Origin of the sequence: Veillonella parvula (assembly GCF_040094895.1) — a bacterium.
Taxonomy (GTDB): Bacteria; Bacillota; Negativicutes; order Veillonellales; family Veillonellaceae; genus Veillonella; species Veillonella parvula_L.
In genome coordinates, this window is sequence record NZ_JBBNGV010000001.1 from 1 (window position 1) to 230686 (window position 230686).

A 230686-nucleotide genomic window follows, 5' to 3' on the forward strand; every position below is an offset into this window, starting at 1 on the left:
TCCCATCTCGAACACAGTAGTTAAGCTCATAAACGCCGAAAGTACTTGGCTGGAGACGGCCTGGGAGGATAGGAAGCTGCTGATTGCTTAAAGGCACACCTGAGGGTGTGTCTTTTTTTATGTATGGCTTTCTATCCTCCCAGGAGACCTGGTGAGTAGGACAAGTTAAAGGTAAAAAGAATAAAACGACGACAGATTCACTGCATCGCTTAGTTCATTATTTTTTAATTATATTATCAGTTAATTGATAATAAATAATTAATGAAGGTCTAATTATAAATTTTAATAATTACTATTTATTACATATTCTATTCATGCATAGAATTATCACTTTTTTATATAGATTCCTATCTAGACTAGTAAATACGTGGTTTATAGCTATCTTTCTGATATTTAATAATATACCAAAATGTACCAAAAATTACTCGTTTTGATTATATTTCATATCACTTTCACTATGTTTTCACGAATTATCTATATACTAGCTATAGTTGATTGAGATCAACTAAGGAAATGGAGGTCTACTACTAATAACTTTTACCTGTCCCTTTTACAAATAATACAAACAACACAAAACAATACAACACATAAAACAACACTTAAATACACAACAATACTCTCCCTGTGTATAAACAAAACAATACATATACAAAACTCTCTAATTATATATACCATCTCCCGTATATATAAAGGTAAAAGTTAGGTAGACATAAGAGCCCTTGAAAGAGGGCTCTTTTCCTTTAATATTTTTTATTATTTATTGATTAATAAGCCTATATTTCTTGACATAGTATGTAATATTTGTTAAACTAATCAAGTATCAAGCAAAGCTTGATGAACATAGGGGTATAGCTCAATTGGTAGAGTAGCGGTCTCCAAAACCGTTGGTTGTGGGTTCAAGTCCTACTGCCCCTGCCAAAATTTGGATGGCGGTCTTCGGGCCGCATGTCCATAAAATTACTCAAAAAATATTAAAAAATGCTTGCGTAGCCGCAATCATTATGTTAATATAAGTGAGTACCTTGTACATGACTCAGTAGCTCAGCTGGATAGAGCGTTTGACTACGAATCAAAAGGCCAGGGGTTCGAATCCCTTCTGGGTCACCAAATTAAAGCATCACAGTAATGTGGTGCTTTTTTATTTTGCTTTTTATATGTATATAAAGGACCCTACATATTTATGTAGGGTCCTTTTATGAGCTAATGATCTTTATTTAATTAACTAAGTTTTATTATTTCGCATGTGGCTGATCTGATTCAGCTACTACGTTAACGACGATTTCTTGATCTGCAGAAATAAGATTCATAATGATGGGGATTGGCTGTTCGATGGCTTCAGCTATACTTTTAATTTGTCGCATTGCAACAGGATAAGGTGTTGTTCTATCACTTTGAAATAATTCTTCCAATTGGGTGATTTCTGCTTGACTTAGATTCGATTTATTTGCGAATTCTTCAACTGTCATATTATGTTGTTCGCGATAGCTTTTAATGATTTCACCGATATACATAATCGCCTCCACTTGAATTATATTAATACATTTTTATTTTATGTGAAAGTTCGATAAAACTCAAGTTAGATTGAAATGATACTTCATATTATTGATACATAATGGTTTTATATTATAAGATGAACATATAATGATACTGATATATATGGAAATGAAAAGAGGTTTGCTATGAAGACGAATAGAAAACAACTTTTAATTGTTTATATATGTTTAGCATTAGGGGCTTGGAGTGCTAGCGCTGGCATCAGCTTTAGTCAATCAAATAGAGATACGAATCAAACGCGTCGAGATAATACGATAATACAGCATAAGTCTGAAAAAACTGTTGACGATTCTGACCAAGGCAGTCCTGTTATTGCATCGTATTACAAAGATGGCAAAAAAAAGAAGAAAAAGAGTACTGCTGCTGATGAGACTAAGCTTTCAGAGAAACAAAAAGCAACTAAAGAATTGAATGAACATTCTTGGGTAGAAGAAGCGGGAAAACATCCCTTACCGTATGCGGTTGTGGAAGGGAACGCGGTCAGTGAAGAAGAGTTAGCCCACTGGTGGAAGGTTTTTAATGATCCCGTATTGGATCAATTAATTGATTTGACCCTCAAAAATAATCGGCAGTTAGAGGTAGCTCGTTCTCGAGTTAGACAAGGACGGTTACAGTTGGGTATTGCTGAAGCACAGCGATTACCTTGGCTAGATGCTTCCGGTTCATGGTCGGCTAATAGAGGTCAGGGTGAATGGGATTCAGACCGAGAAGCGATAAAGAATTTACCTATATCTGATAAGATGACGAGAAATGTAGAAACCGGTAAATTGGGAATTGATGCGCGATGGGAAATTGATATATTCGGAAGACAAAAAGCAAAATCACGTGCTGCATCGAATTCGTTACAAGCATCACAGGCGGATTTATATTCCACCTGGGTATCTTTGAGCGCGGAAACCGCATTACAGTATATGTCGTTAAGAACTTTACAGGAGCAATTGCGCATAACAGAAGATGATGTGAAACGTCAACAGGAAGCGTTGGAACTGATTAAGATAAATAATCAGTCTGGTATTATTAATGAATTACCTGTGCAACAGGCTACATATGCATTATCTCAGACTCAAGCGGAGATTCCTTCATTAAAGAAAAATATAGCTTCCACAATGGCTGCTCTTTCTATATTGACGGGAACAGTTCCAGGCGAGATTGACGGGTTATTGATGGAAAATACTTCATTACCTACGGTGGATCCACACATGTTTATCGGCATACCGGCGGAAGCTTTACGACAACGGCCTGATATTCAGGCGGCGGAACGACGTATTGCGGCGCAACAACAGAAAACCAAGGCTGCAAAGGCTGACCTTAAGCCTAGGTTTTCACTAAATGGCAGTATAGGCTTGGAGTCGTTTTCATCGGGAGGTCTTATTTCGGCTATCGGTAAAATGATAGGAATAGGACCATCTATCACTATGCCTATTTTCAATGCCGGTGCTATTCGTAAGAATATAAAGATACAAACAGAAAAGGAACAGGAATATTTGGCACTTTACGAAGAGACTGTTTTGAAAGCTGTAGGGGAGGTTCGAAATGCGGTAACGGATGCATCTCAGGATCATATTAAGTCCGAGGAATTGAAATCTGCTGTAGAATCTGCACAGCAAGCGGAATCTTTGGCACAAACCAATTTTGACTCCGGTCTTAGCGATTACTTAAGTGTTCTTGATGCACGAAGAAATGTATTGTCTGCAAGGCGGCAATATATCATGAGTCGGGGGCAAGAGTTTGCTGATACCGTTCGTTTATTCAAATCCTTAGGCGGTGGTTGGGAAGCCATGGACATGGATCAGGAGGCAGAGGCGGACTCGCATGCTAAGAAATAGTGTGAGAAACGGGGAATGATTATGAAAGAGAAACTTGATGTCATTAAAGGGTGGATGGCGAATAATAGAAAAAAGTGCGCAGGTATAATGATTGCCTTTCTAATAATTTTGGGTGGAGTAAGTTATTATGCTTATAATCAATACGAAGCGTACATTGCCTCTCATCATATTGTGTTGCAAGGCAATGTGAATCTGCGTGAAGTTAATGTTGCATTTCGGGGAAGTGACCGGATTGCCAGCCTTTTGGTGGATGAAGGTGCGGTGGTGAGCCAAGGGCAGATTTTAGGGTATTTACATTCTGATGAATTGAATCTTACTGTACAGCAGGCTAAGGCTACCATTGCAGCACAGGACGCTATAGTGGCCAAGTTGCAGGCCGGCAGTAGACCAGAAGAAATCGCTCAAGCATCGGCACGAGTTACATCTGCAGAAGCTGCGTTAGCTCAATCGAAACAGGAAGCAGAGAAGTTACAAAAATCCTATAATGCTTCAAATGGTAAGGCCGTTAGTCGACAGTCTGTAGATGATATACAGGCGAAGGTGAAAGTATCGGAAGCCAAATTAAACGAGGCTCAGCAAGCATACAATTTAGCTGTCGCAGGGCCAAGACAGGAAGATATAGCACAGGCCCAAGCCCAATTGGATGCGATGAAAAGCGAACTGGCCCGTCAGGAGTTCTTGTTGAACCAATCTGTATTAACGTCCCCGATAGACGGTGTTATAACGGCCCGATTATTACAGGTCGGTGATATGGCTTCACCGAATACACCTGTATTTAAATTGGCTGAGAATACTAAGAAATGGGTACGTGTATATGTGAACGAACGGGATTTAGGAAAAATTTATAACGGTATGGATGCGAATGTGACGACGGATACCAATAAGAATGAACCGATTCACGGTACAATCGGATATATATCCTCCGTAGCGGAATTTACACCTAAATCGGTAGAAACGGAGGATGTGCGTACTACACTTGTATATGAAGTGCGGGTATATGTAGATGATCCTGATAATCGTCTCCGTTTAGGAATGCCTGCCACTGTTTCCATTGATATATAGAGGTGTGCGGTGAATGATGTATATGCAATCGAAGCGTCACAATTATATAAAGAATTTCCCCTTGTCGGAGATGATCCTATAATAGCATTGGACCATTTGGATTTTAAAATTCGAAAAGGCTGTTTAACTGCGTTGGTCGGTCCAGATGGTGCGGGAAAAACGACTTTGATTCGTTTGATAGCTGGTTTATTGGATGCCACGGCTGGTTCTTTAGAGGTCCTCGGAATGGATGTGAAAGCACATTCACAGGCAGTTCAAGATAGACTCAGTTATATGCCTCAGAAATTTGGGCTTTATGAGGAATTATCCGTCAGTGAAAACATGAATCTCTATGCAGATTTACACGGTATTCCTTTGCATGTGAGAACGAAGCGGTTTGAAAAATTACTGCATATGACAGGGCTAGCCAAATTTACTAAGCGTCAAGCCGGTAAATTGTCAGGCGGTATGAAGCAAAAGCTTAGCCTAGCTTGTACATTGGTTCGTTCTCCGGAGCTATTACTGCTCGATGAGCCTACCGTAGGGGTCGATCCATTTTCAAGGCGGGAGTTATGGGAGATCTTAGAGTCGCTGGTATGTACAGATGGAATTAGCGTACTTGTTAGCACTGCATACTTAGATGAGGCGGAGCGTTGTAAAGATGTTTTCGTCCTCAATAAGGGGCGCTTTTTAGCAACCGGGACACCGCATGAGTTGACTCAAATATCTGAGGAACGATGCTTTCAGGTAAAGATTCCGAAGTCATTGAGCATGCGAAATGTACAGGCCGCATTGATGGATGACAGGAAATGCGTGGCGGATGCAGTTCCAGAGGCCGGTGCTGTGAGGTACATAAAAACAAAAGAAATGCTTTCGATTCCATGGCTTAATGAGTATGGTATGGAGGAAGAACCAGTTCAGAGCCGTTTGGAAGATACCTTTATGATGTTGTTAAAAGAGGATGAAATTGCCTCAAAACAAGGGGCTAAGCCTTTAGATAGTATCGATATGGATTTAGATGAAAGTGCGATAGAGAAAGAACGAAAGCATTTGTTGGCCCCCAATGAAATGGTTGAGCGTCCAGTAGAAATTTCCGTATCTCATTTGGTGAGGACATTCGGTGATTTTACGGCGGTGGCTAATACATCATTTACGGTGCAGCGCGGAGAAGTATTCGGGTTACTCGGACCAAACGGAGCAGGGAAGACGACGACATTTCGTATGTTGTGTGGATTATTGCCTGTAACGAGCGGGGATTTGCGCGTGGCCGGCATTGATGTCGTTAAATCCCGTACGGCGGCAAGAAGCAATTTCGGATATGTAGCGCAAAAGTTTTCTTTGTACGGTAATCTGTCTGTTATGGAAAACTTGAATTTTTTTGCCGGTGTGTACGGCCTTCACGGACAGAAGAAGCTTGATCGTATAGAAGCCGTTATCAGTGAGTTTCGTCTGAATGACGTGAGAGATATGATAGCCGGTGATTTGCCTGGTGGTTATAAACAGCGCTTGTCCATGGCGGCTGCCTTAATGCATGAGCCTAAAATTCTTTTTTTGGATGAGCCCACAAGTGGTATTGATCCTCTTACACGGCGTAATTTCTGGCGACAGATTACTTCTTTATCAAAGCGAGGAACAACGATTATTATTACGACTCATTTTATGGATGAATCGGAATATTGTGACCGTATTATGATTCAGGATGCAGGAAAACTCGTTGTACTGGGAACACCTGATGAAGTTAGACGGATTGCCGGCGATGAGAATTGTACTATGGATGAAGCGTTTATCTCCGTCATACTAAAAAAACGGGAACAGGAGGATGACGTATGAACGGATTTATAAGACGGTTTTCCTCATTGGTATACAAGGAGACCTTACAAGTATTGCGCGACCCTAGCACTATTTTGTTGGGTGTTGTGCTACCTATACTACTTATTATCCTCATCGGCTCAGGGGTTACTTTGGATGTTAAACACGTGCCGATAGCAGTGGTTATGGAACGGCAAGATTCTATGACCCAGAGTGTGTATGACTCCTTATACGGCTCTGAGTACTTTCAACCTATAGCAGTTCGCGATAGAAAAACGGCGGAACTATTGATGGAAAAACGAAAGGTAGATGCCATATTGGTGATTCCACAGGACTTTTCTGCTCAAGTTATGCGTGGACAAGGGAAAGTGCAGGGGATTTACTATGGTGTCGATACTTCGGTAGCGATGAGCATAGAAAGTTATGTAAACTCAGCTATTAACTTATGGGCCGTTAAGAATATTCCGTTTATGCTACGTGGTGGATATATAACAATGAACCCTCGCATGTGGTTTAATGAGGCAAATACAAGTACCTGGTTTTTGATTCCTGGGCTCATCATGATTATCATGACGATTGTATCCGTTTTTCTTACGGCTGTCGTTATGGCTAGAGAATGGGAACGTGGTACTTTTGAGTCTTTATTCGTTACACCAGTTAAGCCTATTGAAATTATTTTGGCTAAGGTAGTGCCTTATTATGTATTGGCCATGTTGGGGCTGTTGTTTTGCCTCGGTGTTTCGTATTTCTTTTATGAAGTACCTATGCGTGGTTCCTTATGGATCATCTGCATCGTGTCCACATTGTATTTAATTGTTTCCTTAAATATGGGACTACTTATATCTGCGTTTACGAAGAAACAGTTCTTAGCTTGTCAAATGGCGTTACTTACCAGTTTTTTACCGGCGTTGATATTGACGGGGTTTTTATTTGATCCACATTCACAACCTGTGGTGATTCAATATATTTCACGGCTTTTACCTCCTACATATTTTTTAGAATTACTGAAATCATTGTTCCTAGGTGGAAATAACTGGTATTTGATTATTAAAAATAGTGCCGTATTATCGGGGTTTGCTATTTGCTTTACAATATTGACAATTTATATTACGCGGAAGAAGGTGGAATAATGAATTGGCGACTGTATTGGAATCAAATTGTCTCCATCATATGGAAAGAGCTATTAGCCACCTTTAAAGATCCGAAAACTCGTATAATCTTATTGTTACCGGTTATTATTCAAGGGTTCCTCTTCGGTTACGCCGCAACCTATAATCTCAACAAGGTTCCCTATGTATTGATTGATGAAAGTCATACGCAGACCGCAGCTGCATTAGAATCGACTATTAATTCATCCGGTGTTTTTGAACTGTATCAATCTGCGAACTCTCCGGATATAATCGCACCACTAATAGACTCCAACAAGGTTATTATGGCGGTTATCATACCTCAGGATTTTGAAGAAAACTTAAAGCATAAACAACCTACATCTATTACTGTTATTGTAAATGGAACGAATACAATGACTTCAGGTCTTGCCACAGCCTATATGGGGCAAATCATTTCTCAATTCAATCAGACTTGGTTAGGTGTTGAGCATAAGGGAATCACGATTGAATCTCGTACCTGGTACAATGAAAATCAGCAGTCTTCCTGGACTTTCTTGACAGGTCTCGTTATATTGATCAGTATGACACAAGTTATCATGTTGGGGGGCTTATCTGTGGCGAGAGAACGAGAGCAGGGGACCTTTGATCAATTATTGGTGACGCCCGTATCATCTATGCAAATTTTGATTGCAAAGTCTATACCCCCTATGATAATAGGACTGTTTCAAAGTACTGTATTGTTATTAATAGCCATGTTTTGGTTTAAAGTTCCATTTCGGGGCAACATATTTCTTGTGTATGCCGTGTTGTTTACGTTTATAAGTAGTAGCATTGGATTGGGGTTATCTATTTCGGCTATTGCAAAAAATATGCAGCAAGTTCTCGTATATGTTTTTGTTTTTCTTTTTCCACTAGCATTATTGTCCGGATTAATCACACCTGTACATAACATGCCGAAAATATTGCAATATCTTACATATGGAAATCCTATGCGGTTTTCTGTTGATGCAATGCGCAGGATTTATTTAGAAGGTGCAGGATTGACGGATATTTGGTTTAATTTTATTCCTATGATTATCCTAATCATTATAAGCATGTCCATAGCAGGATGGCTATTTAGAAATCGCGTTGGATAAAGCTAATGATTAGATTGTTAAACTTTTTATATTTTGTTATAACAATACGGCAGACCTATATAGCATTTTTTTATTAATAAATATGCTACTGCCGTATTGACTAAATGAATGTAGACTGTTAGAATAAAGGCATAGAAAATATCATATTTGGGAATAGGTGCTGAAAAGCATAATAGAGAAGCCGGTTAAAGGCCGGCACGGTCCCGCCACTGTATGGTCGAGCGAGTCTAAATTAAGTCACTGGGAAACTGGGAAGGCTAGATGAGCGATGACGCCGAGTCAGGAGAACTGCCTATTCAACATTCACCATTTGACCTACGAGAGATAGGGAGGAGAAGTTAATAGCTCCTTTTTACGTACCCGTAAAAAGGATTTTTTAGTTCTATTGGATCTAAATTGTATTATAGTTGATTTAGATTTTAGTTCTATACGACCTAAATGTCGTGCTATGGTCATGGTGGATTACCTTTTTGGTATTACCAGCATGACATATGTTGTGACTGTTAATATATTTTATGGTAAATGTAGGGCATGCATTTATTCATCATCATCCTAAAAAAGAGGCTGACCCAGGGTTCTAGTAGTTCGGATTCTGGGTCAGTCTCTTTTTATTTTGCAAATATTAATTATCGGTAAGATCTTTTAGATAGAGGTCTGTAGCGTTAAGCTTTAGATGAAGTGTAAATAGATATAGAATCGTAGAATAATTAAGAGCTTTTAGATTTAGAAGTTGCTTTGGGTTTACATAAATCGTAAGGTGTAATTAGATAGTTGTTTTTCTTTGAATCTATTTTTAGATGTATGAATTTTAAGTCATTTAAAAAAAATGATTGACGATGAATTCCATACATGATATTATTATTTCAGTTGAGACGCGGGAGTGGCGGAATTGGCAGACGCACCAGACTTAGGATCTGGCGCCTTACGGCGTGGGGGTTCAAGTCCCTTCTCCCGCACCAACTTTATTGCACCTTTAGAGGTGTATTTTTTTTGCCTAAAATTAAGTAGTTAATGTGGATATTCATATCGATAAACACTTGTAGTTTAATAGTAGGGTAGGTACAGAATTAACTACTACATTATATGTTATAATAAATGAGTTAGAACTATTTAATTAATACAATCATAGTAATACTATATGGTGCAGTATGAATAATACATTAACAAAACTGCTTTCACAGAACCCATCCTTTGTGGATGGGCTAAACGCATTTCAGCGTAAGGGAAAGTCAGTCATATATGGTCTTAGTGGATCTCAAAAAAGTTTCCTCTTAAGCCAATCTTTTTCTGCAGGTCTTAAAAAGCCTGTAGTCATCGTAGTCCATGATAAGGATCATAAGGAGATGTGGGAGCGAGATTTAGCTTTCTTTTGGCCTAATGTGCCAGTCCAATCATTTCCTATAACAGATCATGTAGACTTTACAACTGTAGCACGTAGTCTTGAAAATCAAGGTGCACAAATGCGAGCATTAGCATTATTAGCATGGCAAGAGCCGGCAGTAGTCATTGCCAATGCTGAAGAGGTTACACAATATGTTGTATCCCCTCATTATTTAAAGGGGCAATCGTTGCATTTTGCTTTGAATGATGCAATTGAACGTGATGTAGCTCTTGAACAGCTCGTAACAATTGGATATGAACGCGTAGACCAGGTGGAACAACGTGGTCATTTTGCTGTGCGCGGAGATATTTTGGATATTTATCCTGTAAATAGTGATCATCCGATTCGTATTGAATTCTTTGGAGATGAGATTGATACATTGCGTTTCTTCTCTGTTGAGAATCAACGTTCTATTGAACAAATCGAATCCTATACGGTGACGCCTTTCTTTCTTGGTCAAAGTGATGCGGATAGCACTCTATTATCTTATGTGAAAGATGGCACTTTGATTTATGATGAGCCAGGTCGTATTCAAGAGGCGTTAAAGAAATTCTTAAAAGAAGATCCTACACATCGGAAAAATCATTGTGATTGGAATGAACTACAACGCACTGTAGATGCTACGAATCAAGTGGCTTTCACGTTTATGCAACAACGTTCTATTGGTCTCACTGGATTTAACCCTATTGGTATTCAAGGGAAGACGATGACGAGCTTTGAGCGTCAAATTCCCCTATTAACAGATGAAATTAAACAATGGCATCGTTTAAATCATCAAGTGGTACTCGTATTAAATAATCAGCAACGACGAGAAGGTATTGAGCGCGCCCTTGAAGGGGAGAATATTGCATTTATTCATAGTGATACATGGATAGCAAAGCCAAACACCGTCGTTATTTTAAAGGGCTTATTAACAGATGGTTTTGAATTGCCCAATAGCCATCTCGTAGTTGTCGTAGAAGGTAATATTTACGGACAGCAAAAGCGCAAGCTTCGTAATAAGCCTAAAAAGGGCCAAGAAATCAATTATTTTACAGATTTAACGCCTGGTGACTATGTAGTACATAATATGCATGGTATCGGCAAGTATATTGGTCTTAAAACAATTGAGACGGAAGGCATTCACCGCGATTATATTGAGATTGCTTATGCTGGAACGGACAAACTGTTCTTACCAGCTAATAATTTAGATCAACTGCAAAAATATATTGGCAACGAAGGTGATGTGCCACGTATTAATAAGATGGGTGGTCGTGACTGGAGCAAGGTTGTTTCAAAGGCAAAAAAATCTATTGATGATTTAGCAGATAAACTCGTTGAGATATATGCACAACGAGAAATCACAGAAGGTTTTGCATTCTTGCCAGATCAACCATGGCAGCAAGAGTTTGAAGATGCATTCCCCTATGAGGAAACGGAAGACCAATTACAGGCTACCGCAGAGATTAAAGAATCCATGGAAAGACCTGTTCCTATGGATCGCTTGCTCGCTGGTGATGTAGGTTTTGGTAAAACGGAAGTGGCTATGCGCGCCATTTTCAAGGCTGTTATGAGCGGAAAACAAGTAGCAGTACTTGTACCAACTACGGTTTTAGCACAGCAACATTTCCAAACTTTTTTGAATCGCTTTGCTCCATTTGGGGTGAAAGTAGATGTGCTTAATCGATTCCGAACTACATCAGAGAAAAAACAAATTCTAAAAGGTGTAGAGGATGGATCTATTGATGTTCTTATTGGAACTCATTCATTACTTAACAAAAAGGTGGTATTCAAAGACTTAGGAATGCTTGTTGTAGATGAGGAGCAACGTTTTGGGGTAGCACAAAAAGAAAAGTGGAAAGAGTGGGCTAGCAATATCGATGTACTCACATTGAGTGCTACACCGATTCCGCGGACTTTACATATGTCCCTCGTTGGCGTTCGAGAAATGTCTGTTATCAATACTCCGCCAGAGGAGCGATTGCCTGTTCAAACCTATGTGGTGGAATACGATATGAATCTCATAGCAGATGCTATCAAACGAGAACTTGCAAGAGGTGGACAGGTCTATTTCGTATATAACCGTGTCGCGTCCATTAATCACATGGGAGAACTATTAGAATCCGCATTGCCTGGCTTGCGTTATGCTGTTGCTCATGGACAGATGACAGGCCGTCAAATTGAGGAGATTATGACCGATTTCTATGAAGGTCATTATGATGTACTCTTGTCCACGAGCATTATTGAAACCGGTTTAGATATTCCTAATGCAAATACTATCATCATTTATGATGCGGATCGCTTAGGTTTATCTCAGCTATACCAAATGCGAGGCCGTGTAGGACGCTCTCGTAGACGTGCTTATGCATACTTTATGTATCGGCCAGATAAAATACTTTCAGAGGCAGCTGAAAAGCGTTTGAAAGCCATAGAGGAGTTCACCGAGCTCGGCGCAGGATTTAAGTTAGCCATGAGAGATTTAGAGATTCGCGGTGCTGGTAATCTATTAGGTTCACAGCAACATGGTAATATCGCATCCGTGGGCTTTGGCATGTACGTGAGCATGTTAGAAGAAGCGATTGCAAAGGCTCAAAATAAAGAGGTTGAGCGAGATGTATCCATTGATCCAGCTATCGACTTAGAGGTAGATGCGTTTATTGATGATGCGTATATCAAAGATAGTGCTCGTAAGATTTCTGTATACCAACGATTGTTACATATTAAATCTAAAGAGCAACTCGACGATATGACGGATGAGCTCATTGATCGCTTCGGTACACCAACCGATCCAGTAGACCGTTTGTTGCGTATTGCTCAAATTAAGGAGCAAGCACGTCTACTGGGCATTAAGAGTATCGTCCGTAGAGATAAGCAGCTCACCATCCATTGGTATGACGATTCTAAAATGGCCGATTGGGACATGGGGGCTGTACGAGAAGATTTATGGAAAAAAATGAAGTTTATGGACACCAAGCCAGCCACATTATATGTGAATCTTAATGGCATGAAAGGTTCTGTTTTGACCATTACGGAAGCGGTGATAAAGGCTCTTAGCCACAAGTCACCGACTAAGGAGGGCCTATGAATCGATTTTTAAAAGGAGCCATGATTTTAACCTTAGCCGGTATTATCGTGAAGGTCATCGGTGCGTTTAGTAAGGTTCTTATTGCACGGATTTTAGGTGGTGAAGGAATTGGCCTATATATGATGGCCTATCCAATCTATCAAATTATCATTAGTATTTCTGCTGCAGGTATTCCTGTAGCCATATCTATTATGATTGCAGAGAAACTTGCTAATGATGATATGCGAGGCGTACAACAAGTATTTTCCGTATCTTTAAGGGTACTCGCTATATTAGGGCTGGTATTTAGTTTGGCCTTATATGGTAGTGCGCAATGGCTCGTAGACAATCAAATCATCACCGATCCACGTGCTTTAATTGCTATTCAGTTATTATCTCCAGCCATTTTTGTAGTGACCATCCTGAGCTGTTTTAGAGGGTATTTCCAAGGTTTCCAATATATGGTGCCTACTGGTACGAGTCAAGTATTTGAACAGATTTTTCGTGTGTCATCTATGGTAGGTTTGGCATACTACTTCATTGATCGTGGACTCCATTTAGCGGCAGGTGGTGCGACCTTTGCTACATTCCCAGGCGTATTGGCAGGGTTACTTGTATTAATTTATTTTTACTACCGACAACGTAATGTTCGAGAGAAGATGCTTTCACAACAGAATCCTAATGCTGTTTATGAAAGTAATGGCACCGTAGTTAAACGCTTGTTTAGCCTTGCTATACCTGTTTCTATGGCGAATATTATGCTTCCTATGGTATCACTCATTGATACATTTATTGTCCCAAAACGATTGATGGATATTGGATACTATCTCAATGAAGCAACTACACAATTTGGCTATTTAACGGGTATGGCAACATCTCTGATTGGGTTGCCAATTATTCTAACTACGTCCTTAGCCGCTAGTCTTGTACCAGCCGTATCTGAGGCCCATACTCAAGGTGATGTACATCGCATCGTGAAACGGGCGGAGACGGCGATTAAAATTGCTAATATGTTTACGATTCCAGCCTGTATTGGTCTCTGCGTATTAGCTACACCAATATCGCAATTAATATATGCAACACCCCACGCAGGGCCTGTTATTGCTGTTATTAGCTTGAGTATTATGTTCCTCGGTTGGCAGCAGGTTACTGCAGGTGTTTTACAAGGTTTAGGAAGAACAGTAATTCCTATGGTGTCGATTTTTATCGGCTTATTAGTGAAGACATTCTTAGATTATGAATTGACAGGCAGTGTTGAGTTGGGCATTAATGGTGCAGCTTGGGCGACGAATTTAAACTTTGCTATTGCAGCGCTTATTAACTATATTTTTGTAAAAAAATATGTAGGTTCGGTATTCAACACATTAGAGTTATTAAAAATAATAGTATCTGCCATGGCCATGGGTGGTGCTACACAAGTCATCTATGTGAGCACTGTTGATTTATTAGGCAATGGTGGCGCTGTGGCTGCAGCAATTGTAGTGGCTATTTTTGTATATGGTTTATCGTTATGGCTTACTAAAGCTGTCGTAAAAGATGATATATACCATTTCCCAATCATAGGCAAGCGCATACAAGCTCGACGCAATAGGGAGGAAGCAAAGCTATATGAAGAACAATATTGATATTCAACCTTTAGTCGATGTAGTGAAAACTTTGCGTGCACCAAATGGCTGTCCTTGGGATCAAAAGCAAACGCATGAATCTTTACGCCGCTATTTTATAGAAGAGACTTACGAAGTAGTAGATGCCATTGATAATAAAGATATGCCAAATCTTCGTGAAGAGTTAGGTGATGTATTATTGCAAGTTGTCTTTCACAGTCAATTGGCAGAGGAAGCTGGTCATTTTACACTTCAAGATGTAATTAATGATGTCGCTGAAAAAATGATTCGTCGTCATCCTCGTGTTTTTAATCCTGAAAAAGATGAAAAGTCATACACTTGGGATGAATTAAAGGCACAAGAAAAGAAAAATATTCAAAATTCTGTATTGGATGGTGTATCGAAAAGTTTACCTGCTTTAATGGCGGCTTATAAGCTCCAAGAAAAGGCTGCAAAGCTAGGATTTGACTGGGATGAGCTTGATCCTGTTTGGGCTAAAGTTTCCGAAGAAATGGGGGAATTTAAGGAGGCTATTGACCAAAATGATAGAGAAAATATGGAAAAAGAAGCAGGAGATGTGCTTTTTTCCTTGATTAATCTATTCAGATGGTATAAAATAAGCGGTGAAAATGCACTAAATCGCACAAACACAAAGTTCCGACAGCGTTTTTTACATGTAGAAGCTTGTGTTAACCAAAGCGATCGCTCATGGGAAGACTTTTCATTAGCTGAGCTCGATGCTTTTTGGGAGGAGGCTAAAGTGCAGGAAAAGTAACCTAGAGGTTTATACACTTCTAAGGTATTGTAATTTTAAGGAGGTTCTGTCATGAACAAAACAGAATTAATCGCAAGTGTTGCACAAAAAACTGAATTAACTAAAAAAGATGCTGAAAAAGCAGTAAAAGCTGTATTTGACACAGTAGCTCAAGAATTAGCAGCTGGTGGCAAAGTACAAGTTATCGGCTTCGGTACTTTCGAAGTTCGTGAACGCGCAGCTCGTGAAGGCCGTAACCCACAAAACGGTAAAACTATCACAATTGCAGCTTCCAAATCCCCTGCATTCAAAGCTGGTAAAGGTTTGAAAGAACAAGTTAACGCTGCAAAAGCTAAAAAACGCAAAAAATAATCCATATTGGATGTGAAAGAGACCTTTCGAGGTCTCTTTTTTTTATCTATTTATGGTATAATGCACAGAGAAAGGGTGCATTATGAATAACGAAACATCAAGGAAGGTTCTCATCGTGTCTGCCTCAATCGGCACTGGACATATGCAAGCCGCAAGAGCCATAGAAGAATATTGGAAAGAAAAAGAGCCACAAGCATCAATTACCCATGTTGATTTTCTTGATACAGAAACTATGTCTGTAGAGCATTTAATTAAGGGTACCTATATCAAGATGATTGACGTATTCCCCATGCTCTATGATATGATTTATCGCGTATCGAAAGGGGAAAAACGAGGGACCATTATGCAAACCGCATTGTCGTACCTACTTAAAAGCCGCATGCTTAAACTAGTACAACAAGAAGAGCCAGATGTAATGGTCTTTACACACCCATTTCCTTGTGGGGCGGCATCGATTTTAAAACGTCAAGGTCATATAGATGTGCCACTAGTGGCTATTATGACAGATTTTAGTAGTCATCAGTTTTGGCTCTATCCACAGATTGATGTTTACTATGTTGCAACAGAATCTATGGTACCTGAAATGGTAGCTTCAGGTATCGATGAATCTCGTATTCATGTATCTGGCATTCCAGTGCGGCGATCTTTTTTTCGTGATGCTATTGAAGAGTATAGCTTAGAGGAACCTGTGAAAGTTCTTGTTATGGGTGGTGGCCTGGGTCTAGGCTCTCTTGAGACGGCTTTAAAACATCTAGATGAAGTAAATGGTATTGGTGAAATTACCGTTGTAGCCGGACAAAATACGTCTCTTTACGAATCGTTAGTTGTCCTTAGTGAATCTATGAAGACGAAGACCACCGTATATGGTTATACTACCAATATTTCTGAGCTCATGAAATCATCGTCTTTGCTCGTTACAAAACCTGGTGCATTGACCTGTATGGAGGCTGTTACAATCGGATTGCCAATGGTATTCTTTAATGCTATCCCAGGGCAGGAAGAGGCAAATGCAGAACTATTAGAGCAACGGGGGTGTGCTCGTTGGGCTCGTGATATTCATAACTTAGAAGATGTGGTAACTGCACTGTTAATTAATTCTCCGCGACTTCAACAAATGTCTGAGCGAGCTCGCGAATGGCATGTGGATGGGGCTGCTGATATTGTAAATAGTCTCATTGAAATTTTAGATGGTAGTGCACAAGATGAGCTTGTGAAAGCTCAAGAGGCAATTAGCTAACCAATATAGAAAAAGCGATGACCAAAAGGGCCATCGCTTTTTTCTATTGATACTGTTCAATATGTTCTTTTCGAAGTTTTTGTAATGTGACTAAGAAAGCATCCGTACTTTCTGCACCATCCAATAAATCTTTTAATTGGTAAGAGTCATCAAGGGTAACACTCCATTGGAAGGAGTCGTTATCGTCGTACACATTGAATACGACTGGTGTCTCTAAGTCCTCTGGCATATAGCCGTCATCATCGGACACAGTTGCATACGTGCCATCCTCTAAGAGCTCGGTAAATAATGTGTCATACCCATCAATGTCGATAAGTTCAAAGTTGATACTTTCATAAAAGTCTAAAACCATATCCGTCGCCATGTGGACCTCCTCATGAATATATATGTTACGTTTATTCTACTGAGGGCGCCTGTTACTGTCAATGGTAATGTGTAGTATAATAAATAACAGAATTACAAAATAGGAGCGGAATATGAACGTTATTAGTTTACAGAACATAGAGAAATCATATGGCACAAGGCTACTGTTTAAAGAGGTGAGTATGACTTTTACCACGGAAAAACGATTAGGTCTTGTGGGCATCAACGGAACGGGTAAGTCTACATTTCTAAAAATATTAGCAGGACAAATGGAAGCTGATAAAGGCACCATTGAGCGTAATGGTAAGGCTAGCATTTATTACTTAGCGCAGACACCTGATTTTGATGCGAAAGCTACTTTGCTTGAGGCCGTTCTTGATGGAAATCATCCTCGGTTGCAAATGGTAAAAGCCTTTGAACGAATTAGTCGTGAGTATCGCCAAATGCAAGAGTCTGGTAAAGACGATGCTAAAATATCTCGCAACTATATGAATGCATTGGAGCAAATGGATCAACAAGACGGGTGGCAGGTAGAGCAAGAGGCGCGCATTATTTTATCTAAATTGGGCTTTCCTGATGTGGAGCAAAAGGTAGCTATGTTATCAGGAGGGCAAAAGCGTCGTCTTGCATTAGGGCAAGCATTGCTATATCCATGTGATCTTTTATTACTAGATGAGCCGACTAACCATTTGGATGAAGATAGTATTGATTGGCTAGAGTCGTATTTGAGTGTACGTCAAGGAGGATTATTAATCAGTACCCATGATAGATATTTCCTCGATTCCGTATGTAATGGTATTTTAGAGCTATCAAATCGTCATATGTATCAATACGATGGCAATTATGAAGAATTTATTGCCTTGAAAGCTGATCGAGAGGCTCGTGAAGCTGCTACGGAAGAAAAACGACGTCAATTTTTAAAACGAGAAATCGAATGGGTACGTCGTGGTGCTCTGGCTAGAACTACAAAACAAAAGGCTCGTCTTGACCGTTACGAAAAATTAAAGAATATGGAGAAAACCCGCCGTCCGGATCAAATGGATCCTATTGCGCTGAAGACACGTTTAGGAAAAACCATCTTTGATATTGAGCATTTAGAGTTTTATTTTGATGAACGTCCTATGATTAAGGACTTTACCTATCACGTGGTACGCCATGATCGTATCGGTATAGTAGGGCCCAATGGTGTTGGTAAATCTACCTTTATGAATATCCTTGATGGCACCTACGAAGCGACGAGAGGCACTATTGGTAAAGGTGAGACCGTTCGCATTGCTCATTTTAAACAAGAGCTACCTGAATTTGATGAAGATATGCGCGTTCTCGATTATATTCGTGAGGACCACTCTTATATGGTACTCGGTGATGGGTCTACATTGAGCGCAGGACAAATCCTTGAGCGATTCCTTTTTACCCCAGAATTACATGGTGTACCGATTCGAAAACTCTCTGGCGGGGAACGTCGTCGTTTATACCTCTTAAAATTGTTGATGAGCGCCCCTAACGTATTATTGCTGGACGAACCGACGAATGATCTTGATATTCCAACATTGGAGGTATTAGAGGATTTCCTTGACTCCTTTAGTGGCGTCATCATCACAGTTTGCCATGATCGGTACTTCCTAGACCGCGTAGTGGATAAACTGTTTGTCTTTACCGGCGATGGGCATATTGAAATTGTTCATGGCTCGTATTCTGACTACAAAGATGCTCTTGATGAAAGTAGTGGCAGCAAGCGCCCATTCTATATGCCAAATGATAATATACCGGCTAATTCCAAAGCGGTACGAGCTGTAGAAGGTGGAGAGGCTGATAGCGATGACTCTGTTGATAATCAATCTAATAGGGTAGATATCCTTGGAAATGATAATGTTGTAGCTAGTGATGAAACAGATATTTTCAAAGAAATACCAAAGAAGGGTCTCAATAAAGCAGAAGAAGCGGAGTATGCCAAAATTATGGATGAATTGCCTAAGCTAGAACATTTAGTGAAGGGCCTCGATGTTATGATAAGCCAAGTGGCTACTGATTATGAAAAAATGCAGTCACTGATGGAGGAACGAGAAGAAACACAGACTCAAATAGATGTGCTCACTGAACGGTGGATGGAATTAGAGGAACGCCTATAACTCCTTTTATCATGCTATTTTTTAATATCTGTTATGCAAAGGAATTACGTGTAAGTTTATTGATAAAACTCACAATGTATAGTATAATTTCTACGATTAACGATAACAACGTTACCTAAGTAGGAGGAACTCATGAGTAAGTACCAATTTTTAGACCGTCGCGTGCCAATTGAAGACGGAAATATTGCATTAGTACAAGATTTAACTAAATGCAAAAACTGCTCCTTATGTCGTAAAGCTTGTGCTGTAGACATGGGTGTATTTGATTATTATGATTTAACAACAAATGGGGATCATCCAATTTGTATTCATTGTGGACAATGTGCATCTATTTGCCCATTCGATTCCATTAATGAACGCTCTGAAATTGATGAAGTAAAAGCAGCTATTGCTGACCCTAATAAAATCGTCATTTTCCAAACTGCGCCTGCCGTACGTGTTGGTTTAGGCGAGGAATTTGGCCTTGAGGCTGGTACGTTTGTAGAAGGTAAAATGGTGGCTGCTCTTCGTAAATTGGGTGGCGACTATATTCTTGATACAAACTTTGGTGCGGACATGACTATCATGGAAGAAGCATCTGAGTTATTAGAACGCGTTATTAATAGTGATGCAGTATTGCCTCAATTCACATCTTGTTGTCCTGCTTGGGTTAAGTTTGCGGAAACATTCTATCCAGAATTCTTGCCAAACCTATCTACGGCTAAGAGCCCAATTGCTATGCAAGCGCCTACACAAAAAACATATTTTGCTGAAAAAATGGGCCTTGATGCAAAACAAATTGTTGCCGTTGCAGTAACACCATGTACAGCTAAGAAGTTTGAGATTCGTCGCGATGAAATGAATTCCTCTGCGGAATACTGGGATACACCAGAAATGCGCGATACAGACTACTGTATTACTACACGGGAACTTGCAAAATGGTTGCGCGCAGAAGAAATCAACTTTGATGATCTTGAAGATTCTGCTTTTGACCCATTGATGGGTGAAGCTTCTGGTGGTGGTATCATTTTCGGTAACACTGGTGGCGTTATGGAAGCGGCTATGCGTGCGGCTTACAAGATGGCGACAGGTGAAGATGCACCTCAAATATTGATTCCATTTGAAGCTATTCGCGGCATGGATGGTGCTCGCGAAGCAGACGTAGTGATTGGGGATAAAACATTACACGTAGCGGCAGTTCATGGTACAGGTAATTTGCGTAAGTTCATAGAACACATGCGTGCAGAAAATATCCATTATGACTTTATCGAAGTAATGGCTTGTCGTGGTGGCTGTATCGGTGGTGGTGGTCAACCACGCGTTAAATTACCGATGGCTGACAAAGCTCGTGAAGCTCGTATTGCTTCCTTGTATACTCGCGATGCAGAAGTAACTGTAAAAGCTGCTTGTGATAATCCAGATATCCAAAAATTGTATGCTGAGTTCTTTGATGGCAAACCTATGAGCCACAAAGCACATCACATGTTACATACTACCTTTGTAAATCGTTCTGAAGATTTAGGCCCTAATGGCGCTTGTACGCCTGCTACATGCCCTACATCCGTACCTAATTTGAAAAAGGCGGCAGAGGCGGCTAAAGCGGCAGCGGAAGCTAATAGCTAAGAGTTGATGGTTATTAGTTAATAAAAAACACAAAGATAGCTAAGAAATATATAGCAGATAGTTGATATGTTAGTCAGCTATCTGCTTTTTTCTACTTTATATAGTGGAAATATGGTTAATAAAAGCTTTCACAGATGTAGATTCTATATATGCCATATACGCATAGGGGTTAAAATATAGAGATTGGTAAATTGGTTTAGGAATTACTTGTAGTATGCTATAATTAAATTGTTATTATAGAAGCAATCAATACTGGTTCGGGAGGATCTTCATGGCTTTTAAATTAAAAGGAAAAGAAGAAAAATTTTTCAGTATTTTGGAAAAGCATGCTGCACTAACTTATGAAAGTGCGGAAATGATGGAACGCGTGTTTAAGGGGGATATCTCTAAGGAAGAGGCATTTCTTGAAATTGATACAAAGGAAAAAGCTGCCGATGAATTAGTAAATGAAACTGTAGAGCGTTTACGCAAAACATTTATCACTCCAATGGATCGTGAGGATATTCAGCTTTTGATTGACCAACTGGATACTACATTGGATAATATCAAAGAAATCATGGATAAAATGGTTATGTATCACGTTGGCAAACCAAGTGATGGTGCTATTCGCATGAGTGAAATTGTTGTTAAATGTGTTAAGCATATCAATAAATCCATTGGTTATATGGGTAGTCTTAAAAAGGATCATGTGAAGGTAGAGGGGCGTGTTCACCAAGTATTGAAACTTGAGTCTGAAGCGGATAATATCTATCATGAAGAAATGGCTAAGCTCTTTACAGAGTGTACAGATCCAATTGAAATTATCAAATGGAAGGAAATCCTTAGCGCTATGGAAGATGTAATTGATGGCTGCGAAGATTTGGTTGGTACATTCCGCCGGGTAGTATTGAAGTATGCTTGATGCCCATTATTTAGTATGGCTAGTTGTATTCTTAGCATTAGCCTTTGACTATATCAATGGCTTTCATGATACGGCGAATGCCATTGCCACATCCGTTTCTACACGAGCTATTGAGCCTAAAAAGGCAATTATGATGACCGCTGCTCTCAATTTTTTGGGTGCAATGGTTAGTACAGGTGTTGCAAAGACTATCGGTGGTGATATAGTAATGTCGCCATCTCTTATCGATAGTGGTATTATTTCTGCAGCCCTTATCGGTGCCATTACATGGAATCTTTTAACTTGGTATTGGGGAATCCCAAGTTCCTCATCCCATGCTTTGATTGGTGGTATCATCGGTGCTGTGGGCTGGTCTGTAGGATTTGACGCGTTGAATGAAGCGGGGATTTTAAAAATCTTTTTGTCTCTTATTTTATCTCCGATTGTAGCCATGATTGGTGGCTATATTGTGATGAAAGTATTGTTGCTTATTTTCGGTAGATTTTCTCCGATTGCTTTAAATGATCGATTTAGATCCATGCAAATTGTATCAGCTATTATGATGGCATTTTCTCATGGTTCTAATGATGCACAAAAAGCGATGGGGATAATCACATTAACTTTACTTAGCGGTGGTTTCATCGATACATTAGATGTACCGATTTGGGTAAAACTTTGTTGTGCTACTGCAATGGCTATGGGGACTGCTGTAGGCGGTTGGAAAATTATCTCTACAATGGGAACCAAGATTTTCAAACTAGAAACTATTAATGGGTTCGCTGCTGATTTAAACTCTGCTATTACTATTTTTACAGCTACATTCTTACATTTGCCTGTAAGTACTACACACGTAGTAAGTGGTTCTTTACTAGGTGTAGGCTCTTCTAAACGCATTAAAGCCGTTAACTGGGGCGTAGCAAGATCTATGGTTATGGCTTGGTTTGTAACGATTCCATTATCTGGCATCGTTGCCGCTATTGCCTATGAAGTAGGTCACTTACTATTTGGCTAATTCATATACTTTTTATTACCGTAAAAAAGACTGCAAAAGCAGTCTTTTTTGTTTACCAAAATATTCTTGCTATATTGTCATATTTATAAATAATTTGCTTTTCTATTTTAAAATTCTATTTACTATATATGTACGTGATAGTATCTAAATAGTCTAAGAATATAGAAATAAACTGGTTTGTAAATACTATATTCTATAAAAGAGATTTATCTATATTTGGCAACATTAATGTTACAATTCAAGTTGAATAGGGGAAAATACTTATAAATATGTGTTTTGTTGATTATGCATTTTACTAATAAATGAAGTTTATTACTAATTTATAGGCTGTTAAGAGGTTGTTTAAAGTGAATGGCTATTGCATACTTATGTATACGAGGTTATACTATCGGTAGAAGGAGTTTTTCAAGTGAAAAGTGAGGTATGTATATGGCATGGGGTGGATCTAGACGCGGTGCCGGGCGCCCACGTAATCCTATTAAACGTATTGGTAGAACCTTTCGACTCAGTGATGAAGAGTTTCTTTCGCTAAAGCCATTGATCATGGCTATTAAGGCAAATAATGATAAACGATATAGGCAACAATATAGTCGAGAAGTATAAATAATCAGGCATTGTCACAGCATATACAATTTAATACATTTTAAATCTATTTTACAATAATTCATTATTTCTAAATCTTTCAACTACAACACATCTTTACTCTCTAAACAATATGCTGTGTGCAATACAAGTAGTACGAAAAGGTCCCAATTCATTTGAATTGGGACCTTCTTCGTTATATATAATATACAAAACATATTACATATATTACTCTATATCTTGTTATATTAAATTAGTCTACTTTGATGCCGTGAATTTCTTCGGCTAAACGTTTTAAAGCATCGACGGTACGTACACCAGGTGTGATTTCAGAAAGTTTTACACGAATGAAGTAACCTTCTTTAACGGCTGTGATGTCTTGAAGTTGAGGGTTAGCCTTGATTTTTTCAATTTTTTGTTGGAAATCATCGTCGTTGCGGATAGAATTGCCATAGTCAGCGATAATAATATAATCAGGGTTTTGTGCAATTACTGTTTCCCAAGAACCTTTAGCCCATGTTTTATCAACGCCTAAGCCGCTCATTACATTATCAGCACCGATAAGTTTTAAGATGTTAGTAGTATAACCTTCGAATGCTGTGAATGGTTGACCGTCTTCAGAGTCATAAATGAAAATGCGTTTACGAGGTAAGTCTTTTAGTTTATCCTGGATAGCTGCCAATGTTTTACGTTGACCTGAAACCCATTCTTCAGCTTTAGGTTTTACGCCGAAAATCTCACCCAATTTAATCATGTCGCTGAAGTTGGTTTCTAGGTCAGCCTTAGTAGATAACATGGATTCAGGGATCCAAATATTAACCTTTTGGGAAATCATTTTATCTGCAGGAATGGCTCGTTTGCTGAAAGAATCAGGCCATCCTGTAGCAAAGTCAGGCTTTACGGACATAAATACTTCATAGGAAGGCCATTTTTCAGATAATACTTTTACTTTGTCGTAAGCTGCTTGTAAAGGTGGGTAGATTTCTTCTTCTTTGAAAGCGGTCCCAGCCATTTTGTCTTCAAGTCCTAATTGTAACATCATTTCCGTTGTTGCTTGGGACATGGACACGGCATGAGTTGGGGCGGATTTTACGGCAAAGTCTGTTTTTGTACCGTCAAATGTTTCACTCCATGTTACAGAGGGTCCATTATCCGCTGTAGTTTTTGTAGTATCAGAACCACAACCAGCAATAGCGAATGTAGCACATGTCATTGCGATTAATAATAATTTTTTTGACTTTCTTAAATTCTGAAACATAGTAAGTCCTTTCTTTACTAATTAATAATATAAATGATAGCGCCCTTCATCCCAAGAGGTTTTGAAAGGAACTTCAAAAATTGGTTCAAGAATTTCAGGTGTGAGCACCTCGGTAGGGGAACCTTCTTTTAGGATAGTTCCGTTATTCATGATGACTATATGATCGCAATATTGAGCCGCTAGATTCAAGTCGTGAAGGATTACAATCGTAGTGCCTTTAAAAGCCCGTAATTGTTCCATTAGCGCCACTTTGTACTTCATATCTAAATGATTAGTAGGTTCATCTAAAAGAAGTATTTGAGGTTTCTGGGTTAAGGCTTTAGCAATGAATACGCGTTGCTTCTCACCACCTGATAAATGATGAATTTCTTCATTTGATAAATGGGTGATGCCTACTTCATTCATATAATGCTCTGCAATTTTAACATCCTCAGAACTATAGGTGCCAAAGTGTTGTTTGTACGGATATCGGCCCATGAGAACGATATCTTTTACGAGAAAATCATCGATCATAGCGTCTCTAGATTGTGTTAAGACTGCTACCAATTGAGCAAACTCGCGACCTTTATAAGACTCTAAAGGTTTTTCGTTTAATGTGATTTTGTTTTTTGACGGATGAAGTCGATATAGATGGCTAAGTAGGGTAGACTTACCACATCCATTTGGTCCAATTATGGCTGTTATTTTATTGGTAGGAAATGTTACAGAAATATTCTTTAACACTTCTTTGGTTTCATAAGAAAAAGACAGCTGATTAATTTGATACATAGTATCTCCTATAGATATGATATACACTAACCATTGTGTTTATAACGATTCATGATAATCCAAATGAAGAGTGGAGCCCCCAATAAAGATGTAAGCACACCAATAGGGATTTCTTCTGGACTGTAGAGTGCTCTCGATAATACGTCTGACCAGATCATAACGATGCTACCTATGAGTGCACTAAATAGTAATGTATGTTTATGTTTAGGTCCGCCTATAATCCGAGCAAGGTGAGGGATGATAAGGCCGATAAAGCCAACTACACCAACCTTTGATACTAGTGTGGCGATCACAATAGAGGATATGACAACAATACTTAATTGTAACTGCTTAACGGAAAGGCCCATTTGTGCTGCTTCATGATTACCGAGTAGCAACACATCAAGGTCTTGATTGAACGTATAGATATATAGCATAAATAAGGTTATGATGATTGCTGTTAATGGTAAATCACTCCATTGTATGCCTGCAAAGCTGCCAAGTAGCCAGAACATAGCACTTCGCACTTGAGCTTCGTGTTTGGCTCCGTAAATAATCATCATTGTTAAGGCTGAGAATACACCAGTCATACCCATACCTATGAGGATAAGTTTTACGGGGCTGTTGCTTTTACCAACACATAAGAGGACTAATATAATTGAAAGTGCTGCGCCTAGGGCCGCAAAAATAGGCGTATTGTACTGGCCTAAGAATGGTAGGCCACCCATGATAATAGCGAAAACGGCACCTGTGCTTGCGCCAGAAGAAACACCTAATACATAGGGATCTGCGAGGGCATTGCGTGTGACAGTTTGCATTAATAGACCTACAAGTGATAGACCTATACCTGTTAGAACAGAGTAAATAAGTCGTGGTAAGCGGATATCTGTAATAATCGTATCAGTCATAGATGCTGTAGTATTTGCATCAATCATAGACATAAGTGCTGAAATAATTTGGTCTAGAGAAATGAATTTAGCGCCAAACTGTAAAGCTGTTACTAATGAAATACAGAGGATTAGACAGAGTACAAATACTTTTACCGAAGTCTGCATAAAATCTCCTTATTCTATTTTTTATTTAGGTAGTTTAAGTCTTATCTAAGTATAGAGAATTTTCAATATATATACAATATTAATACCTGTATAGGTATTATACGTATAAGGGTTTATTAAATTATAAATAGCAAAATCTTATGTTAGCTTTATTCATTTTTATAAGTTCATTGTTATTTTGATATATGAAAAATTTATTATAATAGCTATAATAGAATTATATGTACAGAAGTACGTTTAGGAGGTGTTAGTTTGATACAAGATTTATTATCTGAGGATAATGTATCCTTTCATTATCCCGCTGAGACGTGGGAGGATGTTATTCGTCATGGTGGTCAACTGATGGTTGATGCGGGTTTTACGGATCCATCTTATACAGAGGCTATGGTTGAAGTAGTTCGCGAAATGGGCCCATATATCGTATTGGCTCCAGGTCTTGCTATGCCACATGCTCGCCCAGAACATGGTGCAAAGCGTGTAGGAACGGCTTTGGTGACATTGGAAAAACCATTGAATTTTGGCAGTCCTGATAATGACCCTGTATCTGTCGCATTATTTTTATGTGCTCCCAACAAAGATGAGCATATTCAATTGTTAACAGATATTGCCACTTTATTTGAGGATGAAGAATTCTTAGATGCGGCCGTTGACTTTGAAAGTATCGATGATGTTCAAGCATTCCTGGCAGAGCATTTAGACGAGCAATAATACGTTTAGAAGGAGGCAAGTATGATTTCTGTATTAACTGTATGTGGTAATGGTATTGGTTCTAGCTTGATGTTAAAAATGAAAATTGAAGAAATTTGTGCTGAAAATGGTATCGATGCACAAGTTGAATCTATCGATTTTAACGCGGCTCAAGGTCGTAAGGCAGACCTCATTGTAACTGTGAAAGAGTTGGCTGAACAATTTGACGATAAAAATGTTGCTATTGTTCGTAGCTATATTAATAAAAAGAAGATTACAGAAGATGTTCTTGAAGCATTAAAACAAGCTGCTCAATAATATGTAACAATTATATAGGAGGTAGTGCCATGGAAATGGTATTAGAGTTCTTGCGTGATGTGCTGTCTCAACCAGCACTTTTGATTGGTATTATGTCATGTATAGGCCTGATCGCTTTGAAACGTCCGTTTCATAAAATAATGACGGGCACATTAAAACCTATTCTTGGGTATTTAATGTTAGCTGCAGGTGCGGGTGTTATCGTTAGCAATCTTGACCCATTGGGGAAAATGATTGAACATGGATTTCATATTACTGGTGTAGTGCCAAATAATGAAGCTATCGTAGCTGTTGCACAAAAGGTACTTGGCGTTGAAACAATGTCTATTCTTGTTGTAGGCTTATTGATGAACTTATGTATTGCACGTTTCACCAAGTTTAAGTATGTGTTCTTAACAGGTCATCACAGCTTATTTATGGCATGCCTTATGTCTGCCGTACTTGGTACAGCAGGTTTATCTGGTATGGAACTCATACTTGTAGGTGGTTTCTTAATGGGAGCTTGGTCTGCCATTTCTCCAGCTATTGGTCAAAGTTATACATCCAAAGTGACAGATGGTGATGAAATTGCCATTGGTCATTTCGGTAGTTTAGGCTACTATTTATCGGCTTGTGTTGCTAAATATGTTGGGAAAGCTGAAGATAGCACAGAAGATATTGAAATACCAGAAAAATGGGGTTTCTTACGAGACTCAACATTATCTACAGCATTAACTATGATCGTATTTTACCTAATTGCGGCATTTGCAGCAGGTTCCGAATTTGTCGCTACTTTATCAGGTGATATGAGCCCATATTTATACGCTGTTATGAGTGCTATGAATTTTGCTGTTGGTGTAACAATCGTATACTCAGGTGTGCGTATGATCTTAGGTGATTTGATTCCTGCATTCCAAGGGATTGCTACAAAAATTATTCCTAATGCAATTCCAGCTGTAGACTGTGCCGTATTCTTCACCTATGCTCCAACTGCGGTTGTATTAGGCTTCCTTAGTTCTTTCATCGGTGGTATCATCGGTATGCTTATCCTTGGTGCTGTAGGTGGCGTATTAATCATTCCTGGTCTTGTGCCACACTTCTTCTGTGGTGCTACAGCAGGTATTTATGGCAATGCTACTGGTGGTCGTCGTGGCGCAGCGGTAGGTGCTTTCCTAAATGGTTTGGCTATTACATTCTTGCCAGCTTTGGCGCTTCCTGTTCTTGGTCAATTAGGCTTCCAAAATACAACCTTTGGTGATGCGGACTTTGCCGTAATGGGTCTAGTATTAGGTAATGCTTATGAATGGGTAGGTATGGCAGGTATTTATGGCATTGTAGCTATTGCCGCTTTAGTACTCATTGTTCCTAACTTTATTAAAACAAAGGGTAAAGTTATTAACTACGTAGAAGAGGATTAATGAAAATAACTGAGCAACATCGTAATGTAGTTGTTCGATATGTATTCCTGACTATTGGGGCCATAAGTTTTGCCCTTGGTACAGCAGGTATCGTACTACCACTATTGCCAACAGTTCCTTTTTATATGCTAACGTTATTTTGTTTGGCTCGTGGATCTGAACGACTCCATAAAATGTTTTTGGCGTCTAGTTTATATCAAAAGACTGTTGCTGCTTATGAACGCGATAAAGCGTTGACATTGCGGGCAAAGTTGTCCATTCTCGTATCCGTTAGTGCCATAATGACAATTGGTGCCTATTTTAGTCAAGATATGCCTATTGCTCTAATGGTTATGGGCATTATATGGGTAGCTCATGTCATAGCATTAGCTTTTATTATTAAAACAAAAAAATAGAAACTTATATCCTTAGTTTTGAATATAGCCTCATGAATTAAGTTCTTGTAGTTTAATTTATGAGGCTTATTTTATAGCACACTAACTATATCTTAATGATGATATTAATTATTCTATATTACTAAAGCTAACTAGCTTATATTTTTAAATATAAAATGAATTATTACTATTTTGAAGTTGACAATGGCTATCAATAAGTATACTATAATATAATATTATTAATTTATGTTTATAGAATTTGTGTATATGGTGATAGTATGAATCCACATAATCATGCGGCCTCACATGCTGGAACATCTATGTCAAGGTATACGGTGTTTGACGGTATCGATCTAATGTTTCTAGATGTGAAGCAAGAGACGATTCAATTTTATGCTAAATCACATACCAAGACGTTTGCTATAAATCACTGTGAAGAGGGGCGCATAGAGTGCAAGTTTTCATCTGGTGAGTATTTATATATGGGGCCAGGGGATATGTCGTTAGGTTGGCATATACGCTCTGATTATCAACATGAAAATTACTTTCCTACAAAATTATTTAAAGGAATTGTATTATTAGTAGATGTTGAAAAAGCTCAACCCGTATTAGATGCACTTGTTAGTGATTCTCGAATTGATTTGACTGAGTTGGCCAATCGGTTTTGTGAGCATTCTGATTTTGGTATGATGATGGAAGAAACGGAAACTGTTCGTCACATTTTTTCCAGTTTATATAATGTGTCAGATCAAATAAAAGAGCACTATTTTAAATTAAAAGTGATTGAAATCTTTTTATTATTATCTGTTATCTCTACAGCTAATCCTGAAAAGAGAAGTACCTATAGAAAGCAACAGGTAGATATTGTAAAAGCTGTAAGTGAATATGTATCAACACAGTTTATGAAGCGTATTACTATTGATTCCTTGTCTGAACAGTTTGATATTCCTACATCTACCCTGAAACGTTGCTTTAAAGGTGTATTTGGTACAACCATACATCAATATCTAAAAGAATGTCGTATTAATGCGGCGAAGCGATTGCTTCAAGACTCAGATCAGTCTATTTTAGAAATCGCTAATGCGGTAGGGTATGAGAATGGTAGTAAATTTACTAGTGCATTCAAAGAGGCTACTGGTGTAACGCCAAGTGCTTATCGTAAGGTCTAAATAATTTGGACCTTATATTATCCTAGCTAAAAATTTTTGTGCTTTAGGCTAAGTTTGATAGTCTATGAAAATTAAATATTGTCCTAAACGTATATTTTTGGTCTATTCGGAGTAGATATGTATAATACACTTTGCTACTATTAAACCTGTAAATGATTTTCAATGTCATTTGGTTATAGTGGTAAAGTGTATTTTTATATGCATGGTTAAATATATGTGTGGAGGAAATTTAATGAATAGGAGTTGGGTGCGGGCAAGGAGATATGTCATACTATCCTGCGCAGTAGCGTGCTGGTTGCAAATGCCGGTGGTTATGGCGGACAATGCGACTGTAACAACCGATGTGGTTCATGTTCGCGGTACATGGGCTGAAGAGCAGGCAAAACAAGAGTCTCAACAGACGACGATTATCACGAAGAAGGATATTGTCAAAAAGCAGGCAAAATCCGTAGAAGATATTGTATTTTCCGAAACTGGCGTATCTAGAACCGTCGATTCGATGGGGCGCGTCGGCGTATCTATCCGTGGAGCGGATCCTCGTCATACCTTGATTCTTGTGGATGGACAGCCTGTGATGGGCGACCTTGCCAAATATCAAGGTGCTGGTGATGAATTACAACGTCTCGGTACAGAAAATGTGGAACGTATAGAAATTATCCAAGGTGCAGCCAGTGCTAAATACGGATCCGATGCCATCGGTGGTGTTATCAATGTTATTACCAATAAACCGCGTAAGACCGCTGGCCTTCAGTTTAATGGGGAAGGTCGTAGAACTAAAGGCGACGGTGATATCGTACCGTTTTCCAATTTCTTTATGCGCGCTGATTCCGGCTCATTAGGTAAGTTAAAAGTTAATATTCACGGTAGTAAACGTGATATTATGCCTATTTATGCTAGCGAGCGGCGTCGTATCAGCGCTATGACCAATGATGAAGATCACGGGTTTTTAAAGAATTCCCTACGATATTACGGTACAAATTCCAATATAGGTTTGGCCGCTACGTATGATATTAATGATAAACAGTCTTTGGGAGTCCGTATCGATAGGTATAATGAAGACTTGGAACGATATGTAAAGCGCAGTACTTCTTATTTGGAACCTCAGGTTCATTACAAACGGGATTTAGATAGGAACAATCTTAATTTGACGTATACTGGTCAGGACAATAAGAGTTCGTGGAAAGCGGAGCTGAATTATACTCGGACCAAAGAAGATGATGTAACATTAACCAGTGACTACGGGAACAGTACCTATGAAGGGAAAAATACATTAAACTATGTGGATAATGTAGATCATCGTCAATGGAGCGTAACACTCGGGGCAGATACGCAAGTCAATAAGAAACATCTCTTGTCTTATGGTATTGGGTTTATACGGGAGACAGGCGAAGGTAGCAGACTTAAAAATGCGCCTCATACCTATAAACGGCATATCGACCCCTGGGATTATGATAAAAGTCTGGCAGTAAAAAACGGTGTTCCCTCATCCACAATTTATGACCATTCTTTCAGAAAAAACGAGGCCGGTGTAGAGCAGTGGAATAAGGAGAAAGAATGGTATAACGGAGATAAAAGCAAGCCAAACACATTGCCGGAATTTACTTATGAAGAATATCTTCAATATTTGGATCCCCAGGCGGGGATTGATTCAGCGGCCGCAATGGGGCTTGTGGACGGCCCCGTGACGGAGCGTACGCTGAAAAAACGGAATCCTGAAGCTTATGCGCGATATCAGCAGTTTGCTAAACGTTTATTAGCGGAGAATAAAGAATTTATTGAAGACTATCATTTTAATAAGGAGGGCCGAAAAGATGAAAACGGTAAGTATTATCCAGCACTTTATGATGCCTATTTACCGAGCTTTTACTATGGCGCCGTACCGGATTTTGATTCTACGAAGTTGAAATTAAACGGAGCTTATTTTAAAGAAGAATATTTAAAACGCGTTAATCAACAGACCGCAGGACGTGCGGAGATCAAGAAGCAGAATTTCTTTATTCAGGATACGTGGCAGGTTAATAAAAATACTACTTTATCACCAATTATAAGACTGGATCATAGTGATTTATTCGGCTCTAACTGGTCTTTTAATTTCGGCATGACTCACAATGTACATGGAAATGTACACCGCAGATTAAAGGCTAATGTGGGTACCAGCTATACGGAACCCGGTATGGGCGAGCTGTATTATAACTGGGAAATGTATGGCCCGAATATTACAAATGCCACAATCGGTGGCGGTGAAGCCCGATTAGGTTGGTATTGGGTTGGAAATCCGAACCTTAAACCAGAGAAATCCATGAATTTCGATCTTTCTTTGGAAGGGGAAAATAAAAATACCTATGGTAAAGTAACCGTATTCCACAATAATATTCGGAATTATATGTCGATTTACAATACGGGATATTTGATGGATTTTTATCCTCAATATGATGAATCTACCACATATGGAGCGGCGAAATTTGCGCATGCGCCGGATATGATTTACAGTTTCCGTAATATCGGCAAGGCCCAAATCACAGGTCTTCAATTTGAAGTGAAACAGACTTTGAATAAGCACTGGAAAGCTCGTTTGGGATATACGTATTTACGAGCGCTTAATAAGAGCGATAAAGATATGCCTCGTGAATTACTGGATAAACCTCGTCATAAAGTGGATATCGGTGTAGATTTTGAGGATAAGTCTAGCGGATGGAGCGGTAGCCTGTGGGGCGATTATTATATTCATATGCTGGATAGTAACTCCTTGTCTGGTGGCGGTAATTATATGGTATCTTATATTGATCCTAATAATTCCGATCGTTCCGTTATCAGATATAATTTGAATAATAGAAGAACCGCCGATATGTATGAACATAAAACTTACGGCATATGGAATTTGATGATTCAAAAGAAGATTGATAAGGATTCACGAATCTATTTCGGTATTGATAATCTCTTTAACCATCGTGATGATGATCGGGCTTTATCGGCTCGAGTATATCGTATTGGATTAAATATGAAATTCGGTTTCGGTTCAGGTGAAAGTAAAACGAAACTTACGAAGGAGCAGTTTGAATCGTTACCTCCGGTTATGCTGCAAGATTTTATTACGCGTCCTTTCGATACAGACAGAAAACGAGGTACGGAATTGGTAGGTGACTATCGTGTACGTAATGATAGTCATCTTGGATCCGATCGTCCTGCTACGCGGGTGACGACTACTAGTTACGTATCCGACGAGGCGGCAAAGAATCTGGCGGATCGGAAGGAACACGGCTTGAATCAACGTATACGTGTCGGTGTCGATGCTCGCATTAACGATAATACGAATATACGTGTTGTAGGCAGTGCTTCTGGCCAAGCTGGTGTAGATAGCAGTCATGAAACAGAAGGCTCTAAAGGCTTTAATCATCAACGTCTCGAAGAAGTAGATGTAACACATCACGGTTCTAAATGGGATCATAGTGTTGGTCGTATTACTGAATCTATGGGGGTTACAGGTTATTGGTTTAATAAAGAATATGACGGTCTTCGTAGTGTTTGGACGAATAAGAATACTCAAGTCCGTATCGGTGTGGGAACCTTTAAACATAGTACGGGAATTAGCGATAGTGCTTATACTCATGCTATTTATACGCATTTTAAACGGGTTCCAACGGTAGAGGAATTCTTAGGTGTTACTATGGATTCGGACGGTGCCAATAAGGAACTCATCGTACCAAATGCAGGGAATACTATTAATTTCTATCAGCAATTAAAAGCCTTGCGCGATAAGGAAGGCACCTTAGATGCGGAGGTAGGTACATTAAAGAAGAAAATTGATGATATGACTTCCGATATCTGGTCTAAAGAATTTATTGACGGCATGTCCGCGGATCAACTGGCTCCATTAAAAGCGGAGCTGGCAAAGTTGGAAGCATCTTTGCCGGATGTGGAAGCTCGTGTGGCGAAAGAACGGGAACCGTTGCGAGCTGCGCAGTTTGATGTGTTGCGCCGGATGCAGGAAATCGCGGTGAAAGCTTATGGTGCGGATGCGGCTAAACAGACTGTATCGATTAAGATGCCGGATGTGTCAGTAACGTATTCTTATAAATCGCGATACTATGATGAAGATGATGAACAATGGTATGAAGATGAACGTACTTTCACTCAGAAAATAGCACCGGGAACGATTGGGCTTGATAAGAAAAACCCATTGTTTGAAATGAAGTTGAGTGATACCACTGTTCTTTCCAATGGCGGAAAAACGTTTATTTCAAATTGGTATAATCAGAATAAGGCGGCTATCGTGGAGGCGTATCGTGCCAAGGCGAAAGATATAGCAACCTATAGCTTTGGCAATAATCCGTACATGATGAAATTTGAAGATAATGCCTTTGACGGGCTGGACAAGTCTATTTATAAGGCGAATGTCGTTGATATTAACGACTCCGGCACGTCTGGTCTTATTAACGTAAAAGGAAGTGCCTATTATCCTTCTATGATAGCTTCGTACTTTAATAGCTTGGCCCGAATGCTTGAAAAAGCGGACGGCAACAGTCGTTTGCCGAGAGAGGCGCTAGGCAAATATACAGGTGCTGTTATTCCTTCAATAGGTGTCGTATTGGAGCGGGATACAATTCCACCAATTGAAAAGGCTACCTATGTTCAAGTTAAACATATGGTAACACCTAGACTTGGCTTAGCTGCGTGGTACTTACGCTCCTTTGGCGGTAGTGACTATCGCTTCTATACGGCGAATGGTAATGCTACAGAAGCGCATGAATTCAACAATATGGCTAATGTTTTCGGCGTTGGAGCTAAGTATCAATTAAATCATAATGTAAGTGTTTCCTTCGACTATGGACAAAACCGTAGTGACTTTGGTCGCTTCATGAATGGCAATACTCATTATGACCATAAGGCTGGATCCTCTCAATTTGATATCAAGGGCCGTGACGTAGGTGGTGTACCTCATTTTTGGGCATTGCGCTTTGATGTTGGTCGTGCCGATATGAATAAACCTGGTTCTTGGAATGCCTATGTAGACTATAAATACTTTGCCCATGGTTCCTTCTTTGGTGGCAATGGTACAGAGGCTGTTCCTGACCGTTACTTAGATGGTATTAAGAGCTTTACCTTTGGTGGTGGCTATGTGCCAACTAAAGATCTTCTTTTACAAGCATTCTATACATTTGATGCAAAAGGGATCAATAAACGAGATACCTTATATGGATCTGAAAACTTTAAACTTGGGAATTATACTCGTTTCCAAATGACGTATAAATTCTAAAAATTTATATCCGATTTGTCCGAAACGTATATTTTTGGTCTATTCGGAGTAGATATGCAAGATACACTTTGCTAACATTAAAATGTGAATGATATTCAATGTCATTAATGTTGGTGAAGTGTATCTTTTTAATTTTTGTGTGGGAGATACAAGACATATGTTTAGTTATAAGTTTAGGAGGGCATAATGAACCGGTGGGGACATACAAAGCGTACCATAATCCTGTCTAGTGCAGTTGCCTTGTGGCTTAGCGCACCTCTAGTGGTTTGGGCAGATAATGCGACTGTCACTACAGATGTTGTTAATGTGAAAGGCACATGGGCAGAAGAAGAAGCAAAATTGAACTCACAGCAAGTGCAAATCATTACCAAGAAAGAGATTGAAAAGAAACAGGCGAAGTCCGTTGAAGACATTATTTTTACGCAAACAGGCGTATCTAGAACAGTTGATGCTATGGGGCGTGTGGGCGTGTCCATTCGCGGTGCAGAAGCGCGTCACACTCTTATCCTCGTAGATGGTCAACCAGTGCTAGGTGATTTTGATAAGTACTCTGGTGCGGCCGATGAAGTACAACGTTTGGGTACAGAGAACGTAGAGAGAATTGAAGTTATTCAAGGTGCGGCTAGTGCTAAATACGGATCTGATGCAGTAGGTGGTGTAGTTAATATCATCACTAAAAAAGCACAAAAGAAACCATCCGTACAATTTAATGCTGAAGGCTTGCGTCGCAAGAGCGATGGCGATGTATTTCCGTTCCAAAACTTCTTCATTCGTGCCGATTCTGGTCAAATGGGCAAGTTAAAGGTTGGTTTATCAGGTAGTAAACGAGATCTTATGCCTGTTCTAGCATCTGTTAAACGTCGTGCCTCTGGGATGGCCTTTGATTATGCAAAACATAACTTCAAGCCAAATGTACTTCGTTACTATGGTGATGCGGCAGATATCGGTCTTGTAGCGACCTACGAGGCAAATGATAAAAATAAGGTGGAATTGCGACTTAATCGTTACACGGAAGATCTTGTGCGCGATGTTAAGCACTCCGACTCCGACTTAGAGCCACAGCAACACTTCAAACGTACGGCAGATCGTAATACAGCTAATCTGCAATGGTCCTCTAGAGCTGGAAAGAGTGACTGGACTGTAGAAACTAATTACTCTCGTATTAAAGAAAATGACGTAGCGCTCATTAACTATACAGGTCGTTCCGCTTATGAAGGCTCTAATGAGTTGCGTTATATCGATAATATCGATCATCGTCAATTAGATATTCGAGTCAATGCGAATACGCAAGTCAATAAAAATCATTTGCTAAGCTATGGTGTTAGCTATGCTCGTGAAGAAGGCTCTGGTAGTCGCTTAAAGAGTTCTCCTAATACAAGCACGATGTACATCGATCCTTGGGATTACGATAAAAGCTTGTTAGTAGACCGACTTGATCGTCTCGTGCGACGTAAAGGCGATAACAGTGTTAAAGTTTACTCTCACATCCATGATTATAAATTCATTAATTCTGGTGGTGGCATGCCACAATGGGATATGGATTATGAATATTATGGTGCAGCGAATGATGCGCAAAAACCAGGGATTACATATGATGATTATGTGAATTATGGTTTATCTGAAAGCAGACTCAGTGAATGGTCAAGCACATCGCCGAATAATCAGCCCGTAACGGATGAATTCAAGAAGCGATATTATGCTTTAGAAAATCGGTTGAAATCGGAAAATCCTGAAATGGCGGCGCATCGTGCAAATATCGTAGGCGACTATTTTAAATATGGTGAGTCTAACGATTCAGAAATGCGTAAGAAAGCACCTAAGCTAAATGGTAAGGCTTTCTTGGAAGAGTACCGTAATCGCGACCAACGCTTGACTACTGGTAGTGGTACGATTCGTAAAATAAACGCTTATATTTCTGATACATGGCAAGTCAATAAGAATTTAACATTGTCTCCAATTGTGCGTTTTGATAATAGTAGCTTGTTTGGTTCTAACGTATCTGCATCCTTGGGTATGACATATAACGTTAACGGTAATACACATCGCAGATTTAAAGCCAATGTAGGTACTGGTTATACAGAACCTGGTATGGGCGAATTGTGGTATAACTGGGAGATGTACGCGTCTAACCCAGTAGGGATTGGGGTTGCAAAACTCGGTTGGTACTGGGCTGGCAATCCTAATTTAAAACCTGAAAAATCACTCAACTTTGACATGAGCTTGGAAGGTGAAAATAAAAATACCTATGCTCGTGTAGGTGTATTCCACAACCGAATTAAGAACTATATGTCCGTATACTTCACTGGTGATTTCATGGACTTCGCACCATATCTTAAAGGTGATGCGAAATACCAACGTGCTCCAGATATGATTTATAGCTTTAAAAATATTGGTAAAGCTGAAATTACTGGTCTTCAAGCTGAGGTACAACAAAAATTCGGTAAATATTGGTCTGGTAAGTTAGGTTATACATACTTACACGCTATCAACAAGAGCGATCCGACAATGCCTCGTCAATTGCTGGATAAACCAATGCACAAAGTTGACATCGGTATTACCTATGACAACCCTAAGTCTGGTTGGAATGGTTCCATCTGGGGTGATTACTATATCAACATGCTTGATAGTAATACTCTCAATAACGGTGGTAACTACTGGCCAGATATCTTGTCTGGTGATGCAGGCGTTTACAAGAAGCAAACATATGAAAAGAAAACATTTGGCATTTGGAACGTAATGGTTCAAAAACGTTTCAATAAAAATGCCATGATGTATTTTGGCATCAACAATATCTTTAATCATCGCGATGATGACCGTGCTACACAAGAACGCGTCTACCGTATGGGTGTTAACCTTAAATTTGGTGGTGGCGATAGTAGTAAAACTACAGCCATCGGCAAAACTAAGGATGGTACGAATGTTAATGCTACAGGTGCTAATGTAGCTAATGGTAAAGCAGTAAATGCAGAATCTGGTGTACAAAATGTATCTGATGTAGTTCGTTTAACTGATTTTATTCATTCTGATTTTGATACTACTAAAGAACGTGGTGTTACATTGGTTGGGGACTATAGAGCACGTTGGATGGCACATGATGGATCTAACAGACCACAATCTCCATTTAGAGCGAACTCCGCTATCGCTTCTGCAAAAGCAAATATGTACGATGCAGACCGTCATAGCTTTGAGCAACGATTACGACTTGGCTTTGATGCTCGACTCAATGAGTTTACAAACCTCAAAGTTATCGGCAGTGCGACTGGCATGAGTGGTGTAGATACAAGTTGGACACAATCTGATTCCAAAGGCTTTAACCATCAACGACTCGATACCGTTGATCTTACAAGACGGGTTAAAAAATGGGATGTATCAGTGGGCCGATTGACAGAGCCTATGGGTGCTAGTGGTTACTGGTTTGGTCAATCTTATGATGGCGTTCGTGCTGTTTGGAATGGCCATGACTCTCAAGTTCGTATTGGGGTTGGTACTTTCAAACATAGCACGGGTATTACTGATTCTGCGTATACTCATGCAGAACATGAAGTTATTTACAGACCTCCAACAGCAGCTGAATTGATTGGTATTAATCGTGATGATTACCCATATGATATTGAGAGTGCTACTAAAACCGGTTCTGATGGTGAGAAGAAGACCTCAACAGATCCGGCAGCTCCAGATAGCCCAACTGGTATTTATAACTCCACTTACAAAGGTAAGACAGATAGCCTCTATTTCTATCAACAGCTCAAAGACTTGCAAGCTGAATATGAAGCTTATAAAGAAAGCTTAGACTTAAGATGGAGTAATCCGAACCGTGATCAAGAGATTGAAAAGGCAAATGCTAAATTAGCAGAAACACAACAAAAACAAGCTCAAGTTATGAGTCGTTTACAAGATATTCTTACAAAAGCATATCCTACAGAGATGGCTGAGAAGAAATTCTCCCTCGATATTCCATCTGGTGGATATACAATGTACGAAATTACTAATAAGAAAACAGGGGAAAAACTCTATAAGACTGGTGATCTTATGTATAACGTGAACTCTCCGTTATACCCTGAATATCTAAAAGATAAGGCTAAAGGTCTTATCGTACCTACTGATAATAAAGAAGCCTTGTTGAATCCAAAGGGTTATGTTGATAAATATGGTGATGCGATTAACCAATCCATCTCTGAAATTGCTAAATATAATGCAAAAGATAATTGGAGTAATTATAACAATAGTGAGCTTGACGAAGTTTGGGTGAAACAAGCTGATGGCACATTTAAGAGATCTTATGATTACTATGGTCAACCTTCAAGTGATTATGAATTCACTGGTTTCTTAGGTGCAAAGACTTACAAATATGATAGTGGTAAATATGTATTTAGTGATTATGATGCTAAAGATGCCTTATATAAGAAGAACTTTACAATGTCCTATAGCGATTATGGTGAAGGTGGTTCTTATTATGGTTGGGGCATGCCAAATGCTATGTATAACTATATGTATAATCTTGAAAAAGTTGTACATGATGCAGAGTCTGAAAATAAATTACCACGCGAAGCAATTGGTAAGATCATTGGCAACTTGATTAGAACAGAAGGTGTAGTTCTTGAAAAAGATACTGTACCTGCTATCGATAAAGCAGCATTTATTCAATATAAGAAGCAAATTGGCTCTCGTCTTGGTTTACAAGCTTGGTACTTACGTTCTTTTGGTGGTAAAACACATACATATTTAAATGCAAACGGTAACGGTAATGATGAACACAGCTTCTCCAATGTAGCTCATGTATTTGGTATTGGTGCTAAATATCAACTTGGTGCCAATGCAGTTGTCACTATTGATTATGGTCAAAACCGTTCCAACTTAGGTCGTTACTTGAACGGTAACACTGTATATCAACATGAACGTGGTACGGCAGACTTTGCTATTAAAGGTCACCAAATGGGCGGTACACCACATTTCTGGATGGCTCGTCTCGACATTGGCCGTGCAGATTTAGATGTTCCAAAATCATGGAATGCGTTCATTGATTATAAATACTTCCAACATGGCTCATTCTTTGGTGGCAATGGTACAGGCGCTGTTCCTGATCGTTATTTGGATGGTATTCGTAGCTTTACATTTGGTGCCGGTTATGTACCACGTAAGGACTTGCTCCTTGAAGCATTCTATACATTCGATGCGAAGGGCACTAATAAACGAGATACTTTATATGGTAGTGAAAGCTTTAAGTTAGGTGATTATACAAGAATTCAAGGGACCTACAGGTTCTAATGTTCAGTCTATAAACAGACAGAAAGGTTACAAATATGGAAAATTTAAATTATGTCATTCACTTATTTCATAGTGGCGGGTATGTAATGTATCCATTATTACTCTTGTCTTTCATGGTTATCGCTATAGCTGTAGAACGTGCTTTCTTCTATCGTAAATATGCAGGTAAAACATTTGTTGTAACCCATGCAGTAAATGAATTCGCAAAACTACAACGTTGGGACGAAATCGATAAAGTAATTAAAGAAAACCCTTCTATTGCAAGTCGTATTGCGGAAGCAGGTTTAAATAATGATTCCAGCGAAGAAGCAATGAAGACAGCTTTTGCTGATCAAATGGGTGTTGATGCAGTTGGTTTCCGTAAATATATGGACTACTTAAGTGCAACAGTTACCATTTCTCCATTATTGGGTTTGCTTGGTACTGTAACAGGTATGATTGGTTCTTTCAGTATCCTTGACTCCGGTGCCGGTGCATCTGCCATTACTGGTGGTGTAGGTGAGGCTCTTATCGCTACAGCATCTGGTTTGTGTGTAGCTATTATGGCGTTTATCGTTTACACAATTTTTAGTCATCGTTTGGATTCCATTATTAACCAAATTGAAAATATGTGTGTAAATATAGTTACAGCTAAACGAGAAGGGTGGAAATAATTATGAACTTGCAAAGCTTTCGTATGAAAACTAAGCCGGAATTCATGATCATTCCAATGATTGATATCATCTTCTTCTTGTTGGTATTCTTCATGATGAACAGCTTACAAACAGTTGCTCAAAAAGCATTATCTGTACAATTACCTCAAGCGAGTAGTGCTTCTGCACCGGCTCAATTACCAGTTGTATTTACATTAGATGCGGAAGGGCATATTACAATTGATAACAATCCAATGAGTATTGATCAAGCTGAAGCTATGATTAAACAACGTATTCAAGAAAATCCTAATGCTAGTGTTATCTTGCAAGCAGATAAACGTGCAGCTCATGGTCAAGTAGTAGCGATCATGGACATGCTAAAACAATCTGGCGTTAAACGCTTGGCTATTGCAGCTGAACAGAAAGGATAACTATGGGACTAGGCATATCATGGAAAAAAGCAGCCATTATATCCGCCGTAGTTCATCTAGTTGCTCTTTTTATTGCCGTAATCTTTTTTGTAGTAGTTCCAGCTATTCAAGAAATGGAAACCTATGAAATCGACCTCACACAAAGTGTGCTCGATGATGGCGGCAGTGGTCACGCAGGTGGTGGCGGAGGTAACAGAGCAGATTTGTTCCCTAAACCATTATCTGCAGATGAAGTAGCGGCAAGGACAAAGGCTGTTGTAGCAAATGTTGAACCATCTACAGCTACAGATATTCCTGATGCAGTAGATGTGGCAGCAAAAGGAAGCGAAAATAAAGCCAATACACCTGGTAATAATTCCGCTGTTGGTGGAACTGGCCCTGGGTCTGGTGGCGGTTCTGGCGGTGGTCATGGTACCGGTGAAGGTACGGGTATTGGTGATGGCAGAGGTCATGGTACTGGTACAGGTGACGGTACTGGTGAAGGTGATGGTCACGGTACAGGTAAAGCAGCATTTAATACGGCGGGTTTCTACGCAGCTGTAGACAGTCAAAAACAAATCCCTTATGCGGCAATTAAACGTAAAATGAATGTAGACGTTACAATTTATGTAGCTGCTCGTTTGGATACAGAGGGTAATCTAATTAGCGTTACACCATTGAGTGGCGGTGATGAAATATTTGTTGAAGCTGCCCTTGATGCAGTACGACGTGCCACACCATATCCAAATCCTACAGGGGATATACAACCAGTAGAAGTTCCTGTACACTTTGTAGTACAGGCCGATGGTGAAGACGAAGAAGAATAAATTTATCTAAGTAATAAAGGAGATAATTATGAAATCTATTATTTTATATTCATCCCTCACGGGAAATACAAAAAGCGTAGCGGAAGCAATAGCTTCTGTTATGCCTGAAGGGACACCTTGCATTCCTGTAAAAGAAGCGCCTGATAATTTAGCTGATTATGATACTGTGTTCGTAGGTTTCTGGGTAGACCGCGGTACAGCTAACAAAGAAGCGGCTAAGTTGATTGAAACTTTGACAAATCCTAACATCGTATTCTTTGCTACGTTAGGTATGTATGCTGATTCTGATCACGCTCGTGAAAGTATCGATAAAGCATCTACATTGTTGCAAAACAAAGAATCCCTTGTAGATGGGTTTGTATGTCAAGGTAAAATCGATCCTAAAGTAATCGAAATGATGTATAAAATGTTCCCACCTGGATCCGCACATGGTCAAAGCCCAGAACGCGATGCGTTACATAAAGCGGCTGAAACTCATCCAGACGAACAAGACTTTGCAAATGCAAAAGAATTTACAAAATCTGTACTTGCAAAGTTGCAAGCCTAATTTCTGAAAGGGGATTGGAGTATGAGTTTAGCAAGTTTCTTTGAGTCCATTCCGGAGAAGCAGCGAAACCTACAACTAGGTTTAGAATGCGATAATCCGATGAGTGGTGCATTTCCTCATAAACGTGTTGTTCATGCAGGTCTCAATGGTACGCTTGTTTCTCCAAAAGAAACGCAAGCCGTTTGGGATGCATTAATGAATGGGGCTCCTAAAAAGGGCGAAATGCAATGCGCTTACATTCATATTCCGTTTTGTAAGACAAAATGCACATACTGTGGATTCTTCCAAAACGGTACGAGTCAAAGTGTTGAAGACCAATATATTGATGGTCTTATCAGTGAATTAAAGCTCGCTAGTGAGCGTCCGAGATTAAAAGATGGCTTAATCCATGCCTTGTTTATCGGCGGTGGCACACCAACATCTTTATCTCCTACAAACTCTGAAAGACTGCTCAAAGCAATTAAAGCGTACTTGCCATTGGCAAATGATTACGAACTTACCTTAGAAGGTCGTATTCACGATTTAATTCCTGAAAATCTTGAAGTTTGGATGGCAAACGGTGTTAACCGTATGTCCATCGGTGTACAATCTTTCAATACAGAAGTACGTCAAATGGTAGGACGTTTAGATACGAAAGAAACCGTATTAGAACGTTTATCTGCATTGAAAGCTTATGGTCAATGCTCTGTTGTTATTGACTTGATCTATGGTTTGCCTGGTCAAACTATGGAGGTTTGGGAACAAGACTTAGCAGATTTGGTGAGCTCTGGCGTAGATGGTGCGGATTTATATCAATTAAATGTATTTGATGGTAGTGATCTCAATAAAGACATTGCAAACGGCAAAGTTCCAGCTGCAGCCACAACCGCGATGCAAGGTGATATGTTTGAATTTGGTCGTAAATACCTTGATGAACGTTCCTATCGTCGATTGAGTGCTGCTCACTGGAGTGCTAATAACCGTGAACGTAGCTTGTATAACACTTTAGCTAAATCGGGCGTTCCAATGTTCCCATTTGGTAGTGGTGCAGGTGGTAACGTCGACGGTTATGGCATGATGTTACATCGTGCATTAAAGCCATACGAAGATATGGTTACCCGCGGTGAAAAACCATTTATGGCCCTTATGAAACAAAGTGATTTACAACCTATCGTAAACCGAGTAGTAAGTCAATTAGAACAAGGATTTCTCAATATTATGAGCTTAGTAAAAATGGATTCCAGATTAGATGAATTGAACTGGCTCTATAAATTATGGGAAAAACGAGGCCTTGTTGCCTATAATGGTTTGCTTTACAAATTGACTGATGCAGGTGAATTCTGGACTGTAAACCTTACGCAAAGTACATTAGAAGCTGTTGAATATATCATGACTGGTAAGAATTCCTTCGCTATAGAAGCAGTAGCAGCACAAGATACAAAAACAACTTCTAAAGAAAATCCTAATCAAGAAGTACGTGGCATTGGCCAAGGTAAAGCAAATATTTCTGTACCAACTGACGAAGATTCCGAAGCCCAACGTAAAGAGGCTCTCATTGCTAAGGCGAAAGCTGAAATTGCAAAGAGCGGTGCTTCTGGGGAAGCAGCAGAACGAATGGTACAAGCTATGTACAATTTAAGTGCTGATGAGATTGAATACATGATGGAGCGTATGATGTCTTAAATTGTTATGTTACACCTCAATTCTAACAACCTCTCCCAATAACCAACATATAATAAACAAGGCATATTACGTGACATATACGTACTACTTGTAGTACAGAGTAACCCCAGACGAGCGTCTGGGGTTTACTTTTTATAAAGCGAAATGTATTCTGTAGGTATAAGACTTAAATGACTAAAAAAATAAAACAATCAATGTATAAGAATCAATGTATAAGTCTATAAGGACAAAAAATAATTATTGTTAAAGTCATAAACCAATAAGTAAGATAGTGAATCTATAAGATGTGAAGTGATATTGCTTGTATAGCTAATAAAAGGCTTAGGAGGTTAGTATGAGTACATTTCCTCAAAAAGAAATAGATATTGTAGGTATCGGGGCTAGTACATTAGACCGCTTCATCGTTGTGGATCATTACCCAACGGGACGTGAGGTACAACAAGTTGTATCTTCTACCACCGATGGTGGTGGGCCAGTGGCTACAGCACTAGCGGTGGCTAGGAAATATGGTGCTCGTACGGCCATGATTGATAGTATCGGTGACGATATGGTAGGTCGTCACATATTAGATGACTTTGAAAAATACAATGTTAATACAGATGCAATTCAAGTTGAAAGAGGTTCTAAGAGTGGTGTTGCCACAATTCTTGTAAAACAAAGCACTGGTGAGCGCGCTGTATTTTTTGAACGATCTACTGCAACAGAGCCCGATTTTTTAGAGGTTCATAAGCAATTGATAGAAGACGCTTATATTTTGCATATTAATGGTCGACATCGCCAGCTCATGCGTTCTGCTATGGCTGTAGCGAAAGAGGTAGGGACTATCATTTCTTTAGATGGTGGTGCTCAGCGTTACGATGAAGGAATGAAGCCAATTACAGAAGAGAGTCATATCGTTATCGTTGCCCGTGATTATGCTGAGAAGTATACGGGTACTACTGATTTAGAAAAAGCTTGTCGTATCATTCATGACCGTGGTGCTTTAATTGCAGGTATTACGGATGGTGCTAATGGTAGCTATTTCGTATGGCCAGATGGTACAGCGTATCGTTGTGAGCCATTCCCGCAAAAAAGTATTGTAGATACTACGGGGGCTGGGGATAGCTTCCATGGAGCTTTTTTGGCTAATTTAGTACATACAATTAATCATATGAAGGGGCAAGGCACAACTTCGACGACTAAGCATGACAGTGCATCTATACATGCTGTAGAGTTGCTCAAAGCTTGTGCGCATTCCGATTTAGAGAAGGCCGCTATTTTTGCATCTGCGGTAGCTTCTTTAAATACACAAGGCATTGGAGGGCGTAGTCCGCTACCAACGTTAAAGTCAGTGCAGGAACTAATAGGATAGGACTACGGTTATGTGGCAAAATACTTCAAAAAATCAAGTTCAGCAATATATGCAACAAAATCCTTATCGCCTATTAGCCCTTAGCTTTTTGGCTGCCATGACTATAGGGACAATATTGCTCATGTTGCCCATATCAAATGCTAAAGGTCATAGTACAACGCTTGTAGATGCAGCTTTTACCGCAGTATCTTGTGTTTCTGTAACAGGATTGTCTACAGTAGATACCTATCATCATTGGTCCTTGTTTGGCAAAATCGTCATGGTAATTCTTATTCAATTAGGTGGTTTGGGGATTGTTTCTTTTACCACTATTATTGCTCTAGTTTTAGGGCGACGCGTCGGCCTAAAAAATCGCGTGCTTTTGTCAGAGGATGTAGGGCAAGATGGCATGAAAGGGCTTCTACACATTACAAAGAAGCTAACCATTTATACATTTTGTGTCGAAATAATTGGTGGTATTATCTATACTATTCAGCTATATCCCTATATTGGTGATGCTGCTTTATATACGGGGATTATGCAATCTATTTCCAGCTTTTGTAATGCAGGATTTATATTCTTTGATAATGATTTACCTTATGCTATGGTGAGCGATGTATTATTTAATATGAATACAATGGCCCTTATTGTAATAGGTGGTTTTGGTTATCTCGCAACTTTTGATATTTGGTCGCATCGCAAGTTAAGACGATTTGTAGATTTAAAACTACATACAAAAATAATGTTAGTTGGTACAACGGCGCTCATCCTTTTAGGAACTATTATTTTCTTGGGGGTTGAGTGGGGGAATCCCAAAACGTTTGGCCCTTTACCTATATGGAACAAGGTCATGGCATCTCTGTTTCAATCGATTACACCTCGTACAGCGGGTATTGCAACTGTAGATTATAATGCTTTACATCCAATTACACTGTTTATTACCATCATTTTTATGTTTATTGGGGCAGGTCCTAACTCTACAGGGGGCGGTGTTAAGATTAGTACTATTGCCGTCGCTTTTCTAGCATCGCGTACATTATTTAATAACCGTCCTAATACAGAGGTTTTTGAACGTCGTATTTCGTTGGTTACTGTACTTAAGGCAAATGGGATAATCTTTTTATCTATCCTTCTTGTTTTATTTGCTACTTGTTATTTGGCTTGGGATGAGCCATATGACTTTATTCGACTACTTTTTGAGGTAACCTCTGCCTTTGGGACCGTAGGTCTTACAACGGGTATTACACCTGATTTATCTGAAAGTAGTAAATGGGTGTTGATGCTTGTCATGTTTACGGGACGTGTAGGGGTTATGACTGTAATTGGCACCTGGGCTTTAAGAACGGCACCGACTAAACCAATTAGCTATGCAGAAGAGAGTATATTGTTATAAAACAGATTAGATTGAATATAAAAGGGGGCATATATGAAACATAAAACGATAGCAGTAATAGGTCTTGGTCAATTTGGTGGCACTGTTGCCAAGATGTTAGCTTCCATGGATCATGAGGTATTAGGTGTAGATATTGATCCAGAAGTTGTACAGAAAATTTCGCCATTTATAACACATGCTATAGTTGCAGATACAACCGATGAAGAGGCAATCAAAGCATTGGCCCTAAGCCAGTTTGATATGGTTATTGTGGCTATAGGTGGAAATCTTCAAGCTAATTTAATGACAGCTATGCTTCTTAAAGAATTAGATGCACCTAAAATTGTGGCCAAGGCTGAAAATAATATACAAGGCAAAATGCTTCATAAAATAGGTGTAGATCAAGTGATTTACCCTGAATACGATATGGCATTACGCCTTGTACAGTTTTTAACTAGAGACCATGTGATGGATTATTTACAACTATCTAAAAATATTAGTCTCATAGAAATTAAAGTGCCAACATTTTTGGTGGGGTCTAACTTAAAGGATTCTAATTTGCGTGAGAAATATAATCTTAATGCAGTAGGCATAAGACGCGGTGAAGATTTAGAAGTTCCACCAAACCCAATTACAATTCTCGGTGAAGATGATAAATTATTAGTCATTGGGAATAATTCTGATTTAGATGCATTAACGATGTAGTGAGTATACGAAAGAAATATAACCATATCGAAAAATTATGATATAATAAGAATAGAATTCAGTATAGGCCATACGTATTCGTATGGTCTTTTTATATAGAAATGAAGGTTATTATGACAGAGGAACAATACATAACGGCATTGACCAATAACCCACATGGAATCCGTAATATTCCAAATCCCACGGAAGCAATGCAGCTAACCTGTGTAGCTCAAAACGGTATGTTGCTACAATATATCAAAGAACCAACTCAAAAGGTGATTGAAACGGCGCTTTCACAAGCACCACGGGCCATACAGTTCGTAGAGCATCCTAGTGAAGAGTTGTTGAGTGCTTTGGTAGAAAAGGACTGGGCGGTTTTAGAATATATCGACAATCCGTTTGACGCATTGATTCAAAGTGCGTTAGCTCAATCAGGTTGGGCTATTCGCTATATTGAGAACCCATCTGAAGAATTGCAATTAGAAGCGGTGAAGGCGAATTATGATGCCTTGCAATATATCAATGCTCCAAGCGAAGCTGTGCAGTTACAAGCCGTGCAAGAAAGTTACTTAGCCTTGCGCTACATTGATGAGCCTAGCGTAGCTGTACTAGAAGCAGCAGTAAAGCAAGATCCACAGGCAATGCGTCAGATTACAAATCTCACTAAGGACTTGGCTTTGCATTTATTTAAGGTAAGTGCGGCTATCGTCGGTTATATACCTAATACATTGGGCGTTACGGTAGACGAAATCAAAGATATAATTCTAGATGCCATTTCTAGCGATACCGTTGATGAAGACTATGTACGCGAGTTAATCAACAATAAAGCTATCGGTGGACGTCAATCCAAATGGCCTATTGATATATTGTCACTTATTGATAGGTATGGTACTAGAACTGTTAAAAGAATTGCAGTAGGCGAATATTTGAGATATTAGAACGGAGATACAATGAACTTTATAGATACAATGGCAAGCGTTGAGTTAGTGCTTGCTGCTAATCAGGTGCCCTTGCTCGTTGGTGAGACGGGCATTGGTAAAACCTCTCTTGCAGCGCGCGTTGCAGAGGTACATAATTGGGAATTAGTAACTATTGACGGGAACCTTTTAAAAGAAGGTGAAATTGGTGGCTTGCCTACAGTAGAAACGGTGACTCATACGGATGGTCATGGCAATACACGGGATGTGAAAACTACAGTATACGCTGTGCATCATACATTGGAACATGTAGCACAAGCCGTAGATAAAGGGCGCCAAGTATTGCTGTTTATCGATGAAATTAACCGTGCAGAACATGCAGTTCAACAAGAATTGATGAACCTTATTCTAAACCGTGAAATTAATGGCTTTTCTTTAAGTGATCAAGTGCGCATCGTCGCCGCTATGAACCCTGAGGATTCCTTTGATTACCAAACCATCGATATGGACCCGGCACAGCAAAACCGTTTTGTATGGCTTTATATGAATGCTGATTATATGCAATGGATTGACTGGGCTATTGGTGCTGGTATTGAAGAAAAGGTTATTGAATTTATTTCTTCCTATCCAGAATATTTAAATCAACGTCACGAAGACGATATCGATGCCACACCTCGTTCCTTTGAACGCGTGTCCGGTCTATATAGAATTTATAAGAATCAAGAGGGCACAAGTTATAGTCGCGACGTATTTATGAATGTTATTCGTGGTAACGTAGGTAAACTCATTGCGGAGGCTTTTGTAAACTTTATCGAGTCCGATCAAGAACCTCTTATTACCTTTGATGATGTATTGGCAGCGGTTCAAAAACCAGGTGCTATTATGTCTATGGCTGAGCAGGTTAAAGGTGAAAGCCCAACTCGCCTTTATGTAGCAGCAAAAAATATGTTGCATCGTTTAAATCGCAATAGCAATGCGCAGGAAGTACATCATTTTGTGGAGTTTTTAACCTTGTATCCAGGCGATTTGCGCGTAGCGGTTATGAAAGATCTTCGTAACACGTATGAGCGCGTTTACGCTTATGCTATTGAAAATGACCTTTTTGTAGATACTTTCTTTGACGCGCAAAAATAATTTTATGTGCGTAGTTAACCAAATCGAAGCTATCTATATAGATAATCAACTGTAGTAAATTATTAGTTATGAGGTTAATTGATATATAGCATGTGACATATATTAAATTTGTTTTCTAAAGAAAAGGGGGTGTAAATATGCAACGAAACTTAGATAAGGATGATATACGTGATGCTTCGGATTTGCTGACTCATATCGATGGTTGGGAAAAGACGGGTTCTTATGATGCGGAAGCTATCGAGGCTCTTGATCGATGGCATGCGAAACGAGAGCGCATACATCGCGAAGCAGAGGCTTTGTATACGCAAATATACGCATCCTATGAGGCCTATGTAGATAGCTATGAAGAACAACATCATAGCATGGCGCCTGAACGTATAGCGGCTGATCTTATGAACCATAATATGTCGGATAGCCATATAGGTACTATCGGTCGTGCTCTTGAAGACGTACAAGTGGAGGGGACAGACCTTTCCGTTATGCAGCAAGCGATAATGACACCTGCCTATGAGCAACGGTTGTGGAACATATTGCATGATGTAAACAGTTTGCTCCTTGAAGAGGACCAATTCTTTGGTTACTTTTACTTACAAATGACTCATCGCATTCGCTTTGATATGGCCAGTGCTTTTGGTATTAATCTTAAACAGGGCGGATATGTATTATATGTAAATCCCTTTATCTTGTTACGCCAATCACCTGATGTGATGAAGGATGGTATTAAGCGTGAAGTTCTTCATATCATTTCTGCTCATTTGATGCGGGTAAAAGCACTGAGCCAAGGCTTTCACAAAACAGCAGTCCATATGGCTATGGACATGGTCGTAAATGATTACCTTGAACATGTAGACCGTGATGCAGTAACGGTAGCCAATGTAAATGCGCGCTTTGGTTTGTTATTAAAGCGTTTTCGTACCATTGAATACTATGCGAAGGCTATTGATAAGGTCATGAAAGAAAAACCAGATCTCTTTGTGCCCATCGATAATGCAGATACAGCGGTTGCTATGGAGTTTGACCCTCAAACTAGCCATGATATTTGGGATGAATCTGATTCTATTGATATAGATACGATGGACCAAATCACGGAGCGCTATATCAATGAAGCATCAAAGGGGGATATGGAAGGCTATGTGAAAAGTCTTATCGATACATTCCAAAAAACGCGACGCGCTTTGCCGTGGTATTTTTATCTCAAAAAGCTGATGGGCAAGGTAGCGAGTGGATACAAAAAAACGACGATGCGTCGTAATCGTCGTCAGCCTGAGCGTTTGGAATTGTCTGGTACATTGCGCCAACATAAGGCAAATGTATGGGTAGCTCTCGACATGAGTGGTAGTATAACTGATGTAGAGTTTACGAATGCCTTAGAGCAAGTGTTACAAATCGTGCATGCTTATAACCATCGCATTACCGTTGTAGAATGTGATAATGAGGTGCGCCGCACCTATACGATGGAATCTGTAAAAGATGTAAAACCTCGCCTCGATGTGCGTGGTGCAACGGCCTTTACCCCTGTATTCTCTCTGGCTAATCAAAACCGTGTAGATTTACTTGTATATTTTACGGATGGCAAAGGGGAAGAGCGACTTCGAGAGGCGCCAAGGGGCTATAAGGTGCTGTGGGTGTTGACCGGTGAGAACCCTCAATTATCTTTGCATACCCCATACGGCCTGGTTCGTGAACTCGGCTATGTTGGTGTTGATGAAACTCAAGATATTGATGAGTTTGTACGCATGGCTAACCGTGGGGGCTTTTCTATGGCAAATCAAGAGATTTAGTCTATTAGAATGCAATTTTTTATGGGTTTGATCTTGAACCAAGACTATATACAAAAATGACGCAATCCTTTGGATTGCGTCATTTTTAGGTCTGTAGATTTTGTATTAGCTGTTAAGCTCAATAGAAGAACCTGGATCGATAATGAGTGCTGTTTGGTTATACTTACCTTCTACAAGACTTGTAAATACACCTGGTTCGCGGTCGATAACGGGCCATGTTTTGTAGTGAATTGGAATGGAAATACGCGCTTTTACATAAGAAGCAGCAAGAGCTGCATCTTCAACCCCCATTGTGTAATTATCACCGATAGGAAGAAGGGCGTAATCAATTTCACCAAAACGATTTAATAATTTCATATCGCTAAAGAGTGCTGTATCACCAGCGAAGTATAGGATATCTCCGTAGAAATCTACGATACAACCTGCAGCGTGACCGCCAGGGATGCCAGAGCCGTGGAAGGCAGGAACCATTCGAACAGAACCGAATTCAAAGTCGAACTTGCCACCTAAATGCATGGCGTGTGTACGACAACCGGCAGCTGCCGCTTTACCCGCTACCTCAGCAGTAGAAATAACGAGTGCATCATTTGCTTTGGCAATAAAATCTGTGTCGCCATAATGATCATCATGACCATGACTGACAAAGATATATTGGCATTTGATGTCTTCTCTTTTAGCGATATCCCATGTATTACCGGTCAAGAATGGGTCGAAAATCATGGATACATCGCCACGTGTGAGCATAAAGCAAGCGTGACCAAAATAAGTTAGTTTTGTTTTCATAGGAACACTTCCTTCCTTGTACATACAATTCTTAATTCTATTGTATAATATAATAAATGAAAATAAAACTATTGGTGATAATTTATACATAATTAGTAAGGATATATTATGGATTTAACACATTTTGATCAAGATGGAAATGCTTGGATGGTAGATGTATCAGATAAGGATATTACAACTCGTACTGCCGTGGCAGAAGGCTTTATTGCTATTAATGATGCCATTTATGAGCGTATCGAGGCGGGAACAATAAAAAAGGGGGATGTTCTTAGTGTGGCTCAATTGGCAGCTATTATAGGGGCGAAACAGACGAGTAATCTAATTCCCCTTTGTCATCCGTTAGCATTGACTAAGGTAGAGGTGCATTGTACTCTTGTTGATGGTGAAAGTCCTGCCTGTACGGATGCTACACATAATCGTGCTGTTAAGGTTCGGGCTACCGTAAAAACGACAGGAAAGACAGGTGTTGAAATGGAAGCACTTACAGCGGTTCAAGTAGGACTTTTAACAGTCTACGATATGTGTAAAGCTATTGATAAAGGGATGATTATAGGCCCTACATATCTTGTAGAAAAAGAAGGCGGGAAAAGTGGACATTTTGTCCGTTCCTTTGTAGAATAATATAGATATAAAGAATAGGGGATTGAAAATGGAAATAGTACTTTATGAGCCTGAAATTCCAGGTAATACAGGAAATATAGCGCGTTTATGCGCCGCCAATCATATGACCTTACATCTGATCAAACCCCTTGGCTTTTCTATTGATGACAAGCATGTAAAACGTGCTGGCCTTGATTACTGGCACTTGGTAGATGTACAGGTACATGAAAATATTCAAGAATTATATGAGAAATATCCTAATCGTAGATATTTCTATGCCACTACCAAAGCAAAGCATACTCATTCCGAGGTGAAATATGAAATTGGTGATATGCTCGTTTTTGGCCCTGAAACAAGAGGATTGCCTGAAAGTTTATTAGATGGTAAAGAGGATACATGCATTCGTATACCCATGGTAGATGAAGCACGCTCTCTGAACCTATCTAATGCGGTGGCAATCATAGCTTATGAAGGTATGCGTCAACTTGATTATCCAGACCTTAAGGCTGAAGGCAATTGGATTCAATCAGAATAAATAGACTTTTACAATTGAGGAATATATTATACTTATGTGTTAGGAGACCTACCAAATCTATATGACCGGTAGCGATTTTAACGGTGTTGTTTGGAGGAGGATATTATGAACTACGATAAAGCTCATGATTTAGCTCACGCAATGCGTGAATCCGAAGAGTACAAAGAATTAATGGCTGCTCAGGAAGCAGTGAAAGCAGATGCAGTAGCAACGGGTTTGGTTCGCACATTTATGGCACAACAAATGCAATGGGAATATGCTAAGTTGTCCGGTGCTCCAGAAGCAGATGAGTTGCAGAAGAAACAAGAAGAATTGATGCCTCAAATTCAAGAAAATGCTGCAGCGGCTGCTTATTTGCAAGCGCAAATGCGTTGGAGCCAGATTTCTAATGATATTTACAAAATCATTAGCGAACCAATCACTGAGGGGATGAAAGTGTTAGATCATGGCGAACAACAACCACAACATTAAGGTATTACAAACAGCTTTATTAGAAAAATTACCAAGTACACGTGTACGCGAGCAGGAGCTCCTTTGTCATCATACGACATTCAAAATTGGAGGACCTGCAGACTTATTTATTGAACCTACTACGATGGCAGAACTTAGTTTTACGCTTCGTACCATTCACGAATTAGATGTGCCTGTAACTATTATTGGTTGTGGCTCTAATATTTTGGTGAAAGACGGAGGAATTCGTGGTGCTGTTGTATCAGTTCGACATATGACTCAAATCATGGACTGTAATGAAAACACATTGTGCATTGGTTCTGGGTATATGTTAAAAGATGCTTCTGAATTTGCTTGGGAGAATAGTTTATCTGGACTTGAATTTGCCATTGGTATTCCAGGCACACTTGGTGGTGCCGTATTTATGAATGCAGGTGCTTATGACGGTGAAATGAGCCACGTAGTTACTGCAGTGAGAGCCGTAGATTTCCAAGGTAATATCAAAGAATATGATGCATCTCACTTGGACTTTGCTTATCGTCATAGTGTATTCCACGATAATCATGAAGTTATTGGGGAAGTCATTATGACACTCAAACCAGGTGATAAGGATACCATTAAGGCTCGCATGGATGAGTTGACCGAAAAGCGCGAATCTAAACAGCCTTTAGAGTATGCTAGTGCAGGTTCAACCTTTAAACGCCCACCAGGGTACTTTGCAGGTACATTGATTGAACAAACAGGCCTAAAGGGGTTGTCTGTAGGTGATGCGCAAGTGTCCCACAAACATGCAGGCTTTGTCATCAATACAGGTAGTGCTAGTGCAAAGGACGTACTTGATTTGATTGCAGAAGTACAGCGTCGTGTGTATGATAGACATGGCGTACACCTTGAGCCCGAAGTACGTATGATTGGTGAAGACTAATATCAACTAAATACTAATATAAGATTTCTTATGTAACGTTACTCTTTTTAGGGATGATGGATTCATAAGAAATCTTTTTTTATGTCCATTATAAGCGTATGATATTTATATAGTTAGTCTATATTTGGGAGGCGATGATATGAATACTTTGTTGGCCCAAGAGATTCATGATAAAGCACTAGCATGTGGGTATGACGATTGTGGTATAGTACCTCTTGATGCACTTGATTTTTATAAAGAACGAATGATAAAGCGTTTAGAAGATGTACCTGAAAGTAAAAAGGTATATGCACATAGTAATGCCTTTTTAACATTGAAAGAAAACTATCCTTGGGCACAATCTATAGTGGTTTGTACTGAATATTTTGGAGCGTATAAGTTTCCTGCTTCGCTTCAAAAGCGATATGCAAAAGGCTTACTACTATCGTTAGCTAATATCCCTGATGGGGTCGAAGTCAAACAAAGGCGATCTTTTGAAACATGGTTCAATGATAAGAACATCCAATTTATTGGTGGTGAAACAGCAAAGCCTACTGGTGTTGTTCCTTTGCGCCCTGCTTCTGTAGCGGCAGGACTTGGAATTTATAGAAAAAACAATTTCTTTTATGGACCTAAAGGCTCTAATTATGAATTGGTAGCCTATTTAATTGATCAGCCTTGTGAGTATATTCGTCATCTAGAGATACCACCATGTCCAGAGACTTGCGATTTATGTCAGCAAAAGTGTAAAACGAAGTCTCTATCTGCACCTTTTACAATGAATCCATTAACCTGTGTATCTTATATCAATACCTTTGGTGATGGTAAATTGCCAGAAGGTGTGACAGAGGATATGTTGGAAGAGTGGATATTAGGTTGTGATAATTGCCAAGACTGCTGTCCGTTTAATAAAAATTATGATTGGAGTATAGGTAAAGATTATCCTGGGCTTGATGCATTAGAACTTATACTACAGCCAGAATATATTTTGAAAGCCTCTGATAAGGAGATTATAGAAAAGTTGATTCCTAAATTCTGTTTCCATTTAACAGATAAACAAATTCCGTTGTTGCGTAAATCTGCTAAGCGGGCGATAGAGCATAAATAGGTTGTGTCCTAAGATGAGTCAAAAGTATAATCGAATGTTGAAATTGCCATGATTAGAATAGGTGTACTGTTTTGACTTTTTTCTATAGACTGCGTTATAATTAACTGTTGCCAATTTTGGGGAATATACTTGCATAGCCTGTTTTATCGAGGCTATGTGATATAGAATATACTGAAAGAATTAAAGGGAGGATCTTATGATTCGCGAAAATCTTCGTAATGTAGCGATTATCGCCCACGTTGACCATGGTAAAACTACTTTGGTGGACGCGTTATTAAAACAAAGCCATGTGTTCCGTGAAAATGAAAAAGTAGCAGAACGCGTAATGGACTCCAACGACTTGGAACGTGAACGCGGTATTACTATTTTGTCTAAAAACACTGCTGTAATGCATGATGGTATTAAAATCAATATCGTTGATACTCCAGGCCATGCTGATTTCGGCGGCGAAGTAGAACGCGTACTTAACATGGTTGACGGCGTATTGCTTCTCGTAGATGCTTATGAAGGTCCAATGCCTCAAACTAAATACGTTTTGCGTAAAGCCTTAGAACAAAAATTGAAACCAATCGTAGTAATTAATAAAATCGACCGTCCTGATCAACGTGTTAAAGAGGTTGAGGACGAAGTTCTTGAATTGTTTATGGAGCTTGAAGCTGATGATGATCAACTCGATTTCCCTGTAGTATACGCATCTGCTCGTTCTGGTGTGTCCAAAACTAATTGGGATGATGAAGCTGTAAACATGGAGCCGTTATTCAAAACATTGATTGATGAAATTCCTGCACCACAAGGTGATATGGAAGGTCCTCTTCAATTTATGGTAACTACACTTGATTACGATAACTTCATCGGTAAAATCGCCGTAGGTCGTATCGTTCGCGGTAAAATGAAAACCAACCAACAAGTGGCTATCATGAATGGTGAAAGTACTCGTAAAGCGAAAATTGGTCGTGTGTACACATACAATGGCTTGAACCGCGTTGAAACTGACGAAGCTGAAATGGGTGATATCATTGCTTTTGCAGGTATCGACGATATTAACATCGGCGAAACAGTAGCGGATGCTGAAAATCCTGAAGCATTACCATCCATCTCCATCGACGAACCAACATTGTCTATGGTGTTTTCCGTAAATAACTCTCCATTCGCAGGCCGCGAAGGTGAATTTGTTACATCCCGTCACTTGCGTGATCGTTTGTTCCGTGAAGTAGAAACTAACGTTTCTATGAAAGTAGAAGAAACTGATTCTGCAGATGCGTTCAAAGTATCTGGTCGTGGTGAATTGCATTTGGCAGTATTGATTGAAACTATGCGTCGTGAAGGCTACGAATTACAAGTAGGTAAACCTCGTGTAATTTTCAAAACTATTAACGACCAATTGTGTGAACCGCTCGAAGCATTGACCATCGACGTACCTCAGGAATTTATGGGTACCGTAATGGAAAATCTCGGTCAACGTAAAGCTGAGTTGACTAATATGGTTGAATTGGCCGGTTATCTTCGTATGGAATTCGTAGTTCCGGCTCGTGGCTTGATCGGTTTCCGTGCACAATTCTTAACAGCTACAAAAGGTAATGGCATCATGAACCATGTATTCCATGGTTATGCACCATATAAAGGTGAAATTCCTTCCCGTACACGTGGTGCTTTGGTAGCATTCGAAAATGGCGAAACTACTCCATATGGTTTGAACTCCGTTCAAGATCGTGGTACATTGTTCGTTGGCCCTAACCAAGACGTGTATGCAGGCCAAGTTATCGGTGAAAATACACGTGAACTTGATATGGATGTTAACCCATGTAAGAAAAAACATGTTACCAACATGCGTTCTAGCTCCTCTGATGAAGCGGTACGCTTGACTCCACCTCGTATCTTCTCCTTGGAACAAGCTCTTGAGTGGATCAACGATGACGAACTTGTTGAAGTAACACCTGAAAGCATTCGTATGCGTAAAACAATCCTTGATCGCAACGCACGTGCGAAAGCAGCAAAGAATAAAAAATAATATATCATGCAGATATATAAAGGCGCTCCTTAGGGGGCGCCTTTTTTATCTAATCTATAAGTTGTTATCTAACATATTCCTGTGGATTATATCTCCATGAAAATAGATGATAATTTTATCATTTATGATTATTGGGTATAAAAATAAGTTAATATACTAAATACGCATAATAACTTGCTGATAGGGGTATTGGTATATACGAAATATTTGTAACGCTGTATAATAATAACAAGTTTATTGAAAAAGTTATTGATTATGGAGGTTCTTATGAATAAGAAAATCTTAGCTTCTTTATTTGCAGTAGGTTTAGCTGCAGGTTGTGTGTGCTCTTCCGTTGATGCGCATGGCGTATTCTTTGCTAACCGCTTAGATGAAAAGGCGCTAGTACTTGGCGAAGGCCCTGTTGATGATGCGTATAGCCCAGAAATGGTAAAAAGCATCATTGGCTTAGATAACAATGGCATGGTAATTCCTGTACAAGTTATTAAACATGAAAAAAATGTAGTAGTTGTACCAAATGATAAATTGGGTATTACAGTAACTGACTTTGACTATGGTTATTGGACAAAAGACAAAGATGGTAAAACTGTTCATAAACCAATCTCTGAAGTACCAGGTGCTCAAAAAAGTACACATGCCATTAAATATGACGTTCACTACTGGAATGCAGAAGCAAAACCTTTCAATAATAAAGATGCTTTCATTCAAATCATTCCATCTGTTAACCCATTAACTCTTAGAAAAGGTGATACATATGAAATCCAAGTCTTGAAAGACGGTAAACCATATGCAAATGCACCTCTTATTAAAGACGTAATTAATGATCTTACTAATGAAAGCCAAGCAGATGCTAATGGTAAAGCAACTGTTACTGTAAGTGCTAATGGCCTTAACGTAGTAGGCGTTGAAGTGGGCTTCCCAACTCAAACTAAAGGTGAGCAAAATAAATACTTCAGTGCATTGTCCTTCATCATCAATCCTGAATAATATAGGATATAACTATTTACTAAGTGTGTGAAATAAACAAGACCTCCTAAGTTGGACTTAGGGGGTCTTTTTATATTTTTAGGGTGTACGTATAAATGCGTTCTGTGAGAGCCTCGTATTAAGCGAGGTAAGAAAGAGAGATTTTTATGAAATTACAACGAAATGTATCAGCTGTGATGGCTGCATTGGTATTAACTGGAATGACCTGCTCTGCATTTGCTACAGAAATTAATGCCACAAGCGATAAAGCGGAGGAATTGCTTGGCTTAACAATGGGGTCACCGGTACAAACACAACCAGAAGTTAAGCATATAGAAGATACCTTGACGGTTAATGTGCATGGTAAAAGCTTAACAGATACAGGTAAAACTAAAAATGTATCAGGTATTTATAATGGATTTGGATCACAATTGACGGTGGATAAAGATTTGATTGTACGCCTTAAAAATGATGCACCAGCCTCAAAAAGGGAACTCGGTCATTACTATATGAGCGCTGTGTATGCTGGTTACGGTGGTAAAGTGCCAAGACTCAGCAAGGACAATCCTGATAGAGATTATGGAGATACTAATATTCACGTCAAAGGCAATGTAGATATCGATGCTATCGGTGTCGGTTTACAAGCTAATCAACGTGGTCATATTATTGTTGATGGTGGTGGACGTATCATCACGCATCCTTTAGAAACTTCTGATACTTACTCTGTGGTGGCAGAAGAGGGTGATGTATACGTTAATACTGGCTCTGATGGTAAACATCCAGGGTCTAAAGAATTGGTCGCTGTTGGGAATGTAGGGTTAATTAATAAGGATTATGGACGTGATCCAAATCATAACGAAATGCCAACGAATATAGCATTAGCTTTTACAACACCTAATTCTAAACTTACGGGTGCTGTATTAAATGAATATGCTGAAAGCAATAAGAACCCTCATAATTCTGGTGCTGATATTTACTTACAAAATGGAGGGACTTGGAATAATGAATGGATTGGTATGGAGCGGCCTACCCCTAAAAGAGAACGTCCATCTGGGGATAATGCAGCATATCTATACAAGGGCAGTAAGGTTCGTAATCTCGTAGGTGGATCAAATCCAGCGGCAGCCGGTATCCTTCATCCTATCGATGCACGGCCTATTACAATTCAAAATTATAGCGGCTATGTGAATGCTGTTTATAAGGCCGGTGTTCCAGCTAGTGAAAAAGGAAAGGGGAATATTGTTGTTGAACATGCTGCAGATAATAGCCATATTACCTTGCAAGGCGATGGAGCTAATTTGACTAATGATGATAGCTACCGAAAGGAAATACAAGCCTTAGCTGATAAATTACAATATACTGGCAATGATAAAAAACTGAGCACAACAGTTCAAATCAATGAAGGGATTACTCGTCCAGGTGCTGTTGCAGAACTAGGTGCAGATCATTTTGACTCGCAGGGGCGTCTTGTTGTAAATGATACAACAAAGATTAATCGTGCTAATGAATCATCCTTAGTGAGTGGTTCAAAATCTGCTCTTACATCGACTGCTATGGCATGGAAGAGTAATACCAATGATTTACAACGCCGTTTAGGAGATCTTCGTTTAGCTAATACAAACCAAGGTGTATGGGCAAAATATATAGGCGGTAAATCTAAAATCACAGACGGTGCTGATGCACATATGACGTATAATGGGGTACAAGTCGGCTACGATCATAAGGCTTCTAATGGTTGGATTTTTGGCGGCGCTATTGATTACAGTACATCTAGTAATTCATATGCCAACGGTAGTGGTGATGGCAAACTTGGCGGCATCGCCTTGTATGGTACAAAAAAACATGATGATGGTCGTTATTTAGATATCATTGCACGTGGTAATAGATTATCCAATGATTATAAGCTCTACTCCGTAGGTGGACAACGTGTGAACGGTGATTACCATACATATGGCACATCCTTAAGCGCTGAATATGGTAAACGTATTAAGAAGGAAAATGGCTTCTACATCGATCCTAGTGTAGAATTTATTGTAGGCCGTTTGAATGGTGTATCCTATGATGCTTCTGTTGTCGGTGGTGGTTCTATGCATGTGAAAGCTGATGCTGTGAACTCTGCTGTAGGCAGACTTGGTATTGGCATTGGGAAAGAAACAGAAAAATCCAATATCTTCGCTAAATTAGCATTAGCGCATGAATTCTCTGGTAAGGTAAATACAACATATTCCGCACCAGGCAATCCAACAGTACAAACAACAGTAGATTTGAAGGATACATGGCTCGATGCTGAAATTGGTGGGTCTTGGAGTGTCCGTCCTAGTACATATCTATATGGTACATTCACTAAAAACTTTGGTGCTATCGTAGAAAATACATGGCGCATTGATGCTGGGATACGGCATAATTTTTAATTGAATATTGCATTAATGGTCCTTATAGCGTATGCTGTAAGGACCATTAGTATATAAGGAGTTTTTTATGATTAAGTTTCTATTCATTAGGAGTTATAATGGTTAATATTTTATTCATCTGTCATGGCAATATTTGCCGTTCTACGATGGCAGAGTTTTATATGAAGCATATCGTTGAGCAGGCTGGACTAAGTGATTCTATTTATATTGAGTCTGCAGCTACATCTCGTGAGGAGATAGGGAACGACACTCATTATGGGACTACAGAGAAATTAGATGAAATGGGTATTCCCTATACTCGTCGCAAGGCACGTCAAGTGACGGTTGATGACTATCATAACTTTGATTACCTTGTTATTATGGATGAAAATAATGCGCGTAATTTAAAGCGTATCATTGGGGATGACGTAGATGCTAAGGTTTACAAGGCAATGTCTTTCGTTGGTGAAAGTCGTGATGTAAAGGATCCTTGGTATACGGGAAACTTTGACGAAACTTATGATGATGTAAGTCGTAGCTGTGATGCTCTACTAAAATTAATTAAAGAGAGGCTGTAATAAGTTGATATACAACTTAATATTAGGGGCTTTTATGTATAAACCTAGTACCCATACTTTATACTATCGAACCATAGCGTAATATGGTATAATTTTTAGGTATTCATGCGCCTATAGCTCAGGGGATAGAGCGCCGGTCTCCGGAACCGGGTGCGCAGGTTCGAATCCTGCTAGGCGCACCAAATAAAAGGCTTCTCGAAATTTCGAGAGGCCTTTTTTGTATGTATTAAGGGGAGAGAAATACATGGCGATATATGCATGAATTAGTTAGAGATAGATAAATACATGAGCTGAGGTGCTGATAAGATTTCGATATAGAGTTTTATATTTAATAATATCGAAATAACATAATAAATGTGATTTGGGTAACACATTTTGTTTTGAGAATGATGTACAATAAGGATAGCTATATGAAAATCTGAACATCCTAGCCGGAACACTAGGACATATAGGGGAGCGTTAAATTACGTAGTGAATTTAACTAAGTGAATATTACTTATATATGTATCAATAGCCCATCCATTTAGGGATGTGGCTATTTAGAGGGGATAATATGACAAATAAAATACAAGAGCTTACCGTCAACGAAGTTTGGCGTGATGAGCAAGACGCATGGAATCATCGTTCCGAGTACTTTGTAGAAATGCACAATCGCGAGGATCGCAAGGCACAGGTCACTGATTTTTTAGCCTTCTTAAAGGATGAAAATTTATTACCTTCATCGAATGGTCGTACACTTGATGTAGGCTGTGGTGTTTGTGACTACGCACTTGGGTTAGCTCGGGAAGGCTATAAGGCGACTGGTATCGATTTATCTGATGGTATGATTCGCGGTGCTAAACAATTGGCAGAGTCAGAAGGTTTAGATCTTAGCTTATATATTGGACCTTGGTCTGATGAAACTCGTCGAGAATTAGGTTGGGATAAAAGCTTTGACTTGGCATATAGTATCTTCTGCCCGATTATGTTTGATGTAGAAAATATTCGCGCCATGCACGATGCAAGTAATGATAAATGTTTATGGATTGCATTTAGCGAACGGAGCGACGAAATGGTAGATATGTTATCTGAACATTTCTTTGGACGTGATTCTTTTCCATGGGATGGTAAGATGAAAGAGTGTTTAGATACTATCCATGAGATGGGGCATAATGTAAAAGTAATTTATAAAACGGTTCCTGAAACAGAGGTTATGTCTCTTGAAAAGGCAGTTAATTATTTTACCATGCGACTTCATAATAATGGATGGGGAGACATGGAAGACATGAAAGAAGAGATTAGAAATCTCATTGAGCCACTAGCTATTGATGGAGAAATCCATAATAAGACTGTTGATAAGGTGGCTTGGGTTTCATGGTCTGTGAAATAGGAGAGAAACATGACAGTTGATGAGAAACGTAAGTTAGAACTAAAAACTATGTACCAGATTATTGGCATCTATTGTCATAATAAGCACCACACTCCTAAAGGACAACTCTGTGAGGAGTGTCAAAAAGTTTGGCAATATGCTGAACATCGTATAGATGTATGTCCTCATATGGAAAGCAAGACCTTCTGCAGCGTGTGTAAAACGCATTGCTATGCGCCTACGTATCGTGAAAAAATACGTGAAATCATGCGCTATGGTGGACCTAGAATGTTATTTATATCACCAATTCAAGTTATTCGCCATATGTATTTAGAGTGGAAGGATAGAAAAAGGAGTCGTACTTCTTATGAAAACTGATATGATTGTAAAGACAGGAATGTTTGTAGCATTGACGGTTTTACTATCTTATATATTTGCTATTCATACTACATTTATACATATTACCTTTGGATTTTTATCAACCGCTATATTTGGTATTCTTTATGGGCCTATGGCAGCAGGTATAATGGCTGCTATTGCCTGTTTTATAGGTATGTCTTTATTTGGACAAGGGGTATTCTTTCCCGGCTTTATCATATCTGAATTTCTTGTAGGCTATGTGTATGGGTATTTTTTACACGGACGTAATGTTACATTTAAACAATTACTTTTACCGGAGACGATTGTTACTGTATGTATACATCTGATATTAAATACAATATGGCTCACAATATTTTATAACAAAGCAGTATCTGCTATATTTATTGGACGTCTTATTAAAAATATCATTTGTTTCCCTTTAGAAATTGCATTGATTTTAATTGTGTATAAAGCAGTCAGTAAGTTTATGGTACAAAAAAAGCCATAATCTTACAGTATACTAAAATGCACCCCTAACATTAGATTATATGTTAGGGGTGCATTATTATTTGTAAATATAGCGTTTTACGCGAGTGCTTTGTCCAATACAGTTTTGATTAAAGATTTTGTTTGGGCATAGCTTTCACCAGGTTGTGCCTCGTATTGTTTGTCGAGGTCGAACCATAAGTTCGGATAGTATTCATATGGGTGAGTTTTGAAGAGCTCATGAGCATCTTGATCTTCAACCCAGTTGATATGAATATCTGCGTATGCAGGATTTTCTGCAACGAGTTCATCGATAGCACGGAATGCATTAGCGCAATAAGGGCAACCGTTTAAATGGAAACCTAATATTTCTTTCATGATATTCAGTCCTTTCAAAATAGAATCTACATATATTTCTATAATTTGAGATTTTATACATATTCATGTACCACAACATATGGTACACTACTGAGTATAACATATCTATATAAGATATTCAATTTTTTAGATATATCAGATGTGAATATTGAGAATTCGATATGCATGCATTATATAAATAAGGAGATACCTATGATTTCAGGCGCACAGTATCTGGTAAAAGCCCTTCAAGAGGAGCAGGTAGAGTTTTTATTTAACTATCCTGGGGCGGCTACTATTGATATCATGGATGAATTATATAAGCAAGATAAGGTAAAAGTGATTTTGCCGCGTCATGAGCAAGCATTGGCCCATGCGGCAGATGGATATGCTCGTAGTACCGGTAAAGTAGGGGTTTGTATGGTAACCTCTGGACCTGGTGCTACAAATCTTGTGACTGGTATTGCTACTGCTTATTCTGATAGTGTTCCTCTCGTTTGTATTACAGGTCAAGTTGACTTGGGTCTGATGGGCAATGATGCGTTCCAAGAAGTAGATACTGTTGGCATTGTACGCAATATCTGTAAATATGCTGTTACCGTTCGTGATCGTAAAGAGCTTGGTCGTATTTTGAAAGAAGCCTTTTATATTGCTCGCACAGGTCGACCAGGTCCTGTGGTTGTGGATATTCCTAAAAATATTCAAAAGGCTATGGGCTCTGATGAGTATCCTACTGAGGTTAATATTCGCGGTTACAAACCAAATACCACTGTTCACGTAGGTCAAGTTAAAAAGGCCTGTTCTATTATTAGTAAAGCTAAAAGGCCTCTATTCCTATTAGGCGGTGGGGTAAGCATTAGTGGTGCTAACGACCTTATGATGGAGTTGGTTAAAAAAACAGGGATTCCTGTAGTAACAACATTGATGGGGAAAGGTGCTATTGATAGCCGTCATCCATTGTATCTTGGTAATGTAGGGATTCATGGTGGCTATGCGCCTAATGTAGCCATAACTGATTGTGACGTGATGATTTCTATTGGTACGCGCTTTAATGATCGTATTACTGGTAAACTAAGTACCTTTGCACAAAATTGTAAGATTATCCATATTGATGTAGATGCGGCGTCTATTTCTAAAAATATTAAGGTTGATATTCCAATCGTAGCAGATGCTAAATTGGCTATAGAAAAAATCTTAGAATATATTGAACCTCACGATCTTGGCGACTGGCCAAAACAATTACAGCAACTTAAGGCAGAGCGCCCTGTCACTCAAGCTGACGAAGAGGGGTTAACACCTCAAACTGTTATCGAGTACATCAATCATCATTATGAACATCCTATCGTTACAACCGATGTGGGTCAAAATCAATTGTGGACTACCCAGTTCCTTGATGTGAAAGGTCAATATCAAATGTTGACGTCTGGTGGCTTAGGGACTATGGGCTATGGTTTCCCTGCTGCATTAGGGACGCAAATGGGAAATCCAGATAAGCGTGTATTTGCCATCTGTGGTGATGGTGGCGTGCAAATGAATATCCAAGAGTTTGCCACTGCTATGCACTACCGTTTGCCTGTGACGCTAATTATTTTAAATAATGGTTTCCTCGGAAATGTACGCCAATGGCAACAATTATTCTACGATAAACGTTACGCTTGTACGAACTTGATGATGGATGAAAGTGCCATTGTTACGCGAGACATAATCGACAATGATGAGTTTGAATATGTACCCGATTTTGTGAAATTGGCAGAAGCTTATGGCGCAAAGGCAATGCGTATTACAAAGGTAGAGGACATCGAAAAAGGATTCCAATTGGCGGATACTTTCAAAGATGGCCCTACATTACTTGAGTTTATCATTCCAACAGAACTCAATGTGTTGCCAATGGTACCAGCAGGTAAGTCTTTAAGTGATATGTTGTTGAAGGATAAAAAATAGGAGGCGCTATGGAAGTACATATGAAAAAACGCTGTATTTCAGCGTATGTAGAAAACCAAATCGGTGTACTAGCTAAGATTTCAGGCCTCTTCGCAGGCAAAAATTATAATCTTGATACATTGACTGTAGGGGAAACTGAAGATTCTACCATGTCTCGTATGACGATTGATCTTACTTGTGACGATTTGACATATGAACAAATCATTAAACAGCTTAATCGCAGTGTAGAGGTGATTAAGGTTATCGACTTTACGGACATGCGAATTACGAAAAAAGAATTACTATTTATCAAGGTCAATAGCTGTAAAGAAGCGGATAAACAAGAAATCTTCCGCATTGCCCAAACCTTTGATCTATTAGTTGTGGATTATAATCGTAAATCTGTACTAGTACAATGTGTAAAGACCGTATCTAAAAATAATGACATGATTGCCTTATTTAAAGATATGTTCGTCAATCGTATTGAAGTTGTACGCGGTGGTAGCGTAGCTATCGAAGCATTATCTACACCTGATAGATAAGGTGTGTACTCTAGCACTTTAAAAGCGATTTAGGTCTATTCAAATATATAATACATGTATTTGAATAGACCTATTTTTTGTGGCTTAAAGCGTGTACAACTTAATATGATATAATATGTATATCGAGCATTATTGATATAGAGACCTTGGTTGTATGCCAAAGTCATTTTATATAGGAGGTACTATGAGCTTATTAGATGATATTTTAGCCCATAATCGAGAATATGTAGAAGATCAAAATACAGGTTATGTAGATACAGATACAAAGTGTAGTAAAATGCCTAGTCGTGAAATGGCAATTGTTACATGTATGGATACACGTCTTGTTAACTTCTTAGAAGATTCCATGGATATTGGGCGCGGTGAAGCGAAAATCGTAAAGACTGCAGGTAACTGTATTACAGGTCCCTTTGATGGCGTTGTACGTAGTTTACTTGTTTGTATTTATGAGCTAGGCGTTAACGAAATCTTTATCATTGGTCATCACGAATGTGGTATGGCAAAAACTACGGCAAAAGATCTAACAGAAAAAATGTTGGCTCGTGGTATTGCACCAGAAGCGATTCATATGATCCGTAAAGAAATGGAACGCTGGGCTGATGGCTTTACACATCCTGCTGAAAATGTAGAGGATACAGTAGACGAATTGCGTATGAATCCTTTGATTCCTAAAGATGTGCCTATTCACGGTCTTATCTTCCATCCTAGAACGGGTGAAATCGAAGTCATTGTTAATGGCTATACACAAATGAAACAATATTACGAAAAGAATTAGAATTATATGAACAAAAAAAGATTAATTATATCCGTACTGACCATTATTGCCTTGATCTGTGCTGTTGTAGGTGGATATGTCTATAAGGATGCCATACAGAGTCGCATAGCTAGAACGGCTGCCGTTGTAAGTGGACAAGATATTAAGCCACTCCTAGATTCTGAAGGCCGTTATATTCGACAAATCGTAGCTCAAGATAACAGCACGAGTCGTACTATTATGTGGCAATCAGATAGCAGTGAAGCTGATGCGGTAATAGAGTATCGTCTTGTTGGATCCGATACGACTCAAACGATAAGAGCTACAGACAAAGCTTTTACCGATGATGGTAGTACTACCTATATCCATGAGGGGACATTAACTGGTTTGGCGCCTAATACTAAATACGAATATCGAGTTGGTTATGGTAGTGATCGTCGCAGTGATTGGTATTCGTTGGAAACTGCTGGCTCCAGTGTGTATGATGTTCTTATCTATCCAGATTCTCAATCTGGTGATTATTCTGCGTGGGAGCAGATTGTTAAGGATTCCGCACATCGCAATCCAAGGACAGCCCTGTATATTAGCATGGGGGACCTTGTAGATAATGGGGAACAAGACTATCAATGGCGCACTTGGTTGAATTCCATCAGACCATTGAGTGCTAATGTGCCGTTAGCAACGACCTTAGGCAATCATGAGATGTATACATTAGATTGGAAAATGCGCGAGCCTTATGCATATTTGAATTACTTCGCAGTACCGCCTAATGGGAATGAAATATTTAATCGCCGTTATTATTCCTATGATTTTGGCGATGTGCATTACGTTGTATTAGATACGATGTTGTATGAAAGTAATCATGAGGATAATCATGATACTCATCATCCTGATTTGTACGATGTAGAGGTTCAGTGGCTACGTCAAGATTTAGCAGCTAATACTAAAAAGTGGACTGTAGTCCTCATGCATCGTGATCCATTCCGATATGCCTTTGACCGACCAGGTGCAAGTCGCGATGTAGGTTTCGATGATGAGGGCGTATTATTTATGCCTATCTTCGATGAGTTTAATGTAGACTTAGTTTTATCTGCTCATTTACATACATACCGCAACCGTGGCCATGTACGAAACTTTGATCGAGACCCATCTGGTCCACTATATATCCTTACAGGTATAGCTGGTGATGCACGACGTCCTAAGTGGAAGCAACATCCCTTAGATGTATATGTAGCACCTCAGCCTGAAACGAATAATTATATGTCTATGACCGTAACACCAAATAAGCTGATTGTAAAATCATTTTTACCTGATGGTACTCAGCTTGACGAATCAGTCATTGAAAAATAAGAGAAAGACACCTCCTTTGGGAGGTGTCTTTTTTGTCTAATAAAAAGCATTAAGCATTTATGAGTAAAGTTAATGTACAATATAACAAATAAAAATACGAAAAATACGTATAAAAACTTGCTTATTATAAAATGTAGTATTATAATACGTACATAGATTATAAAAATACGCTAAATATGTATAAATTATGCATATAGTGTATAAAGGAGATAGAGTAATGAATGCATTACAAGACTTAATAAAAACTTATGCCTCCCAATATAAAGAACAAGTTGTGGAATGGCGTCGACATATTCACAGTCATCCAGAATTGTCGGGTGAAGAAAAAAATACATCTTTATTTATTCAAAAGGTGCTTGGTGAACTAGAAATTCCCTTTGTAAACGATGTTTCCGATTATGCTGTTATCGGTAAGATAGAAGGTGCTCATACAGGCCCTGTTATTGCATTGCGTGCCGATATGGATGCATTACCCATACATGAAATAACAGGCTTGCCCTTTGCTTCACAAAATGAAGGCGTTATGCATGCTTGTGGTCATGATAGCCACATGGCAATCTTGCTTGGTGCAGCAGCGATTTTACAGTCTATTAAAGATCAATTGCACGGCACTGTAAAACTTGTATTCCAGCCTTCCGAAGAGGAAGCATTATTCCCAGGAGCACAAGGTATTGTAGATAGCGGTATCCTTGATGACGTAGATGAAATATATGGACTTCATGTATGGCCACAATTACCCGTTGGCACTGTAGGTCTAAAAAAAGGTAATTTGATGGCTGCATCAGATCACTTCCTCGTACACATTAAAGGGAAAGCTACTCATGGTGCAGAACCTCATAATGGAGTAGACGCAATTGTAGCAGCCGCAAACTGGATTGTAAATGTGGAGTCTATGGTAGCTCGTGAAACGAATCCTATGGAAAATCTTGTATGTACCATAGGTGTTATAAATGGCGGTGATCGATACAATGTAGGCTGTGGCGATGTATATCTAGAAGGTACATGTCGTACCTATGAACCAGAGAAACGTGATTATATTGAGCGACGATTAGGTGAAAGTTTACAGGCCCTCGATGTGATGTTTAAAACGGAAAGCACTTTGGATTATAAAAGGGGACATGGTGCAACTATCAATAATCCAGAGGCCATTGATTATGCCACATCCATTGTAGAGAAATATCTTGGTAAAGACGCAGTGGTACATCCTGAGTTCCCATCTATGGCAGCAGAAGACTTCTCCGCCTATCTTCATAAAATCAAAGGTGCGTTCCTTTGGTTAGGCACTGGCTTTGAAGGCAATCCGGCTTTGCATAATGCAGCTTTCACCATCGATGAAAGCATCCTCGAACCTAGTATAACAATGATGGCAGCTATTGCCGCCGAATATTTACAAGAAAAGTAGTTAAACACATAGTTTGAAATAAGAGGTTATCATGAAAAGTTTACAACATACATCATTTAAAACAATGCTTCAATATACACCAGAGGAAATTAAATACTTTTTAGATTTAGCAGCTAAATTAAAAGCAGATAAAAAAGCGGGTAAGGAAATTAAAACATTAGAAGGTAAAAACTTTGTTCTAATTTTTGAAAAAGACTCAACGCGGACCCGCTGTGCTTTTGAGGTAGGGGCAGCTGACCAAGGTGCTTTTACAACATATCTTGGTCCTACAGGTTCTCAAATGAATAAGAAAGAATCCTTAAAGGACACGGCTCGTGTTCTCGGTTCCATGTATGATGCCATCGAGTTTAGAGGCTTTGACCAAAAGGACGTAGATACATTGGAGGAATACTCTGGTGTGCCAGTTTGGAATGGGCTTACCGATATGGATCATCCTACACAAACATTAGCCAATTTCTTAACACTTCAAGAAAATATCGACAAACCGTTGAATGAAATTTCTTTTGCCTATGTAGGTCATGGTCAATCTAATATGTGCAATGCTTTGATGAGTGGTGCCGTTAAAATGGGGATGGATTTCAGACTTATTGGTCCTAAACAATACTGGCCAGCTGGTCCATTCTACGAAGAGTGCTTAAAGGTGGCTAAAGAAACAGGTGCTACTATCACTTGTACAGATGATGTAGCTGAAGGTGTTAAAGGCTTAGATGTCATTTACACTGGTGTGTGGGTAACGATGGGCGATACTTACGATATGTGGGAGGAACGTATCAATACATTTAAACCGTTCCAAGTAAATGCAGAAATGATGGCATTAACTGGCAATCCCAATACTAAGTTCTGTCACTGTTTACCTGCGTTCCACAACACAGAAACACAAGTAGGTAAAGATATTTATGAACGGTTTGGTATGAATGGCATTGAGGTAGCCGAAGAAGTATTCGAAGGTCCAAACTCATTGGCGTTCCAAGAAGCAGAAAATCGTCTCCACACGATTAAGGCAGTTATGGTTGCTACCTTTGGAGATTATCCATTGAAATAAATTCATCTTCCTAAATGGTGATGTATGGTATCGTTTGTTTTTTATTTATATTGGATAAAGGGCTATATAAATAGGTGTGAGTCACCAATAGGTGAGAATTGAGGTTTATTATGACACCCCATAGAGTATTTATTGTCGGTCATGAAGGCACAACGGGTCTTAGAATTCATGAACGATTATCCGATCGAAAAGATATAGAACTCTTAGCGACTGCTGATGAGGATCGCAAAAATGTAGAGGCCATTAAAGTGGTTGCAAAAAAGGCAGACATCGTATTTCTTTGTTTACCTGATGCGGCATCTAAAGATATTATGGCGGTTATCGGTGACTTGCCGTGCAAGGTAATTGATACATCTACCGCTTTTAGAACTGATTCTGATTGGGCCTATGGTTTTCCAGAACTTGGTATTAATTATAAGACAGCTATTGCTACTAAAAAACATATTGCAAATCCTGGCTGCCATGCAAGTGGTATGATAGCTTGCATAACACCTCTTGTAAAAGCAGGGCTTGTGCCAGCGGATTATCCTTTCACCATTACATCCTTAACAGGCTATAGCGGTGGTGGTAAAAAGATGATTGGTCAATATGAAAGTAGTCCTAAGGACTATTTCCTTTATGCTCCACGTCAATATGGGCTTGGTCAAGAACATAAACATTTACCCGAAGTACAACATGTATGCGGCCTTAGTGAAGCACCAATTTTTATGCCAATCGTTGATGATTACTATTCTGGGATGGAGGTTACCGTAGGTATTCATAGTCGTTTATGTCATAAACCTGTTTGTATTGATAAGGTACAACAAACGTTAGAAGACTTTTACAAAGATAGTACAATCGTTACGGTTGCACCATTTACTGAAAATAGCAATAGCGGTATGTTAAACGCTAACCAATTGAGCAATACGGACAGTATGAAAATCTATGTCACTGGTAACGATGAACGCATCATGGTTCACGCCATTTTCGATAATTTAGGTAAAGGTGCATCGGGTGCCGCCGTTCAATGTATGAATATTGCATTGGGTTTACCAGAGGATACTGGTTTAGTATTAGGTTAGAGAGGAATCTATGAAGAATGTAACAAATGCAATGCGGGCGCATATCTTAACGGCGGCCGTTCCATATATAAAACAATACACAGATCAGTACGTTGTCGTTAAATATGGCGGCAATGCCATGATTGATGAAGAATTAAAAAAATCCGTTATGAAGGACTTACTATTACTCCAATTAGTGGGTGTAAAAGTAGTCCTCGTTCATGGTGGTGGTCCAGCTATTAATAGTACCTTAGAGGCGATGCAAATTGAATCACATTTTGCTAATGGATTACGCGTTACCGATGAAGTAACGATGGATGTTGTACAAATGGTGCTAGCCGGCAAGGTGAATAAAGGGCTCGTGGCGGATTTAACGGATCTTGGTGGCAAAGCTGTTGGCCTTTGTGGCGTAGATGGCAACATGATTCAAGTTCATAAACAAAACGAAGAACTTGGTTACGTAGGTTATATTGATACCATTGATACGAGTATTATCCATGACGTAATTAGCCGTGGCTATATTCCAGTTATTTCTTCTATCGGCATGGGAGCCGATGGCAAGACATATAATATTAATGCGGATACGGTAGCCGCGAAAATTGCAGGTGCCCTCAAGGCGGAAACCATGGTGGCTATGACCAATATTGATGGTGTACTGCGAGATGTGCATGATCCAGATTCTTTAATTTCTAAAATTACGATGGCCGAGGCCGCTCAGTTAAAAGCGGATGGTGTCATTGTAGGCGGTATGATTCCAAAGGTAGATTGCTGCTTAGAAGCCATAGAAGCTGGGGCACAAAAGGTATTTATCATCAATGGTGAAATTCCACATGCCATTCTTATCGAGTTATTAACCGATGAAGGCCTTGGCACAATGTTTGTTGCTTAATATAGTAAACATAATACTGGTAATCATCTATTGGGTATCTTTTACATAGATAGACGACGGCATGACCGTACATTTGGAGGATATAATGAGTAATGCAATCGATTTTGAACAACAAGATAAAGAATATATAGCCAATACGTATGGTCGGTTTAACGTATGCTTTGAAAAAGGGAAGGGTTCTCTCTTATGGGATGTAGAGGGTAAAGAGTATATCGACCTCGGATCTGGTATTGGAGTAACCGCTTTTGGCGTTGACGATGATGAGTGGACTGACGCTATTACTAAGCAGTCTCATGCGTTGAATCATATTTCTAATTTATACTATTCCTTGCCACAAATTGAGCTAGCGAAACAGCTCTGTGCGAAAACGGGGATGAAAAAGGTATTTTTTTCTAACTCTGGTGCGGAGTCTAACGAATGTGCGATTAAGGCAGCGCGTAAATATAGCCATGACAAATACGGCGAAGGGCGTCATATAATTGTTACCTTAGTCAATAGTTTCCACGGTCGTACTATTACCACCTTGTCCGCGACAGGACAAGATGTATTCCATCAACATTTCTTCCCATTTACGGAAGGCTTTATTTATACCCCAGCCAATGATATTGATGCGGCTTTGAAAGCCCTTGCTAATCCAGCTGTTTGTGCCATCATGATGGAACCTATTCAAGGTGAAGGTGGTGTTATGCCATTAGATAAGGAGTTTGTCCAAAGCGTAACAAAATATGCTCATGAACACGATCAACTGGTACTCATCGATGAGGTACAAACTGGTAATGGTCGGACTGGCAGCTTATATGCATACCAACAATTTGGTATCGAACCAGATGTGGTATCTACTGCAAAAGGTTTGGCCGGAGGTCTACCCATGGGTGCCACCTTATTCAATGAAAAGATGCAATATGTATTAAATGCTGGTGCTCATGCTACTACTTTTGGAGGTAATCCAATCTGCGCAGCTGCAGGTAATACTATTATTAGCCGGTTAACTCCTGAACTCCTTGACTCTGTAAAAGCAAAAGGGGAATATGTAAAGGCTACCTTAACTGGTAAAACTGGCATTCTTGGTGTTAGCGGTATGGGCCTTATGCTTGGCATTGAAACTACGGTTGATGCTAAAGCTGTTATAGCTAAATGTCTTGAGAAAGGTGTAGTATGCTTATCTGCTAAAAATAAGGTGCGTCTTTTACCAGCTCTTAATATTCCGCAAGAACAATTAGAAAAAGCTATTGCTATTTTAGCTGATGTAATTGAAGAATTAGCGGCACAGTAAGATTTTGTTTAACTTTCATAAATATTGTTTACTATAGTTATGTAACATTGAACTATGGAAATAAACCGATGATTATATAGACTTTACTCCGTATTCGTGTTACCCTAAAAGAAACAGTCTATATTGGAGGAGTAAATATGAATACAGAATCCTTACGTAATGAAGTATTGGTTCCAGCGGTAGCAAAAACGTTGGACATTGCAGCTAAAGCAAAACCTACAAAAGAAGAAATTATCACAACGGCGAAAATCACCGCTGCTGTGACAGTTGCAACAGCTGTTGTATCCTTAGCGGTACAAGCAGTATTGCGCAACCGATAAGAAACTGAGAAAACGACATGGCGCGCTGCCTGTCGTTTTCTTTTACTTTTACCATGTTATTCCCCTAAATAAGGGGTTTTTCTTGGTGCATGTAGGTTTTGTATTTATAAATTCGGAGACTGTTTAATCGTTATATATTAGCGATGCATATTGATATTAGAGGAGGCGATACGATGCATAGTCGCGATTTAATAGAGCAATATAAAGGCTACGTTCAAAATTGGCGTAGATATTTTCATAAACATCCAGAGCTCAGCAATGAAGAGTTTGAGACGACAAAGACACTCGCTAAAGAACTAGAATCAATGGGCGTAGAGGTTCATGTAGACACAGAACGTGGTATCGGCTTAATCGGCATTATCCATGGTGCTAAACATGGAAAGGCTATCGCGTTGCGTGCCGATATCGATGCACTGCCTGTTCATGAACATAATGCAGTGGACTATAAATCAGAAGTAGAAGGCAAAATGCACGCTTGCGGTCATGATGGACATATGGCTATTTTATTAGGTGCGGCTAAGATGCTAATGTCTATGAAAGACCGTATTGAAGGCGATGTGTATTTAGCATTCCAACCTGCGGAAGAAACTGGAGCAGGGGCTCCGGATTTCATTAAATTTGGCGATTGGTATGATAAGGTAGATGCTATCTTTGGAGGGCATGTGTGGATCGATTTGTCAGCGGGACTCATGTCTGTAGAAGAGGGTCCTCGTATGGCTGCGAGTAGCCAGATTACTATTAATGTAAAAGGCAAACAAGGTCATGGTGCACAGCCTCATCAAGCGATTGATGCTATCGTGGTGGCTAGTGCCATCGTTATGAATTTACAAACCGTGGTTTCTCGCAATGTAAGTGCCCTTGATTCCGTCGTTGTTACGATTGGCAATATTCATTCTGGCTCAGAATGGAATGTCATCCCTGGGGAAGCTTCCCTAGGCGGTACAGTTCGTTTCTTTGATCCAAACCAAGAACAATATATTGTCGATACTATTCGCCGCATTGTAGAACACACTGCAGAGGCCTATGGAGCGACTGCTACATTAGAATATGTAAAAAAAGTGCCCCCTACTATTAATGATCCTGAATCCAGTGAACTGGCAGAACGTGTCGTTATTGATACATTGGGTAAAGACAAGCTTTCTAAGATGCGTAAAGTCATGCCTGGAGAAGATTTTGCCTGGTATTTACAAGATAAACCGGGATGCTTTGCCTTTATTGGTATTCAAAACCCTGATGTAGAAGCTACATACGATCATCATAATAATAGATTTAATATGGATGATACTGTATTATCTGCCGCATCTGCGGTGTATGCGGAATATGCCATTCAGTGGTTAAAAGAAAATAAATAAATTTTAACCCAATAAACCCCTTTACTTTTTTCGTAAAGGGGTTTATTATATTCCAATATTAGTCATATGTAATTAAAATGGTTTCCTGTAATAGTGCATATTTTAGAGCTTTGCGGATAAAAAGGACCTTTCTTCGCCGGACGGTTCTAGAAGCCAGAAAGGATGTAATGAACGATCAAGTTTCTATTTCAACAGCAAATATTCGTGGTGCTTTTGGGGCATTTTTTATCCCCGGTATGTACACAGCTTTATGGGCTGGTTTTGTGCCATATTTAAAAGCAAAACTTAGTATTGGTGAAGATGTATTAGGTTCCATGATTTTGTTGCTCGGTGTAGGTTCTTGTTTATCCATGGCTATAGCAGGTAAGCTTGTAGAAAGCTTTGGGTGTAAGAGAGTCGTTTTGTTAGCTAGCTTTATTGGTATGGTATCTCTTGCCATCGTTACTATGTGTCCTACTATTGCTACAACAACAGTAGCCCTGTTCTTTTTTGGTATTGGTGTAGGCCTTAGTGGTGCTTCTGCTAATTTACAAGCTATCCTAACAGAAAAGGTGAGCAAAAAACATTTAATGGGCGCCTATCACGGTGGCTGGAGCTTAGGTGGTTTTACTGGTGCCGGTGTTTTGCTCGTGCTTTTAAAAATCTTATCGCTGCCTGTTAATGAAAGTATTTGGGGGCTACTCATCGTATTATTTATTGCGATGGTCATAGTTAGCCAATTTATGTTGACCTTTGGTAGTGACCCAAATGCAAAGATTACTAAAAAATCTAAAAGTCCATTGTCCTTCCATCCAATCGCTCTTATTTTTGGTTTATTGTCCTTTGTTTCTTACTTGGTAGAAGGTGCTGTAGGGGATTGGAGTGCATTATATTTATTTGAAGATAAAGGGATTCTTATCGAAGAGGCTGTCATGGGTGTAATGCTCTTTAATGGTACTATGTGTATAGGCCGTTTGCTTGGTAATAGATTAGGTAAACACTTAACATCAAAGCAAGTTGTTGTTGGTGGCTACTTACTTGGCTCTATTGCGATGGGGCTTATCGTGTTCTTGCCAGGTCATGCATCCATGTATACTTACTTATTATTGGGTATTTCATTAGCTATGATAGTACCAAACCTATTCTCTGCAATGGGGGAACAAAATGTCATTCCTATGACACAAGCGGTCGCAACATCCACAATGCTCGGTTATATGGGTATTTTGATGGGACCTGCCTTAATTGGTTTCATTGCGCACGGTACAAGTCTTACAGTAGCATTTATCGTATTGACTACATTGCTTGTTGTAAGTGCAGGTATTGGTAAATACGCATACCATTTAATGAGTAAAGACTGTGGTCTTAGTGAAGAACAAATTTAATAGCCTATAATTAAGGAGCTACGATTTTCGTATCGTAGCTCCTTTTTCATATTTTTATATTTTATGTATTTCTCGCATTAAAAAGCCACAGGTCTAGAACCTGTGGCTTTTAGAACTATCATTATATATTGATTAGATTAGCGATCGCCATTGAAGATGGAGTTTTTAACAAGCACATAGTCTACTTTGCGGATGGCTTGTAGAGTCGTACCGCCAGCGTAAGAAATAGCGGATTGTAAATCTTGTTCCATTTCAGTTAATGTATCGAAGATAGAACCTTTGGAATCGATGAAGATTTTTTTACCTTCTACATTTTTGCGTTCCCCTTTTTGGAACTCAGAAGCGGAACCAAAGTATTCTTTTACAGCTTTGCCGTCAACAATCTTTTCTTCCCCTGGGGATTCCTCGTGACCTGCAAAGAGGGAGCCAATCATAACCATAGTAGCACCAAAGCGAATGGATTTTGCGATGTCGCCATGGTCACGAATACCGCCGTCAGCGATGATAGGTTTAGTAGCTGCTTTTGCGCACCAGCGAACAGCCGCTAATTGCCAGCCACCAGTACCAAAGCCAGTTTTCAATTTTGTGATACATACTTTACCAGGACCGATGCCTACTTTAGTCGCATCAGCACCAGCATTTTCTAGTTCACGAACTGCTTCTGGAGTGCCTACATTACCAGCGATAATGAAGGTTTCAGGTAAGTTCTTTTTTATGTATTGAATCATTTCGATGACCGCATTGGAATGACCATGTGCAATATCAATAGTGATATATTCTGGGGTTAAGTTTGCTTTCTTAAATTCATCAACTAAAGCAAATTCTTCAGCTTTTACGCCGATAGAAATAGAAGAATATAGGTTAAGGTCGTGCATGCGTTTTACAAAGTCCATACGACGTTCTGGTTGGAAACGATGCATGATATAGAAATACCCTTCACGAGCTAATTTTTCAGCCAACTCTTCGTCGATAATAGTTTGCATATTAGCAGGTACTACTGGCAAGCGGAATGTGCGTTTACCTAATTTTACATGTGTATCACATTCGCTACGACTGGAGACAATACATTTGTTAGGAATCAATTGCACGTCTTCATAATCAAAGATGTTAGTTGTATTAATCATAGTTTCTATATCTCCTTCGAGTATTACATATTGAACCTGTACCATTATACAAGAGACTCATAAAATTTTCAATACGTTCCGAATATTTTGTTTGGTATAAGGGATAAACTGTAGTACAATACAAGTAGATTGTATAAATAATATATTCATTTATAGATATATGGTAAAAGGAGGTTGATTAATGTGGAACAGTCTAAAACCCGTATGCTTGCTGAAGCTGGCGTAGCAATTGCCATTGCTCAAGTGTTGTCATTTATTACGATTTTTCATATGCCACAGGGGGGCTCTATTAAGGCGGCAGCTTTGGTACCACTCATGATTTACGCATATCGTTGGGGCGGAACACGAGGTATTTTCGCAGGTGTTGTATATGGTATATTACACTTTATTTTAGGCTTTAAATCATCTGTTCATTATTTAAGTATTATATTAGACTACCTGGTTGCTTACGGTGCTATTGGCGTTTGTGGTTATTTTAAAGATTCTCTTTCTGGACTTATCACTGGATCCATCGTAGGTATTGTATTGCGTTGGGGAGCATCTGTTACGAGTGGTGCTGTAGTCTTTGCTAGCTATGCTCCACAAGGGCAGAATCCTTGGGTTTATTCTATGATTTATAATGCATCCTATATGGTGCCAGATGGCCTTTTAAATATTGCAGTTTTACTATTCGTCTACCAAGGTGTCAAACGAGGTTTACAACGTCGTGGATAAATTAGGTTTAATTATTTTGGCTGGAGGACTCAGTACTAGAATGGGGCGACCTAAAGCTTTGTTGCCTTGGATTAATGGTGAAAGTCTTATATCTCATGCACTTCGTAAGGGATTAGATGCAGATGTTCAAGATATTCTTATCTCCATCGGTGATGACGAGCAATTAGGACTTGCTATCCAGACTCATATTATAGATACATTGTCGAACGATGAGAAAAATAAGGTTTCTATTGTTCGGGATTCTGTTGGGCGATGCGGACCTTTAGGAGGGCTGTATAGTACTCTAGCGGTTGGTACTAGTTCTGCTTATGCGGTAATGGCAGTAGATATGCCATTCATGGAAATGGATTTGTATTATGATTGGCTCTATCAAGTAGAGCATAATGATTGGAATGCCATTGTCCCATATAGTGAAAGTGGAAAATCTGAGCCGATGGCGGGTATTTATAGGCCATATATTGCGTCCTTAATTCAATCTATTCTTGTTGGCGAAAATGTATCCTTGCATCATGCTCTTGACGTCATTGGGCATATTGAGTCCATTGATGCGACTGACTATAGCTGGGAATTAAGTAATATTAATCGCTTTGAAGATTATCAATGGGCGCGAGCTTTGGCGGAAAATGAATTTCGCCGTGTACCTTTAATTAGTGTGGTCGCATCAAAACGTAAAACAGGTAAGACAACTGTTGTAATGCGTCTTGTGTGTGAGTTACAAAATATCGGTTTATCGGTTGGTGTAGTAAAAAGCGATAAGCATGGCTTTCAGATGGATCATGAAGGAACAGATACAGACCTTGTCTATAAAGCTGGAGCTGATGCGGTTGCAATTGCAGGGCCTACTGAAACAGCGATTCGCATACGTACGAAAGAACAATCCAACTTGTATGAAATATCACAGTTTATGCCTGTAGATATAGTTATACTAGAAACGAGATCCCAAGGGATTGCCCCAATTATAGAGGTTACTCAAGAGGGATATACGGAAGAGCTAATCTCGGATCCGATGGACCGAGTGGCGACGATAGAAATTGGCAAATTGGATCAAGACGTACCTGAATTGGTACGCCACATACAGGAAATGATGAGGAGTTTAAATGGCCGTCGTTACTGTTGAGAAGGCTCTCCAATTATGGGATGAAGCCTTACAAACGCAAGTTCATAAAGTTGAAACAATAGATGTTAAGGCTGCGAAGGGGTACGTGTTAGCAGAGGACATTATTGCACCGACAGACGTACCTGCATTCCCAAAATCTGCTATGGATGGTTATGCCATCGCCTACGAAGAAGGTCGTAATGAATATATCGTTGACGGTATTATTGGTGCTGGTGTTGTATGGGAACATCCCGTAGACGTTGGTCATGCGGTGCGTATTATGACTGGTGCACCGGTACCAGACACATGTGATACTGTCATCATGCAAGAACAAGTGGTTGGCACTGGTGAACCACAAACTACAATTACGATTCAAGGCAAATATCATTGTGGTGATCATATTATTCCACAAGGTGAGGAGTGTGTTGCCGGCACCATTGTAATCCCACGTGGTACAGAGGTAACATCTACAGTACAAACCATTTTGACGGGACTCGGTATTATTGAGATATCTGTTAATGCCATGCCTCGCGTGTTAGTTCTTACCTCTGGTCACGAGGTTATTGAACCTGGTGAAAGTTTAACACCTGGTAAAATTTATAACTCTAATCGAGCTATGATTTGTGGGCTCTTGGAGGATTTAGGGTTTCACAAGATAACACACTATCATGTAAGTGATGCTCCGGAGGAGCTAGATTCTGAAATCAATCATGTTTTGAAACTTAGTGAAGAAGCAGATATTATTATCAGTTCTGGTGGTGTATCGGTAGGCCTTTTTGATACGATGCCTCTTATTTATGAAAAACTAGGGGCAAAATCTATCTATGCCCGTATTCAAATGCGACCAGGTGCAGCATCATATGGTGCGGTTACCCGGAAAGGTCAAATTATCTTTGGTTTGTCCGGTAATCCAGGGGCTGCCTTTAATGGATGGCATTTAATCGTAGCGCCTACCTTGAAGCGTTATAAAGGGTTGGCTAATTGGACGACTCCAGTGGTGGCTTGCGTAATGGATACAGAAATCTTCAAACGTAATGTTTTTGATCGCTATGTACAAGGAAAAGTGGTGTTCGGCGGTGGTGTGCCACGGTTTGTGGCTAACCGTCATTTTAATAGTAGTAGCATGTTAGGGCTATATACTGTGAATGCGTTGGCATGTATTCCACGAGGAACTCATGAAGTACATCCTGGTGATACATTTAATGTGTATCTATTAGGCTTGCTGCCTGCAGTTTAGACCCTTTTGATTTTTAGACTCTTACTCTAAGGCATTAGATTTTTTAGAGTTATAGCGTTTTAGAGTTTTAGATACAAATATACTAGTTAAAAAACTATAATATTTATGGCTAACCATAATGTAAAAAAGACGAGGTTTCTTAGGAGGCCTCGTCTTTGCGTTTATTCAAAACATTTCGTTTATCAAAAAATAAGTTTAATTTTGTTACCAAAGATACTGAAATTAAATCTCAATTAAATTATAATAAAATTAAGGGAAGGATATTTTTAGTTATATCAATTGGTTTTGATAAAATTGTTTTAATCTACTTTTTATTTACTTTTACTATTATATAGCTATATAAGGAGTGATTTCTATGAGTAAGACTTTCACAAAAAATATCCCGGTAAACGAAATTTTGCATTTAGGTGAGCACCTAGAGTATAAAGAGGGGCAAGTGATTAGTATTACAATTGCTCAAAATGAGCGACTCAGCATTACACTATTTGCGCTGCCTAAGGGGGAAGAAATCTCTACGCATGTAACAGTAGGCGATGCGATTGTGCAAATCCTCGATGGAGAAGCGCATATCGTTGTTGGTGATATGGAGCATAATGTGAAGGCTGGTGAAACCTTAATTATGCCATCGGAAGTACCTCATAGCCTAGATGCAAGAGAAAGCTTTAAGATGCTGTTGACCGTAGTTAAATAAATATATCATAATAAATGCATCCCTTGGATTAGGAAGGGATGCATTTTTATATGCTTTGAAAAATGAAATCGTTAAGATGTGCCTCATAATTAGTTGTACTCGGGAGAATGCTAGATGGATTACTTTCATTATACCTATAAACACAATCATATAGATTTCAATAGTGATATATACAAGGTTAGTACATATCATTACAACTGGCACAGTGGCGTTGAAGTCTTGATCTTGTTAAAGGGCAGAATCGATATGAGTTGTAATAGTGAGGTTTTTACAATGGAACCTCTTGATACCATTATTATTTCCCCTCAAGTGGGTCATGCTACATTGGCGTTGGAAGAAGATACGACAGCTCTTGTTATTCATGTCGGAAAGGATTTCTTTCAGCAGTTTGATCCTAACTTTGGAATGTATCAATTTGTATTACGTTCTGATGAAAGTAATCGGTACAACTCTTTCTTTACCACATTGCGTCATCATGCGGCTATGATGATGTTATTGATGGTGAATGGTGAAAGTCCTACTAATCGATTAGATGTGGAGTATCATTATTTATCTTTAGTTAGCGATATATATAAAGAAATTAATAAGGTTAAATCTATTCATGTACATACAAAGCCTGTCGATATAACAGTAGCCACCTTCGATAAAATGATTGCTTATATAGATGAGAATTATCAGCAAAAAATTGAATTAGAAAATCTTGCAAAAATAGGTGGCTATAATGTGAACTATACATCACAATTTTTTAAACGCCAATTAGGTGTCTCCTTCCTTGAATATGTATTACGATTAAGATTGAGGGAGGCTACAGTTCGTTTAGTTAATTCTAATGATGCAGTTGCACATATTGCAAGTAGCTGTGGTTTTGCGGATATTAAAGCTTTTAATGTAGCTTTTAAAAAACATTTCCATACCACTCCATCTGAATATCGTAAGCAAGCAAACGAAATAGGACGTAAAACAAAATTACATGATTGGAAGGAAATTATATCAATACAAGAACAGGATATTATAGAGATACTACAATCTTGTTTACCATATCAAGATGATTCTACTAATAAGATTAGATTAGAAGTGGCTAATCAAAAGTTAAATGACGTTAGAGAACAACTTGAGATGGTTGTAAAAAAATTACAAGATTAACTGGTATTGTTATATACCATTGTAACTGATTATAGTTGCATATTTTTGAGATTAAATTTGAGCGGATATACAATCATTAGGTTTAGGTGATTTTGTATATTTGTTAATCCTATTAAAATATATGGTGAAAGAGCATTACGATCCGATGGTAGTGCTCTTTTTTTGTACAATCATATAGGTGAAATTGTATTTTTTAATGGGTTAAAAGAGAATAATTAAGGAAATTTTGTATGTGTTTAACAGACTTTTACCATTGAAAATGAACTTGTAAATTGGATAGTTGTATCCTAAAAAAAGAGTACAATGAAATCATCGAAAGGAGCTAAGGTTTCGAAACATAAATAATCACGTCTTAAATAATGAAGTCCATTTGGAGGTTTACGATGAGTACGAAGGAACAACAAGTACAAGAAATGACTAATAAGATAGCTAATTTCATTTCTTATATGGCAAAGGTATTGCCTGATGATGTACAAGAAAAAATTCATGAATTGGCACAGGATGAAAAAAATCCTATGGCCAAATCTATTTATGAAACAATGCAACATAATATGGATTTAGCAGCTCAGCTTAATCGTCCTTCTTGTCAAGATACAGGTGTCTTACAATTTTGGGTAAAGGTTGGATCTAATTATCCCTTAATAGGCGAATTAGAAGATATTCTAAGGGAAGCAACTTATAAGGCTACACAAGAGGCTCCATTACGATTGAACTGTGTAGAAACTTTTGATGAGTTTAATACTGGTAAAAATATTGGCCTCACTGCACCTTATATTCACTGGGATATCATTCCTGGTCGCGATGATGTAGAAATCTTCCCTTATATGGCTGGTGGCGGGTGTTCCTTGCCAGGGTCAGGTAAAACATTGATGCCAGGCGAAGGCTATGAAGGTGTTGCTAAGTTTGTTCTTGATTTGATGACAAGCTATGGATTGAATGCGTGTCCTCCACTATTGGTAGGTGTAGGGATTGCTACAACTATTGATACCGCTGCTGGATTATCTAAAAAAGCATTAATGCGCCCTGTATCTTCAAAAGCACCTAATGAAAAAGCGGCTTATATGGAACAATTGTTAGAAGATGGAATTAATAAGATTGGTATTGGACCTCAAGGTATGGGTGGGGATAAAACTGTACTAGGTGTGAATATTGAACATGGTACACGTCATCCATCTGTTATTTCTTGTGCTGTTAGTGTAGGTTGTTGGAATCATCGCCGCGGCGATCTCGTATTTGACAAGGATGGTAATTGCACAGTTAAATCTCATAAAGGAGTGACATTATAATGGCTAAGAAAATATTAACTACACCAATTCAAAAATCTGATTTAGAAGGCATTAAGCCAGGTGATGTGATTTATTTGACTGGGCATATTACAACTTGTCGTGATATGGGGCATCGTCGTGTGGTAGAAGAAGGTAAAACGTTACCGGTTGATGTTAAAGATGGGGCTATACTTCATGCAGGACCAATTATTCGCACTATAAGCGATAATGAATTTGAAGTTGTATCTGTAGGACCTACTACATCTATGAGGATGGAAAAATTCGAATATGAATTTGTTAAAAAGACAGGTGTACGTCTCATTGTAGGTAAAGGTGGCATGGGGCCTGAAACAGCACGTGCCTGCAAAGACTTTGGTGCACTACACTGTGTATTCCCTGCAGGTAATGCCGTACTTGCTGCTACAGAAGTCGAAAAAGTAGAATCTGCTAATTGGCGTGAATTAGGTATGTGTGAGACTTTGTGGACTTTTAAGGTTAAAGAATTTGGTCCGCTCATCGTATCTATTGATGCAGACGGCAATAACTACTTTGAAAATAAAAAAGTAGAATACAATGCGAAGAAAGAAGAAGTGTTAGAAGAGATTTATAAACACGTAAACTTCATTAAATAATCTCATTGTGAGCTTAACTTAATAGGGGGATTATACGGATTTTGTACAATCCTCCTTTTTTGTACCCTTTTTTAGGTATATTACACGTATTGGGAGGTATATATGGATACGAGTGTAATGATAACTCTTGGCTTCTTGATATTTGCCATCGTCATGTTTGCGTGGGAGAAAATCCCTTTGTCTATTACCGCTATGGTTGTAGCGGTAGGCCTACACTTAAGTGGGGTATTATCTGCTAAAGAAGCATTTGCAGGTTTTGTGGATCCAAACGTCTTACTATTTATGGGCATGTTTGTTATTGGTGAAGCTTTTTTTGCAACAGGTGTCGCAGTAGGTGTAGGTAATGTAGTTCATAAGTTTGCTAAAACTGAAACATCTTTGCTCGTTGCTGTTATGATGATTACAGGTATTTTATCTGGTTTCTTATCTAATACTGGTACAGCTGCTGTACTGATTCCTGTAATTATCGGTATTTGTAAAAAGAGTGGTTTTAAACAAACTAAGTTATTGATGCCTCTCGTATTTGCGGCAGCCATGGGTGGTAATATCTCACTTATCGGTGCTCCTGGTAACATGATTGCTCAAGCAGGATTACAACAAGCAGGCTTAGGTTCTTTTAATTTCTTTGATTATGGTTTAGTAGGCTTACCAATCCTTATCGTAGGTACTATATTCTATGCTACAATTGGTAAACGTTTCTTACCAGACGCTCCAAGTCATCAACCAGATGGTGCTTTTGAAGGTAATGATGATTATAGTCATGTGCCATCTTGGAAGAAATGGACTGCTGCGATTGTATTGATTCTGACAGTCGTTGCTATGATTTTTGAAAAACAATTAGGTGTAAAACTTTATGTAAGTGCTTGGATAGGTGCGCTTGTTTTAGTAGCTACTAATGTTATTAGCGAAACGGCAGCTGTTAAATCTATCGACATGAAAACAATTATGCTATTTGCTGGTTCTATGGCTCTCGGTGATGCAATGGTAAAAACTGGTACTGGTAGTGTAATTGCTGACATTATCGTTAATAGTCTTGGAGCAAGCCCATCTCCAATCGTTGTGTTAGTAGTAATTTTTGTGCTTGGTGTGTTTATGACAAACTTTATGTCTAATACAGCTACTTGTGCATTATTAGTTCCAATCGGTCTTAGCTTAGCATCTCAGCTTGGATTTGATCCTAAAGCAGTACTTGCAGCTATCGTAATTGCTAGCTCTTTGGCATATGCTACACCAATTGGCATGCCTGCTAATACTATGGTATACAATATAGCTGGTTATAGCTTCATGGATTATGTGAAAGCTGGGGTACCACTTATCGTTGTATCTAGTATCGTAGCACTTATTTTACTTCCAATCCTATTCCCATTCTAATAAGATAAGTATTTGGTATATATTGAAAGCCCTGATGTATATTTACGTCAGGGCCTTTTCTTGCTTACCTGCATATATTGTGCTTGTTTTGTTATATATTAGATAGATTACTAAATTTGTTAGACATAAGTATTAGACATTAGAGAAACTTTCACATATAATAGAGTAATGTAAGTGTACAAATATACATTCACAGTAGACATATATTACAAAACGTATACGTCTATCTAATAGTTATTATATAGGTTTATGTGGCCATAGTGCCGAGGAGGCTTTATGTTAAGCGATATTGAGATTGCCCAACAGAATAAAATGGAGAAGATTCAGGTTATTGCCGATAAATGTGGTTTAACACCTGATGATATTGAACAATATGGTCATTATAAAGCGAAAATTTCCTTTGATGCTATTCGCCGTTTAGAAGCTAAGCCAGATGGTAAATTGGTACTTGTTACGGCTATTACGCCAACACCGGCAGGGGAAGGTAAGTCTACAACGAGCATCGGCCTCGTACAAGGCTTACAAAAAATCGGTAAAAATGCTATCGCTACATTACGTGAGCCATCCTTAGGGCCTGTATTTGGTATTAAGGGTGGTGCGGCAGGTGGCGGTTATGCTCAAGTTGTGCCAATGGATGATATCAATCTTCACTTTACAGGTGATATGCATGCTATTACAGCGGCTAACAATTTGTTGTCGGCTATGATCGACAATCACATCCATCAAGGTAATGAATTACAAATCGATTTGCGTCAACTATCCTGGACTCGTGTTCTAGACATGAATGACCGTGCTCTTCGCAATGTGACAGTTGCACTCGGTGGTAAAGTATGTGGCTTCCCTCGGGAAGATCATTTTATGATTACTGTAGCTTCTGAAATCATGGCTATACTTTGCTTAGCTAAGGATTTAGAAGATTTGAAAGAACGTTTTGGTCGCATCGTTATCGGTTGTAACTTAGCAGGTGATCCTGTTTATGTTCATCAACTTGGTTGTCAAGGTGCGATGGCTCTCCTTATGAAAGATGCTATCAAGCCGAATCTTGTACAAACACTAGAACATACACCGGCCATCGTTCATGGTGGTCCATTCGCTAATATCGCTCATGGTTGTAACTCCATTGTAGCTACAAAACTAGGACTTAAGATTGGTGATATCGTAGTTACGGAAGCGGGCTTTGGCGCTGACTTGGGTGCTGAAAAATTCCTTGATATTAAATGCCGATACGGCGATATTTTCCCTGATGCAATCGTTATCGTAGCTACATTACGAGCTCTTAAAATGCATGGTGGTGTACCAAAACAAGAGTTGAATACAGAAAATGTTGAAGCCGTAACTAAAGGTTTCAGCAACTTACAAAAAGCAATTGAAAACATGCGTTATTTCAATGTGCCTGTATTAGTGGCAATCAATAAATTTGCTAGCGATACAGATGCAGAAATTGCTGAGTTGACTCGCCTATGTGATGAGTTTGGCGTGCCTGTAGAGCTTAATGAATGTTGGGAAAAGGGCGGCGAAGGCGGCACTGATATGGCGAAAAAAGTTGTAGAGTTACTTGAAGGCCCTAAGCCAACACCTAAATTCGTATATAAGTTAGAAGATAGTTTTGAGGACAAAGTTAATAAAATCGTTAAAACTATTTATGGTGGCGATGGTGTTATCTTTACGGACAAAGCCAAAAAGCAAATTAAACAATTAGCAGATTGGGGACTTGATCGTTTGCCTGTATGTATGGCGAAAACGCAATACTCCTTATCCGATAATCCAGCTCTTTTGGGCGCACCAACTGGCTTTACAATTACTGTATCCGATATTCGTGTTGCTAATGGGGCAGGCTTTATCGTATGTCGTACAGGTGACGTAATGGTCATGCCGGGCCTTCCTAAACGTCCTGCTGCTCTTAATATGGATATCGAAGCAGACGGCACAATTAAAGGCTTGTTTTAATAGAAAGTGTTTTTACATGAGGCTATGTTATGAAATTAGTAGAACAACGAGTAATAGATTTTGTGGCTGCTACTGCCTCTAAAGAGCCAACGCCAGGTGGTGGTGCTATTGCGGCATTGACTGCCGCAACGGGGGCGGCTTTAGCAGAAATGGTAGCAAACCTTACATTTGGTAAAAAAGGTTATGAAGCGGTTCAGACCGAAATGGAGGAGCTTCAAGCTAAAGCAGAAGCGATTCGCAAGCGCATGCTCGAATTATCTCAAGCTGATGCAGATGTATTTAATATCTTTATGAACGCCTTAGGATTGCCAAAGAATACAGATGAAGAGAAGGCTGCGCGTACAGCTGCTATTCAACAAGCATACAAAGATGCTGCTATGGTACCTTTTGAAATTGGAGAATTAGCGAATCAAATATTTGATTTAGCAGAATTAGCCTCTCGTAAGGGGAATCAAAATCTTATTACAGATGGTATTATTGCGGCTATTAATGCGCGTGCTGCGGTGAAATCGGCTTTTTTGAATGTGCGTATTAATTTATCTGGTATTAAAGATGAAAGTTTTGTAGCAGAACTAACATCTAAGATGTATGCCATTGAAAAAGATCTTGATGTTAAAGAGTCGTCTATCATAGGGTTATATGAATAATAAGAGATTATAATATAAATCGAATAATATAACCGAGCAAACTATAAAAGTTCGGGAAATAATATAAAGAGAGCCTATTAATACGTATAAAATAATAGACTCTCTTTTTTCTATTGTTATAATCCGAACGATAGTGTAAAATAAATGGGTGATATTTCGAGGTTTTATGTAGGAGACATTATGACAGATCAGAACCAAATAAATACAGTCGATAGTATGTTGCCCATACCACAGCTCTTTGCCTTTGGTTTACAGCATGTACTTGCCATGTATGCTGGAGCTGTCGCGGTACCGATTATCGTGGCACAGGCGATGAATTTACCTGTGGAGGACTTGATTCGTCTTATTACAGCAGACTTGTTTACTTGTGGCATTGCGACCTTAATTCAAACATTAGGCTTCGGTAATATAGGTGGGCGTATCCCTATGATCCAAGGTGTTACCTTTGCATCTGTCGGACCTATGACTATGATTGGGGCACAGCATGGTATGACTGCCATTTACGGCGCCATTATTGTAGCAGGTTTATTTACCTTTCTAGTAGCTCCATTCTTTAGTCGTCTAATTCGACTGTTCCCCCCTGTTGTAACGGGAACCATAATTACTCTTATTGGGATTAACTTAATGCCAGTTGCCATTAATTGGATGGGGGGCGGCGTAGGAAATCCAGAATTTGGAAGCTATACAAACATAGGACTTGGGTTTCTTACGTTCTTAATTGTTGTATTTGTATACAAGTTTGCTAAAGGTTTCTTAAGTAATCTTTCTGTATTAATCGGTTTGATCGCAGGCACAGCAATTGCCTTTGCAATGGGCGTTGCTAATTTTGATGAAGTTGGTCGATCTCAATGGGTTGCTTTCATTGAACCATTCTATTTTGGTTTGCCAACCTTTGACTGGGCTTCTGTACTATCTATGATTATCGTCATGCTCGTTGTCATGGTAGAGACTACAGGTGATAGTATTGCTATTGGTGAAATTGTGGATAAGCCAATAGGTCGAAAAGAATTGGCTTCTGTTATTCGTGCCGATGGTATTTCTACTTTAATAGGGGGAATTCTTAATAGTTTCCCATATACAGCCTTTGCTCAAAATGTAGGACTTATTGCGGTTACAGGTGTTAAAAGTCGCTTTGTAGTAGCTGCATCTGGAGTAATCTTAATTTTGTTAGGTTTATTTCCTAAACTAGCTGCTATAGTTGCTAGTATTCCAAATGCAGTGCTTGGTGGTGCTGGTATTGCTATGTTTGGTATGATTGTTGCCAGTGGTATCCGCGCTCTTGGCAAGGTTAGTTTTGATGGTAATCATAACTTGATGCTTGTGGCGATTAGTATTGGAGTGGCTATGATCCCTATTGCGGCGCCGAACTTTTATGCTAATTTCCCTGATTGGGCACAAATTATATTAAAATCTGGCATTACCTTTGGTAGTATTATGGCAATCTTGCTTAATTTATTACTAAATGGTGTTAATAAAGGTGACGAAATTAAAGAAATGGGTCGCCGATAATAATAACTAGATGAGAACTCTACCTCTTTCGGTAGAGTTTTTTTAGTGAATAAAATCACAGGAAAAACATTAGAATATTATGCTATAATATATAGATAATTGTAGAACTATTTTGTGATGCTTTCATAAAATAGAAATATTAATTTGTATTTACAATTAAGTGTTTATAAAAGTTATGTATATGGAATGTTCCCATAAGAAGGGAAGGGCTACGTGGCAGACGGAAAAATTATTGCTATCTCCATAAGTGAGAGAAAAGGGCAAAAAAAACATAATATTGAATCCGCCAATCTCATTGTTGATCATGGGATGGAGGGAGATGCTCATGCAGGAAATTGGCATCGCCAAATCAGCTTGCTTGGTATTGCGAGTATTGATCACATGAGGGCACAAGGTGCAGATGTCAAACCTGGTGATTTCGCTGAAAACATTACAGTAGAAGGCATGGTTCTTTATGAATTAGCTGTAGGGACTCACTTACAAGTAGGTGATGATGTGATTCTTGAAATTACTCAAATTGGCAAGGAATGTCATCAAGGTTGTGAAATTATGAAACAAGTTGGTTCCTGTATTATGCCTACACAAGGTATCTTTGGTAAGGTTCTTAAAACTGGTATGATTCATGTAGGTGATGAAGTATCTATTATTAAATAATTTCGTATTAGTAAATGAGGTGTGTTATGAAAGACGCATGGGGTCGTACAATTGAATATGTACGTCTGTCGTTGACAGATGCGTGTAATTTTTGTTGTCCCTACTGCCGACCTGCAGAAATTACTCCTCAAAGTCAAACACAACTATTATCTGTTGATGAATGGATGAATATATTAGGGGCCTTCCATCATATTGGTGTGAAGGCAGTACGCCTCACAGGCGGTGAGCCTTTGCTCTATCCACATATCGAAGAGTTACTAGGTCGTATTAAAGAAACAGGTTGGTTTGAAGATATTTCTATGACTACCAATGGTAGTTTATTAGCCTCACGAGCGCAACGGTTAAAAAAACTTGGCTTGAATCGTGTGAATATTAGTTTGGACTCTCTTGAAACTGAAGCTTTTGCCACCTGTGTTGGTAAAGCGGGACAGTTGGAGTCCGTCCTCGACGGTATACGTAGTGCTATTAATGCTAACTTTAAATCCGTTAAGATTAATACGGTTTTATCTCGTTATTGGTCCGATGATGAAGTTAAATCTTTATTACAATATGTTGAAAAATGGCCTGTTGTTTGGCGATTTATTGAATACATGCCGTTCCAAGGTGATGCCTTTCATGGGCCTACCTTTGATGAATGGAAGGAACAACTAGAACGCGTTAGTGGCGGATCTCTCACAGAGGTTCATTCTGTTTATGGCTTTGGTCCTGCTACATATTTGGCACTACCTAGTGGTAAGGCTGTAGGCTTTATATTCTCTATGTCTCATAGCTATTGTGACACTTGCAATCGTGTACGTCTTACATCTGACGGTCAAATGCGATTGTGCTTGTTGCGAGATGATGAGGCTGATCTCGTATCACTCGTACGCAAAGGTGTATCTATAAAGGACTTAGCTAATCATATTGAACGTGCTTTGCAACGAAAACAAGAACGACATGATGGTATAGGTATGGATCAACCTGAGCGTCCAATGTGGCGAATCGGAGGGTAGTATGGGATTTTTTGATTTTTTAAAGCCTAGATCAAAGGAGAATGTTGAATCATGCTGGCCTGGAGGCAAGATGCTTCAAGTCCATATAGAATACAATACACAAGAAACCGTATTTACTTATTTTGGTCGTTATGGGTTACAGTTTAGCGTTCCTAAGTCTAATTTGACGAATGTTATTGTAAAAGAAGTAAGTCGCACTCATAGTGTGCTTCAACTATATAGTGGTGAAAACTGCGTAGGGACTAGTGATCTACTCCCTACTGAGGCCTGTAATATTATGAAGGATTGGGTATTACAATATTAATAATATGAATGTTGATATTTTATAGGAGTGTAATAAATTTTCTTTACATTCCTATAAAATAAGCATATAATTATTCATGTCATGGACCACTAGCTCAGCTGGCAGAGCACCTGACTCTTAATCAGGGTGTCCAGGGTTCGAACCCCTGGTGGTCCACCAGAGTAAAGAACTCACATTTTGTGTGAGTTCTTTTTTTGTGTAAATATTTTTCTTTTAGCTTTTTACATATCTTTTTAGCCTTTATATAGTTATTTACATGGTTAAAATACGTTGTGGTTTAATCCTATTTTTCTCAAACGAGTAGTCATTGATTTAATTAAGTTTATAAACTTTGATATTAATTGAATATAGTATTGATACAATATAATATATTTTATAGACAGTAAAACTATAATAGCTTATGATGGTTTTATAATAGTTTTCTCACTAGGAGGTACCAAATGGCAGTAGATGTTTCTAGAACACAAGATGTGTATAAAGATGCTGGCCAAAGTGTCAACTTCACCACTTTGTTATTAAACCGTAAAGATCATGAGGCAGAGCTTGAAGTGATTCAAGATATGGCAGATCGTATTCAAGCCATTAAACGTTCTGTTAGTATTCGCGCTAATGGGGAAGGTTTGGGCATTGCCTTTGGCTTTAGCCGTAAGGCATGGGATTATTTGTTCCCTAATGCACCGGTACCAAAAGAGTTAGAAGACTTCGAAGGCATAAAAGGTGATAAACAAGATGTACCCGCTGTAGCAGCTGACTTATTTTTGCATGTCCGCTCTAATGATGAATCTGTTACGTATACTGTAGTAGATCAAATTATGGAGTTCTTACGCCCTATTACATCTGTTGTAGATGAAACCCATGGCTTCCACTACGAACAAGGTCGTGCGATTATTGATTTCGTTGATGGTACGGAAAACCCTGTTGGCCAAGAGGCTGTAGAGTGGGGCGTTATTGGAGATGAAGATCCTGAATTTACTAATGGCTCTTATGCATTTGCTCAAAAATATGAACATGATCTTGATGCATGGCGTGCACTTCCTACAGAAATGCAAGAGAAATTCATTGGCCGCCGCAAATTTAGTGATATCGAATTAGAGGATGACGAAAAAGACCCGGCAGCTCACAATGTAGTGGCTCAAGACAATCGTGATGATGAAGAACATAAGATCGTTCGTATGAATGTTCCATTTGCTCAACCTGGTCAAGGTGTTCGAGGCACATACTTTATAGGTTATGCTCGTTACTGGGATGTGACCAAAACAATGCTTACCAATATGTTTACACAAAACGATAAATTGCTTGATTATTCTAAGCCTATTACGGGCATGCTATTTTTCATTCCGTCTCTTGATACATTGGATGCTATTGCAGAAGGTGAACTATAATCGATTTCTAATTGATGGTGGAGACTAAACATTTATCTAATTAGCTAGTAATGTTTAGTTCTATCTACAAGATTAAAATTTATTATATAATTCTATAGAAAGCGCCCCAAGTGGGCGCTTTTATGCTATAATAAATCTATTAAACTCGTAAAAATCCATTGTAGTTATAAATGAGGTATTCTATGAATTATACTAGCACCCGCGGTACCGTTGCGGTAAATGAAACATATGCATTGTTGCACGGATTGGCAGAGGATGGTGGCCTATATGTACCATCTTTATTCCCTACAAATTGCTTAACTTACAATGATGTGAAAGATAAAAACTACCAAGAAGTAGCAGCCGTTGTTTTAGCAAAGTTGTTTCCATGCTTTTCTGAAGCTCATTTAAATGAAATGATTAATTCTGCTTACTGCGATGCTAATTTCAGCACCCGTGATATTGCACCATTACACTCTTTATTGGAAAAGGTTTCCGTATTGGAATTATTCCATGGCCGCACACAAGCTTTCAAAGATATGGCGTTGTCCTTATTCCCATATTTGTTAGTGGCAGCTAAAGAGGCGGAAGGTGAGAAAAAAGAAGTTCTTATCTTAACGGCTACTTCTGGTGATACTGGTAAAGCAGCTCTTGAAGGCTTCAAGGATGTACCTGGCACTCATATTCAGGTATTTTACCCAACTGATGGCGTTAGTCCTATGCAAGCGGAACAAATGCAAAAACAAGAAGGGGAGAATGTTAATGTTACGGCTATTCATGGCAATTTTGACGATGCTCAACAATTCTTGAAACGCCTCTTTGTTGATAAAGCGACTGCAGAAGAGGTTGCTGAAAAAGGGGTTATGTTCTCCAGTGCGAACTCTATCAATATTGGTCGTTTAGCTCCACAAGTAGTTTACTATGTAAATGCCTATGCTGAACTGGTTGCACAAGGTGCAATCCATGAAGACGAAGCTTTCAACGTTGTAGTTCCAACTGGTAACTTCGGTAATATCTTGGCTGCTTACTATGCTAAAAAAATGGGGATTCCTATCGGCAAATTGATTTGTGCATCTAATCAAAATAACGTACTTACTGACTTCTTTGAAAACGGTACCTACGATATGAACCGCCCATTCTATACGACGATTTCTCCATCCATGGATATTCTTGAATCCTCTAACTTTGAACGATTCTTATATTATATTTCTGGTGAAGATAGCGAACGTACAGCAGAATGGATGAAAGATCTTAAAGCAACAGGCAAATTAACTGTTAATGAAGAAGAGTTCAAACGTATTAAGACTGATTTTGCTGGTGCCTATGTGGATGATGAAGAAACGAAAGCAATCATTGAACAAGTATACAATTCTTACGGTTATGTAATGGATCCTCACACGGCGGTTGCTATGGGGGCCTATATGAAGGAGTTGGAGAAGCATCCTGAAGATGGCGCTCGTCATACAGTGATTGCATCTACAGCACATCCATTTAAATTCCCTACACCAATCTGTGAGGCATTGGATATCAAGGTAGGCGAGACTCCTTATGAAAGCTTAGAGAATATCTCTACTGTAACGGGTGTTGCCTTCCCTAAACAATTGGAAGCCTTACAATCCAAACCATTGCGCTTTACAAAAGCAATCGACAAAGAGAATATGAAACAAGAAATCTTAGATTTTGTAGATACATTCTCTAAATAATACTATGCCGCCTTTCATTAGAAGGGCGGCATATCTATATGTTTCTTATTGAGTAATCATTTTTTATTGATTAACCAATTAAATTCATTTTCTCATTAAATTAACATTCATCATATGATATGGAATTTTGTTAGTATGTATTGATGTATTCATTATTTATAGAAATATGGGTTTATAATTATATAGAGAAATATAATTATAGGAGGGGCTATGGCTAAAAAGGGCCTTATATATGCATTGTTATCCGCACTTTTATTTAGTACGATGAATGTATTTGTAAAACTGTTAGGGACAAATATTCCACCTGGGGAGATCGCTTTTGCCCGTGGGTTCTTTGGGACTGTTGCGGTGCTCATTATTATGTATGTGAAGGGCATCCGTTTTTCAAAAGAGGATCGGGGGCTCCTCGTCATGCGTGGCTTATACGGCGGTTTTGGTATGGTATGTAATTTCATAGCATTGGTACACATAAAATTATCTGATGCAACAATTCTATTTCAGACGACAGGAATATTTGTTTTTATCTTTAGTGCTCTGTTTCTGAAGGAATCGATACCTAAAGGGGCTGGCAAATGGCTTGGAGTCATTTTGATTGCTGTCTTAGTAATGGTAAATCCTTTTAGTTATGAATCATTTTCTTGGTATGCATTGGTAGCAATTTTAGGTGCTGCTTTAGCTGCGGCGGCCTATACGACGATACGAACTATTAGTAAACGCGGAAAACATAGTAATTTTGAAATCATGGCCTATTTCATGATTACTGGCATGATTGCGGGCCTCGTCACTACTGATAAGCTCGTTATGCCTCAAGGTACAGATTGGCTCATTATCTTCGCTATCGGTGGTATTAGTGTAGTGGCTCAGTTTTTCTTGACTGGCGCCTTTGTTACGACCAATGCTGTAGTGGCTCAATTCTTGCAATACGTTGGCGTATTTATTAGTTCCTTCTATGGGTTCTTGATCTTTGGTGAAAGCTTATCCATAGCAACAGTAGGAGCTGGTATTGCTATGTTTATATCCTCTGTCATGTTGGCGCGTCTTAAAGAACAGAGTGGTCCATTAAGAGAGGGCAAGGTTATAGAGGATAAAATTAAATAAATGTCGAATATATACAGTATCAGACTGTATATGACAGTGGGGGTGCTGATTACATTCGTGATTGGCACCTTTTTACATAAAAGATAAAATACAGGGGTATTAGTTAGTGATTTATTGTAATGAAATATACTAGAGCTTTTTCATTTTGAAAGTAGCTACAGACGGAGGAGCTATGTATATAAAATGGATGCATATTGAAAACTATAGGAACTTAGCCGATGTAACGCTAAGCTTTCACAATGATATTAATTACTTTGTCGGTGAAAATGCGGTAGGTAAGTCTAATTTTTTAGATCTCTTAGAAATTATCATGGAGTGCCATGGTTTTATTGAAAGTGATTTTACGGATGTAAATAAGCCTATTCGCATTGATTTTGAAATATCTCTAGGTGAGTTAAATTATAAAAGCATGTATACTGCTGATGAGGGACCTACCTACCGTTTACGACTTGAACAAGTTGTACAAGAGGTATATCCACGATTATACAGAGTCACTGATGCAGGGATTGAGCCTATGCCGTTGTCTATGATTCGTCATGCTTTATATGTGTGTCATCGCGATACCTCAGAGCAGGAACTGTTTTCTATACCGTCCTCTATATATGTAGAATTAGGACAGCTATTACAAGCTTATGTGTCTCGATTAGAAATGCCTACTGATGATTTTCAGCGTGAAATTGTTAGTTTACGTAAGGATTTAGATCCTTACTGTATGCTCAATATTCAACATCTTGTAGAGGTATTGTCTACATCCTCCGCTATGGAACGTAAGTATTCTGCTGATAATGTACGATTGATTATGGCTGTGGCTCTCAAGATTTTGGCTCAAATTTATATGAAAGTGAGTAGTGCAACTACAAATTTAGAATCTTTACTTGTATATGATGCAAAGGGATACAAGTTTTTACCAATCTTTATAAGTGTGGATGAGCCTGAGCTACATTTAAGTCCGTATTTGCAACGGGCTGTGCTCAATTATTACCGTCAAATTGCAACTAATGAAAATGAAGAGTTTTTAGCATTGCTGCGAGATATTTTTAAAATAGATGGATTGTTAGGACAGCTCTTTGTGGTTACTCACAGTACGGATGCGCTAGTTGACGATTATCGTCATATTATTCGGCTTTATCGGGATGAAAATAATATGGTCTGTGCAGCGTGTGGAGTTACTTTCAATTTTCCTAAAGAGGTAGAGAAACACTTGATTATGCATTTTCCTGAGGCAAAAGAGGCTCTATACGCTCGGTGTATTATCATCGTAGAAGGGGAGACTGAGTACGGTAGCTTTACAGGCTTTGGTAAAAAATTAGGCGTGGACTTTGACTATTTTGGAATCTGTCTTATCAACGCTCGGGGCGAGTCCTCTATCAGTAAATTGCAAAAATTGTTTAATAGATTCTCTATTCCTACAGTAGCTCTCTATGATCGCGATGTAGAGGGAAAATATGCAAAAGCACATAGCAATATATTCTATACGGAGGAAATTTGTTTTGAAATGGATTTTGTATCGTATCTACTTGCGATGCACAAGCGTTCCATAATGGATGCCATCATCAAGGACATTATTGATGACGCTCGTCCAATGGTAACAAAGGATATGGCGCGGCGTGGTTATGCTAAATTAGGTATTACTAAAAGCCAAATTGTACAACGATGTTTACCAAATATTTCGGATCGTAAGTTGGATGATTTACATATCTATTACTTCTCTTGGTTTTATGCTAATAAAGGAGTAATTGTAGGGCGACGTATTAGTCAATTTTTAGATGCTTCCATGATACCACCTGCATTTATTGCAGTAATAGAGCGTGCTAAACTTCTTTCGCTAGGCTTAGGTTAATGGAGTAATACATTACTACTTCTAATTAATAGAGTCTGACCAAAGTTTTGTTAGACTCTATTTTTTCGAAGGTAACATAGCGTTTTAGAGTGTAGGCATAGGAAATATGGTGTAAAAAATACGCATAATAAGCGATTTATTACTATAATAGATAGAATTATAAAAAACTATATTAACTAAATTTTAAAAACTACATCGAAATTTCTTGACATCTTTTTATCTTTATTTTATGATTAGTACTGTTATTAATGCATTCTCAATTAAACGTATCTAGGAGTATGAAAATGAAAGACTTTCTAAATGACTTTAAAGCATTTGCTTTCAAAGGCAATATGATGGACCTAGCTATTGGTATGATTATTGGTGCTGCTTTCACAGCATTGGTTAATTCTGTTGTAAACAACCTATTCATGCCTATTCTCAGTGTATTCACAGGTGGTATTGATTTTAGTAATTTGTACTTGCCATTGAGCACAGGTTCTAAAGATGCATTCATGTCTGGTGCTGATATTGCTACAGCTCGTGCAGCTGGATCTGTATTGCCATATGGTACATTTATTACTGATTTGATTCAATTCTTGATTTTGGCATTTGTTGTATTCTTGATGGTTCGTGGTTTGGCTAAAATGATGAAATCTGCGAAAGAAGAGGAAGTTGCAGAAGCACCTGCAACGAAAGAATGTCAATTCTGTAAATCTGAAATCAATATCAATGCAGTTAAATGCCCTAACTGTACTGCAGATTTGAACTAGTTCAAATTTAAATTATACATAAAAGGAGTGAGGTTTTGACCTTACTCCTTTTTGTTGTATTACGTTAGCTTTCTAGTATAAAATATAATTATAATATATAGAATTTTTTAGGGAGGGATATACATGGAAAAGAAACCTCTAGTAGTAGTAAATGGACTGGTTCGCAAAGATGCGATTGCATATTTAAAAGAGCATGTAGATGTGCGCCAATGGACTGAAAAAACAGTGATGCCTCGTGAGGTACTGAAGGAATGGCTCATTGATGCGGATGGTTTGTGGTGTGTACGACCTTTAGATGTAGATGGTGATCTTGTAAAGAATGCGCCAAATTTAAAGGTTATAGCACAAGCGGCCGTAGGTTATGATAATGTAAATATTGATGAACTAACAGTGGCAGGTATTCCTTATGGCAATACGCCAGGTGTTCTCAATGAAACGGTAGCAGAACTTGCATTTACGTTGATTGCCACGGCTAGTCGTCGTATTATAGAAAATGCTAACTTTGTAAAAGACGGTCGTTGGGCTCAAAGACCTTCTAATATTAAAGGTTTTGATTTAAGTCGTCGCACTCTTGGTATCATTGGCATGGGGGCTATCGGCGTATCCATTTCTCGACGTGCCCGTGCGTTTGGTATGACTGTTGTGTATCATAATCGTAATCAACGTTTGGATGATAAGATTCATAAGACTACTTATATGGAGTTAGATGATTTATTAGCCATTAGTGATGTAGTATGCGTTATGGCTCCATTGACAGATGAAACATATCATATGTGTGATGAAGCGTTTTTCAAGAAGATGAAGAATACAGCTTTATTTGTTAATGTTGGTCGTGGACCTATCGTAGATACTGATGCACTTATCAATGCTCTTAAAACGGGTGAAATCGATTATGCTGCCCTCGATGTAACGGATCCAGAACCATTACCAGCGGATCATCCATTGTTAGATGTAGAAAACTGCCTTATTGTACCGCATATTGGCTCTTACACAGATAGAACTCGTTATGACATGTCTATTTTGACAGCGGATAATATTATTGCCGGCGTTCATAAGAAACCTTTAAAAACATGTGTAAATGAAGAAGTAAATTATAAGAAACCTCAAATGGATGTAGAGTCTGCGCTAGAAGAGCTTAAAAAGGCTGGCGTTGATTTAACTGATTTCGACTAAAAGTGGAAGACATTAAAAGATATGCGGTTTTATACAAAATATGGTAAAATAAAAGAATATTTTTCCTATGGAGGTAAGAACGTTGGAACATAAAGACATTGAAAAAGATGTAGCTCCTGAAGAAGTTGTATCTGTTAACTTTATTGAAGCTATTATCAACAAAGATAACGAAACTGGCAAATACGGTGGCCGTGTATTGACTCGCTTTCCACCAGAACCAAATGGTTACTTGCATATTGGACATGCTAAATCTATTTGCCTCAACTTTGGTATTGGTAAACAATACAATGGCTTAACAAATCTTCGCTTTGATGATACAAATCCTGTAAAAGAAGATGTCGAATATGTAAACTCCATCATGGAAGACGTTAAATGGCTTGGATTTGATTGGAATGAACAACCACGCTATGCATCTGATTATTTTGACCAAATGTATGAGTATGCTAAGAAATTAATCACCCTTGGCAAGGCTTATGTAGATGATCAAAGTGCAGATGAAATTAAACAAAATCGCGGCGATTTCTCTACTCCTGGTGTCAATAGTCCATACCGTGAGCGTAGTGTAGAAGAAAACTTGGCACTCTTCGAAGAAATGAAGGCTGGCAAGTATAAAGATGGGGAAAAGGTATTGCGTGCAAAAATCGATATGGCGCATCCTAATATCGTAATGCGTGATCCTGTTATTTATCGTATTGTAAATACAGAGCATCATAATACGGGTAATGAGTGGAAAATTTACCCTATGTATGATTTTGCCCATCCTATTGAAGATGCTATTGAACGCATTACGCATTCTATTTGTACATTGGAATTTGAAGTTCACCGGCCATTATATGATTGGGTGTTAGAGGAATGGGATGATACTGAAATTCCTCAACAAATTGAGTTTGCTCGCTTGAATGTAACTAAAATGGTTATGTCCAAACGTAAATTGCGTGCTCTTGTTGAGGCAGGCCTTGTAGCTGGTTGGGATGATCCCCGTATGCCGACAATTTCAGGTTTGCGCCGCCGTGGTTATACACCGGAATCTATTCGTGATTTCTGTGATCGCATTGGTGTAGCGAAGGCGGATAGCGTTGTTGATATTGCTTTGCTTGAGTTCTGTATCCGTGAAGATTTGAAACTCAAAGCTACACGCCCTATGGTAGTTATTGATCCTGTGAAAGTTGTTATTACGAACTATCCAGAAGGTCAAACTGAACTTTGCACAGTTGAAAACAATCCAGAAAATGAAGAGTTGGGTAACCGTGAAGTTGTATTCGGTCGTGAAATCTACATTGAACGCAATGACTTTATGGAAGAACCAGTTAAGAAATTTTTCCGCTTGGCACCAGGTAAAGAAGTACGCTTAAAAGGTGCATACTTCATTACATGTACTGATGTTATTAAAGATGAAAATGGCAATATTACAGAAATACACTGTACATATGATCCAGAAACTAAGAGTGGTAGCGGTTGCACTCGTAAGGTAAAAGGGACATTGCACTGGGTTGAAGCATCTACTGCAGTAGATATTGAATCTCGCTTATATGATTATTTACTTAAAGAAGATTCGGATGGTAAAGACTTCTTGGGCGATTTCAACCATGACTCCTTACAAGTATTCCATAGTAAAGGGGAAGCATGTCTTGCTAATACTGTACCAGGTGATCATTTCCAATTCTTGCGTCAAGGTTACTTTGTAACTGATAAAGACAGTACTTCAGACCATATTGTGATGAACCGTATTGTTGGTTTACGCGATAGTTGGGCTAAGGCACAAAAGAAATAATATAACGCTTATTTTATATTACTATAATGTTAAAGAACCGCTCCTTGGTGGGCGGTTCTTTAACACTGGGTTATTACTATAAATACTTTAATGACAATAGATATTTAGAATAGCCTAAGCCATTGTTTGGCTTTAATCTCTAGATGTTGTATTGCTAGCTTATTATATTAAAGCTTTGATGAGGAAAAACATGAAGAAATTAGTATTACTTGCTACGGCAGCGGCTGTGTTGGCATCTGTGCCAGCTACTGGTTCTGCAGCAAATATCAAGTCCATTTTAAATAGAAGTCAAACTGTAACATATCAAGGTGTTAAATTGCCTGAAGGTGTTACTATGTATCAAAACAATCCTAAAGCATTATTTGCAGGGGAAGGGAAACAAGACGTTAAATCTGTACTTCTTGAAGCAGGTGTATCTTCTGCAGATGTATATACATTAAATATTAAAACAGAAAACGAAATGCGATATGCTGTTTATGCTAATGTTGTATTAGGTAAACAATTATCTGGTCGTATGAGTGAAGCAAAACATATGAATACAGATTCTTCCTCAATTGGTGCATTGGCCGCTGCTATTAACAAGGGTGAGAGCCCTGCGCTTGGCACTTTTACGGTAATAAATCCATTAGTAAAACAAGGCAATGCCTATGAAGGTACATTGAAATATAAAAGTGTAGCTAATAATAATTCTTATAATGAGATATTACATATTAGTATTTCTGAAGATAAATATACAGGACCAAATGCTCATTTAATCGCTGTTGATGAAGCTAATGATAGTGTTGTATTCCCTAAAGTTAAAGGTTTATTACATACCAAATAATAAATAATTATTGAAAATATATATCAATTATTCTTGACAATTTTTCTCATCAAGAGTACTATGAGCCTATAGGAATTATTCTCATTAGAGGTAATTCTAACGATGTGCAACAGGCAGGTACTATTATGATGAATTCAATTGACCATATCATTGGATATCATTGTGCACCGGCAATTCGAGGTATTAAGCTATCGAACTTGGTTTCTATTCCACGGGACATGAATGAACAAATCCAATTTGTATTGATAGAGTATAATAAAGCGTTCAATGAAAAAGGATTGTTCTTCTTTGAATTATGTCGTTGTAAAGCGCGAAGACTATTATTGGTATTCCGTGAGAAGCAATTAAGAGACTATGTACGCCAACCTGCGGTGATGTTATTTTTGAAAGCCTACGGTTATCATGATCAAATGAGCATTATGGAGATGCTTGAACATCTTAGATATCGTATGGAAGTAAGCATTGAGTTTCCACATGAAATCGGCATTTTTTTAGGTTACCCATTAAAGGATGTGAAATGTTTTATTTCTTATCGTGGTGGAGGATACCGAATGTGCGGAGAGTGGAAGGTTTACCATGATGTGGTAAATGCGCAACGCTCTTTCTTGTGTTACAAAGCATGTCGTGAATTTTGTCAAACTCAATTGATGTTGGGAAAAACATTTAGTTCATTGGTCGCAAGAACGGCCTAGGAGGTACAAGATGATTGGTGTAATTTTTTGGTCCGGTACAGGCAATACAGAACGCATGGCTTATGAAGTAGCTGAAGGTATTAAAGCTGCAGGTCAAGAAGTTGAAGTAAAATCCGTTTCTGAAGTATCTGTTGATGAAGCAGCAGCTTATGAAAAATTAGCTCTTGGCTGTGCTGATATGGGTGCAGAACAATTAGAAGAAGGCGAATTTGAACCATTCTACACTGAACTAGAAGGCAAGTTGAGTGGTAAAAAAATAGCGATCTTTGGCTCCTATGGTTGGGGTGGCACTTGGTTGGAAGACTGGGGCACTCGAATTAAAGATGCTGGTGGCGAATTAGTGGCTGATGGCGTAGCAATCTTGGGCGAACCTGATGATGATGGTAATGCACAATGCCAAGAATTAGGTAAAACATTAGCAAATGCTTAATTTGATTTCAACTACTAAATAAATACTAATAGTTAATAATAAAAAGGCTGTAATGACGATAAGTCGTTATTACAGCCTTTTTTGTATGTATTTATGATTGATAGGATGAAGCATAGGTCATTAAAAATTTTAATATCATTAAGTAAATGTGATGAAAATCATAATATTTATTTATCTTTATCTCTATTCGTGTATATAAGCGTATAATTATAAATAACTTTAATGCATAATTATATTGCATTTTTGTACACATAGTCCTATAATTTAGTTAAAGAACCTAACAAAAATTTAGGTTAATACAAAAATAGTTAGGGTTAATTTTATATTAGCTATTAATCGGGCTGGCGTAATTTAAATTGGAAAGGTTAATTAATGACATTGGAAGAGGGGTTATTTCAATGAGTACATTAGAGCGAATAAAAGTCATAGCCCATGGATTAGCGGCGCAATTTGGCCCATCCTGTGAAGTATTGATTCATGATTTAAAAGGGGATATCAATTCGTCTCTTGTATATATTGAGAATGGAACTATAACTAATCGACATGTTGGTGATGGTCCATCGCATGTGGTTTTAGATGTGCTGAGTCATGACGATGGTAGCGAGGGTAGATTTGGTTATCTCACAAAAACTAAAGATGGCCGAATATTAAAATCTTCTACCATGTATATTCGTGATGATACAGGTCGTATAGCATACTTGTTGGGGATTAACCAAGATATAACAGAGTTTGTTTTGATGCATCGACTTTTGGATAGTCTGGTCAATACAGGTCAGGAAGATGCAGGATCTGTTGAAAAAATTACGACAAGTGTATCGGAGCTATTAGATGATTTATTACTAGATATAGAACGTATAGTTGGTAAACCAGGACCATTGATGAATAAGGTGGAACGCTTAAAAGCTATAACCTACTTAAACGAAAAAGGGGCTTTTCTTATCTCGAAGTCTTCTGAGAAGATAGCAGAGTATTTTAATATTTCTAAGTTTACTCTTTATAGTGATTTAAATACTATAAAGGAAGAATCCTAGGAGGCAAATATGGAACGAATTCAGTGGAAGCGTAATACGATGGCACCATCAAGTGACAAGTTTTTGTCCGTTATGGATGTTAGAGAGGTTAAGAAAGCTAAAGCGTTTCATGAAAGTTTTCCACAATATAGCATTACTCCACTTGTATCGCTTAAGAATTTAGCATCTCATATCGGTGTTGATGCACTCTTTGTAAAAGATGAATCTTACCGATTTGGCCTTAATGCATTTAAGGTATTAGGCGGTTCCTATGCGATGGCAAAATATGTGGCGCAACAAACTGGTAAAGCTGTTGAGGATGTACCATATGATGTATTAACATCTGCAAAATTAAAAGAAGAGTTTGGTCAAGCTACATTCTTTACTGCAACTGATGGTAACCACGGTCGCGGTGTAGCATGGGCAGCCAATAAATTAGGTCAAAAATCTGTAGTATTTATGCCAAAGGGCTCTACAGAATACCGCAGAAAACAAATCGAAAATGAAGGCGCTACCGTAACAATCGAAGACTTCAATTACGATGAGTGTGTACGCTTAGCAACTAAAAAGTCTAAAGAAGTTCCTAACGGTGTTGTAGTTCAAGATACTGCATGGGAAGGTTATGAAGAAATTCCAAACTGGATTATGCAAGGCTATGGCACAATGGCTATGGAAACAGCAAATCAATTAGAAGCTGATAATTGTAAAGTTCCTACACATGTATTTGTACAAGCTGGTGTAGGTTCCCTTGCCGGTTCTGTAGTGGGTTACTTCACTAATCTATACAGCAATGTGGCTAAAAAACCTAAATTAGTGGTTGTAGAAGCGGCAGCAGCAGCTTGTTTATACAAAGGAGCTGTAGCTGATGATGGTAAACCTCGTATCGTAGAAGGTGATTTAGAAACAATCATGGCAGGTTTAGCTTGTGGTGAACCGAACACGGTTTCTTGGGATATTTTAAGAAATCATGCAGATGTATTCGTTTCTGCGCCTGACTGGGTGGCACGTTTAGGCATGCGCGTTGGTGGTGCACCAATTAAAGGCGATACTCCAATTACTACTGGTGAGTCTGGTGCAGTTCCATTAGGTCTTGTAATGGCAATTATGACGATGCCGGAATATGAAGACTTACGAAAAGAGTTAGAATTAGATGCGTCTTCAAAGGTACTCTGTTTCTCCACTGAAGGTGATACGGATCCTGAAAGATATAAAAACATTATGTGGTATGGTGAAGATCGTTAGGAGGCATTAATTATGGATTTACAAGCAATTAAACAAGCAGCGGCAACTTATGGCCCAGCGATGACAAAGTTTTTACGTGAGATCGTAGCATTTCCAGGAGAAAGTGCTGAAGAAAAAGATCATGTAAAACGTATAGAACAAGAAATGAAAAACCTAGGATTCGATGAAGTTGAAGTAGATCCTATGGGGAATATTCTCGGATATATGGGCACAGGGAAAACTCTCATTGCTTTTGATGGACATATTGATACAGTTGGTATTGGCAATCGTGACAATTGGGATTTTGATCCATATGATGGTTTCGAAGACGAAACTAAAATTGGTGGCCGTGGCGTATCTGATCAATTGGGTGGTATTGTATCCGCTGTATACGGTGCTAAGATCATGAAAGATTTAGGCCTTCTTAACGACAAATATCGCGTACTTGTTGTAGGTACAGTTCAAGAGGAAGATTGCGATGGTCTTTGCTGGGAATACATGATTAAAGAACGCAATATCCGTCCTGAATTCGTAGTATCCACTGAGCCAACTGATGGCGGTATCTACCGCGGTCAACGTGGTCGCATGGAAATCCGCGTAGACGTACAAGGCGTATCTTGCCATGGTTCTGCGCCGGAACGCGGTGACAACGCTATCTATAAAATGGCAGATATTCTTCAAGACATTCGTGATTTGAATGCTAATTCTGCCGATGAAAGCACAGCAATTAAAGGTCTTGTTAAAATGCTTGACCCTAAATTCAACCCTGACCATTACGAAGAAGCTCGCTTCTTAGGTCGCGGTACAGTAACTACTTCCCAAATTTTCTATACTTCTCCAAGCCGTTGTGCAGTAGCTGACTCCTGTGCTATTTCCTTGGATCGTCGTATGACTGCTGGTGAAACTTGGCAAAGTTGTTTGGCAGAAATCGAAGCGTTGCCACATGTTAAAGAATATGGTGCGAAAGTATCCATGTACGAATATGCTCGTCCATCTTGGACTGGTTTAACCTATCCAATCGAATGCTACTTCCCAACATGGGTAATTCCTAAAGATCATAAAGTAACAGAAGCTTTGGAAGAAGCATACACTAGCTTATATGGCAATGAACGTATTGGTGCAGAAGATACAGTTGAAATGCGTAAAGCTCGCCCATTAACTGATAAATGGACATTCTCCACAAATGGTGTATCTATCATGGGCCGTAATGGCATTCCATGCATTGGCTTCGGTCCTGGTGCAGAAGCACAAGCACATGCACCTAACGAAATTACATGGAAACAAGATCTTGTAACATGTGCTGCTGTATATGCATTATTACCATCCGTATATTGCAAAAATTAATATCACATACATTGAATTAGATTTAATATAAACGGAATAACTGGAAAATAGTTGATATTTAGAATTTCATATAGTGCCTCACTATTTGATGAGGCATCGTATAAAGTTAGATCCTAAGTAGCCCTTTAGGGAATTGAAAGAGAGGACTTACAGATGACAGACTTCAATAAAAGTATTGAAACTTTACAAAAATTAGACGTTAGTAAAATGTACGGCGAAGATTTCTTCTTAACTTGGGAAAAATCTGATGATGAATTGCAAGGTGTATGGGCAGTAGCTGATGCATTACGTGCTCTTAGAGAACGCAATATCTCTACTAAAGTATTTGACAGCGGTCTTGGCATTTCTTTATTCCGTGATAACTCTACAAGAACACGCTTCTCCTTTGCTTCCGCTTGTAATTTGCTAGGTCTTGAAGTTCAAGATTTAGACGAAGGCAAATCTCAAATCGCTCACGGTGAAACAGTTCGTGAAACAGCTAATATGATTTCCTTTATGGCAGATGTTATCGGTATTCGTGATGATATGTATATCGGTAAAGGTAATGCTTATATGCATCAAGTTTCCGATGCAGTTAAAGAAGGTCATGAAGATGGTGTATTAGAGCAACGCCCAACACTTGTAAATCTACAATGTGATATCGACCATCCTACACAAATCATGGCTGATACAGCTCATATCATCAAAGAATTTGGCGGTGTAGAAAACCTTAAAGGTAAAAAGATTGCTATGACGTGGGCGTACTCTCCATCCTATGGTAAACCTTTATCCGTACCTCAAGGTGCTATTGGTTTATTCACTCGTTTAGGTATGGAAGTTGTATTAGCCCATCCAGAAGGCTACGAAGTAATGCCGGAAGTTGAAGAAATCGCTAAGAAACAAGCTGAAGCTAGCGGCGGTTCATTCCGTAGAACTAACGACATGAAAGATGCTTTCAAAGATGCAGACATCGTATATCCTAAGAGCTGGGCTCCATTCGGTGCAATGGAAAAACGTACAAAACTGTATGGTGAAAATGATCATGAAGGTATTAAAGCCTTAGAAAAAGTTCTTCTTGAAGAAAATGGTAAACATAAAGATTGGGCATGTACGGAAGAGATGATGAGTCTCACAAAGGACGGCAAAGCTCTTTACTTACATTGCTTACCAGCAGATATTACAGGTGTAAGTTGTGAAGAAGGCGAAGTAGATGCAACAGTATTTGATCGCTACCGCATACCTCTTTATAAGGAAGCAAGCTACAAACCATATGTTATTGCAGCTATGATTTTCCTTAGCAAATTTAAAAATCCTGTAGAAACCTTAAAAGAATTAGAACGGAAGGGAACCGAACGAGTTCAACCGTAAAGTAAAGTTTAGGGGCCATCCGTATTGATGGCTCCTTTTATTCTTAATAGTTTGTTATGAGGCATAACATGAAAAAGAGAGTTGTAGTAGCACTAGGGGGGAATGCATTAGGCAATTCCTTACCAGAACAGAAAATTGCAGTAAAAAGTACAGCTAAAACAATCATTGATTTAGTAGAAGCTGATTGTGACGTAGTGGTAACACATGGTAATGGACCTCAAATTGGTATGATCAACAATGCGATGGCTGCATTGACTCGTGAAGTAGAAGGTCAACCAAACACTCCATTATCTGTATGTGTAGCAATGAGCCAAGCTTATATTGGTTATGACTTACAAAATGCTCTTCACGAAGAGCTCTTAAATCGTGGTATTAAAGATTTGCCAACAATGACTATGGTTACACAAGTACTTGTTGATCAAAATGACCCAGCTTTTCAAAATCCTACAAAACCAATTGGTCATTTTATGACTCAGGAAGAAGCTGAATACGCAGAAAAGAATTACGATTATGTGGTAAAAGAAGATGCGGGTCGTGGTTATCGTCGTGTGGTGGCATCTCCAGCACCAAAAGAAATCATTGAACTAGAAGCAATTAAAGGTTTAGTAGGTAAACAATTAATTGTTGCTTGTGGCGGGGGAGGTATCCCAGTAACTAAAGAAGGCAATGAACTTCATGGTGCAGCTGCTGTTATCGATAAAGACTGGACTAGTAGTTTATTGGCCCAAGAAATTGATGCTGATGTTCTCGTTATTTTAACAGCTGTTGAAAAGGTTGCTATTAACTTTGGTAAAGAAAATGAAAAATGGCTTGATGAAATAACCGTTACACAAGCTAAAGAATATGTATCAGCTGGTGAGTTTGCAGAAGGCTCGATGAAACCAAAGGTAGAAGCCGCTATAGCATTTGCAGAATCCAAAAAAGGCCGTGTCTCAATTATCACATTATTAGAGAAATCTAAAGATGGTATAGCAGGAAAAACAGGCACACGTATCGTATTATAATAATATATAAGTTTATAAGTATGCATTTCAACGAATCGTTGAGGAGGTGCCCACATGATTATATTAGGAAAAGGTACTGTTATTACTCGCGACGCTGATAGACCTATCATTTATGATGGTGCTGTTGCTATCGACGGGACTCAAATTGTTGATATTGGTAAATATGATGAATTATGCAAAGCTTATGCAAACGCAGAAATTATTGATGCTCATGGTGGCCTAATTATGCCAGGTTTCATTAATGCACATCATCATATTTACTCCGCTCTTGCACGAGGCTTATCGTTGCCAGGTCCAGCACCGACTAACTTCGGTGAAATCTTGGAAGGACTTTGGTTCTACTTAGATAATAAATTGACCGCTCCAGATGTAAAAGCAAGTGCATTACTTACGTATTTAGGCTGTATCGAAAATGGTGTAACTACTATTTTTGACCACCATGCAAGTTATGGTGAAGTTCCTAACAGCTTATCCATCATTGCAGATGTAGCTAAACAATTCGGCGTTCGCTCATGTTTATGCTATGAAGTATCCGACCGCAATGGCGTAGACCAAATGAAAGCCGCTGTTGCAGAAAACGTACGTTTTGGTAAAGAAGCAAAACAAGATCCATCCAGACTGGCGGCGATGATGGGCTTGCATGCATCTTTCACATTGAGCACGGAAACATTAGATTATGTGAAAGCTCATAATGAGGATCAGTTGGGATATCATGTTCATGTTGCAGAAGGTCCTGAAGATGTGGCAGATAGTAAAGAAAAGTATGGGATGACACCTGTTAGACGTCTCGTAGAGGCAGGTATTTTAGGCCCTAAGAGCATCGCTGGTCACTGTGTACACGTAACTGACGAAGATGTGGCATTATTGAAAAAATCTCAAGCTAAGGTCGTACATAACCCAGAAAGTAACATGGGTAATGCAGTAGGCACGACAGATATCTTGAAACTATTAGATGCAGGAATCACTGTTGGTCTTGGTACAGATGGTTATACAAATGATATGCTCGAATCTTATAAAGTAGCGAATTGTCTTGTGAAACATGAGCAACATAAACCATATGTAGGCTGGGGAGAAGTACCTTATATGCTATTTGAAAACAACCGCAAAATGGCTAATGAATTCTTCGATACTACGGTAGGCATCCTTAAAAAAGGTGCCGCAGCTGACGTAATTGTTCTTGATTACGCAGCACCAACACCACTTGATGAAAACAACATCAATGGTCACTTACTATTCGGTGCTAATGGTATGTATGTGGTAACAACTATTAGTGATGGTGTACTACGCATGATTGATCGTAAATTACAAGGCATTGATAAAGCTGAAGTAATGGACGAAGTTTTAGCAACATCTAAAGGTTTATGGAAACGACTAAACCCATAACGCAAGCGCTTTAAAGGAGTGTGACATTATGAGTGACATTATGTATCCGGTAAGTTTCGGAAATTTGATGAACCACATTATAACTGAGTACAAGATGTACAATCGCATTTACAATGTAAATAAAATTCATCGTACGAATCATGATCAACGCTTATCTATCTTTGGTAAATCCATTGAAAATCCTGTAGGTCCAGCAGCTGGTCCTAATACACAGTTGGCACAAAATATTGTGGCATCTTATGTAGCTGGTGCTCGTTGCATTGAATTAAAAACCGTACAAATCATGTACGGTGAAGAACTAGGTATTCCTAGACCTTGTATCTACTCTGTAGATGAAGCATATAATGTAGAATGGTCTTCTGAATATAGCTGTGATGAAGCTGCTGATGAATACATTAAAGCTTGGTTCGCATTAAAATTAATCTCTAAAGAATTAGGATTAGGCGATCCAGATGGATTCTTATTCATCATGAGTGTTGGCTACAACTTGGCTGGTATCAAGAGCCCTATGGTTGATAAATTCATCAACACAATGCGCAGTGCATCTCAATCTCCAATGTGGGATACTTGCAAACAATGGTGCCTTGACCACGTAGATGAATTTGAACATATCGATGCTGATTTCATCAACTCCATTGGTGATGAACTTTGTCAAGCAATCACATTGTCCACAATGCACGGTTGTCCAGCAGAAGAAATCGAATCCATTTGTTCTTACCTTATCAGTGAAAAAGGTCTTCACCTATACTTAAAATGCAACCCTACATTGTTAGGTCCAAAACGCATTAGAGAATTATTGGATAACGCTGGCTTTGAGTACATTGACTTTGAAAATCATCAATTTGAAGTTGACCTTCAATTCGATAAAGCTGTTCCAATGTTAGAGCGTCTTATCGCTCTTGGTGAAAAACACAATAAGATTTTCGGTGTTAAATTGACAAATACATTCCCTGTACAAATTCACAACAATGAATTGCCAGGCGAGCAAATGTATATGTCTGGTAAATCCTTGTTACCTGTAACAATTGGTGTAGCTGAGCTCTTAAGTGCTCAATTCGGCGAACGTTTACCTATGTCTTATAGCGGTGGTGCTGTAAAACAAAATATCAAAGCTATCTTTGATTGTGGTATTTGGCCTGTAACAGTATGTACAATTCTTCTACAAGGTGAAGGTTACAATACTTTCAAAGGCTTAGCAGACGAAGTGGAATCTACTGATTACAATGCTGCTTTAAAAGTTCATAAAGAACTTATAGCTAAACTCGCTAAAGACATCGCTGAGAACAAAATCTTCAAGAAGAGCGATGCAATGAAGAAAAAACGCGAAGCTATGCCAGCCTTCCCTGGTACACGTAGCTCTGATTACCACTGCCGCGTAGTTTGTGGTGCTTGTGTTCGCGTATGTCCTAATAGATGTAATGAAGTCGTTACTGTAAATGATGCTAAATTGATCGTCCATGTTGATCAAAGCTGTAATGAGTGTGGTAACTGTGCGTGTCATTGCGTAGAACCTTGTCAACCATACAAGGATCGCATTACATTCTTCCACAATGCCGAAGCACTAGCAGATAGTACAAATGATGGATTCTACATCACAGGCACTAGCTGTGGTTATCGCTTCAAAGGTGAAGAAGCAGTATGTGACATTGATGCATTACCTGAAGAATTGAAAGGAGTCGTACATGCCTTCTGTAAAGAGCATGTGTACTATGTATCATGATTATCATACAACAAGGGGACTTGGTCTTAAATGATCGAATCCTTACCGGAGATTTACTTATCGATGGCGACAAAATTGTCGCCATTGATGAACACGTTCCTGTTCCAGACGGGGCTAAAGTAATTGATGCAAAAGGTTGCTATGTGTTCCCTGGATTTATTGATCCTCATACACACTTTCAAATGACAAATGCCTTGGCGTCTACTGCAGATGATTTTGATAGTGGTACAAAGGCTGCTATCCTTGGTGGGACTACTTCAATCATCAACTTTGCTTCTCCCGAGGATGGATCCCTTTGTAAAGGCTTAGAGGTTCATAAGGAGCGTGCTGCAGGGCATTGCTCCTGTGACTACAAATTTCATATGGAGCTTGTAGAAATGAATGATACGGTGGCCAGTGAAATACCGAAAGTGGTTAAAGCTGGTGTATCATCCTTTAAGGTATATTTAGCTTATGGGTTCCGTTTAACGGACCGAGAAATTTATGACGCTATTGAAGCTATAAAACCAACAGGCGCACTTGTAGGGGCTCACTGTGAAAATGGGGACCTCATCGATGCACTCGTAGCTGATAAGCGTAAGTGCGGGGACTTAGATATAAGTAATCACCCACTTACAAGACCTGCTATGATTGAATCGGAAGCGATTAAGCGATTTAGTACAATTGGTGCTGCATTAGAGTATCCCGTGCATATTGTGCATGTAAGTTCTAAAGAAGGCGTAGATGAAGTTCTACGTGAGCGGGCATTAGGACATCAAGTGACTTGTGAAACATGTCCACAGTATTTGGTGCTTGATGAATCACGATATAAATTACCTGATTTTGAAGGGGTTAAATATGTGATGAGTCCTCCACTTAGAACGATACAAGATCAAATGGCATTGAAGGATGCACTAGTAAATGGTGTATTCCAAACCATTGGTTCCGACCATTGTAGCTTTACCTTTAATGATCAAAAATTAAAGAGTCGTTATGACTTTACCCGAATTCCTGGAGGTATTCCTGGAGCTGAAGAACGGGGTATCATTGCTTATGATGTGTTGGTTAACCAATGCAATATGAGTGCCGTAGATTTTATGAAATTAGTAAGTGAAAACCCAGCAAAACTATATGGCATGTATCCTAAGAAGGGTACATTAGCTGTAGGTAGTGATGGAGATATTACAATCGTAGATAAGAATGTAAAACACATTCTTTCAATAGAGTCTGCCCATACAAAGGCTGACTATATACCGTATGAGGGACTATCTGTAACCGGTATGGTTCGTGATGTAATCCTCAGAGGTCACCATGTGGTACAAGATGGATCCTTAATAGAATCATATCTTGGTGAATGTATTCCTTAATGAAAGGAGGACTATATATGTACCGCTTTCAAGTGAATGGCACCTATTATGAGGCTCAAGAGGATCAGCGCTTAATTGATTTCTTGAGAGCTGATTTGAAGCTGACAGGCACCAAAGAAGGTTGTAGTGCTGGTGCTTGTGGTACGTGTACAGTAATTATAGACGGGAAAAAGGCAAAAGCTTGTGTTAGTAAATTATCCCAATTAGATGGCAAATCAATTGTAACGATTGAGGGATTAACTGATAGGGAAAAAGCTGTATACACCTATGCTTTTGGTGAATGTGGAGCGGTGCAATGTGGCTTCTGTATACCAGGTATGATTATTAGTGCAAAGGTCCTAATTGATGAAAATAATGACCCTACATCTGAAGATGTTAAAAAAGCTATTTTAGGCAATATTTGTCGTTGTACAGGTTATGTGAAAATTGAAGAAGGCATTATGCTAGCAGCAAAAATGATTCGTGAGAATTTACCTGTTCCGGAAAAGGATACTAATGCTGCTGTAGGCGCTCGTTTACATCGTGTCGATGCGGAGGAAAAAGCTTTAGGTACGGGAAAATATGCCGATGATATTCATATGGATGGTATGATTTACGCTAAGGCATTGCGTTCTAAATATCCACGGGCTAGAGTGGATCGCGTTGATGTGTCTAAAGCTCTTGAACACCCAGCCTGTGTAACGGCTTTGACTGCTGCTGATGTACCATTCAATAAAACTGGTCATTTAGTGCCGGATTGGGATGTACTTATCACAGAAGGTGATATTACACGTTATGTAGGCGATGCAGTTGCACTTGTTGCAACTACAGAAAAGAAATATTTAGACGAAGTATTGGCTCTAGTTGAAGTTGATTATACTGAATTAGAACCCGTACTAGATCCATTGGAAGCACTAAAACCAGATGCTCCTCAGTTACATCCAGACGGAAATGTATTATCTCGTCAAACATTATCTCGTGGCGATGTAGATAAGGCTATTGCAGAGGCTGCTTTTGTAGTAACAAATCATTATTCCACACCTCAAACCGACCATGCATTTATGGAACCAGAATGTGCCGTTGCATATCGTGAGGGAGATGAAATTCATCTGCATTCAGGTAGCCAAAATGTTTATGATGATCGTCGTGAAGTTGCTCGTATGCTTGGTATTCCGAATGAGGCTGTAAAGGTTCACAGTATGCTCGTAGGTGGTGGCTTTGGTGGTAAAGAAGATATGACCGTACAGCATCATGCATCTCTCGTAGCTTGGCTTACAGGTAAACCAACTAAGGTTCTATTCTCTCGTCAAGAAAGTCTTAATATCCATACTAAACGTCATGCGATGGAAATGGATATTACAACAGCTTGTGATGCAGAAGGTAATCTGGTAGCAAGTAAGGTAAATATCGTTTCTAATTGTGGCGCGTATGCATCTTTAGGTGGTCCTGTACTTCAACGTGCTGGTACTCATTCTTGTGGCCCTTATCACTTTGATAATTTTGCCTTTGATGGTGTATGTGTTTATACAAATACTGTTCCTGGTGGTGCATTCCGTGGGTTTGGTGTAACACAAACTATCTTTGGTCAAGAGCAAAATATTGATGAATTAGCTGCGTTGGTAGGCATGGATCCTTGGGAATTCCGATATAAAAATGTTGTGCGCCCTGGCGATTCATTACCAAACGGACAAATTTGTTCCAAAGAAACCGCTTTAGTAGAATGTTTGGAAGCCGTAAAAGATGCATATTATGCATCTGACCGTACCGGTCTTGCGGTATGCTTGAAAAATAGTGGTATTGGTGTAGGATTACCTGATACGGGTCGCGTTATCTTAGAAGTACGTGATGGTAAAGTTCGTATTCGTACGGGTGCCGCTTGTATTGGTCAAGGCATGGCTACTATGGCAACACAAGTACTTTGTGAAACAACAGGCTTAACGGCGGATAAAGTATTTGTAGAACGTCCTGATACAGTACGCACACCAGATTCTGGTACAACTACTGCATCTCGCCAAACACTCTTTACCGGTGAAGCAACGCGCAAAGCAAGTCTTCGCTTAAAAGAAATGTTAAATACTAAAACATTAGAAGAACTGAATGGCGTAGAGATTTATGAAGAGTTCCTCGGTGAAACAGATCCATTTAATTCTGATAAATCGCATCCAAAAAATCACGTTGCCTATGGTTATGGTGCATGTGTAGCAACAATTGGTGAAGACAATAAGATTGCTAATTTACATGTAGCATACGATGTAGGTCGTGTAGTGAACCCTCAATCCTGTACGGGTCAGGCCGAAGGTGGCGCCATTATGGGAATGGGTTATGCAGTTACAGAAGACTTCCCTTATAAAGAAGGGTATGTAACATCTAAATACGGTACGCTAGGACTTCTTAGAGCTACCCAATGTCCTCCAATTCATGTAAGTCTTATCGAAAAAGGGACACCAGAACAATATGCATACGGAGCTAAAGGTATTGGCGAAATCTCTAGCATTCCGATTGCACCGGCTATTGCAAATGCGTATCGTCGTATCGACGGAGAACCACGTAGGTCCTTGCCGATTAAACATACAGGTTATAAAAAATAGAATATTTGCTTAATGGTAGGGGCTTTTGCCCCTAGCCATCAAGGTTCCCACGTGAAGTCGATGAGATTTCTAAACTCTATCATGTACGATAGTATGACTATATTGTTTAACTAGTAACTAAAACGTAAGATATGAGGTGATTCTTATGAGTAAAGGTGCATCTGGTGTCGACCATGTAGATGGTATGCTGCCAATCCCGCAGTTATTCGCTTATGGTTTACAGCACGTTCTGGCTATGTATGCTGGGGCAGTAGCTGTACCAATTATTATTGCACAAGCTATGCATTTGCCAATTGAAGATTTAATTCGTTTGATTACAGCTGACTTATTTACATGTGGTGTAGCTACATTGATTCAAACATTAGGATTCGGACCTGTTGGCGGGCGTATTCCTCTTATTCAAGGTGTTACATTTGCTTCTGTAGGCCCTATGATTATGATTGGTCAACAGCATGATATCAATACGATTTACGGTGCGATTATCGTAGCTGGTCTCTTTACATTCCTTGTGGCACCATTTTTCAGTCGTTTGATTCGGCTATTCCCACCTGTAGTAACAGGTACTATCATTACTATTATTGGTATCAACTTGATGCCAGTAGCTGTTAACTGGATGGGGGGTGGCGTAGGCAATAAAAACTTTGGCGATCCACTATACATAGCTCTTGGTGTAGCTACATTTGTTCTCGTTATATTAACTTATCGATTTGGTAAAGGTTTCCTTGGTAATTTGGCAATCTTAGTTGGCCTTATTCTTGGTACAGCCTTAGCTATGATTGTTGGTATTACAGATTTTTCAGAGGTAGGACGTTCTCAATGGATTTCTGTTGTAACACCATTCTATTTTGGTCTTCCAACCTTTGACTTTGCTTCTATTGTATCTATGATTATTGTAATGCTCGTAGTTATGGTAGAAACAACTGGTGATAGTATTGCGGTAGGTGAAATTGTAGATAAACCTATTGGTCAAAATGAATTGGCTGCGGTACTTCGCGCGGATGGCTTGTCTACTATTATTGGTGGTATCCTTAATAGTTTTCCGTATACAGCATTTGCTCAAAACGTAGGTCTTATTGCTGTAACACGTGTTAAGAGTCGTTTCGTTGTAGCAGCATCTGGTGTAATTTTAATTTTATTAGGCCTTTTCCCTAAATTAGCCGCTATCGTAGCTTGTATTCCAAATGCTGTACTAGGGGGCGCAGGGATTGCTATGTTCGGCATGATTATCGCCAGTGGGATTCGTTCTCTTGGTAAAGTTAGTTTCGATGGTAACTATAACCTGATGCTAGTTGCCATTAGTATTGGGGTATCCATGATTCCTCTTGCAGCACCTCAATTCTATACACACTTTCCAGCATGGGCTCAAATTCTTTTGAAATCTGGTATCACAGCTGGTAGTATAGTAGCTGTTATTTTAAATGTAATGTTTAATGGTTTTGGTTATAAAACTGTTAACGAACCTAATCGTGCGACTCGTAAATATCGCCACTTCACACGATTCAAAGGTTATCCTAAACATTTCTACCAATAAGATATAGTTAGACGAGTTTACTCTCATGCGATTATATGTATTGTCTCTCACAGTAGAAACCTTGTTAGTATAGGTAAAACATCAATATATATGTTTTTGTTTGTTAAAAAGATCTCACTCTGATTTGGAGTGAGGTCTTTTTTTATGGAATCGTATACTACTTTGGTATATAATTAAATAATATTATTGCAAAGGAGACGCATTATGAAAGACGAGCGATTTATAGTTACATATAGAATAGAAGCGAGTACATATGAAGAAGCAAAATCAATTGCTTGGGCTGTTCAAGTGGAGCAAACTATAGAATTTCCTTATGAGTTTGTAACGGATACATACATTAAAGAAACTATTACTGGTCGACTAGAATCTCTTGAACCTATAGTAGAAGACTCTCCTTATATCAATGTAGGTGTGATGTCAAATGCTGTAATTGATACCTCTCGTTACTATTTGGCTCGTATTTCATATCACGTAGATACTACAGCTCTAGAAGCAACACAATTTTTAAATGTTGTCTTTGGCAATTCTTCGTTACAGCCTCATATCTGGGTGGTGGATATTGAGCTGTGTCCAACACTTTACGATGTTTTTAAGGGCCCACGATTTGGCTTACAAGGAATTCGTCGTTTAGTGGAAACTCCGACGCGCCCAATGATTCAAGCCGTTGTAAAGCCGATGGGAACACCAAATGAGGAATTGGCTCGCATGTGTGGAGCCTATACACGTGGAGGGGCAGATGTCATAAAGGATGATCATGGTATTTCTAATCAGTCCTTCTCTCAATATAAAGATCGTGTAAAACGATGTGCTTCTATGGTACAGGAAATGAACGCTACACATGGGACACATACATTATATGCAGCAAATGTATCTGGTGATGGCACAGACGTATTGGAACGCGCTTATTTTGCCAAAGAGGCTGGTGCTACAGCTCTCATGGTGGCTTCAGGCCTCGTTGGTTTCGGTTGGCTACATAAATTAGCTACTGATGAAAAATTACGATTGCCTATCATTCATCACCCCGCTTATTCTGGTGGATTTGTAAGCCCTGGTATATCTGGTGTAGCCGATTACTTACAACTAGGTTTATTACCTCGTATTTTTGGGGCTGATATGCCAATCTTCGTATCTTATGGTGGACGCTTTACTTTTACAGAGAAGCAATGCAAGAGAATTTCCTCTTATATTAAACGATCAATGGGCTTGATGAAAGCGGCTTGCCCTGCACCAGGTGGTGGCGTTACAGATGCTCGTCTTAATGAACTTGTTGAGCTGTACGGAAATGATACGATGTTCCTTGTTGGAGGCGATATGTTCCGCAGAGGGCCAGATATTGAGGCTAATATGTCGTATTTTGTAGAGCGTCTGACTAAATTATCTGAAAGAACGTAATAATAGCTTGAATTTAAATGAGTTAATACAATATTTAACTAAATAAGCTATTGACTTTTACAGAAATAATAGATTTATGATTAAGTATATGGAGTGTTTTGATGAGTGAATCCTCACCGTTGGAGGTCCATGTCCTTGCCAGTGGTAGTAAGGGCAATTGTACAGTGATAAAAAAAGGGAACTCCGTAATATTGCATGATGTAGGCATCAGTTGTCGGCGCATTGTCAATGGGTTAAAAGAATTACATATTGATATGGCACAGGTAGAGGGTATATTTGTCAGTCATGAACATAGTGATCACATTGCGGGACTACAACAATTACTAAAACGATTTGATATTCCTGTGTATACGAAGCAAGGCACCTGGCGTGAAATCCAAGATAAGTTAATCGTACCAAAGAATCGATTAATCGAGCTTACAAAGGGCAGTTTAACGTTGGGGAGTCTAATTGTGGAACCTTTTTCGGTAAGTCATGATGCGGCTGATCCAATTGGTATAAATGTGTTTGCTGGGAACAATAAGGCAACTATTGTCACTGATACAGGCGTGATTTCAGATAATATTTTACGTAGAATTGATGATACGACTCTGTTAGTGCTAGAGGCGAATTATGATCCTCATATGTTGCGATTCGGACCCTATCAGCCGTTTTTGAAACAAAGGGTGGCTAGTGATGAAGGTCATTTGAGTAATGAAATGGCTGCGCAAGCACTACTCATGATGAAACGTCCTGATTTTATGCAAGTTATATTGGCCCATCGTTCTGAAAATAATAATAACGCTGTCCTCGTTACCCAAACCATTGGCAAAATACTTGTTGATGGTGGTGTTCGTATTGGACCTGAAATGAAGTTACAACATGGTCAGCCTAATGAAATTGTGTCCATCCAATCTGTGGAGAGGTAAAAATGAGATTTTATGTAGTCTGTATCGGCAAATTGAAGGATGCTTATTTACGTGAGGGCGTAGCAGAGTTTGTGAAACGTATGCGCCCCTATGGTGGCATTACAATTACAGAGCTGAATGAAAGTAAAATTGGAGATAAGCCGAGTGATGCGGATCGCAAACAAGTCGTTGCAGAAGAAGGAGACCGTTTATTAAAAGGGGTCCCTAAAAATGCGTATACTGTATTACTTGACGTGTATGGCAAACCAATGTCCTCTGAAGAACTCGCTAAGACGGTATCTAAGCTTGAGGTGGATGGTGTTAGCGATATGGCTTTCATTATTGGTGGTGCCTTTGGGGTGAGTGATACATTACGTCAGACTGTAAATTATAAATTATCTTTTAGCCCTATGACTTTTACTCATCAAATGGTTCGATTGCTACTTGTAGAACAAATTTATCGAGCATCAAAAATCAATCGTAATGAACCTTATCATTGGTAGAAGACGTAGACTTAAAAATTATTTGTATAATACTTTCAGAAAAAAAGGAGTTTTATTATACTGTGGCGAATAGTATAATAAAGCAAGATGTATTTGTAAGGAGGAATTCACTATGAAAATCCAAGAAGTAATGAATAAATACCCTGTTACTGTTGGCAAAGATGCGCCGATTTCTGATGTAGCTGATTTATTGGTTAAATATAATTTAACAGCTGTGTCCGTAGTGGATGATGATAATAAGTTGTTAGGTATTATCTCTGAAGGTGATTTACTTTATAAAAAAGTACGTCCTCATGTGCCTCATTATGTTAATGTATTAGGCGCTAGCATCTATTACAATGGCATCGGTGAATATAATGCTCAATTTAAAAAATTATTGGCATCTCACGTTCATGAGTTGATGACTGATGAAGTAATTACAACCACACCGGATAAAGATGTAGAAGAAATTGTATCTGTTATGCTTGATCAACATTTGAAAAATGTGCCAGTTGTAGATAAAGAGTACCGTTTGATTGGAATTTTGTCTCGTCGGGACATTATCAAATTGATTGCTAAAGATAACTAATTGGCATAATTATGTAAAATATGTAAAGACCACCCGTTTTGGGGTGGTCTTTTAGTGTATATTGAGAAGAATTGCATTGACCTTGCATTTATGTTATTATTAGGAGTGCATAATATACTACAGAAATTTGGGCATATTGCCCTTCAAGGAGGACATATTTTAAATGAAAGCAACTGTAAATCCTGTTGATCAACACGTAGTAACGTTAACTATTGAAGTACCTGCAGCAGAAGTAGATAAGGGCATTAAACAAGCTGTAAAACGCATTGCAGGTCAAGTGAACATCCCTGGCTTCCGCAAAGGACATGCGCCTCGCCGTATTTTGGAAATGAACTTCGGTAAAGAAGCTATCTTGGAAGAAGCGTTTGAAGTATTGGCTAGCCAAAACTATAGTGCTGCACTTCGTGAAAATGATATCGTGCCTGTATCTGAACCTGAAATCGAACGCGAACAATTCGAAGAAGGCAAAGATTTGATTTTCAAAGCTACTGTAACTAAACGCCCTGAAGTTAAACTTGGCGATTACAAAGGCTTAGAAGCAGATAAACAAGATGCTACAGTATCTGATGAACAAATCGAAGAACAGTTGAACAATATTCGTGAACAACAAGCAAAAATGGTTGTTGCTGAAGAAGGCGCTACAATTCAAAAAGACGACTTTGCAGTAATCGACTTTGCTGGTTCCGTTGATGGTAAACCATTTGATGGTGGTGAAGGTAAATCCTACCCATTACAAATCGGTTCTGGTAGCTTCATTCCTGGCTTCGAAGATCAATTGATTGGCGCTAAAGCTGGTGATGATGTAACTGTAAAAGTAACATTCCCTGAAGACTACTTCGTAGCAGAACTTGCTGGTAAAGAAGCAGAATTCAAAACTCATATCCATGATATTAAACGTAAAGAATTGCCTGAGTTGAATGACGAATTCGCCAAAGAAGCAAGCTCTTACGAAACTATTGAAGAATTGAAAAAAGATCTTCGCACTAAAATGGAAGAAGAAGCTTCCCGTCGTGCAATCGATACTTACAATGCGAACTTGATTCAAACAGCTGTTAAAAATGCAACTGTAGAAATCCCAGAAGTAATGATTAAAGATCGCGTAGAACAAATGATTCAAGAATTGGCTATGAATATGGAAGGCCGTGGCTTGAAACTTGATGACTACTTGAAATTCTCCAATAAAACTATCGAAGATTTACGCTCTGAATATAAAGATTCCGCAGCTGAAAACGTACGCGCTGATTTAGTATTGGACGCTATCGCAACTGCTGAAGGTATCGAAGTAACTCCAGATGATATGAACCGTGAAATCTTCATTATGGCTCAAAACTTTGGAGCAGATCCTAAAGAAGTTTGGGATATTATTGCAAAAGAAGGTCGTGTAGCTATGTTGGCAGGCTCTGTAGCTCGCAAAAAAGCAGCTCGATTCATTATTGATAATGCAAAAGGCGCTGAAGCTGCAGAATAATAGTTTGCTCAACTAGGTACATGAAAAGGTGATTATATGTATGTACCAATTGTAGTTGAACAAGGTGAACGCGGAGAGCGTTCCTATGATATTTACTCTCGCTTGTTAAAGGATCGCATTATTTTCCTTGGTGGCCCCATCGATGATAATGTGGCAAATGCGGTTATTGCGCAAATGTTATTCCTGGAAGCAGAGGATCCTGATAAGGATATCCATTTGTACATCAATAGCCCTGGTGGTGTTGTAACCGCAGGTATGGCTATTTATGATACGATGCAATATATTAAACCAGATGTGTCTACTATTTGTGTAGGCTCTGCAGCGAGCATGGGTGCTGTGCTTTTAACAGCTGGCACTAAAGGTAAACGATATGCGTTACCTCATGCGCGCATCATGATTCACCAACCATTAGGTGGTGTACAAGGACAAGCATCTGAAATTGAAATCCATGCCCGTGAGATTCTTCGCATGCGTGAAGAGTTAAATGGTATCTTAGCTTCTCGCAGTGGACAAGATATTGAAGTAGTAGCTCGCGATACAGATCGCGATAACTTCATGAGTGCTCAGGATGCCGTTGAATACGGCTTAATTGATGAGGTGCTCACAAGAGAACCTGTAGAAAGCAAGTAATGGAGGCGCCCCTTGGCAAAAGATAAAGACACTATGCGCTGCAGTTTTTGTGGACGCACAAGCGAAGAAGTCCGCAAATTAGTGGCGGGGCCTAACGTGTATATTTGTGATGAATGCGTTGAAGTTTGTGAACGCATCATTGCAGATGAGTTGGGTGCGGTTGAGACGGACGACTTCAATTTAAAAGAATTGCCAACGCCTAGAGAAATTAAAGCTCATCTTGACGAATATGTCATTGGTCAAGATGATGCTAAAATCTCTTTAGCCGTGGCTGTATATAATCACTACAAACGTTTACAAACAGATAATGTAGTTGATGATGTAGAATTACAAAAGGCTAATGTTTTATTCATTGGTCCTACTGGTAGTGGTAAAACACTATTGGCTCAAACCTTAGCGAAAATGCTAGAAGTACCATTTGCTATTGCAGATGCTACAAGCTTAACTGAGGCTGGGTATGTAGGGGAAGATGTAGAAAACATCTTACTCAAAATTATCCAAGCTGCAGATTATGATATAGCTCGGGCTGAACGTGGCATTATCTATATCGATGAAATTGATAAGATTGCTCGTAAGTCTGAGAACCCTTCCATTACACGTGATGTGTCTGGTGAAGGCGTACAACAAGCATTGCTTAAAATCTTAGAAGGTACTGTCGCTTCTGTTCCCCCACAAGGTGGTAGGAAGCATCCTAATCAAGAAATGCTTCAAATTGACACTACGAATATTCTCTTTATTTGTGGTGGTGCATTTGATGGTATGGATAAGGTTATTACTAAGCGTACCGCTAAGAAAACACTTGGCTTTGGTGCAGATGTACAGCGTAAAGAAGAACGCAATGTATCGGCTATCTTAAAAGATGTTGTACCTGAAGATTTATTAAAATTTGGCTTGATTCCTGAGTTTATTGGACGTTTGCCAGTAATGGTGACATTAGATCAATTAGACAGAGATGCGTTAATTCAAATTTTGACAAAGCCTAAAAATGCATTAACAAAACAATATGAAAAAATTCTATCCCTTGATGGTGTAGAATTAACTTTCACTGAAGATGCATTAGAAGAAATCGCTGATGAAGCATTACAGCGAAAAACAGGTGCTCGTGGTTTGCGTGCTATCATTGAAAAGGTGATGAAACGCGTAATGTTTGAGGTTCCTTCCATGCCGGAAGTAACTAAGTGCATTGTGAATCGTGAATCCGTATTAAGCACAGGTGAACCTATACTCAAAAATGAGGCAGACCAAGACATCCAGTTGAAATCGTAATTCGAAGAAACTCATTTCTGTGTAGGAATGAGTTTCTTTTCATAATATATATACCTGGAGGAAGTATGAATTTACTCGAAGTTGGGATCCCTACCGTACCTCTCAGAGGCATGGTAGTATACCCGAATATCGTGATTCACCTCGATATCGGTCGAGACAAATCCATTAAGGCGGTGGAAGCCGCAATGAATGAGGACCGCATTTTAGCTGTCGTAACTCAAAAAGATGATGCTGTAGATGCGCCAACAGTTCATGATTTAGCCCAAATGGGTACATTAGTAAAAATTAAACAAATGTTGCGCTTACCAGGTGGTATAGTACGTGTTCTTGTAGAGGGCATCACTCGTATTCGTCTTATGAATATTACTAGCATGGACCCTTATTATATAGGAGACTATGAACGAGTGGCGTCTGAATTTGAAGACGATGTAGAGCTTGAAGCTTATCGTCGTTTGGTTCAAGCTAAATTTGGCGAATGGGCAGAAGAAGCTAAATCAGTTACTGATGAAGGTGTAACGCGCGTTATGGAATTACGCAATCCTTGTGAATTAGCTGACCAAGTTGCATTTCTATTGCCTATTAATAATTTGAAACGTCAAGAGTTACTTGAAGAATTATCTGTGGCTCGTCGTCTTAACATGATTGTAGGCATTTTAAATATGGAATTACAAATCTCTGATTTGGAAAATTCCATCAATAATCAAGTGCGTCAATCTATGGAAAAAGCGCAGAAGGAATATTTCTTGCGCGAAAAAATCCGCGTTATCCACGATGAGTTGGGTGATAAAGGGGATCCCGAGGAGGAGGCAGAAGAACTACGAGTTAAGTTAAAAGCACTTAATCTAAGTGAAGACGTACATACGCGTATTGATAAAGAAATTTCTCGTTACAGCCGCATGCCTCAATTGATGCCGGAAGCAACAATTTTGCGCAATTACCTAGATTGGGTATTGGCATTACCGTGGAACGAATTAACGGAAGACCGTTTAGATATTAAGGGCGCTCATGCTATGCTCGAGGCCGATCATTATGGCCTTGAAAAGGTTAAGAAACGCATTTTAGAATTTTTAGCGGTTCGTAAATTAACTGGTAAAAATAGTGGCTCTATTCTTTGTTTAGTAGGCCCACCAGGCGTTGGTAAAACCTCTTTGGCTACCTCTATTGCTAAAGCAATGAATCGTAAGTTTATCCGTGCATCCTTAGGTGGTGTTCGTGATGAAGCTGAAATTCGTGGACATCGACGTACTTATATTGGTGCTTTACCTGGTCGTATGATTCAGGGGTTAAAAAATGTAGGTACTAAGAATCCTGTATTTTTATTGGATGAAATTGATAAATTAGCATCTGATTATAAAGGTGATCCATCTTCAGCGTTATTAGAAGTATTGGATCCAGAACAAAATAGCACATTTAGTGATCACTTTATCGAAGTACCGTTCGACTTCTCTGAAGTTTTCTGGATTACTACGGCTAATGTAGCATCTAATATTCCTGGTCCATTGTTAGATCGTATGGAAATTATTGAGTTGTCCAGCTATATGGAAGAAGAAAAACTAGAAATTGCTAAGCGTTACTTAACACCTAAGCAAATTAAGAAAAATGGCCTTGAAGATTACAAGGTTAAATTATCTGATGCTGTGTTAAGAAAGGTAATTTCCGAATATACTCGCGAAGCAGGTGTTCGTACTTTAGAGAAAACAATTGCTAAGATTTGCCGTAAGATTGCTTTCAAAGTAGTTGAAGAAGGCGGAGACGCACCAAAAGTCACTACTAAGAATCTTCACGAATTCTTAGGCGCACCAATCTTTGTTGACCAAGAGCGAGAAAAGAAAGCACAAGTTGGCTATGTAAATGGATTAGCTTGGACATCTGTTGGTGGTGTAGTATTACCATGTGAAGCTACAACTATGAATGGTACCGGTAAATTGGCTTTAACTGGTAGTCTCGGCAAGGTTATGCAAGAGTCTGGTCAAGCGGCTATGAGTTATATTCGCCATAATGCAAAAGCTTTAAAGATTGAAGAAGATTTTTATAAAAAGCTTGATATTCACGTTCACTTGCCAGAAGGGGCAACCCCTAAAGATGGTCCTTCAGCAGGTATTACAATGACATTAGCTATGGTATCTATTTTGACTAACCGCAAGGTTCGTTCTGATATTGCCATGACTGGTGAAATCACATTGCGTGGCCGCGTATTACCAATAGGCGGCTTAAAAGAAAAATTATTAGCAGCCTTGTCTCATGGTATTAAAGAGGTGTTGATTCCAAAAGGCAATGAAAAGGATATTGCAGAATTACCTGACATTGTGAAAGAAGGCCTCATCATTACGCCAGTTAAGACAATGGATGAAGTATTAGCAAAGGCACTTGTGTAATGCAAAAGAAGAAAAAATCCACTAAACCAATGGGCCCAAAACCACAATATACACGAAAAGAACCAAAGGGGCCTCGTATTATAGCTGCAAAATATAATACTTCCTGTGTGAAGGCGGATCAATATCCTGAAGGGGATACCGTAGAAATCGCCTTCCTTGGACGCTCTAATGTGGGCAAGTCTTCGTTGATTAATTCTTTATGTAACTATCGTGGGTTAGCCCTCGTTAGTGGTCAGCCAGGTAAGACTAAGACGATAAACTACTTTGATATTGAATCAAAAGAGGATATTTCTGAAACCGAGGAACGCAGATATAACTGGTTTCTCGTTGACCTTCCTGGTTATGGTTTTGCAAAGACAAATAAAGGAAACCGCAATCTGTGGTCTTCCTTTATTGCCGATTATATTTTACATTCTGAACGATTGATGTTGTTGTGTTTACTTATCGATGGTCGCCATCCTGAAATGGCCATTGATAAGGTGGCCTTTGATTGGCTCGTCGAAGCCGGTGTTCCGTTACAAATTGTAGTGACCAAGGCCGATAAATTGACGGCTAAAGAAAAGTCTGCAAACTTGTCTATTATTAAAGAGCTATATCCAACGGCTACCCCGCCGATTTTGTACAGCTCTTTAAAGCATACTGGACGTGAGCTTTTACAACAACGAATCAATAAAATTTTGGTAGGAGATGAAGCATGAGTCAAACGAATGAATTAGAGATTATGGAACGCATTGCTCTAGATTTAGAGCGTGTCGAAGAGTCTCTTGCATCATCTTTTAATACCGGTGCAGAGGACTTCAATGCACTGATTCGACCGTTATCAGCAGCAGGTGGTAAGCGTTTGCGTGCTCAATTGTGTCTATTGATTGCTAATGCAGGTACATCTATAGAGCGTCAACGCATTAAAATTGCTGAGGCTGTTGAAATGCTTCATTTAGCAACACTTATCCATGACGATGTTTTAGATCAAGCTGAAATTCGCCGTGGGGAGGATACAATTCACATGCATAAAGGTAATAAAGTAGCTATCCTTAGTGGTGATTATTTATTTGCTAAAGCATTTAAAATCGTATCTGAAATGACGAATATGAAGTATCTTCAAGTATTCTCTCATATTATCACATGCCTCGTAGAAGGTGAGTTCATGCAAATGGAAGATGTATATCGCATCGATCAAGGCATAGAGCGTTATATGACAAAGACGCAAAAGAAAACAGCAGACTTTATGGAAGGCTGTATGGAGCTTGGTGGTCTCTTAGGAGATTGGCAAGCGAATGAAATCATAGAGTTGAAAAAATATGGTCATGCATTAGGCATGGCATTCCAAATTACAGACGATATTATGGATTATCGTGAAACAGCGGAAACAACGGGAAAGCCTGTAGGGAATGATCTTCGAGAGGGACTATTGACGTATCCGTTATTAAGCATCGTTAACGATGGTAATAAAGATAAATTGCTTGAAGATATTAAAGGCTTAAATAATGGTGGTAATGAGCAAGACATTATTGATTATGTTATTGCTCAAGGTGGAATTGATAATACATTAGCTGTAGCTGATAAATATTGTAAAGATGCTCTAGCGGCACTCGCTGCAGTGCGTGATTTCCCAGGGAAGGAATTCCTTGTGATGGCTGTAGAAAATCTGGCTGATAGAAAGGTATAATATGGAACCATTCGAACCAAAATCGGATTTCGAATATCCCATGCAAAAACCTTCTTTTGATAGTGTAGTTCGTCAAAAACGGCGTGAAGCAGAACAAAAGACTGAGCAAGAACGATATAAGGTGGCAACTCAACACATTCCTGAGGATGTGGAAGATGAACCAGTTTATACGGCTATAGAGCAGAAGATGATGGATGAAGCAAGGGAATTGTCTCTTGTAGGACATCTTTCAGAGCTGCGAAAACGATTGATTATAATAGCTGTAGCAGTTATTGTGGGAACTTGTATTTCTTATTATTATGTAGACTTATTATTGGAAATACTCCTAAAACCGGCTGGCAAGCTCTATTATATGAGACCTACTGAAGCATTTTTTACATATATGAAGGTGTCTGTTGTAGGTGGCTTAGTCATAGCCGCTCCCATTATATTGCATCAGATTTGGCTATTTGTTAAGCCTGCACTAACTGTGCGAGAAAAGCAGCTATCTAACTGGATCTTACCAGTAGCAATTGGTCTATTCGGGATAGGTATTGTATTTTCTTATTTTCTCGTATTGCCTGCAGCGGTGAAGTTCTTTATGGGCTTTGCTACAGATGAATTACAGCCGATGTTTTCTATTGGTCAGTATATGGACTTTGTATTATCCTTTGTATTGCCCTTTGGATTTATCTTTGAGTTGCCGTTGATCTTAATTATTTTGGGATATTTCAACTTAATTACATCACGCTTTTTAAAAACGAAGCGAAAGATATTTATTCTTATATCCTTTATCATAGGTGCTGTCATTTCACCTACACCGGATATGTTCTCGCAAACGATGATTGCATTACCTATGATATTGCTATATGAAACAAGCCTATTTGTATTGGCTAAAATTATGAAGCGCTAAGGAGTCTTTTAGGAGGAACGATGAAAACCTACGAAAATTTAACCACATATAATCCTGGTGAAATAGAAGGCAAATGGTATTCTTATTGGGAAAATCAAGGATACTTTCACGAAGAAGTAGACACGAATAAAGAGCCATTTAGTATCGTATTACCACCTCCTAATGTAACTGGTATGTTGCATATGGGGCATGCCCTTGATAACACATTACAAGACATCCTCATCCGTTTCAAACGCATGCAAGGCTACAATGTATTGTGGATGCCAGGTACAGACCACGCTGGTATTGCTACACAAATCAAAGTAGAAGAGATGCTTGCTAAAGAAGAAGGAAAATCTCGCTATGATTTGGGCCGTGAAAAATTCGTAGAGCGCGTGTGGGAATGGAAAAAAGAATATGGTGATACTATTGTAAAACAAATCCGTAGCCTTGGCGCATCCTGTGATTGGACCCGTGAGCGATTTACTTTGGATGAAGGATACTACCATGCAGTGCGCGAAGTATTTGTAAGCCTTTATGAAAAAGGTTTGATCTATCGCGGTGAACGCATCATCAACTGGTGTCCTCGTTGTGCCACTGCGTTATCTGATGTTGAAGTTGAGCATGAAGACGAACATGGCCATTTATGGCATATTAAATATCCTGTAAAAGGTGAAGATAATCGTTTCGTTGTTGTTGCTACAACTCGTCCAGAAACAATGTTTGGTGATGTAGCAGTAGCAGTAAATCCTGATGATGATCGTTATAAAGATCTCATTGGTAAAACATTAATCTTGCCATTTGTTAATCGAGAAATCCCTGTAATTGCCGATGACTATGTTGATGCTAGCTTCGGTACAGGCTGTGTAAAAATTACACCTGCTCATGACCCTAATGACTTTGAAATGGGTCAACGCCATGATTTAGAGTCCATCGTTGTTATGAACAATGATGCAACAATGAATGAAGGTGCTGGCAAATTTAATGGCTTACCTCGTGAAGAAGCGCGTAAACAAGTAGTAGCTGAACTTAAAGAATTAGGCCTACTTGAAAAAATCGATGATCATGACCATGCAGTAGGTCATTGCTCTCGTTGTAATACAATCATCGAACCAATGGTATCTAAACAATGGTTCGTAGATATGAAACCATTGGCAGAGCCAGCTCTTAAGGTTGTTAAAGACCACGAAGTAGAGTTCGTTCCTGAACGTTTTACAAAAACATATGTGAACTGGCTTGAAAATATCCGCGATTGGACGATTTCTCGTCAATTGTGGTGGGGCCATCGCATTCCTGCATGGTATTGTGATGATTGTGGTGAAACTATCGTTAGCCGTGAAGATATTACAGAATGTCCTCATTGCCACGGTCATGTTACACAAGATCCAGATGTTCTTGATACATGGTTTAGCTCTGGTTTATGGCCGTTTGCCACACTGGGTTGGCCTAAGCAAACTCCAGAACTTAAACAATGGTATCCAACAAGTGTGCTTGTAACTGGTTACGATATCATCTTCTTCTGGGTTGCTCGTATGATCTTTATGGCTCTTGAGTTTGAACATGAAATTCCATTTAAACATGTATTTATTCATGGTCTTGTTCGCGATAGCCAGGGCCGTAAAATGAGTAAATCTTTGGGCAATGGTATTAATCCGCTTGAAGTTATCGACCAATATGGTGCTGATGCATTGCGCTTTACTCTTGTAACTGGCAACACACCTGGTAACGATATGCGTTTCTATATGGAACGTGTTGAGGCTAACCGTAACTTTGCCAATAAGATTTGGAATGCATCAAAATTTGTATTGATGAACCTTACAAATTATGATGAAAGTTTCGTTCCAACAGTAGATGATTTGACATTGGCTGACCAATGGATTGTTCAAAAATACAATGAAACTGTACAAAATGTAACATCTAACCTCGATAAATTCGAATTAGGCGAGGCTGCTAGTTCAGTATATGACTTCATTTGGAATACATACTGCGATTGGTACATTGAATTAGCGAAACCTCGTTTGTATAGTGAAAGTGACGAACGTGATCGTCGTACAGTTCAATATTTACTTGTAACAATCTTACGTCATATGCTCGAATTATTACATCCATTCATGCCGTTCGTAACTGAACATATTTGGCAACATTTGCCACACGAAGGGGACAGCATCGTTGTTACTAAATGGCCTGAAGCATTGAAATTCGATAATCTTGAAGGGGCAGCACGTCAAATGGAAGTTATGATGGATGCTATCAAAGGTATTCGTAACATGCGTGCTGAAATGAATGTGCCTTTAGGTAAAAAAGCTGAGGTTATCGTAGCGCCAACAGATGAAGCATTAGCTAAAACTGTAGCAGAACATAGTGACTACTTCGTAACATTGGCTTGGGCAGAGAAAGTAACAATTCTTGGTACCGATGATCCAAAACCAGAAAATGCGACTGTAACCGTTGTCAATGGTATGGAAGTATATCTCTTACTTAAAGACTTGATTGACGGTGAAAAAGAAAGAGAGCGTATTGCAAAGGAAAAAATCCAAATGGAAAAAGAAATTTCTCGTTTGGAAGGTAAATTGTCTAACCAAGGCTTCTTAGCAAAAGCTCCTGAAGCTGTAGTAGCAAAAGAAAAAGAAAAGTTAGAAGAATATAAACAAAAACAACAAGCGTTATTGGAACGTGAAGCGTTCCTTGAAACCTTATAATAGGAGGTTTATATGACATATCAGGAGGCCTTAGCCTATTTGGAGCAGGCATCTTCATTTGGTATTAAACCTGGCCTTGAACGAATTACGGCTTTTATGGATGTGTTAGGGAATCCACAAGAAGATTATAAAATTGTTCATGTTACAGGTACAAATGGTAAGGGCTCGGTTACCTCATATATTTCCTACGCACTGTTTACAAGTGGATTACGGGTGGGGCGATTTACATCGCCTCACCTTCAATCCTATACGGAGCGTATTCAAATTAATGATGGAAATATAACAGAGGAAGCCTTTGGAAAATTAATTAGTCGCGTAAAGATTGCAGTAGATACTATTATTAGTAATGGAATAGAAGCGCCAACACAATTTGAAATATTAACAGCTGCCGCATTTTTATTCTTTAAGGAGCAAGGTGTCGACTATGCTGTAGTAGAAGTTGGTTTAGGTGGCTTACTAGATTCTACTAATATCGTGACTCCAAAAGTATCTGTTATTACTAATGTAACTATTGATCATCAGGCGTATTGTGGTGATACTGTCGAGGAGATTGCACGCCATAAAGCGGGGATTATCAAACCTAATGTGCCTGTAGTGACAGCTGCACAAGATACACCTCTTAATATCATTGAGGACGTAGCCAATAAACAACATGCTAAGCTTTATGTTTTTAATAAAGATTTTGGTATTGATAGCCGCAGCGCTGTAACGGGTGGTCAAATGATAACTGTTAGTTCTAACGATGCTGCACCTGCTATGTTGTTTACGACGATGGCTGGCATTCACCAATCTGTAAATCTCGCTTGTGCATTGATGGCCGTACGTTTATTGATGAAAGAGGATACGAACATCAGTGAAGAAACGATGCGTGAAGGATTTGCCCGCACTACGTGGGCGGGGCGCTTTGAAGTTAAACGAGGCTTAGATCGTACCTTTATATTTGACGGTGCTCACAATGCGGCAGGGGCTGAGTCTTTTGCCATGACGTACAATGAATTATTTAAGGACACACCGAAAACGGTGGTAATGGCTATCCTTAAAGATAAAGATCAAGAGACTATTATTCGTGAAGTGGTTAAATCTGGCGACACAGTCCTCGCTGTACCTGCACCAACAGATAGAACAGAGGTACCTGAAAACTTGGTTGAAGTGATTCGTCGTACTGTACCTAAGGTGACGGCTCAAACTGCAGAATCTGTTGAGGCTGCATTAGCATTGGCTTATAAACATACAAAGACTGGTGATATCATTGCTGTATGTGGTTCTTTATATATTCTAGGAGATGCTCGTCAGTGGTTTTTCCATGAGATGAGCCATTGAGGTGAGAATATGGAACTCTCACTCATTCCTAATCAGAAACGACTTACCTTTTATATTGAACGATTAATCTATGGTGTTGTCATTGCGATGCCACTTCAGCCAATGGTAGGAGATGTACTTCTCTGGTTGGCTATAGGTCTAGCATTATATGATTTGATTTCTAGTAAATCATTGAGTTTGCCGACAGGTTATTTATCTTGGACTGTTATGATCTTTGTTATCTGGACAGGTATATCGTCGTTAATGTCCCCAAACTGGGATTGGTCTATTCAGAGCTGGTTCTACCAAATTGTAGCGGGTGGGGGCATGTACTATTTAGTTCGTACCTATATCCGAACACCTAAACAGTGGAACTATTTTCTTCGTGCCTTTTTAGGTACAGCCGTTCTTGTATGCATTATTGGGGCCTATCAGTATATATTTGTTCCCAATATACATATAAAAGAATGGGTTGATGCAGCACAATTCCCTAAATTGATGCGTCGAATGGCGTCTACATTGCAAAATCCTAATTTGTTAGGGGCTTATCTATTGATGGTACTAAGTGTATGTATTAGCTATATTCTTGTTTATATGAAAGAGAATCGTACTCGTGAAGTTGTTACAATGCTGATTATTGGTGTTGTATTATTTTTAACGATGTTATTAACCTATTCGCGTGGTATTTGGATTAGTTTTGCGGCCATGATTCTGTATTGGGCTATTTTCGTAGAACGAAGACTATTCTTATCCTTGTTAGTGGTACCGTTAATTCTATACTTCTATGAAGGGGAAGTTGCTTCACGACTTTGGTCTATATTCCAAGGTCATGATACGTCATCAGAGCTTCGCTGGGCTCTATGGGATAGTACAATGTATATCGTACGAGAAAATCCAATCTTTGGTATTGGGTGGAATACATTCTACTTAGTTTATCCAGAGTATAACTATTACATTCAAGGTCCTAATGTGTTGATGTATCATGCCCATAATTTATATTTAAACATATTGGCTGAAACAGGTATTCCTGGCTTGCTATCATTCCTAGCAGTTATCGTCGGTCATGTTATTACATCTGTTCGTTTGAAAGGGGATATGTTCCGACAAGCTGCACAGATAGGTATAGGCGCTTTAGCTATCGGAGTTCTTTTTAGTGGATTGTCTGATTTTGAGCTGTATAGCCATCAAGTTACTATTGTTTTTTGGCAACTCCTTGGTTGGGTTGGGGCCTTTGTGAAAGTACAACTTTCCACAAAGGCCTATATGTAAAAGGTATATTTTGTATAATTAGTAAGTTTTATGGTAGCGATACAATTTCATAGTATGGTATAATTTATACATACCTTAGCAGGGTAAGCTTAAGTATATTTAACCGGTTTTCTAATGTTAGAATAATTGAACATTATTGCTTGCATTTGAAAACCGGTTTTTTGTATATCTATATTTTTATAGGAGGTGTAGCGGTCAGTTTCTGTATATATTATTTCTTTATTATATTGATAAGGCTCTATATGTTGTATTGAGATAGTTCGATATACATAAAAAACAACAATATATACTATTAAATTGATAATTCCTGTGAGTTATATCGGTGTGAATAAAACTTATGTGAAAATGTAAAAACCTATGCGTTTTGGTCATAATGCACAGTCGGAGTGTGATAAAAAATACATTTTAGTCATATAAGTTGACAATACATTGGATGTGGACTACGATGAAGTCGGTTTAAGGAACGTATTAGACCAAAGAGATTCAATTGTCGTTTAACAATGTTACTCTTAAAGGAGATGGTTATGGTGATAGACATCAAAGACCGCGTAAAAAATGTGGACCTGCAAGGTAAAATTGTCACTGCTTATGATGCAGCTCAGTTGATTAACCCTAATGATAAAGTTGGTATTTCCGGCTTTACACCATCGGGTTATGCAAAAGTTGTGCCATTGGCATTGGCAGAACGAATGGAAAAAGAACCATTCAAAATCGATTTGTGGACAGGTGCTTCCGTAGGTGATGAAGCTGATGGTGCGTTAACTCGTGCTAATGGTATTAATCGCCGCTTTCCATATCAAACCAATAAAGATATGAGAAAGGCTTTAAATAGTGGAGATGTTAAATACATCGATATGCATTTAAGCACAATGGCACAAAATATTCGTTATGGATTTTTCGGAGATTTAGATGTAGCAATAATTGAAGTATGTCAAATCAACGAAGATGGTTCTTTAGTACCGACTACCTCTGTTGGTAATTCTCCAACATTTGTTAGTCAAGCTAAAAAGGTTATCGTAGAGGTAAATGTATCTCAACCATTATCCTTAGTTGGTATGCATGATATCTATGAACCGTTAGATCCGCCACATCGTAAACCAATTCCGTTGGAACAGGCCGGCGATCGCATCGGTACAGAAGCAATACCTTGTGATCCTAGCAAAATTATTGCTGTGGTTCCAAGTGATGTACCTGATACAACAAGACCTTTAGCTGCTATTGATGATGATGCAAAGGCAATGAGTCAACATCTTATCAAATTCTTTGAACAAGAAATTGCAGAAGGTCGTTTGCCTAAAAATTTGCTTCCATTGCAATCCGGCGTAGGTTCTGTAGCAAATGCGGTAATTAGTGGCTTGGCCCAAGGGCCTTTCACAGATTTATCTATTTATACAGAAGTAATTCAAGACGGTATGTTTGACTTGATCGATGCTGGTAAAGTAACTGTATGTTCCGGTACTGCATTGAGTCCTTCTCCAGATGGATTGAAACGTTTCTATGCGAATATTGATGAATATCGTAAAAAAATTATTCTTCGTCCGCAAGAAATCTCCAATAACCCTGGTATTGCTCGTCGTATTGGTGTCATTGCCATGAATACCGCTATCGAATTTGATATTTTTGGCAATGTAAACTCTACTCATATTATGGGTAGCAAAATGATGAATGGTGTTGGTGGTTCTGGTGACTTTGCACGTAGTGCATATCTCACTATCTTCTGTACCAATTCCGTTGCTAAAAATGGCGACATCAGTTCTATCGTTCCATATGTATCCCATGTGGATCATCCAGAACATGACACTATGATTTTCTGTACAGAACAAGGTGTTGCTGACTGTCGTGGTTTGAGCCCAGTGGAAAGAGCTCGTTTGATTATTGAAAAATGTGCTCACCCAGACTACAAACCTATGTTAACTGAATACCTAGAAAAAGCATTAGCTGCAACAAAGAATGCCCATACACCAATGTTGCTTGATGAAGCTCTTTCTTGGCATAAACGCTTCACAGAAACTGGAAGCATGAAAAAATAACCTGTTTTTTTAGGAGGATGATGAAAACATGGCTTACGAAAACTTAAAAGCCCAAATTGCTGAGTACAACAAACTTTGTGACGAAAAATGCGCAAAAACTCCAGAACGTCAAAACTTAAAATACAACCGTGTGTATACACCAGTTGATATTGAAGGCTTTGATTATGAACGCGATTTGGGAATGCCTGGCGAATTCCCTTATACTCGTGGCGTACAACCTACTATGTACCGTGGTCGTTTCTGGACAATGCGTATGTATGCAGGCTTCGCTACAGCTGAAGAATCTAACAAACGTTACCGCTACCTAATCGAATCTGGTGCAACAGGTCTTTCCTGTGCGTTCGACTTGCCAACTCAAATCGGTTATGACTCTGATGATGTTATGGCTGAAGGCGAAGTTGGTAAAGTAGGTGTAGCGATTGACTCTTTGGCAGATATGGAAATCTTGTTCGATGGCATCGACCTTGGCAAAGTATCCACTTCCATGACAATCAACGCTCCAGCATCCGTTTTGTTGGCAATGTATATTGCAGTAGCTGAAAAACAAGGTGTACCTTCCACAGAATTGAAAGGTACTATTCAAAATGATATTTTGAAAGAATATGCAGCTCGTGGTACTTACATTTTCCCTCCAAAACCATCTATGCGTTTGATCACTAATATCTTCGAATATTGTTCTCAATACGTTCCAAAATGGAATACAATTTCTATTTCCGGTTACCATATCCGTGAAGCAGGTTCCACAGCAGCACAAGAAATCGCATTTACAATTGCTGATGGTATCGCATACGTAGAAGCAGCTTTGAAAGCTGGTCTTGATGTTGATACATTTGCTGGTCGTCTTTCCTTCTTCTGGAATGCTCATAATAATGTACTTGAAGAAGTTGCTAAATTCCGCGCATCTCGTCGCTTATGGGCAACAATCATGAAAGAACGTTTTGGTGCTAAAAAACCAAAATCCATGATGCTTCGTGTACATACTCAAACAGCGGGCTCCATGTTGACTGCACAACAAGTTGATAACAACATCGTTCGTGTTGCTCTTCAAACTGCAGCTGCTGTAATGGGCGGTACTCAATCCTTACATACAAACTCCCGTGACGAAGCTTTGGCTCTTCCTACAGAAGCATCTGTACAAGTAGCTCTTCGTACTCAACAAATCGTGGCTTACGAATCTGGTTTGGCTGACGTAGTTGACCCATTGGGCGGCTCTTACTATGTTGAAGCTATGACTAATGCTATCTATGACGAAGCTATGGCATACATCAAAAAAATTGATGAAATGGGCGGCGCTGTAGTAGCAATCGAAAAAGGCTACATCCAAAAAGAAATTCAAGAATCCGCTTACAAATGGCAAATGGAAGTTGAATCTGGCTTGCGCACAATCGTTGGCGTAAATAAATTCCAAGTCGAAGAAGAAGCTCCAAAAGACTTACTTCGCGTAGATGCTTCCGTAGGTGTTAACCAATCTAAGAAAACTCAAGCAGTTCGTGCTAACCGCGATCAAGCCGCAGTTGATAAAGCCTTAGCTGATTTGAAAGCTGGCGCAGCTGACGAATCTGTTAACTTGATGCCATTAATTCTTGCAGCAGTTAAAACATATGCTACTTTGGGTGAAATTTGTAATGTATTGCGCGAAGTATTCGGTGAATACGAAGCTCATTCCACATTATAATATCGGCTGATTTCGGAGGTAATATATCATGGCAGAAAAACGTATTAGAGTAATTGTAGCAAAACCAGGTCTTGATGGTCATGACCGTGGTGCAAAAGTAGTAGCACGCGCACTTCGCGATGCTGGTTTCGAAGTAATCTACACTGGTCTTCGTCAAACACCAGAACAAATCGTTGAAGCAGCACTTTCTGAAGACGTTAATGTAGTTGCATTATCTCTTCTTTCCGGTGCTCACAATACATTGTTCCCTAAAATTGTTGAACTTTTGAAAGAAAAAGGCATGGGGGATGTTCTTGTAATCGGTGGTGGCGTTATTCCTGATGCTGATATTCCTGGCTTGAAAAAAGCTGGCGTAGCAGCAGTATTCACACCTGGCACACCAACTAGCGATATCGTTAACTTTATTAAAGAAAACGTAAAATAATTGCTTAGGGCAAAGAGGGGTGCAACTCGAATAGTTGGCTCCCCTCTATTCCCATATTCGAAGATAGGTGGTGAGGCGAATGGATTTAGTTAAAGGCCTTTTTGAAGGTTCTAGACTAGCCTTAGCACGGTCCATAACAGCTGTAGAAAACGAGTATGATAATGCCATCGATATTATGAAGGCAATTTACCCTAAAACGGGGAACGCACGTATTCTCGGTATTACAGGGGCCCCTGGTGCTGGTAAAAGTACTTTGACCGATAAGGTAGTTAAACATTATTTAGATCAAGGTAAAAAAATCGGCATCGTTGCCATCGACCCAACTAGCCCATTCTCTGGAGGTGCTATCTTGGGGGACCGTATTCGAATGAATGATTTAACATTAAATGAAAATGTATTCATTCGAAGCATGGGCACGCGTGGTAGTCTTGGTGGATTATCTAAAAAGACTGCAGACGTTGTAAAACTCATGGATGCCTTTGGCATGGATTTAGTAATTATTGAAACTGTAGGCGTAGGTCAATCTGAAGTAGATATTGTAAAAAATGCTGATACTACATTGGTTGTACTGGTTCCTGGTCTCGGTGATGATATCCAAGCTATCAAGGCGGGTATTCTTGAAATTGGCGATGTATTTGCTATCAACAAAGCTGACCGAGATGGTTGCGATCGTTTGAATGTAGAAATTGAAATGATGCTTGACCTAGATTCTCGTGAAGTGAAATGGCGCCCACCAATTAAGCGCACAATTGCTAGTAAAGACCAAGGCGTAGATGAGCTTATCGACGCTTTAGATGAACATTTTGAGTATCTTGAAGATTCTGGTGAATTGGAATCTCGTCGGGCAGAACGTACTCGTGATGAAATCATCGCAATGATTAATGAACAAATTGGTCGTTATGTAGCTGATAAAATTGTTACAAGCGACGAATTTAATAGCCAAGTGGCAGCTGTTAATGAACGCGAAAGCGATCCATATACAGTTGTTAATGGCGTAATGACAAGCGTGCTAAAGTAGACGGCGACTACGTAGCATTAGAGATTTAGCCTTGAAAAGGAGATAATCAAAATGGCTTTTAAAGTATTACAAGTGGATCACATCGGTATTGGTGTTAATGATTTAGCAGCAACTAAAGAATTTTATAAAAATGCATTAGGCATTGAACATCTTCCTGAAGACGAAATCGTAGAAGAACAAAAGGTAAAAGTATCCTTCTTCCCTTGTGGTGATGCTGAACTTGAATTCTTAGAAACTACAACTCCAGATGGCCCTATCGGTAAATTTATCGAAAAAAATGGCGGTCGTGATGGTATCCAACACGTTGCATTGCGCGTTGATAATATTGAAAATGCTATTGCTGATTTGATGGCTAAAGGCGTTCGTATGATTGACGAAAAACCTCGTTATGGTGCAGGCGGTTCCTCAATTGCTTTCTTACATCCAAAAGCAACTGGTGGTGTATTGCTTGAATTATGTCAACGTATGAAATAATACAGTATCCAATTCACATAATTATATATGAGTTGTAGATATACATATACATATAATTCTACGTTATATATTAAATATGTATGCTTCTTGAACTTTATTCATTTATGAAATAAAATGATACTGTAACAAGTTTTATTTGGAGGTGCTATAATGGCAACAGTGCAGGAAAAAATCGAGTTATTGCACGAAAAACTAGCTAAAGTTAAAGCTGGTGGCGGCGAAAAACGCGTTGAGAAACAACATGCTCAAGGTAAAATGACTGCTCGCGAACGCTTGGCTAAATTGTTCGATGATAATTCCTTCGTTGAACTTGATCAATTCGTTAAACATCGTTGTGTTAACTTCGGTCAAGAAAAGAAAGAATTACCAGGCGAAGGTGTAGTAACAGGTTATGGTACTATCGACGGTCGTTTAGTATATGCATTCGCACAAGATTTCACTGTAGAAGGTGGTTCTCTTGGTGAAATGCATGCTGCTAAAATCGTTAAAGTACAACGTTTAGCAATGAAAATGGGGGCTCCTATTGTTGGTATCAACGATTCCGGCGGTGCTCGTATTCAAGAAGCAGTAGATGCCCTTGCTGGTTACGGTAAAATTTTCTTTGAAAATACAAATGCATCTGGTGTTATTCCACAAATTTCCGTAATCATGGGCCCATGTGCGGGCGGTGCTGTATATTCTCCAGCATTGACTGACTTCATCTACATGGTTAAAAATACTTCTCAAATGTTCATCACTGGTCCTGCAGTAATCAAATCTGTAACTGGTGAAGAAGTAACCGCTGAAGATCTTGGTGGTGCAATGGCTCACAACTCCGTGTCTGGTGTTGCTCACTTTGCAGCTGAAAATGAAGATGATTGTATCGCTCAAATTCGTTACTTATTAGGCTTCTTGCCATCCAACAATATGGAAGATGCTCCATTGGTAGATACTGGTGACGATCCAACTCGTGAGGATGAAAGCTTGAATAGCTTGTTGCCAGATAACAGTAACATGCCTTACGACATGAAAGATGTTATCGCAGCTACTGTAGATAATGGCGAATACTATGAAGTACAACCATTCTATGCTACTAATATCATTACTTGCTTCGCTCGTTTTGATGGTCAATCCGTTGGTATCATTGCTAACCAACCAAAAGTAATGGCTGGTTGCTTGGACATTAACGCTTCTGACAAATCTTCCCGTTTCATCCGTTTCTGTGATGCTTTCAATATTCCAATCGTTAACTTCGTTGACGTTCCTGGTTTCTTGCCTGGCACAAATCAAGAATGGGGCGGAATCATTCGTCATGGTGCTAAAATGTTATATGCTTACTCTGAAGCTACAGTACCAAAAATTACTGTTATCACTCGTAAAGCATATGGCGGTTCCTACCTCGCTATGTGTTCCCAAGATTTAGGCGCAGACCAAGTATATGCTTGGCCTACATCCGAAATCGCTGTAATGGGTCCTGCTGGTGCAGCTAATATTATCTTCAAGAAAGACGAAGATAAAGATGCTAAAACAGCTAAATATGTAGAAGAGTTTGCGACTCCTTACAAAGCTGCAGAACGTGGCTTCGTAGATGTTGTAATCGAACCTAAACAAACTCGTCCAGCAGTTATCAACGCTTTGGCAATGCTTGCAAGTAAACGCGAAAACCGTGCTCCAAAGAAACATGGTAATATTCCATTATAATTCGATTCGGTAAACATATCATCGAATTTGGGAGATACCTTTCTTTACTACTTTTTTAGAAAGGGGAATGATTATGGAAGGACAAGCAGTTACTACCAATCCTTGGTTAATCATGGCGATTAATATGACAGTTGTATTTGCTGTATTGATAGCTTTAGGTATTCTTATGGAAATCGTACATTTAATCGATCCTACTAAGAAGAAAAAAGAAGCACCAGCAGCAACCGCTCCTGTTGCTACTCCAACAGCTACTCCTGTAGCTCCAGCAAATGCATCTGCTCAAAATGAGGATGAAGTGGTAGCAGCTATCGTAGGTGCCATTGTGGCGATGGGGTACTCATCTGAACAAATTGCATCTATTCGACCTACAGCAACTAGTGCTAAATGGCGCTTGGAAGGTCGCTTAAGCGGTAGAGGTTAAAATAATTTTAGGAGGCATTTGTAATGAGCAATGCTACAACAACTAACGGTAAAGCTCCATCTCAAGATGTAGTAGCAGTAATCGTTGGTGCATTAGCGGCAATGGGTTATTCCGCTGATCAAATCGCGCATATCCGTCCAATCGTAAGCTACAATTGGAAAATGGAAGGCCGTTTGCGTGGTAATCGATAAGATAATTGGCTAATTTGATAATCCATAGGATTACTCAATTATATGTGTAAAAATATTTATAAGTTTTGTGTAGAAACTACACATTTTGGAGGAATTTAAGATGAAAAAATTCAACGTTACAGTAAATGGTACAGCATATGATGTAGAAGTTAATGAAGTGAAAGCAGCGGCTCCTGCAGCAGCTCCTAAAGCAGCTCCAGCAGCAGCTCCAGCTCCTAAAGCAGCTCCTGCACCAGCACCAGCTCCAGCTGCAGCAGCAGCTCCAGTTCCAGCAGGTGCTGAAACTGTAAAAGCTCCAATGCCTGGTAAAATCTTATCTGTAGCAGTATCTGCTGGTCAAGCAGTTAAAAAAGGCGAAACTTTGTTGATTCTTGAAGCTATGAAAATGCAAAATGAAATCGCAGCTCCACATGATGCTGTAGTTTCCGAAGTTCGCGTATCTGCTAACCAAACTGTATCCACTGGCGATGACATGGTTGTTCTTGGCTAATACCAAGTGTTGTATGACGTGGCTGCGCCACGTCATCTAACAATTTTATATTTGTGAAAGGGGAACGCATATGGAGGCTTTTGCTGTTGCGATACAATCTGTTATTAACGATAGCGGGTTCCTCGCATTTACAACAGGCAATGCTATTATGATTCTGGTAGGTTTGATCCTATTGTATTTAGCATTTGCTCGTGAGTTCGAACCATTATTGTTGGGTCCGATTGCGTTTGGTTGTTTACTTGCCAATATTCCTCGTAACGGTTTCGAAGAAGGCGTTATGGCGCTTATTAGTGCAGGTATCTCCCAAGAAATCTTCCCACCTTTAATTTTCCTTGGTGTAGGTGCAATGACTGACTTTGGTCCACTCATTGCTAATCCTAAAACATTGCTTTTAGGGGCTGCTGCTCAAATCGGTGTATTTGCTGCTTTAGGTGGCGCAATGATGCTTGGCTTTACAGCTCAAGAGGCGGCTGCTATCGGTATCATCGGTGGTGCTGATGGTCCTACATCTATTTACTTAGCTACTAAGCTAGCTCCTCATTTATTAGGTGCTATCGCGGTTGCCGCATATTCCTATATGTCCTTGGTACCGTTGATTCAACCACCTGTAATGAAACTTTTCACTACTAAAAAAGAACGTGAAATCGTTATGGAACAATTGCGTGAAGTAACACGTTTTGAAAAAATCGTGTTCCCAATCGTTGCAACGATCTTCATTTCCTTATTGCTTCCTTCCATTACATCCCTTTTAGGTATGTTGATGTTAGGTAACTTGTTCCGTGAATCTGGCGTAACTGATCGTTTATCCGATACTTCTCAAAACGCATTGATCAATACAGTTACAATTTTCTTAGCAACTGGTACTGGCTTGACAATGAGTGCGGAACACTTCTTAAGCTTAGAAACCATCAAAATTATTCTTTTAGGCTTATTCGCATTTATTTGCGGTACAGCTGGTGGCGTATTGTTCGGTAAATTGATGAACTTAGTAGATGGTGGTAAAACAAATCCACTTATTGGTTCTGCCGGTGTATCTGCGGTTCCAATGGCAGCTCGCGTATCTCAAGTAGTAGGTGCGAAAGCTAACCCAGCTAACTTCTTGCTCATGCATGCTATGGGACCTAACGTAGCTGGCGTTATTGGTACAGCAGTAGCTGCAGGTACAATGCTTGCTATGTTGTCCAACCACTAATAATTTAATAATTATTCACCCAGGTGTACCTAAATAGGTACACCTATTGGTGAATCAAAAAGCCCTTGGTCATTATGTAATCATACATAAAAAGGGAATATTTGCAATAAATGCTTTTCAGATCGGTCATTAGGTGATTAGCAAGATTTCACAGAATAACCTTCTAGTGCTTTAAATATAGTAGAGGTGGTCACTTGTTATCAATTGAATTAAAAATACTGATTTGTTTTGTTTGGGCATTTATTGTTTTTTTTATTACTGCACTGATTATCGGTGCTGAAGGTAAAGCTAAATGGTTTCAGCAGAGAACTAAATATTCTTGGTTTAATCGCCGAGGTTTTCTTGGTGAAACTTTATTATTTGGGTATCCTAAAACAAGAGAGGGATATGGGATTACTTTTATAATGGCCTCTGCCATTGGTATCGTAGGTTATATTTTATATCTCTTATAATTATGTCAGTGCATTTCTCTGAAGGGAGATGATGATGTATGGGTACTGCAGAACAAACCTTAATCGTCCTTGCAGTCATGGCTGTTTTATTCGTTACGGAAATTATTCCTCTAGCTATTACTTCTTTAGGCGGCGCAATTACATTAGGCCTTATGGGTATTATTACTCCTAAGGTTGTATTCTCTGGTTTATCTGATAGTACAGTTGTGTTGTTTGCAGGCATGTTCGTTGTTGGTGCTGCATTATTCTATACTGGTTTGGCTCAAAAAATTGGGGAAACCGTAGTATCTCATGCAGGGACTAGCGAAAATGGCTTGATGCTTGCGATTATGCTTGTAACAGCTACCATGTCCGCATTTTTATCTAACACTGGTACAACAGCTGCTTTACTTCCTGTAGTTGTTGGTATCTGTGCTGTTGCTAAGATTCCTGCATCTCGTCAATTGATGCCTTTAGCATTCGCTGCAGGTATCGGTGGTATCATTACAATGGTTGGTACACCACCTAATATCATTGTAAGTGGTACATTGACTAAATTTGGTATTGAACCATTTGGTTTCTTTGAGTTTGCTTGGATTGGCATTCCTTTGACTATCGCTACTATCGTATTCATGATGCTCATTGGTAAACATTTATTACCTAAACATGAAATTACTGATGCCGGTGATGTAGAACAAGAAGTAGCTGCTGAAGATATTTCTAACGATCCTAAGAAACAATTGTTCTCCGGACTTATTCTTTTAGGTGTAATCCTTGCCATGATTTTAGGTGAACCATTGAAAGAACACTTTGGTATTAACTTACCGTTGAGCATGGTTGCTGTTATTGGTGCAATGCTTTGCGTATTAACTGGTTGTTTGAATGAAAAACAAGCTTACACATCTATTGACTGGGTAACAATTTTCTTGTTTGCTGGTATGATGCCAGTGGCAACTGCACTTGATCAATCTGGTGCAGGTAAAATGATTGCTGATGCAGTAATTGGTGTTATGGGTTCCGATCCTAGTCCTTACTTTGCAACAGGCGTATTGTTTATTTTGTCTTGTGTTATGACGCAATTTATGTCTAATACTGCATCTTGTGCATTATTGGCTCCTATCGGTATCTCCATTGCTCAAGGTATGGGTGCTGATCCTCATGCTGTATTGATGGCTATCGGCGTTGCCGCATCCTGCGCATTCGGTACACCTGTAGGTACACCTCCAAATACATTAGTACTTGGTCCTGGTCAATACAAATTTACTGACTATGTAAAAGCTGGCGTTCCATTGATTTTAGTTTGCTTCGTAGTAAGCTTAATTATCATTCCAATGGTATGGCCATTCTTCCCTGGTAAATAATAGGGAATAGGTTACTCTACTATACAAGCACACACGAGGTCGAATCGTAAGATTCGGCCTCGTTTTTTATGATTTTAGTCTATATGATTTTAATATAGATTACATATAAGTGTAATCAAAAGCAATATGAATTAAACTAATTTGCATGATTAATTTTACACAATTGACTACATCGAAAAAAATATGATATAGTATATTGTGTAAGATATAATAATGTAATGTTGAATAAGGAGGTCATCTATGACAAAAGAAAGATTTAACATGTTAGTTGGTTCTATTGGTGCATTTATTGGTGTATTTGTATTTTTAGCCTATATCCCACAAATAATTGCTAATCTTCATGGTCAACCTAGTCAACCATGGCAACCATTATTTGCAGCAGTATCCTGTTTGATCTGGGTATTATATGGTTGGACAAAATCACCTAAACGTGATTATATTTTAATCGTACCAAACCTTGCAGGCGTTATTTTAGGTACACTAACATTCTTAACATCTTTCTAAGTGCTATAAGAAAAAAATAGTATTATTGTTATATAGTGAATAATAGTAAAGATATTACTTTACTTTATAAATATAAATGAGGTCGAATCGTATGATTCGGCCTTTTTTAGAGTGAAGTTTATATGTTAGATTAAAATATAGATAAGCGTTAAATCTGTTGTAATAAAAAAATAGTTTTTATGATAATAAATATTGATAATTGAATTCCTAGTATAATAGTACGTATTTTAATTGAAATGATAATTAGTGCATTCTCAATTATTGATTATTAAACTCAATTACATAAATGAAAAGAAATATCAAAATGCATATGAATATAGGCTTTTTATGATAAAAAGGAACAATTATTATGCAAAATATTCTATAATTTTTTATCATTTTCATTTGACTTTCAATTTGAACTGTGTGATAATGAGAACATAAGTTGAGGCAAGTGCCTTTCTAAATGATAATAAAAAGTTCTGATCTATATTTTGATGGAGGTCCTAATTATGAGAGTTATTGCTGATGGTTGCATTAAATGTGGTTCTTGCGCATCTGTTTGCCCAGTTTCCTGCATTACTGAAGGCGAAACTAAATACGAAATTGGCGATGCTTGCATCGATTGCGGTTCTTGCGAATCCGTTTGCCCAGTTTCTGTAATTTCCGCTGAGTAATCACAAATAAAACACGCCCCTCATTGAGGGGCTTTTTATTTTGCCTAAATTTGCGTAACTTAGTATAATAGGACTATTAAGAATTATATTATAGTAAGGGAGTTAATCTTGTTTTATACAGTACTTATCATTTGGTTATTATTGGACCAATTAACTAAATATTATGTAATGAATCATTTTTTGTTAGGTGAATCTTTACCTGTTATTCCTAATGTATTTCATCTTACCTATATTATTAATCGCGGTGCAGCCTTTGGCATGTTAGCGAATCAACGATGGTTTTTCTTACTAGTGGCTTTTGTTCTATTAGCTGTTTGTGCTTTTTATTGGAAGCGATTAGCTAAGGGCCATTGGACTTTGCAAATCGGATCCGCCTTATTAGTCGCAGGTGCAATTGGTAATGGCATTGACCGATACATGATTCATGGGGTAGTGGACTTTTTTGATTTTCGTGTATGGCCTATTTTTAATGTGGCAGATATTGGTATTTGCATAGGTGTAGCTTTTGTTGTATTTTATTTGTTTTCATTGAAAGAGGACCATGAATAGCTTTCATTATTAGGGTCCTTTATAGATCATTGACTTGATTCGTCAATAAATATATATCTTATACTTGACTCAAAGAGGAATAGAGGATGAATGAATATATTGTAAGTGCTGAGCAAGAAGGCATGAGACTAGATGTATTTTTAACTGAACAGATGGAAGGATCTCGTAGCTATATTCAAAGTTTAATTAAAGGTGGTCATGTTACAGTAGGTGATAAAGTAGGAAAGGCTAATCTTCGGCTTACACCTGATACTGTCATTCATGTAGAAATCCCAGAGCCCGAATCGATTGAGGTTAAACCTGAGGATATCCCTATAGATTATTTATACGAAGATCACGATATTGTTATTGTTAATAAACCTCGTGGCATGGTGGTACATCCTGCAGTAGGGAATTATTCTGGAACCCTTGTAAATGCTCTATTATTCCATTGTAAGGACCTATCAGGTATTAATGGTGAAATTAGGCCAGGTATTGTGCATCGCTTAGATAAAGATACGTCTGGTGTTATGATGGTGGCAAAAAATGATGCAGCACACATTGGTCTAGCAGAGCAAGTAAAAGTACATTCTGCAAGACGTACGTACTGGGCGCTAGTACAAGGCAATATTGTAGAAGAAAAGGGGACTATAAAGGCGCCTATTGGACGCCATCCTAAGGACCGTATGAAAATGGCTGTTGTCTTTGAAAACAGTAAAGATGCAGTAACACATTTTAAAGTATTGGAGCGTTATGGTCATCAAACATTGGTTGAATGTAATTTGGAGACTGGCAGAACCCATCAAATTCGTGTTCACTTTGCTCATATTGGACATCCTGTTGTTAATGACCCATTTTATGGATATAGACGTATGGATTTTCCTATAGAAGGGCAAGCATTACATTCTAAATCGTTAGATGTTAAACACCCTATTACAGGTGAAGAAATGCACTTTGAAGCACCGGTACCAGCTGACTTTGAGGCGTGCTTAGAATTTGCTAAGACCTACCGTGAAGATAAACGAAAATAGTCTAAATGTTTACATTGATTGTCTAAGTACTTATTTTTACTACTTATTTGGATATAGGGGCATAGAATAATCCTATGCTGTAAGGGCGTATATATGGAAAAGAAACGCTTACTAATGGATCAAGACGCTATAATGCGTGCGATTCGTCGTATTAGTCATGAAATTTTAGAACGCAATAAAGGTTTATCTAATGCGTTAATTGTAGGTATTGAACGGCGTGGTGTCATTTTGGCAAAACGTTTACAAGCGGAAATTGAGCGTATAGAAGGTATTCATATTGATTGTGAGTCTTTGAATGTTGCAGTGTATCGTGATGATCGTGATGCTCGTCCTAAAGAGGGGGAACCGTGTACGATTGATACAACGGAAAAGACAATTATTCTTGTAGATGATGTTTTGTATACGGGCCGTACCATCCGTGCTGCTTTAAATGCATTAATGACGGCTGGCAGACCAAGATCTATTCAATTGGCCGTCCTCGTCGATCGTGGTCATCGTGAATTGCCTATACGAGCGGACTATGTAGGTAAAAATATTCCTACATCACATCTTGAAAGTGTACGCGTTGCCGTCGCTGATCTGGATGGTGAAGAAGGGGTTACAATACAGGAATAATCTGTATTGTAACCCCTTATTTTTTTGAGTATTATCATATAATAAGATGATTATCTTAATAAAATTAAATTATTTGACTCTTATATTTATGTGCAGAATGTTTCTACCAGATCGTAGTTTTGCTTATTTTATGTATTGTGGCGTATAGGTGTAGTCCATATGACCTATTCGTTTAACTTCATTATGTAAGCATAAGGCCTGTATATCTGTAGCTAATGTATCGATTTGATGCATCGTTTGTCCCAACGTATTTAATTCATTAGGTGCTTTGGCCCATTTTTGAATAAGTGGTATTTCAAAATCATTTCGAAGCCATTGACGACCTCTATCGTTGAAGGCTAGCAAGCGAGCATATTGTGGCGCTTCCTGTATAGCACTTTGTAGTAAATCTTTTTGTATTCCTAAGGTGAGATAGGCTCCCATTCGTTGTAAACGGGCATAGGTATAGCGCTTTGATTTTATTTGCTTCATAGCCAAGTTCCACGTAGGTTGTTGGGCCGCTTTGGACCATAAGTGTTCAATGCCTTCGTTGAACTCTCCAAAGCTTTCTAGCTCCTTAGTTGAAGTACGACGACTTAAGGTATGGACCATATCATAGTAGCGGTTATAGTTTACATAAGCACCATTAGAAATTATATTAGTCATATCGTCTGCAATAGTTTTAGGAACGATTGACTGAAGTTGTAATTTTATTTTACTATTTAGTGCATTTAATTTTGTTAATGTAGTTGCAGTTGCAGTTGCAGTTGAATTTGAATTTGTACTTGTCGTTGTATCTATATCTGTAGAAGTGTAGATACTATTTTTATTACAATTGTTACTACTTGTAGCCATTTCTGTTATGAGTTTACGCAATGCTGTACCAGAAGGAAAATCTTTTGTAATATTCGCGTCGTGATGATCTGATGTGCGTAAGATTGGTATATATTTTAAGGAAGGATAATAGGTAAGTCCTGCCCGAATATATTCAAGTCCTAACAGTGCATTAGGGGTGTTGAGCATCTCTGTATTAAGGGCTTTACGGAAGGCAGAGCCATAGGACATGCCTTCGTTAATATAGGTCCGTAATACTATTTGAGTACTTTCACAATCCATACGTTTAGCTATATCTACGAATGTATCTAAATCAGCCGTTTCAGAACCAAAGGAGAGTGCATCGATATGTAAAGCTTTTACCATGCGAATAGCACCTGTTCCAAACAGTTGTGCACTACCCAAAGAATAGAGTGTAGGTAGCTCGATAACGATGTCTGCACCACCGAGAATAGCCCAACGAGCACGGTCATATTTAGAAAAAATAGCAGGTTCTCCTCGTTGTACAAAGGAACCACTCATGATACAAATGCGCAGCGCTTCAGGATGCTCTTGTGCTAAGGTATGTAATTGATGAGCATGTCCATTGTGAAATGGATTGTATTCACAGATAATACCGATTGTTTTCATAGTGACTCCTTTCATTATTGTTAGTGTAACAAAGCGAAGAAATGCTGTAAACTACATTTCATGATATCTATAAAAAAGGCTTGTTTATAGAAATGATGTTATGTGTAAATATTAAGTTTAGTATAGATTTTCTTGACACTATAGGCTATAATTAACTGTAAATGCTGAATTGATGTGAGGTATATGATGAAACAAAATTGGAAACGTACATTACAAGGGACTCTGCTCGGTGCTGTGCTGCTAGCAATGGCGGGATGTGGCTCTACAAATGTAATGGATACATATAGTTTTGGCCATCAAGTTATCCGTGTTGGTCAATCTGAAATTACCATTGCCTTGCCTTATGAAATGGGTAAAAGTACAAAAAATATGACTGATGATGGGTATCCAATTGATATTTATGGTTCCGTTACAGAACATATGGTGATTGAAGTTGAAGCATTGCGTGCTGGTGACAATAAACCATTGCCTACGGTTGATGAGTTTTTAAATCGCAGCAAGTCTGAATTCACGAAGATGGGCGCAACCATCAAGGAAGAATCTGTAGCTTTACAAGGTACATCTGCAAAGAAGCTTGATGTGACGTATACAACACAAGGGCAAACATTTAGCTTTTCTCAATACGTATTCTTAGATCATGGCGTATTGTGGAATATAATCTACCAATATCCTGAAAAGGATCAGGTAGGTGCTGATATCAGCAAAGAAATTCAAAACAAGATTCAAGTTACACAACAGAAAGAGGGTTAATCGATGAACGTATTAGTAGTTAACTGCGGTAGTTCTTCTTTGAAATATCAATTACTTGATATGACAACTGAAACAGAATTGGCAAAAGGCCTTTTTGAAAAGATTGGTGATCAAGATGCTATCTTCACTCACAAACGTCCTAATGCAGATAAATTAGAACGCGTTGAACCAATTTTGAACCATAAAGAAGCGCTTCGTATTTTGCTAGATATTTTAGTTGATGCTGAATTTGGTGTTATCTCTTCGATGGATGAAATTGATGCTGTAGGTCACCGTGTAGTACACGGCGGTGAAAAATTTGCTGATTCCGTATTGATTACACCAGCAGTTATGGAAGCGTTGGAAGAATGTGCTTCTCTTGCACCATTACATAACCCACCAAACATTCAAGGTATTGAAGCTTGTGAAGCTATTATGCCGAGTGTACCTCAAGTTGCTGTATTTGATACTGCATTCCATCAAACTATGCCAAAAGAAGCATATATGTATGCGCTTCCTTACTCTTATTATGAAGATTATGGTATTCGTCGTTACGGCTTCCATGGTACGTCCCATAAATATGTAGCACAACGTTGTGCAGAATTAATGGGTAAACATATGACTGATCTTCGTATCATCACATGCCACTTGGGTAATGGTTCCTCTGTGGCTGCTATTAAAGGTGGTCGCTCCATCGATACTACAATGGGCTTTACTCCATTGTCCGGTTTGATCATGGGTACGCGTACAGGTGATATTGACCCTGCTATCGTTCCATTCTTGATGGAAAAAACAGGTATGACCTATGAAGAAATCGATAGAGTTATGAATAAAGAATCCGGTGTATTAGGGATTTCTGGTGTATCCAATGACTTCCGTGTGATTGAAGAAGCTGCTGCTAACGGCAATAAACGCGCACAATTGGCATTGAATATGTTCCATTACAAAGTTCGCCGTGTAATCGGTGCCTTTGCTGCTGTTATGGGCGGTGTAGATGCTATCATCTTTACTGCTGGTATTGGTGAAAACGGTATTGGTAACCGTGATGCAATCTGTAACGGTTTGGAATATTTAGGTACTCGTATTGATTCTGAACGCAATAATGTTCGTGGTAAAGAACAAGAAATCAGTGCTGAAGGCTCTAAGGTTAAAATCTTTGTAATTCCTACAAACGAAGAAATCATGATTGCTCGTGATACTCAACGTATTACAGCAGCGTTGAAAAAATAATATAGTTCGCATCTGAACTGAGTGACTAATAGAGTCATAAAACCCCGTCTATATCTCGGATATGGACGGGGTTTTTGTAGTTTTTATGCATAGAATATCTTATAATAGGATGTATAGTTATTAATTAGTGATTTCTTTAAAAGGGGTAAAGCATGACAGTATTATATGAAGAAAAATCTCAGCGCACCAGAAGTGCAGAGTTATTGGTAGTATTTTTTGTGATTTTATTGTTGTGTGCAGCAGCTTATACAACGTATCGCAGTATTCAATTACATACGGTTTTATTAGCTGAGTATTTTATTGAAATCATGGCCATCATTGTTATGGTTAAACAGGCTGTTAGTAGATATACATATATTTTGACAGATACAAAGCTTGTGATTGAAGAGCACTCTATCTTTAGAAATCGTCATTTTGAAGTAGATTATAACATGATTGATGGGGTGTTCAAGTTTGAACGTGAGTTGTTGACAAATATTAAATACCGCTATAAATATAGAAAATGTTCTACCTCTGACCCGCGCCCGATTTGGTCTCTTGTGTATTCTATTGTAGATGGAAATAAAGTTAAAAATGGTCGTTTGCTGTTGAAAGCCGACGATAGATTCTTTGAAATATTAGAAGAGCATGTGCCTGGCCGTATTCGTGTGCCTCAAGCGGATATTGTATTTTATGCAGCGGTGCGAGCTGATGCGGTAAAACATGGGGAAGATGTACAAGAATATTATGAAAGATTAATTTCTTCAAAAGAAGATAAAGGAACAACTATGTAAGGGATGGTAAGTTCTGGGGGATAGGCAGGATAGTTTAGTTATACCAAGAATTTTATGTACAAGTTTTTTAATACGAAGGAGCGTATATGGCTGGATTATATTTGGCGAGTCAATCACCACGTAGAACTGAATTATTAACACAGGTTGGGATTGATCATACTGTTGTATCCAGTACTTATGAGGAATCTAATGAGGGTTACGACAACCCTATTGAAATGGTGAAAGCCCAAGCATTAGGTAAGGCTCGTTGTGCTGTAGGTGTTCCAGACGGAAGTATTGTGTTAGGCGCAGATACTATTGTTGTCCTTGATAATAAAGTATTAGGAAAGCCACATGATGAATCCGATGCACGCCATATGTTGGAGCATTTATCGGGTAGAGCACATTCTGTAATCACTGGAGTCGCGTTACTCATCAAAGGGGAGGAGATAGTTTTTCACAATGAAACAAAAGTATATTTTAAACAATTAGCACCCTTTGAAATTGAGTCTTATATTGCTAGTGGGGAACCGATGGATAAGGCTGGAGCTTATGGCATCCAAGGAAAAGGTGCATTATGGGTAGATAAAATAGAGGGCTCTTATACTAATGTGGTAGGGTTACCAGTTGAACATGTATACGAGGAACTGTGCAAGGCGTTAGGGGCAAAATAGTACTAGCGTATTAGACAGATAGTGATATAATTGGCTGTGCTGTGCTGTGCTGTGCTGTGCTGTGCTGTGCTGTGCTGTGCTGTGCTGTGCTGTGCTGTGCTGAATAATTTTTAAGAGAGTAGATGTGTTTATTGTTTGATTTACAAATGGTGTTATCTATTTGAATGGAGAGATTCTATGGAAGTACCAACAGTAAGTGTAAAAGATATGCTACCATTCCAGCGCCCGCGAGAAAAATTTCTCGCCTTAGGCCCTTCACATATGGCGATGGAGGAGTTGTTGGCTATTTTATTGCGTACAGGGGTAAAGGGGCAATCTGCGATTTCTTTGGCAAGTGATATCGTACAATCCTTTGATGATGGCGTATATGGTCTTAACCGAATGACCGTAGATAATCTAACCAAAATCAAGGGTATTGGTAGAGATAAAGCAGTGACGCTATGTGCAGCACTTGAAATGGGTAGGCGTCTAGGGGAGCTTAAGATTAAAGAGACTTATGAAGATTTTTCGCAACCTTTTGTAATAGCTCAATATGTGATGGAACGACTGCGGCACGAAGATGTGGAACATGTGTGGGCTGCCATGCTAACATCTCGAAATAAGCTTATTCAGTTGGAGCATATCTCTAATGGTGGATTGGTATCAAGCCTTGTAGAGCAAAGAGCAGTATTTAAAAAAGCTATAGCATGCAATGCGGCGGCTATTATTCTAATCCATAACCACCCGTCAGGTGATAGTAGACCAAGTGATGAAGATATACGGCTAACGAAAATGTTTGTTAGTGCTGGTCAATTTATGGGGATTCCTGTACTTGATCATATTGTTATAGGGGATAATGAATTTACGAGCCTCAGCGAAATTGGTAAATTGAGCTGAGCCTAAATAAACTGAACAAAGCCAAGTAAGATTATTAAAAGCACTCATTTTGAACTATACCTAATTTTGACGCATGGGTAAGTTCCTATAAATGAGTGCTTTTCCTTATTGTGTATGAGATTATATGTATGAAGTTATGTAATTTTTATGTATGACTTATGAGTACAGGGATTATGCGTTATCTGTGCTTTTAACAAAAGGAAAGGTACTGATATCAATGGAAAAAGTCGCGTTATATATGGTAAAATGGAATGATGATGTAATGAAGGAGAAATTACTATGAGTTCCATTTTACCTACTCTAGGAAAAGATGTAAGTATAGATATTGGTTCCATACAAACGCGCCTCATGGGGGGGACGCGAGGGACTGTTATAAGCGAACCATCGATTATAGCAACTGATACAAAACAAGAAAAAGTAGTAGCCGTTGGTGATGAAGCGGCGCGCCTCGTATTGCGCATGCCCGATATGTGGCGTCCGTTAACGCCTTTAAAGGATGGATTTATCGTTGACTATCGTGTTATGCATACTATGCTTAGCTACTTTCTTAATAAGGTGTCTAATGCGTTGCGTCGAGCCCGCGTTGTCGTAGGGGTTCCTTGTGGCATGACCGATGTTGAGCAACGAGCTATGATGGATGCTGTTATTCAAGCTGGTGCTCGAGAGGTATTCCTCATTGAACGACCTGTGGCAGCTGCTATTGGTTGTGGTGTGCCTATCTTTGAAGCGCAAGGATCTATGGTTATTGACATCGGTGGTGGCACTATTGATATGGGGATTGTTTCTTTAGGTGGTATCGTAGATAGCAAAACAATTCGTTTTGGTGGTTCTGATATTAATAATGCCTTATTGCGCTATGTGCGTGAGTGTTTTGGCGTTATCGTATCTGATGAGACCATATTAGATATTAAGCATACATTAGGTACAGCTATCGCTCCTTTAGAGGATGCAGAGTATGCCTTTCAGGGGCGCGATATGATGAACGGCTTAGGTAGACGTTGTGTGATTCATCAATCTGAAGTGTACCAAGTTGTAAATGAATGTTTGATAGGACTCTTGGATGAGGTTAAGCAAATGATTCGTGCTACGGCACCAGAAATCGTGGCTGATATTATGCAACATGGCATATGGCTTACTGGCGGTACGGCAAGACTATCTGGCTTAGCGGATCGGATTGGTACTGAAGTAGGTGTACCTGTTCACGTTCCTGAAGCACCTGAAACAAAAGTTGTGGTAGGCCTTAATGGGGCCTCATCTGATTTGGTGAGCTTATCGCGTTTTATTGTAAATTCTAAGAATAGAAAGGGCCGAGACTAGCATGATACAGTCAGATAAAAAGTTAATTATCATCGTTGTCATTGGTTGTATCCTAATGGCATTGCTCGGCTTTGCGTGGAAGCAACGGACTAGTATTCCCTTTGTTACGGTTACCCTTGAAGGAATTACAACGCCTTTCTCTTATGGGTCAGCTCGTTTATTAGAGGGCGTCCAAACTAGCTTTACAGTACTTAATAATGCTATTTTCTCTACTATCGAACGTGAAGAGGAAGCATCTCGTAAAGCTACATTGGAACAAAAGGTAGTTAACTACGATGAAGTAGTAGCAGAGAATATTCGCCTTCGTCAGCTTTTAAACTATAAGAGTAGCCATCCAGAATTCTCCATGACCCTAGCAGGTATCATTACAAAGGATTACGGTACTTGGACAAATACTTTCACCATTGATAAAGGGAGTGAAGAAGGTATGGCAGTTAATATGGCTGTTGTTGTACCTAGTGGTGTCGTTGGTTTTATTACAGATGTATATCCGCATTCTGCTCGCGTTCAAACCATTCTTGATCCGCGTAGCGCAATAGGTATCCTTGTACAACGACCTGAATCTCGTTTGTCTGGCGTTGTAAAAGGTAATGGCAATACACCTCGTACACCATCTATGGTAAATATTGCTCGCGATGGTGATGTATTGGTAGGTGATAAGTTGATTACCTCTGGATATGGAGGCATTTATCCGAAAGGTCTACCTGTTGGCAACGTGCAATCTATCGAAAATGATTCGGAAGGATTTGTTAAAAATGCGGTAGTCACACCGAGTGTAGATTTTCATCGTTTAGAAGAAGTTTTTGTGCTTACCTCGTCTTCTCTAAGTGCACCACAAAAACCAGAACTTGAACCTAAACTTGTGCCTCAAACACAACGAGATCAAGTAGAGGGTGCAAAGGGGGCCGTTAAACAATGATGCGTCTAGCTTTAGTTCTCTCTGGATTTTTAATATATTTTATACAAGCGCAATTATTGCCTACTATTTTTCATACAAATTGGTTACCAAACTTAATTTTGACGATAATTGTTATGATTACTTTATTTAAAGGTCGTCGTATGGGGCTGATATCCGCTGTTGTTGGGGGTATCGTACATGATGTATTGATATCTAACTTTTTTGGGCTCCATCTATTCCCTTACGTAATTGTGGTATACCTACTATCTGCCGTAAAGCATCGTATCTATGAAGAACGCTGGTATTGGTCTAGCGGTATAGTAGCTATTTGTACGCTACTAGATGGCGTTATTCGTAGCTTTATGATATTAGCTAGTGGTGGCGATTTGCACTTTGGACTATACTTGTGGCATATGGTATTACCCGTGATGTTCTGGAATGGCTTGTTAGGCGCTATTGTGCATGGTTTGTTATGGCGTAAAGATGATGAACAACAAGGTTATATTTGGTAAGGATTAAGGGGGTGAAAGAGTGCTTGAAGGCCTCTATAAACGAAGAAAAACGAATCGCTTTGATGTACTCTTTTACATTGTAGCCGGCATATTTATAGTTTTGGCATTACGCCTGATGTCGTTGCAAATCTTGTCTGGTGGTTATTACCAAGCTAAGGCAGAAGGCAACCGTTTGCGCATGGTATCCATGACAGCTGCTCGTGGTATTATGTACGATCGAAATGGTCAGATCTTAGTAGGTTCTAGACCGGCATACACTATCTCCATTTTGCCTACGGGGAAGGCTCTAGACGAAGGTGAAGTTGCTAAGTTGGCAACTTTGCTGAAAATTAAACCAGAAGATATTACAAAAAAGGTAAATGATCATAAATATGGTTATGAGCCAATTCGTATTGCTAATGATATTTCTATGGATGTAGTTACAAGCATCGAAGAGCATCGTCATGAATTACCAGGTGTTACCATAGATGTAGAACCACTTCGCTATTATCCATATGAAACGATGGCTTCTCAGCTCTTTGGTTATGTGGGTGAAGTGAGCGAAGAAGAATTAGAAGAGCTAAAACAGCAAGATCCAAATACCCTTATTAGTGGTGGTACTATTTTAGGCCGTTCTGGTCTTGAAAAACTATATGATTCCATCTTGCGTGGTACTGATGGTGGTAAACAGGTAGAGGTTGATGCTACAGGCCGACCGGTTGCGGAGGTAGATAGAAAGCATACAGTGCCTGGATCTAATATCCATTTGACAATAGATGCAAATCTACAAAAGGCTGCTGAAGAAGCTGTTAAGAACCAATTAGAACAGTTGCGTGCCCAAGGCATTCCAGCTCAAGGAGCTGCTGTAGTAGCAATGGATCCAAATACGGGTGCCATTTTGGCCATGGTCAGCGCCCCTGAGTTTAATCCTAACTGGTTTGCGAAAGGGATTACAACGGCACAGTGGAATCAATTGAATAACGATAAGAATCATCCATTTGATAATAAGGTTATTTCTGGTGAATATCCACCAGGTTCTCCGTTCAAGATTATTACAGGTACGGCGGCTTTAGACCTGAAAAAGGTTACCCCTGAAGAAATGATTTTTGATAGTGGTAAACATTGGCTTATCGATAAACGAAATGCAGAAGGTGAAGCATTAGGGTGGCTTAACTTTAATAAAGCTCTTGCAAAATCAGATAATGTTTACTTCTATGAAATGGGCAATCGCGTTGGCATAGAAGGACTTGTAAAATATGCTGGCTACTTTGGTATTGGCGAAAAGACAGGCATCAATCTTGTTGGTGAGGCCTCTGGTAATATGGCAAGTCCTGCTTATAAACGCAAAGTGTATGATGAAGATTGGTATTTAGGTGAAACCTTTGATGCGGCCATAGGTCAGTCTTTTACTTTGGTGACACCATTACAAATGGCTGTTATGCTCAGTGAAGTAGCAAATGGTGGCATTAAATACCGCCCATATGTAGTGAGCCGTATTGATAATAAGGATGGCACGCCAAAAGAAATCTTTGGCCCAGACAAGCTCGGTATCTTACCTGTACCAAAAAATATTATGGATCTTGTTCGCGAAGGCTTGCGTGATGTTACTAATGAAGGTGGTACAGCAGGGGAGTTGTTTAAAGGATTCCCTATTGATGTAGCTGGTAAAACAGGTACTTCAGAGAATGCACATGGCAGAGATCACGGCTGGTTTGTAGCCTATGCACCATATGATAAGCCACAAATTGTAGTGGTTGCACTTGTTGAGCAAGGTAGCTTTGGTGCGGGCTCTGCAGGGCCTATCGTACGAGATATATTGGCTGCGTACTTCAATGTACCAGTGAATAAGAAATCTAATGATACAAATAGTAAGAGCAATAAGGAAACTGCTACGGGGACAAGTATTAATAAAGGGCAAAAACCTCAGAATGCGGTAACTAGTGGACAACCAAGAAAGGATTAGTATGGGCGAGATAATCGGCGTTGTATCCGGTAAGGGGGGCGTAGGTAAGACTACGATTACCGCTTGCTTGGGTTCAGCCTTAAGCAATGCAGGGCATCACGTATTGCTCTGTGATGGAGATTTTGGATTGCGCGATTTAGACCTTGTGTTAGGAGTGGCAAATGAAATTATTTACGACGCATTAGATGCGAGCGAAGATAAAGACTATATGGATGATGCCATCGTATCAATTGCTGAAAACTTAGATTTTCTACCAGCTAGCCAAAGTGCTCGTTGGGAAGATATAGGTCGTAAAAAATATAAAAAATTAGTTCGTCGCCTCTCTGAGACATATGACTATATTTTAATTGATGCTCCTGCTGGTATCGGTAAGGGCATAGAGTCTATTTTAGAATTAGTAAATCGCTGCATCGTGGTGACGCATCCTTTATGGGTGTCCTTACGTAATGGGGCGCGCATGATTCAAGTATGTCAAGAACATAATATTCGTGATTATGCTATTGCTTTTAATGCAGTACCTATCGATGGAGAGAATATCAATTTATATGATATGTTAGAAGTCCTTCGCGCTGAATATGTAGGGGCTATAATCCCTTATGATGAGGATATTTTGACCTATACACAAGATGGTCGTTTGTTAGAATTTGTTTCTAGCGAACTAAAAGCTATGTTAGCACCTCTTGTTGATTATGTAACTACCGGTGAGTGTTGGGAAGACTACGATGTACAAAAGCACTTCGATGCTTATGTAACTAAGAAAAAAACATCGAAGGAGCAAGATAGTACACCAAGTCTTGCAACAGTAGGTGAGTCTATTTTTGAGGATTCTAACAATGTTCATTACATTAATCGTGGCGGTTGGACCACGCAACGCTTATTGGTGCAAGGGAAACAAAGCTTGTGGCGCCGTAGCAAGTTGAAATAGGTGATATGATGTGGCGTAAAATATGGACAGATAGCGATTGGACTATCATCATATGTACTATATTACTTGTCGGAATTGGTCTTACAGCTATTGGTAGTGCTACCCATGTGAATCATGAGGCTATCGGTTTTGGTAGTTTAGTGGTAAAACAACTCGTATTCTTTTTAGCAAATATAGCTGTCGTTATAGGCATGCAATTTCTAGATTACCATCGCCTTAAAGGGTGGGGGAATATGATTTATGTGATTACCATGCTTATGTTAATTGCAGTTATGGTAGTTGGTACCTCCGCACTAGGTGCACAGCGTTGGATTCAACTGGGGCCAATTACTATTCAGCCTTCAGAGTTTTCTAAACTATTGATGATTATCTGTATGGCTAAAATGTTAGAACCGCGCATTGGCAAGTTAGATACTTTTAAATCCCTATTGATGCCAGTGTTATATGTAGGGATTCCTATCCTTCTCGTATTCTTACAACCTGACTTGGGGACATCCCTCGTATATATTGCTATATTTGTAGGGATGCTCTTTATATCTGGTATCAAAACTAAGCTTATAAAAATTATTGCGAGTGTGGCTTTACTCTTGATGCCTTTGGGCTGGTTTGTACTGAAAGAATACCAAAAGCAACGTATTCTAGTATTTTTAAATCCAGATATCGATCCCTTTGGTTCTGGCTATCATATTATTCAATCTAAGATTGCCATCGGGTCGGGTATGATTTTTGGTAAAGGTATCTTTAATGGTACTCAAAGTCAGTTGAACTTTTTACCAGAAAATCATACGGACTTTATCTTTTCTGTAATCGGCGAAGAATTTGGCTTTGTAGGATGCATTGTAGTATTGCTATTATTGTTTATGCTTATTTATCGCAGCATTCAAGTAGCATATACCTGCAATGATAATTTCGGTATGTTATTAGCAACGGGTATTGGTACGATGTTTGCTTTTGAAGTGCTCGTAAACGTAGGCATGACGATTGGTATCATGCCTGTAACGGGGATTCCGTTGCCATTCCTTAGCTATGGTGTTAGTGCGCTAACAACTAATATGCTGAGCATTGGCATTTTATTAAATATTGCTAGACAGCGGACAAAATATATATTTTAATATCCTTTCATAGGATTGATTGTGAAAGAAGTCTTTCATTAAAGACGGAGGATGTATGATTCAATTAGATACGTCATGGTTACAACATGTCCAAAAGCCCGCTCGTTACACGGGCGGCGAATACAATAGTATCGTGAAAGATCACAGTACTGTTGATGTAACTATGGCTTTAGGTTTTCCCGATGTGTACGAAGTGGCCATGAGTCATTTGGGCATCAAGATTTTGTATGGTCTCGTAAACCGTCGTGAAGATGCGGTAGCCGAGCGCGTATTTGCACCGTGGCACGATATGGAAGAGGAAATGCGCAAGCGTAATATTCCATTATTTTCCTTAGAAACACGTACGCCTATTAAAGACTTTGATGTGTTAGCATTTACGCTTCAATATGAAATGAGTTTTACTAACATTTTAAATATGCTCGATTTAGCAGGCATTCCTATGTATGCTAAGGAGCGTGATTTAGATTTTCCACTGCTTGTATGCGGTGGCCCTTGTGCGTATAATGTAGAGCCTATTGCTGATTTCTTTGATATCGTATCCCTCGGTGAATCCGAAGAGTGGGGCGATGAATTCATCGACTTATTTAAAGCAGAAAAAGCCAAAGGCTTCCCAGGTGGCAAAGAAGGCTTTTTGCGTAAAGTAGCTCAAATTCCTGGCACATATTGCCCGGCTTTATACGATGTAGAATACACCGAACAAGGCGATTTTAAATCGATTACGCCGCGTTTCGAAGACGTACCTGCAACCGTTGAGAAACGTATTATAGAGGATGTAGAGAATGTATTCTATCCAACAAAGCCTGTTGTACCGTTCCTTGATATAGTGCATGACCGTGCTGTATTGGAGTTATTCCGTGGCTGTACGCGTGGTTGTCGTTTCTGTCAGGCCGGTATGCTCTATCGTCCGGTTCGTGAAAAGACGCCAGAACGTTTGTTACAGATTGCTAAAGATACAATTGCCAATACGGGGTACAATGAAATATCCTTGATGAGTTTGAGCTCTGCGGACTATTCTAAATTGCCTGAACTCGTAGATATGCTCATGGAAGAGTTTAAAGATAAACAAGTTAGCGTTAGCTTACCGTCATTGCGTATTGATAGCTTCTCTATCGATATTGCGAAAAAGGTACAGCAAGTGCGCAAGAGTGGTCTTACCTTTGCGCCTGAAGCAGGTACGCAACGGATGCGTGACGTTATCAATAAGGGCGTTAGTGAAGAAGATTTGTTGGCCGCATGTACTAATGCCTTCAAATCAGGATGGAACACGGTTAAATTGTATTTTATGATGGGGCTTCCTACAGAAACAGACGAAGATTTGGCTGGTATTGCAGATCTTGCGTACAAGGTGCTTGACTTGCACCGTGATATTACAGGCAAACGTAATGGTTCTGTAACGGTGAGCGTATCCTTCTTCGTACCAAAAACACATTCTCCATATCAATGGTATGGTCAAGAAGATGTGGAGGAGATTCATCGTAAACAACGTTACTTGAAGTCTCTCATCAATAATCGTAACATTTCTTATCACTATCATGATGGTTATACTGGCTACATGGAAGCCGCTTTTGCTCGCGGAGATCGTAGACTATCTAAAGTTCTCGTAGAGGCTTGGAAAGCTGGTTGTAAATTTGATGGTTGGACTGAGTTCTTTAACTATGAAGCTTGGTTGAAAGCATTCGCTGACTGCGGATTGGATCCTGCGTATTTTGCACGTCGTACACGAGATTTCGATGAGCCATTGCCTTGGGATCATTTAGATTGTACTGTAAGTAAAGCTTTCTTAAAGCGTGAGTGGGAGCAAGCGGTAGCAGCTAATCTTACAGGCGATTGTCGTCGAGCTCCATGTAAGGGCTGTAATGTATGTCCAGAGCTCAATACAGCTATTATTGACTATAAGGAGGGTGGCAGAGTTGAAAAAGTTACGTTTGGCCTTAAATAAGGGCGAAGAATTACGATTCCTGTCACACCTTGATTATGCTCAAGCTGTAGAGCGGATGATACGTCGAGCAGAAATTAAAATGGCATATTCTGAAGGCTTTAACCCTCATATGAAAATTAGCTTTTCCTCTGCTCTTGCTTTAGGCGTAACGGCAGCGGCTGAATATATCGATATGGATGTGCTTGAAGAGGATAGTTTAGAGTCCATTATGGACCGTTTAAATCGCGTAGCACCTCCAGGACTTGAAGTACTAGACGGTAAAGAAATGCCTGAAAAGGTGAAAAAGATGATGGCCATCTGTAATTTTGCTATCTATGAGGTAACAGGTCCTGTGACAGATGAAAATGCTGATTGGGATGCGTTACTCAAACCTTTTAATGAAGCAACGGAAATTTCTTATGAAAAGGTAACACCTAAGAAAACTCGTACCATTGATGTAAAAGAGTTTGTAAAAGAACCCATCGTAGCCTCCGTTAAGGACGGTATGGTGACCCTTACAATGGGCATCGGCATTTATCCGCAAGGTACAATCAAACCTAGCGAAGTGTGGAATTTAGGCAAGGATCAATATAATTGGCCTATTACAACTAGCTACGAAATTCATCGTAAAGCAATTATGGTAGAAAACGAAGAAGGTCGCTATACGCCATTAGAAATTAATTATTAACTACTTACGTAAATATTAATTACCTATGTAAATCTTAGCTATTTATGTAGATGTTAGGGATTTAATATATTATTTTATATTCTGAAAGTATAAAGAAGGGAGGGATAGGATGCATAAAATTTTGGTCAATGTTATGCGCGAAGAAATTCGTATGGCTGTTATCGACGAAGAAGGCCAGCTAGTGGACTTTGTCTTGGAGCGTACCGATGATTCTCATATGGCAAATCATATGTACAAAGGCACAGTAAAGAACGTATTAAACGGTATGCAAGCGGCCTTTGTTGATATTGGGGGCTCTCAAAATGCGTATTTGAACCTTCAACAAGGGAAGGAACAGAAAATTTTGCCACGCCTATCTGTAGGGCAACAAATTCTCGTTCAAGTAGTGAAAGAAGAAATGCTCGGTAAAGGCGCCCGCGTGACTGCAGATGTCAGTTTGGCTGGTCGTTTTATGGTACTATTACCATATTCTGAAGGCATGCATATTTCCAAGAAAATTACAGACGAAACCATGCGCAGTAAACTACAAGAATTGGCAACCCCTTATGTACAAGAAGGTTGCGGTTTTATCATTCGTACTGCAGCAGCTAAGGCCAGTGCCGATGAAATCGGTCGCGATATGGAGTATCTGTGGCGGACCTGGCAACATGTGTTGAAGCGTTTTAAGGTTGCTAAGAGTGGTACTGACCTTTATAGTGATGCGGATTTTTGGTTCCGCCTTGTTCGGGACTATGCGCATCGCAATGTAGAGGAAATCATCGTTGATTCCGATATGGGTGAAGGTCGATTGATGGATCTTTTAGGTCATGGACCTACGTCGCAACAAATTAAAGTAACACGTCATCGCGATAGTACACCTATCTTTAAGGCAAACCACATTGAACCGCAATTAGAAGATCTTATCTCTCGCGATATTAATCTTCCTTCTGGTGGTTCAATCCGTATCGATCATACTGAAGCTCTTACCGTGTTTGATGTAAACTCTGCTCACTATACTGGTAAGTCTAATAAGCTGGAAGATTTAGCTTTCACAGTCAATAAAGAGGCGGCGAAAGAAATCTGTCGTCAATTGCGTTTGCGCGATATTGGCGGTATCATTGTGGTCGATTTCATCGATATGAAAGATAAAGAGCATCAACAAGAATTGTTAAAATTGTTGGGGGTACAAGCTAAGTTAGATAAAATGAAAACTGTTGTATGCGGCATTAGTTCGCTTGGCCTCGTAGAGATGACCAGAAAGCGAGCTCGCCAAGGCTTGCAAACCTTGATGTTTGATACATGCCCTCAATGCGGTGGTACGGGCTATATGTTGTCAGGTCGTACTGTGTATATGCAGATCGTGCGTCGTATCCGCGAGTTATTTAAGTCGGGACGTATTAAAACGAATCTAGAAATCGAAGTTCATCCGGAGGTGGCTCAGTATTTAACAAAGGCTATTCTCGAGGATTTAGGTGAGTCTATAGGGCGCAAGATTTCTATTGTAGTAAATCCACAAATTAGTCGAGAAGGGTATTCCTTGATGGCTATAACTGAATAAGTAAGTAGTTTGTTTATAGGTGAGTATAGTGTCTGTATTTGAAATTATATTAATTAGTATAGGCCTAGCGATGGATGCCTTTGGTGTATCTATCGGTAAGGGGCTAACAATGCCCGTAGGCGAGAATGGCCGTAAGGTAACCTTGGCATTTCTTTTTGGTTTGTTCCAGTTTCTTATGCCTCTTATTGGTTGGCTCATCGGTCGTCAATTTATCGATGTGATTGCTGATTGGGACCACTAGATTATCTTCGGACTTCTTGGTTATTTAGGTATCGCTATGATCAGAGAGGGACTTAGCGATGATGATGAAGAGGACGATGATAAGCAATTCTTGGGTGTCTGGGAAATGATGATGCTCTCCGTAGCGACTAGCCTTGATGCAATGACTGTAGGGTTGACCTTTGCATTTTTACCTATCAATGTATGGGAAGCATCTACGATGATTGGTGTTATTACCTTTGGTATATCTTTAGTGGGTGTTTACTTAGGTAAATTTATGGGCCGATTTGTTGGAAAATATGCAGATATAGTAGGTGGCGGTGTATTGATTCTCATCGGTACAAAGATACTTTTACAACATCTTGGGATTATTGGGGAATTTTAAGGTATATATATATGAAAGTGTCAGAAACTGAGCGGATTCTGTTGATTTTTGTTTGACATGACTGTGTAAATAGGATATACTATATCAGTATTAGTTCGGTTTACTGAACTTTGCAATCCGCGTGAAACAGGTTTAAACGCCCGACCGAAGTTCGGGTCGGGATACCGAATTCAGCGAGTTCGATAACAAGGAGGTGTTCTTATGTACGCAATTATTAAAACTGGTGGTAAACAATATCGCGTTGCTGAAGGCGATGTAATTACTATCGAAAAATTGGAAGTAGCTGCTAACGAGTCCGTTACATTCGAAGAAGTTTTGACTGTAGTGAATGACGGCGACGTTAAAGTTGGCGCTCCTCTTGTAAACGGTGCAAAAGTTACAGGTACAGTTCTTGAGCATGGTAAAGGTAAAAAGATCTTAGTATTCAAATACAAAGCTAAATCCAACTACCGACGTCGTCAAGGCCATCGTCAACCGTTCACAAAAGTTCGTATTGAATCTATCCAAGCTTAATTATGGTTTCCATCGGAATCCAGCGGAATAGTGATGGTCAAGTTATTGGTTGTCATATGTCCGGTCATGCAGGATATGATGAACATGGCTTCGATATCGTATGTGCTGCAGTGTCTGCCTTATCGGCAACGGCGATGTTAGGCCTCACCCAAATTGCTCAACAAGAAGGTGAGTATACGAATAGCGAAGGTCAATGTGATATAGTTCTCTCTGGTACGATTAATCAGAGTGGACAGGATATTCTGGGGACTATGCTTCTCGGTTTGGAGGAAATTAGCCGTCAATATCCAGAGTTTGTCCAAATTCACGAAATATAGGAGGTGAACTTAATGTTTACTTTTGATTTGCAATTGTTCGCACATAAAAAAGGTGTGTCCAGTACTCGTAACGGTCGTGATAGTGAATCTAAACGTCTTGGTGTTAAATGCCATGATGGTTCCATCGTAAAGAGCGGTAACATCATCGTTCGTCAACGTGGTACTCACTTCCACCCTGGTACTAACGTAGGTATCGGTAAAGATGACACTTTATTCGCACTTGTGCCTGGTAAAGTAGCATTTGAACGTGCTGGTCGTTATAACCGTAAAGTTAGCGTATACCCTGTAGAAGCTTAATTTTACATGACTATTAATCCCTAGTGGTTTCCACTAGGGATTTTTTGTTGCTTATTTTTGTTTATTATGGTGTAAGTTGTATTGGTATAATATAATATAGCTTAAAGTGATTATTAAATATATCATAGAGTCTTGAAATATGATCGGAGGCATTATGGCACTATTAGAGTTATCTAATATATCCTATGTTGTAAAAGAAAAGTCTATTATCCGTGATGTGTCTCTATCTGTACATGACGGAGAGTATCTCACTATTGTAGGCCCTTCTGGTAGTGGTAAAAGTACACTTTTAAAATTATGCAGTGATTTAATTAGCCCTACCTCAGGGGTTATTACTTATAATGGACGTGATTTAGCCACTATAGATCCAGAAAGTTATCGAAAAGAGGTAGGTTATTGCTTTCAAAGACCTTACTTGTTTGCAAAAACGGTGCGTCGTAATATTTTGTTCCCTTATGATATTCGAGGTATGGAACCTGATATGATTCGTATCAAATATCTTTTCGATTTACTTCATATGCCTATTGAATATCTTGAGCGCCATAATGATGAACTATCTGGTGGAGAAATGCAACGGATTTGTCTCATTCGAAGCCTTATCTTTGAACCTAAAGTATTGCTTTTAGATGAGGTTACCTCTGCATTAGATGCTGTTAACACGGCTATCGTGGAACAGGTAATCGATGAACTTTATAATAATGGGATGACCATCATAGCAATAACACATAGTGAGGAACAAAGCTTACGTAAGGCTAATCGCCGCATTACAATTGTAGATGGATCATTAGCTAAAGAGGAGGTATTACGGTGAGTCAATTTCATGCTATTTCAGCCATGTCATTATGTCTTGCATCTATATTAGTTATTATAAGTATGTTTATGTCCTATCGGCAGGAGTTGAAGTTAGAGAAAGATATTTTTATAAGTGCTTTACGAGCTACCATACAGTTATTTGCCATAGGCTTTATTTTAGCTTATATTTTTAGTACTGAAAGTCCTATATTCATAATCGGATTATTAGGTTTTATGGCTATTAATGCAGCCTATAATTCTTCTAAACGCGGTAAGGGAATACCATATGCATTGTGGATTTCTTGGTTTGCCATAACCGTAGGTGCAAGCATTACATTATCGATTTTGCTTCTAACAGGTGTGCTTAACTTTACTGCTTATCAGGTGATTCCTGTTGGAGGGATGGTTATTAGTGGAGCTATGGTGGCAATTGGCCTTTGTTATCGACAAATGCTATCAAATTTTGAGTTACGCCAACAAGAGGTGGAAATTAAACTAGCGTTAGGAAGTACGCCTAAGCAAGCGTCAAAAGCCATCGTGCGAGATGTTATAAAGACTGGATTGCAACCTACTGTAGATAGCGCTAAGACTTTAGGAATCGTGGCTTTACCAGGAATGATGACAGGTCTAATCTTAGCGGGAATGCCTCCACTTGAAGCTGTAAAATATCAAATGATCGTGACATTTATGAGTTTATCTACTATATCGATTGCTTGCTTTATTACTTGTCAATTAGCGTATAGAGCATTTTTTAATAATAGGAATCAATTAAATAGGTAAATTTAGTACTTTAAATATATTTTATTGTACATCAAATCAGAATATTTACTCATAACTTAGAGTAGTAGCCTTAAGGTTACTGCTCTTTTTTTATAGAAATAATGTTTATATATGATTATAGGAATAAAAATTGTTGGATATAATTCTGTATAGTTATAAAGATTTACTTATTTTGTTTTTAACATTGCATTATTGCTATAAATGATACTGAGATTTATTATTGAAATAGATAGAGCATTGTTGATATAATGTATCAGTAAATTCTATAGTATTTCGTATTGTAAGGAGTTCTTATGAGCAATTATGACGTAGAAACAAGGGGAGGGCGCGCAGCTAAAACTACGCTACTAGGTATACTGGCTTTAGCTATTTTAATTGCCACATCTCTTGGTTCACTCTTCATTGGGATACGCTATATCAGCCTAGATGATATTATTTTATCCTTTACTAACTATGATCCTAATAGTATAGGTCAGATGATCGTTCAAACATTGCGCTTGCCACGTATGATAGCAGGTATCGTTGTAGGTATCAGCTTTGCCGTATCAGGTGCACTGATGCAAGGTGTTACCAACAATCCTATGGCAAGTCCTTCTATTTTGGGGATTAACGCAGGTGCCAGTTTTGGTTTAGCTGTTGGGATGATTTTATTTCCTTATTTAACCTTAAATGGAAGTATTTTGTTTTCCTTCGGTGGGGCCGCATTGGCAACACTGTTCATTTTAGCTCTTGCTAAACGCGTAGGTGGTAAAGCTACTCCTGTATATCTTGCACTTGCAGGTACGGCTATTAGTGCAGTATTTGTGGCTGTTACACATATGCTTGTTGTGTACTTCCAAGTGGCACAAGAGTTAAGCTTTTGGACTGCAGGCGGTATTAGTGGTATTCGTATGGAACAAGTATTACTCGTATTACCTTGGACACTCATTGGTATTCTTATTGCCATGTACGTATCTAAATCTGTTACGCTCTTAAGCTTTGGCGAAGAGGTAGCTATTGGTCTTGGCAGTAATTTAAATCGTGTACGTGTATTATCTGGTTTGACTGTACTTATTCTTAGCGGTTCTGCTGTTGCTCTAGCCGGTCCGATCGGCTTTGTAGGTCTCGTTATTCCACATATAACACGTAAACTGGTAGGCATCGATTATCGTCTTGTAATTCCATTCTCTGCACTCTTTGGTGCAGTACTTGTTATGATTGCTGACGTTGTAGCTCGTATCGTAAATCCTCCATTCGAAACACCATTAGGTGCCATTACTGCTCTTGTAGGTGTTCCATTCTTTATTTATTTAGCAAATCGTAAGGGAGGAAAATAAGATGAAAAAACGCTTTTTTGCCTACTCTTTCGTTATGACGCTCATGTTGTTAGGTGCCATGTATGGACATCTTCATACAGGCTTTAGTGATATGTCTACATCTGATCTTATTCGCATTCTCTTTGGCGGTGGTAATGATGTAGAAAAACTCACAGTTTTTGATTTCCGTTTAGTTCGCACCATCTTGGCTGTATTTATTGGTATGGGCCTTGCTATGTCTGGTGCAATTTTTCAAACTATATCTCGGAATGAATTGGCTAGTCCAAGCTTGTTAGGCGTAAATGCTGGTGCTGGTTTAGGTGTAGTTCTTTTAGTATATTTTGCAGGTTCTACAACGGCGTGGGGGATTTGGACATTACCTACTGTTGCCGTAGCTGGGGCTGTTGTGGCAGCGATTTTAATTTATCTTCTATCTTGTCGCGGTAGAGATATTATTTCTCCATATCGTTTAATCTTAACAGGTATCTCTATGAGTGCAGGACTCCATGCATTGCAAGTCTTACTCGTAACGCGTTTGGACCCTAATAAATTTTATTTAGTTAATACTTGGACCATCGGCACTATTTCGGGTAATACATGGGAGCATGTATGGGTGCTTGCGCCAGTTGTCATTGTATTATCACTCATTCTCTATGCCCGTTATATGGAGCTAAATTTATTGAGCCTAGCTGATGAAACAGCGATTGGGCTTGGTGTACATATAAATCGCTCTAGATTTGTATACCTTATTATTGCAGTTCTTTTATCTGGGTTCTGTGTAGCTATCGGTGGCAGCATTGGTTTTGTAGGGCTTATTTCCCCGCATATTGCACGCCGCTTAGTCGGTGCCGATCATGCCTATTTCTTGCCATTAACAGGTCTAATTGGAGCTATTTTAGTGGTCACTGCTGACTGGATTGGCCGATCCATTATTGCGCCTGATGAAATCCTCTTAGGGATTATTGTAGCTTTAATCGGGGCACCATACTTCTTGTATATTCTAGCAAAAACAAAAGCGTAAAAGGGGAAATATAAATGAAATTAGAAGTTAAAAACCTAACTACTGGTTACGGTGATACAAAAATTATAGAGAACTTAAATCTTACGATTCCAGAAGGCAAGGTAACAGCATTAATTGGTGCTAATGGTTGTGGTAAATCTACTTTACTAAAAACTATTTGTCGTATTATTCGACCAATGGATGGCGATGTCTTACTAGATGGTAAATCTATCGGTTCTTATGGTAGTAGAGAACTAGCAAAAAAGGTTGCTATTTTGCCTCAAAATCCAACGGCACCTGGTGAAATTACAGTTCGTGAACTTGTTATGTACGGTCGTGCACCGCATCAAGGCAGCTTATTTGCCCGTACTACAAAAGAGGATAAAGAAATTGTAGAGTGGGCTTTGAAGGAGACTGAATTACTTCAGTTTGCAGATCGTGGCATTACAAATATGTCTGGGGGGCAACGGCAACGCGCATGGATTGCCATGGCTATCGCTCAAAATACAGACATTCTATTCCTTGACGAGCCTACTAGCTTCCTTGATGTATCTCACCAAATGGATGTATTACATTTAGTAGAGCATTTGAATAAAGCTTATAACAAAACGATTGTTATGGTTATTCACGAACTTAATGAAGCCGCTCGTTTTGCTGATAATTTAGTTGCCATGAAGGATGGAAAAATTCAATACGAAGGTACGCCTCATACTATCTTCCATAATGAAATGTTGAAGGATGTATTTGGTGTAGATTCTACAATCATGAATGACCCTAAGACAGATCGTCCGTTCTGTATTCCTTATTCTATGAAAAATTATGGCCATACGGCACGTGAGGTGTAGTATGAAGCGTTTGTTAATTTCTGGTCTTTTGGGGGCTTGTATGCTCATGGGAATTGCAGGATGTGGTCCACAGGAAAATGGTATGACTCATGAAGCTATCTATGCTAATCTTGATGATAAGGTAAAAACAGCCCTTGAACGGTCAAATGATCCGAAAGACATTGATAAAGAGTTTAAGAAGCGATTAACGGCTATCCAAAAGGCAGCAGATAAAATTGTTACTGTTGAAGGAGATAAGATTATTGTCACTCATAAGCTCGGGACAACAGTTATGCCCAAAGAACATAAACGTATCGTGGTTGTTCGGACAGAAGATCCTATGATTGCATTAGATGAATCTTTTATAGGGGCAAATTTTAATGAAAAAAGCTATCTTTATAATGAATTAAGTAATCGTAATGTTCAAAATTTTAGTATTAATGATGAAACAAAGACTATCAACTATGAGCAGATTCAGGCTTTAAAACCGGATTTGATTATTATGCGTGACTCTTATGGCAAAGCGGCATATAATGCACTTTCTAAAATTGCTCCAACCATTTCTGTCAACGTAAATAAGGAAGAAGTTGCACTACTAACTATTGCTAAAGCACTTGGGGTCCCTGAAAAAGGGGAAGCTCGTTTGAAAGAATATTATTCACAGGCTAAGAAAACACGGATAGCTTTAGCTGAACATATGCAAGGGGAAACCGTAGCTTTTCTAAGAATTTTAAATAAAGAAATACGATTGTATCCGTATATGAAAAGCGATTTGAATGTCTTTATGGCTGAATTACTTAATATTAAACCGCCTGATATGGTATTAGAAACAGAACTTAACCCTACGAACAATGCGATTTCTTTAGAGCGATTACCCGATCTTGATGCAGGCTATTTAATCGTTTCTGCTGGTTACGGTGCTTCTAGTGCTAATAATCAAGGTGTAGCAGACCAACGATTGGCAAATCTTAAAAAAGATGAGTTGTGGAAAAATTTGCCTGCTGTAAAAGCCGATCATGTATTGCAAGTGGATAGTACTTTGTGGATGGCCCATGGTATTATTGCGAAAGAACGTGCTATGAAAGAGCTGTATGATACATGGGGAGAATAGGACTAAATACATTTGTAATATATAGTTAGTACTATTATGTAAGGGTTTATCTCGTGTAAAAATACATACATACATTTTAGTCATATTCGATATAGATAATCGATATAGATTAGAAACTCCCATGATATAAAGGTTGCTTCCTCTTATGAGGTGGCAACCTTTTTGCATGTATCAAATTCCTGTGCTTTTTAGTAGGAATAGTGGTATACTATGTACAGTATCAGTGAAATACCAGAAGACTGGTTGTCATATACTTTCATAAACCTAAAGAGGGGTGGCATTGCCACTAGAAAGATTTGAGGTAAGTACTATGTATGATGTAAAATCTCCAAAGGCGGAGGAATTTATTTCCCATCAGGAAATCCTTGACACACTTGCCTATGCAGAGGAAAACAAGGAAAATCGGGAGTTGTTAGATGCTATTTTAGCGAAAGCTGCTACATTTAAGGGATTAAACCACCGAGAAGCAGCAATTCTCTTAGAATGTCCGTTACCTGAATATAAGGAAAAGCTTTTTGCTTTAGCAAAGGAAATCAAGAAGGCTATCTACGGCGATCGTATTGTTCTATTTGCACCGTTATACTTGTCTAACTATTGTATCAATGGATGTGTGTATTGTCCGTACCACTCCAAAAACCGCGATATTAAACGTAAAAAATTAACGCAAGACCAAATCAGAGAAGAGGTTATTGCGTTAGAAGCGATGGGCCATAAGCGTATTGTAATTGAGTCTGGTGAGGATCCATTAAATAATCCTCTTGAATATATTTTGGAATCCATCAAGACGATTTACGGTATCAAAAATAAAAATGGTGAAATCCGCCGTGTAAACGTAAATATTGCAGCTTGTTCCGTTGAGGACTACAAAAAATTACATGAAGCTGGTATTGGCACATATACATTATTCCAAGAAACATATAACAAAGAAAACTATGAAGCTTTACATCCTACAGGTCCTAAGAGCGACTACGCCTACCATACAGAGGCGATGGACCGCGCTATGCAAGGTGGTATTGATGATGTAGGCATCGGTGTTCTTTATGGTTTGGAACATTATAAATATGATTTCGTTGGATTGTTGATGCACGCTGAACATTTAGAGGCTGTGTATGGGGTAGGTCCACATACTATTTCTGTACCTCGTATTTGTCCAGCTGATGATATCGATGTAGATGATTTCAGTAATGCTGTGCCTGATGATGTATTTGAAAAAATTGTTGCTCTTATCCGCGTCTCCACACCGTATACAGGTATGATTATGTCCACTCGTGAAAGTCAGTCCATGCGTGAACGTGGCTTGGCATTAGGTATCTCCCAAATTAGTGGTGGATCTCGTACTAGCGTAGGTGGTTACAAAGAAGAAGAAAAGCCAGAAGATAATACGGCACAATTCGATCGTAGTGATACGCGTACATTAGATGAAATCGTTAACTGGTTGCTAGATCTTGGGTATGTTCCAAGCTTCTGCACTGCTTGTTATCGTGCAGGTAGAACTGGGGATCGCTTTATGGCTCTTGCAAAATCCGGTCAAATTCACAACTGTTGTCAACCAAATGCGTTGATGACATTGAACGAATATATCATGGATTACGGTGATGAAAAGACTAAGGCTCATGGTTCAAAGGTTATTGAACAACAGTTAGAAAATATCAAAAATGATTTAGTTAAAGATAAAGCTAAAGCTTATATTGCACAGATGAAAGACGGCGAACGGGACTTCCGGTTCTAAGGAATTCACTGATATGGAGCCTCCTATTGATAATGGGAGGCTCTTTCTTGTTGAGAAAATAGCAAAGTTTAAATGAGAATAAAATATATAAAATGGTTTATTTTATTTGCATTTTAAGGTATAATAAATAAAAATGATAATGATAATACGTTGAATTCAAGAATAATATTGATTATAAACTACTGAGGGATATGATGATTAAGAAAAAACGTTGGCGCCTTTGTAAAGGTGATCAAGAGAAAGAGAATATCTTAATCCGTGAACTTGGTGTAAACCCTATTGTGGCTAAATTAATGGTGAATCGTCACATTGATGTAGACGAAGGTCGTCAGTTTTTACAAGGTACTTTGTCAGATTTGTTAGATCCATTTACATTAAAAGATATGGATGTGGCTGTTTCACTAGTTCTGGAAACAATTGAAAGTCACAAACCAATCGTCATTTATGGTGATTATGATGTAGATGGTATTACTGCAACATCAGTACTTTATCGATTTTTAAAGAAATTAGGTGCCGATGTTACCTATTACATACCAGAACGTCAAAGTGAAGGGTATGGCCTCAATTTAGAGGCTTTAGAGCACCTTATTGAACGGGGAACGGCTTTAGTCATTACTGTAGACTGCGGCATTAGTTCTTACGATATTGTAGAGGCTGTACGAGACCGCATCGATATGATTATTACGGATCACCATACGGCTCCTGATATGATTCCACGAGCCAAGGCCGTTATAAATCATAAGCAAAAGGACTGTCCATATAAGGATAAAAACTTATCTGGAGTAGGTGTTGCTTTTAAGTTATGCCAAGCCTTGTGGCTTACAAAGCACGGAGAATGGTACTTAGATGATTTAGATATCGTTGCACTTGGCACTGTGGCAGATGTAGTGCCTTTGGTCGGTGAGAACCGTATCATTGTAAAATCAGGCCTTGAGAAGATGAATAGGGAACCTAACTTGGGGATTAAAAAGCTTATTGATGTAGCTGGGCTTCATGAACGAACTATTACATCTGGACATATTGGTTTTACCTTAGCACCTCGTCTTAATGCAGCGGGTCGCGTAACGCATGCAACGCGTGCAGTTGAATTACTTGTGACCGATGACGAGGATATAGTAGAGGCAATTGCGGAGGAACTAAATGAAACGAACCGTGAACGACAAGAGTTAGAACGAAATATTCATGAGTTGGCTCGTGTTGATGTAGCTAATCAAGGACATAAAGCTGATTATGTAACTATTGTGGCCGGCGAAGAGTGGCATCCAGGAGTCATTGGTATTGTTGCTTCTCGTCTAGTAGAGGAGTTTTACAAGCCAACCTTAGTCATCAGTATTCATGATGGCGTTGGTAAAGGCTCGTGCCGTAGTATAGATGGCTTTAACATATATGATGCATTAAAATCTTGTGAGGATATCTTGCTACAGTTTGGCGGGCATGCTGCGGCAGCAGGCTTTAGCATCGATGCAAATCGTATTGATGAGTTACGAGAACGGTTAACCAAGTATTGCAAAGCAGTTATTACAGATGAGGAATATATTCCTGTGGTTGCTATTGATGCGGAACTACCTGTTGATGATATCGATGTCGATATCATTGACCGCGTATCAGACCTTGAACCTTATGGAATGGCCAATAGCACGCCAGTCTTTGCTATTATGGAAGCTACCGTGCAAGATATTATGCTCATGGGCCAATTAAAAAATCATTGTAAGATAATATTTGAAACTTCGAATGGTACATTAGATGCTATAGCTTGGAATCGTCCAGACTTATTTAAATTTATCTTTGTGGGAACTGTGGTAAAAGTGGCATTTTCTTTGCAAAAGAATGAATGGCAAGGCATGGTTTCTCCGCAACTCATGATTCAAGCTATTGAACCATTGACTGAAGAGCCGATTAAGCTTTCTACAGAAGGGCTTAGACAAATGTATGTCATAATAAAACAGTCCATGCGAGGTCGTAGTCAATCGGTTTATAATGTAGAACAAGATATATTGCGCCGTAAGCCGGCAGATCAGAATAATCGCAGTGCTCTAACATCTATTGATGTATTTAAAGAATTGGGCATTGTTGAAGAATATACAAGTGATGATGGTCAATTAATGCTTAGATGGAACGCCATTGAAGGAAAATTAGATCTTGTCACATCCGTAACATTCCTTACTTATAGTGTATAGGAGGTGACATCATGACAACTGTAAATGAAGAAGGCAAAGCTTTGGTAGAACAAAGTACATTTGATAAAAGTAAAGCCTTAGCTGAGTTTATGGAGTATATCCATACGTATTTAACAGATGATGAGTGTGACCAAGTATTGAAAGCTTTTGAGCTTGCTGATAAGGCTCATGAAGGTCAGTTTAGAGCTTCCGGTGAACCGTATATCATGCATCCTCTAGCTGTAGCTGATATTTTGGCACATTTACAAATCGATCATATTACACTCATGGCAGCTCTAATGCATGATGTGGTTGAAGATACATCTTACTCGAAGGAAGACCTAGAGGAGATGTTTGGCTCTGAAGTAGCATTCCTCGTTGATGGGGTAACAAAATTAAACCAATTCCAGTATGAAACCAAAGAAGATCGCCAAATGGAAAACTATCGAAAGATGATTTTAGCTATGGCGAAGGACGTACGTGTCGTAGTTATTAAATTGGGTGATCGCTTACATAATATGCGCACCTTAAAGCATATGCGTAGTGACAAACAAAAGCGTATTGCTAAGGAAACCCTAGAAATCTTTGCACCTTTGGCACATCGTCTTGGTATCTTCAATGTGAAATGGGAGTTGGAAGATTTATCCTTCCGTTATTTAGAGCCGGAAAAATACTATGATCTAGTCGATCAAATGAAACAAAAACGCCAAGTCCGGGAAGACATCGTTAATGATACGATGAGGCAACTTACAAAGGCCTTAAGTGAAGCCCATATCAAGGCGGATATCAAAGGTCGTCCAAAACACTTCTACAGTATTTATAAGAAGATGAAAAAGGATAATCGTGATTTATCCCAAATTTATGATTTGCTTGCCGTTCGTGTGATCGTTGATAGCATCCCTGATTGTTATGCAGTACTTGGCATTGCACATAGCTTGTGGAAGCCATTGCCTTATCGCTTCAAAGATTATATTTCCATGCCGAAGTCTAATATGTATCAATCCTTGCATACAACCGTTATCGGCACGATGGGGCAACCGGTAGAGATTCAAATCCGTACTTGGGAAATGCACCGTGTATCTGAATATGGTGTGGCCGCTCACTGGCGATATAAAGAAGGAAATAAAAACGGCGATAAAGAATTTGATCAAAAGGTTGCATGGCTGCGCCAGGTTCTTGAATGGCAAGATACTAGTAATCCAACGGAACTCGTTAATGCTTTGAAATTAGACGTTTTCTCTGGTGAGGTATTTGTATTTACGCCAAAGGGTGACGTTGTTAAGTTGCCAATAGGCTCTGTACCTCTTGATTTTGCCTATCGAGTTCATACCGATGTAGGTCATCATTGTGTAGGTGCTAAGGTAAACGGTAAAATTGTACCGCTGGATTACACCTTGCAAAATGGTGATATTGTTGATATCATCACATCCAAAACAGGTCGTCCTAGCCTTGACTGGTTGAATATCGTAGGTTCTTCTGAAAGTAAGAGCAAAATTCGCAATTGGTTCAAGCGTGAAAATAAAGCTGAAAATATTGAAAAAGGCTTAGAAGCTCTTGAAAAAGAAGCAAAACGATTGAATCATAATTGGAAAGAATTATGTGCAGACAACCGTTTACAACATGTAACGAAACAACTTAAAGCCGGTACAGAAGAGGAAATGTTTGCAGCCTGTGGCTATGGCGGTATTCCTGTAAGCACGGTTCTCTTGCGTTTAATTGAACTTTATAAAAAGTCTAAAGAGGTAGAGGAATCTAAGCGCAGTACAGAGCAAATTATTGAGAAGTTAAAATCTCAAGGACAAAAGAAAACTAAAAATGGCACTGGTGTTCTCGTAAAAGGTGAAGCTGGTGTGATGGTGCGTATGGCAAAATGCTGTAATCCTGTACCTGGTGATGATATTATAGGTTACATAACCCGTGGTCGTGGCGTTTCTATTCACCGTTGTGATTGCCCTAGCATGGGCCATTCACCTGAAGATTTAGAGCGGATGATAGAAGTCTCTTGGGACGGTTCTTCTGGCGAATCTTTCCACGTAGGCATTGATATTCAAGCTTATGATCGAGCTGGCATTCTCATGGAGGTTATGGCGGTGCTTTCAGAATTGAAAATCACCATTACTAACATCAATGCTAAGGTTCAAGAAGATACAAAAAATGTAAGCATCAATTTGGTGGTTGATATTCGGGATATTTCGCAACTAGATTTCGTAATGACTAAATTGCGTCGTATTCGTGAAGTGTATACTGTTCAACGTAGTAAAGGAGGGGCTTAATGAGCGAACAACAATTAGTGCTTATGCGCATGCCTTTAGGTCCACTAGGAACAAATTGCTATGTTATCGGTGATAAAGCGATAGGTGAAGCTTTCATTATCGATCCTGCAACAGCTGAAGTACTAGATGCGCTAAAAAAACATGACTTAAAGCCGAAGGCGATTGTACTGACACATGGTCATGGAGATCATATTGGTGGCATTCAAGAGATTGTAAACATCTATCATGTGCCTGTATATATTCATAAAGGCGATGTACCGTATTTATCTGATCCTGAACTTAATCTTAGTGCTTATAGCAATCCAACGCCAATTAAGGTAAAAGCGGAAATTATCGAGGTTAAACAAGGTGATCACATTACATGTGGTGATATCGATCTTGAGGTGCTTGAAACACCAGGTCATACGCCAGGAGGGGTGTGTTATTATATGGAAGGTCTTGTATTTGTAGGGGATACTCTATTCAGAGATTCCGTAGGCCGTACAGATTTTCCAAATGGTTCTTATGAGACCCTGATATCATCTATTAAGACTCAGCTTTATACATTGCCTGATAATACAATGGTTTATCCTGGTCATGGACCGGAAACAAATATAGGGTATGAAAAACAATACAACCCATTCGTTGGTCAGTAGGTTTAAACGAATTATTTTTTACAGTCGAGGGGAAATTTATTATGAACACAACATTAGAAAAATTAAAAGAACGCATTAAAGACAAAAAGTACAAATTGACAACTCAACGTCAAACAATTTTGCAAGCATTCATCGATGCTGATGAAAATCACTTGAGTGCTGAAGATGTATATGTTCTTGTAAAAGAGGTGGCACCTGATATCGGGTTGGCAACAATTTACAGAACTCTTGATCTCTTCACAGAACTTGATTTGTTAAAACGTCTTGATTTTGGTGATGGCCGTAATCGCTATGAATTAAATGACGAAGAATTCGCTCATTTCCATCATCATTTGATTTGCGTAAAATGTGGTAAAGTATCTGAGTTTGAAGACGACATGCTTGAAACATTGGAGTCTATTATCGCTAAGAAATTAAACTTCCGTACCATTGATCATCAATTGAAAGTATATGGTTACTGTAGCGATTGCCAAAATCATATGACTGAAGCAGAATTAGAAAAGCTTGAGCGTATGTCCCATCATGGTTAATGGTTATCTATATACGGGGCCATTACCACTTGGCTCCGTAGTAGCTCATAACTGTGGCGCGGCAGGACTCTTTTCTGATAAGGTACATCCAGAGGTTATCCTTGAAGCGCATGAAATGGAAGGGATGTACACATTAACTGTTACTATTGGTGATTCGGTTCAGATTTTTGAAGGACCTGTTTCCTCTATGGGGCGTCGTCAAATTGGACAAGCCTTGTTGCGCTATTTGCGTGAATATCAAGGCTTACCTGCTGAGGCTCCGTGGGGAACCATGGTAGGTGTGCGCCCTACAAAGCTACTACATAAATATATAGATACATATGGCTCTGTCCACGCAGCAACTCGTCACATTCGGGACGAGTTTTCTGTGTCTATAGAAAAGCTTGCTACTTTGGGGGCCATTGGCGAGTATCAACGTCCATTTCTATCTGATACAGATGATAAAAAGGTAAGCCTCTATTGTGGTATTCCTTTCTGTGACACGCGTTGCGTATATTGCTCGTTTCCATATGGTCTCTATCAGGATTATGCTGGTAAAAGTCAATTTCTAAGGGCTTTAACCCGTGATATAGAAGATATGAAAGCTATTATCCAATCTTATAATCTAACCGTAGATACCCTCTATATGGGCGGTGGTACTCCGACAGTGCTAAAGGATGAAGACTTTCACCAGGTTCTAAAACAGTTGTCTCTACTCGTACCAGAAGGTCATGAATTTACTGTAGAGGCAGGACGACCTGATTCTGTTAATCCTACAAAGCTACGTTCCATGCTTGCGCTAGGTGTGAATCGTATTAGCATTAACCCGCAAACAATGCAAGATGATATTTTGCGTCGTATTGGACGCGGCCATAGTGTACGGGATATTGATGAACTTTTACAATATGTAAAAAACAATACATCATTAGCCGTAAATATGGATTTTATTGCAGGCTTGCCTAATCAAACGATGTTAAACATGATAGAGAATATGGATTATGTATGTCAAAATCTGCCGGAAAATGTTACAATTCATACGTTAGCATTAAAACGTGGTAGCCCGTTGTACGATTTACATATGGAAGATGATATTCCTGAAGAACATCTTGTGGCGGAAATGGTACAATATGGTAAAGAGCGTCTTGAAGCGGCTGGTTATGTGCCATATTATTTATATCGCCAACAATATATGAGAGGGCAGTTAGAGAATATTGGCTATACCTTGCCTGGCAAAGCGTGTGAATATAATATCCAGATTATGGAAGAACGGCAGAGTATTCTATCTATGGGGCCTGGCAGTTCATCCAAGTGGATGCGCGCCCCTGAATATCGTCAACTTAAACAGCATATGCCAAAAGACGTAGATGTTTATCACGAAACGATAGATGCACTTTTAGAGAAACGACATAGAATTTGTGAAAGATTTTGGGAGGTTGTGTAATGGCTATAAGAAAACCAAGAGGTACACAAGACTTTTTGCCAGAACAGATGATACATTGGCATTATATTGAACAACGTATGCGCGAAATTTGTAAAGTATATGGGTTCAATGAAATTCGCACACCTGCCTTTGAAGAAACTAAATTATTCTTACGCGGTATCGGTGAGACTACAGATGTAGTACAAAAAGAGATGTACACCTTTACCACTGGTGATGACGGTGGTTCTAGCTTTACCTTACGCCCTGAAAATACGGCGTCTGCTGTGCGCGCATACTTAGAAAATAAAGTATATGGTAAAGAAGGTCTCACAAAATGGTATTACATGGGCCCTATGTTCCGTCATGATAAACCGCAAGCGGGTCGTTATCGTCAATTCCACCAGTTTGGTGCAGAGGTACTAGGTTCGCAATCTCCAGTGGTAGATAGTGAAGTTATCTGTATGGTTGTACAGTTATTAAAAGACTTTGGCCTTAAAGACCTCAATGTAGAAGTAAACTCCGTAGGTTGCCCAATATGTCGTCCTGTATACCGAGAAAAATTAATCGCTTTCTTTGAACCTAAAAAGGAACAATTATGTAGCGATTGCCAAGAGCGTTTGTACAAAAATCCTTTGCGTATCTTGGACTGCAAAAATGAAACATGCAAATCCTTGTCCGTAGGTGCTCCTGAAATTCACGAACATTTATGTGAAGAGTGTCATGATCATTTTGAAGAATTGAAAACCTATTTAACTGCAGCTAATGTGCAATATACTTTAAATCCTCGTCTCGTACGTGGCCTTGATTACTATACAAAGACAGCCTTTGAGGTACAATATACTCCTTTAGGTGCTCAAAGTGCCGTAGCCGGTGGTGGTCGTTACGATGGTCTCGTAGAAGAGCTCGATGGTCCGCATACACCAGCTATCGGTTTTGCCATGGGCATGGAGCGCTTATTATTAGCTCTTGAAAAACAAAACCTATTGCCTGAACCAACTGTAGAACCATCTGCATTCGTAGTAGCTCTTGGTGATGCGGCTAAGGTAGAGGCTTTCAAAATTTGCCAAAAACTTCGCAGTCTTGATATTCCTGTTGAAATGGACGGACAGGGCAAGAGTATGAAGGCACAATTAAAATATGCTAACAAAATTAATGCAAAATATGTTATTATATTGGGTGATGATGAATTGGCTCGTGGGGAAGCCATAATCCGATTCATGGAAACTAGTGAACAAGAAACTGTACCACTTAATACAGTTTCTGAACGTATAACTTCTTTGGTGAAAGGATGACAATTAGAATGGAAACAATGCAAGGCTTACACCGTACGCACGGTTGTGGCACCATCTCTGAACAAGAGGTAGGTAAAGAGGTCGTATTATGTGGTTGGGTTGAACGCCGTCGTGACCATGGTGGTTTGATTTTCTTGGATTTACGCGATCGTTCTGGCGTAGTACAAGTAGTAGCATCTCCAGATCATAATGTAGAATCTTTCCACAAAGCAGAGGATGTTCGTAATGAATATGTGCTTTGCGTACGTGGTAAAATTACAAAACGTGATGAAGCTGCTATTAATCCTAACCTTCCTACAGGTGCATATGAAATGTTCTGTGAAGAGTTGCGCGTATTGAACTCCGCTAAGACGCCTCCATTCTATATCCAAGATGATATCGATGTAGATGAAAATATTCGTTTGAAATACCGTTACCTTGACTTACGCCGTCCTGAAATGCAACGCAACTTGATTTTACGTCACAAGGTAACCAAAGCAATGCGCGACTTCTTTGATAGCCGCGATTTCTTGGAAATTGAAACACCAATGCTTACTAAATCTACGCCAGAGGGCGCTCGTGACTATCTAGTGCCTTCCCGTGTAAATGCTGGTACATTCTATGCATTGCCACAATCTCCACAAATTTTCAAACAAATCTTGATGGTTGCTGGTTATGAAAAATACTTCCAAATCGTTCGTTGCTTCCGCGATGAAGATTTGCGCGCAGACCGTCAACCTGAGTTCACTCAGCTCGATTTAGAAATGTCCTTCGTTGATGAAGAAGATATTTATGCATTGCTTGAAGAGATGATTGCTCATATATTTAAAACTGCATTAGGTAAAGAAATTTCTTTGCCTATGTCTCGTATTACATGGGATGAAGCAATGGATAAATACGGCTCTGATAAGCCGGATCTTCGTTTTGATATGGCGTTTACTGATGTAACTGATCTTGTAAAAGATACAGAATTCAAAGTCTTCCGCTCTGTTATCGACAATGGTGGCGTAGTTAAAGGTATCGTTGTGCCTGGTGACGCTGGCATCCCTCGCCGTGAACTTGATGACCTTGTTGAGTATGTAAACCGTTACGGTGCTAAAGGCCTTGCGTGGGCTTGCTTCAATGAAGATGGTTCTATTAAGTCTCAAATCATGAAGTTCTTAGGTGAAGATACAATCCGCAATATTGGTGAAAAAATGGGCGCTAAAGGTGGCGACCTTGTATTGATGATTGCTGATAAACCTGCAACTGTGGCACGTGCATTAGGCGAATTACGCCTTGAAATGGCACGCCGTATGAATATGATCGACCAAGATAAATTAGCATTCACATGGGTAACTGATTTCCCTATGTTCGAATATAACGAAGACGAAAAACGTTATGTTGCAATGCATCATCCGTTCACAATGCCACGCCATGCGGATTTTGATAAATTAGAATCCGATCCTGGCAGTGTAAAAGCGATTGCTTACGACATGGTATTGAATGGCGTAGAAATCGGTGGCGGTTCCTTGCGTATCTACCAAGCTGACGTACAAGAAAAAGTATTCAAAGCAATTGGTTTGTCTATTGAAGAAGCAAGATCTAAATTTGGCTTCATGCTTGATGCATTCCAATACGGTGCACCTCCTCATGCAGGCTGTGCATTTGGCCTTGATCGTCTTGTTATGTTGATGGCAAAACGTCAATCTATCCGCGACGTAATCGCATTCCCTAAAACTCAATCTGCTTCTGATATCATGAGCCAAGCTCCATCTGAAGTAGAACCTAAGCAATTAAAAGAGTTGCATATTAAACCAGATGTAGAAGAAGAACAAGAGCAATCTTTAGTGTAAAAACATAGGCAAGAATTGATTGAAATCGAAATGTCAAGACTTGTTAATTGCTAATCTTTCTGATACTATTTAAGTATAAGATATCCCTGCCATGTGCGTGTGATATCGCAGTTTTGAGCCAACACATTTACTTTGGGAGTCTGACTCTCGTCTGAACGTTACGCCCTTACGGGACAATTGCAGGATGAGGAGGACACCCACCTGCCCTTGCAGGATCAAAACGCGGTACATTACGGCATGGTGGGGCTTTTTTGCGTGTAAAAATAGACTGAAATATCATATACTATAAATATATCTTTTGTAAGAACTAAAATTTTTTATAGTCTTAAAAGTCCTAAATGTCTTATAAATATTATTAGTGATACCAAGTTACTGATGTCATTGGGCTTTTATGACGGGGAAGTAATTGTTTTTTGATTGAATAGTTATAGATATGAAAATACGACAGTTAAACTGAGTGAGAATTGAGGTGATAGAATGGATAGTTTGTTTGATATGACACCTACAAATACATACGAGCCGCTTCCTGTACGAATGCGTCCTACTAAACTAGATCATTTATATGGTCAAGAGAAGGCCGTAGGTAAGGGGACTTTCTTGAGAGCTATGGTAGAGAAGGATACAATACCATCTATGCTTTTTTATGGGCCTTGTGGAACGGGTAAGACTACATTAGCCGGAATCATAGCTAAGGTGAGCAATAGTTATTTTGTAAATCTGAATGCTACTAACGCTGGTATTGGTGAGTTGCGTACTATCATTGAAGACGCGCGAAAACGGGTTCGTTCTTTACAGCAACGAACAATTCTATTCCTCGATGAAATCCATCGCTTTAATAAAAGCCAACAAGATGTGTTGTTACCCTGTGTAGAGGATGGTACTATCATTCTTATTGGCGCTACTACAGAGAATCCGTTCTTTGAAGTTAATAGACCACTTTTATCTCGTTTGCGTCTTATTACATTAGAAGCACTTACACCAAAGGCTATCGGTCAAATTTTACGTCGCGCCATTACCGATGAAGAGGTAGGCCTTGGCAAACGCCATCTACAGGTAACCGATGAAGTTCTGGAGGATGTGGGGATTTTCGTCAATGGCGATGGGCGTATGGCTCTCAATATTCTTGAACAAGCAGCAGCTATGGTTCCTGATGAGGGGATGATTACTATTGAAGTTCTCGAAAAGGTCGTAGGTCGTCGCATATATACATACGATAAAAAAGGTGATAGTCATTACGATACAATTTCAGCTTTTATTAAAAGTATGCGTGGCTCCGATGTGCAGGCAACAGTACATTATTTAGCGCGTATGATTGAAGCCGGAGAGGATCCTAACTTCATTGCTCGTCGTATTGTTATTTGTGCAGCAGAGGATGTAGGTCTTGCGGATCCACAAGCTCTCATACTCGCAAATGCAGCAGCTCAAGCGGCTCATATGGTAGGTTTTCCGGAGGCGCGCATTATATTATCTGAGGCTGCGTGCTATGTTGCTCTCGCACCTAAAAGTAATTCTGCTTATGTAGCTATTGATGCCGCGATATCTGATGTGCGACATAAGGATTGTGGACAAGTACCGGATCATTTGAAAGATAGTCACTATAGCGGGGCTAGTAAATTAGGCCATGGGAAAGCTTATAAGTATGCTCATAATTATCCTAATGGATTTGTAAAACAGCAGTATTTACCAACGCCTCTAGTCGATGCAACCTACTATAAGGGCATAAAGAGAGGGACTGAGGAACAGTTACTTCACGACTGGGAGAAACGTTGTAAAAATTAACTTAATATTACGATATATGCTATAATATAATGATAAGTTAATTTACTGTAATGTTATATAAGTAAGGGGTTTGTATAGATTTATGGCAGAAGAAAATACTTCCACCAAAAGACGCAACACACGCCGTAAGCGAACAAGTACAAAACAGCAATCAAAGTCGCAAAGCTTTTCTTTGCGCAGCGAAGTGAAAGGCCTTATTGTCATTGCCTTTGCTGTGATTTCCTTTCTGGGCTTTTTTGGCTTTGAACTCGGCCTTGTAGGACAGATTTTAACAGGTATATTCCGTTATGGCTTTGGCCTAGGTGGTATTATTCCTTGTTTATGCGTTTTCTGGTTAGGTTGGAGATTATTATATAAGGATACATTTATTTCCATTACAAAACGAGGGGTTGTAATGACCTTGTTTTTCCTATTTTTGTTAGCTCTTGTTCCCTTGTGGCGAGTTCCTGAGGGGCAGGAACTCATAACTACGCAACTAGCTAATCAAGGTGGTTTCGTAGGTGGCGCAATTGCTACATTCCTTCGTACACTATTAGGTAACCTAGGGGCTATTATTCTTGATGTATTCTTACTCATAGCTTTTGGATTACTGGTGACACGTTTGTCTTTGCGTAGTGGATTACAAAAGGCTGCGGACAAAACACAGGTTGGCCTTGATGTTGCAAAAGAGGTAGCTGCTGAGAAGGTTGCTGTTGCAAAAGAAGTGTTTGAAGATTGGAATGAACAACGTAAAGAAGCGGCAGAACAGCGTAAAGCTTATAACAGGGAAAAAGATACACGCTTTGCTGATGCAGCAGATCAAGCATTAGATGCACTAGAAAAACAAGGTATTGCTACTGGTAGAGACCTCTTTGACTCTACCACAGCTATAGATGTTGATCCTATTGAAGATACAGTTACTACTATGGAGTCACAAAAAACTCCTACATCTTGGAAGGAATTGGCTGAGATAGAAGCACGTAATCGTGCGGCTGAGCAATTGGCTAATATATCTGAAGCATCTGGTGATGCGAAGTCTTATGAAGCTGATGATTTTGAACAATTCTCTGATACACATAGAACTACGAGTGATGATTATGTATATGTTCCAGATGAGGACTATGCATATACACCAGATGAAGAGTATTCAGATGAGGTTGGAATTGTAGAAAATTCTGATGATAAAGAACCAGAATTCTCTTATCAAAATACAACAATAGAGCCATTGGAAACGAATCACGGTGCTATTGCCTCCGCTGTGCCAGGAACGGGTGCAGCTGCAAGTTCTGTAAGTGCTGGAGCTGGTATGGCAGGTATGGGGTTACAAGTACCGTCCATTATTAGTACTACAGAAGATACGGCGCAAGTAGCTGTATCTAAAGATGGACAGATTCATCGGTCCTATGATAGACCTTACCATTTCCCAAGCCTAGATATTTTGGCGAAAGGGAAGGGGAGTCAAAATAATGGTGAAGAAGTAGCACAAAATGCGATGATGCTTGAACATGTATTGAGTGACTTTGGTATTACTGCAAAGGTTGTTAATGCTACACAAGGGCCAACTGTTACACGTTATGAAATTGAACCTGCACCAGGCGTGAAAGTGAGTCGTATCGTTAATTTAACAGACGATATTGCCCTCAATTTGGCAGCGCAACATATTCGTATGGAGGCTCCGATTCCAGGGAAATCTGCCATCGGTATTGAGGTCCCTAATAAAACGACAGAAGCCGTTCATTTACGCGATGTACTTGATTGCAGTGACTTTAAAGATGCTCGTGGAGGTATTCCTGTCGGTCTTGGTAAGGATATTGCAGGTAAGCCTGTTATTACGGATCTTGCGAAGATGCCTCACTTGCTCGTAGCTGGTACAACTGGCTCTGGTAAATCCGTATGTGTAAATACATTAATTTCTAGTATTCTCTTTAGCCGCAAACCGGAAGAGGTTAAGTTATTATTAATCGACCCTAAGATGGTTGAATTGTCTATTTACAATGGGATCCCGCACTTGATGGCTCCAGTTGTAACGGATATGAAAAAAGCAGCAGCTGTATTGCGTTGGGCCGTTCGTGAAATGGAGGCTCGTTATAAGGCGTTTGCTGCATCTGGTAAACGTGATATCAAGAGCTACAATGAAGCGCATCCTAAGGCTGCTATGCCGCTAATCGTGTTGATTATCGACGAGTTAGCTGACCTTATGATGACGGCTCCTGATGATATTGAAGAATCTATTAGTCGTTTAGCACAAATGGCTCGTGCCGCAGGTATTCACATGGTTCTTGCGACACAACGGCCATCTGTTAACGTTATTACCGGTTCTATTAAGGCTAATGTACCAAGCCGTATTTCCTTTGCTGTAGGCTCTCAAATTGACTCCCGTACCATTCTTGATATGGCAGGAGCAGAGAAACTATTGGGTAAAGGGGATATGTTATTTGCTCCGATTGGTGCTAATAAACCTATTCGTGTACAAGGGGCCTTCATTTCTGATGATGAGGTAGAAAAACTTGTAGAGTTTGTGAAAGCTCAACGAGAACCAGAATATGATAATACGGTAACTCAAGAAGTGGAAAAGGAAGCTGAAAAAGAATCTTATGATGCTAATGATGTTTACCGCGATGAATTATTAGAGCGAGCTGTCAATCTCGTTATGGAATCTGGTCAAGCTTCCGTATCGATGTTGCAACGTCGTTTCCGTATAGGTTACACCCGTGCGGCACGTCTTGTAGATACAATGGAAGACCTTAAAATCGTTGGCCCTAGCATGGGCAGTAAGGCTCGAGAAATTTTAATGAGCCCTGAACAAGCTAAGGCTAGATATTTCTCCAATTCCAATGATGAGCAATAATTAGCTAATTACTATATGAATATTACGTAGATTTAGAAAGGAACGAAAATGGCTGAATTAGGCGAAGAATTACGACGTGAACGGGTAAGACGTAATCTAACCTTTAAAGATGTGGAGCAAGTGCTGCACATTAAAACAACCTATTTAGAGGCTATCGAAGATGGTAACTATGATATCATTCCTGGTCAAGTCTACGTAAAAGGTTTTATTCGAAATTATGGTAACTACTTAGATCTTGATGGGGATCGCTTGGTGAAAGTATATCAGGGCCAAGTAGGAGACATAGATACCTTTTCTTTACGTTCTGTTACAAGACGGAAGGCTCAAGCAACTCCTAATTTGGTACAAAGTGAGTTTGTTGAATATCAAACATCTAAAAAGCGTATGTCCTTAGAAACGCGTCAACGAAAACGTCAACGCTCTATTGTACAAGAACGCATTATTTTAGGGATTATTTTAGTTTGTATGGCATTATTTTTACTATGGTTATTCCTGTTCTAGTATCTGATTAGGCATGATAGAAAGGCATTTACACAATCAATGGATAGATTTTTAGTAACAGAACCTTCGGATATGAAGGAACGTGGTTGGGCTGAATTAGATTTCGTTCTCATCAGTGGGGACGCTTATGTGGACCATCCATCCTTTGCGCCTGCAGTTATCGGTAGATACTTGGAATCCAAAGGTTATCGTGTAGGCATTATAGATCAACCAGATTGGAATGATGTAGAGGCTTTCAAAAAACTAGGTAAACCACGTCTAGCATCCCTTGTTACGGCAGGGAATTTAGATTCAATGCTTAATAAATTTACGGCAGCAAAGAAAGTTCGCCGTCAAGATGATTATTCTCCAGGTGGTGAGTCAGGTCATCGTCCAGATCGTGCTACCTTGGTATATGCTAACCGTATGAAGGAGGCTTACAGTGATGTACCTCTTATCATTGGTGGTATAGAAGCGTCTTTGCGTCGCTTTGGTCATTATGACTATTGGTCAGATACGGTGCGTCGATCCATCTTAGTAGATTCTAAGGCCGATGTACTCGTCTATGGCATGGGAGAACTTCAAATCGTTGAACTAGCTGATGCCTTAGATCAGGGTCGATTTAAAGAGTCTTTGCCATCTATACGTGGCATTTGCTACATGGCAAAGGAAATTCCAACCATTGACTATGTAGAGTGCCCATCGTATGAAGCTATTAAGGCGGATAAGATGGATTTTGCCGATGCATTCCGCATTCAATACGATGAACAAGATCCGTTCTATGGACGTATTGTAGTCCAAAAGCATGGTGATAGATATCTCATTCAGAACACGCCTGCCTTGCCATTGACACAGGAGGAAATGGACGGTGTCTATAACTTGCCATATACTCGAAAGTGGCATCCTAAATACGATGATAAGGGTGGTGTGCCAGCATTAAGCGAAGTTCAATTTAGCCTTGTGAGCCAACGAGGTTGCTTTGGCAGTTGTTCTTTCTGTGCTATTACTAATCACCAAGGGCGTATCATTCAGAATCGTAGTCATGAGTCTTTGATTGAAGAAGCTCACATGATGATCAAGATGGACAATTTTAAAGGGTATATTCATGATGTAGGGGGTCCTACGGCAAACTTCCGCCAGCTAGCTTGCGATAAACAAGCTGTCTATGGTGCGTGTAAAGGTCGTACTTATGCGGCTCCAGAGCCTTGTGAAAACTTGAATACAAATCATGATGACTATATTGCTTTACTGCGTAAATTACGTAAACTAAAAGGTGTAAAAAAGGTATTTGTTCGTTCTGGTTTGCGTTATGACTATGTACTAGCCGATAACAATAAAGATTTTGTGCGGGAACTTTGCGAGTTTCACGTAAGTGGGCAGCTAAAGGTAGCTCCAGAACATGTATCTAAACGGGTTACCAATATGATGGGGAAAGCTGGTAAAGAAGAATTCCTAACCTTTAAGTCTTGGTTTGAAGAGGCAAATAAAAAGCTTGGTAAGAAACAATACTTAGTGCCGTACTTTATGAGCTCTCATCCCGGTTGTGCCCTAGAGGATGCTATTGAATTAGCGGAATTTTTACGAGATCACCATATGTACCCAGAGCAAGTACAGGATTTTATTCCTACGCCGGGTAGCCTTTCTACTTGTATGTATTATACGGGCATTAATCCACTAGATGGAAAACCTGTTTATGTTGCTAAAAAGGGTAGAGATAAAGCAAAACAGCGCGCATTGATGCAGTTTAAAAATATTGAAAACTATGACCTTGTTAAAGAGGCTCTCATAGAAGCCAATCGACGTGATTTAATTGGCTTTGGCCCAGAATGTTTAATTCCACCCCGACCAATTGGTGGAAATTCTAAGCGTATTAGCCAATCTAGTAAATCTCGTAATGGCAAACGAGGTTGCGAATCTAGGAATCGATGCCAGACTGGAAAAAAACGTAGTAGAGATGTGACTAAAGTTCGTACATCTAATAAAAGTTTTGGTGGTCGTTACATGTAGGGAGTAGCTCTAGCTACTCTCATTTTAAGATACTTTATGTCTTATGGGAGGCATATATGAAACGATGGATTGCTCCGAGCATCTTAGCATTATTTGTGGTAGGAATGTTGATCTATGGCATAAACTTTTACCAACAAGAACAAATAGAACAGGCCAAAGAGCCTATTCGTGGTGAAATTATAGTCTATACGGACTTACCTAATACTTTGACAGCTATGCTTGCTGAGCGTTATGAAGAGGAACAAAAGGTAAAAGTCACTGTAATGCCTCTTACAGAGGAACAAATGTCGCAACGGTCGGCTTCTACAGTGGCTGATACTTCTGGTGATTTGGTGCTAACTTCTGAAGATAATCTCGTAATTGGTGCCAATGCAGGTAAATATATGCCCATCGTCAATGAACGTATTGACGAGGTACGTGATAATCTAAAGGATCCAAATGGCTATTGGGTTGGTATTTGGTATGATCCCATCGTATTTGTTCAGAATGATACCTTCCATAATGGCATTGGTAAATATATTACTACATGGGATACATTGGGAAAACAAGGTGATTGGTCTATCGTTATGACTGATTTTGTAGCATCTCAGAATGCGGCCAATTTGCTATATAATATGGTAGAGTATAAAGGGGAACCAGAGGCTCTTGAATACTTGTATAGTTTGAAGCCCCATGTGGTTCAACATGCTAAATTTTTGTCTACTCCAATACGACTAACTGCGCTAGGGGAGACAAATATTGGTATTGGTAACTTGTCTGATGCGGCGCAATATAGTCATCATGGGTATCCAATTAAGATCATTTATCCTAAAGATGGTACGTCTTATTATGTGACTGGTGCTGCCGTTTTAAAAAATTCAAAACATAAAGCAGATAGTGTAGAGTTTATTAATTGGTTACTATCTTCTAAAACGGCGAAATATATGGTAGAAAAGAATTTTACTTATATATTTACTAATCCTGAGATGGATGAGCCAAAAGATTCTATGGGGCATGATTTAGTATTATGGCCTGTGAATGGTGGTTATACTCTAGAAGGTAAAAAGTTACTATTAAATCATTGGGTTAGCCAAGTACGATTCCGTAAGGACTAAGTCAGTTGTATAAATCCAAGAAATAAATAAGAATCTAGTGACGAAAGGATATAGAATGGGGAAAAAATTAGGATATGTTAGCCTAGGTTGTGCTAAAAATTTAGTAGATACAGAGGTAATGTTAGGCTTATTGCGAGATAATGGCTATTCGATTACAGAAGACTTAAGCGAAGCAGATCTTATCGTTGTAAATACCTGTACTTTTATTGAAAAAGCTAAGGCTGAGTCTATAAATACTATACTTGAGGTTGCCCAATATAAGGAGGATGGTACTTGTAAGGGCCTCATCGTAGCAGGTTGTCTTAGCCAACAGTATCAGGATGAATTATTCCAAGAAATTCCTGAAATTGATGCATTAATCGGTACCGGTGCATGGGATCAAGTTATGGTAGCCGTTGATGCTATTGAGCACGGCAATCGCAGTTGTATCATGGAAAATATTACGAATATCTATGATGAGCGCATGCCTCGTATTCAAACAACACCTCGTTATAGTGCATATGTAAAAATTGCAGAAGGCTGTAATAACGGGTGTACATTCTGTATTATTCCTAAGGTACGTGGTGCATTCCGTAGTCGTACTATCGAGTCTATTAAGGCTGAAGTGGAACGATTGGCTGCGACAGGGGTTAAGGAAATTGTTCTTATCGCTCAAGATACAACAAGTTATGGTATTGACCTTAATGATGGAAAACCATTGTTGACGACATTGTTAAAGGAATTAACAACTGTAGAAGGTATAGAATGGATTCGCATGCTATACCTATATCCGACATTCTTCTCTGATGAATTGTTAGATATTATCGTTAATGAGCCAAAGCTTTGTAAATATGTAGATATTCCATTGCAACATGTTAATAACGATATTTTGAAACAAATGAATCGCCGAGACGATCGCAATGATATTGAGCGCTTGCTTAAGAAGATTAGAAATGCACCGACTCATATTACATTGCGCACCTCTATCATCGTTGGATTTCCTGGTGAAACAGATGAACAATTTGAGGAACTTTGTGACTTTGTAAAAGAAATCAAATTCGATAATATGGGCGTATTTACGTATTCTCAAGAGGATGGTACACCAGCTGGTGCTCGTGAAGACCAAATACCAGAAGAGGTCAAAGAAGAGCGTTATCACGTTCTTATGTCCATCCAAGCTGCTATCTCTGAAGAGAATAATCGCAATTTAGAAGGTACCATTGATTATGCGATGGTAGAGGAAATCGAAGAAGGCGAGAATAACACATTGCTTGCAAAAGGTCGATTGAAATCTCAAGCACCTGATGTAGATGGTAATATGTACATTGAAGACTGCGGTGAAGACATTCAACCTGGTGATATTCTTAAGGTACAAGTAGAGCAAGGCTTTGCTTATGATGTAGTAGCTACAGTTGTAGAATAATGCACAGTTCGATATATTCGATTGTGGAGGTGATCTGATGATTGTAGAACTTATTTCTACAGGTTCAGAATTATTGTTAGGTGATACAGTAAATACGAATGTATCATGGCTAGCACAAGAGTTGAATAAACTAGGATATACCATTGCCCATCAATCGGTGGTAGGTGATAATCCGAAACGAATGGCTGAAGTTTTTCAGCTCGCTAGTACAAGGGCTGATATTATTATTAGTACTGGTGGGCTAGGACCTACGCAGGGCGATATTACACGTAATGTACTTGCCGATTCAATTGGCAGACCTATTGTATTTAATCAAGAGGCCATGGATGAGCTTGAAAGATTCTTTAAAAGTGTAAACCGTACTATACCTGATGCGAGTCGGCGAGAAGCACAATTACCAGAAGGGGCGAAAGTATTATATAACCCTGTTGGAGTTGCACCAGGTGTCGTCGTTGAAGATGGAGATACTACATACATACTTCTGCCAGGTCCTCCTGGTGAAATGAAGGGTATGTTCCAAGAGAGCGTAGTTCCTTATTTGAATAACCGATTTGGTTCTCAAGGTGTTGTTACATCTTATCGTTATGGTGTGTATGATATTCGTGAAATCGATTTAGAAAGCACCTTGATGGATCTCATTAAGCAGCAATCAAATCCAACCATAGCTTTACTCATTAAAAAAGGTTATATCGAAGTACGCATTACGGCTAAAGCTGAAACATTAGAAGCGGCCCAAGACCTACTAAATCCATGGGATGCAATCATACGAGAGCGATTAGGTTCTCGCGTAGGACGCGACTTAACGATTTCTATGGAGGAAACTCTAGGCCGAACCTTGTTAGAGAAACATAGTACTATTAGTACTGCTGAATCATGTACATCAGGATTAGTTGGTAAGCTTCTTACTAATGTCAGTGGTAGTAGTGAGTACTATATGGGTGGTGTCATTTCGTATAGTAATGATTTGAAACATCGTGTTTTAGGTGTACCACAAGATATGTTAGATATATATGGCGCTGTTAGTGAACAAGTGGCTAAGGCTATGGCAGAGGGGGCACGAACTGTTGGCCAAACAACATATGCTGTTTCTACAACGGGGATAGCCGGTCCTGGTGGAGGAACTCAAGAAAAGCCCGTTGGACTAGTGTGGTTTGGTGTTACTGGTCCACATGGCACAGTGGCCCATAAAGCTAATTTAATTGGCAATCGAGAAGATATTAGACAAAGTGCGGCAGAGCTAGCACTATACTATGTTTATACTTATATAACAGAAAAGGAGAAATAAAATAATGGCTGTAGATGGCAGACAAGCAGCGTTGGATAACGCGTTAAAACAAATCGAAAAAGATTTTGGTAAAGGTGCTATTATGCGTCTTGGTGAAGCGGCAGATCGCATGAATGTAGAGGTGATTTCCTCTGGTTCTCTTGCTATCGATATTGCTGTTGGTGTAGGTGGTTTCCCTCGTGGCCGTGTAATTGAAATCTACGGTCCAGAATCTTCTGGTAAAACAACAGTGGCTCTTCACGCTGTAGCAGAAGCTCAAAAACAAGGTGGTATTGCGGCATTTATTGATGCGGAGCATGCGATGGATCCTGTATATGCTCGCAACTTGGGGGTAGACATCAATAATTTGTTGATTTCTCAACCAGATAATGGAGAACAAGCTCTAGAAATTACAGAAGCTCTTGTTCGCAGTGGTGCAGTAGATATCGTTGTAGTTGACTCCGTAGCGGCTTTGGTTCCTAAAGCGGAAATCGATGGTGAAATGGGTGACGCTCACGTAGGTTTACAAGCTCGTTTGATGAGTAAAGCTTTGCGCAAATTGACTGGTATCATCAGTAAATCCAAAACAGTTGTTATCTTCATCAACCAATTGCGTGAAAAAGTAGGTGTTATGTTCGGTAATCCTGAAACAACAACTGGTGGTCGTGCGTTGAAATTCTATTCCTCTGTGCGCCTTGATGTTCGTAAAGGGGAATTAATTAAAGCAAATAACGAAAATGTTGGCGCTCGAACAAAAGTCAAAGTTGTCAAAAATAAGGTGGCACCTCCATTTAAGACAGCTGAATTTGATTTGATGTATGGCGAAGGTATCTCTAAAACTGGCACACTTATTGATATTGGTACAAATATGGAAATTATTAATAAATCTGGTGCTTGGTACTCCTATAATGGGGAACGTATGGGGCAAGGTAAGGAAGCGGCTAAACAATACTTGTTAGAGAATCCACAAATAGCTGATGAAATCGATCGCATTATTCGTGATACATTGGCTGTTGGCACTGAAGAAATCGATGTAATTGGTGAAGAAGTAACTGAAGAAGTATAATCATGAGTGACGAAACGATGCAAGCTGCTATGGATCAAGCGTATCGCTTCCTAGCCCAACGCTTCCTTAGTTCTTATGAGCTGACGAAAAAAATGAGACGTAAACAATTCGAGGACCCTATCATTGAGAGGGTCCTTGAGCGCCTTAGAGATTATGATTACATTAATGATGAACGTTTATCTGAGCAGGTATTAGCGTATTTGATGAAAGAACAGAAATACGGTGCTTATATGATTAAGCAAAAAATGAAACTTAGAGGACTTGCGATTCCTCAAGAAATTTCTGCTTATGATGAGGTAAAAGCTGCTTATCGGGTGGTAGAGAAAAAATTTGGATCTATTCTCAATGAAGAAAAGACTCCTCGGGTAAAAGTTTTTAGTTTTCTCAAATACAGGGGGTTCTCAACAAGCACAATTCAAGTTGTATGCAATGATTTTTATGAATAAATTCTGCTTTTTGAGAGGCCTTGGTAGGCTTGTAAAATCTTGACAGAAAGGGCTTTGAAGTCTAAAATTAATAATAGCCTTATTTATTTATATGATGATATGGCTAATTGATAATTTAATGCATAAAGGGCATAAAAAGGAGCATGAAAGCTCAATTTTGAGAAATAAAAAGGAGGTGAAAGAAATTTTAGAGTATAGTCTAATTGCAGTGGTAATGGTACTGATTGGACTAGGGGTAGGCTATTTTTTAAGAAAAAATATTGCTGAAGGAAAACTGAATCAAGCTGAACAAGAGGCTGCTCGCATCATTGCAAATGGTGAACGCACAGCTGAGTCTAAAAAGAAAGAAGCTTTATTAGAAGCGAAAGAAGAAATTCATAAGCTCCGTTCTGATGTAGAACGAGAAAATAAAGATCGTCGTTCTGAACTTCAACGTATGGAACGTCGTATTCTTCAAAAAGAAGAATCTTTGGATAAAAAATTAGACAATATTGAGCACAAAGAGGAAGCTTTACATCGCAAAGAAGCTGACTTAGCCCAAAGCCGTGAAAAGGTAGAAGCTTTGTATGAAAAACAAATGGCAGAATTGGAACGTATTTCTGGCATGACGTTCGAAGAAGCAAAAAATATCTTGTTAACGAATGTGGAACAAGAAATCCGTCATGAAACGGCGATTATGGTTAAGGAAATGGAGCAGCAAGCTAAGGATGAAGCGGAGAAAAAAGCGAAAGAAATTATCTCCTCTGCTATCCAACGTTGTGCAGCTGACCATGTAGCGGAAACTACCGTATCCGTAGTGGCATTGCCTAATGATGAAATGAAGGGGCGCATTATCGGTCGTGAGGGCCGTAACATTCGTGCACTCGAAACATTAACAGGTATTGATTTGATTATCGATGACACACCAGAAGCAGTTATTCTTTCCGGTTTCGATCCAATTCGTCGTGAAGTGGCTCGTATTGCGCTGGAAAAATTGATTGTAGATGGTCGTATCCATCCAGCTCGTATTGAAGAAATGGTTGGTAAAGCTCGTAAAGAGGTGGACCAAACTATTAAAGAGGCTGGTGAACAAGCGACATTTGAAGCTGATGTTCATGGCTTACATCCTGAAATTGTTAAGATTTTAGGCCGTTTGAAATATCGTACTAGTTATGGTCAAAACGTATTGAAACATTCCATTGAAGTATCTCATTTAGCAGGTTTAATGGCAGCTGAACTAGGCTGTGATGTAACTTTGGCTAAACGAGGTGGTTTGATTCATGATATTGGTAAAGCATTAGACCGTGAACTTGAAGGTTCTCATGTTCAAATCGGTGTTGATGTGGCTCGTAAATATCGTGAAAGTGCAGCAGTAATTAACTGTATTGGTGCTCATCATGGTGATGAAGAGTTCCAAACCGTAGAAGCTGTATTAGTAGCTGCCGCTGATGCTATCTCCGCTGCCCGTCCAGGAGCACGTCGAGAAACATTAGAAAACTACTTAAAACGTTTATCTAAATTGGAAGAAATCGCTGAATCCTTCGAAGGCGTTGAAAAATGTTTTGCTATTCAAGCCGGTCGTGAGATTCGCGTTGTAGTAAAACCGGATAAGATTGATGAAGCTGAGTCTACATTACTTGTTCGGAATATCGTAAAACGCATCGAGTCAGAACTTGAATATCCAGGCCAAATTAAGGTCGTAATTATTCGTGAAACTCGCGTTGTGGATTACGCAAAATAATATGCTATAAGCGATAAGTATAGGCTGCAATGTTTTCATTGCAGCCTATTGTTATCAAAGTTTCGGTAATTATATATTGCTATATACGGCGTATAGGAATCATCATTTACATTGCGTTGTAGATGATGATTCCTATGATTCGTATCAAGTTATTTATACTTTTTTAATAATTTAATTGATTGAAATGCTTTACAAATAGAGGATTTTTTATTTGTATATAGAATTAATATATATATGGGGAAGGAGGCGTTGGCTATGAGCCGATATTTTGAAAATGAGTTGATTGAACAAATCAAAGATGCTAATGATATCGTGTCAGTTGTATCCGAGCATGTAGCCTTAAAGAAACGCGGCAAGAACTATTGGGGTTGTTGTCCATTTCATAATGAAAAAACGCCATCCTTTAGTGTAGCCCCTGAAAAGGGTTTTTATTATTGCTTTGGGTGCCATGCATCAGGAAATGCTATTAAATTTCTTATGGAATTAGAGCATTTAACCTTTGTAGAAGCCCTAGAGCGGCTAGCTAATCGAGCTAATATTCCATTGCCAGAGGCGAAACTTTCACCTGAACAAAGAGCTAGAGATGAAAGGCGCAAAAAACTGTATGAAGCTTCTGATTTAGCGTCTACCTTTTTCCATAACTGTCTCACTCAAACGTCTATTGGTAAAGTGGGATTAGATTATTTGAAAAAGCGAGGGCTCACACAAGAGACCATAGAAACATTTAAGCTTGGTTTTGCTCCTGATGGTTGGGATAAGTTATATCGTGCCTTTCATGAGCGTGGCATTGATGATTCCATTCTTTTAGAGTTGAATCTTGTCCGAAAGAACCAAAAGGGTCAATTTTATGACTTCTTCAGAAATAGAATTATGTTCCCTATTATGGATGGTAAAGGGCGAGTAGTTGCTTTTGGTGGACGCGTTATGGATGATAGTACACCAAAATATTTAAACTCTCCAGAGTCATCAATCTTTGAAAAAGGTAAACTCTTATTTGCCTTTGATAAGGCTTATAAATCTATTCGTGAGGAAAAACAAGCTATTCTTGTAGAAGGCTATATGGATGTTATATCCGCTCATAATCATGGTGTTACTAATGTAGTCGCATCATTGGGGACTGCTTATACAAGAGATCATGGGCATATCTTGATGAGGCAAGCTGAAGAAATCGTGTTAGCTTATGATATGGATGGTGCTGGTCGTCAAGCGGCTGCTAGGGCTATTGAATTATTGCAAAATACGGATTTTAAGGTGCGTGTCCTTGCCATGCCAGACGGTAAAGATCCAGATGATTATGTGCGTAATCATGGGGGACAGGCATTTAAGGAGTTAGTTGCTAAAGCTGTTAAACCTCTTGATTATCTATTAAGTGAGTCTTTGATTAAACACGATACAAATGATACAGAGGGGAAGCAGGCTGTTATGGCAGATGTTTTCCCATATATTGCAAATATAGATAGTCAAACACAGAGAGATGATGCTTTAAAAACATTGGCATTGCCATTATGGCTTGATAATAGTACTATTTTTAGATACTTTAGAGATTATGTGAAAAAAGGACAAATTGAATTAGTGGATACTGCATCAACACCTTTGCCAACACAGGATTTACCAAAGGGGGATGCGGAAAAATTATTGTCCTTAGCTTTCACAGATGGCGAAGTATTACAACATATGATGAGCTATTTGCCATTAGAGGACTTTGAAAAAATTGAATATCGAGGTATAATAGAAAAGCTATTCACCTTGTATAAGTCCGAAGGTCGTCTAGATGAAACTGCAATTCAATCTGTTTTATCTTCTCAAGAATACGATATTTACTCTAGGTTGGTCGTCATGAGTGACGATGACTACAAGGTACAAGTGCCTGCATTAATCCGCAAGATAAGGCTCCATTCATTGCGTGAACAGTATAAAGCGCATTCAATTATGGCGGATCAATTAAAACGAGCAGGAGATTCGACGTTTATTAGCGAATTACATAAGTGTCAGGAAATACAGAATTTAATTAGAGAATGGTCTAAGTAAATCATTAATGGTTAAAAAGGAGAGCGCTGTGGCTAAGAAAGTACAAAAAAGTCAAATAGAGGAGATTGTTGAGCAACTTCTTGAAAAAGGCCGTAAGAGCGGTGTGTTGACACAATCCGAGATTTCAGATGCTCTTCATGAGCAGACGGAAATTACTGCGGAACAATTAGATGATATTTATACGACTTTGGGTAAATTGAATGTTGAGATTGTGGCAGATATTGATGCTGATGATACAGATAGTCATACAATTGAAACGGATGAAGATGAAGACGAAGTTTCTAGCGAGAAGAAAATTTCTATCGATTTAAGTGTTGATTCTGGTGTTAATATTGATGACCCTGTACGAATGTACCTAAAAGAGATTGGTCGCGTACCATTGCTTTCAGCTGACGAAGAAATCGTATTAGCTAAGCAAATCGAAGCTGGTGCACAAGAGGATGCTACATATAAAGATATTCAACTTAGCAAAAAGGCTAAGAAAAAATTGGTAGATGCTAACTTGCGATTAGTTGTAAGTATCGCGAAACGTTATGTAGGTCGCGGTATGTTGTTCTTGGATCTAATCCAAGAAGGTAACCTAGGTCTGATTAAAGCGGTAGATAAATTCGATTATACTAAAGGTTATAAATTTTCAACGTATGCTACATGGTGGATTCGTCAAGCGATTACGCGTGCTATTGCAGACCAAGCTCGTACGATTCGTATTCCTGTACATATGGTAGAAACAATTAATAAATTGATTCGTATTTCTAGACAATTGTTGCAAGACAAAGGTCGTGAGCCATTGCCAGAAGAAATTGCTGAAGGTATGGGAATTACTGTAGAGCGGGTACGTGAAATTCAAAAGATCGCCCAAGAGCCAGTATCCTTGGAAACTCCGATTGGTGAAGAGGAAGATTCCCATTTAGGGGACTTCATCGAGGACCAAGATGCAATTGCTCCAGATGATGCAGCTAGCTACATTTTATTGCAAGAACAAATTGAAGATGTATTTACATGCTTGACTGATCGTGAGCAACAAGTATTGATTTTACGTTTTGGTTTGAAGGATGGTAAGCCTCGTACATTGGAAGAAGTTGGTCAACATTTCAATGTTACACGTGAACGTATTCGTCAGATTGAAGGTAAAGCGCTTACTAAATTGCGCAACCGCGGTAAACGTGATAAAATCAAAGATTTCTTATAATATTTTGAATCTCTTAAGGGTTGTAATGCAGTGTTGTATAGCACTGTATTGCAACCCTTTTGTGTTATAATAAAAAATGGTAATATCTTACAATAAAAAGTAATTTATGATAAGACTTACGTAATAGACAAGCGTTTCATGTAATAGCGATAAGTTTTATGTAATAGATATAAGTTGAAAGCTTATGTAATAGATAGGAGATATAATGTTTACAGTTACTAAACGGTTAGAGGTGAGTGCATCTCATCAATTAAAACTAGATTATCCGAGTAAATGTCAAAATCTTCATGGGCATAACTGGATTATTACAGTTCATGCACGTTCTGAAGAGTTAGATCATAATGGGATGGTCATCGACTTTACGATTATTAAAGAAAAAATTCATGGTCGCTTGGACCATCGCCATATCAACGATGTACTAGGCGATATAAATCCTACTGCGGAGAATATGGCAAAATGGATCGCTGATGAATTGGGCCCAAAATGCTTTAAAGTAGAGGTTCAAGAGTCTGAAGGGAACACAGCTATTTATGAACGTGATTGAGATTTTTGCCTCTATTGATGGGGAAGGTAGTCGGCAAGGTTTGCTGACTACATTTTTACGCCTCCATGATTGCAATATTCGCTGTTCCTATTGCGACACGACTTATAGCTATGGCATTGATAGTGTTTTCACAGAGATGACTATATGTGAGGTGGCGGATGTTATTGAAAGCTTAGGTAATCATCGCATTACTATTACTGGTGGGGAGCCTCTATTACAGGAAGCTGCTGTTGTAGAGTTAATTGATAAATTAAATCGTCGGAAGGCTTTAAAGATACAAAACAGTCCATCAAATCAAAGTGATTTAACTTGTATTAATGATGTAGATAAAGATTTAGATACATTTGATAAACGAGAGAGGCCTAATAATAGTCCTTATGATTTCAATATTGAAACAAATGGAACGATTGTACCGAGCTTTCAGAGAGAAAATGTGTGGTTTACCTATGATTATAAAACACCGTCCTCTTTAGCCGAAGAGTCTATGAATGTAGATATATTTAAGGCGGCTACAGAACGTGATCTGATTAAGTTTGTCGTTGGTTCTCCAGAAGATTTGGATTGTATGCGTCGCATAATTAGTAAATATCCTACAGTGGCTCAAATATATGTATCGTCTGTATGGGGACAGATTGAGGCGGCATCGATTATCGATTATATGAAAGCATATAATTTGCAGAATGTACGATTCCAACTGCAAATCCATAAATTTGTATGGGATCCAGATGCAAAGGGCGTATAGTATCGTTAGGCTGTGTAGTATCAGTATCTTTTCTATGGTATAAAATGATATGAGGTCTGATGAAATCTTGATATAAAGGGGTAAATATGGATACAAAAAAAATAGAATCGCTTATATATCAGTTGTTAGAAGCATTAGGTGAGGATCCTAATCGGGACGGCTTGTTAGAAACACCGAAACGGGTGGCTCAAATGATGGAAGAGGTATATGAAGGCATTCAGTATACAAATGCTGAGATTGCAGAAATGTATGGTAAGACTTTCGCTGTAGATACAAATCAAATGGTAGTAGTAAAGGATATTACTTGCTTCTCTCATTGTGAACATCATATGGCATTGATGTATGATATGAGTATCAGTATTGGGTACATTCCAAAAGGTCGTGTCATAGGTTTATCTAAGATTCCCCGCATAGCTGAAATGTGCTGCAAGCGTTTACAACTACAAGAAAAAATTGGTGAAGATATTGCGGAAGTAATTTCCTTAGCGACAGGGTCTGATGATGTTATTGTGCACATTACATCGTCTCACAGCTGCATGAGTGCACGAGGCATTAAATCTACAGATAGCCAAACGACTACACTAACTACTAAAGGCGTATTTAACGAAGATCATATGATTCACCGTTTTATGCTAATGAAACAGTCTTAAGATTTGAGTTGTCTTGACTAAATGATAGTCTATTCGGTATAATTAATAAGCTAGAAACTAACTGAGGGCCTATAGCTCAGGGGTAGAGCAACCGGCTCATAACCGGTCGGTCCCTGGTTCGAACCCAGGTGGGCCCACCATTATGTTGACATCTACCGTCCTTGAGAATTCAAGGGCGGTTATTTTTATATGTAACTCATTTTGAGACAACATAATAGATATTATTTCAGAATAGTATTGTATTTAGATATATATAAACGAGAACAAATAAGTAAGAAAATAATCAAGAATTAGTAATTACGAATAAATAATTAGTGATAGTAGAGGAAGTTATGGAACCTAGACCTATGATGGACCGCCTAGAAGCGGTATTCTCAATCGTACCTAAGGCCCATGCCATTGCCGATATCGGTACCGATCATGGCTATTTAGCGGTAGAGCTCATCAATCGTCAACGCGCTGAATATGTCATTGCCGGTGATGTACATAAAGGTCCGTTAGAGTCTGCAAGATCATATGTTGAGTCTTGTGGACTAGCCGATAAAGTAGATTGTCGTTTAGGCGATGGTCTTAAAGTGACAGAAAAGGGCGAGTTGAACGGCGCCATTTGTTGTGGTATGGGTGGATTTTCAATGCGGGATATTGTAGATGCAGGCCCAGAACCATTAGAGTTTTATGTACTCCAACCACAGAATGGACAAAAAGAATTACGTCAATATATGGTTCAAAAGGGATATGTTATCGTTCTTGAAATCATCGTAGAAGATGCTGGTAAGCTCTATACAGCATTTTTAGCAATACGCAATGACTGCATGGAAGCTTATACAGGTATGACTGAATATGTAGATATTTATCAATCGTTACCGGCAAACTCCTTGTTGTGGTTTGTAGGGGCTTTATTGGAACAAGATAGACCACCACTCTGGAGGAAATATATAGAGTATTTAATATATCAACGACAATGTGCATTAGATGATATGACAGAGAAATTAAATCATACTGATAAATATCAGGATTTAGAGCAGGAAGTTAATTTTCTTCGTAATCTTTTAGAGAATAAATAGAAAGAAGTGAGTTGTATGATAACGGTTCAACAAGTTATTACCTTGATGGAGCAATTAGCACCGCATTCGTATGCAGAGTCTTGGGATAATGTAGGTTTAATGGTGGGTGATCGGAATGTAGTTGTTACAGGTGTAGTGACTACGTTAGACGTAACAGAAGAAACCGTAGAATATGCTATTGAACAAAATTGTAATTTAATTGTTAGCCACCACCCATTAATCTTTAAAGGGTTGAAACAGATATCATGTGATACTGCTCAAGGGCGTACGATTAATAAGCTGATTCAACATAAGATTGCCGTATATAGTGCTCATACAAATCTTGATATCGCTCCAGGCGGTCTCAATGATATGTTGGCGAAGCAATTGGGACTCATAGATATAAAGGGCTTCATTAAAACTGGTGAAGAGGCGCTTTATAAGGTGACCACCTTTGTACCTGAAAGCTCGGCTGATGCAGTTCGCTTGGCGATGGGCGATGCAGGGGCAGGCCGAATTGGCAATTACGAGCATTGCAGTTTCAGTATCCATGGTGAAGGGCGCTTTGTTGGTAATGAAGATTCTCATCCTGTCATTGGGGAAGCTGGCGCTTTAACAGTGGCTCCTGAGATACAAGTAAATGCTATAGTCGATGGGACGCATTTAAGCGAAGTCGTAACGGCTATGAAAGCAGCTCATCCATATGAAGAAGTGGCTTATGAGGTTTTAAATATAGTTGAGCCTACGAGTTCAACTCAATATCTAGGACGGGTAGGTCGCTTGCCTAATGCATTAAACTTAGATTCTTTCCGTGAATGGGTACAAGAGGCTTTGCCTGATGCTAACATTCGTTTTGCTGGTATTGTGCCGAAAGCGATTCAATCCATTGCTCTATGCTCTGGTGCAGGTGCAGAATTTATTAAGGATGCTGCCCGGTTACATGTAGATGCCTATATCACAGGTGATGTGAAGTATCATGAGGCGCAAATGGCTAAGGAGTTGGGGTTGCTCGTGGTTGATGCAGGTCATTTTGGAACTGAGTCTATAGTGGCGCGTGGTTTGTGTGACTATTTAATCTCTGCAGGACTTACTGTTCCTGTGAAAGCTTTTACAGAACAAAATGATTTCTTCTTTGTGTAATGATGCATTTTCTTGCAACAAATTGTTAGCTATGATAAACTGAATTGAAGCAAGTATGAAAGACGGTTGCGAGTCTATAAGACTCGAGGAAAGTCCGAGCTCCATAGGGCAGGATGCCAGATAACGTCTGGCGAGGGTAACCTTAGGGAAAGTGCCATAGAAAAGGAAACCGCCACGTAAGTGGTAAGGGTGGAAAGGTGAGGTAAGAGCTCACCAGCAGTCTGGTAACAGGCTGGCTCGGTAAACCCCATCCGGAGCAAGACCGAATAGGGAAGGGTTAAGGGTGGTCCCGCCTACCTTCCGGGTTGTGTCGCTCGAGCGTGCAGGCGACTGTACGCCTAGAAAGATAATCGTCACCGCGCAAGCGGAACAGAACTCGGCTTATTGATTGCTTGCTTCTATATTTAACATATAATTGATAGTATATAAGATTGTAGATCTTTGTTAGGAGAACTTCATGGCAATTACAGCAATTACTAGTGTACAAGAATTTGATGAGAAAGTGCTTGGCGCTAAAGGTTTAGCTATTGTTGATTTTTGGGCTGGTTGGTGCGAACCATGCACTGTTATGCGCCCAGAGATTGAAGACGTAGCAGAGCGTTTAAAAGGTCAAGTAGAATTCTTTAGTGTTAATGCAGAAGATAAAAATCTTCGCGGTATTTTGTTAAAAGAAGATGTTGATGGTATTCCATCCTTAGTATTCTTCCGAGATGGTAAAATGCTTGATTCCCTTGTGGGTTATAAAAAAGCAGATATGCTTGAGTCTCTAATAAAGGAAGTTATCTAATTAATTAATAACTAGGAATTCGTAGAAAATAAATAACATGAGGCTGTATATAAGAAAAGTTAATTTCTTATATACAGCTTTTTTGTTAAATTTTATAGTTTTCATAAATGTTAAGTGATATAATAAAATAGTAGAAATATGATTGTCATCATGCTGGTTGAACTTCGTCAAACTGATAGAGTGAGCTCATAAAAATGATTTCTGTCATAAACGTTGTAGTTTATTAAGTAATATAATTATATTGCGCAAAGTTGTTGTAAGGAGGCTATATTCCATGAAGAATCGTATAAATAGTTTGTGGACACTCTTCCAAGAACGCCGTTTGAGTCGACGCACATTTATGAAATCCTGTGTAGCACTCACTGCTATTTTAGGTCTACCTCCAACGATGTTAGACACCGTTGTTAAGGCTGCCGAAACAACTGAATTACCTACGGTGATTTGGTTGCATGGTCATGAATGTACTGGTTGTAGTGAATCTTTTATCCGTTCATCCTCTCCCTTTACTTCTGATGTTATTTTGAATATGATTTCTCTTGAATATGATGATACTTTGGCGGCAGCGTCTGGTGCACCATTAGAGGAACATTTAGAAAAAATCATCAAAGAAAAAGCCGGTAAATATATCTTGGCTGTTGAAGGTGGCGTACCACTTGATGAAGATGGTGTTTATTGCACAGTAGGTGGACGTACATTTAAAGAATCCTTATTAGAAGCAGCTAAAGGAGCTGCAGCAATCATAGAATATGGTTCTTGTGCTTCTTGGGGCGGTATACAGGCGGCAAAACCAAATCCAACAAATACAGTTTCTGTATCTTCCGTTGTATCTGGTAAGCCTATTATCAAGGTTCCTGGCTGCCCTCCAATTCCAGAGGTTATGACTGGTGTAATCATGCACTATGCATTATTTGGTCAAATCCCACCTCTTGATGCGCAAGGTCGTCCAAAACAATTTTATGGCAATCGTATTCACGACACATGCTACCGTCGTGCCTTCTTTGACTCTGGTCTCTTCGTTGAAAAATTTGACGATGATGCATCTAAATCTGGTTGGTGCCTATACAAGGTAGGTTGTCGTGGACCTCAAACATATAATTCTTGTGGTAATCTACGTTGGTGGAATGGTTTATCCTATCCAATTCAATCCGGTCACGGTTGTATTGGTTGCTCTGAAAAGGGCTTCTGGGATAATGACGTATTCTATAAACGTTTACCAGATATTCCATTGGCTAATACCATCACAACTGCTGATACAATCGGTACAGTAGCTGCTGTTGGTGCCACTGCAGCGGTTATCGTTCATGGTGCTGCAACTCTTACGCGTAATAAAATTCTTGATATGAAAGAAGAAAAACGCTTAAAAGAAGAAGGCTTATGGGATGAAAAGAAACATAATAATGGAGGAGGTCACTAATGAAACGCGTAGTAGTAGATCCGATTTCCCGTATTGAAGGTCATTTACGGGTTGAAATAAAAGTTGATGAAGCAAGTGGTAAAGTAGAGGACGCATTGTCTTCTGGCACTGCTTGGCGCGGTATCGAACTTGTTGCTAAAGATCGCGATCCTCGTGACCTTTGGGCTTTCGTACAACGTATTTGTGGCGTATGTACTACAACACATGCGTTGGCAGCATTACGTGCGGTAGAGGATGCACTTGGTATTACCATTCCTAAAAATGCAAACTATATTCGTAATATCATGCATAGTTCTTTAGATGTACATGATCATATCGTACATTTCTATCACTTACATGCTCTTGACTGGGTTAGCCCAGTAGCAGCTCTTAGTGCAGATCCAGCTAAAACTGCACAATTACAAAATGATGTATTAGCTACTTATAATGTAAGTGGTTTAGCGCCAGCTGAAACTGCGTCTAAAGATTCTGCATATCCTAAGGAGTTCCCTAAAGCTACAACTGCCTATTTTGCAGCTGTACAACAAAAGGTTAAGAAAATCGTAGAATCTGGTCAATTAGGCATCTTCTCCGCTCAATGGTGGGATCATCCTGATTATAACTTGTTATCTCCAGAAGTTCATTTGATGGCCGTATCTCATTATTTGAACATTCTTGATCGTCAACGTGATATTGTAATTCCTCACGTTGTATTTGGTGGCAAAAACCCACATCCTCATTATATTGTAGGTGGCATGCCATGTTCTATCTCTATGAATGATATGAATGCCCCTATTAATACGCAACGCCTTGCTGCCGTAGAGCAATCTATTGCATTGACTAAAGACTTAGTTGATAATTTCTACGTGCCAGATCTATTAGCTATCGGTAAAATATATGTAGAAAAAGGTATGATCGATGGTGGTGGCCTTGCGAAGAAACGCGTTATGTCCTATGGCGATTATCCTGATGATACGTACACCGGTATTTCTAATGGTGATTATCATAAGAAATGTATTGTTCGTTCCAATGGTGTTGTTGAGAACTTTGCATTAGGTGTAGATAAAGCAACATTCATCCCATTAGAAGGTAAAGACTTCATGGATCCTCAATACCTTAGTGAAGAGGTTGATCATTCCTGGTTTACATATCCAGATGGAACAAAAACACTTCATCCTATTGAAGGTGTTACTGATCCTAAGTTTACAGGTCCTAAATCTGGTACAAAAGAAAAATGGGAATTCCTTGATGAAGATAAAAAATATTCTTGGATTAAATCTCCAACTTTCAAAGGGAAAACTGCAGAGGTTGGTCCATTAGCAAAATATATTGTTGTGTATACAAAGGTGAAACAAGGAATAATCAAAGACCCAACTTGGGCTGAATCTATGATTGTTCGTCAAATTGATACAGTATCTCAAGTATTGGGTGTACCAGCTCATGTATGGATGACTACTATGGTAGGACGTACGGCATGTCGTGGCCTTGATGCACAAGTAGCGGCAAATATTAGCCAATACTTCTTTAACAAGCTTGTATCTAATATTAAAAATGGTGATACTGCAGTAGCGGATATGACTAAGTTTGAACCAAATACATGGGATAAAGATGCTAAAGGTGTTGGTCTTGTAGATGCGCCTCGTGGTGGTTTGGGGCACTGGATACATATTAAAGATGGACGCTCTGCAAACTATCAATGTATCGTACCATCTACATGGAATGCGTGCCCTAAAACTGCAGCTAATGAACATGGTGCCTATGAAGATTCTATGATTGATACACATGTAAAAATTGCGGATAAACCACTTGAAATTTTGAAGGTAATTCACTCCTTTGATCCATGCTTAGCATGTGCAACCCATTTATACAATAAAAAAGGCGAAAAAATTGTTTCCGTCAATACAGATGCATTGTGTAAATAAAGGGTGGTGGACTTATGTTAATACATACTGACAAAAAGGCGTATGTCGTATTTAGTCTATGGTTGCGTATATTCCACTGGACTATGGTACTCAGTGTAACTGCATTGTTCTGGACTGGCCTATATATTGGTGATCCAGGCTTTGCTGCGATTACGGGTAACCCTGAACCAACCTTTGCTATTGATGGCTGGTTTTCTATGGAAACTATGCGTCGTATCCATTTCATTGCAGGTGTTATCTTAACGTTCTCCTTCATCTTCCGTTTTGCAGGCGCTCTTTGGAACAGAGGGGATAGATTATTACCTAAATTCCGTCAAAAACGGTATTGGTACGGTCTTAAAGAAACAACATTGCACTATTTAATGATTCCTCAAAAACATGAACATCATTGGCTTCGTAATTCCTTAGCTAGAACTGCGTATATGATGGTATACATTATGTTCTTCTTTGAAATTTTAACGGGTTTCGCAATGTATTCGATGGTTAACCCTAATGGTATTCTAGGAACTTTATTTGCACCAGTGGTTACATTATTTGGTGGTGAATACAAGGTCCATGTTATCCATCACTACATTGCGTGGGGATTCTTGTTCTTTACTATTGTTCACGTGTATATGGCATTCCGAGAAGATGTTATGGAGGAATCCGGCGAAGTATCTGCTATGGTTTCAGGTATGAAATATTACGCTCATGATCCAATTGATATTGAAGACCTTAATGGTAAACGTCGTCGTGGGGAACGTATTGATAAACCATCTGGTACTACATATCGTCCAAGTGATCCTAATGATCCTAGAGAAAGAGAATTACAAGAAAATGACTAATACAAGTACTGATATTATTAGTGGCTTGGAACAATACGCGGACTCAGAGGGTCCGCGTATTGATTTAAATAGCCTTTATGATGATGGAGATAATGAAATTGTTCTACTCGGAGTCGGCAATATTTTACTTACCGATGAGGGATTAGGTGTTCATGTAGTAAAAGAATTGAAAGAGTCTTTCACATTTACGCCTGCAATTTCCATTATTGACGGTGGCACTATGGGAATGGAATTACTTACGTATATGCGTGGTATGAAGAAAATCCTTCTTGTAGACGCTATTAATGGCGGAGATGCTCCAGGAACTATATATGAATTTCCTCATAAGGAATTGGAACAATATTTTACGGAACATATTTCTGTACATGAAGTAGGAATGCAAGATATTTTACGCATCCGTGCTATTCAAGAAGATCCATTAGAAGATGCAGTGGTTATCGGTGTAGAACCGGAATCATTGGAAATTGGTTTTGAACCTAGCGGGCCGGTACAATGTGCCTTGCCTGAGGTTAAAAAACGTATTTTGCATGTCCTACGAGAATGGGGCGTAACAGTTGAGCCTAAAGCATAAAGTGGAAATTTCATATAATGTATAGATAGCTTATAGAATGTAAAGATAGTTTCTGTATAGGAGTATTTATGATTGAAAATTATGGTAATGTTCGCGCCGTTTTAAATGAGTTGCGTTTGGCTCTAAAGAATTTGCGTGAAAATGGTGAGACATATTCGATTTATATTGAAAAAACAGGTTTAACAGAGGAAGAACAAGTTGAAGTATTAGAAACACTTGGACGCGGTCATATTACGATTAACTTTAATGAAACTGATCAACCTGTAGAATGGTATGAATCACAATTTTCTGGAATCTGGATTGGGACTTATAAAAATGGTCGCGATGATTCCATTTTACATACAGTAGAGGTCGCTAAATATCCAGTTGTAGCTGGTGCTTATATAGAAGATATGGAACTGGCGGAGGAAGATTTACAATCTTGGATTGATGCTGCTGGATTATAGTAAAGGAGACCCTTAACGGGTCTCTTTTTCATGAAAGATAGATGAAATTAGGCGTTTTTGATAATTTTATGATAAAAATTCATATAAATTTTTGATTAATAGTTGATAAAGCCAGAAATAATCATATTTGTTTCTATATTAATAAAATAAATATTTTTTATAAATTACTTTATTAAGTAGCTTGATAAATAAATTAATATAATATTGATTTACTGCACTTATATAAAGGATAAATGAAGGGTTATATTGGTATTTTATAGAGAAGTAGCTTGTTTACTGGCTTTATAAACATTATTAAGCCTATTGTTAACCTTTAGCATTTGCCTTAATTTACTAATTAACATAAAATATGTGAGTAAAATACTTTGGAGGATTTATGTTACTTTCTATTGTAGTGCCTGTATATAACGAAGAGGAAAATATAGCGAACTTTTATAAAGCTGTAACTGATGTTATGTCAGGTCTCACGTATGATTATGAATTAATCTTCGTGGATGATGGATCTAGTGATTCGTCAGCTATGATACTGCGTGAAATTGCATTCAATGATAAACATGTTAAAGTGTTATTGTTAGCTCGTAACTTTGGGCATCAAACGGCACTTACATGTGGGCTTGATTATGCTCATGGCGATGCAGTCATTACAATGGACGGTGATATGCAGCATCCACCGGCATTGATTCCTGAACTAGTTCGATTGTGGGAATCAGGGTATGATGTGGTGCGTACCATACGCGATTCAACTGATGACGCTAGTTGGGCTAAATCTTTCACGTCTAAGTATTATTACAAACTGATGAACAAAATGGCCGATGTTCCTATTGTTGAAGGCGGGTCCGATTTTCGCCTCATGAATAGTAAAGCATTGGGCACGTTGAAACGATTCAGAGAACATGGTCGATTTTTGCGCGGTATTGTCGGCGCCTTAGGGTACAGACAAGCAGAGTTGCACTTTGTGGCACCACCTCGATTTGCAGGTGTCTCAAAGTTTAGTGTGCGTAAAATGATTCGATTTGCTCTCGATGGTGTAACCGCTTTTTCAAGGGTGCCTTTACGGGCCGCCTTGTATGTAGGAGTACTTTGTGGTGGAATGAGCTTTTTGCTCATCTTACATCTTTTGTATGTATATCTTACAGGACAAGCTTTGAATGGGTGGACAACTTTGGGCGTATCAATCTTGTTTATTGGTGGAATTCAACTCGTCGGACTGGGAATTATTGGCGAGTATGTAGGTCGTATTTTTGAAGAGGTGAAGCAACGGCCTTTGTATTGGGTTAAGTCAGCTATAAATTTTGAAGAGCATGAAGAGGCTCCGTTACTCGGACCAAGCAGTGCAGATGTTTTTATGGCACCAGAGGCTTATACTAACAAAAGCAAAGAAGACTAGCTGTATTTGTGAATGCAAATAAATAGACGGTTAGTATATTTTGAATAAATAACTTACTTTAAAAGTTTTTTGGAAAGGAAGCATATGAAGTCAAAATATAGTAAGGTTAAAATAACGGCATTAACATTAACTTTTGTGTGTGCCACAACAGCCATGGTTGGCGCAACAACATTACAATATGGTGATAAGGGCAAAAGTGTTACAGCGGTTCAACAACAACTAATTAAACACGGCTATAATGCTACAGATAAAAATGGTGTATATGGTAAGGAAACGAAGTGGGCAGTTCGTCTGTTCCAACAAGATCGTGGCCTTCCGGTGGATGGTATCGTAGGCCCTGCTACGTATAATGCATTGATGGGTGCTCCTCGTTCTACGAAGGCAGTATTGACCCAAAATGCAGCGACTAAAGCAGTAGCAACGAAATCCGCTTTTTCAAATAGTAATGCGACATCCCGTCGTATCGCTGGTCATTCCATTAATGGCAAGAACGTTAAATTAAACAATATTACGAAAAATGAAACACCTAGCAGCATTCACGCAATCTTGGCAGAAGCTGACAAATACCGTGGCGTACCATATGTATTTGGCGGTACAACTCCAAGTGGCTTTGACTGCTCCGGTTATGTTAAATATGTATTTGAAAAACAAGGTATTTCTTTACCGCGTTTGGCAGATGAACAGTATAACGTAGGTGTTGAAGTTTCTCGTGCGAACTTGAAAGCAGGGGATTTGGTATTCTTCGAAACATATGAACCAGGTCCATCTCACTCTGGCATTTATATTGGCGATGGCAAGTTCATTAGCGCCACTTCCAGTCGTGGTGTTGCAGTAGCAGATCTTGATACTGGCTATTGGGGTGAACGTTACATCGGCGCAAAACGCGTTGTACGCTAATTTAATAACTAGCTATAAAAGAGGCTATACGAATCAATTTTGTTTTGTTGATTTGTATAACCTCTTTTTATGTTTATTATTTACGATTTAACTAGCATTGACTAAATTTGACCTTTACTTTTATTGTAAAAAATATGGATTAAAATTTATATCTTTCACGGTCTGATTGGATTGGTGTGAAAGTGCGTGAATTCCGCATAATCTCAATGTTTTTGATAGATTTTATATCGTTTTTGAGTTATAATGAAGAGTAAATAATTTTAGGAGGAATATACACATGAAGGGTAATGAACTGCGTCAAGCATACTTGCAGTTTTTTGAAAGTAAAGGACATTTAAAATTAGATAGTTTTTCTCTTATACCAGAAAACGATCCGTCTTTGTTATTGATCGGGGCAGGTATGGCGCCATTGAAGCCTTTCTTTACAGGTAAATTGGTACCTCCTTGTCGTCGTATTACAACATGCCAAAAAAGTATGCGTACCGGTGACCTTGAAAACGTAGGGCGCACAGCACGGCATCATACATTCTTTGAAATGTTGGGGAATTTTTCTTTCGGGGACTACTTTAAAAAAGAAGCTATTCATTGGGCGTGGGAGTTTTTAACTGAGGTTATTAAACTCGATAAAAATAGATTATATGTTACTGTATATCCAGATGACCAAGAGGCATATGATACATGGCATAATGATTGTGGTGTAGAAGAGAGCCATATCACGCGTCTCGAAGATAACTTCTGGGAAATTGGCGAAGGCCCATGTGGTCCAGATAGCGAAATCTTTTTTGATCAAGGTCCTGAACATGGTTGTGATGACCCTAATTGTGCGCCAGGCTGTGATTGCGATCGCTATCTTGAAATTTGGAACTTAGTGTTTACTCAATTCAATAAAATGCCAGATGGATCTTATGAACCATTACAACATAAAAACATCGATACAGGCGCCGGTCTTGAACGATTGGCTTCTGTATTACAAGGCTGTAAAACAAACTTTGAAACCGATTTGATTTTCCCAATCATCGAAGCCACTGCAAAACGCGCTGGTGTTACATATAACGAAGATCCAAATACAGATGTTTCTTTAAAAGTTATCGCTGACCACGCTCGTGCTGTCACTGCATTGATCTCCGATGGCGTATTGCCATCCAACGAAGGTCGCGGCTACGTATTGCGTCGTATTTTACGCCGTGCTGTACGTCATGGCCGTTTACTTGGTATTGAAGGTATCTTCTTAACACCACTTATTGATGTAGTTGTAGACATTCTTGGCCCTGGTATTACATCTATTGCTGAGAAACAAGACTTCGTTAAACGCGTGGTTCAAAACGAAGAAGAACGCTTTAACCAAACCTTGGAACAAGGTCTTGAGTTATTAAACTCCTTAATCGATACATTAGCCGCTGAAAAGGCAACTGTAGTTCCTGGTTCTGAAGTATTCAAACTATATGATACCTATGGATTCCCTTGGGAATTAACAGAGGAAATCGCTTCTGAACGTGGTTTTACAATCGACCATGAAGGCTTTGAAGCTGCTATGAAAGAACAACGTGAACGCGCTCGTGAAGCTCGTGTAAAAGAAGATGCGAAGGTAGCAACACCAGACATTACATTCTTGAAAGATGAAGAACTTGTTGAAGACGAAGCAGAAACTGCATCCACCGTATTGATGCTTGGTAAAGGTTCTGAACGCTTACAAACAGCAGCTGACGGCGATGAAATTACTGTTATCGTACGCACTACTCCTTTCCATGCTGAAGGGGGCGGTCAATTAGGTGATACAGGCTTTATCGTGGGCCCAATGGGTAAGGTAGAGGTTCATAATACAAAACGTTTACCAGAAGGCACTGTATATCATATCGGTACTGTTGTAGAAGGTTCTATCTCTGAAGGTGATGATGTAACGCTTGAAGTGGATACAAATCGTCGCGCAGCAATGGCCCGCAACCATACAGCAACACACTTGTTACATGCAGCATTGAAAAAGGTTCTTGGCGAGCATGTTAACCAAGCTGGTTCTCTAGTAACTCCTGATTACTTGCGTTTTGACTTCACTCATTTCTCCCCTGTAACACAAGAGGAACTTGATCAAATCGAAGCACTTGTAAATGAAGAAATTTTAAAAGCTACGGACCTAGCTATCGCTGAAATGTCCATGGACGAAGCAAAAGCGAAAGGTGCGATGGCACTCTTTGGAGATAAATATGGCGATGTAGTTCGCGTTGTAGAGGTTCCTGGCTTCTCCGTTGAATTATGTGGTGGTTCTCATGTAGGCAACACAGCTTTCATTAGTTCCTTCCGTTTAACTTCTGAAGCTGGTATCGGTTCTGGTGTACGTCGTATTGAAGCGATTACAGGTCGTGCAGCTCTCGATGCAGCAAAACAAGATCGTTTGACTATTGAACGCATGGCAAGCGAGCTTAAAACTAAAGCACCTCAAATAGAAGAACGCTTACACCAAGTGTTGACAGAAGCTAAAGACACAGCAAAAGAATTAGAACAAATTCGTAAAGAAGTTTCTGCAGCGGGTGCTGCAGATATCGTTGCTGGTAAAGTTGTGATAGGTGATGTTGAATTTGTTGCCGCAGCTGTAAAGGCGTCCTCCATCGATGAATTGCGTGATTTAGCTGATATGGGCCTTGATAAATTGAATGGATCTGGTGTGGTTCTTGTAGGCGCTGCTATGGGTGATGATAAGGTAAACTTTGTATGTAAAGTATCTAAAGATGTCGTTGCTAAAGGTGCAAAAGCAGGTAATATTGTTAAAGCAGCAGCTCAAGTAGCTGGAGGGAATGGTGGTGGCCGTCCAGATATGGCACAAGCAGGTGGCAAAGAGCCAGCTAAATTAATGGAAGCATTAAAAGCTGGTGGTGAAGCCTTAAAATCTATGTTACAATAGGCATATAATTTTATAATTATACTTGTATCTGTTATAGAAATTTTTTATAATGCATAAAAAGTTACTGACTTTGTAGCTTTAATTCAAGTATAATAGTAGGTGAGATTTCACTTGTATAGTGAAATCTGCCGATGTAATAAAAAGGAGGGATACGATGAACGTTTCAGATGAAACCATGTTATTCCGTAAAGTAGACGATGAACCGATGACCGCTGAAGAGGTGCTTACGCGTGTTTATCAATCTATTCAAGAAAAAGGTTACAATCCAATTAATCAAATCTTAGGGTATCTAATCTCTGGAGATCCTGCGTATATAACAAGTTATAATAATGCGCGTTCCGATATCCGTCGTTTAGAGCGTGATGACTTGATTGAAGAATTGTTGAAAGAATACGCAAAGGCTAAACAATTATAATGAGAATTATGTCATTAGATGTAGGCAGCCGTACTATTGGTATTGCCTGTAGCGATGCACTGCTCATGACTGCACAAGGTATTGAAACCATTCGTAGAACATCTCTGGAAAAAGACTTTAATCGCTTACAAGAACTCATTTCTGAATATGAAGTACATGAACTTGTGGTAGGTATGCCGAAAAATATGAATGGTACAAAAGGTGAACGGGCTGAAAAGACTGAAGAATTCGTTGCAAAAATGAAGGAAGTCATCGATTTACCTGTTACATATTGGGATGAGCGGTTATCTACTGTTATGGCTGAACGTCAACTCATCGCAGCTGACGTGAGCCGTAAAAAGCGTAAATCCGTTATCGATAAAATGGCAGCGGTTGTAATTTTGCAAGGATATCTAGATCGCTTGCAGTTTAATAAATAAGTATTTTTCCTTAAGGAGGGTTTCCAATGGTTGACCAAAATTTTGAAGGTGAAGTGTATTATTTGGAATTCGAAGACGAACATGGTAATAAACAATACTTCACAGAAGATGTTATCTTGAGCCATGAAGGTCAAGAGTATGCCGTTCTTGTACATGTACAAGATGAAGATGCCGACCATGAAGGTCAAGATGACACGTACATGATCTTGGCTCGCATCGAAACAAATGAAGAAGGCGTAGAAGAATACGTACCTTTGGATGAAGAAGATGAAAACTTTGAAACTCTAGTAAAATTGTATGAAGACATGGATGAAGACGAATAATTGTCTTTAGCATAAATTTAGCGTGTTGTCAGTGGACAATGCGCTATTTTTATTTTGTTATACATTATCATTGTTGTACAAAGAAGGGGCTTCATTCATGCTAAGGGCATAACAAATATATAAAATTAATATATTGCATAAAATGGAATAAGTGGAATCATTGCCCTTTTATATAGGGGAAATATAGAGTTTATGGTATAATGAATTGATATACTGTTATGTTACAGAAAGGAACTCAACAACGTGAGAAAAGCCTTAAGATATATTTTGATCCTAGTTATTATAGGTATATTAATTATTGGTGGAGGTCTTGGTGCATTGTACTTTGTACCGAATACCTTTGCTCAAGATGATGGAACACAAGTAGTCGTTATAGAAAAAGGTCAAACGGGTACTGAAATTGCAGATATGCTTTTTGAAAGGGGGCTAATTCGCTCAACTCAGGGCTTTAAGCTCTGGTTATACTTGAGTGGCACCAATGATAAGCTTCAAACTGGCCATTATCAAATACCTAATAAAGTAACTGTGCGCGAACTCATTTCCTTGTTACAAGAAGGTCATGTAGAATCTATTCGTGTTACAATTCCAGAAGGATATACAGTTGGTGATATTGCTATCGTTCTTGAAAAGAATCAAATTATGAAGGCGAAGGACTTCTTAGCTGAAGCTAAGACCTATGTACCATACCCATATATGAAAGGCACAAAACCTGCTACATATCCTGTAGAAGGCTTCTTGTTTCCAAGCACGTATGAAATCCCCGTAGGTGCTACGCCTCGTGATGTTATTCAAATGATGGCTGATGAAATGAATCGTTACCTTACACCAGCTGTGAAGAAACAAATTCAAGCTCAACATATGAGTATTCATGACTTTGTAACCTTGGCATCTATCGTTGAACGAGAGTCTTTATTTGATGCAGATCGTCCAACTATTGCAGGGGTATTCAAAAAGCGTTTAGCACATGGTATTCCATTGCAATCTGATGCGACTATTTCCTATGTACTTGGCTATGCGAAAGAAAATGTAACGATTGGTGATACGCAATTGCAAAGCCCGTATAATACATATGTATCTAAAGGTTTACCACCAGGACCAATTGCAAACCCTGGTAAAAAAGCCTTAGATGCAGTATTACACTCTGAAAATACAGATTACTTATACTTCGTAGCAGATAAAGAGGGGCATAATCACTTCTCTAAATCTTACGAAGAACATTTAGCAGCGGTTAATAAAATTTATGGTGCTGACACAGTAAAAAATTCTTCTGCTAATACTGAAGTAGCTGCACAAGCTGGTCCTAACTATGACGTAGCAGTAGCGACTACAGAGCCTAATTATAATTATAGTTCTGCAGAAGCGGTGGAAGCAGATTCTCAATATGTTGACGTAGAACCTAGTTATAAATACACACCAACTACAGTTCCAGCAGCTGAGATTCCAGATCCTGTACCAGGTTCAACACAAAATCAATCATCGACGCAAGTCACGCCGGCTGCTCCATCCTATGGAAATAATACAAATAACAATACGTATGTACCAACGACGACACCTGTACCTGAATCGATGCAGAATGTTATTCCTAATGCACAACAAGTACCACAAATTCAGGTAGAACCTGCAAATCCTGCTGAACGCTCTACGTTGGTAGTTCCTAGTGGTACTAACAATAGATAATGTAGGAGATTTAATCTACTTTCATGACATTAAATGATATTTTAAATGAACAGCGTATTTACGCGATGATTAATGATGTGCCGATTTTACGAGAATCTGAGGTTCATCTATTTGAAGAATTAATAGGTTTGTACCGGCCCACCTCTGTGTTAGAGGTGGGCACCGCCATTGGTTACTCGGCTTTGTTGATGGCTCCGCTACTCGACGAGGAAGAGGGGCATATTACATCCATTGAACTGGATGATGTGCGTCACGAAATGGCGAAATACTATATTAACCAATCCGATTATGCCGATAACATTACATTGCTGAAAGGCGATGCATCTCAAGTCTTAACGGAACTCACAGGCGAATATGATCTAGTGTTTTTAGATGGTCCAAAGGGGCAATATTTAAAACAACTTGAACTTATTCTGCCACATGTGAAAGAAGGGGGCGTCATTCTTGCAGATAATGTGCTCTTTAGAGGCTATGTAAGGGGCGATAAGGAACCACCAAAACGGTTCAAAACCATCGTAAAACGGTTACAAGAATACTTAACATATGTTGAAAATAAAGAATTGTTTAACACTACCATTTATCCCATGGGTGATGGCATGAGTGTGAGTGTGTGGAAAGGGCACAACAAATAATGGCAGAACATTTTATGGAATTGCTTTGTCCTGCAGGTAATATGGACAAGCTTAAAATGGCTATCCGCTATGGGGCGGATGCCGTATATTGCGCAGGCAAACGTTTTGGCTTGCGCGCAGGAAACTCTAATTTCTCCGATGAGGAATTAAAGGAAGCTGTAGAATTTGTACATGCACATGGCAAAAAGATTCATGTTACATGTAATATCATTCCTCACAACGAGGACTTCGAAGGTTTAGAGGACTATTTGAAATTTCTTGAAAGCATCGGTGTTGATGCTATCATCGTTGCAGACATGGGGATTTTTAGCCTTGCTAAGCGCGTGGCTCCAGGTTTAGAGCTTCACGTAAGTACACAAGCTTCCACTACAAATTGGCATACAGTTCAAATGTGGAAAGAACTTGGTGCCACACGTGTTGTAGCGGCTCGCGAAGTATCCTTAGCAGACCTTAAAGAAATGAAGGATCATGTAGATATTGAAATTGAGTCCTTCGTACATGGTTCTATGTGTATTTCTTACTCTGGTCGTTGCTTATTGTCTAACTATATGACAGGTAATCGCGATGCGAACCGTGGTCAATGTTCTCAATCTTGTCGATGGAAATATTCTCTTGTGGAATCCAATCGACCTGGTGAATATTACCCAATCGAAGAAGATGAACATGGCACGTATATCTTTAACTCTAAAGACTTGTGTTTAATTCACCGCATTCCAGATCTATATGAAGCTGGTATTGATAGCCTTAAAATCGAAGGTCGCATGAAATCAGTTCACTACTGTGCCACAGTGGCAAAAGTATATCGCACAGCGATTGATACATACCTTAAAGAAGGTAAAGATTGGTACGTTCGTCCAGAATGGATTGCAGAATTAGAAAAGATTTCCCATCGCCCTTATACAGACGGCTTTGCTGAAGGTCGTCCTGATGAAACGGCGCAAAACTATGGTAAATCTACGAATACTCAAAGTCATGACTTCATCGGTTTAGTTATGGGCTACAACGAAGAAGAAAAATACGTTGATCTTGAACAACGTAATAACTTCAAGGTAGGTGATAAGGTAGAATTCTGTCAACCAAAAGGGGAACTCGTTGAAACTGTTATCGAAAAAATGACAGATGAAGATGGTAATCCTATCGATGTAGCACCGCATGCACAAATGAAAGTACGCATTTACATGGATACACCTCTTGAACCGTATTCCATGATGCGTCGTGAGTGCAAACCTAAAGAGGATGAATAGTTTATGAGTGGTGCAGCCTTAGAGCCGAGTAAATCAATCGGTGCATTTCCAGATGTACCCGATTTAGCAACCTCTGGAGAAGAAGCGTATGTGTACTTTCACATTGATCCTAAGCATACGAATTTCATCAATCGCATCATTGAAGGCTATGAATATTTAGGTGTTATGACCTCTGTAGATGCGAGTGGGCGGTGCATGTTGCGTTGCACACCATCTACAAGGCCCTTGGCGCTTGAAGTATTAAGTAGCTTATCCGACTATGTCACTATAGAAGATTAAGTATAATTTTGATTGTAAATCATATGAGGGAATTTTATGACTATATTAGATTTACAATTACATCAAATGTATACGAATTGTAGAGAAATGAGAGTATATCTATGAAACAATCTATTTTGAAACGCGCATTATTAACAGCTTGCTTTGGAGTATCGATGGCAGGTGTAGCTATGGCGGGGCCTGTAGGTCCTGTAATCATTCCTCAAGCAGGAGATGTGGTTGTTATCAACCATGGTCCTGATATGACTTTCACAGGAAATATCAATTTTGATGTGGAAAGCCAAACTAACAACAATTTACAAATTGGCTCTACTGTGATTCCTAATGTAGTATATGGTGCGGCATTCAATAAATCTGGTGCACCAGATACCATCATCCCGGCTCAAACCTATGTATATGTAGGTACAAAGGATGGGGCGAATGCTTTCACTGAAGCAAGCGATGCAGATAAAAAAGGTGCGAGCTGGAATGTGGAAACATTGAAGAAAACTAAATCTGGCGATGTACAATTGGCGAGCCGTGGCGTTCCTGAAAAACCGTTGGCTAATCAAGTGGCGACCATTAAAGATTCCATTATGCTTAGTGCTGTAGACCTCAGTACAACAGAGGTGGGACGCAATAGCAAGGGCGTTTTATACATGACCGTTCCTAAGGAATTGAAATTGACTGCTGACACAGGTATTCCTGATGATGTACGCGAAACGATGCCAGCCATGTTCCGCGGCAAGATGGGTGATTCCCTCATGGTAAACCTCATGCCTCTAAATGAAGAAGAGAAGCAACAATTAGCGGCAAATCCTCATAATGCAAATGCAATCGTATTCAACCGTGGTATGAACATGGCAAAAATGATCGGTTCCTCTGCGCGTACAAGTAAGGTGTACACATACATGAAGGACCATTATTTGAACCTTGTTATCGTAGCGAAAGATTACGATGATAACGGTGCTCGCGGTAGCGGTGTTATGATGGTATCTAAACAAGATAATTCTAATGACGTGCTCTTAACACTTTACAAAGGTCCAGACCTTTCCACTAGCAAATTGGAAAAAGTAATTGGCGCTATGTTGTCTACAAACTTCAAACGTTAATTTGCAAATAATGTATATAAAATGGCTCGAGATTCTGATCTGTTCCGCCTTCACTTGTTGTCTAGTAAAGGGGGCCATATCATTCTCGGGCCGTTTTCTTTTAAAAATAAATGTATATAGGTAAAAATAAAGGTGAAGTTTATAGTATATCGCTCTAACAACAATTACAATTTATAGTTCCTATTAAATTTCCAGTTAAACCGTATTGAATTTTTTAGTCCTCTATGATACTATAATCTAGTAAAAGTGATGCAAAGGACATGATTCTTTTATCCCTGTGTACCAGAGAGAGGCAGATGCTGGAAATGCCTTACACATATATTAGAGTTACCCCCTTTAAACTGATTTGTCGAACCTAAGTAGGCAAGTACGGCCGCCACCGTTATCGGGCTTAATGAAGTGAATTAACTATACACATATATTCGTATAGGTAGTTAACTAGGGTGGAACCGCGAATGATCTTCGTCCCTTGTTTGTAGGGATAGAAGGTCTTTTTTTATTACCCAATTCCTACAAGCTATTTACAAAATGCTTATGTATTGTGTGGTAAGTAGGTCTATTGATGAAAGTAAAAAATCAAAGCTATCCTGGTTTATAAATTGGAGGAAAGAAAAATGGCAGATGTAAAAATCATTTTACCTGATGGTAGTGCGAAGGAATATGCTGCTGGCACTACTCTTGGGGAAGCAGTAAAACAATTATCTAACAGCTTGGCTAAAAAAGTACTAGCTGCTAACGTAAATGGCGAATTAACAGACCTTCGCGAAGAACTTGTAGATGGTTCTGAAGTAGCATTCTTAACATTCGAAGAAGATGGTGGTAAACATACTTTGCGCCACACAGCTTCTCATATCTTGGCTCAAGCTGTTAAACGTTTATGGCCTGAAGCTAAATTGGCTATCGGTCCTGCTATCGATAAGGGGTTCTACTATGATATCGATATGGAACATACTTTGACTCCTGAAGATTTGGGTAAAATCGAGAAGGAAATGAGCCGTATTGTAAAAGAAAATTTACCGATTACTAAATCCGTTATGCCTCGTCAAGAAGCTATCGAATTCTTTAAAGCTAAAAATGAAGATTACAAGGTAGAATTGATTCAAGATCTTCCTGAAGATGCTGTAATCTCCTGCTACTCTCAAGGCGATTTCATTGATCTTTGCGCAGGACCTCACGTGGCATCCACTGGTAAGGTAAAAGCTTTTAAATTACAAAGCATTGCAGGTGCATACTGGCGCGGCGATGAAAAGAATAAAATGTTGCAACGTATTTACGGTACTGCATTTGAAAAGAAAGAAGAACTTGATGCATACCTTCACTTGCTTGAAGAAGCGGCTAAACGGGATCATCGTAAACTTGGTAAAGAACTTGGTTTGTTCGTTATCAAAGAAGAAGGTCCTGGTTTCCCATTCTTCTTACCAAAAGGTATGGCTCTTCGCAACGAATTAGAAAACTTCTGGCGTGAAGTTCACCATGATTTTGACTATGAAGAAATTCGTACACCTATCATCTTGAGTAAACATTTGTGGGAAACTTCTGGTCACTGGGATCATTACCGTGAAAATATGTATACTACAATCATCGACGATGAAGAATATGCAATTAAACCGATGAACTGCCCAGGTGGTATCTTGGTTTACCAAAACGAAATGCACTCCTACCGTGACTTCCCATTGCGTTACGCTGAACTTGGTCTAGTTCACCGTCATGAATTGTCTGGTGCATTACACGGCTTATTCCGTGTACGTGCGTTCACACAAGACGATGCTCATGTATTCATGTTGCCAGATCAAATGCAAACTGAGTTGATGAAAGTTATCGAATTGTTCGACCGTATCTATAGTCAATTCGGCTTGAAATATCATGTAGAACTGTCCACTAAACCTGATAATGCAATGGGTGATGACGCAATTTGGGAAGCAGCGACAGAAGCATTGCGTAATGCTATCGAAGCGAAAGGTATTCCATACGTAATCAACCCTGGCGACGGCGCATTCTACGGTCCTAAACTTGACTACCATATCGAAGACTCCTTAGGTCGTACATGGCAATGTGGTACTATTCAATTAGATATGAACTTGCCTGAACGTTTCCAAATTGAATACATTGGTGAAGATGGTCAAAAACATCGTCCTATCATGATTCACCGTGCATGCTTCGGCTCTATGGAACGTTTCATTGGTATCTTAACTGAACACTATGCAGGCGCATTCCCAACATGGATGGCTCCTGTACAAGTTAAAATCTTGCCTATCTCTGAAAAACATGTTGAATATGCTAAAAAATTGGCAAAACAAATGCACCGCGACTATGTACGCGTAGAAGTAGACGATCGCAGTGAAAAAATCGGCTATAAAATCCGCCAAGCACAAATGGCAAAAGTTCCTTACATGCTTGTTGTAGGTGATAAAGAAGTTGAAGCAGGCACAGTTAACGTTCGTAAACACGGTGGTGATGAATTAGGTTCTGTACCATTTGAAGAATTCTTTAATTCTATTAAGATTGAAATTAAAGAACGTAATTAATTAAATATCTATTGTTTATATTGATAAAAATCCCCCTCACATCTTGCACAATTATGATTAGTCTGTATAATTTATTAGTGGTGAGATTATATGAGGGGGATTTTGTTATTATATTCTCTTTAATTGTTACCTGTGAGTAGCGAAAGGAAATGACTATGAAAGAAGTAAATTCATACGGTTGGAAAGCTGTTATTGGTTCATCTATAGGTTATGCCATGGATGGGTTTGATCTCTTGATTCTTGGCTTTATGCTAACCTTGATTTCAGGGGACTTAGGCTTGACTACGGGTCAAGCAGGTTCACTTGTGACGTGGACCTTGGTAGGTGCCGTAATCGGTGGCTTTATCTTTGGTACCTTGTCAGATAAGTTTGGTCGTGTTCGTGTGTTGACATGGACTATTGTGTTATTTGCTGTATTTACTGGTCTATGTGCTTTTGCACAAGGCTATTGGGATCTTCTCATATATCGGACAATTGCCGGCATCGGCTTAGGCGGTGAATTTGGCATTGGTATGGCCTTAGCAGCTGAAGCATGGCCGGCACAACACCGTGCAAAGGCAACAAGCTATGTTGCCATCGGCTGGCAGTTAGGCGTATTGGCTGCAGCACTGTTAACACCCGTATTACTTCCTTATATTGGATGGCGTGGTATGTTCATGGTTGGCATTATTCCTGCCTTTGTGGCCTGGATCTTCCGTGCGAAATTACATGAACCAGAAATCTTTGTTCAAAGTAAAGACACTAAGGAACATTCCCATACGAACTCATTCAAGTTATTAGTAAAAGATGTAAGAACTACAAAGACCTCCATAGGTGTTGCTATTTTAACATCTGTTCAAAACTTTGGTTACTACGGTATTATGATTTGGTTGCCTAATTTCTTGAGTAAGCAATTAGGGTTTTCCCTTACAAAATCTGGTTTGTGGACTGCCGTAACTGTATGTGGTATGATGGTCGGCATTTGGTTATTCGGACGATTGGCTGATAAAATTGGCCGTAAACCAACATTTATCTTGTTCCAAGTATGTGCTGTGGCATCTATTTTGATTTATTCTCAACTATCTGATCCAACAGCTATGCTATTTGCCGGCGCTATTCTAGGGGCCTCTGTAAATGGTATGATGGGTGGGTATGGTGCCTTAATGGCAGAAGCCTATCCAACAAGTGCTCGCGCAACGGCTCAAAACGTGTTATTTAACATCGGTCGCGCCGTAGGTGGCTTTAGCCCAATGGTAGTAGGTATGATTATTTCAGTGTACTCATACCAAGTGGCAATTGCATTCTTGGCTATTATCTATGTAATCGATATATTGGCAACCGTATTCTTGATTCCTGAACTAAAAGGTAAGGAACTAGAATAGGCAAATTAATTTAATAAATAGAATAGGTAAATGAGATTAATAAAATAAAGATATCTATTTTATTAAGCTTTAATAGTTAACTAAGCGCTGTCTTTGATATGTACCGCCTTTACTGATTGTCCAGTAAAGGGGGGTACATATCATTTAGACGGTGCTTTTTATATTCATGGAACTATTATTTTATAAATCATGAAGTTACTTGCAGGAACTTAACAAAAAGTGTCGAATAATATTCTGGGATATTTAGTTTTTGATGTAAAGTATAACGCAAGATTTCCCTTTCATATAATTATTGGAGATACTACCAATTAAAACTAATTTTGTTAAAGGTAGATATATGTCATTTTAGAGATACTACCAGTTAAAAATATTTATTTTTAACTGGTAGTATCTCTAAAATGGGCTATGTATGGTAGAAATAGTAAATAGGTTTAACCGATAATTTCTAAATAGCAATAGATATAAAAATATTTCTATTTATATCAATATTTATGTCTATATTTATATTTATATCTATGAGTATCTATGAGAATATTCATATATAAGAATATAAATATGAATTTTAATATGCCTATTAATATCTCTATTTATTTTTATTAGAATTAGAATATTTTTGTTTGTATGTATATATATGGAGAAGGAGTGATCGAAGTGGCGCGATTACGTTTGCGTGAGGTTAGTGAGAGCGAGGAACGTTTTAATCGATTAGAGCGGGCTGTGAGATACGGAAAACGGTTAAAGTTGGCAAAAAAAGTGCCTAGAGATGTATTTTTACCAGAGGATAAGCAGTTATGGTTTTTATTTGAGCGTATATATACGGTGATTCATGATAGG

199 protein-coding genes, 6 tRNA genes, 1 rRNA gene, 2 other RNA genes, 2 pseudogenes, 1 riboswitch and 1 other annotated feature (1 of these 212 cut by a window edge) are annotated in these 230686 nt (G+C 39.1%); of the genes and pseudogenes, 201 read left to right on the forward strand and 9 right to left on the reverse strand.

What is annotated here, in order from left to right:
• The 3 genes from rrf to AAAT26_RS00015 all read left to right on the forward strand — a co-directional run.
• Positions 1–85 (forward strand): 5S ribosomal RNA (rrf, locus tag AAAT26_RS00005); the annotation flags it as partial.
• 757 nt (positions 86–842) lie between these two features.
• Positions 843–918: transfer RNA gene (locus AAAT26_RS00010), tRNA-Trp, on the forward strand.
• Between the two features lie 112 nt (positions 919–1030).
• Positions 1031–1107 (forward strand) — tRNA-Arg (locus AAAT26_RS00015).
• A 125-nt stretch (positions 1108–1232) separates the two neighbouring features.
• On the opposite strand, the gene AAAT26_RS00020 is transcribed toward AAAT26_RS00015, so the two are convergent.
• Entirely contained in the window at positions 1233–1511 is a 279-nt protein-coding gene (locus tag AAAT26_RS00020) for a helix-turn-helix domain-containing protein (protein ID WP_128114310.1), read from the reverse strand.
• Between the two features lie 168 nt (positions 1512–1679).
• On the opposite strand from AAAT26_RS00020, the gene AAAT26_RS00025 reads away from it, so the two are divergent.
• From AAAT26_RS00025 to AAAT26_RS00075, 12 genes and pseudogenes are all read left to right on the forward strand, one after another.
• Positions 1680–3380: an efflux transporter outer membrane subunit gene (locus tag AAAT26_RS00025; protein WP_278472769.1), complete on the forward strand. Its 1701-nt coding sequence runs from the start codon at positions 1680–1682 to the stop codon at positions 3378–3380.
• A 246-nt stretch (positions 3381–3626) separates the two neighbouring features.
• A complete protein-coding gene (locus tag AAAT26_RS00030) occupies positions 3627–4442 on the forward strand; it encodes an HlyD family secretion protein (RefSeq protein WP_489749509.1) in 816 nt (271 codons plus the stop codon).
• A gap of 9 nt (positions 4443–4451) precedes the next feature.
• A pseudogene (locus AAAT26_RS09610) lies at positions 4452–4949 on the forward strand (ABC transporter ATP-binding protein); the annotation flags it as partial.
• A 540-nt stretch (positions 4950–5489) separates the two neighbouring features.
• A complete protein-coding gene (locus AAAT26_RS09615) occupies positions 5490–6251 on the forward strand; it encodes an ABC transporter ATP-binding protein (protein WP_371744924.1) in 762 nt (253 codons plus the stop codon).
• Positions 6248–7360 (forward strand): ABC transporter permease, encoded by a 1113-nt coding sequence (locus AAAT26_RS00040; protein ID WP_101928791.1) that lies wholly within the window; start codon positions 6248–6250, stop codon positions 7358–7360. Before AAAT26_RS09615 ends, AAAT26_RS00040 begins: the two co-directional genes overlap by 4 nt.
• Entirely contained in the window at positions 7360–8475 is a 1116-nt protein-coding gene (locus tag AAAT26_RS00045; RefSeq protein ID WP_008601623.1) for an ABC transporter permease, read from the forward strand. Before AAAT26_RS00040 ends, AAAT26_RS00045 begins: the two co-directional genes overlap by 1 nt.
• Positions 8476–8613: 138 nt before the next feature.
• Positions 8614–8785: riboswitch (cobalamin riboswitch) on the forward strand.
• 564 nt (positions 8786–9349) lie between these two features.
• Positions 9350–9434: transfer RNA gene (locus AAAT26_RS00050), tRNA-Leu, on the forward strand.
• 189 nt (positions 9435–9623) lie between these two features.
• Positions 9624–12920 carry a transcription-repair coupling factor gene (mfd, locus tag AAAT26_RS00055; protein WP_004696715.1) on the forward strand — a complete coding sequence of 1099 codons (3297 nt, stop codon included), beginning with the start codon at positions 9624–9626 and terminating at the stop codon, positions 12918–12920.
• Entirely contained in the window at positions 12917–14524 is a 1608-nt protein-coding gene (locus AAAT26_RS00060) for a putative polysaccharide biosynthesis protein (protein ID WP_302683034.1), read from the forward strand. The genes mfd and AAAT26_RS00060 overlap by 4 nt, the downstream gene beginning before the upstream one ends.
• Positions 14508–15278 carry a nucleoside triphosphate pyrophosphohydrolase gene (gene mazG / locus AAAT26_RS00065; RefSeq protein WP_278617828.1) on the forward strand — a complete coding sequence of 257 codons (771 nt, stop codon included), beginning with the start codon at positions 14508–14510 and terminating at the stop codon, positions 15276–15278. Before AAAT26_RS00060 ends, mazG begins: the two co-directional genes overlap by 17 nt.
• Before the next feature lie 51 nt (positions 15279–15329).
• Positions 15330–15629, forward strand: a complete 300-nt coding sequence (locus AAAT26_RS00070; RefSeq protein WP_004696710.1) for an HU family DNA-binding protein — start codon at positions 15330–15332, stop codon at positions 15627–15629.
• 82 nt (positions 15630–15711) lie between these two features.
• A complete protein-coding gene (locus tag AAAT26_RS00075; RefSeq protein WP_120055528.1) occupies positions 15712–16866 on the forward strand; it encodes an MGDG synthase family glycosyltransferase in 1155 nt (384 codons plus the stop codon).
• Between the two features lie 43 nt (positions 16867–16909).
• Here AAAT26_RS00075 and AAAT26_RS00080 read toward each other — a convergent pair whose 3' ends face one another.
• Positions 16910–17230, reverse strand: a complete 321-nt coding sequence (locus tag AAAT26_RS00080) for a hypothetical protein (RefSeq protein ID WP_008714437.1) — start codon at positions 17228–17230, stop codon at positions 16910–16912.
• A gap of 112 nt (positions 17231–17342) precedes the next feature.
• On the opposite strand from AAAT26_RS00080, the gene AAAT26_RS00085 reads away from it, so the two are divergent.
• The 5 genes from AAAT26_RS00085 to AAAT26_RS00105 all read left to right on the forward strand — a co-directional run bounded on the left by AAAT26_RS00085 (position 17343) and on the right by AAAT26_RS00105 (position 23455).
• On the forward strand, positions 17343–19358 hold the full coding sequence (locus tag AAAT26_RS00085) for an ABC-F family ATP-binding cassette domain-containing protein (protein ID WP_349208719.1): 2016 nt from the start codon (positions 17343–17345) through the stop codon (positions 19356–19358).
• Between the two features lie 132 nt (positions 19359–19490).
• Entirely contained in the window at positions 19491–20960 is a 1470-nt protein-coding gene (locus tag AAAT26_RS00090) for a [FeFe] hydrogenase, group A (RefSeq protein WP_349208720.1), read from the forward strand.
• A 271-nt stretch (positions 20961–21231) separates the two neighbouring features.
• On the forward strand, positions 21232–21861 hold the full coding sequence (locus AAAT26_RS00095; RefSeq protein WP_004697557.1) for a DUF47 domain-containing protein: 630 nt from the start codon (positions 21232–21234) through the stop codon (positions 21859–21861).
• On the forward strand, positions 21854–22852 hold the full coding sequence (locus AAAT26_RS00100) for an inorganic phosphate transporter (protein ID WP_008601598.1): 999 nt from the start codon (positions 21854–21856) through the stop codon (positions 22850–22852). The genes AAAT26_RS00095 and AAAT26_RS00100 overlap by 8 nt, the downstream gene beginning before the upstream one ends.
• 429 nt (positions 22853–23281) lie before the next feature.
• Positions 23282–23455, forward strand: coding sequence for a hypothetical protein (locus tag AAAT26_RS00105; protein ID WP_004697552.1), 174 nt, complete (start codon positions 23282–23284; stop codon positions 23453–23455).
• Between the two features lie 232 nt (positions 23456–23687).
• Here AAAT26_RS00105 and AAAT26_RS00110 read toward each other — a convergent pair whose 3' ends face one another.
• The 3 genes from AAAT26_RS00110 to AAAT26_RS00120 are packed head-to-tail and all read right to left on the reverse strand — an operon-like array spanning position 23688 to position 26494.
• Positions 23688–24692 carry an ABC transporter substrate-binding protein gene (locus AAAT26_RS00110; protein ID WP_349208721.1) on the reverse strand — a complete coding sequence of 335 codons (1005 nt, stop codon included), beginning with the start codon at positions 24690–24692 and terminating at the stop codon, positions 23688–23690.
• Between the two features lie 21 nt (positions 24693–24713).
• Positions 24714–25460 (reverse strand): ABC transporter ATP-binding protein, encoded by a 747-nt coding sequence (locus tag AAAT26_RS00115; protein ID WP_349208722.1) that lies wholly within the window; start codon positions 25458–25460, stop codon positions 24714–24716.
• A gap of 26 nt (positions 25461–25486) precedes the next feature.
• Positions 25487–26494, reverse strand: coding sequence for a FecCD family ABC transporter permease (locus tag AAAT26_RS00120; RefSeq protein WP_123137753.1), 1008 nt, complete (start codon positions 26492–26494; stop codon positions 25487–25489).
• A 252-nt stretch (positions 26495–26746) separates the two neighbouring features.
• Between AAAT26_RS00120 and AAAT26_RS00125 the strand changes: the two genes are divergently transcribed.
• The 18 genes from AAAT26_RS00125 to AAAT26_RS00210 all read left to right on the forward strand — a co-directional run bounded on the left by AAAT26_RS00125 (position 26747) and on the right by AAAT26_RS00210 (position 52257).
• Positions 26747–27202, forward strand: a complete 456-nt coding sequence (locus AAAT26_RS00125; RefSeq protein WP_004696688.1) for a PTS sugar transporter subunit IIA — start codon at positions 26747–26749, stop codon at positions 27200–27202.
• Between the two features lie 21 nt (positions 27203–27223).
• Positions 27224–27499 (forward strand): PTS sugar transporter subunit IIB, encoded by a 276-nt coding sequence (locus tag AAAT26_RS00130; RefSeq protein WP_004696686.1) that lies wholly within the window; start codon positions 27224–27226, stop codon positions 27497–27499.
• A 29-nt stretch (positions 27500–27528) separates the two neighbouring features.
• The gene (gene ulaA / locus AAAT26_RS00135) at positions 27529–28896 is read left to right on the forward strand and encodes a PTS ascorbate transporter subunit IIC (RefSeq protein WP_105086714.1); all 1368 of its coding nucleotides are present in this window, start codon (positions 27529–27531) and stop codon (positions 28894–28896) included.
• On the forward strand, positions 28896–29291 hold the full coding sequence (locus tag AAAT26_RS00140; RefSeq protein ID WP_278468314.1) for a YbaN family protein: 396 nt from the start codon (positions 28896–28898) through the stop codon (positions 29289–29291). The genes ulaA and AAAT26_RS00140 overlap by 1 nt, the downstream gene beginning before the upstream one ends.
• A gap of 257 nt (positions 29292–29548) precedes the next feature.
• A complete protein-coding gene (locus AAAT26_RS00145) occupies positions 29549–30439 on the forward strand; it encodes a helix-turn-helix transcriptional regulator (protein ID WP_156697019.1) in 891 nt (296 codons plus the stop codon).
• 232 nt (positions 30440–30671) lie between these two features.
• Complete coding sequence (locus AAAT26_RS00150) at positions 30672–35693, forward strand: TonB-dependent receptor plug domain-containing protein (protein WP_349208723.1); 5022 nt, start codon at positions 30672–30674, stop codon at positions 35691–35693.
• Between the two features lie 186 nt (positions 35694–35879).
• On the forward strand, positions 35880–40958 hold the full coding sequence (locus AAAT26_RS00155) for a TonB-dependent receptor plug domain-containing protein (protein WP_349208724.1): 5079 nt from the start codon (positions 35880–35882) through the stop codon (positions 40956–40958).
• 35 nt (positions 40959–40993) lie between these two features.
• Positions 40994–41611 carry a MotA/TolQ/ExbB proton channel family protein gene (locus tag AAAT26_RS00160; RefSeq protein ID WP_298712251.1) on the forward strand — a complete coding sequence of 206 codons (618 nt, stop codon included), beginning with the start codon at positions 40994–40996 and terminating at the stop codon, positions 41609–41611.
• 2 nt (positions 41612–41613) lie between these two features.
• Positions 41614–42021, forward strand: coding sequence for an ExbD/TolR family protein (locus AAAT26_RS00165; RefSeq protein WP_349208725.1), 408 nt, complete (start codon positions 41614–41616; stop codon positions 42019–42021).
• Between the two features lie 2 nt (positions 42022–42023).
• Positions 42024–42827, forward strand: coding sequence for an energy transducer TonB (locus tag AAAT26_RS00170; RefSeq protein WP_298712243.1), 804 nt, complete (start codon positions 42024–42026; stop codon positions 42825–42827).
• Between the two features lie 28 nt (positions 42828–42855).
• Positions 42856–43374: a flavodoxin family protein gene (locus AAAT26_RS00175; RefSeq protein ID WP_298712240.1), complete on the forward strand. Its 519-nt coding sequence runs from the start codon at positions 42856–42858 to the stop codon at positions 43372–43374.
• Positions 43375–43395: 21 nt separating this feature from the next.
• Positions 43396–45036: a heme anaerobic degradation radical SAM methyltransferase ChuW/HutW gene (gene hutW / locus AAAT26_RS00180; protein ID WP_349208726.1), complete on the forward strand. Its 1641-nt coding sequence runs from the start codon at positions 43396–43398 to the stop codon at positions 45034–45036.
• Between the two features lie 334 nt (positions 45037–45370).
• Positions 45371–46387, forward strand: coding sequence for a carbohydrate kinase family protein (locus tag AAAT26_RS00185; RefSeq protein ID WP_349208727.1), 1017 nt, complete (start codon positions 45371–45373; stop codon positions 46385–46387).
• A gap of 10 nt (positions 46388–46397) precedes the next feature.
• Positions 46398–47759: a TrkH family potassium uptake protein gene (locus tag AAAT26_RS00190; protein ID WP_349208728.1), complete on the forward strand. Its 1362-nt coding sequence runs from the start codon at positions 46398–46400 to the stop codon at positions 47757–47759.
• A 33-nt stretch (positions 47760–47792) separates the two neighbouring features.
• On the forward strand, positions 47793–48443 hold the full coding sequence (locus AAAT26_RS00195) for a potassium channel family protein (RefSeq protein WP_349208729.1): 651 nt from the start codon (positions 47793–47795) through the stop codon (positions 48441–48443).
• A gap of 113 nt (positions 48444–48556) precedes the next feature.
• On the forward strand, positions 48557–49363 hold the full coding sequence (locus AAAT26_RS00200) for a hypothetical protein (RefSeq protein ID WP_349208730.1): 807 nt from the start codon (positions 48557–48559) through the stop codon (positions 49361–49363).
• A 12-nt stretch (positions 49364–49375) separates the two neighbouring features.
• On the forward strand, positions 49376–50476 hold the full coding sequence (locus tag AAAT26_RS00205; protein ID WP_316074041.1) for an AAA family ATPase: 1101 nt from the start codon (positions 49376–49378) through the stop codon (positions 50474–50476).
• Between the two features lie 137 nt (positions 50477–50613).
• Positions 50614–52257 (forward strand): vWA domain-containing protein, encoded by a 1644-nt coding sequence (locus AAAT26_RS00210; RefSeq protein ID WP_128113922.1) that lies wholly within the window; start codon positions 50614–50616, stop codon positions 52255–52257.
• 105 nt (positions 52258–52362) lie between these two features.
• On the opposite strand, the gene AAAT26_RS00215 is transcribed toward AAAT26_RS00210, so the two are convergent.
• Complete coding sequence (locus AAAT26_RS00215) at positions 52363–53040, reverse strand: metal-dependent hydrolase (protein WP_021148419.1); 678 nt, start codon at positions 53038–53040, stop codon at positions 52363–52365.
• Between the two features lie 108 nt (positions 53041–53148).
• Here AAAT26_RS00215 and moaC point away from each other — a divergent pair, with 108 nt between their 5' ends.
• From moaC to AAAT26_RS00280, 13 genes are all read left to right on the forward strand, one after another.
• Positions 53149–53661, forward strand: coding sequence for a cyclic pyranopterin monophosphate synthase MoaC (gene moaC / locus AAAT26_RS00220; protein WP_316074042.1), 513 nt, complete (start codon positions 53149–53151; stop codon positions 53659–53661).
• A gap of 28 nt (positions 53662–53689) precedes the next feature.
• Entirely contained in the window at positions 53690–54175 is a 486-nt protein-coding gene (trmL, locus tag AAAT26_RS00225; protein WP_008601558.1) for a tRNA (uridine(34)/cytosine(34)/5-carboxymethylaminomethyluridine(34)-2'-O)-methyltransferase TrmL, read from the forward strand.
• Positions 54176–54280: 105 nt separating this feature from the next.
• Entirely contained in the window at positions 54281–54646 is a 366-nt protein-coding gene (locus AAAT26_RS00230) for a YlbF/YmcA family competence regulator (protein WP_004696650.1), read from the forward strand.
• A complete protein-coding gene (gene murB, locus AAAT26_RS00235; RefSeq protein ID WP_008601556.1) occupies positions 54621–55550 on the forward strand; it encodes a UDP-N-acetylmuramate dehydrogenase in 930 nt (309 codons plus the stop codon). The genes AAAT26_RS00230 and murB overlap by 26 nt, the downstream gene beginning before the upstream one ends.
• Before the next feature lie 139 nt (positions 55551–55689).
• Positions 55690–56637 carry an epoxyqueuosine reductase gene (locus AAAT26_RS00240; protein ID WP_278457688.1) on the forward strand — a complete coding sequence of 316 codons (948 nt, stop codon included), beginning with the start codon at positions 55690–55692 and terminating at the stop codon, positions 56635–56637.
• Positions 56638–56833: 196 nt separating this feature from the next.
• Positions 56834–58645: a translational GTPase TypA gene (gene typA, locus AAAT26_RS00245; protein WP_004696644.1), complete on the forward strand. Its 1812-nt coding sequence runs from the start codon at positions 56834–56836 to the stop codon at positions 58643–58645.
• Positions 58646–58912: 267 nt separating this feature from the next.
• Positions 58913–59632: a DUF4198 domain-containing protein gene (locus tag AAAT26_RS00250; protein WP_004696641.1), complete on the forward strand. Its 720-nt coding sequence runs from the start codon at positions 58913–58915 to the stop codon at positions 59630–59632.
• A gap of 146 nt (positions 59633–59778) precedes the next feature.
• Positions 59779–62022 carry an autotransporter family protein gene (locus AAAT26_RS00255; RefSeq protein WP_004696638.1) on the forward strand — a complete coding sequence of 748 codons (2244 nt, stop codon included), beginning with the start codon at positions 59779–59781 and terminating at the stop codon, positions 62020–62022.
• 98 nt (positions 62023–62120) lie between these two features.
• Entirely contained in the window at positions 62121–62579 is a 459-nt protein-coding gene (locus AAAT26_RS00260; RefSeq protein WP_287502073.1) for a low molecular weight protein-tyrosine-phosphatase, read from the forward strand.
• A 107-nt stretch (positions 62580–62686) separates the two neighbouring features.
• A tRNA-Arg gene (locus AAAT26_RS00265) sits at positions 62687–62761 on the forward strand.
• Between the two features lie 371 nt (positions 62762–63132).
• A complete protein-coding gene (locus AAAT26_RS00270; RefSeq protein ID WP_004696635.1) occupies positions 63133–63948 on the forward strand; it encodes a class I SAM-dependent methyltransferase in 816 nt (271 codons plus the stop codon).
• A 9-nt stretch (positions 63949–63957) separates the two neighbouring features.
• Positions 63958–64305 (forward strand): nitrous oxide-stimulated promoter family protein, encoded by a 348-nt coding sequence (locus tag AAAT26_RS00275; protein ID WP_004696632.1) that lies wholly within the window; start codon positions 63958–63960, stop codon positions 64303–64305.
• Complete coding sequence (locus AAAT26_RS00280; protein ID WP_004696629.1) at positions 64295–64795, forward strand: folate family ECF transporter S component; 501 nt, start codon at positions 64295–64297, stop codon at positions 64793–64795. The genes AAAT26_RS00275 and AAAT26_RS00280 overlap by 11 nt, the downstream gene beginning before the upstream one ends.
• Positions 64796–64872: 77 nt before the next feature.
• Here the strand turns inward: AAAT26_RS00280 and AAAT26_RS00285 are convergent, their stop codons facing one another.
• Positions 64873–65151 carry a hypothetical protein gene (locus tag AAAT26_RS00285; protein ID WP_004696628.1) on the reverse strand — a complete coding sequence of 93 codons (279 nt, stop codon included), beginning with the start codon at positions 65149–65151 and terminating at the stop codon, positions 64873–64875.
• A gap of 192 nt (positions 65152–65343) precedes the next feature.
• Between AAAT26_RS00285 and ilvB the strand changes: the two genes are divergently transcribed.
• The 12 genes from ilvB to AAAT26_RS00345 all read left to right on the forward strand — a co-directional run bounded on the left by ilvB (position 65344) and on the right by AAAT26_RS00345 (position 78375).
• Positions 65344–67071, forward strand: a complete 1728-nt coding sequence (gene ilvB / locus AAAT26_RS00290; protein WP_349208733.1) for a biosynthetic-type acetolactate synthase large subunit — start codon at positions 65344–65346, stop codon at positions 67069–67071.
• An 8-nt stretch (positions 67072–67079) separates the two neighbouring features.
• Entirely contained in the window at positions 67080–67592 is a 513-nt protein-coding gene (gene ilvN / locus AAAT26_RS00295; RefSeq protein ID WP_004698541.1) for an acetolactate synthase small subunit, read from the forward strand.
• A 184-nt stretch (positions 67593–67776) separates the two neighbouring features.
• Positions 67777–68367: a beta-class carbonic anhydrase gene (locus AAAT26_RS00300; protein ID WP_120055482.1), complete on the forward strand. Its 591-nt coding sequence runs from the start codon at positions 67777–67779 to the stop codon at positions 68365–68367.
• A 6-nt stretch (positions 68368–68373) separates the two neighbouring features.
• Positions 68374–69696 (forward strand): fibronectin type III domain-containing protein, encoded by a 1323-nt coding sequence (locus AAAT26_RS00305; RefSeq protein WP_287501439.1) that lies wholly within the window; start codon positions 68374–68376, stop codon positions 69694–69696.
• A gap of 217 nt (positions 69697–69913) precedes the next feature.
• Entirely contained in the window at positions 69914–71098 is a 1185-nt protein-coding gene (locus AAAT26_RS00310) for a M20 metallopeptidase family protein (RefSeq protein WP_287501440.1), read from the forward strand.
• A gap of 31 nt (positions 71099–71129) precedes the next feature.
• Positions 71130–72140 carry an ornithine carbamoyltransferase gene (argF, locus tag AAAT26_RS00315; protein ID WP_349208735.1) on the forward strand — a complete coding sequence of 337 codons (1011 nt, stop codon included), beginning with the start codon at positions 71130–71132 and terminating at the stop codon, positions 72138–72140.
• Positions 72141–72250: 110 nt separating this feature from the next.
• A complete protein-coding gene (gene argC, locus AAAT26_RS00320) occupies positions 72251–73201 on the forward strand; it encodes an N-acetyl-gamma-glutamyl-phosphate reductase (RefSeq protein WP_349208737.1) in 951 nt (316 codons plus the stop codon).
• Between the two features lie 10 nt (positions 73202–73211).
• The gene (argB, locus tag AAAT26_RS00325) at positions 73212–74069 is read left to right on the forward strand and encodes an acetylglutamate kinase (RefSeq protein WP_349208738.1); all 858 of its coding nucleotides are present in this window, start codon (positions 73212–73214) and stop codon (positions 74067–74069) included.
• Between the two features lie 85 nt (positions 74070–74154).
• Positions 74155–75342: an aspartate aminotransferase family protein gene (locus tag AAAT26_RS00330; protein ID WP_349208740.1), complete on the forward strand. Its 1188-nt coding sequence runs from the start codon at positions 74155–74157 to the stop codon at positions 75340–75342.
• A gap of 137 nt (positions 75343–75479) precedes the next feature.
• Complete coding sequence (locus tag AAAT26_RS00335; protein WP_004696604.1) at positions 75480–75662, forward strand: hypothetical protein; 183 nt, start codon at positions 75480–75482, stop codon at positions 75660–75662.
• 173 nt (positions 75663–75835) lie between these two features.
• Complete coding sequence (locus AAAT26_RS00340) at positions 75836–77014, forward strand: M20 metallopeptidase family protein (protein ID WP_004696601.1); 1179 nt, start codon at positions 75836–75838, stop codon at positions 77012–77014.
• Between the two features lie 167 nt (positions 77015–77181).
• Positions 77182–78375, forward strand: a complete 1194-nt coding sequence (locus AAAT26_RS00345; RefSeq protein WP_004696599.1) for an MFS transporter — start codon at positions 77182–77184, stop codon at positions 78373–78375.
• A gap of 137 nt (positions 78376–78512) precedes the next feature.
• Here AAAT26_RS00345 and AAAT26_RS00350 read toward each other — a convergent pair whose 3' ends face one another.
• A complete protein-coding gene (locus AAAT26_RS00350) occupies positions 78513–79499 on the reverse strand; it encodes a GMP reductase (protein WP_004696596.1) in 987 nt (328 codons plus the stop codon).
• A gap of 183 nt (positions 79500–79682) precedes the next feature.
• Between AAAT26_RS00350 and thiT the strand changes: the two genes are divergently transcribed.
• The 66 genes from thiT to pyrR all read left to right on the forward strand — a co-directional run bounded on the left by thiT (position 79683) and on the right by pyrR (position 151431).
• Positions 79683–80213 carry an energy-coupled thiamine transporter ThiT gene (thiT, locus tag AAAT26_RS00355; RefSeq protein WP_004696592.1) on the forward strand — a complete coding sequence of 177 codons (531 nt, stop codon included), beginning with the start codon at positions 79683–79685 and terminating at the stop codon, positions 80211–80213.
• Positions 80206–81330, forward strand: coding sequence for a molybdopterin-guanine dinucleotide biosynthesis protein B (mobB, locus tag AAAT26_RS00360; protein WP_004696590.1), 1125 nt, complete (start codon positions 80206–80208; stop codon positions 81328–81330). The genes thiT and mobB overlap by 8 nt, the downstream gene beginning before the upstream one ends.
• Entirely contained in the window at positions 81311–82546 is a 1236-nt protein-coding gene (locus AAAT26_RS00365; protein ID WP_004696589.1) for a molybdopterin molybdotransferase MoeA, read from the forward strand. Before mobB ends, AAAT26_RS00365 begins: the two co-directional genes overlap by 20 nt.
• Positions 82547–82901: 355 nt before the next feature.
• Positions 82902–83237 (forward strand): cupin domain-containing protein, encoded by a 336-nt coding sequence (locus tag AAAT26_RS00370; protein WP_004696587.1) that lies wholly within the window; start codon positions 82902–82904, stop codon positions 83235–83237.
• A gap of 114 nt (positions 83238–83351) precedes the next feature.
• A complete protein-coding gene (locus tag AAAT26_RS00375; protein ID WP_004696586.1) occupies positions 83352–84380 on the forward strand; it encodes an AraC family transcriptional regulator in 1029 nt (342 codons plus the stop codon).
• Positions 84381–84763: 383 nt separating this feature from the next.
• Positions 84764–85666 carry a L(+)-tartrate dehydratase subunit alpha gene (ttdA, locus tag AAAT26_RS00380; protein ID WP_004696583.1) on the forward strand — a complete coding sequence of 301 codons (903 nt, stop codon included), beginning with the start codon at positions 84764–84766 and terminating at the stop codon, positions 85664–85666.
• On the forward strand, positions 85666–86277 hold the full coding sequence (ttdB, locus tag AAAT26_RS00385; RefSeq protein WP_004696581.1) for a L(+)-tartrate dehydratase subunit beta: 612 nt from the start codon (positions 85666–85668) through the stop codon (positions 86275–86277). Before ttdA ends, ttdB begins: the two co-directional genes overlap by 1 nt.
• Positions 86278–86379: 102 nt before the next feature.
• Complete coding sequence (locus AAAT26_RS00390; RefSeq protein ID WP_004696579.1) at positions 86380–87648, forward strand: SLC13 family permease; 1269 nt, start codon at positions 86380–86382, stop codon at positions 87646–87648.
• Positions 87649–87924: 276 nt separating this feature from the next.
• Positions 87925–89595, forward strand: a complete 1671-nt coding sequence (locus tag AAAT26_RS00395) for a formate--tetrahydrofolate ligase (RefSeq protein WP_021148392.1) — start codon at positions 87925–87927, stop codon at positions 89593–89595.
• 29 nt (positions 89596–89624) lie between these two features.
• A complete protein-coding gene (locus AAAT26_RS00400) occupies positions 89625–90242 on the forward strand; it encodes a cyclodeaminase/cyclohydrolase family protein (protein WP_004698544.1) in 618 nt (205 codons plus the stop codon).
• A gap of 180 nt (positions 90243–90422) precedes the next feature.
• Positions 90423–91751, forward strand: a complete 1329-nt coding sequence (locus AAAT26_RS00405) for a nucleobase:cation symporter-2 family protein (protein ID WP_038125499.1) — start codon at positions 90423–90425, stop codon at positions 91749–91751.
• 213 nt (positions 91752–91964) lie between these two features.
• On the forward strand, positions 91965–92405 hold the full coding sequence (locus AAAT26_RS00410; protein ID WP_004698555.1) for an MOSC domain-containing protein: 441 nt from the start codon (positions 91965–91967) through the stop codon (positions 92403–92405).
• Positions 92406–92431: 26 nt separating this feature from the next.
• On the forward strand, positions 92432–93397 hold the full coding sequence (gene moaA / locus AAAT26_RS00415; RefSeq protein WP_215675472.1) for a GTP 3',8-cyclase MoaA: 966 nt from the start codon (positions 92432–92434) through the stop codon (positions 93395–93397).
• Position 93398: 1 nt separating this feature from the next.
• Positions 93399–93701, forward strand: coding sequence for a hypothetical protein (locus AAAT26_RS00420; RefSeq protein ID WP_008714343.1), 303 nt, complete (start codon positions 93399–93401; stop codon positions 93699–93701).
• A gap of 83 nt (positions 93702–93784) precedes the next feature.
• A tRNA-Lys gene (locus tag AAAT26_RS00425) sits at positions 93785–93860 on the forward strand.
• Between the two features lie 281 nt (positions 93861–94141).
• Positions 94142–95083, forward strand: coding sequence for a Dyp-type peroxidase (locus AAAT26_RS00430; RefSeq protein ID WP_008714341.1), 942 nt, complete (start codon positions 94142–94144; stop codon positions 95081–95083).
• 182 nt (positions 95084–95265) lie between these two features.
• The gene (thrC, locus tag AAAT26_RS00435; protein ID WP_008714340.1) at positions 95266–96765 is read left to right on the forward strand and encodes a threonine synthase; all 1500 of its coding nucleotides are present in this window, start codon (positions 95266–95268) and stop codon (positions 96763–96765) included.
• 210 nt (positions 96766–96975) lie between these two features.
• On the forward strand, positions 96976–97863 hold the full coding sequence (locus tag AAAT26_RS00440) for a DMT family transporter (RefSeq protein ID WP_008601469.1): 888 nt from the start codon (positions 96976–96978) through the stop codon (positions 97861–97863).
• Positions 97864–98035: 172 nt separating this feature from the next.
• Positions 98036–99703, forward strand: coding sequence for an ATP-dependent nuclease (locus tag AAAT26_RS00445; RefSeq protein WP_039965060.1), 1668 nt, complete (start codon positions 98036–98038; stop codon positions 99701–99703).
• Between the two features lie 284 nt (positions 99704–99987).
• Complete coding sequence (gene mscL, locus AAAT26_RS00450; RefSeq protein ID WP_039965058.1) at positions 99988–100455, forward strand: large conductance mechanosensitive channel protein MscL; 468 nt, start codon at positions 99988–99990, stop codon at positions 100453–100455.
• 123 nt (positions 100456–100578) lie between these two features.
• The gene (locus AAAT26_RS00455; protein WP_008601465.1) at positions 100579–101628 is read left to right on the forward strand and encodes a 2-hydroxyacid dehydrogenase; all 1050 of its coding nucleotides are present in this window, start codon (positions 100579–100581) and stop codon (positions 101626–101628) included.
• An 82-nt stretch (positions 101629–101710) separates the two neighbouring features.
• Complete coding sequence (locus AAAT26_RS00460) at positions 101711–103399, forward strand: glutamine--tRNA ligase/YqeY domain fusion protein (RefSeq protein WP_105086679.1); 1689 nt, start codon at positions 101711–101713, stop codon at positions 103397–103399.
• A 190-nt stretch (positions 103400–103589) separates the two neighbouring features.
• Positions 103590–104222, forward strand: coding sequence for a hypothetical protein (locus tag AAAT26_RS00465; protein ID WP_004698726.1), 633 nt, complete (start codon positions 103590–103592; stop codon positions 104220–104222).
• Positions 104223–104326: 104 nt separating this feature from the next.
• Positions 104327–104914, forward strand: a complete 588-nt coding sequence (locus AAAT26_RS00470; RefSeq protein WP_008601461.1) for a DUF3793 family protein — start codon at positions 104327–104329, stop codon at positions 104912–104914.
• A gap of 10 nt (positions 104915–104924) precedes the next feature.
• The gene (locus AAAT26_RS00475) at positions 104925–105344 is read left to right on the forward strand and encodes a flavodoxin (RefSeq protein ID WP_004696544.1); all 420 of its coding nucleotides are present in this window, start codon (positions 104925–104927) and stop codon (positions 105342–105344) included.
• Between the two features lie 398 nt (positions 105345–105742).
• Entirely contained in the window at positions 105743–106375 is a 633-nt protein-coding gene (locus AAAT26_RS00480; RefSeq protein ID WP_012864622.1) for a helix-turn-helix transcriptional regulator, read from the forward strand.
• Between the two features lie 9 nt (positions 106376–106384).
• Entirely contained in the window at positions 106385–107596 is a 1212-nt protein-coding gene (gene dpaL / locus AAAT26_RS00485) for a diaminopropionate ammonia-lyase (protein WP_195213099.1), read from the forward strand.
• A 12-nt stretch (positions 107597–107608) separates the two neighbouring features.
• Positions 107609–108919 (forward strand): YgeY family selenium metabolism-linked hydrolase, encoded by a 1311-nt coding sequence (locus AAAT26_RS00490; RefSeq protein WP_278469966.1) that lies wholly within the window; start codon positions 107609–107611, stop codon positions 108917–108919.
• Positions 108920–109072: 153 nt separating this feature from the next.
• Positions 109073–110266, forward strand: coding sequence for a knotted carbamoyltransferase YgeW (gene ygeW / locus AAAT26_RS00495; protein ID WP_004696537.1), 1194 nt, complete (start codon positions 109073–109075; stop codon positions 110264–110266).
• Between the two features lie 68 nt (positions 110267–110334).
• Positions 110335–111270, forward strand: coding sequence for a carbamate kinase (gene arcC, locus AAAT26_RS00500; protein WP_004696535.1), 936 nt, complete (start codon positions 110335–110337; stop codon positions 111268–111270).
• A 54-nt stretch (positions 111271–111324) separates the two neighbouring features.
• Complete coding sequence (gene ssnA / locus AAAT26_RS00505) at positions 111325–112653, forward strand: putative aminohydrolase SsnA (protein ID WP_105086676.1); 1329 nt, start codon at positions 111325–111327, stop codon at positions 112651–112653.
• A gap of 28 nt (positions 112654–112681) precedes the next feature.
• A complete protein-coding gene (locus AAAT26_RS00510) occupies positions 112682–114373 on the forward strand; it encodes a selenate reductase (RefSeq protein WP_349208742.1) in 1692 nt (563 codons plus the stop codon).
• The gene (gene hydA, locus AAAT26_RS00515) at positions 114370–115719 is read left to right on the forward strand and encodes a dihydropyrimidinase (protein ID WP_311573793.1); all 1350 of its coding nucleotides are present in this window, start codon (positions 114370–114372) and stop codon (positions 115717–115719) included. The genes AAAT26_RS00510 and hydA overlap by 4 nt, the downstream gene beginning before the upstream one ends.
• Before the next feature lie 17 nt (positions 115720–115736).
• Positions 115737–118286 (forward strand): selenium-dependent xanthine dehydrogenase, encoded by a 2550-nt coding sequence (gene xdh / locus AAAT26_RS00520; RefSeq protein WP_349208743.1) that lies wholly within the window; start codon positions 115737–115739, stop codon positions 118284–118286.
• A 145-nt stretch (positions 118287–118431) separates the two neighbouring features.
• A complete protein-coding gene (locus AAAT26_RS00525) occupies positions 118432–119817 on the forward strand; it encodes a nucleobase:cation symporter-2 family protein (RefSeq protein WP_004698561.1) in 1386 nt (461 codons plus the stop codon).
• A 204-nt stretch (positions 119818–120021) separates the two neighbouring features.
• Complete coding sequence (locus AAAT26_RS00530; RefSeq protein WP_349208744.1) at positions 120022–121209, forward strand: RuBisCO large subunit C-terminal-like domain-containing protein; 1188 nt, start codon at positions 120022–120024, stop codon at positions 121207–121209.
• A 101-nt stretch (positions 121210–121310) separates the two neighbouring features.
• Positions 121311–122117: an MBL fold metallo-hydrolase gene (locus AAAT26_RS00535; RefSeq protein ID WP_349208745.1), complete on the forward strand. Its 807-nt coding sequence runs from the start codon at positions 121311–121313 to the stop codon at positions 122115–122117.
• 2 nt (positions 122118–122119) lie between these two features.
• A complete protein-coding gene (gene rlmH / locus AAAT26_RS00540) occupies positions 122120–122599 on the forward strand; it encodes a 23S rRNA (pseudouridine(1915)-N(3))-methyltransferase RlmH (RefSeq protein WP_024060758.1) in 480 nt (159 codons plus the stop codon).
• 112 nt (positions 122600–122711) lie between these two features.
• Complete coding sequence (locus tag AAAT26_RS00545) at positions 122712–123167, forward strand: CBS domain-containing protein (protein WP_004696521.1); 456 nt, start codon at positions 122712–122714, stop codon at positions 123165–123167.
• Between the two features lie 163 nt (positions 123168–123330).
• Positions 123331–124635 (forward strand): trigger factor, encoded by a 1305-nt coding sequence (tig, locus tag AAAT26_RS00550; RefSeq protein ID WP_024062009.1) that lies wholly within the window; start codon positions 123331–123333, stop codon positions 124633–124635.
• Between the two features lie 36 nt (positions 124636–124671).
• Positions 124672–125265, forward strand: coding sequence for an ATP-dependent Clp endopeptidase proteolytic subunit ClpP (gene clpP / locus AAAT26_RS00555; protein WP_004696517.1), 594 nt, complete (start codon positions 124672–124674; stop codon positions 125263–125265).
• Positions 125266–125277: 12 nt separating this feature from the next.
• Entirely contained in the window at positions 125278–126531 is a 1254-nt protein-coding gene (gene clpX / locus AAAT26_RS00560; protein ID WP_008601448.1) for an ATP-dependent protease ATP-binding subunit ClpX, read from the forward strand.
• A 65-nt stretch (positions 126532–126596) separates the two neighbouring features.
• The gene (lon, locus tag AAAT26_RS00565) at positions 126597–128906 is read left to right on the forward strand and encodes an endopeptidase La (RefSeq protein ID WP_004696511.1); all 2310 of its coding nucleotides are present in this window, start codon (positions 126597–126599) and stop codon (positions 128904–128906) included.
• The gene (gene yihA, locus AAAT26_RS00570) at positions 128906–129604 is read left to right on the forward strand and encodes a ribosome biogenesis GTP-binding protein YihA/YsxC (RefSeq protein ID WP_024062006.1); all 699 of its coding nucleotides are present in this window, start codon (positions 128906–128908) and stop codon (positions 129602–129604) included. The genes lon and yihA overlap by 1 nt, the downstream gene beginning before the upstream one ends.
• Positions 129601–130572 carry a polyprenyl synthetase family protein gene (locus tag AAAT26_RS00575; RefSeq protein ID WP_278451723.1) on the forward strand — a complete coding sequence of 324 codons (972 nt, stop codon included), beginning with the start codon at positions 129601–129603 and terminating at the stop codon, positions 130570–130572. Before yihA ends, AAAT26_RS00575 begins: the two co-directional genes overlap by 4 nt.
• Before the next feature lies 1 nt (position 130573).
• On the forward strand, positions 130574–131464 hold the full coding sequence (tatC, locus tag AAAT26_RS00580) for a twin-arginine translocase subunit TatC (RefSeq protein ID WP_278451722.1): 891 nt from the start codon (positions 130574–130576) through the stop codon (positions 131462–131464).
• A gap of 20 nt (positions 131465–131484) precedes the next feature.
• A complete protein-coding gene (locus AAAT26_RS00585) occupies positions 131485–134142 on the forward strand; it encodes a valine--tRNA ligase (protein ID WP_004698608.1) in 2658 nt (885 codons plus the stop codon).
• Positions 134143–134154: 12 nt separating this feature from the next.
• Complete coding sequence (locus AAAT26_RS00590) at positions 134155–135462, forward strand: bifunctional folylpolyglutamate synthase/dihydrofolate synthase (RefSeq protein WP_349208746.1); 1308 nt, start codon at positions 134155–134157, stop codon at positions 135460–135462.
• 9 nt (positions 135463–135471) lie between these two features.
• Positions 135472–136710: an O-antigen ligase family protein gene (locus AAAT26_RS00595; RefSeq protein WP_287532914.1), complete on the forward strand. Its 1239-nt coding sequence runs from the start codon at positions 135472–135474 to the stop codon at positions 136708–136710.
• 524 nt (positions 136711–137234) lie between these two features.
• On the forward strand, positions 137235–138740 hold the full coding sequence (gene scpC / locus AAAT26_RS00600) for a succinyl-CoA:acetate CoA-transferase ScpC (RefSeq protein WP_004696497.1): 1506 nt from the start codon (positions 137235–137237) through the stop codon (positions 138738–138740).
• A gap of 28 nt (positions 138741–138768) precedes the next feature.
• Positions 138769–140415 carry an acyl-CoA mutase large subunit family protein gene (locus tag AAAT26_RS00605; protein WP_004698747.1) on the forward strand — a complete coding sequence of 549 codons (1647 nt, stop codon included), beginning with the start codon at positions 138769–138771 and terminating at the stop codon, positions 140413–140415.
• Between the two features lie 28 nt (positions 140416–140443).
• On the forward strand, positions 140444–140839 hold the full coding sequence (locus tag AAAT26_RS00610; protein WP_004696492.1) for a cobalamin B12-binding domain-containing protein: 396 nt from the start codon (positions 140444–140446) through the stop codon (positions 140837–140839).
• Positions 140840–140918: 79 nt separating this feature from the next.
• A complete protein-coding gene (meaB, locus tag AAAT26_RS00615; protein ID WP_004696489.1) occupies positions 140919–141857 on the forward strand; it encodes a methylmalonyl Co-A mutase-associated GTPase MeaB in 939 nt (312 codons plus the stop codon).
• A 51-nt stretch (positions 141858–141908) separates the two neighbouring features.
• Positions 141909–142331, forward strand: coding sequence for a methylmalonyl-CoA epimerase (gene mce / locus AAAT26_RS00620; protein WP_004696488.1), 423 nt, complete (start codon positions 141909–141911; stop codon positions 142329–142331).
• 150 nt (positions 142332–142481) lie between these two features.
• Positions 142482–144011 (forward strand): methylmalonyl-CoA decarboxylase subunit alpha, encoded by a 1530-nt coding sequence (gene mmdA / locus AAAT26_RS00625; protein ID WP_004696486.1) that lies wholly within the window; start codon positions 142482–142484, stop codon positions 144009–144011.
• 73 nt (positions 144012–144084) lie between these two features.
• On the forward strand, positions 144085–144432 hold the full coding sequence (gene mmdD, locus AAAT26_RS00630; protein ID WP_004696485.1) for a methylmalonyl-CoA decarboxylase subunit delta: 348 nt from the start codon (positions 144085–144087) through the stop codon (positions 144430–144432).
• A 23-nt stretch (positions 144433–144455) separates the two neighbouring features.
• Positions 144456–144623: a methylmalonyl-CoA decarboxylase subunit epsilon gene (gene mmdE / locus AAAT26_RS00635; RefSeq protein WP_004696483.1), complete on the forward strand. Its 168-nt coding sequence runs from the start codon at positions 144456–144458 to the stop codon at positions 144621–144623.
• 100 nt (positions 144624–144723) lie between these two features.
• Positions 144724–145113 carry a methylmalonyl-CoA decarboxylase subunit gamma gene (gene mmdC, locus AAAT26_RS00640; protein ID WP_004696481.1) on the forward strand — a complete coding sequence of 130 codons (390 nt, stop codon included), beginning with the start codon at positions 144724–144726 and terminating at the stop codon, positions 145111–145113.
• A gap of 70 nt (positions 145114–145183) precedes the next feature.
• Complete coding sequence (mmdB, locus tag AAAT26_RS00645) at positions 145184–146305, forward strand: methylmalonyl-CoA decarboxylase subunit beta (protein WP_302132251.1); 1122 nt, start codon at positions 145184–145186, stop codon at positions 146303–146305.
• A 194-nt stretch (positions 146306–146499) separates the two neighbouring features.
• Positions 146500–146757: a hypothetical protein gene (locus tag AAAT26_RS00650; protein ID WP_004696478.1), complete on the forward strand. Its 258-nt coding sequence runs from the start codon at positions 146500–146502 to the stop codon at positions 146755–146757.
• Between the two features lie 38 nt (positions 146758–146795).
• Entirely contained in the window at positions 146796–148097 is a 1302-nt protein-coding gene (locus tag AAAT26_RS00655; RefSeq protein ID WP_004696476.1) for an SLC13 family permease, read from the forward strand.
• Positions 148098–148337: 240 nt separating this feature from the next.
• On the forward strand, positions 148338–148601 hold the full coding sequence (locus AAAT26_RS00660; protein ID WP_004696474.1) for a SemiSWEET family transporter: 264 nt from the start codon (positions 148338–148340) through the stop codon (positions 148599–148601).
• Between the two features lie 491 nt (positions 148602–149092).
• The gene (gene fdxA / locus AAAT26_RS00665; RefSeq protein WP_004696472.1) at positions 149093–149257 is read left to right on the forward strand and encodes a 4Fe-4S ferredoxin; all 165 of its coding nucleotides are present in this window, start codon (positions 149093–149095) and stop codon (positions 149255–149257) included.
• Between the two features lie 105 nt (positions 149258–149362).
• Complete coding sequence (lspA, locus tag AAAT26_RS00670) at positions 149363–149806, forward strand: signal peptidase II (protein WP_287507655.1); 444 nt, start codon at positions 149363–149365, stop codon at positions 149804–149806.
• Between the two features lie 86 nt (positions 149807–149892).
• Positions 149893–150816, forward strand: coding sequence for an RluA family pseudouridine synthase (locus AAAT26_RS00675; protein WP_038125489.1), 924 nt, complete (start codon positions 149893–149895; stop codon positions 150814–150816).
• A gap of 93 nt (positions 150817–150909) precedes the next feature.
• A complete protein-coding gene (pyrR, locus tag AAAT26_RS00680) occupies positions 150910–151431 on the forward strand; it encodes a bifunctional pyr operon transcriptional regulator/uracil phosphoribosyltransferase PyrR (protein ID WP_004696466.1) in 522 nt (173 codons plus the stop codon).
• A 123-nt stretch (positions 151432–151554) separates the two neighbouring features.
• Here the strand turns inward: pyrR and AAAT26_RS00685 are convergent, their stop codons facing one another.
• Entirely contained in the window at positions 151555–152874 is a 1320-nt protein-coding gene (locus AAAT26_RS00685) for a tRNA(Met) cytidine acetate ligase (protein WP_024061994.1), read from the reverse strand.
• 186 nt (positions 152875–153060) lie between these two features.
• On the opposite strand from AAAT26_RS00685, the gene AAAT26_RS00690 reads away from it, so the two are divergent.
• The 72 genes and pseudogenes from AAAT26_RS00690 to AAAT26_RS01045 form a co-directional block, all read left to right on the forward strand.
• The gene (locus tag AAAT26_RS00690; protein ID WP_077708578.1) at positions 153061–153624 is read left to right on the forward strand and encodes a hypothetical protein; all 564 of its coding nucleotides are present in this window, start codon (positions 153061–153063) and stop codon (positions 153622–153624) included.
• Positions 153625–153627: 3 nt separating this feature from the next.
• Positions 153628–154833 carry an acetate/propionate family kinase gene (locus AAAT26_RS00695; protein WP_004696461.1) on the forward strand — a complete coding sequence of 402 codons (1206 nt, stop codon included), beginning with the start codon at positions 153628–153630 and terminating at the stop codon, positions 154831–154833.
• 152 nt (positions 154834–154985) lie between these two features.
• Positions 154986–155606, forward strand: coding sequence for a hypothetical protein (locus AAAT26_RS00700; protein WP_105086664.1), 621 nt, complete (start codon positions 154986–154988; stop codon positions 155604–155606).
• A gap of 86 nt (positions 155607–155692) precedes the next feature.
• Complete coding sequence (locus tag AAAT26_RS00705) at positions 155693–156259, forward strand: Maf family protein (protein ID WP_004698546.1); 567 nt, start codon at positions 155693–155695, stop codon at positions 156257–156259.
• Positions 156260–156436: 177 nt separating this feature from the next.
• Positions 156437–157135 (forward strand): RadC family protein, encoded by a 699-nt coding sequence (radC, locus tag AAAT26_RS00710; protein WP_004696456.1) that lies wholly within the window; start codon positions 156437–156439, stop codon positions 157133–157135.
• A 279-nt stretch (positions 157136–157414) separates the two neighbouring features.
• On the forward strand, positions 157415–158452 hold the full coding sequence (locus AAAT26_RS00715) for a rod shape-determining protein (protein ID WP_004698656.1): 1038 nt from the start codon (positions 157415–157417) through the stop codon (positions 158450–158452).
• 1 nt (position 158453) lies between these two features.
• Complete coding sequence (gene mreC / locus AAAT26_RS00720) at positions 158454–159371, forward strand: rod shape-determining protein MreC (protein ID WP_004698531.1); 918 nt, start codon at positions 158454–158456, stop codon at positions 159369–159371.
• Positions 159368–159862, forward strand: a complete 495-nt coding sequence (mreD, locus tag AAAT26_RS00725) for a rod shape-determining protein MreD (protein WP_008714280.1) — start codon at positions 159368–159370, stop codon at positions 159860–159862. Before mreC ends, mreD begins: the two co-directional genes overlap by 4 nt.
• Before the next feature lie 19 nt (positions 159863–159881).
• Positions 159882–161804, forward strand: a complete 1923-nt coding sequence (gene mrdA, locus AAAT26_RS00730; protein WP_008714278.1) for a penicillin-binding protein 2 — start codon at positions 159882–159884, stop codon at positions 161802–161804.
• Between the two features lies 1 nt (position 161805).
• A complete protein-coding gene (locus tag AAAT26_RS00735; RefSeq protein ID WP_105086663.1) occupies positions 161806–162729 on the forward strand; it encodes a P-loop NTPase in 924 nt (307 codons plus the stop codon).
• 8 nt (positions 162730–162737) lie between these two features.
• Positions 162738–163841 (forward strand): rod shape-determining protein RodA, encoded by a 1104-nt coding sequence (gene rodA, locus AAAT26_RS00740; RefSeq protein ID WP_083791376.1) that lies wholly within the window; start codon positions 162738–162740, stop codon positions 163839–163841.
• A gap of 55 nt (positions 163842–163896) precedes the next feature.
• Positions 163897–165780, forward strand: coding sequence for a TIGR03960 family B12-binding radical SAM protein (locus AAAT26_RS00745; RefSeq protein ID WP_004698741.1), 1884 nt, complete (start codon positions 163897–163899; stop codon positions 165778–165780).
• Positions 165752–166447 carry a TIGR03936 family radical SAM-associated protein gene (locus AAAT26_RS00750; RefSeq protein WP_195213109.1) on the forward strand — a complete coding sequence of 232 codons (696 nt, stop codon included), beginning with the start codon at positions 165752–165754 and terminating at the stop codon, positions 166445–166447. The genes AAAT26_RS00745 and AAAT26_RS00750 overlap by 29 nt, the downstream gene beginning before the upstream one ends.
• A 109-nt stretch (positions 166448–166556) precedes the next feature.
• Positions 166557–167984, forward strand: a complete 1428-nt coding sequence (locus AAAT26_RS00755; protein WP_195213110.1) for an Rne/Rng family ribonuclease — start codon at positions 166557–166559, stop codon at positions 167982–167984.
• A gap of 28 nt (positions 167985–168012) precedes the next feature.
• A pseudogene (locus AAAT26_RS00760) lies at positions 168013–168588 on the forward strand (manganese efflux pump MntP).
• A 201-nt stretch (positions 168589–168789) separates the two neighbouring features.
• Positions 168790–169101 carry a 50S ribosomal protein L21 gene (rplU, locus tag AAAT26_RS00765; protein WP_021148346.1) on the forward strand — a complete coding sequence of 104 codons (312 nt, stop codon included), beginning with the start codon at positions 168790–168792 and terminating at the stop codon, positions 169099–169101.
• A 2-nt stretch (positions 169102–169103) separates the two neighbouring features.
• Positions 169104–169418 (forward strand): ribosomal-processing cysteine protease Prp, encoded by a 315-nt coding sequence (locus tag AAAT26_RS00770; RefSeq protein ID WP_004698521.1) that lies wholly within the window; start codon positions 169104–169106, stop codon positions 169416–169418.
• Positions 169419–169430: 12 nt separating this feature from the next.
• Positions 169431–169715, forward strand: coding sequence for a 50S ribosomal protein L27 (gene rpmA, locus AAAT26_RS00775; protein WP_004696430.1), 285 nt, complete (start codon positions 169431–169433; stop codon positions 169713–169715).
• 154 nt (positions 169716–169869) lie between these two features.
• On the forward strand, positions 169870–170526 hold the full coding sequence (locus tag AAAT26_RS00780; protein WP_349208747.1) for an ABC transporter ATP-binding protein: 657 nt from the start codon (positions 169870–169872) through the stop codon (positions 170524–170526).
• The gene (locus tag AAAT26_RS00785) at positions 170523–171287 is read left to right on the forward strand and encodes an ABC transporter permease (RefSeq protein ID WP_004698663.1); all 765 of its coding nucleotides are present in this window, start codon (positions 170523–170525) and stop codon (positions 171285–171287) included. Before AAAT26_RS00780 ends, AAAT26_RS00785 begins: the two co-directional genes overlap by 4 nt.
• A 293-nt stretch (positions 171288–171580) precedes the next feature.
• Positions 171581–172603, forward strand: a complete 1023-nt coding sequence (locus AAAT26_RS00790; RefSeq protein WP_120055419.1) for a FecCD family ABC transporter permease — start codon at positions 171581–171583, stop codon at positions 172601–172603.
• Position 172604: 1 nt separating this feature from the next.
• On the forward strand, positions 172605–173603 hold the full coding sequence (locus AAAT26_RS00795; protein WP_120055417.1) for a FecCD family ABC transporter permease: 999 nt from the start codon (positions 172605–172607) through the stop codon (positions 173601–173603).
• Positions 173604–173617: 14 nt separating this feature from the next.
• The gene (locus AAAT26_RS00800; RefSeq protein WP_120055415.1) at positions 173618–174427 is read left to right on the forward strand and encodes an ABC transporter ATP-binding protein; all 810 of its coding nucleotides are present in this window, start codon (positions 173618–173620) and stop codon (positions 174425–174427) included.
• Between the two features lies 1 nt (position 174428).
• Positions 174429–175517 carry an ABC transporter substrate-binding protein gene (locus AAAT26_RS00805; protein WP_024061977.1) on the forward strand — a complete coding sequence of 363 codons (1089 nt, stop codon included), beginning with the start codon at positions 174429–174431 and terminating at the stop codon, positions 175515–175517.
• 310 nt (positions 175518–175827) lie between these two features.
• Complete coding sequence (gene hydG, locus AAAT26_RS00810) at positions 175828–177246, forward strand: [FeFe] hydrogenase H-cluster radical SAM maturase HydG (RefSeq protein WP_349208748.1); 1419 nt, start codon at positions 175828–175830, stop codon at positions 177244–177246.
• A 194-nt stretch (positions 177247–177440) separates the two neighbouring features.
• A complete protein-coding gene (recJ, locus tag AAAT26_RS00815) occupies positions 177441–179423 on the forward strand; it encodes a single-stranded-DNA-specific exonuclease RecJ (RefSeq protein ID WP_077708569.1) in 1983 nt (660 codons plus the stop codon).
• Positions 179424–179434: 11 nt separating this feature from the next.
• On the forward strand, positions 179435–181675 hold the full coding sequence (locus AAAT26_RS00820) for a RelA/SpoT family protein (protein ID WP_004696424.1): 2241 nt from the start codon (positions 179435–179437) through the stop codon (positions 181673–181675).
• Positions 181675–182310 (forward strand): MBL fold metallo-hydrolase, encoded by a 636-nt coding sequence (locus tag AAAT26_RS00825; RefSeq protein ID WP_120055413.1) that lies wholly within the window; start codon positions 181675–181677, stop codon positions 182308–182310. Before AAAT26_RS00820 ends, AAAT26_RS00825 begins: the two co-directional genes overlap by 1 nt.
• A 41-nt stretch (positions 182311–182351) precedes the next feature.
• Positions 182352–182840 (forward strand): Fur family transcriptional regulator, encoded by a 489-nt coding sequence (locus tag AAAT26_RS00830; protein WP_004696420.1) that lies wholly within the window; start codon positions 182352–182354, stop codon positions 182838–182840.
• Entirely contained in the window at positions 182833–184260 is a 1428-nt protein-coding gene (gene hemZ, locus AAAT26_RS00835) for a coproporphyrinogen dehydrogenase HemZ (protein WP_120055411.1), read from the forward strand. The genes AAAT26_RS00830 and hemZ overlap by 8 nt, the downstream gene beginning before the upstream one ends.
• The gene (hisS, locus tag AAAT26_RS00840) at positions 184260–185531 is read left to right on the forward strand and encodes a histidine--tRNA ligase (RefSeq protein WP_349208749.1); all 1272 of its coding nucleotides are present in this window, start codon (positions 184260–184262) and stop codon (positions 185529–185531) included. The genes hemZ and hisS overlap by 1 nt, the downstream gene beginning before the upstream one ends.
• 8 nt (positions 185532–185539) lie before the next feature.
• Entirely contained in the window at positions 185540–187345 is a 1806-nt protein-coding gene (gene aspS / locus AAAT26_RS00845) for an aspartate--tRNA ligase (RefSeq protein ID WP_349208750.1), read from the forward strand.
• Positions 187346–187425: 80 nt separating this feature from the next.
• Positions 187426–187596: non-coding RNA, 6S RNA (gene ssrS, locus AAAT26_RS00850), on the forward strand.
• A gap of 226 nt (positions 187597–187822) precedes the next feature.
• On the forward strand, positions 187823–189124 hold the full coding sequence (locus AAAT26_RS00855; protein WP_004698739.1) for a replication-associated recombination protein A: 1302 nt from the start codon (positions 187823–187825) through the stop codon (positions 189122–189124).
• Between the two features lie 82 nt (positions 189125–189206).
• Positions 189207–191951 carry an FtsK/SpoIIIE family DNA translocase gene (locus tag AAAT26_RS00860; RefSeq protein WP_120055405.1) on the forward strand — a complete coding sequence of 915 codons (2745 nt, stop codon included), beginning with the start codon at positions 189207–189209 and terminating at the stop codon, positions 191949–191951.
• A 48-nt stretch (positions 191952–191999) separates the two neighbouring features.
• Positions 192000–192452 carry a helix-turn-helix domain-containing protein gene (locus tag AAAT26_RS00865; RefSeq protein WP_004698676.1) on the forward strand — a complete coding sequence of 151 codons (453 nt, stop codon included), beginning with the start codon at positions 192000–192002 and terminating at the stop codon, positions 192450–192452.
• A 39-nt stretch (positions 192453–192491) separates the two neighbouring features.
• Entirely contained in the window at positions 192492–194438 is a 1947-nt protein-coding gene (locus AAAT26_RS00870; RefSeq protein WP_349208751.1) for a YgiQ family radical SAM protein, read from the forward strand.
• Between the two features lie 56 nt (positions 194439–194494).
• Positions 194495–195532: an ABC transporter substrate-binding protein gene (locus AAAT26_RS00875; RefSeq protein ID WP_008601367.1), complete on the forward strand. Its 1038-nt coding sequence runs from the start codon at positions 194495–194497 to the stop codon at positions 195530–195532.
• Positions 195533–195587: 55 nt separating this feature from the next.
• Positions 195588–196934 (forward strand): 30S ribosomal protein S12 methylthiotransferase RimO, encoded by a 1347-nt coding sequence (gene rimO / locus AAAT26_RS00880; RefSeq protein WP_021148332.1) that lies wholly within the window; start codon positions 195588–195590, stop codon positions 196932–196934.
• A 37-nt stretch (positions 196935–196971) separates the two neighbouring features.
• Positions 196972–198219: a competence/damage-inducible protein A gene (locus AAAT26_RS00885; protein WP_120055403.1), complete on the forward strand. Its 1248-nt coding sequence runs from the start codon at positions 196972–196974 to the stop codon at positions 198217–198219.
• Positions 198220–198223: 4 nt separating this feature from the next.
• Complete coding sequence (gene recA, locus AAAT26_RS00890) at positions 198224–199264, forward strand: recombinase RecA (RefSeq protein ID WP_004696404.1); 1041 nt, start codon at positions 198224–198226, stop codon at positions 199262–199264.
• 2 nt (positions 199265–199266) lie between these two features.
• Complete coding sequence (locus AAAT26_RS00895) at positions 199267–199710, forward strand: regulatory protein RecX (protein ID WP_120055401.1); 444 nt, start codon at positions 199267–199269, stop codon at positions 199708–199710.
• Between the two features lie 118 nt (positions 199711–199828).
• The gene (gene rny, locus AAAT26_RS00900; RefSeq protein ID WP_004696400.1) at positions 199829–201430 is read left to right on the forward strand and encodes a ribonuclease Y; all 1602 of its coding nucleotides are present in this window, start codon (positions 199829–199831) and stop codon (positions 201428–201430) included.
• 255 nt (positions 201431–201685) lie between these two features.
• On the forward strand, positions 201686–203458 hold the full coding sequence (dnaG, locus tag AAAT26_RS00905; RefSeq protein WP_281782912.1) for a DNA primase: 1773 nt from the start codon (positions 201686–201688) through the stop codon (positions 203456–203458).
• A gap of 28 nt (positions 203459–203486) precedes the next feature.
• Positions 203487–204647, forward strand: a complete 1161-nt coding sequence (rpoD, locus tag AAAT26_RS00910; protein ID WP_004696398.1) for an RNA polymerase sigma factor RpoD — start codon at positions 203487–203489, stop codon at positions 204645–204647.
• A 205-nt stretch (positions 204648–204852) separates the two neighbouring features.
• Positions 204853–205191, forward strand: coding sequence for a 6-carboxytetrahydropterin synthase QueD (gene queD, locus AAAT26_RS00915; RefSeq protein WP_004696395.1), 339 nt, complete (start codon positions 204853–204855; stop codon positions 205189–205191).
• Positions 205178–205933, forward strand: a complete 756-nt coding sequence (locus AAAT26_RS00920; protein ID WP_349208752.1) for a 4Fe-4S cluster-binding domain-containing protein — start codon at positions 205178–205180, stop codon at positions 205931–205933. The genes queD and AAAT26_RS00920 overlap by 14 nt, the downstream gene beginning before the upstream one ends.
• Positions 205934–206019: 86 nt before the next feature.
• Positions 206020–206583, forward strand: a complete 564-nt coding sequence (gene folE / locus AAAT26_RS00925; RefSeq protein WP_287511269.1) for a GTP cyclohydrolase I FolE — start codon at positions 206020–206022, stop codon at positions 206581–206583.
• A gap of 65 nt (positions 206584–206648) precedes the next feature.
• Positions 206649–206723: transfer RNA gene (locus tag AAAT26_RS00930), tRNA-Ile, on the forward strand.
• 192 nt (positions 206724–206915) lie between these two features.
• Entirely contained in the window at positions 206916–207647 is a 732-nt protein-coding gene (locus AAAT26_RS00935) for a tRNA (adenine(22)-N(1))-methyltransferase (protein WP_349208753.1), read from the forward strand.
• A 15-nt stretch (positions 207648–207662) separates the two neighbouring features.
• Entirely contained in the window at positions 207663–208766 is a 1104-nt protein-coding gene (locus AAAT26_RS00940; RefSeq protein ID WP_316591811.1) for a Nif3-like dinuclear metal center hexameric protein, read from the forward strand.
• A 49-nt stretch (positions 208767–208815) separates the two neighbouring features.
• Positions 208816–209166, forward strand: an RNA gene (gene rnpB / locus AAAT26_RS00945) — RNase P RNA component class A.
• A 57-nt stretch (positions 209167–209223) separates the two neighbouring features.
• Complete coding sequence (locus tag AAAT26_RS00950; protein WP_004698670.1) at positions 209224–209553, forward strand: thioredoxin family protein; 330 nt, start codon at positions 209224–209226, stop codon at positions 209551–209553.
• 274 nt (positions 209554–209827) lie between these two features.
• Positions 209828–210967 carry a hydrogenase small subunit gene (locus AAAT26_RS00955; protein WP_118091349.1) on the forward strand — a complete coding sequence of 380 codons (1140 nt, stop codon included), beginning with the start codon at positions 209828–209830 and terminating at the stop codon, positions 210965–210967.
• Positions 210967–212868 (forward strand): nickel-dependent hydrogenase large subunit, encoded by a 1902-nt coding sequence (locus AAAT26_RS00960; RefSeq protein ID WP_118091348.1) that lies wholly within the window; start codon positions 210967–210969, stop codon positions 212866–212868. The genes AAAT26_RS00955 and AAAT26_RS00960 overlap by 1 nt, the downstream gene beginning before the upstream one ends.
• A gap of 14 nt (positions 212869–212882) precedes the next feature.
• The gene (gene cybH / locus AAAT26_RS00965; protein WP_008601341.1) at positions 212883–213692 is read left to right on the forward strand and encodes a Ni/Fe-hydrogenase, b-type cytochrome subunit; all 810 of its coding nucleotides are present in this window, start codon (positions 212883–212885) and stop codon (positions 213690–213692) included.
• Complete coding sequence (locus tag AAAT26_RS00970; protein WP_349208754.1) at positions 213685–214263, forward strand: HyaD/HybD family hydrogenase maturation endopeptidase; 579 nt, start codon at positions 213685–213687, stop codon at positions 214261–214263. The genes cybH and AAAT26_RS00970 overlap by 8 nt, the downstream gene beginning before the upstream one ends.
• 68 nt (positions 214264–214331) lie before the next feature.
• Positions 214332–214709: a hydrogenase expression/formation C-terminal domain-containing protein gene (locus tag AAAT26_RS00975; protein WP_004696374.1), complete on the forward strand. Its 378-nt coding sequence runs from the start codon at positions 214332–214334 to the stop codon at positions 214707–214709.
• A gap of 376 nt (positions 214710–215085) precedes the next feature.
• Positions 215086–216096, forward strand: coding sequence for a glycosyltransferase family 2 protein (locus tag AAAT26_RS00980; RefSeq protein WP_004696372.1), 1011 nt, complete (start codon positions 215086–215088; stop codon positions 216094–216096).
• A gap of 84 nt (positions 216097–216180) precedes the next feature.
• On the forward strand, positions 216181–216993 hold the full coding sequence (locus AAAT26_RS00985) for a C40 family peptidase (protein ID WP_349208755.1): 813 nt from the start codon (positions 216181–216183) through the stop codon (positions 216991–216993).
• Positions 216994–217270: 277 nt separating this feature from the next.
• The gene (gene alaS, locus AAAT26_RS00990; RefSeq protein ID WP_349208756.1) at positions 217271–219886 is read left to right on the forward strand and encodes an alanine--tRNA ligase; all 2616 of its coding nucleotides are present in this window, start codon (positions 217271–217273) and stop codon (positions 219884–219886) included.
• 154 nt (positions 219887–220040) lie between these two features.
• Positions 220041–220301: an IreB family regulatory phosphoprotein gene (locus AAAT26_RS00995; protein ID WP_004696366.1), complete on the forward strand. Its 261-nt coding sequence runs from the start codon at positions 220041–220043 to the stop codon at positions 220299–220301.
• Entirely contained in the window at positions 220301–220720 is a 420-nt protein-coding gene (ruvX, locus tag AAAT26_RS01000) for a Holliday junction resolvase RuvX (RefSeq protein ID WP_004696363.1), read from the forward strand. Before AAAT26_RS00995 ends, ruvX begins: the two co-directional genes overlap by 1 nt.
• 26 nt (positions 220721–220746) lie before the next feature.
• Positions 220747–221043 carry a DUF1292 domain-containing protein gene (locus AAAT26_RS01005; protein ID WP_008601328.1) on the forward strand — a complete coding sequence of 99 codons (297 nt, stop codon included), beginning with the start codon at positions 220747–220749 and terminating at the stop codon, positions 221041–221043.
• A gap of 243 nt (positions 221044–221286) precedes the next feature.
• Complete coding sequence (gene mltG / locus AAAT26_RS01010; protein ID WP_316692522.1) at positions 221287–222720, forward strand: endolytic transglycosylase MltG; 1434 nt, start codon at positions 221287–221289, stop codon at positions 222718–222720.
• Positions 222721–222743: 23 nt separating this feature from the next.
• On the forward strand, positions 222744–223352 hold the full coding sequence (locus AAAT26_RS01015) for an O-methyltransferase (protein ID WP_004697053.1): 609 nt from the start codon (positions 222744–222746) through the stop codon (positions 223350–223352).
• Complete coding sequence (locus AAAT26_RS01020; RefSeq protein WP_038150033.1) at positions 223352–224596, forward strand: peptidase U32 family protein; 1245 nt, start codon at positions 223352–223354, stop codon at positions 224594–224596. Before AAAT26_RS01015 ends, AAAT26_RS01020 begins: the two co-directional genes overlap by 1 nt.
• Before the next feature lie 3 nt (positions 224597–224599).
• A complete protein-coding gene (locus tag AAAT26_RS01025) occupies positions 224600–224875 on the forward strand; it encodes a DUF4911 domain-containing protein (RefSeq protein WP_349208757.1) in 276 nt (91 codons plus the stop codon).
• A 101-nt stretch (positions 224876–224976) separates the two neighbouring features.
• Complete coding sequence (locus tag AAAT26_RS01030) at positions 224977–225966, forward strand: hypothetical protein (RefSeq protein ID WP_349208758.1); 990 nt, start codon at positions 224977–224979, stop codon at positions 225964–225966.
• Between the two features lie 240 nt (positions 225967–226206).
• Positions 226207–226439 (forward strand) — a binding site (T-box leader).
• Between the two features lie 141 nt (positions 226440–226580).
• The gene (gene thrS, locus AAAT26_RS01035; protein WP_349208759.1) at positions 226581–228491 is read left to right on the forward strand and encodes a threonine--tRNA ligase; all 1911 of its coding nucleotides are present in this window, start codon (positions 226581–226583) and stop codon (positions 228489–228491) included.
• A gap of 155 nt (positions 228492–228646) precedes the next feature.
• Complete coding sequence (locus AAAT26_RS01040) at positions 228647–229852, forward strand: MFS transporter (RefSeq protein ID WP_105086635.1); 1206 nt, start codon at positions 228647–228649, stop codon at positions 229850–229852.
• A gap of 651 nt (positions 229853–230503) precedes the next feature.
• Positions 230504–230686 carry the beginning of a MarR family winged helix-turn-helix transcriptional regulator gene (locus AAAT26_RS01045; RefSeq protein ID WP_158251055.1) on the forward strand. The gene runs 375 nt beyond the window's last position, so the window shows 183 of its 558 coding nt (coding positions 1–183); the start codon lies at positions 230504–230506; its stop codon lies beyond the right edge, outside the window.

Bases quoted from the DNA above. Each gene is read 5' to 3' on its own strand.
- AAAT26_RS00020 (WP_128114310.1), bottom strand. From the start codon at position 1,511: ATGTATATCGGTGAAATCATTAAAAGCTATCGCGAACAACATAATATG.
- AAAT26_RS00025 (WP_278472769.1), top strand. From the start codon at position 1,680: ATGAAGACGAATAGAAAACAACTTTTAATTGTTTATATATGTTTAGCA.
- AAAT26_RS09615 (WP_371744924.1), top strand. From the start codon at position 5,490: ATGGTTGAGCGTCCAGTAGAAATTTCCGTATCTCATTTGGTGAGGACA.
- AAAT26_RS00040 (WP_101928791.1), top strand. From the start codon at position 6,248: ATGAACGGATTTATAAGACGGTTTTCCTCATTGGTATACAAGGAGACC.
- AAAT26_RS00045 (WP_008601623.1), top strand. From the start codon at position 7,360: ATGAATTGGCGACTGTATTGGAATCAAATTGTCTCCATCATATGGAAA.
- mfd (WP_004696715.1), top strand. From the start codon at position 9,624: ATGAATAATACATTAACAAAACTGCTTTCACAGAACCCATCCTTTGTG.
- AAAT26_RS00060 (WP_302683034.1), top strand. From the start codon at position 12,917: ATGAATCGATTTTTAAAAGGAGCCATGATTTTAACCTTAGCCGGTATT.
- mazG (WP_278617828.1), top strand. From the start codon at position 14,508: ATGAAGAACAATATTGATATTCAACCTTTAGTCGATGTAGTGAAAACT.
- AAAT26_RS00070 (WP_004696710.1), top strand. From the start codon at position 15,330: ATGAACAAAACAGAATTAATCGCAAGTGTTGCACAAAAAACTGAATTA.
- AAAT26_RS00075 (WP_120055528.1), top strand. From the start codon at position 15,712: ATGAATAACGAAACATCAAGGAAGGTTCTCATCGTGTCTGCCTCAATC.
- AAAT26_RS00080 (WP_008714437.1), bottom strand. From the start codon at position 17,230: ATGGCGACGGATATGGTTTTAGACTTTTATGAAAGTATCAACTTTGAA.
- AAAT26_RS00085 (WP_349208719.1), top strand. From the start codon at position 17,343: ATGAACGTTATTAGTTTACAGAACATAGAGAAATCATATGGCACAAGG.
- AAAT26_RS00090 (WP_349208720.1), top strand. From the start codon at position 19,491: ATGAGTAAGTACCAATTTTTAGACCGTCGCGTGCCAATTGAAGACGGA.
- AAAT26_RS00095 (WP_004697557.1), top strand. From the start codon at position 21,232: ATGGCTTTTAAATTAAAAGGAAAAGAAGAAAAATTTTTCAGTATTTTG.
- AAAT26_RS00100 (WP_008601598.1), top strand. From the start codon at position 21,854: ATGCTTGATGCCCATTATTTAGTATGGCTAGTTGTATTCTTAGCATTA.
- AAAT26_RS00105 (WP_004697552.1), top strand. From the start codon at position 23,282: ATGGCATGGGGTGGATCTAGACGCGGTGCCGGGCGCCCACGTAATCCT.
- AAAT26_RS00110 (WP_349208721.1), bottom strand. From the start codon at position 24,692: ATGTTTCAGAATTTAAGAAAGTCAAAAAAATTATTATTAATCGCAATG.
- AAAT26_RS00115 (WP_349208722.1), bottom strand. From the start codon at position 25,460: ATGTATCAAATTAATCAGCTGTCTTTTTCTTATGAAACCAAAGAAGTG.
- AAAT26_RS00120 (WP_123137753.1), bottom strand. From the start codon at position 26,494: ATGCAGACTTCGGTAAAAGTATTTGTACTCTGTCTAATCCTCTGTATT.
- AAAT26_RS00130 (WP_004696686.1), top strand. From the start codon at position 27,224: ATGATTTCTGTATTAACTGTATGTGGTAATGGTATTGGTTCTAGCTTG.
- ulaA (WP_105086714.1), top strand. From the start codon at position 27,529: ATGGAAATGGTATTAGAGTTCTTGCGTGATGTGCTGTCTCAACCAGCA.
- AAAT26_RS00140 (WP_278468314.1), top strand. From the start codon at position 28,896: ATGAAAATAACTGAGCAACATCGTAATGTAGTTGTTCGATATGTATTC.
- AAAT26_RS00145 (WP_156697019.1), top strand. From the start codon at position 29,549: ATGAATCCACATAATCATGCGGCCTCACATGCTGGAACATCTATGTCA.
- AAAT26_RS00150 (WP_349208723.1), top strand. From the start codon at position 30,672: ATGAATAGGAGTTGGGTGCGGGCAAGGAGATATGTCATACTATCCTGC.
- AAAT26_RS00155 (WP_349208724.1), top strand. From the start codon at position 35,880: ATGAACCGGTGGGGACATACAAAGCGTACCATAATCCTGTCTAGTGCA.
- AAAT26_RS00160 (WP_298712251.1), top strand. From the start codon at position 40,994: ATGGAAAATTTAAATTATGTCATTCACTTATTTCATAGTGGCGGGTAT.
- AAAT26_RS00165 (WP_349208725.1), top strand. From the start codon at position 41,614: ATGAACTTGCAAAGCTTTCGTATGAAAACTAAGCCGGAATTCATGATC.
- AAAT26_RS00170 (WP_298712243.1), top strand. From the start codon at position 42,024: ATGGGACTAGGCATATCATGGAAAAAAGCAGCCATTATATCCGCCGTA.
- AAAT26_RS00175 (WP_298712240.1), top strand. From the start codon at position 42,856: ATGAAATCTATTATTTTATATTCATCCCTCACGGGAAATACAAAAAGC.
- hutW (WP_349208726.1), top strand. From the start codon at position 43,396: ATGAGTTTAGCAAGTTTCTTTGAGTCCATTCCGGAGAAGCAGCGAAAC.
- AAAT26_RS00185 (WP_349208727.1), top strand. From the start codon at position 45,371: ATGAGTACATTTCCTCAAAAAGAAATAGATATTGTAGGTATCGGGGCT.
- AAAT26_RS00190 (WP_349208728.1), top strand. From the start codon at position 46,398: ATGTGGCAAAATACTTCAAAAAATCAAGTTCAGCAATATATGCAACAA.
- AAAT26_RS00195 (WP_349208729.1), top strand. From the start codon at position 47,793: ATGAAACATAAAACGATAGCAGTAATAGGTCTTGGTCAATTTGGTGGC.
- AAAT26_RS00200 (WP_349208730.1), top strand. From the start codon at position 48,557: ATGACAGAGGAACAATACATAACGGCATTGACCAATAACCCACATGGA.
- AAAT26_RS00205 (WP_316074041.1), top strand. From the start codon at position 49,376: ATGAACTTTATAGATACAATGGCAAGCGTTGAGTTAGTGCTTGCTGCT.
- AAAT26_RS00210 (WP_128113922.1), top strand. From the start codon at position 50,614: ATGCAACGAAACTTAGATAAGGATGATATACGTGATGCTTCGGATTTG.
- AAAT26_RS00215 (WP_021148419.1), bottom strand. From the start codon at position 53,040: ATGAAAACAAAACTAACTTATTTTGGTCACGCTTGCTTTATGCTCACA.
- moaC (WP_316074042.1), top strand. From the start codon at position 53,149: ATGGATTTAACACATTTTGATCAAGATGGAAATGCTTGGATGGTAGAT.
- trmL (WP_008601558.1), top strand. From the start codon at position 53,690: ATGGAAATAGTACTTTATGAGCCTGAAATTCCAGGTAATACAGGAAAT.
- AAAT26_RS00230 (WP_004696650.1), top strand. From the start codon at position 54,281: ATGAACTACGATAAAGCTCATGATTTAGCTCACGCAATGCGTGAATCC.
- murB (WP_008601556.1), top strand. From the start codon at position 54,621: ATGGCGAACAACAACCACAACATTAAGGTATTACAAACAGCTTTATTA.
- AAAT26_RS00240 (WP_278457688.1), top strand. From the start codon at position 55,690: ATGAATACTTTGTTGGCCCAAGAGATTCATGATAAAGCACTAGCATGT.
- typA (WP_004696644.1), top strand. From the start codon at position 56,834: ATGATTCGCGAAAATCTTCGTAATGTAGCGATTATCGCCCACGTTGAC.
- AAAT26_RS00250 (WP_004696641.1), top strand. From the start codon at position 58,913: ATGAATAAGAAAATCTTAGCTTCTTTATTTGCAGTAGGTTTAGCTGCA.
- AAAT26_RS00255 (WP_004696638.1), top strand. From the start codon at position 59,779: ATGAAATTACAACGAAATGTATCAGCTGTGATGGCTGCATTGGTATTA.
- AAAT26_RS00260 (WP_287502073.1), top strand. From the start codon at position 62,121: ATGGTTAATATTTTATTCATCTGTCATGGCAATATTTGCCGTTCTACG.
- AAAT26_RS00270 (WP_004696635.1), top strand. From the start codon at position 63,133: ATGACAAATAAAATACAAGAGCTTACCGTCAACGAAGTTTGGCGTGAT.
- AAAT26_RS00275 (WP_004696632.1), top strand. From the start codon at position 63,958: ATGACAGTTGATGAGAAACGTAAGTTAGAACTAAAAACTATGTACCAG.
- AAAT26_RS00280 (WP_004696629.1), top strand. From the start codon at position 64,295: ATGAAAACTGATATGATTGTAAAGACAGGAATGTTTGTAGCATTGACG.
- AAAT26_RS00285 (WP_004696628.1), bottom strand. From the start codon at position 65,151: ATGAAAGAAATATTAGGTTTCCATTTAAACGGTTGCCCTTATTGCGCT.
- ilvB (WP_349208733.1), top strand. From the start codon at position 65,344: ATGATTTCAGGCGCACAGTATCTGGTAAAAGCCCTTCAAGAGGAGCAG.
- ilvN (WP_004698541.1), top strand. From the start codon at position 67,080: ATGGAAGTACATATGAAAAAACGCTGTATTTCAGCGTATGTAGAAAAC.
- AAAT26_RS00300 (WP_120055482.1), top strand. From the start codon at position 67,777: ATGAGCTTATTAGATGATATTTTAGCCCATAATCGAGAATATGTAGAA.
- AAAT26_RS00305 (WP_287501439.1), top strand. From the start codon at position 68,374: ATGAACAAAAAAAGATTAATTATATCCGTACTGACCATTATTGCCTTG.
- AAAT26_RS00310 (WP_287501440.1), top strand. From the start codon at position 69,914: ATGAATGCATTACAAGACTTAATAAAAACTTATGCCTCCCAATATAAA.
- argF (WP_349208735.1), top strand. From the start codon at position 71,130: ATGAAAAGTTTACAACATACATCATTTAAAACAATGCTTCAATATACA.
- argC (WP_349208737.1), top strand. From the start codon at position 72,251: ATGACACCCCATAGAGTATTTATTGTCGGTCATGAAGGCACAACGGGT.
- argB (WP_349208738.1), top strand. From the start codon at position 73,212: ATGAAGAATGTAACAAATGCAATGCGGGCGCATATCTTAACGGCGGCC.
- AAAT26_RS00330 (WP_349208740.1), top strand. From the start codon at position 74,155: ATGAGTAATGCAATCGATTTTGAACAACAAGATAAAGAATATATAGCC.
- AAAT26_RS00335 (WP_004696604.1), top strand. From the start codon at position 75,480: ATGAATACAGAATCCTTACGTAATGAAGTATTGGTTCCAGCGGTAGCA.
- AAAT26_RS00340 (WP_004696601.1), top strand. From the start codon at position 75,836: ATGCATAGTCGCGATTTAATAGAGCAATATAAAGGCTACGTTCAAAAT.
- AAAT26_RS00345 (WP_004696599.1), top strand. From the start codon at position 77,182: ATGAACGATCAAGTTTCTATTTCAACAGCAAATATTCGTGGTGCTTTT.
- AAAT26_RS00350 (WP_004696596.1), bottom strand. From the start codon at position 79,499: ATGATTAATACAACTAACATCTTTGATTATGAAGACGTGCAATTGATT.
- AAAT26_RS00365 (WP_004696589.1), top strand. From the start codon at position 81,311: ATGGCCGTCGTTACTGTTGAGAAGGCTCTCCAATTATGGGATGAAGCC.
- AAAT26_RS00370 (WP_004696587.1), top strand. From the start codon at position 82,902: ATGAGTAAGACTTTCACAAAAAATATCCCGGTAAACGAAATTTTGCAT.
- AAAT26_RS00375 (WP_004696586.1), top strand. From the start codon at position 83,352: ATGGATTACTTTCATTATACCTATAAACACAATCATATAGATTTCAAT.
- ttdA (WP_004696583.1), top strand. From the start codon at position 84,764: ATGAGTACGAAGGAACAACAAGTACAAGAAATGACTAATAAGATAGCT.
- ttdB (WP_004696581.1), top strand. From the start codon at position 85,666: ATGGCTAAGAAAATATTAACTACACCAATTCAAAAATCTGATTTAGAA.
- AAAT26_RS00390 (WP_004696579.1), top strand. From the start codon at position 86,380: ATGGATACGAGTGTAATGATAACTCTTGGCTTCTTGATATTTGCCATC.
- AAAT26_RS00395 (WP_021148392.1), top strand. From the start codon at position 87,925: ATGTTAAGCGATATTGAGATTGCCCAACAGAATAAAATGGAGAAGATT.
- AAAT26_RS00400 (WP_004698544.1), top strand. From the start codon at position 89,625: ATGAAATTAGTAGAACAACGAGTAATAGATTTTGTGGCTGCTACTGCC.
- AAAT26_RS00405 (WP_038125499.1), top strand. From the start codon at position 90,423: ATGACAGATCAGAACCAAATAAATACAGTCGATAGTATGTTGCCCATA.
- moaA (WP_215675472.1), top strand. From the start codon at position 92,432: ATGAAAGACGCATGGGGTCGTACAATTGAATATGTACGTCTGTCGTTG.
- AAAT26_RS00420 (WP_008714343.1), top strand. From the start codon at position 93,399: ATGGGATTTTTTGATTTTTTAAAGCCTAGATCAAAGGAGAATGTTGAA.
- AAAT26_RS00430 (WP_008714341.1), top strand. From the start codon at position 94,142: ATGGCAGTAGATGTTTCTAGAACACAAGATGTGTATAAAGATGCTGGC.
- thrC (WP_008714340.1), top strand. From the start codon at position 95,266: ATGAATTATACTAGCACCCGCGGTACCGTTGCGGTAAATGAAACATAT.
- AAAT26_RS00440 (WP_008601469.1), top strand. From the start codon at position 96,976: ATGGCTAAAAAGGGCCTTATATATGCATTGTTATCCGCACTTTTATTT.
- AAAT26_RS00445 (WP_039965060.1), top strand. From the start codon at position 98,036: ATGTATATAAAATGGATGCATATTGAAAACTATAGGAACTTAGCCGAT.
- mscL (WP_039965058.1), top strand. From the start codon at position 99,988: ATGAAAGACTTTCTAAATGACTTTAAAGCATTTGCTTTCAAAGGCAAT.
- AAAT26_RS00455 (WP_008601465.1), top strand. From the start codon at position 100,579: ATGGAAAAGAAACCTCTAGTAGTAGTAAATGGACTGGTTCGCAAAGAT.
- AAAT26_RS00465 (WP_004698726.1), top strand. From the start codon at position 103,590: ATGAAGAAATTAGTATTACTTGCTACGGCAGCGGCTGTGTTGGCATCT.
- AAAT26_RS00475 (WP_004696544.1), top strand. From the start codon at position 104,925: ATGATTGGTGTAATTTTTTGGTCCGGTACAGGCAATACAGAACGCATG.
- AAAT26_RS00480 (WP_012864622.1), top strand. From the start codon at position 105,743: ATGAGTACATTAGAGCGAATAAAAGTCATAGCCCATGGATTAGCGGCG.
- dpaL (WP_195213099.1), top strand. From the start codon at position 106,385: ATGGAACGAATTCAGTGGAAGCGTAATACGATGGCACCATCAAGTGAC.
- AAAT26_RS00490 (WP_278469966.1), top strand. From the start codon at position 107,609: ATGGATTTACAAGCAATTAAACAAGCAGCGGCAACTTATGGCCCAGCG.
- ygeW (WP_004696537.1), top strand. From the start codon at position 109,073: ATGACAGACTTCAATAAAAGTATTGAAACTTTACAAAAATTAGACGTT.
- arcC (WP_004696535.1), top strand. From the start codon at position 110,335: ATGAAAAAGAGAGTTGTAGTAGCACTAGGGGGGAATGCATTAGGCAAT.
- ssnA (WP_105086676.1), top strand. From the start codon at position 111,325: ATGATTATATTAGGAAAAGGTACTGTTATTACTCGCGACGCTGATAGA.
- AAAT26_RS00510 (WP_349208742.1), top strand. From the start codon at position 112,682: ATGAGTGACATTATGTATCCGGTAAGTTTCGGAAATTTGATGAACCAC.
- hydA (WP_311573793.1), top strand. From the start codon at position 114,370: ATGATTATCATACAACAAGGGGACTTGGTCTTAAATGATCGAATCCTT.
- xdh (WP_349208743.1), top strand. From the start codon at position 115,737: ATGTACCGCTTTCAAGTGAATGGCACCTATTATGAGGCTCAAGAGGAT.
- AAAT26_RS00525 (WP_004698561.1), top strand. From the start codon at position 118,432: ATGAGTAAAGGTGCATCTGGTGTCGACCATGTAGATGGTATGCTGCCA.
- AAAT26_RS00530 (WP_349208744.1), top strand. From the start codon at position 120,022: ATGAAAGACGAGCGATTTATAGTTACATATAGAATAGAAGCGAGTACA.
- AAAT26_RS00535 (WP_349208745.1), top strand. From the start codon at position 121,311: ATGAGTGAATCCTCACCGTTGGAGGTCCATGTCCTTGCCAGTGGTAGT.
- rlmH (WP_024060758.1), top strand. From the start codon at position 122,120: ATGAGATTTTATGTAGTCTGTATCGGCAAATTGAAGGATGCTTATTTA.
- AAAT26_RS00545 (WP_004696521.1), top strand. From the start codon at position 122,712: ATGAAAATCCAAGAAGTAATGAATAAATACCCTGTTACTGTTGGCAAA.
- tig (WP_024062009.1), top strand. From the start codon at position 123,331: ATGAAAGCAACTGTAAATCCTGTTGATCAACACGTAGTAACGTTAACT.
- clpP (WP_004696517.1), top strand. From the start codon at position 124,672: ATGTATGTACCAATTGTAGTTGAACAAGGTGAACGCGGAGAGCGTTCC.
- lon (WP_004696511.1), top strand. From the start codon at position 126,597: ATGAATTTACTCGAAGTTGGGATCCCTACCGTACCTCTCAGAGGCATG.
- yihA (WP_024062006.1), top strand. From the start codon at position 128,906: ATGCAAAAGAAGAAAAAATCCACTAAACCAATGGGCCCAAAACCACAA.
- AAAT26_RS00575 (WP_278451723.1), top strand. From the start codon at position 129,601: ATGAGTCAAACGAATGAATTAGAGATTATGGAACGCATTGCTCTAGAT.
- tatC (WP_278451722.1), top strand. From the start codon at position 130,574: ATGGAACCATTCGAACCAAAATCGGATTTCGAATATCCCATGCAAAAA.
- AAAT26_RS00585 (WP_004698608.1), top strand. From the start codon at position 131,485: ATGAAAACCTACGAAAATTTAACCACATATAATCCTGGTGAAATAGAA.
- AAAT26_RS00590 (WP_349208746.1), top strand. From the start codon at position 134,155: ATGACATATCAGGAGGCCTTAGCCTATTTGGAGCAGGCATCTTCATTT.
- AAAT26_RS00595 (WP_287532914.1), top strand. From the start codon at position 135,472: ATGGAACTCTCACTCATTCCTAATCAGAAACGACTTACCTTTTATATT.
- scpC (WP_004696497.1), top strand. From the start codon at position 137,235: ATGGTGATAGACATCAAAGACCGCGTAAAAAATGTGGACCTGCAAGGT.
- AAAT26_RS00605 (WP_004698747.1), top strand. From the start codon at position 138,769: ATGGCTTACGAAAACTTAAAAGCCCAAATTGCTGAGTACAACAAACTT.
- AAAT26_RS00610 (WP_004696492.1), top strand. From the start codon at position 140,444: ATGGCAGAAAAACGTATTAGAGTAATTGTAGCAAAACCAGGTCTTGAT.
- meaB (WP_004696489.1), top strand. From the start codon at position 140,919: ATGGATTTAGTTAAAGGCCTTTTTGAAGGTTCTAGACTAGCCTTAGCA.
- mce (WP_004696488.1), top strand. From the start codon at position 141,909: ATGGCTTTTAAAGTATTACAAGTGGATCACATCGGTATTGGTGTTAAT.
- mmdA (WP_004696486.1), top strand. From the start codon at position 142,482: ATGGCAACAGTGCAGGAAAAAATCGAGTTATTGCACGAAAAACTAGCT.
- mmdD (WP_004696485.1), top strand. From the start codon at position 144,085: ATGGAAGGACAAGCAGTTACTACCAATCCTTGGTTAATCATGGCGATT.
- mmdE (WP_004696483.1), top strand. From the start codon at position 144,456: ATGAGCAATGCTACAACAACTAACGGTAAAGCTCCATCTCAAGATGTA.
- mmdC (WP_004696481.1), top strand. From the start codon at position 144,724: ATGAAAAAATTCAACGTTACAGTAAATGGTACAGCATATGATGTAGAA.
- mmdB (WP_302132251.1), top strand. From the start codon at position 145,184: ATGGAGGCTTTTGCTGTTGCGATACAATCTGTTATTAACGATAGCGGG.
- AAAT26_RS00655 (WP_004696476.1), top strand. From the start codon at position 146,796: ATGGGTACTGCAGAACAAACCTTAATCGTCCTTGCAGTCATGGCTGTT.
- AAAT26_RS00660 (WP_004696474.1), top strand. From the start codon at position 148,338: ATGACAAAAGAAAGATTTAACATGTTAGTTGGTTCTATTGGTGCATTT.
- fdxA (WP_004696472.1), top strand. From the start codon at position 149,093: ATGAGAGTTATTGCTGATGGTTGCATTAAATGTGGTTCTTGCGCATCT.
- AAAT26_RS00675 (WP_038125489.1), top strand. From the start codon at position 149,893: ATGAATGAATATATTGTAAGTGCTGAGCAAGAAGGCATGAGACTAGAT.
- pyrR (WP_004696466.1), top strand. From the start codon at position 150,910: ATGGAAAAGAAACGCTTACTAATGGATCAAGACGCTATAATGCGTGCG.
- AAAT26_RS00685 (WP_024061994.1), bottom strand. From the start codon at position 152,874: ATGAAAACAATCGGTATTATCTGTGAATACAATCCATTTCACAATGGA.
- AAAT26_RS00690 (WP_077708578.1), top strand. From the start codon at position 153,061: ATGAAACAAAATTGGAAACGTACATTACAAGGGACTCTGCTCGGTGCT.
- AAAT26_RS00695 (WP_004696461.1), top strand. From the start codon at position 153,628: ATGAACGTATTAGTAGTTAACTGCGGTAGTTCTTCTTTGAAATATCAA.
- AAAT26_RS00700 (WP_105086664.1), top strand. From the start codon at position 154,986: ATGACAGTATTATATGAAGAAAAATCTCAGCGCACCAGAAGTGCAGAG.
- AAAT26_RS00705 (WP_004698546.1), top strand. From the start codon at position 155,693: ATGGCTGGATTATATTTGGCGAGTCAATCACCACGTAGAACTGAATTA.
- radC (WP_004696456.1), top strand. From the start codon at position 156,437: ATGGAAGTACCAACAGTAAGTGTAAAAGATATGCTACCATTCCAGCGC.
- AAAT26_RS00715 (WP_004698656.1), top strand. From the start codon at position 157,415: ATGAGTTCCATTTTACCTACTCTAGGAAAAGATGTAAGTATAGATATT.
- mreC (WP_004698531.1), top strand. From the start codon at position 158,454: ATGATACAGTCAGATAAAAAGTTAATTATCATCGTTGTCATTGGTTGT.
- mreD (WP_008714280.1), top strand. From the start codon at position 159,368: ATGATGCGTCTAGCTTTAGTTCTCTCTGGATTTTTAATATATTTTATA.
- AAAT26_RS00735 (WP_105086663.1), top strand. From the start codon at position 161,806: ATGGGCGAGATAATCGGCGTTGTATCCGGTAAGGGGGGCGTAGGTAAG.
- rodA (WP_083791376.1), top strand. From the start codon at position 162,738: ATGTGGCGTAAAATATGGACAGATAGCGATTGGACTATCATCATATGT.
- AAAT26_RS00745 (WP_004698741.1), top strand. From the start codon at position 163,897: ATGATTCAATTAGATACGTCATGGTTACAACATGTCCAAAAGCCCGCT.
- AAAT26_RS00755 (WP_195213110.1), top strand. From the start codon at position 166,557: ATGCATAAAATTTTGGTCAATGTTATGCGCGAAGAAATTCGTATGGCT.
- rplU (WP_021148346.1), top strand. From the start codon at position 168,790: ATGTACGCAATTATTAAAACTGGTGGTAAACAATATCGCGTTGCTGAA.
- AAAT26_RS00770 (WP_004698521.1), top strand. From the start codon at position 169,104: ATGGTTTCCATCGGAATCCAGCGGAATAGTGATGGTCAAGTTATTGGT.
- rpmA (WP_004696430.1), top strand. From the start codon at position 169,431: ATGTTTACTTTTGATTTGCAATTGTTCGCACATAAAAAAGGTGTGTCC.
- AAAT26_RS00780 (WP_349208747.1), top strand. From the start codon at position 169,870: ATGGCACTATTAGAGTTATCTAATATATCCTATGTTGTAAAAGAAAAG.
- AAAT26_RS00790 (WP_120055419.1), top strand. From the start codon at position 171,581: ATGAGCAATTATGACGTAGAAACAAGGGGAGGGCGCGCAGCTAAAACT.
- AAAT26_RS00795 (WP_120055417.1), top strand. From the start codon at position 172,605: ATGAAAAAACGCTTTTTTGCCTACTCTTTCGTTATGACGCTCATGTTG.
- AAAT26_RS00800 (WP_120055415.1), top strand. From the start codon at position 173,618: ATGAAATTAGAAGTTAAAAACCTAACTACTGGTTACGGTGATACAAAA.
- AAAT26_RS00805 (WP_024061977.1), top strand. From the start codon at position 174,429: ATGAAGCGTTTGTTAATTTCTGGTCTTTTGGGGGCTTGTATGCTCATG.
- hydG (WP_349208748.1), top strand. From the start codon at position 175,828: ATGTATGATGTAAAATCTCCAAAGGCGGAGGAATTTATTTCCCATCAG.
- recJ (WP_077708569.1), top strand. From the start codon at position 177,441: ATGATTAAGAAAAAACGTTGGCGCCTTTGTAAAGGTGATCAAGAGAAA.
- AAAT26_RS00820 (WP_004696424.1), top strand. From the start codon at position 179,435: ATGACAACTGTAAATGAAGAAGGCAAAGCTTTGGTAGAACAAAGTACA.
- AAAT26_RS00825 (WP_120055413.1), top strand. From the start codon at position 181,675: ATGAGCGAACAACAATTAGTGCTTATGCGCATGCCTTTAGGTCCACTA.
- AAAT26_RS00830 (WP_004696420.1), top strand. From the start codon at position 182,352: ATGAACACAACATTAGAAAAATTAAAAGAACGCATTAAAGACAAAAAG.
- hemZ (WP_120055411.1), top strand. From the start codon at position 182,833: ATGGTTAATGGTTATCTATATACGGGGCCATTACCACTTGGCTCCGTA.
- hisS (WP_349208749.1), top strand. From the start codon at position 184,260: ATGGCTATAAGAAAACCAAGAGGTACACAAGACTTTTTGCCAGAACAG.
- aspS (WP_349208750.1), top strand. From the start codon at position 185,540: ATGGAAACAATGCAAGGCTTACACCGTACGCACGGTTGTGGCACCATC.
- AAAT26_RS00855 (WP_004698739.1), top strand. From the start codon at position 187,823: ATGGATAGTTTGTTTGATATGACACCTACAAATACATACGAGCCGCTT.
- AAAT26_RS00860 (WP_120055405.1), top strand. From the start codon at position 189,207: ATGGCAGAAGAAAATACTTCCACCAAAAGACGCAACACACGCCGTAAG.
- AAAT26_RS00865 (WP_004698676.1), top strand. From the start codon at position 192,000: ATGGCTGAATTAGGCGAAGAATTACGACGTGAACGGGTAAGACGTAAT.
- AAAT26_RS00870 (WP_349208751.1), top strand. From the start codon at position 192,492: ATGGATAGATTTTTAGTAACAGAACCTTCGGATATGAAGGAACGTGGT.
- AAAT26_RS00875 (WP_008601367.1), top strand. From the start codon at position 194,495: ATGAAACGATGGATTGCTCCGAGCATCTTAGCATTATTTGTGGTAGGA.
- rimO (WP_021148332.1), top strand. From the start codon at position 195,588: ATGGGGAAAAAATTAGGATATGTTAGCCTAGGTTGTGCTAAAAATTTA.
- AAAT26_RS00885 (WP_120055403.1), top strand. From the start codon at position 196,972: ATGATTGTAGAACTTATTTCTACAGGTTCAGAATTATTGTTAGGTGAT.
- recA (WP_004696404.1), top strand. From the start codon at position 198,224: ATGGCTGTAGATGGCAGACAAGCAGCGTTGGATAACGCGTTAAAACAA.
- AAAT26_RS00895 (WP_120055401.1), top strand. From the start codon at position 199,267: ATGAGTGACGAAACGATGCAAGCTGCTATGGATCAAGCGTATCGCTTC.
- rny (WP_004696400.1), top strand. From the start codon at position 199,829: ATGCATAAAGGGCATAAAAAGGAGCATGAAAGCTCAATTTTGAGAAAT.
- dnaG (WP_281782912.1), top strand. From the start codon at position 201,686: ATGAGCCGATATTTTGAAAATGAGTTGATTGAACAAATCAAAGATGCT.
- queD (WP_004696395.1), top strand. From the start codon at position 204,853: ATGTTTACAGTTACTAAACGGTTAGAGGTGAGTGCATCTCATCAATTA.
- AAAT26_RS00920 (WP_349208752.1), top strand. From the start codon at position 205,178: ATGAACGTGATTGAGATTTTTGCCTCTATTGATGGGGAAGGTAGTCGG.
- folE (WP_287511269.1), top strand. From the start codon at position 206,020: ATGGATACAAAAAAAATAGAATCGCTTATATATCAGTTGTTAGAAGCA.
- AAAT26_RS00935 (WP_349208753.1), top strand. From the start codon at position 206,916: ATGGAACCTAGACCTATGATGGACCGCCTAGAAGCGGTATTCTCAATC.
- AAAT26_RS00940 (WP_316591811.1), top strand. From the start codon at position 207,663: ATGATAACGGTTCAACAAGTTATTACCTTGATGGAGCAATTAGCACCG.
- AAAT26_RS00950 (WP_004698670.1), top strand. From the start codon at position 209,224: ATGGCAATTACAGCAATTACTAGTGTACAAGAATTTGATGAGAAAGTG.
- AAAT26_RS00955 (WP_118091349.1), top strand. From the start codon at position 209,828: ATGAAGAATCGTATAAATAGTTTGTGGACACTCTTCCAAGAACGCCGT.
- AAAT26_RS00960 (WP_118091348.1), top strand. From the start codon at position 210,967: ATGAAACGCGTAGTAGTAGATCCGATTTCCCGTATTGAAGGTCATTTA.
- cybH (WP_008601341.1), top strand. From the start codon at position 212,883: ATGTTAATACATACTGACAAAAAGGCGTATGTCGTATTTAGTCTATGG.
- AAAT26_RS00970 (WP_349208754.1), top strand. From the start codon at position 213,685: ATGACTAATACAAGTACTGATATTATTAGTGGCTTGGAACAATACGCG.
- AAAT26_RS00975 (WP_004696374.1), top strand. From the start codon at position 214,332: ATGATTGAAAATTATGGTAATGTTCGCGCCGTTTTAAATGAGTTGCGT.
- AAAT26_RS00980 (WP_004696372.1), top strand. From the start codon at position 215,086: ATGTTACTTTCTATTGTAGTGCCTGTATATAACGAAGAGGAAAATATA.
- AAAT26_RS00985 (WP_349208755.1), top strand. From the start codon at position 216,181: ATGAAGTCAAAATATAGTAAGGTTAAAATAACGGCATTAACATTAACT.
- alaS (WP_349208756.1), top strand. From the start codon at position 217,271: ATGAAGGGTAATGAACTGCGTCAAGCATACTTGCAGTTTTTTGAAAGT.
- AAAT26_RS00995 (WP_004696366.1), top strand. From the start codon at position 220,041: ATGAACGTTTCAGATGAAACCATGTTATTCCGTAAAGTAGACGATGAA.
- ruvX (WP_004696363.1), top strand. From the start codon at position 220,301: ATGAGAATTATGTCATTAGATGTAGGCAGCCGTACTATTGGTATTGCC.
- AAAT26_RS01005 (WP_008601328.1), top strand. From the start codon at position 220,747: ATGGTTGACCAAAATTTTGAAGGTGAAGTGTATTATTTGGAATTCGAA.
- AAAT26_RS01015 (WP_004697053.1), top strand. From the start codon at position 222,744: ATGACATTAAATGATATTTTAAATGAACAGCGTATTTACGCGATGATT.
- AAAT26_RS01020 (WP_038150033.1), top strand. From the start codon at position 223,352: ATGGCAGAACATTTTATGGAATTGCTTTGTCCTGCAGGTAATATGGAC.
- AAAT26_RS01025 (WP_349208757.1), top strand. From the start codon at position 224,600: ATGAGTGGTGCAGCCTTAGAGCCGAGTAAATCAATCGGTGCATTTCCA.
- AAAT26_RS01030 (WP_349208758.1), top strand. From the start codon at position 224,977: ATGAAACAATCTATTTTGAAACGCGCATTATTAACAGCTTGCTTTGGA.
- thrS (WP_349208759.1), top strand. From the start codon at position 226,581: ATGGCAGATGTAAAAATCATTTTACCTGATGGTAGTGCGAAGGAATAT.
- AAAT26_RS01040 (WP_105086635.1), top strand. From the start codon at position 228,647: ATGAAAGAAGTAAATTCATACGGTTGGAAAGCTGTTATTGGTTCATCT.